Source organism: Klebsiella sp. CN_Kp088 (assembly GCF_040064335.1).
Taxonomy (GTDB): Bacteria; Pseudomonadota; Gammaproteobacteria; order Enterobacterales; family Enterobacteriaceae; genus Klebsiella; species Klebsiella aerogenes.
Window position 1 is genome coordinate 1 of sequence record NZ_JBEAIQ010000024.1, and the last position, 208,776, is coordinate 208,776.

Below are 208,776 nucleotides of genomic sequence, written 5' to 3' on the forward strand. Positions count from 1 at the left end.
TTCAGGCTTTCAGGCTTTCAGGCTTTCAGGCTTTCAGGCTTTCAGGCTTTCAGGCAGTAGTCCTGCACTTCATCACATCGGTCAGCACACTCATAATTGCGAAAAACATGTTGACCTGATATTAAAAAAACAACCGACTTTCTCTGATTTAATTTATGGACCTGTCTACTCAGGAATAATCCTTCATCGTTGTCGCGGGCCCGCAAATCTTCATTTATCGCAAAGTATTACGTTTGTAGCAGCAGGCCCTTTTTCACCACTCTGCATGGCGAACTCAACTTTCTGCCCTTCAAATAAGGTATTGAAATTCTCACCATGGAGTGCGGAAAAATGGACGAAGACATCCTTGCTTCCGTCAAGAGGTGAAATGAAACCAAAACCTTTATCTTCGTTAAACCATTTTACCAAACCTTTAATTCTTGTGGACATACTGACTCCCGTTATACATGATAGTATTAATAGTAAACGTATAGTATTAAAGGTATGACTCAAAAGGAGGGGATATCAGCGATAGCGCCTGGTAATGAGGACTGACCAGAAAATGTTTAACGTTCGTTTGTACATTGAACTAACAGGATTCATTAAGACACGGGAGATACTAATACGCAAATTATTTTTTAGCCATCCAGAAGTCCTGCAGGAAAATTAAGTGTGGCAATATACTATTTTGAATGTATAGTCTTTACGTGTTTTTAATAAGGAATCGACTTGTCCCATAAAATGACAGGCATTGTCAAAAGCTTTGACATTCTCAGTGGTAAAGGCCTCATCATCCCTTCAGATGGGCGAAAAGATGTTCTGCTTCACATTTCAGCCGTTAACTCCCGCGAATCAGAATTACTCATCCCAGGAAGCCGCATAGAATTCTGTCGGATCAATGGTCCCAGAGGGCCTGTGGCTGCGAACATTTACCTCTCCTGAATTTCAGGGTCACAAAATAAACAGATTAAAACTTAACCATATGTGATACGGTGAAGTTCATTCATTGAAAGGTTAATGGTTATGTCTATTATCAATTACGCAATGAAATTCTTCAGCGGTGCATCTACTGCCACTGTTGTCTGCACTGTTTGTGGTTTCAAATCAGTTCAACCGATGGCAAAAATCCGGCGCAATCAGGCCATGCTTTGCCCTCGGTGTAAAGCCCTGTTTATCTCACGGCGCTAGTATCAACTGATCCGCCGTGGACAGAACCATCTTCTATACTTAAGTTAAATCCCAGCAGCTGTTAAATCCCTGATGCCTTACGCCCATCCTGAGAGAACGTTTCTGAACTGATTTCGCAACTGCTCCTGCGCGCTAATGTCGCATCAGAGCAATGCTATGAAAATGAACCCCAGAGCGTGGTTTAACCGCTCCCGTATTCCGGTGAATGCTGCCGAAAACGTAACGTTTTCGGCGAACGATCCTGCAAGCGAAAGCACTCCGCGGTCAGAACTCTTTTCGACTGCCCAGATGGAACGCTATGGTCAGAAGCTGGCGCGGACCCATAAAGTATCACCGGATAAACATCCCTATTATCTTCTGAAACGGCTTGGCGACAATGAGGCCGTTATCACCCAAAACTGCTATGAGCTTAATGCAGGTAAAAAGACCAGTATCATGCCCGCCGGGGAGTGGTTGCTGGACAATTATTATCTGATTGAGGAACAAATCCGTACCGTCCGCCAGCACTTGCCGAAAAGTTTTGGTAAAGGTCTCCCGTCGCTGATGTCGCCGCTGAATTGCCCAAGAATTTATCATATCGCATCAGAGGCCATTGCTCACGGTGATGGCCGCTGGGATGCCACCAGTCTAACCAGCTATCTCGCTGCCTATCAACAGGTGACGCCGCTGACGCTGGGTGAAGTCTGGGCATTACCGGGAATGCTTCGACTGGCGCTGATTGAAAATCTTCGTCGTATCAGTATGGAAGTGATAAAAGCGCAACAGGACAGAAACCTGGCAGATACGTGGATAACCAGGATTTTCGAATGTGCAGAGAGTGCGCCTGGTGATTTAATTATGGTGGTTGCCGATTTGGCGCGCTCCCGTCCTCCGTTATCCAGCGCGTTTGTCGCAGAACTGGTGCGGCGTCTGCAGGGGCACGGCAACGCGCTGTCGTTACCTCTTACCTGGGTTGATCAGTGCCTTCGGGAACAGGGAGTCACCACTGACATTCTCATAAATAACTTCAATCAACAGCTTGCCGCCAGCCAGCTGTCTGTCAGTAACAGCATCGCAGGTCTGCGATTACTGGGTGAAACGGACTGGGCTGATTTCGCCGAAACGATAAGCGTCGTCGAACAGGTATTAAGCAATGATCCTGCCGGTATCTATCCCCGGATGCACTTCAATACCCGGGATCATTACCGGCACGTAGTTGAGGTCCTGGCCAGAGACAGTGGGCTCAGCGAGCCTGAGGTTGCTGACAGGGTGCTGGCGCTTTCAGAGGAAAAAGCCCCCAATACACCGGAACATCATGTTGGTTATTATCTCGCCGGCGAAGGTCGACAGGCACTGGATATACATCTCCTGGCAGACACCTCAAGACTCATACGCTTGCGGCACAGTTTCAACAGAATAACCCTGCTGTCATGGCTTGGTAGCCTGGCGTTGTTGACAACCGCAGCGACCGCGGCAATATTGCACGAAACTGCCATGCAGGGCGCAGGTTGGTTGTTAATCGCGGTGATATTACCTCTGGTTATCGCTTTAACTCAGTTAATGAGTGATTTACTCAGTGACGCAACCACCCGTTTTCGCGTTCCTCGCCCCTTGCCGGGGATGGATTTTTCAACCGGCATTCCCGCTGACAGTGCCACCATGATCGTCATCCCCTGCATGCTGACCAGCCACGAAAGTTTCAGCCAGCTCCTCTCCAGTCTTGAAGTCTGTTGGTTGGGGAATGAAAACGAAAATCTCAGGTTCGCGCTGCTCACTGATTTTGCAGATTCTGAAAATGAACCCTCGCCGGAAAGTCACGCGCTGCTCAGACAGGCTATCGCTGATACGCAGGTGCTGAATCGCCGCTACCCCTCCGGCCGACCACGTTTTTATCTGTTACATCGTCAGCCTGAATGGAACCCCTCGGAAGGAGCGTGGATGGGCTATGAACGCAAGCGGGGAAAACTGGCGTTACTGAACAGCTGGTTGCGCCATCCCGGAACGCAATTCGTCAGCGTTGCAGACATGCCTGCCCACCTTTTACCGGGTCACATAAAATACGTCATTACCCTGGACAGTGATACGGTGTTGCCGCGCGATACGGCTCACAAACTGGTCGCGGCGATGGCCCATCCGTTGAATACGCCAGAGTATGATCCGGTACGCCAGAGGGTGGTCAAAGGATTTGGTATTTTACAACCCGGTCTTGCTGAGGAGATACCACGTAACGGTCAGGGGCGTTACGCCGCCCTGCGCAGCAGCATACCGGGTAATAACCCCTATTCTATGATGTCTTCGGATATCTATCAGGATCTCTTTGGGGAAGGGTCGTTCGTGGGCAAAGGGATTTACGATGTTGACATTTTTATGCAGGCCACTGCCAATACCTGCCCGGAAAATCTGGTTCTCAGCCATGATCTCCTCGAAGGGTGCTATGCGCGCTCGGGTCTGCTGAGTGAGGTGTTACTCTACGAACAGTACCCTAATAATTATCTGTCGGACGTTGCACGCCGTTCACGCTGGATCCGGGGTGACTGGCAACTGCTTAACTGGCTGAAACCACACGTCAGAAAAGCCGATGGAACCCGTACCCGGAATCCACTGACCGCGCTTTCTTACTGGAAATTACTCGACAATCTGCGTCGCAGCCTGGTCGCCCCCTCTTTAGTGGTATTGCTCTACTTCACCCTGCTTTGGGTTCCCAATCCGGTTTACTGGCTGTGCATACTGTCACTGATTTGGCTGTTGCCAGCCCTCCTCTGCATCACCCATGACCTTCTCAATAAACCTCTGCGCCGTCGCCTGAAGCCGCATCTGTTACTTGTAATGGCGGGCGCGCTGAAGCGTCTGTCAGGTATCGGTCTTAATTTTGCGATACTGCCACACGAAGCCGGATATTCGCTGAAAGCGATCGCCGTGACGCTATGGCGACTGGGGATAAGCAGGCGTCACCTCAGCCAGTGGGTCAGCCACAGCCAGGACAGCAATCAGGCCAGATCCACTGTTGCACGTTTTTATCAGGCGATGTGGCTGAATGTTGCCGGTGGCGTGACGCTGATAATTCTGACCGGAAAATTGGCCCCCCAGCTGCTGGGGATTGTGTTACCGATCGGTTTGGTATGGTGTGTGGCACCGTTGCTGATGAGCTGGCTGAGTCGTCAGCCCGTGCGTAAGGTTTTTTCGCCAGGTCAGGAACAAAAACAGCTGTTACGCCAGACAAGCCGTGAAATCTGGGCATTTTTTGAAACCTTTGCCACAGAAAAAGAGAACTGGCTTCCGCCTGATAATTATCAGGAAATACCACAACCGACGGTGGCACACCGAACTTCTCCTACCAATATTGGTCTTTCACTAATGGCTAACCTGACGGCATGGGACTTTGGCTACCTGCCCGGCGGAGAGGTGCTCCGGCGCGTGTCGCTCACACTCGACACGCTGGATAAAATGGAGCACTACCGGGGCCATCTGTACAACTGGTATGACACCCGTACGCTGGTCCCCCTCAGTCCACGCTATATCTCCAGCGTCGACAGCGGCAACATGGCCGGGCATTTGTTGACGCTGCGTGCAGGGCTGTCCGCCATGCGTCATCAGCCTGTTTTAAGCAGCCAACAGATACTGGCAGGACTGAACGATACGCTGGATATTCTGGAAAAACAGTGGGGTAAGAACCCACCTGACAGCCTGAGACTGCTGCGCAAGCATTGCCTGAATGCGGTGTCGCTCTCTCCGCAGGCGTTTATCAGCGAACTGAAAAACATGCGCACCCAGTGCAACCATCTGACCATGTTATGCCATCAGGGGTCACCTCTTCAGATGCGCTGGGCAGGACATCTGGAGCATCAACTGGTTCAGCTTTGCCATGAGTGGTCTCTGTTGCTTGGCTGGTTACCTGTATCCTGGAATGAGCAGACGCTGCCGACGCTGAGCGAGCTTGCCCGTCCGACATTAACCGGTACAGAAACGCCTCCGGCGTCAGTGGCGGAGCAGGCCCGAATGCGACTCAATATTATCACCGAGCTGGAACAGCGGCTGGATGAGCATGCCCGGATGGATTTCGCCTTTCTGTACAGTGAAGCAACCAGTCTGCTCAGCGTCGGTTATAACTGTGACACGAATACGCCTGACAAGAGCCACTACGATCTCCTGCCGTCTGAAATCCGCCTGACCAGTTTTCTTGCCATTGCGACTAATCAGCTGCCTCTTAAAAGCTGGTACGCGCTGGGTCGATTGTTTACCACGATTGATAATGAAACGGCCCTGATGTCATGGAGCGGATCCATGTTTGAATATCTGATGCCGAATCTGGTGATGCCCACCTGGCCCGGCAGCCTGCTCGATGAAATGAGTCAGTCGGCGGTTATGCGCCAGATTCACTGGGGGAAAGAACGCGGGGTACCATGGGGTGTTTCAGAGTCTGGCTATCATGCTTTTGATGTTCAGCATAATTATCAGTATCAGGCATTTGGCGTACCGGGGCTCGGTCTGCGCAGGGGGCTTGCCGATGACATGGTTGTTGCTCCTTACGCCACGCTGCTGGCGCTGATGGTTTCCCCGCAGAAAGCCTGTGAGAACCTGTTCAGGCTGCAAAAAAATGGTGCACGCGGAGAATACGGTTTTTATGAAGCGCTGGACTATACCCCCTCACGTCTTGCAACCGGTCAGCTCTATGCGGTGGTACAGTCCTGGATGGCGCATCACCAGGGTATGGCATTTCAGGCGCTGGCTCATGTGCTGCTTGACGCCCCCATGACTGAACGCTTTATGTCCAGTACGGTATTCCGGTCAGCGAGTCTGCTGTTACAGGAGCGCGTGCCGGATGCGGTCGATCTGTACAGTCCGCGCCGTCATTTTGAATCTCATGAGGGCAGGGTCAAACCCATCCGCTATGAACCCCGTATTTTCTATAGCGTGGATACCCCTGCCCCGGATATTCAACTTCTGTCCAACGGCCATTATCATCTGATGCTGACCGCAGCCGGCGGTGGTTACAGTCGCTGGAACGATATTGCAATAACACGCTGGCGCAGTGATACCACCCGTGATAACTGGGGAGCATTCTGCTATATCCGCGATACCCAGACGGGAGATGTGTGGAGCAATACCTGGCAACCGACAGGCTACATCAGCGGACAAGACGAGGAAGTGTTATTCACCGATGCGGGGGCAGAATTCAGACGCAGCTTCGGGGGACTCAGCGTCAAAACTCAGGTGGTGATCTCTCCGGAGGATGATGTTGAATTACGACGGCTCACACTGATTCATCGTGGTCGCAAGCCTCGCTCTCTGGAGCTGACAACCTATGTTGAAGTGGTCCTGGCAGCGGCTGCCAGCGATCTGGCACACCCGGCATTCAGCAATCTGTTTATTCAGACTGAGCTGGCTCCTGAGCGTGACGCTATTCTTTGCCACCGGCGCCCGCGCTCACCGGATGAACCGGGTCCTTGCCTGTTTCACATGATGGTGGTGCACGGCGATAACCGAAATAACGTGTCGTTTGAAACGGACAGGGCAAGGTTTATTGGACGTGGCAGAAATCCTGCGAATGCCCAGGCAATAGAGGCGGGAGGGACGCTCAGCAACACGTCGGGGTCAGTGCTGGATCCGATACTGGCTATACGTCACTCCATCACTCTACAGCCGGGGCATCCGGTTACGATTGATATCGTTTATGGTATCAGCGAGAACCGCCAGCAGAGCCTGGCCCTGCTGGAAAAATATCGCGATTACCCTATTGCCGATCGCGTCTTTGAACTGGCCTGGTCTCACAGTCTGGTGGTATTACGCCAGATGAATGCCAGTGAAGATGATGCAACTTTGTTTAATCGTCTCGCCAGTGCTGTGCTTTACCCTGTCCAGGAGCTACGCGCTGAAGGCCAGGTGATCAGCCGCAACCGGCGTGGTCAGTCCGGTCTGTGGGGCTGGGCAATTTCAGGCGATCTGCCGATAGTACTGCTCAGTATAACCGGCGAAGAAAGTATCGCCTCAGTGACCACACTGATTCAGGCACACCGTTACTGGCGACAGAAAGGACTGGATGTTGATTTGGTTATCCTAAATAACAGCCCCGGTGGCTACCAGCAGGGATTACAAAATCAAATTATGGAATTAATTTATGCGGGGTCTGAAGCCAGTCTGCTGGACAAAACGGGCGGTCTTTTTGTCCGTAATGGCGAGCATCTCTCCGCAGAAGATAAGTTGCTTCTGATGAGCGTGGCCTGTCTTTATCTTGATGACCGCGCAGGGAGTATTAATGAGCAGCTTAACCAGCGTATCCATACCCTGAAATCGCCGGTCATAGCATTCATGCCGCGTGCAGTGCGCGAGCGTAATCAACATACGGACTGGCCCCCCGATATCAGTCAGTTATGCTATTTCAATGGGTTCGGTGGATTTTCTCAGGATGGACGGGAATATCAAATTGTTATGCGGGAAAATGCGCAGACACCGGCTCCCTGGTCAAACGTACTGGCAAATCCCCGTTTTGGCAGCGTGATCTCAGAGGCAGGACAGGCCTATACCTGGTATGAGAATGCCCATGAATACCGGTTAACACCCTGGGAAAACGATCCTGTGAGCGATCGCTCTGGCGAGGCGTTTTATCTGCGTGATGAAGAGACCGGGGAAAACTGGTCACCGACAGCGTTGCCTGTTCGCGGACACGGTGATTACCTGACCCGGCATGGTTTTGGCTACAGCGTTTTTGCCCATCGAGAGAGTGGAATAGACAGCGAGCTGACGGTCCTGGTTGCCGAAGAGGCGCCAGTTAAACTGGTGCTCCTGACACTCAGTAACTCTTCGGGACGGACACGTCAACTCTCCGTCACAGGTTATGTAGAGTGGACGCTCGGAGGATCACGAACTCGCTCAGCTCCTCACATTGTGACACATGCGGCCAGAACGTCTGGCGGTTGCGGGGTGCTGGCGAACAACTTTTATGGTGATAATGGTGGAGGCCGAACTGCATTTTTTGCCGTCAGCGGTAATGACTGTTCGCTGACCGGGGACCGTCGGGAGTTTATTGGCCGTAATGGTTCCCTTCACGCGCCGTCAGCCATGAAATTGCGCAGGCTTTCAGGTAACACGGGCGCCGGTCTGGATCCCTGCGGGGCGGTACAATCGACGGTAACATTAATTGATGGGGATCAGAGGACGTTTATTTTTATCCTCGGCGCAGAAGAGAATGATGTTTGTGCTAATGAGACGCTGGCCCATTACATGAACGAGGATACAGTCCGCCAGGAGCTGAACCGGATTCATAACCACTGGCACAATGTGCTCGATAAAATCGTGGTTAACACCCCCGACACGTCAGTAAATTTACTGGTCAATGGCTGGCTGTTATATCAGACAGTCGCCTGTCGTCTTATGGCCCGCAGTGGTTACTATCAGTCTGGCGGTGCATATGGTTTTCGCGATCAGTTGCAGGATTCACTGGCACTGAGCCATGCTGATCCGAACCGGTTGCGTGAACAGATAATACTCTGTGCCTCCCGGCAGTTTATCGAGGGGGATGTGCAGCACTGGTGGCACCCACCACACGGTAACGGTGTCCGTACCCGTTGTTCAGATGACTACCTGTGGCTGCCGCTTGCCGTTTGCCACTATGTTGAAACGACGGGGGATATGGAGGCTCTGGGAATACACATTCCTTATCTGGAGGGGCGCCCGCTTCCGCCTGGTGAAGAGTCTGTCTATGACACGCCGGTCATCAGCGGCATCGGAGAGACTCTCTGGTTACACTGTGTCAAAGCTATTCGCCATGGACTTCGGTTCGGGGGGCATGGCCTGCCGCTGATGGGGGCTGGTGACTGGAATGACGGGATGAACCGGGTGGGTATCGAAGGCAAAGGTGAAAGCGTCTGGCTGGGCTTCTTCCTGTACGACATTTTGCAGCGGTTTGCAACGCTGGCGGAGCGCAGGCTGGATGAAAGCGTCGCCGCGATGTGCCATTCACAGGCTCTGCGCCTGCAAAGCAATCTCGAAGCCCACGCCTGGGATGGGGAATGGTACCGGCGCGGGTATTTTGACGATGGTACTCCCCTGGGATCGAAAACCTCACAGGACTGCCGGATTGATGCGATTGCGCAGAGCTGGTCTGTATTGTCCGGTGCCGCGAGCCCGGGACGGTGCGCAAAGGCCCTGCAGGCGCTGGATAAGCACCTTGTGGATAACAAAGGCGGGCTGATCAAACTGTTAACGCCTCCTTTCGACGGACACGGTCCAAATCCGGGCTACATACAGGGGTACCTGCCCGGTGTGCGGGAAAACGGAGGGCAGTATACTCATGGTGCCATCTGGGCCGTGATGGCATTTGCCCGGATGGGGAATGCCAAACGTGCCTGGCAACTCTGGTCAATGCTCAACCCTGTAAATCATACTCTCAATGCGGGCTCTGTCGGGATTTATAAAGCTGAACCTTATGTCATGAGTGCTGATGTCTACAGCGTAGCTCCCCATACTGGTCGTGCAGGCTGGAGCTGGTACACCGGTTCTGCAGGCTGGGCCTGGCGTTTACTTACCGAGGAATTACTGGGGATAAAACGCACCGGCACTGACTTTAGTGTTCATGCCCTATTACCTGATGCGTGGCCGTCTTTTTCTATTGCTTATCAGTATGGTGAAAGCCACTATCAGATTAGTGTCTCACGCGGCGATGCAGAATATTCCGTGACGCTGGATGGTGTTCTCCTCCCTGATGACAGAATACCGCTGAAGGATGATGGACAAAACCATACGGTTGAGATCATTCAGAACTGACACTGATCCCGGAGGTGCATTAACGTCTGCCGTTAATGCGCTGATTATCCCTGAGAACATCAATCGCAGTCTGCATGGCGATTTTGTCATCCCGCCTTTTTTGTTTGTCCTGCATGACCTGAAGGTATTCCAGCAAGGTGCGGGTATTAATCGGTCTGCCCTGTTTACCCACAGCCAGCACGGCTTCACCAAGAATAATTTTCACTGGCGGTAGTTGTGCCGGATACCAGTCAAGGGTGTCTTCTGATTTCATCATAAATTTCTCACGGAAGGATAGTGTATCATAAATCAGACGTTCAATTTTCAATATCTTACATCCTGATTCAGACACAACTTAACATAACTTATGCCAGTTATTTTTATATCAAAGCGTATAATAATTACTGTATTCCTCAGAGAATCATTTATGTCTTATACAAAAGGGCTCAGATATTTTAAAGAAAGACCGGTTCATGTTGCCTGCCCGGTATGCGCACACAGAGCTGATCAGAAAGCAGGTAAGCTAAGAAAAGATGCGGTTCTTGAGTGCCCTGCCTGCGGACTGTTGTTCAGACCTTCAGAATGCTGGTGTATCGGCGGCTGATTAGCTTCTGCCACTTAACGTCAGTGATGTCGGAAAATGACAACGTTCCTCCTGTACTGCAGTTGTCGAGGGTATGATAATGAAATCTAAAAAATCTGTTTTTATTGAAGGACGTATCCTGTCGAACAGCTGTCACGGGCAGGCTGGCCAACCTTTCTGTATTCACCGGGTCAGGTTTAGTAATGGTAAATATGCCATTATCCGGGTGGCATCCGGGATATGTTTCAAACCAGGCGAAATTATTCAACGAAACGATTGTGAGTGGTTTTATAAACTTACCAAAATTCGCCTTCTTTCTTTTGAGTACCTTGATGATGATGAATCCATAAGACAATTTCTTGAATATCAATGAAAAACCCATGAAGTTATAACAGCATAACTTTGCTGATTTACAATGTATCCCTGACTATTCAAAAACTGTTGCCAGTAATTGAAATTGTTTCTTCTGAATTTATACGAATTCAAACTGTCTAAAAGAATGAGTATCGCTAAAGACGAATTTTCTCAGCATTTCCCTTTTGCGTTATAACTCCATTAGCATTAAGGAAATTTATGTCACAGACTTTTACTTATAATTTACTCCATCCTCGCTACTGGCTTACCTGGACTGGTTTGGGTCTGCTGTGGCTTCTCGTTCAGCTTCCTTACCCGGTTTTACATATTCTGGGCTCTGGTCTTGGAAAAATATCCAGACCCTTTCTGAAACGTCGGGAAGGAATTGCGATTAGAAATATCGAACTCTGCTTTCCAGGAATGACACCGTTTGCCCGAAACCAGATGGTCAAGAAAAACTTTGTTTCTCTCGGACTGGGACTGATGGAAACAGGAATGGCCTGGTTCTGGAGTGATGCGAGAGTCAAAAAATGGTTTGATGTCGAAGGGCTTGAAAACCTGACCGGTGCGACCAGAGGGGTAATGGTTGTCGGGATTCATTTTATGTCCCTTGAGTTGTGTGGAAGAGTAATGGGTTTATGCCATCCTATGATGGCTACGTATCGCCCACACAATAATCTATTAATGGAATGGGTACAGACAAAAGGTCGTATGCGTTCAAATAAGGCGATGATTAATCGGCGTAATTTATCTGGTTTTGTTCATGCATTGAAAGCTGGTGAAGCCGTGTGGTTTGCACCAGATCAGGATTATGGGCCTAAGGGAAGCGTTTTTGCACCTTTTTTCTCGGTAAAAAAAGCAGCCTCAACGAACGGAACATATGCTCTGTCAAAACTCGCAGGTGCACAACTGATCACACTTAGCATGATTCGACGTAGCGATAAAAAAGGTTATCGCATGTATATCAGCAATCCGTTGTCAGGCTATCCAGGGGAAGACAAGGTCGCCGCAGCGGGTTATATGAATAAGATCATCGAGCATGAAATTCTCCGAGCCCCTGAGCAATACCTGTGGATGCACCGCAGATTCAAAACGCGTCCTGAAGGCGAAGCCTCTTTATATAAATGAACCATTCTACTTGTCATGTACCATGAATCTATCTTGCTGACTACTTTGTAATAGCAGCAGGCTTTACCACGTTGAAAACCTTAAGTTTATAAGGATGAGGCAATGTTTTCCGGGGAAATATCTTAGTAGTCTTCAAACTATCTCCGATTATCCCTGCAATTCTTTACCAAGAGGTTCCGAGTAAGTACTTGGTGGTTCCCAACTAACTCTTACATATAGCCATTGGCCGTTTACTTAACCAAAAAACGATTGCCAGAAATTTGTAAAGCTCACAACCTTCTACAGTTCCTGCTGTCTAATGAATGACAACACACACCTCAAGGAACTATATGACATTTTTAATCATCTCAGGCGTATCTGTAACCTTATTTGCCATGACTATACTTGGCCTGATTATCGTGTGGGGCGGTATCTCCAACATCCCTGACGATTACTGATTCTCAAAATTCCCTACGCCAGCTACAGGGAAATATTTGTAAATCGTCTTTACCCCAACCCCAATAACATCTGCAGCCTGCTGTCGGGTAGCTCCATTTGCGAGCATCCGGCGGCAATGTTCCACGATATCAGTCGTCATTACCCGACGCCGCCCTCCAATTCTCCCCTGCTCCCTTGCTGCGGCTAAACCAGCGCGAGTACGTTCGACGATCAACTCTCGTTCCATTTCTGCCAGCGCACTCATGACATGAAAGAAGAAACGGCCTGCAGGGGTCGACGTGTCGATCGAGTCAGTCAGGCTGCGAAAGTTTACGCCGCGCTGCTGTAGCTCCGATACCATGGTTATTAAGTCGCGCACGCTGCGCCCAAGCCGATCCAGCTTCCAGACCACCAGCACATCACCAGGCTTGAGTCTGCGCAACGCACGCTTTAAACCAGGTCGCCTGGCATTTTTCCCGCTGGCCATATCTTCAAAAACAAGCTCACATTCTGCTCGAATCAGTGCGTTTTTCTGTAAATCGAGGTTCTGATCCCCGGTAGACACCCTGGCGTAACCAATCAGCATCACATAACCCTTTGAAATAGCTGATTGTAAAAATCTCCGGACTTTCGCTCAAACCCTCGTTTGGGCGAAGCCTCTTTTTGGAGCAAAAAACATGGCCTTTAACCCGCCGCTGGGATCGACCAACGCCGATGTTTTTATGGGCAACGTTCAACGTCTGGATGAACTGATTAACGGTCCTGCTGCTGATGTTCCCGATCGCGCAGGTGACCCGCTATATTCCTGGCGTCTAATCCGTCAGAGCCTGATTCCTCTTAGCCGTCAGTACATGACACTTGCAGACGCACAGGCGGATATTGCCAATATTCCTGCCGGGAGCGCCGTCTATGTTCGCAGCGTGGATGGCTCTGCGCTGGCGGACGAGTATATTAATAATGCCGGCACGCTGACCCCTACAGGGCGTCAAATGCCATCGCAACGAACTGTTGATGCCATCATGCCGGAACTGATTAACCCGGGCGTTAATCTTTTCAACAAAAATACGGTTACCCCTGGATATTATTTGTTCGAAGGTTCGGGCGTGCCGACGGCAAACCCGGATTATTGTTATTCAGAACGGATAGGCATTGTTGGCGATGCCCCGTACACAACCCGAATCAACACCAGGGTTGCGACATTTTTTGATGCTGATGGCATGTACCTATCCGATGTCAGCAGTGTGACGTCATTTACAGCGCCAGCCAGTGCAGCGTTTGTTGTTGTCTCTGTACTAATCAGTAATCTGGATGTATTCCAGTTAAACTTTGGCGTCGGCCAGATGCCGTACACGAATTACGAGTCCATCGTCAGCCCTGTCATTAATGGTGCTACCACAAATGGATATGTCGCGCTGGGTTTTGCGCATGGGAAAAACTTCTTTAACCCCTCGCTGGTATTTGACGGTAGGCATTTATCATCGACCGGAACGATAACTAATAACAGCGACACGTCAATGTCGGTGTCAGGCTATATGAAGATTGACGCAACCAAAAGCTACTGCTCTAACCAGCAGTGGCGGGCGGCAGCGTATTACGATGCTAAAGGCCGGTTTATCAGTGTGCAGGCAGTTGATGGTTATGGCTCGAAAACGATAGCCGCACTTGTTATCCCTGCTGGCGCAGTGTTTATGCGCATTGAGGTTCCTACTCTGGTTGTTCCGGCGATGATGATTGAAGAGAACAGCCTGGCTACTGAGTTCGAGCCGTTCCGGCAGGTTGCACCTGATGCATTTGACGGTGTACAGGTCACGTTCGCTGAGGAGCCGGAGGAGACCATATTGTTTGGCCCCGGCGTAAACCTGTTTAACAAGAACGCTGCCAGTTTTGGTTACATCAATGAATGGGGATCTGTCTATCCCGTACAGGGGGCGTCAGGGGCTGGCTATGTCTATTCTGACTATATCCGGGTCATACCTGCCACGAAATATAAAGCCGCTGCTCAGTTACGGTTTGTGGCGTTTTACAATGCTGACAAGCAGTACATCTCCACGCTTTCACTGGTTACCGAGTTTACCCCGCCTGAAAATTCTGCCTATGCACGCATCACGCTGGCACAGAATGTAATGGAAACCATGTTTCTGTCAGAAGGTGATTATCTCGCGCCGCGAGCTGATTACCAGCACCTGATGGAGCCGGTAGCTTCAGATGGTTCAGCACTCAGAGTTCCGGGGGAAATGGTGCTCGCTGATGGGCTTGATATTAACTTCGTTCAGCAAGGGCTTCTTGTATCGGGGAAAAACCTCTATAACAAAAACACCAGAAAATCTGGCTATATCGATGAGCAGGGCATAATTCATGAGCCTGATTCCCGGTACTACTACTCGGATTTTATCCCGGTGACACCTGGGATGAAATTCGCCTTTAACTCTGACTCCCGATTCGTCGCTTTCTATGCCAGGAATAAAGGGTTCATCAGCTCTCTGTCTGATACGGGCCAGCATATCCGGGTGATTACCACTCCTGCCGATTGCTATTTTGTGCGGATCACCACGTCCGTTGCCATCAGCGATACGTTCCAGATGGAAGCGGGTGAAGTGTCTACGGCGTATGAAGCATTTACCTACTCTTTGCTGTCAACGATGCCAGACGGGACTCCGGTTACTGGCGGCGGTGCGGCACCGGAAGATACTACCGTTCCTGACTCATACGGACTTGAACGGTTGCGTGAAACCCATATGCGACTGAACAAACTTACCTATGGCGGTAATGTGCAGTTCTCCTGGGCGATGATTGGTGACAGCTACACAAGGGGGCAGGTACGTTATGCCCTGAAATGTGCGCAGAAATTATGGCATCTCTATAACGGTACTGCGGCGACGGTCACCGTTCCGCCCATTGGTTTTGGGTATCGATCGTTCGGTTATGACCAGTTCGGCGACAATACCGATATTATCGGCACGGTGATAACGCAAACTGGTTTCGCCTGCCAGTACAACACCGGTAACGGGTTGGATATCTCATCAGTCACTAGTGCTGCTGCAGGAGCGACGCTGACCTGGAATGACGACTTTAGCCTGGGGTTCACTTATACGCTTTACGCCGAAGGCGGCGGCGGAATAATCAGCTATAACGCCCCAGGGATGGCAGCGCCGGTGGAGATTGATTTGTCCACCTATGCAGCGGGTATGCAGATGATCCCGATGCCGTCGATGCCGACTGTAGGTAGCGGAACGGTAACGATAACGCTGGTTTCCGGTAGTGTGGTGCTTTACGGCGTCAGTATCCAGAACGCCACGCAGCCGGGTGTCATCGTGCATAAGCTTGGTGGTAGTGGTTCGCATACTAACAATTGGGTGAATGCCGATGAAACTCGCTGGGAGACGGCATTTACAACCCTGAAAGCAAATCTGGCTACCATCATGTTGGGCACAAACGACCAGGGGGTGAAGATTACTCCGGAGACGTTTAAATCAAACCTCCTGACGATGATTAACCGCATCCGCACAGCGTCGCCGACCACTGATATTATGCTGATTTGTCCTGCAGAAAATAACCGTCCGGGAGGAAATACTATCCCAATGTCTAGCTATGCCCGGGAAATGTACGAACTCTCCCGGGAGCAGGATGTAGCATTCCTTAATCTGCAAAGCTCTTTCGGAGTTCACCCTGCAGATTATGCCTATGGTTCCGCGCGTCCGTGGATGGTGGGGGATGGATTGCATCCTGACCCGGATACTGGTGGGTATGCGATTGCAGCCGCACTAATCAGGGCTATGTTGCTTCCACAGATATAAAGTTGAATTTGGTAGGGAGACCCTTTAATCCCACCCGGTAACTCTTGCATACGGTTATCGGGTGGGGGTTATTAAGGCATCACTGCAACTAACAGATACCCTGGCTCATCTGTGTATCGAGCGTACATAGGGTCCGCATAACCAATCGCACCGCGAGTTGCCAGCATCAGCAGTTGGTTATCGTTCATCAGAGTATTGGTATTTACCGCCAGCTCTAGTGTCCCCATATTGAACCCGGTAACAATATGCTCTACCGGGTTACCTGGCTCAGATACATCGATTGCCCTGATTTCTCCATCGCGCCCCATTTCGGTTGTTCGATAGAATATCCATGTTTTCCCATACTTGTTGCAGCCAATGGCCGGACGACTAAGGGAACCGTCCAGTAGAGGCTTTGTAGTATTGACCTTGAATGTGAACTTTGAAACGAATTCCTCATGCCAGTCTGAGCCGTCAAACCAGATATGAGCGATTTGCGTATGGTTATTCTCATCAGTCTGCCACAGGCAAGTGTGGTAGTGGCTGTCATAATCACACGCGCCGCCATTCTGATTAACATAACCAGAATACAGAGCGATATCAGCGATCTTCTCGCTGTTGGCTTCTGTCAGTGGTGCAGGGTAATTTACAGTGCCGGCAGCGTTTGTCCATGTCAGTCCCTTATCCATCGATTTCGCATAGTACAGGCCGCGGTTAGCATCTGCTGTGTTCGCATTGACGCGTAGGCCAAAGCAGAAGTGCAGCGAATCATCCCGGCCAACACCGAGGCGTTGTTCATAGGCGTTCGCGTTGAGGTCTGTTGCTGCAATCTGGAATACAGGTCCAAACGTTCTGGTCGTGTCATTAAACAGGGCTGAATAATACTGACCAGCAGCCGATAGCCCCTGTCGCCAGAATGCCTGCGTGGTTCCGTCCGGGTAATTGACAAACCGAGGATAGGTTACCTCCGCTGACGCGGTATAACTGATTGCCGTCCATGCCGTAATGTCATATGGAGCATTGGATATAACAGCCCGGCACGGTTTGGCGTGCATATTCCCGCTGACAATTAGATAACCATCCTTCGTCACGCCCAGGCTGTAAACGTTATGACTATCTTCTTCGGTTGGCGATGCTAAAGGGTTTCCGGTGACATAGTGAAGGTCGAAATATGTCCACACTCCGGTGAGATTCTCTTTGCGCATGATGATGGGATGACGGTTCCCACGTGTACCAACTGCGAAAGTGTAATTCCCGGCAGTGACAACGTTATCCTGAATATATACGGCAGCGTTGTAGTTAAATCTGTTATCCAGTTTTACGGGTAACTGCTCCAGAGTCGCACCAATAACAGGCGTCTGCACTGCCCCGTTATTAATCAGGTCATCAACCTGATTTTGCAGAGCGTACAGGTCCTGCAGCAGCTTGTAGCTGCGCTGGAATGCTGTAACGCTGTATGCCTGTTCGACGCCACCCAGTACACGCCGCACCCTGACATACATCACCCCATCCTGAGAAGCGATAACGCTGCGGGTTAACTGGACGTCAGAGGCGCCGGTACTGATATAGATATCCAGGGGCGCAACAAAATTTTTGTCATGGTCCAGCTGAATGAAATATGCCATTTGCTGGCCGACGGTCGCTGAACCGTAGATGCCGGACATCGTGACTTGATCGCCTTTTGATACTGGCAGGTAATACGCCAGCCAGTCATTACCGGCACTGCTGTTAATCGTCCCGTCATACAGCATTACGACGCCAAAAACATAGTAATTGCCGTTTTTGGTGTAATCAATGGACTGACCGTTATCCCCGATAGCTTTTAAAACGTCATATTCAGCAACCCCGCCAGCAATACCAACATCGGAAGAAGCAATCAGAAACTTCTTCATGAAATTGATATACCACCCAGCATTCCCGCTATTTTTTACCCGGACATAAATATAACCATCCTGGATAGCCGTTCCTCTAACCGTGCCCTGCCTTGTTGCATCACCAGTAGTGACATTGACTGCTAAATCAGACACGTACTTTTTGTCGGTATCGCACTGAATCAGCCATGCCGTAACGGTCCCTGCGGTTGCCAGATCAATAATGCCAGAATATTCAGCCTGGTCCCCTTTGCTGCAAGGAATGTAATACGCATCCCATTCAGGATAAGAGCCGGAAAGACCGCCAGAAAACAAAACAAACTGGCGGGTAATTTCCCAGACAGATGATGCACTTTCCGGCCAAAGCCCCTGGTTAAGCTGAGAAATGCCGTTCAAATAGTCATCAGTGGTAATCAAATGCTTTTTGAGAAAGTTGATATTCCAGTTCGGGTTTACACTATTACGCACGCGAACATAAATATACCCCTCCTGAGTTGCAACGCCGTGTACAGTTCCCTGCTCAGTTGCAACACCTGTCGAAACGGTTTCCGCCAGAACCTTAACGTAGTTTTTGTTATTGTCGCACTGAATCAGCCAGGCAGTTGTTTCTCCAGCTGTTACTGTGTTGATAACACCAAAATAATCAGCCTGATCGCCTTCTTTGCAGGGAACAAAATACCCATCCCATGCGTCATTAGCAGCAAAAGTGCCATCCCTGAAAATGACAAAATTCTTAGTAATTTCCCATGAAGAGGATACGTCAGATGGATAAATACCACTCAGTAAATAATTAATCGCCGTGGCGATACCACTTTGTGACGGCATTTTACGCCCGGTTGCCTCCAGTGTTCCGCCGTTGTTGATATATTCATCCGCAAGTGAACTCCCGTCAGCACTGCGCACATAGGTCGCTGAGCCATCAGGAATGTTGGCAATATCCGCCTGTGCGTCTGCAAGTGTCATGTACTGACGGCTAAGAGGAATCAGGCTCTGACGGGTTAGGCGCCAGGAATATAGCGGGTCACCTGCACGATCGGGAACGTCGGCTGCAGGACCGTTAACTAGTTCATCCAGACGTTGAACGTTGCCCATAAAAACATCGGCGTTGGTAGTTCCCAGCGGCGGATTAAAGGCCATGTTTTTTGCTCCAAAAAGACGCTTCGCCCAAACGAGGGTTTGAGCGAAAGAAAGTTAATCGGGGAAATTTTTGGTTTTAAGAGACGCTGCCGGGGTAACTGGCGTCGTCGTATTGGTAGAAAATGTCGCTGTATTGTCTTGTCGTCACCTGGCAGGTTCCGTCCGCCTGCGGGGCTATCTCCTCAAATATGGCATCGTAGACACTTCGCGTTGAGCTGCAGAACACCAGCCGCGGCGGTTCGATGCTCGGATCGTCCAGCAGAATTTCATCAAAAGCAGCCTGCCACGGAACGGACAACTGATAATCCCCGACAAAGGTGGCCACCAGCAGCCCGGAGGCAGAACCATCCTGGTATCGCAGAATTGCGCGCGGGTTTTCAAAGGACCAGTCCAGTGGCTCGGAGACGGTAAATACCGTTTGACCGCCAGATGTGGCCATATCCATAACCAGGCTACTTACTGTTTTATTTCCCGGAATGTCATCCGTCAGCAGAATGCGATCGCCATACTGATAGACCAGCGCATCCAGTTCTGTTGTCGTGTTATGGCCCAGCCGTTGATACAGGTATTTCATCAGGCGACGCATGCCGATTTGATAGGCGCGGTTCGGGTCAAGCACCCCATCGAGGGTATAACTCTCAATTTTCCTCGGTGTGGGGTTATCCGGAGTCCGGCATTGCACCGTTTCTTCTGACCACGTCGTGCCATTGATATAAGTGACATCCACAGCATCGTAATCATCGGCGGACGGCGCCGAGAAGGTGGTCTGTAACTCTTCGGTCATTTCATGCGGGCTGATAATGCCGGACCAGTTCTTAATCCCTTCCCTGCCTACAGATGCGAGCCCGTCACTCAGCAGGAAATATGATTTCCCCGCTGTGGTGATCTTCTGCAGCATTTCCAGCGCGGAGACACTGTCACCTGTCGCGAAGTCGAAATACTCATTTTTCGGGGTCCAGTAGGTTGCCTCAAGGGTGTTAATGGCTTCGGTGTCCATTGCCAGGCCAAGAGAATTACCAACATGAAACAGCGCGCTGGAGATGCGCCGCGGGGCGCCGGTATCATAAATACGCGTGGCCACAACGTTTACGCGCCGATCAGACTGCGCCGCCAGTTTGCCGCCAGATTCCACCGTCACGGCCATTAACGATACACCGGCATATGATGCCGGGCGGGTCAGTAACCTGCCGCGCAGCGCCTGCCAGTACATAGAGTCCCTGGAGTTTTTACTGCCCTGCTCATTACGCCGCCGGCAGCGAACCTCAACCAGTCCAGGGGTAGCCAGTTCAAATCGCTCAGTGAACCCCAGGGCATTAATGTTCTTCATCCGGTACCGTCCGGTTTTGCTCACCCAGCCCGAACCAGAACCATATACCCGGTACTGAATTTCATAATCAACGTTACGGTAATTCTTGCCACCGGATTTTCCGAAACCGCAAATTCCGGAAGGGAATGAAAAATTCACTTCAAATGCATTTACCACCTCATTATCCGGGCAGGCGAGAAACGGGCCCATCCAGCTATTGTTGTCGTTAATCCCGGTCGCCTGGTAATCAATCATCGTCCTGGGTGAGTAGCCTGGCCAGGTATTATCAACGGTTCCGTTAACCATTCGCTGTACCGTCGCGGTTGTACCATCTGCTGAGGCAATACGGTATTCATTTCCCCGATGCGCCAGCGACAGCCGCTGCGTCCCTTCAGGAATGCCGGAAAATGCCGCGCCGCTTCCACTCCCATAAGCAAGGGTAACATTGGCGGTGATCGCCGGGCTGCCGCCGCTGGATGCGGTACCAGCGGTAAAAACTGGACTATCCCCGAAAACGGAAACCGGAAGTGATGAGGCGGTAATACTGCCGCCCAGCCACGGACTGGACTTCTCAACGATGCGAACTACCCCGCCATCATCCTGCGCGACCAGGTTAGACCCAGCTATCGCTTCATTGATTGCCGCCAGCAGGCCAGACATATTGCCGTAGTTAGCGATCAGCGAAACGGTATAAGTAGTCGCCTGCCAAGTCAGGGTAAACGTCTGGCTGCTGGTCGAAAAATCATAGGTTGTTGGGGCTGCACTGCCGCGCAATGAAGCTGCCGATCCCCCCACGCCCGGAACAGCATCCTGCTTTGGCGTGAACGTAGCGATGAAGAGATCATATTCTGCCCCGTTAATTTCCAGCGTAACGGGCATGCCGGCATAGGGGTTAATCTCAGTCAGCGTGTCACTGAACAGGACGCTGTAACCCGATGAAGACGAAATCAGGTAGTTGGTCGGCGCGATGATAGTCACCAGCGCACCTTCCACCCAGGACTCAGGCAGAGAATCATCGCCATCATCATCGCTCAGCCCGGTGAACGAAACCGACGATCCCGAAACGGTCATGCTGTCGGCGGTAATATCGGATGAATCCGGTGCCGTCTGCGCCATATCAAGGCCGCTGCCGCTGGACGTTCCGCCCACCTCGGTAGAGTTGAACCAGTTTTCACTGCGGCGATCGCCGGAAACATCCGCTCCCGGCGGATACAGTGTCCAGGAGAATGAATCACCCAAGGCGGAAATAGGCGTCGAACCAATCCTGATATCGCCGTTAGCAAATGCCACATTTCCACGACTCACGCAGATCAACATCTCAACTGTCATTCTGGTTGGGTCATCAGGGTTAAAACGACTGACCGGCTGAACAACATAATCCGGATAAACCCGCGCACGCCCGAACAATTCCCGAATAGGATCGCCAAGTTTTGCTGTATTCGCTTTTGCCGGGTTTAAGTCCAGAGACTTACCCGTAGATGAATCGTAGGCTCCCGTATCGAGGTTATTCATCATGTAGATGGAATAAGCTGCAGCGGCTACCGCTACAACCAGGGCGGCAATGGCAAAGCCTGTCGCGTAAGGGACGGGGTAAATCTTCACGTCAGTATCTGGTAACAGTTCGCACCGCGGCCATTCCTCTGATGCTACGGGCACGCCATCAATCTCAACGCTGATTGGCTGTGGCAGCCCGGGATCATAATTTTCGACATTCCTCTGCATCCACTCATGCAGGGTTATGCGCGCATGCTGATGGCTTTCAAGTGGTCCGCCAGGTAACCGGGAGGGATAAATATTGATCGTCATCGCCAGAATTCCACCTTGATAAATCGCCGTTTAAATTTCCAGACCGGCATAAAAGAAACGTTCGAGCCGGGGTTACATTCCGCTACCTGCAGCAACCCGTTCAGCTCAACAACAATCCCCACATGGGTGACCATTGTTCCCGAATAACACGCCACGCCAGCGCCGACGCATGGTTCACAACGCTCAAGCTTCAACATCAGCTTTCTGGCTTCTTTATCAAGGCCGCCGCCATCTTTGGTCACACCTGCAAAGTCTGGCCATTCGGGTAATCCAAGGTCGCGTCGTATCTCATTTACGATGCCAAAGCAGTCGAGTTGCGGATACACTCTGCCGCCCTTCAGCCAGGTGACCGAAAGGTATTTATCAGGTTCAAACATGGGGAAACCTCAACTCATGTAACGGAGGCCGGGATACTCATTAAGGGTGTAACGGAATCTCGGCCAGGCGGTATCGAGAACGTTCATATAGCCGGCTGTGATTTGTGCCTGCAGCGCTGTCCAGGATCCCGATTTGATAGCGAGCGTATACGGCACGGTAGCCGGAGCGTTAAGGTCCGTTGAAACATATTGCCTGTAAGTCATAGAGCCATCTTGCCTCGCTGCCAGGGCATCACGAATCGCTGTACTCGCCTCCCCTTTTATGTTGCTGACAGCGAACTTTAAATCCTGTGTACCGTCGCTGTTTCTGGCCGGGATGGCGATATCGATAGCTGCGGCTGAAAAGGTTATAACAGCGCCATTTTCGGTCGTCGCTGTAATATCGTCGTAGCCCTTGCAGAAATAATGCACCGTCGAACCGATATTGATTTGCAGCGTTTCAATGATGACTTCCGATCCGCTACTGGCATAAAGCCGGTTAAGCACCGTCATGCTTTGGCCACTCCCTGTTTAATGCGATATCAAGCAGTGAACTACCTGCTATCCACTCGGGGTAGTTACCCCACGGCGGAGGCAATAGTGGACGCTCCCATAACTCCAGCGTCGCCGAATACCGCCAGTAGATGGGAGCCACCAGCACTGGCCCCTGATAGATATCCGTAAAACGACATTTGTAGAATTTTATGCCTGCGGGGGTTTGCAACTTCATCATGAACCAGGCCGCACCATCAGAGAGCGCATCGCGGTACCACGATTCAAACGTTAGCCCCTGAACATCGCTCTCCATAAACCAGGATACAGTCGCTTCCGTGGGAGTCGAGGTATACGCCCTGCGTTGTCTCGCCCGGCCTGTGGTGAGTTGAGTTCGTTTCAAAGGGCTGACTGGCTGGAATCCATAGCCTTCTTGTAAAGGCATAGGGAGATAGTCATGCGGATAAAATATTTCAGCCATTACCCTGTTCTCCGTCCAGTGTTATACCCCCCAGTTAATGCCTTGTGCACTTGGCCAACCCCTTTTGCCAGATCGTTAGCAACCTGCTGGTAACCTTGTTTTGCTCCTTCACGAGTAGCCTGCTGTACAAGCAGCACAGTCGCGTCAGAAGGATTTCCATTGATGGTTATTGGAGGAACCGTGACTGTGGGGCGGATGATGGTCGTTTGCTGGCTGTTGCTAACGTTCTGAACGCCAGTCCCAAACCCCGAACGCCCCAATGTGGCATCAAGTGGCTTGCCGTTCCGTAACGCCTCAAGTTGTGACACGCCGATTCGATTTGTAGACTCCTGGTCGAAAACGTACTCCCCTTTATGAACAATACCCGCTGGCTGATACTTTCCGCCTGAGCCAGTATATCCACCAGAAGCAAAGCCGACGGCGGCAGCACTGGAGATGCTGGACGTTATTGTAGCCATGAGGCCTGCAACAGTAGCCATTGCTGCTAAGTTGTATGGGAATGGCTGGCTTGAAAGCGCCTGCGCCATTGCCATTGGCAATTGAACAGCCGCCTGAGCAAGCGCAAAAGCTTTTTGCGTAACAAATGCCGCTTTATACATTACAGATTGCTCGCCGAACATCGCCCCCATCGAATCGGTGATACTGGAGAAAGAGTTTTGCGCTGATTGCATCTGTGCGGCATAAACTGCGGTGCTTAGTGCTTGCTGGTTCTGTTGTCCTTGCTGTTGGAGAGCCAGCAATTGCTGCTGCTTCTGCTGCTCATTCAGTAAAGTACTTTGTGTGATCGCCTGCTGCTGCTGGTTCAGCCAGGAAGCATAATCAGTCTGGGCTTGCTTCAGCTTTTCGATAACCTCAAGCTGCGGCTCTATTTGCAGCCCTATCATGTTCAATCCCTGCCCTGACAGGTCACTATTGGTTGCTCCAGACGTCAGCGTACCACCGGCCTTGTTCACACCTGATATAACGGAATCAGGCAGCACTGATTTACCAATCAGGTCGCTCGCCTGCTTCCCAGCAGCCTCCGGCGTCAGTTTCTTCAGCTCAACCATCTTCTGAAGAATTTCGAGGCGTTTTTGCAACGTCTCATTTTGGCGCAATTCCTTTGGTGCAATTTGCTCCTGCATTTTCCGGTAGTCATCCAGCGTTTTAACTGAACTCTGCAAAGCCTCCTGCTGCTTATAGGCCTGCAATACTTCGTCAGAACGGGAAAGAATCGACTTCTGGTCGGCGGTTAGTTGCGTTTTAGATTTGAGGTCAGCGATCTGCTGTTCGAACTTAACCCGTGCCTGCGTAGCGCTATTAAGTTTATCGCTGGCATCCAACTGGGACTGCATCGCGGCAGTCTGCTGGTGTATCTGGTCAAGAAGCCGAGTTGCTGCGTCCTCTGCGTAGGCTTTTCCTTGAGGCGTCTTCGCGATCTTTGGTGCTTTTGGATCTTTATACATCTCGTTAATACGAGAAACATTTTTAGCGTACTGGTCTGCCGTGATAGCGCCAGCCTTCAAGAACTCACTCTGCTGCTTAATAGCTTTATTTCGCTTATCAGCATTGCTCAAGTATTGAAGGTTAACTCGATCCGCTTCCTGCTGAGTTTTAATGCGCTTTTGTTCTGCTTTGTCATGATCTGACAAAATATCATTTAGCGTATCTTCCGCTGTAATTTGCGACTGAATAGCATCCCGTTGTTTGAGCATCTCCGGAAGGTTACTAAACCGAGCATTTAACCCGTTCCAAAAACCCCCATCCGCCTGACCTTTCTGCGCCTCGGCAATGTTTTCATTTAAGGTACTTAACTTGACTTGTAGGGTCTGCTCGCGCCCAATGTTGAGCATCGCATCCCATGCACCTTTAGCTGCTTTCCCCAGCGAGTCCCAGGCACTTTCAAGAAGGCCTAGATTCTGATGAATATCATTTGCACGCTGCTGCATGGTATTGGCGTACGCATCGGTCGCTACGCGTGCCGCCTCTTGCTGATTCCCTTCATCCTGCAAGGCCTTAATCTGGTTGTAGGTTGCCAGAGTTAAAAAATGGTATTGGTCGTTTAGTTTAGTAATGGCCGCAACCGGATCAGCTGCAATATCGTTGAAGTCACTCACAAGTTTTTCAGTGGCTATTCCTGTCGCGTCACTGATTTTTATGACTGCAGTTGTTACACGCTCCAGTGAATCGCCTGCGACTTTTCCAGATGAAACTAACTGATTTAACGTTGAAGCGGCTTTCCCGGTGGTTGAATCTGCAACAGCTCCTGCACGAGCAGCCATATCAGCAAGTTGACCGGATGTTTTCCCTACCTGATTACCAGTTAATACGAGGGATTTATAAAATTCGTCCTGCTCTTGAGCGCCTTTATAGTAAGCAAGACCAAGAACACCAACAGCTGCGGCAGTAATCGTAAAAGGGTTAACCAACCCCATAACATAGGTACCAACTCCCTTAATAGCTGGCCCAATACCGCCAAACATATCTTTTAACTGCCCCCCCTGCTGCATAAGCACCATAAAAGGGGATTGGCCTGTAGAAAGTCCGACTACGATATCCGTCATCTGAGCGGGAATCATGCGCATTGCAAAAGCTGTCTGGGCAGCAGACTGCCCAGTTTTTTTCAAGTCGTCACGAAAGCCGGTTAATTTGTTACGAGTCTCTTCAATTCGCTTTGAATAAAGCTCAAATGTATCTGTATCTACCATCCCTTTCGATTTGAACTTCGCCAAATCCTGTTGTTGTTTGTCCAACTTATTCAGGGCAGCATTCACCGGGTCAATACGATCAAGAAGTTCAGATAGAGCCTGCTTTTCTTCGTCCGTAGCCTTTATCACCTTGCCAGCGCTCGAAGCAGCACGGTCTCCAGCCTGAGTCATTTTTACCAGTGCAGTTGCGAGATTATCGGCCTGTTTCTCTGCTCCGGAGCTATCAATAACAATGGCAAGGCGGGAGGTTTGTTCTGTCATTTAGCGATCTCCGGGCAATAAAAAACCCGCTGATTAAGCGGGTTAAGAATAGTTTAAGAAGTGATAATCAGTGAAGGTTATCTTCTTTATTGCAAGGCATTGCATTACACCGCTTAGCTATAGCTAAGTCAGCCCCCTGTCAGATGCATGGTTCATTGCCTAGCTTTTTTATCTTGCTCATACTCAGATGCTATATGATCGTAAGTAATCTTGGCATTGAGGCATTGCCTGGAGGTGTCACCGTCCCTAAGGCATTCGCCATGATATCTAGCAATATTCGATGTCATACTAATTGCTGATATGAATATAGACTCACACGCCTTATTTCCATTACACGCTTGAGATTTCATGCTATCCAAAAGCCGCACTTCCTCAATCTGAGCAAAAGAATATGTACAAAAAAAGGATAATACCAATCCTACAAAAATTGCTTTCATACCCCTACCCATCAGTTAAAAAGCCACCCGGAGGTGGCTTAATAAATCAGCTTGCGTTCTCGCAACCCGGCAGACTGCGGTCAATCACAAGGTTGCCTTCAACACGCAGACCTATTTTACCAAACAGGAAAGCATGGTTTAGCTGAGTGACAACTACGTCTGACAGACCAACAGCACAACGATCTTTTTCAATCGCGCGGTCTGCTGCAGTTTTCACGTTAGGGATCCCAGTAGGGAAGATGATGACCGGGTAGCTATCTTCAGCAGTAACTCGTTTACCTTTGTAGAACTTGCCCCCGTTAAGGTTGTAGTTTTTGGTACTTGCTACAGTTAAGTCTGCAACACGCACAGTACAACCCGAAAGTAACAGCGCTCCAAGCGCCAATGCGATGACTTTTTTCATTTTATATTTCCTTTGATTGCAATCGGAAACATCCTAACACATGAGTTATGCATCGCAATGCTACAATTATTTAGCGTTTTTCCTGTCGTTTCTGCTCCGCTGCCCACTCGTCACGCCACGCATCGTCGAGCGCCAGGATAGCGGCGTCAAACTCGGTGCGGTCAATCAGGATGGTGCGCGATGCCAGATATAGCTCAATATCATTCAGGGATAATGGGAGCGGTACTCCGGCCATGCCAGCATATTTCCTGCTGCGCGATATCATGGCATAGGCATTGAGGATCTCCCCTGTTACTTCATCAATTTCTGGCTCAGGAATCGGTGGAAGGTTCAGTTGCTCCCGGCGCCATTTAGCCTTATCTCCCCTTTCGCCCCCGAACTCCTTTAGCCACGCCTGCGCCTCTAGGGCTTTTTTACGGTTTCCTGAGTCTGCTGCTCCTTACCCTGAGCTATGTTTGCAGCCTCTGCCAGAATCAGCCAATACAACGCGGGGTTCTGCTTCAGTAACGCGACGCCAAGTTCGGGCGTATACGCTACAGCCTTCTCAATACCATCCACCAGCTCACCTACTCCCTCCCAGTCTTTCAAAAGAAAGCGCGCGCAGTTATCGATGAGCAGATCATCAATTGAGTCAATTTCACCCACGCTGGCGAGATCGAACGCGTCGGTACCGACCTGATAGCTCGCGTCCATTTTGTCGATATGGCGCCGCACCAGCGCATTGCGTGAGCGGTACTGTGGATTCTCGCTGCTGGTCACCAGCAGGCGGAGTTTAAACAGTGCTTCTTCTTCCGGTGTGTATTTCTTTTTACGGCCATCAGGCTTTTTAAAAGGGAAAAACCAACGCTCGCCACTCAGATCAAGTTGAGAAGAAATAATCAGCATACAGACTCCATAAAAAGCCCGAACCGCGATGTTCTGCGGAACGGGTCAGGGAAATTAAGGTGCGGTGACAGTGATTTCAGACGTTGCCGTAAAGGTACGAGCCTTCCCGGTGATCGTGGCGTTTCCGGCAGCATTGCGGGTCACTTTCGCCGTTTTTTGCCCGGTAGAAACTACGCTGGCAATCGCAGGGTCAGATGACGTCCACTGGACGATATCTGTTGAATCAGCAGGCGTAAGCGTGGCAGTTAATGTCACCGTAGAGCCGACTGCGCCATTTGAAGTGGCTGGCGCAACACTGATTGCCGTCGCCGGTACTTTTGGCGCGCGGGTAATCGTTGGCGGCGTATTGGCGGCGGTGATATCGAGCTGAACCTGTACGATGTCAGTATTCCCGGCGTCCGGCCAGTCGCCAGAAATCTGAACTTCAGGGAAGCTGAAGGTATAAGCGCCTTCGGCGTTCTCCAGCGTGAAGGTAAACGGCACCGTTTCGCCGGTGAAGGTTTTTTTATAAATCTCCCAGGCCGCCTTGGACCATGACAGCGTGATCTGGCCTGACGGTGTAAAGGTCGTCGGAATGTTTGCGCCAGCAAATGCTGAGCCGGTACCGATACAACGCTGAGTCTGCATGTTGTTATCAAACTGGATATTAAACGTATCCACACAGAAGCCAGCACCACCCGCCACCCCGTTCAGACTCAGGCCTGTCACTTCCTTAAACGAATAGCGCAGCGCGCCTGCACCATCCACCGGGTTAGTGAAATAGCTGGTATCGTCGGCTTTGGTTTCCCAGTCAAGCCCGGCGAAGGTAATGGTCGCAGTTATGTCGCCATCATTCGGGATTTCAATCTGGAAAGTGGCAACCTGGCAACCGCGGGCAATCTGTGCGATCCCTACATCATCAGCGTATGAAGAAACTGAAAAAGTAATGCGGTTGTTGCCCATCGTCAGCACATTATCGAGCCAATCCGCTCCGAAACAGCTCGCCAGAAAATCATCATGCTGATTCCAGCGAAATCTGGTGCCGACATCGCCGCCGACATCAATCGTGCCACGGGAAACGCCCTGCGCCATGCGGTCACCGCCGATTTCATCGTTATCGTTGGTGTTCTGCGTTGGCATCACCCCGAACGACGAACGGCGTAACAGGTTCCAGACACCAGCAGAGGGTGTCTCCCCCGGTGTGGTTTCGCGAATAAACGCGGTTACTACTTTTGCGCCTGAACTCACAGGAGCCTCCTGTTGATTGTGCGCTACAGAGCGCGATAAGGGATTTGAAGATTGAGCTGTGACCAGCCATCGGTTTCACCTGCCGGGATGGCGGATACGGCGAAATAACTCAGCTTTCCGTCGTCCTGGAACTCGAAGAGTTGCGTTAATTTGTCGGCGGCCTGAGCCAGCTGCAGAGTGCCTGAACCAACAGGGACGAAAAGCTGGATGATGAGAACCCCTGTTCGGTGGACAGTCGGCCCTGCTCCAATTTCGTTAGCACCTGCTTGTCCGGGGATGTCAGTAAGACGAGCCCAGATTTTTCGACCGCTGGGATCGAATACAGGACCGTTTGGGTAGTCCACCGCATCCTGGGCAATAGCGGTCTGCGTCGTCATTCGTCTGATGACAACGTTTCTTATTTCTGTGAGGGTCATTTGTAGGCCTGAATTACACCATTAAATGAGACGGCATAGACGCCTGTCGGCGCTTGCGTAGAGTGGCCATTCTCCAGCGGTACGGAGTAAGGGAGGTTTGACTGAATGTAAATCACCGAGTAGGCCGGCGCCTGATTGATGATATTTTTCCCGTTGAGGAATGTCATTGTTCCGCGCGGGTCAGGCTCTGATGGTATTGAATGATCCGGTTCGCCGATGCTGACAAAATGCGACGCCCGAAAGGTTCCTGCTCGATACTCAGCCGGGCGCCGGATATCCATGCCATCGTTAACACGGACTTTCTTTCTGAGACGGCCAGTCTTTGTCAGGTTGGCAGGATCGGCATATAGAGATTCGTTCCACTCACCTACCGCTTTGTTGTACTGCATCGCAGTGGCGTTGATAGCCCATAACTCCGGGTTACCTACAGGCGATCGCTGGACGATTTCATTCAGCAACTGAATGGCGATGGTTCTTTGCCGTAACCTGACGTCGTCCTCCACCAGCCCGGCAAATGCCGCAGGGTCAATGTTCCAGCCCTTAGCCATATCACGCCCTCCGCAGTTGAATGGAGTACGCAGCACCAGCAGAGTCGGCAGAAGCGGTGATGACCTCGTAGCGCTGGAGTGCGCCAGTAATCGGGTCAGGAGCCGTGATAATGTGCTCAACCGCTGGCTTGTCTGTGACCTCATTAACCAGGGCGGTTAGTTTCACATCACCATGAAGGATATTAACGCCATCGATGCGGCGGAGTTTATAGCGCGCCAGCACTCCGCGCCCCGAGTAAGTCACCTGCGTTTCAGTGCCGGTTTCCGTAACCGGGTCCCAGTCACCTCGAACGGTGTATGTTCCAGTGAAATCCTTAACAGCATCCTTCAGGTCGGTATCGAATGCCGCGGCGACTTCGGTTTGCAGTTCGTCACGAATTCCCATTGCACCCACCACTACGCAGCTGAGGTTTAACGATCACCGTACCGTGGAGTTTTCGGGTATAAATTTCGCCGTTGCGCTTAACCCGCAGCGGGAGCGGAGCAAACTCAACAACGCCCTTTGCCGGGTTTGCGTAAACGACATGTTTGAACGGGTTTCCATTCACAAATACATCGCGAGGACCGAGCCCGTCACCGGCATAATGCACATCCGGATTTTGCATGTTACCCCCTTACCAGCCGCACCTGAGACTGACTAACGCCATATGGCTTAAGCATTGCAAGCGCCAGCTGCAGATCAGAATCAAGCAATGCAGAGCTGTTGGTAGCGAGTTCTGCGAAGGTTTTGGAAACGCTGACATCGTCGGCATCTACCGTCTTGCTGAGGAGCACGCCAGAGTCAGTTTTCTGCTGATACAACCCGCCATTTGCCGCCGCCAGCGCCGCATAGGCGCCAGCCTGTTTTACATCGTCAGGAATGATGGTTTCGTGAGTTGCCTTATCGCACGGCAGTTTCAGGTTAAGCCCATTCATCCAGGTATTAGTCATCAGCACAGATTTGGCTTTTTTGCTTTCATCTGTCCAGGTGGCACCGAGAATCGAATTGACATCTCCAACGGTGATGAAAGTGATCATGCATCACTCCATTTCTTTCCAGCCGTGCGCCTTCCAGTTCTCCACTTCATCAGGGTGAACGTTGGCGGTATTAGGAGCGCCGGGGAATGCCGGGAAATCGGTAACCATCGCCACCAACTGCGATGTGGTCGATACAGATACGTTGTTATCCGCCTGCGTAAACGCAGTTTGCTCAGCAGCTCGTTGTGCGCGCTGCTCTTTTGTTAATCCGGCCATAAGCCCTCCACAAAAATAAAGGGGCCGAAGCCCCTATTTATCAGCCCAGCAACAACGCTGAGTGCGCCGACTTAACTGCTGCTACGCCCCAGGACAAACCGACTTCGTAACGCACCTGGCGATACTGGCGGTACAGAGCAACCTGATAAGTGATGCCTGACACCGGGTCAGTAACGTTCATGACGTCATCCGCAGTATCACCGCCCTGCGGCATTGCCGGGGTACGCGCAGCCAGCAGGAACGCGTTACGGTCGAATGCCATGTTTGCGGTATATCCACCTACGGTAGTAATCGCGGAGTTATCCGCCAGCGCCTGACGCAAGCCCGGTGCCGCCAGGGTAATAGTGGTAGCAGTAGCTGCAGCAACGAGGTATTTGTTGCTGTCACCGTCAAACGTCACAATATCACCTGCCGTGAAAGAACCCGTGCCGGTATCAATCGCGATCAGGATGTCACCCTCAGATTTTGCACCATTTACCAGATAATCATCGGCAGCCGATGCTGCACGTTTTTTGACGTGTGCAGATTCGTGGATGTTGAATCCCTCCAGACGGCCCACGATACCTTCACGCAGCAGCGCATCGGTACCAGACTCGTTCACCTTGAACAGAACTGACTGTTTACCACGGAGGTTAGCAATCGCAGAGGAACCAAGGACCATCTGCAAATCGGTAGTCGGGGAGCCGTTATCGGACAATACCTGGCGCGCATTTGCCGCATCTGACAGATCGCCCGCAATCCCGAATGGGGCAGTACCAGCCGTACCGACAGCGCGGGAGGAAGCGAAATACAAAGCCGCGAGATCTGCATCCATCTCATTAGCCAGCGCGCGAAAAGCCTGCTTAAACTGATCAGCAAGGATGGTGTTGTATGTCCCTGCGGGCCCCAGCGCCAGTTGTTCCTCACCGTTCCATTTGACCGGGGCCATTTTGGATTTGGTGATTTTGACATCAACGGCGCCGATCGTCTGGTCGCCGTCATTTGGCGCAGTAGCCCCCGGGGTAATATCAACAGTGGTTGCCGGTGGCGCAACCGGCGCAGTAACAGTCTGGTCCTTCGCAGCTGCATCAGCTTTCGCATTACGCGATACAGCCGGGATAAAACCGACCTGTTCGCGAGATACGGTATCCAGAGCCGTGAAGATAGTCGGGATCAACCCGGTAAGCGTATTAGCCATGTGTATGGATTCCTTGGAGATTAAAATATAGGGTTGGTTGAGCTATCCAGCTCCGGCACCAGCAGCCATCCGGCAGCTGGCAAAGAATTAATCGACGATGGTGATACCGTCTTTGAGAGTTGATTGCTGATCTGTCGGGCTCAAACTGGTAAACGCATCGCGTTTCATCGTTTTCTGCCCGAGTGAATGCTGAGACTGCCGTGAGCCGCCTCCCTGGTTGCCGCTGGCCTTCAGAATGTGGTCTTTCTGTGGGTACTGCTCCACCAGGAACTCCAGCGCCTCATCAAAGGCCGCCAGTTCGCCCGGTTTAGAGCGGGAATAAATTTTGTTGCCTGAACCGTCATAGGCAACGACTTTGCCATCCTCGACTTTGAAGGATTGACCGAACCGCGCCTGAAGCATATCTGCCGGGATTGCTACTTTATCTGCGATGAATTTCGACCCAGAGAAACGGCCGCCGATCATTTCCTGATAAAGCTGGCCTTCAAGGGTCGTCGCACGCTGGGTAGCTTCATCAAGCTGCGCCTGGAAGGATTTGGTGATATCCGCTTTAACCTGATCAACGGCGCCTGCGTCGATCAGTTTTTTCTGGTCGATTTTAGTCATCATCTCCAGCGCTTCGAGCGCCTTTGCCGGATCGCCGATTTTGGCAAACTTAGCCAGACCGGCTTCAGCGGCTTCTTTGGCTTCACGATGAGATTTTGCCTCGCCATTCAGAGAGGAGATTTTCCCAACGGCCTGCACAGCATCAAAACCAACTTCCTGGCCGTCATCGTGGACGTAGACGGGTAAACCGCTGGAATCGACTTCTGCATAGCTTTTGCCGTTAACTTCGACTGTTTTCAGTTTCATGTGGTTACCTTTTCGGTGGTCATCCGACCGTTGCACCGCTCACCATCCGGATCACGGCAATAAAAAAGGCCGCCCGGAGGCAGCCTGATTGAAGACTTAAAAAGCTTTAAAGTCTGGCGTTGCTGAACGCCTGAGCATCCAGGTTACGAAGTTGCTCCAGAGTCAGCCATTCGCCCTTGTCGTTGTAGAAGTCATCAGGCGACATGCCGCCGTCACGAATCAGCCGGGCCCGGGTTACGCCAACGATCTGGGACTGTCGCGTGAACGACTGGCGCGAGAACCAGCCCTGATAATCGGTATCCAAAGGCACCTGCCCGTCCATGCTGGCGCGCGAGCTATTTGATATTTGCCCTACAGCAATACCGAGCTCATCAGACGATTTCAGGATGTAGGTTTCGACGCTGCGACAGCAGAAATGGATTTTCCCGGGTCCCTGCAGATACGGCACCTTATGGCCGATCGGCTTGTTATCCAGTGTGTACTTGAGGCGGTCGCGAATCCGACAGTCTTTTGATGTACGGTTATCCAAAGTGGATAACCACTGCTTACCCTTCAAAATGTCATCGTTCGCGTCTGCAAAGCTTTTCCTGGCAGTCGAAGCAAGATGCCCTACAGCCGTTTTTGCAATACTGCCAGCATTGGAGCGGCTCATCTGCAGCGCGCCATCCTGATAGCCACGGTTAGCATGACCCCGGACCTTTCTGGCGATTTGCTCATGGGTATCGCCCAGGAGAAAACCCTGCCGCACTGTATTGGATATTCTAGCCATCCTGTCAGCTTCAAGGTTATCTGCCCACTCCGAAAGCAGGCGCCCCTGAAACGGCTGTGCCATCGCAGTTGCATAAACGACATCCGGTGAAATGCCCACCAGTGGATGAAGCGATAGAACATCATCGGGGATCGCAAACTGGAACAGGCTCATCTGAAAGCCTGCTTCGTGCTGGGCGAGTTGCTGCAGCTCATCAGATAGGCCCGCGTACATTGACTGCACAGCCTCACGATTGAGAGCTCTGACACTAACGAGCAGCGCTTCCATTCGCGACACGGTAAAGCTGTCAGCATCCAGGCTATCCATCGCCACCAGCAATCTGGCTGTCAGTTCCGCATCGCTGTCATTCAGGATTTTTATCATTCTGTTTGCAACGCTGGTGCTGTACCGCGCTACCCATATCGCATGCGCTATCGATTCATCCTGAAGCTTGTCATTCGCCGTTGCCATTTGCACCCCCCTGGTTACTCAGCCCGCCGGCAAGCGTGACCTGCTGATTCCGCAACTCGTCGATTACCTCTTCGGGCTTCGCGTCCGGATCGATAAATTTGAGGGCCTGCAAAACGCGAACAGCATCAACCTGACGTATATCCCCCCCCTGACGGAGCGACTGAACAGCCGTTGCAGCTGCGGCATCAAACGTCTGGGCTGAAACGTCCAGTTCGGTGCGTACATCGACATTGCCGCCTTCTTTCTCGCCCAGCCATTCCGCCATAATCTGCAGGATATTATCGAGCGCATCCTCAAGCGAGCTTGCCATGGTGTAGAGAGGTGAATTCTCCTGCATCCGCTCTTCGTGAGTCTGGTCTAAGGATTTAGTCGATGTGTTTTCCGCGCGCAGCAATTTTGCGCCGGCCTGACGCATCTGGTTTTCCAGATCCTCAAGGGAAATCTTACCGGCTTCAATCGCAGCCCCGGTATGCTCGACATATTCCAGTCCCTGCCGCTGGCGGTCATCGAAACGAGTCGCAGAGGAAGAACCTATCGTCAACGTTTCGCCATCAGCCAGACCGTAAGCCACCAGCAACGGCACACGAGCGACATGCAGGATGTTGTCCTGTTCACTCTGACTCTGCCAGTGCTTGATATTCAGTAAAGCGAGATTAAGCAGTGGCGGTGAACCGCGCATAAAGCCTGTTCGCTTCGTGTAAAGCGTCACCAGGGGAATATCATCGCGACTGGTTTCCCACTCGTCGTGAATCTGCCACTGGCTTTCACCATTTTCACCTTTATTTCGGCGATAAATTTCAACCTTACCCGGCATGATATGGCGTATTTGCTCAACTTTCGTTTGCCCGTAATCATCGCCATCAATAATGATGACCTCTCTGATACGCAGATCGGTCAGCACCACTTTCCCTTTAACCACTTTCGATTTCCAGCCGATGACCTGGCGAGGATTTAACATCGTGGCATACGGGCGGGATCCCGCGGCTTTTTCGTCGGCTTTAGTTTTTACTGCCTCCGGGTCAATTTTCGGGAAGTCCACCAGCGCATGTACCAGACCATACTGGAATCCGATGCTGAAAAATTGCTGTGCCCAGACATCGAGCCGGTTTCCTTCCATATCAATATCTGGCGACAACTCTCGTATTTGTTCAGGAGAGTCCTCACTCAATACCGTCGGCTCAGCAAACACTCGCCCGATGTTTTGTTTAATGGCCTCTTCATAGGCAGGTAGTAACGTTGCCGAAGCTAAACGCTCCTTATAGCTTTCAGGATCTTCGTTCGGCCATTTCGGGAGATACTTCTTGCCCTGCCGGCGCATTTCCAGCGTGCCGCCCATCAGCGCATCATTAATATCCCATGCCTCAACCATATCGTTATAGTCGAGGTTGGGCGTTGAAATATCAGGCATGTTTTTACATCCGCAGTTGGGTGACTTTTCCGGTTGGTTTGATGATCGGGAATTGCTTCACAATGAAATACCCGCCGGCATCGTTAGGGTGATCGTTATCCGCCGTTTTATCCGGCTCACCGTTCTCGGCCCAGACCTGTTGTTCGAGCGATTCTGCGTACACCGGGCAGCGCTGTACGTTCACCTTGTAGCGACGTTCGCCGTTGCCATTGCAGAACATGGCATTCATCGAGTTGATGCGGTCTTTCACTGGTGGGTTTGATGCATTAACAACCACATTGAAGCCAGCCTGCTTAAGCTGGGCGATATCAGTGGCGCTGGCATTGCTGGATTTACGAGAATCACCGGAAGCATCCGGATAGATATAGATTTCACGCACCTTGCGATAATCTTTGCCGTCGTACAGCCAGAACCGTTCTTTGATGATGCGAATCATGTCAGGGGTATCGTAAGCCTTCACGATTTCATTCACCGCAAACGGAAGCCCCAGACGTAACACGTGAACAATCCCGGCCATCTTCCCGACGTTAAAGTCCATACCAATATACAGAGGCTCGCCGGGCTGCTCCTCTTCCCGGCAGTTATTCAGCTTACGATCGAACTGATGGTAAATCGTCCCGCTGGTCAGGTTGGTGAACTGGCCACGCAGATAAGCCTTTATCAGTTCCGGCGGGTATGACTCCATCAATGACGGGATGTAGTCCGCCGGCAGGTTCTTTTCGTTGTCGAACGTCGAGGCCTGAACCAGTCCGTACAGCGTTGAGAGAGAGGGTTTATCACGCACAGCCTTTGCGAACTGCTGATAAACGAATTTAAACCCTTCCGGCGTCGTGGTGACGTCTATTCCGTTACGCAGGCCGGGCACCTTGTAACGCATACGCGCGATGATTTTTCGCCAGGCTAATTGCGCCTTTTGCGCGGGCATCACGTCCAGCTCATCAATCAGCGCGTTACCAATTTTAAAACCAACGATGGTTTGTGGTTTCTCCATCGAGCGGCAGATCGTGGTTCCGCGATACTGGCGCCCGGCGTAGAAGTGAACCTCTTTGTTCCCCTCGTTGATTTTGACATTCAGCCCCCAGTCATTGGCTACTTCCTCAACGGTGGGATAAAAGATGTCACGGATCTGCGGATACGTAGGGGCAAAGTAACCCTGGTTGATTTTTGGGTGTTCCCACATTCCTTTGCAGATGCCGCCGCAACCGACCCATGTTTTGCCAGAACCGAAGCCGGCGACATAGGCCTTAAACTTGTACTGCATCGCAAGGAATTTGGCCTGAGGAACGTTAAGCGTCGGTGCTATCGCCATCCTCTTCCCTCACTCGCGCATCGACTACGTTGATATTGATCGCAACTGGCGTTGGCTCGTCATCTTCCGGGTCAGCGGCCAGTTCTTTGCGAAGTTTGTCGATCTCCAGTTGCCGGCGCTCAATTTCTATCTGCTGCAGGCGCTGGGCGAATTCACTATCAGCCAGGCCGAGACGCTTCATCACCGCCTCGAACATTCGCTCGCGGCTGATAGCGGTTATCTCCACACCGTTCTTTCCGAGCTTCACGCCGGAATAGGCAAGCGCTGCATCAGGCGCCAGCTTGCGCGTATCAGCGAAGAAAGGCTGGCCGATACCATCCCCATTGCAGCGAGGACATTCCGGGTTAGGTGCGCTAGTGTGGTCGTAGCCGTATCCCCCATCATCCAAAGGTTCCCGACGTTTACGCTCAAGTGCTTCGAGGCGCTTCTCTTCGTACTCTACGGCATCGCGCCACTGATACTGATGACCGAAGCCCCAGCAGTAACGGCAGCTACCGCGGCGATACTGAGAAAGCTGGTTGGCGTCGAAAGTTGCCAGCCGCCACATCTGCTCAAGCACTTCATCAGCACTTCCCAGCGTGCGCGCAATGGATGCTTTCTGCTGCTGCGCAATGGCCTGCGTAACGTTAGGATTCGTTAGAAGCTGACGGCCATAGTTTGGGTCGCTATAACCCGCTCGCTCTGCGGCGGCAGTGGCGTTATTGTCCTTGAGGTATTCGGCAATGAAGCGCTTTACCTTTGGACTCAGTTTGCTATCCACCAGCTCTTCTGCGCACTTTTCCTTTTGCGCAGTGCGCAATTTCTTCTGCGCAGGTTTTTGCGCAGTGGGTTTCTTGATATATCGGCGGGCAGTAGCGTAATTCAGTCCCTGCGCTTCACACCAATCCTTCGGTGATACGCCGGTTGCGGCATGATCGGACAGGAACCGTTGCTGAAGCTCGCCCCAGTCCGGCTTTGCCATGGATTACTCCAATAAAAAAAGCCACCAGCGAACGCCTGTGGCCTGTGTGGGTTGTGGTGTACATATTGGCTCGGGTGTGCCTCTCTCTGTAGGGTAGCCATCGTGATAGTTGCGTTCTATCTCCTGCTTCTTTGACGATTAACAAGTACACCACAAATTGTCATTATCACATGCACTCATAGAATGCCTGCTGTAACGACTTAACTGGACTGCTCCGTGACTGTATCAAACAGTGCCAGCGCTTCGGTTGCTTCCTGAATAGCCTTTCGGGTTTTCGAGACAATCTCACTTTCCGTGTAAACACGATCGAAAGAGTCTGCAAAGAGCTCTGCTTTGAGATAGCTATCGCCAACCCAATCAATGGCCAGCTTAGCCGCGGCAGTGTCGTAGTTAACTTTCTTGATGATATCTAGGCGGATTTGTTCGGATGCGGTGATCTCTGACATGTCTTACCTCTGTGCGATGTGGGGCATTATCGAGGTCACTCTGAGAATGGCCTCTGTGATGCATTCGCATTTATCCTTGCCACGTATACAAGCAGAGCGGTTACCTACAGGATACTTGTTGCGCACAATAAAAAAGGCCGCATAAAGATGCGACCTTTGGTTAATACCAGTTAGAAAACTAAAATCTCTAAGGAGCCACCCGGGTGAGACTTTTCTGCTTAATAACTGACCTCTGCCATTTCGGTGTTAGCTGGCAGTAGTTACGAGATGATAGCTTCATTTTGGCTATCGATATCATTTAATTACTGAAAAAGCCCTTTATATTAATTATTCACTACTATCCAGAACATTGAACCAGAACAAAAGATGTATATGCTGTTCTTTTGATACCAATGATCAATTCGCTCCAACCAAGTGGGTTGCTAACAAATTACTCGAGGGTTCCTTAGACAGTGAACCATATATTTAAATGCTCAATGTAGCGCTGGATAGGAACATAGATAACCACTCCGTTAGAAAGATCAACAGACTTGATAACACACCCCTGTGGCGCAAAATATTCCCCATCAGAATGAGGCTGGATTGAGTGTTCGTCTCCGTAACGATAATCGTGGGGAAGTTTAGGAAGTGAATTTTTCGTCATGGGCAGCTTCTTAGATTGAAGGAATTTAAAAATCAATAGTGCATTAGCGCCCATGAATTAGATACAAACTTTTCATTGTTTACCGCTCTATTGTCTCGCTTTCAGATTTTTACTAAAGTGGCAGTATATATATCAATAAGTTAGACCTTCTCTGTATTACTTAGCACCCTTCTCTGTAATTTGCGAGCAATTGGCCAGCACTGATTTGTTGTGCGCCAGAATGTCGCGCTTGGTCTGCTTATCCAGCACATTGATATCGTAGTCGGTCAGGTAGATGATTCGTACCCAGTTGCAGGCCGTATCAACCACCACCGGGGCGGGTAAACTTTTCGCGCAGCTCCCGATCAACATCGTCATCAGGCATATGGCTAACTGTCTGCTGTACATTGCAGGCCTCTCTTGGGGCTTCCTCTTTCCGTTCAGACGCGGCGACGCTAGCAGCGGCTTTCTCTTCAGTACGCGTTTGTGCTGATTTGGCTTCTGCCTTGCTGGTACCGCGAGCATGGCCAATACCGAATGCACCAGCGATAGCACCCAGGATAAGGACCACCAGCCCAGCAATAATTTCAAAACTCATTGCTTCGGCTCTTTCTGTTTGTCGGCCTTATCTTTCAATGCCGGCTGCCGTACATATTGTGAGAGCACCGCCAGCACTACCAGCGCAGGGCTAATTAGTGCAACGATATTTGGCGGAAGGATGTTTTTGATATCCGGCGGCAGCATTGCCCAAGCATGAAGCGCGGCATCCGGGAATGACTGCGCCCATACACCGACCAGCGCGCCAGCAGTCCCCAGACGAACAGACCAAGTTCTAAGTAACAGGCGAGCATGTCCCACAAACTCAATCCGGGTATACTTTCTTAACAGCAACAACGTTAAAACAACCACCAGCGCAAGCAGAAAGAAGATAATTAGCTTCATAGGTTTACTCTCTCCTTCACCCACCCGAAGAGAAATTCTTCATTGGCTTCCCGCGCTTCCGCAAGTTCGAGATACCGTGCGCCCTGACTGCAGTTCAACCCTTTCTGTATCACCGTGCCCCCTGCGCTACCCCGTACGGCTAGGTAACTGCGCAGCGCGGCGATCGTGATGTTCCCAATGACGCCATCAGGTTTCAGGTCGGGATATAGTTTGCCGCGTTGGTTCAGTGCCGTCAGCCAACGCTGAAGGAACGTTGTGGAAACACGCGGCCCCATGTTGACGCCGGTATCGCATAACTCTTCTGCGATTGATGGTGACAATTCGGCGATCTTGTCAAATTTGGGCTCCAGCCAATACTGCTGCATATAGATTTCTTTCGCAGTTTCCCGAGGGAGCTCTTTCATATCGCCTTTGTAACCGTATGCACGCGCTGTGTTCTGCGTGATACCCCAGCGAGTAGGGCCGCCTTTATCAGAGGGGTGATCGACATAACCACCCTCTTTGCCGAGGATACCCTCGATAATCTGGTCTGCTGTCATTGTGCTCTCACTCCGGTGATTCGCTCCCAGAAATACGTGAGCGCTACAGAACCCATAGTCCCACTGATACCGGCAGTGGCCAGAATCATGTAAATACTTAGGCCGCCTTCTATGCTGACAAGCCCACCGATGACACCGGTGAATCCTGAAACCACGATTTGCGCGAGAGCGTTAATCCAGCTCCAGGTAGCTTTGTTTTGCTTAACGTCAATCAGGTATCGGACAAGACCGCCCCAGCATGACAGAGCAAGGACAATCAGCCATGAGACTCCGGCAATGCTTTCTTTATCTTGCATACGTTTAGCCATATCACCTCCGAAAAAACGGGGTGCTGTGTGTGTTTGAAAGGGTCAGGACCGTTGGGCTGATTTATCAACCAAGCTCGTCGCAGATGATTCCCGTGAGCCTGATATAAAAAAAGCCGCCAAAAGGCAGCTTTAATGAAGTTGTTATACTGATGTGGCTCGATAGTAGATTTAACCTTTATCGCTTAAGGTGCACGTCCCTTTCTCCAGAGGGTTGTGCACGTCCGACCCTACCAAGTCGTTCGTAATACTGTAAGTTAGCAACTTTGCCTTTTTATTGAGAATCATAGAGATTGCGGGTCCTGATATTTTTTTCTGGCTATCCATATTGCCAAACACATATATATCCTCAATCTGTCCATCCTTATTAGGCGATGAACCATTGAAATACAGTTCAATGCCATAATGCTCTCCCTCCTTATCTTTCCAGCTAGCATAACGATGCCAGCCATCTTGTTTCTTCACATCTTGCCAAGTAACCATAGTGTTGTTTTTAGAATGTTCTGGAGAGCATTTGAAAACCATCATCGTTGGCTGGTTAGTGGCATGCGCGGAAGCCACTAAAAACAATGCTGGGAAAATAATCTTTCTCATAATATCGCCTGATGCAAAGCAGGGAATTATACACATGCGAATGGCAATGGTAATTTATGTCCATAAAAAAACCCGCTCGCTGGCGGGTTGATCAACGGTGAACAGACAATGCCCATCGTTAGAACAAATTAACACGAATTCGGGAAAAGTAAATATCTCAGCGCGTTATTTGTTTGAGCTGTCCCTCCGCCCATGCCTCTTCTATATCGAATTTAGTGATCAGTTCGTCAAAAAATGGTTTAACCGTCTTCTTCCATGTATCCAGGGTGATGGCATCCGTTACCTGGCAAATGGCACTGTGCACAGCAGTGGAGAGGATTCGCTCATACCCACGACCACCACAGCGCTTGCAGTTGCCCATGACAGGCACTCCCTGCTTCTCCGTCTCATCCTGGTTCACTACCTTCCCCCGACCGTGGCAGTCGTTACAGGCAGCGCTAACAGTCCTTTTTCCCTTGCACTTTTGGCAAAGCACCCGGACCTGCTCCCGGACCGACTTCACCTCCTCCCAGTATGATGGATAGATCCCCTTTGTAACTTTGACCCACTTCGGCGGTTTGCCGTCCGGATACGATACTTTGTTGGTGAAGACCTCTACGTCGATGAATCCGGAACCGCAGCAGCAGTCACATTTTTTTTTGCTGGAAGCGCTTCGCGAATAGTCCTCAAAGGCGAACGTTGCGAGGATCTGAATAACCTGAGGTTTTACGTTCGTCGCGAGCTTGCGCAGCGCGGCAACTTTATCGCATTTTGTCAGCGCATATTCAGCTAATAGACCGATAGCTCGTTCTCGATCATTGTTGCTAATGCCCATCTTGCCCAGAAAAGCGCTATACCCCATAGCAGCACGTTCCTGTGTCATGCCCATTGCAGCCATAATGTCAGTGCCGGTTAATGAGTCTGATGTCGTCGCTCGTGGAGAATCGCTAATCATAGTGGACTTCGCGAAGTGGTATTTCACTGTATTTTCGAGGTTCATGCTATTTCTCCCAGATACTGATAAATGCGGACAAAGTTTTTCAAAATTCGATAATCGGTCATTACTGTTCCGCGGTGCCGGCAGAGGCGGAGCTTTTGCCAGCGTTCGCGGATACGTTCGATACCGTCACGGCTCATGCGGCCTCCCGTTGTTTTATTAGCGCACGGCGTAGCGCGCTGTAATGGCGTCTGATGCCTTCCAGTTCTTCGATGGTGTATCGGTGAGGGGTGTTGTTGTTTTCCAGCGCCTCGACGCGCTCAGCGCCGATTTTCTCTACCAGGCCAATGCGGTACTGCTGCTGGTTTCCTGACATCTGCACGTTGCAGTGATGGCACTGCTTGTGAATGTTGTCCTCGTTGTAACGCAGGTGCGATGCTTTACCGCGGGAACGGTAATGACCAGCCTCCCACTGAACCGTGTCAAAAGTGCCGCAGCTGATGCATGGCAAGTCGTAGTCTCGTTCGCGGATATAGTCGTTAACGACACGCTGGGTCATATCTTCCCAGTGCCTGAGGGGCTTCACCGAGGCTTTGCGTTTACGCCATTCGGCGCGCTCTTTCTTCGCTTTCGCATGCGCCTGTTTTTCGCGCTTCTTCTCCAATTCCTGCATGGCAAATTCAGCGCCATGCTCAGGAGAGCACCAGCGGTGGTTCTCGAAAGCTGGAGTGAATTTCGCCCGGCAGATTTTGCAGCGTCGTTGGGGTCTCTTTGCCATATTCAACCCCACATCCGGTTGCGCCAGCGGGAATCAGGGCGCGGTGGATTCTTGTCTTCCACCAGCTGAGCGCTGACGGTCCAGGTCGTAAAGTCCTGGTTTAAACTACGTTCGACCTTTACCCCGCGTTTGCGGTAATTATCTATCAGTTCATCGGCCTGCTCGGTCGTGCAGTCGTGATGGTGAAACCATGAATATTTCATCGATTCACCCCGCAAAGCTGAGCAATTGAGACGCTGCATTTTCAGCAGCTTCACGACTGGCGAATTTATGGGACAGAATCCACCGCCAGAGCACATCCAGTGAGGCCTGGTAAAGCTGGTGGAATTCGGTTTCGTCCATACTCGCGAAAGAAATGCTGCGTGGGTGCTTTTTCAGAGTGCCATCTGGCAGCTGAAGCGCATCGTAATGGCCGGCTTCCACGATTACCCATGAGCGATAGGCGTCAAAGGATTTGCAGATACTGATGCTTCCGGCTCGTTTTTCTGCGACGCGGTCAAGATATTGCTCGGCGATATCCTGGAATACCGATTCATTGCCACCATGGGATGCAAGGAATTTGGAATAACCGAGAATTAGCCTGCGCTCGTTCGAAGAGATTGCGCCGCCAGTAGGCTCCCAGTATTCAAAGCCCAGATTGAGTAAGGCGAAATATCGGCGGTGAAACGCCGGGTTGCGGACAAGCTTATATTCGGCCTCCAGGACGGCACCGAGCTTGCATTTTGTTTGAAGAAAATCGCTGGTCTCCGGCGTTGCGGGGATCAGGATACCTTGAGAATGTTTTATTAAGTGCAATTGCGCCATGGTTTTTCTCCGTGGCGCAGTAGGTAACGGTTGTTCAGGCCGTTGATTTCATATTATCAGAAGGTGGAATAACACGATAGCCGAGTCGTTCAGCAAACCTCATAAATCCATTTAAGGTAAATATTTCTTCTTCTGGCAATAATGGGCGCATGGAGATAATACCATCGGACCTATAAACGAGATGCCTTCCCGTTGAAGGAAAGCTACATATAACGACCCCATCAGTCCGCCTTACTACATCGTACCAAGCCTGATCATTAGGAGTTTCAAAACAAATCGTCACGTTCCCTCCCTGAGTGACCTGCAGACGTACTCACATAACGCCAGTTCCGCAACTGTAGATGACTTTATCCACTTATTCATTTTCAGTTCGGTGTACATTAACACCCCCAAAAGCACTGTATATACAAACAGTACACTCAAAAATAATATTGTTCAACCTTAAGGTCAAATGTTTGAATGATGCGCATAACAGGCTAATGACTGTTCCAACCTAAAAAAAACTCCAGACTTGTTGACAATGATTATCAACAACAATACAGTAGAAATACTGGTTATTTATACAGTATTTTATTTACAACTTTAAACGTCAAAGAGGAATTATCATGGCTGATGAAACCATGGTTGTAAAAGGCACTGCATCACCCAGTTTTGGACAAGACTTATCTATTCCAGGTGGTTCGAATGCCCCACACGTACCTGTGACTGGTCACATTAAAGGAGGAGTCAATTTCCCAGTCGCTATTACCCCAGACGGGTGGCCAGTAGATATCTCTGAAAGGAAGAAAAGTGAAATCAGACCAGACGTTGATTCATTACCAGTTGACACCAAAGTCGTAGTGGAAAATGGTACACCTGCCAATGGATATCGATTAGTAACGAACTATATCCCCATCGGGCAGGTTGAAGAACGTATTACTGTTTTAGCGAAAAAGTATCATAATCAACAGCCGCGCTTAATTCTTACCGATGGTTTATCCATCAGTTTCGATAGTTTTCATCAATTATTTGCTTTCGCTAATCGTTCTAAAGCTCGTGGAACACCCGGTGGTCAGAATCATGGCGCCTCCACACAAGCATGGGCACCTCCGCTCACTTGGGGTCCATGGGTTGATTTAGCTTCGCATGTTGGTGTTGACGTATATACAATCAATTTTGATACTGTGTCTGAAGCTCCATCAACTTTTTCTATACAAATTGAGTATGCCGGCACAAATGGTATGGTTACGATTAATACTTTAGGCCCTGGTTCATATCAAGTAACAGATAATAATGGTGCAGGAACTGATCGTATTCGTTTTAAGAGCCATACGATCGGGCAAAATATTAGCATTCAATATTAACTACTAAATACAGGGCGCCTTTTACAAGGTGCCCATTTATGTTATTCATAAACCCCATAAATACTATGAGCCGTATCTTTATTAGGTACGGAAAGATTAAATCCGTCTTCTGTTTTTATCTGTGATGCAATTTTAGCATTCAGGAGAGCCTGACTATTGAAAGTGACGACTAGATTTTTTCCTATATTATCAGAGATAAGCTTGTCGAATTTTTGAGAGCAGACTTCACTCTTTTTGACTTTTATAAAAACGCTGGGAGAGGATGCATCTTTAAATGAAACATCATCAATACAATCTTTTTTCAATGTGAAGGTTTCATCCCCTGCACTGAAACTGAGCTCTCTGTTTTTAGCATGAACGCTACATGAGGCGATGAATACCGCTGCCAGCAATACAGGTAATATGTTTCCAATCTTTTTCTTCATCACTATCTCCATATGCTATCGAGTTATAAAAATTCGCTCACTTACTTCCGTTTTTATATTAATATACAGCAAAAAAGAGCATTTGCTAACTTTGAAAGAGCCCTGAACCTAAGAAATACTCATCTTCATAGCAGGGAAACTGATGCTCTCTTATTACGCTATACAAATGATCACAGCAATGCCAATAGTCTGTGCTGCCTCAATTCACATAACCCCCTTAGTAACTGACTAGCCTCTTCGGTTTCTTCTTCAAGCCAAATTCAGACATTGTTGCATAGTGTGCTTGTAATTTTGCGATGATAGCATTCAATTCTTCATCAGTCAGAACGTTGTCAGTCATCAATTCTTCTCCGTTCAATACCTGTATCGATTATGGACTTTCGCAGTATGCGACTCTCTGAACGGCATTGTAATATTTCAATTAGTATTAAACTACGCCTTGTACTAGCTGGGATTTAGAAGGGAAAGGTTGAGTATCATGACGACCATTCCTTGATAGTTTATAACATCCTCCCCCCCATACGGTGGTTTGTTTCACACCGACTCTAGCCTATCTAAGGCTCTGGCTATCTCTTCGAAAAAGCCATCTCGGGTATGGCTGGTCATTGCTGGTAAAAATACGGCCATCAGCCTGTTTGTGTTGCAGTTCTCATCGTCTGCGAACAGAGCGATTTTTTTATCCAAGCGCACCTTCGCTTCCTGCAACTGCTCGTTTTTCTTGTTAGTGCGCTGGATATAGTCGGCAATGATTTCTATAGCCTTGTTTGTGTATTTTTCGACGTGTTCAGTCATGTGAACCACCTATCGCCTCAATCGTTTCCAACAACAACCGGCGGCGCGTATTTTCTGCAAAGTGACGGCGCCCGGTTTCTTTGTGGTAAAACTCGTTTTTGCCGACGACCCACATCCGCTCTGTCTGGTGCAGTTTTTTTACCTTCGGACCGTCTTTGGTGATCACGGTGCCGGTATGGGTTTTTACGATTGTCATACAGCCTCCCCAAGCACCCAGCGCAGAGCCGCCGCGTATTCACCGCTGGCACCTTCGAGGGCTTTTGTGATTTCTTTGCGTGATTTGAGACGTGACTTAGTTTCGCCAAGCACAGCGCGCTGACGCCGGGCTTTTTCATGGCCGGTTGTGCCAGCAGTTGCCGCTTCGATTTGAGCGACCTTCTCCCGCTGCTCTTCTGGTTTAAGCGATACCAGCTGACGCGCCTGAGTAACGGTGACAGTTCCAGACTCCACTGCATCGCGAACAGCCTGAGTAGCATCCAGCAGTGACAGCGTTGCGCGTACGGTCTGGACGCTACAGCCAAACATCTGAGAGAGGTCTTGTTCATCGTGTCCACGTTCCAGCGCATCAGCCATTTTTTTTGCGCGGCCCAGCGGCGTATCTGCCTGGCGGATTTCGTTAGCGCTTACCATCGCCTGCGCCATGCGGATAGCAGAGCCACGTTTAGTGACTGCCGGAACCTGTAACGGTTCTTTGCCCTCATTCGACAGACGCTTGTTGGCTTCCAGTGTATGGCGCACACGCTGGCGACCATCAACCACACAGGACAACCCGCTCTCAGCGGTCTTTCCAGACAATGATTGGTTCCAGTACTCCCTGGTCCATGATGTTCAGCACCATTGCCTCGCTGATAGGAAGGTGAATACGCTCATCGTAAAGTGGGTGGGCCTTATCGGTGACCAGGTGCAGGTTTTCAGGCTCGAAGTTGAGCACGTTTGTTTTGCCGCTGGCACCGTATACATCGATAGAATTCTTAGCCATGAATAGCCTCCTGAACATCTAAAACTCGCTGAAAAACAGGACTGCCAAGCAGGCTGTAATTCATCCCAACAACTGCTTTCGGCACCAGACCAAATCGTTTCATGTCAAAATCGATGATGGCGCGCTGATCGCGGAATAAACCGGATCGGCCATGCCGAACAACTTCGCCAGTGGCTTCCGCATCACGGAAATACTTCAGAACGGTATCGCGGCTTAACCCCAGTTTTTTCATTGCTTCGCTGGTCGTCAGTCGCCCCTTATGTTTCGTGAGACGAATCACTGCGCGGACATACTCCCGGCGCTCAGCAGTTGAAAATGCTCTAGCCATGATTCCGCTCTCTTCCCAAACCGAACTTCGCGCGAATCTCAGCAATTTTGTTTAACCCCTGCTCGTTGCTTAACGGACGTCCGCCGAGTTTTGGGATCTGCTTAACCGGTTCTGGAAGCGTTTCTCCGGCGTTCAAGCGACGAACCATACGCAACAGTTCATCCGATGCTTTACGACGCAGTTCTGAATCGCTGAGGCCATTTGCGCGCATATCGGTGTACAGTCCCGTGACCATCCAGTAGCAGGCTTTGTGCTTCAGCGTGGCCGGGATGACTTTGTGCTCAGGCCAAGGATATGACTCTGCGTCGGGGTACTGTCCGCGAGTTCGGCAATACTGGTAGACCATATCAACCAGTTCATTCGCATCTGGCAGTCCAGCAGAAACAGCCTGTTCTGAACGGCACCAGGCGACGAATTGTCCCGGCGACGGCATGAACGGTTTTTCCTGTTTGCGGGCAACACGCATTCCGGCGTTAATCTGCTCCATGGTGGTGATCCCGTTCTCTTTGAACGCAAGAAGCCATTGCCGGCGCATCTCGTTGAGGTCTTCTGCAGACTTGCTGGCCAGTGCCGGGAATACGGCGAGCAGCTGGCGAAACAGCTCGTTGAATATCTCAGCCGTTTTTGTCGCCTGATGTGCAAAGCTATGCGCATCCTGCATTTCAGACATGCCGGCTGCGATACGCTGGAAGTTCTTCCGGTCAAAGTTATGCATGCTTTCTGCGAGAGATTTCATTCAAGTACCCCCTTGATCCAGTCGGTATTGTCCAGCGCAGCTGCACAGGATTTCGCGTGTTGTGGGTTTGGGTTGCGCTGACGTTTAGTCGTGAGCTTATCCCACTGTTTTCGCAGGCTGGTGGGGCTCAGAATGTTGTTCTGCCAGAAGCTGTCTTCGTTGGCCCACTTGAACAATTCGCAGATTTCGTAATGGCTGCGCTTGTCCTGCATGCGCATCAGACGGATGGTGTTTGCCCATTCAACCCAGTTCGGTTCTGAGAGTGAGGCATTCACGGTGAGGGCTTTATCGAAAATCCATCGCGCGGCTTTGAGGTCGTCAGCTGTTCCCCAGGATTTTCCCGCAGGGGTATAAATCCCATCGGACGCTTCTGGATGACGAGAGAGAAACTTCAAAGTTTCCTCGTTTCGGGATTCTTTAGAATTCCGAGACGAAGAAGATCTTTTACTATTGTTCTTGTTCTTGTATTGGGTGTCTCCCGTTTCCGGGAAGAGTTTTCCCGTTTTCGGTAACACTTTTCCCGATTCCGGGAAGAGTTTTCCCGTTTTCGGCTTGTCTAAAATCCACTCAGATAGCTCAGTATTTATACCGACAATTTTCATCACTCCCTGCTTATGAGCGAAGATAATTTTCCGCTCCGCGAGAGATTTGATTGTGTCGGAAATATGCGACTCTCCGAGGTCTGTAAGCTCAGCAATCACCGTGTTTGTTACTCGGTCCTGCTTCTTGTTCCATCCATAGGTAAGCCAGATAACAGCCTCAAGACACTGCCACTCACGACCAGACATCCGCAGACGTGGCTTGAGCTTCTGTATCTCGTTTGCGATCTTGGTATACCCGTTAGCCAGGTCGGCCATTTGACCTCCCGAACGCTCGGTTTTAATCGGAAAATTGATAACTTCAGCGGTATTTGACATACTCACTCCGTGAACTAAGAGCCCTTTTTTCACACCCCGAAGACTGGCTGTGTTGGCGCACAACAGTCTTCACCCACTCAGAACAACCCAACCTGGCTATTCCCCTTACGGATTGATTTCTTTGCTTCTCGCTTTTCTGCAGCGCTGGTTTGCTTCTCAGCCCACAGCCTGGCGTGGCGCATAACATCATCAAAAATGCCTCCCTTACGACTGGCCTGTGACATGCGCTTGTACATATCGACAGCCTGAAATGCCCCCCTGAGCCACTGACTGGGTAAATCCCTGCCGGATAAGCTCTTCGCGGACGTTTTTCTCAATGAATTCGATATGGTTCACGTAAACCTCCAGCTACAACGTGCCGAGCATTGAGGTGACGATTGCCATTAGCGGCCCCGTTAGCTCTGGGTCAACCCGGAACATCTCGACAATGCCCTCACTCAGCTCTTTCAGCTTCTGATGGCGTGGTGCCCCCATAGCAACGGCAACCTTCGCTTCGCTGGTTTCTTTCTCCAGACGAGCCAGTCGGGACATAAAACTCTCTTCGGGCAATAGGCGGTGGCGGTATTCCAGCGGAAGAACGGCCATGATCGCCGGTGTAAGAAGGCGAACATACTCGCGATAGCGCTCAGACTCGGCCGGGTTGTCCAGGTAGCGAAAAAGCTTCTGGCGGGCACGGCTGATATCATCAGGAAACGCGATCTCCTCGCCGCCCTGCTGTCGCCACTCATCGATGATGTGTGCCGACACAACATCCTGCCCTTCAGCTGCAGCCCAGGCGCGAACGGCGGAGCGAATAGCGTCGTGATCTGACTCTCTCAGCTGATTTCGCTTTATCAAAGTGCCGGTCTTGAATCCGGTATTTTGTTGAAAGGAGAGTATTTGCATGGTCAGCCTTCCTCTTTCGGTAGGCCGTCTGTTGGATTTGGATAAAGATCAGGGCGAAGTTCGTGAGGTGTAATGCCTGTAGCCTGAAAAATAGAGGAAATGCGTCCCTGAGGCACAAGCCCCCCACAACGTTTTTTCCAATGACTAATTGTCATTGATGAGACGTCCAATTTTTCAGCAAGCTTTGTTGCGTTACCGGCATTTTTTATGGCTTTCTCTAATGCATTCATAAGTGACTCCTTATAGTTTACGAATCAAATTAAACATTATGTTTATTTTAATGTCAACTTTATGAATGTTGTGAGCGTAAACATTTAGTTTAAAATCGTGATATATGAGAAAAAATACGCACCAAGCAGATAACCCGCAGGTTCAGCGGCTTAACGAAATCATTGAGAAGAAGCGCATATCAAAAGCTGATATCGCGAGGATCTGTGGTGTGAGCGCGCAGTCTGTTAACAACTGGTTTGTGCGGGGCGCAATAGGAAAAAGCTCTGCGATAAAGCTCGCGGATGCGCTTGGCGTCAGCCTTGAATGGGTTTTAGGCCAAGATGTGGGCTCTAAAGACGGATTGAGACCTGACGAGCGAAGGTTGCTTGAACTTTACAACCAACTGCCAAACGAAGAAGAACAACAGAACATGCAGCGGATCATATCTCTTCGGCTGAAGGAGCTCGATGAGCTGTACGCCAAGTACATGGGGCGGCGGATTAAGGGTGATGCTGAGTAACCGCCTCAGAGGTATAGACAGCATTCGTACTCAATAGTGGGCTGATGAGGTATTTTGGTTGTTCGGCAGCATGATACAAACATATAGGCAAGACGGTTATTTTTACTTTTCAACCCTATAAATACGGTATGTTTGTCTTAACTGATATAAAACACACAATATGCTTCGTTTAACTAGAAGGATTTTGATATGCCAAACCAACTTTTTGAATTCAAAAGCTACCCTATCGTATTCATTGGTTCAGGTATATCTAAAAGATATCTAAAAAATTACCCTACTTGGGAAGATTTACTAAATGAGTATTGGCAAAAAATAAATCCTGAAATAGATTTCTATAATTATCTTCTGACAATAAAAGAGAAATTTCGAGCCAGCATTGGCGATGATTCTGATTTAGATCATAAAATATACACCGAAGCAGCAACTAAAATAGAGAATGACTTTAACAAGCTTTTTACTGGCAACGCAATTAAACTTGAAGGGCTAGACGCAAAACGTGTGTTTAGTGAAAACATTTCACCTTTCAAATACTCAATATGTCAACGGTTCTCTTCTCCTACGCTTAAGGATGATGTAGACCTAGATGAATTAAACTCTTTCAAAGCACTATTAAAAAAAGCAAAAATGATCATTACTACTAATTATGATGCCTTTATAGAGCATCTGCTTAATGATCAAGGCGTCACCCCTAAACTATATATTGGAAATAATGGTTTCTTCGAAGACACCATCGGATGGTGTGAGTTATACAAGATACATGGAGATATCAAGGAACCGAAATCAATTGTAATTAGCGCTGAGGACTATGAGAAATATGATGATAGTGCAATTCTCATAAGTGCAAAAATACTATCGAATATGATTAAAAATCCAATTCTCTTTATAGGGTATTCGTTAACAGATAGAAATGTGAAAAAACTATTGTCAGACTTCTCATCACAATTACCAAAAGAAGATGGAAGGAAATCAGCTGAAAGAATAATTCTTATTCAACACAAACCAAATGAAGAGCAAGTAATCATAAAGCAAATAACTGATCAGCAACTTCAGGTTACTTACACCTCTGTTGAAACAGACAATTACAAACAGATTTATGATGAGATAAGCACTGTTGATGAAGGATTGTCTCCTTATGATGTTTTACGATATCAGAGAGCAATTAAGACACTTATTGTTAATGAAGGCGAAAAAGGCAATCTCGACACATTACTAGTATCTCCATCAGACTTAGATAAACTTGAAGAAAGCGTTAAACAGGGAAAAAACCTGGTTGTAGCTTTAGGTGATAAAAAATACGTTTTCACTCAAATAAAAGAACTTAATTATCTAGAGGACTATTTGTTTGAGAAAAATGAAATATCCAACAAGTTAGCAATTGAGTTTATCATTGATGCAAAAAATACAATAAGATTACCGTTTTCAAAGATTATATCCAGTTGCAACTTCCGTGATTTAAATTTGCAGCAAAAAGCATTAACTCGACTTAATCAAAGAATCGAGCGTCATGGTAACTTGGATAATATAATTAACTCTATAACATTAGATAAAGCAAATGCAGAACGAATCTTTACCACAATTACAGAGATAAAAAACGCAGGATTTAGCAAGCGAAAAGAACCAGTTGTCGTTATAAAAAATATTAGACACATAGATGTGCGTGAATTATCTGTCTATGTAAAAGAAGATATATTTTTACAATTTATATCATGTGATAATGAAAACTTAAAGACTGTTTATAGGAAATTGTTCTTAGCCTACGATTTGCTTATAAATGGTGATATTAAGAAACCTCTCTGAATAAAATCCCCGAATAGTAGTTTTGTTCGGGGCCTTTCGCCTTCCGCATGGTGGCGGAATGGTTTCTCTATGGTGAGAGAAACCGTGTGCACACCTCTAGCTTTGCAGATTACCTATTCAATATATTGGACATTATAAAAGTCTTGTAATTGTAAAACCCATATTATTCATAGAATTATGCTTCATGTATTTTAATGCAAATGTTGTAAACCTCAACATCGTTGCGATCATTCTTCCTCTTTAAGCCGTGCTTTTTACTAGCAATCATGTAACAACCGTTCATGACTACAAGCAGAACATGGATTCACCACAGGCGTAGCCAATATAAGTATACCATCCCCTCTGATTCCCTTTCCTATACATCCTTTGGCGCTCCCTTGGAATGACGTTGTCTAAGGTGCGCAGTTGAGTACATCCAATCCTGTCAGCGATGAAAGCTCGAACTCTATCCAACTCATCTCGCTCCACAACCATTCTAGCTGATGATTTTTAAACCAATAACAGCATTAAAAACAGTCAACCCACCTCTTAAATCAATTGCGTGTAAACTTTTTGTTTACTTAAAACAACTCATTTAGTTGACTACTGAGTAAACATTGTGTTTAATTATTCCATCGAAAAAAACCACCCAGGCATGGAGCCCACGAAGTAGCTGCCGGCGGCATACGAAACACCGGATGAGGTGGAGAGATCAACGCGCAGTAGGTTTAAACGTTCCGCTGGCCGGCGACAAGGCAGAGGTTGAAATGAGCAAGCGCGGCATCAGAGCCCTGGTCATTTCGGCAGTAATTGGACTCTTCATCTGGATAGCGCTTATCAGCGCACTGAGGGAGTTATTTCTATGATTGATTTCGCACGCAAACCCGCTCGTCAGCAGGCTGTTCGTTTAAGTCCGCTGTCAGCTTTCATCCGCCGGGTGTGCTACATGCTCGCGCAAAAAGGAGACCCTTCATGAGCACGATGTTTGCCCTGGTTCTCACCGTCAGCATGCTGACGGGCGGTAATCAGGATGTCCTGCTCGGGGTTTACGACACTGAGAATGACTGCAAGGCAGCGGCAGAAGAGCAACACGTGAAAGCTGAATGTTATCCGCTGAAAGGTGTACTGGACGAGCATCCAGCCGGGTTCACGGTGCAAATGTAGGGGGAGGAATGCAGAAGAAATGCGGTTACTGCCGTAAAGCAATCGAGGGAAAACCAGTAGTAAGCACCCTGTTATATCTCCAGGGAAACCAGCTCGCACGGAAAGAAAAAGAGTACTGCTCTGAACGCTGCGCCTCTTACGACCAGATGGCGCACGAGAGCTAACGTAAACCCGCCGAAGCGGGCTGTACGTCCGGTGACACCGACCAAAGTTCCACCGGAAATTACCAATAACCAATGACCACCCTGAATGGGCGCTACCAATGGCCCGGGGGATTCTACATCCAAAATAGAGGCTATCACATGGAATATTTTTATCTGATAAAAGCGACTCAAAAATCGGGTAAAGCTGATGCCGTAATCTGGCGCACTAATAAATCAGAAGCTCGCGCCCTACTGCAGCTCGACGTCGATCTGGAAGACGCTGGGATCGAAACAGGCCGCGGCAAAGACTATCAAAAACCAATTCGTACCGATTTCCCGGTATTCAATGACCTGCCGGCGGAAGGTGTTCTCGATTACTCATGGTGCGAACGCTACCAGCTCGGCAACGATGGCCGCACCTGGGCTCTGAAGCCAGGTCAGGCGCCTGCGGATCATCACATCGATGATGCCGGAGTATCTGCTGAGCCCGTTAGTGGCGAGCTGGTTGATGCCAATACTACTGGTGACGCGGCACAAGGTGAGACCGTGGAAACTTTCGGTAGCGATGAATACCAGGACGATTCGAGCGCGCTATTTAACGTGGCAGAACTCCCCTTTCGCGCTCAGCTGCTGGCGCAGTACATGGCCGAAGAACGTCACGTTTATCATATCAGCATGCCTCACCGGCAGGAGCTGTCAGTTCTTGAAATGGACACTGATAACGCAGCCGTCCAGGATCTGATTCTGGCCGCCGAGAATATCCCTGAAATCAAAAAATACGATATGCCGGCGCTCTGGAAATTCACCAGCGCCAATAAAAAAGTCTTCCCGGAAGGGAAACGGCATGAGCTCGGTAAACGTATCCAGTTTGCAAAACTGTGGTTCGCCACGAACGCGATCGACCGCGGCATTCTCACCAGGGAATGGGCTGCCGGTAACTGCATTTCTTCGGTTATGAAAACTGATGCAGGAACGAATGCTGGCGGCGGTAATAAAACCGATCGCAATCCTGACTACACACATACGCTAGATACGCTTGATGTTGAGATTGCGCTGGCCACAATGCCGATGGATTTCGATATCTACAATTTCCCGGCATCCATTCATCGCCGGGCTAAAGAAATCGTCCAGAAAAAAGAAAGCCCATTCAAAGAATGGTCTGCTGCGCTGCGTAAAACCGCAGGCATCCTGGATTATTCACGCGCTGCCATTTTTGCCCTCATTCGTGACGCCACCAGCGATATTCATCATTTCCCGGTAAGTCTGCAGACCTATATCAATGCGAACCTGACAGAGCATAAGCATGAAACGCCCTCTGCTGAAACGCTTGAGAAAGCAGGGCATGTCTCATCTGCCGCCGTTGTTCTTAACACCGTGAAGAAAGCTATTGATGGCGAGGAAAACAAACCGGAGCTGGAAAACCTCTCAACCGAATATCAGGTTGTTGGCGCTCAACTGGTGGAGGAAGCCCAAAAAGAACGGTCTGCCGTGGATAAGATTCTCGCAGCTGAGCGCGGTGAATATATCGAAGGGGTAAGCGATCCGGATGCACCGAACTGGGTAACGGAAGACCTGACTAAACCCAAACAGCCTGTAGTTTCAAACATGGGCAATGGTGTTTTTTCGATTGATGGTCTGATGGATAGCCAGCCAGCACCAGCTTCAGCACTTTCTATTGTGGACCAGGCGCGCCAGCGCGCTGCAGAAGAAAAATTACATCCAGCTAATTCCGGGGAAACCACTAGCGATGTGCAGATGGAAACGGCTCAGCCAGTCGAAGACGAAAATGATAATGCGGTATCAGCAAGCGAAGGCACTGATGCAACTGCTCCGCAAGCAGATGCCGTGAACATGCGCGACATTCTTGCTGAGCGCTGCCCTGACCTTACCGCGGCAGTATTGAAGGACCAGCAATCAGCAACTGCAGAAGAAGAGCATGAGCCAGAGCCTGAAGCAACAAAATGGCCTGAATTCTTCGAGCCCGGTCGATATGAAAGTGTTCCGAACGAGATTTACCACGCGGCGAACGGCATCAGTTCTACTCAGGTTAAAGATGCCCGTATATCTCTGATGTATTTCGAAAAGCGTCACGTCTCGAAAGTCATTGAAAAAACGCGATCTCCTGTTCTGGATATGGGCAATTTGGTGCATGCGCTGGCGCTGCAGCCTGAACAGCTGGAAAAAGAATTCAGCATCGAGCCGGAAATCCCTGAAGGCGCCTTCACCACGACTGCGACGATCCGCGCGTTTATCGACGAGTACAACGCCGGGCTTCCGTCGCTGTTGAGTGCTGACAACATCAAGGCGTTGCTGGAGGCACACAACGCCACACTGCCTCAACCGGTTCCTATGGGTGATGACGTTACCCAAACAGGTGAAAACTACATGGCCTTACCCGCTGAATTTCAGCGCGTCGAAGATGGTCAGAAAGTTACCGCGGCCAAAATGAAGGCATGCATCAAAGAATATAACGCCACTCTGCCCGCCCTAGTGAGAACCAGCGGCAGCCGGGATGCCCTGTTAGAACAACTGGCGATTATCAACCCTGACATGGTAGCTCAGGAGGCCCAGAAGGCGCAGCCGCTGAAAGTATCAGGCACTAAAGCGGATCTGATTCAGGCTGTGAAATCGGTTAAACCGGATGCCGTGTTTGCCGACGAACTGCTGGATGCATGGCGCGAAAACCCGGAAGGAAAAATACTGGTTACCCGCCAGCAGATGAGCACTGCGCTGGACATTCAGAAAGCACTTTTGAATCACCCCACCGCCGGCAAGCTGCTCCAGCATCCGAGCCGCGCCGTTGAGGTGAGCTATTTCGGTATTGATGAGGAAACCGGGCTGGAAGTTCGCGTACGCCCTGACCTTGAGATAGACATGAGCGGCCTGCGCATTGGTGCGGACCTGAAGACCATCAGCATGTGGAACATCAAGCAGGAAGGGCTGCGCGCGAAGTTGCACAGGGAAATCATTGAGCGCGATTACCACCTCAGCGCAGCCATGTACTGCGAAACCGCGGCTCTGGATCAGTTCTTCTGGATTTTCGTCAACAAAGACGAGAACTACCACTGGATCGCCATTATCGAGGCATCAGAAGAACTACTGGAACTCGGCATGCTGGAATACCGCAAAGCAATGCGCGCCATCGCGAACGGTTTCGACACTGGCGAATGGCCGGCGCCAATCACTGAAGACTACGCCGAAGAACTTAACGATTTTGATGTGCGCCGTCTCGAAGCGCTGCGCGTACAGGCATAAGGGGAATAACAATGTCCAATTTAGTCGCAACTACTGAAAACCAGACCCAGAAGATCGACAACGTTTCTATTCTGACGAATGGTGAATTGTTCAACCGCCTGCGCACGCTTTCTGAAGTAATGGCCAACAGTGGAAATTTCGTCCCTGAACATTACCGCGGTAAACCAGATGCGTGCATGGCTGTAGTGATGCAAGCAGCGCGTTGGGGTATGGATCCGTTTGCAGTGGCACAGAAAACCTTCATCGTGGGTAACTCAGGTGTGCTTGGCTATGAGGCACAACTGGTGAATGCGGTAATTAACACCATGGCCCCAACCAAAGACCGGATCCATTTTGAATGGTTTGGTGCATGGGAAAATATCGTTGGCCGCTTCATTAAAAAAACCAGCGGCAAAGGTAACGACTACATCGCGCCGGGCTGGGATTTGAAAGATGAAGCTGGCGTGGGCGTCCGCGCCTGGGCAACGCTCAAAGGAGAATCAGAACCTCGTGAGCTTGTGCTGATGCTTTCTCAGGCACAAGTACGCAATTCTACACTGTGGGCGAGCGACCCACGCCAGCAGTTGGCCTATCTTGCCGTTAAACGTTGGGCGAGGCTGTATTGTCCAGATGTAATCCTCGGGGTATATACCGCCGACGAAATTGACGAACGCGAAGAAAAGGTTATCAACCCAGCGCAAACAGAAAAAGTCACGCTGAATGAGATAACAAACTCCGTTGGCGCTTCCACCAGCACGCAAGAGTCTGCATCTAACGTCGACGCAGTTGCCGATGGACTCCGCGACCGAATTGATACAGCTGACTCAGTGGATCAGGCCAAAGCCATTCGCGCAGACATCGAATCACAGAAAGCTCTGCTGGGTACTGCTCTTTATACCGAGCTGAAGAATAAGGCGGTGAAGCGCTACTACCTTGTTGATGCGAAGAACAAGATTGAGGCTGCCATAAATTCACTTCCTAACCCGGGGGATCCGGAAGCCGAAGCGTTATTCGCGAAGGCAGAAGGCACCCTGACCTCATCGCGCCGCCACCTCGGTGATGAACTGTATGACCAGTTCCGTATCACCCTGGACGACATGAAACCGGAATACCTGGGCTAAGGGAGGCGGGAGGGTTAGCCCTCCCGATAACGATATGAGCAAATCACTTAACGCACGATGCATACGCCGCTGGAAAGTTGAATTCAAAGGGCGCTGCGATTCGAAATATAGCCCCTACTGGCACAAGCGCGATCTCCGCGGTTACATCCGTGAGGCGGCACTGACTACGGCGTATTGCATGGTTGAAAACTTGGCCTACAACAACGCAATGCACGATTTTTTCGCTCATGTGGGTGACAGGAATTGCTGGTCGCCAGAGTTCTCAGCATGGTACGACGGGCGTCGAGAGCATTATCTCAAAGAAGCGCGCGACTACCTGAATGAAGAAGCCACCAACGACGAAATCGACGACGAAATAGAGAACGAACTGGAGGCCTGGAATGACTGAGCGCGGAATGAAATTCTCCAAATTCACTGAGCTGGTAGCCCGCATCTGGTCAAACCCAACTACGCAGCGTCGCGACCCGGAGATCACCATCTTCATACTCTCGCCTGGCAGCATCGGCGCATCGCCATCCGTTGAAGTAGAGTCAATTCAGGCTGGATTCGACTGGGACGCCGGGCAGGTTCTGATTTACCCTGCGCAACCACTGACCACGCTGACGCCTGAACAGGTAGCGGACATTACCACCAGCGTGAGCAAAGGCCAGTCCTGGCACGCATATGAGGCTTACAAGAAGCACAAGGCCCTGCTGGAAAACGCAGCGCTTGAGCATGCGAAAGTCGCCGGGCAGCGCGACGAGCTTCTGGCGGCGCTGGTTTCCCTGGCTGCTGTCGCTCGCCGCTATCTTCCGGATTATGACGAGCATCCGGAAGTGCAGAAGGCTGATAACACCATCTCCCGCGTCAAAGGCGGTGCAGCATGAGTCTTAAACATCGATTACCTGAGCTGGAAGCCAGCATCGACCCTGCGGCATTGCGCGCGGCCGCCGACGAATATTCGGATCTGCTTCTGACTTTGTGCTTGTGCATGAAGATGGCCGGCCCTACTCGGGAGAACTTGCGCGCCTGCGCCACCGAGCTTAAAAAACGCCTGACAACCTGGCACAGCCAGAAAGAGCTCAATGCAATTCTGTCCAGTTGGGATCCCGTTGGCTATGTTCTCGGCCTCCGTCGGGAGGCGAACGACAACGCGCGCGCAGCTGGCGATCCAGTTGATGTATTTGTGTGAGGTGGATATGCGACTGATAAACCGAAGCAAGCAATCACCGCTGGGCCGCCAGGCTTGTGATGCCGCACTGGCAAAACATGTTGAGCTTTATGGCGCCTACGGGCGACAGAAAACGAAGAGAACTTATACGGTGGTGGTTCAAGGCTCAAAGATCACTGTAGAAGTTGTAAACAGAAAATGCAGTTATGTGGCGACGGCCATGAGCTGCGCCCGTAGGCTGCAGCATCTTCCTGGACAATGTAACTAAGGGGCTTTTATGAATAACGCATCTCATTTCCAAGATGAAATATTGATAACCAGTGACATTCTGTCCAGATACAAAATTTCGCGCAGCACACTGTATTTCTGGAGCACACCATCCCGGATGCCATCGTACTTTTCTCAGCCGTTTCCGAAGCCAAAAATAAATGGCAGTCCTAAAAGATGGCGTTTGTCAGACCTTCTTGCTTGGGAAGACAACATGGGTATCAAACCAGAGGCTGGCCAATCAACTTCTCAAGATGACGTTGCCAAACAGCAAGCCAATGACGCTGATCATCCAAATAATCGTGGAGGTTATACCGCGCCATGACTCCAGACATATGATGCCCTAGTAGTTTTTCCACAACATGTGGTGGCGCACCTAATTCAGAAAGGCGCGTCGCCACTGTTCTTCTCAAATCATGAAGCGACCAAGGTTTCATCCCTGTTTTTGCAATTATCTGCGCAGAGAACAGAGCCACGTTTGGTTGAAGTGGCGGCCTGTCATCTTCTGGCCCCCTGTATCGTGACAACGTCACAACATGTTTTGAAACTGATGTTTCTTTTTCAGCTACCATCATCTGTATTACAGCCTCAGGAAGCGCCCTTCTCACCGACTTCCCAGTTTTATAATCACTTGCCGGGATAGTCCATGTTTGTTCCTTGAAATCAAACCATTCCCATTTTGCTCTTCTGATCTCTGTACTTCGACAGCCAGTCATAATGAGAAACTTCATTATCAATTGCTGCCTATATTTCATCTCAGGCAGGGCATTCCAAACTGTAATGATTTCATCATCACTTAACCTGCGATCTTTTACAGCTGCTGTGAGCCCTACATCTGATCGTCTAAGGCTTTCAATAGGGTTCACGTTAATTACCCCACGGTTGGAACAGAAACGAAATGTGCGCTGCATCAAACCGAGCATTTGCCCTGTAACCACTCTTCGCCCCATACCGTCAAAAAGATTTAGCCAGTGAGCTTTAGTTGTCTGATCTACAATCATATTTCCGAGCACTGGGGCTATATGATTATTGAAGTCGCGGCGGTTAACTTTGATTTTTACCAGACCTTCAGGGATGCAGTAGTACTTCTCCCAGTAATCGAATGCTTCTTTCACTGTAAGCGCTTCTACTTTTTTCTGTTTCTCGAGTACTACTTGCCGTCTAGGATCAAGCCCTTCCGCTAGCCAAGCCCTGAACTGCTGCCTACGTTCTCGCGCATGAGCTAATGAGGTGGTTGGATAATCACCAATCGTTAGTTGAGCGGCTTTCCCGTTCCATCTGTAGCGGTAAAAGAATGTTATACTGCCGGATGTAGACAACCTGACATTCAGACCATGTGCGTCTGAAATGACCTCGATTTGGTCTCTTTTTTTGCCAAGAGCTTTTCTTAATTTTGTGTCGGTAAGCAATGTGTACACTCCGGAAGAAGATATACACATCAGTGTACACATTATGCGTAAATTGATAACCTTCAAATCTATGAAGAACACACAAAAATAAAGCGTTACATACTGGCAAGGCGTTGATAATAGCGGGATTCTTGAAAAGAAATTAAGCATGACTAACAAACTTAAAACGGATTCATATGCCCTACGATAGCGTCTATCTCGAAAAGCGCCCGCCCGGCGCATTGCGCACCGTATGGCGTAAATTCTACGGCGATACCACCGCGATGATTGGTTTATACGGCTGCGGCGCGCTGGTGCTGCTGTGCGTATTCGGCGGCTGGTTCGCGCCTTATGGCATCGATCAGCAGTTCCTCGGCTACCAGCTGCTGCCGCCTTCATGGTCGCGCTATGGCGAAGTGTCGTTCTTCCTCGGGACCGACGATCTTGGTCGCGATGTGCTAAGTCGCCTGCTCAGCGGCGCGGCGCCGACCGTCGGCGGCGCCTTTGTGGTCACGCTCGGCGCCGCGCTGTTCGGCCTGGTGCTTGGCGTGATTGCCGGTTCCACCCACGGTTTGCGTTCAGCGGTAATGAACCACATTCTCGACACCCTGCTGTCGATTCCGTCGCTGCTGCTGGCGATTATCGTCGTCGCTTTTGCCGGGCCGCATCTGAGCCATGCGATGTTTGCCGTCTGGCTGGCGCTGCTGCCGCGCATGGTGCGTTCGGTCTACAGCATGGTGCACGATGAACTGGAAAAAGAGTACGTGATTGCCGCCCGCCTTGACGGCGCTTCCACGCTCAATATTCTCTGGTTTGCGGTTCTGCCTAATATTACCGCAGGGCTGGTCACCGAAATAACCCGCGCGCTGTCGATGGCGATCCTCGACATTGCCGCGCTCGGTTTTCTCGACCTCGGCGCTCAGCTACCCTCTCCGGAATGGGGCGCCATGCTCGGCGACGCGCTGGAACTGATTTACGTCGCCCCCTGGACGGTCATGCTGCCGGGAGCGGCCATCATGATAAGCGTACTGCTCATCAATCTGCTGGGCGACGGTATTCGCCGCGCAATTATTGCCGGGGTTCAATAATGCCGTTACTGGATATTCGTAATCTCACCATTGAGTTTAAAACCAACGAGGGCTGGGTAAAGGCCGTCGATCGGGTCAGCCTGACGCTGGCTGAAGGTGAAGTCCGTGGCCTGGTGGGGGAATCAGGTTCCGGCAAAAGCTTAATCGCCAAGGCGATTTGCGGCGTCACCAAAGATAACTGGCGGGTCACCGCCGACCGTATGCGTTTTGATGATATCGATCTGCTGCGCCTCTCTAACCGCGAGCGCCGAAAACTGATTGGCCACAACGTATCGATGATCTTCCAGGAGCCGCAATCCTGTCTCGATCCTTCCGAGCGTATTGGGCTGCAGTTGATGCAAAATATCCCCGGCTGGACCTTTAAAGGCCACTGGTGGCAACGCTTTGGCTGGCGTAAGCGCCGCGCTATTGAACTGCTGCACCGGGTGGGAATTAAAGATCACAAAGATATTATGCGCAGCTTCCCCTACGAGCTGACCGACGGCGAATGTCAGAAGGTCATGATCGCCATCGCGCTTGCCAACCAGCCACGCTTGCTGATTGCTGATGAACCCACTAACGCCATGGAGCCAACCACCCAGGCGCAGATTATTCGCCTGTTGACCCGGCTCAACCAGAATAACAACACCACTATTTTGCTGATCAGTCACGATATGCAGATGCTCAGCAAATGGGCGGATAAAATTAACGTCATGTATTGCGGGCAGACGGTGGAAACCGCGCCGAGCGAAGAGCTGGTGACCATCCCTCATCACCCCTACACTCAAGCGCTGATTCGCGCCATCCCGGATTTCGGCAGCTCAATGCCGCATAAAAGCCGGCTGAATACCCTGCCCGGCGCCATTCCGCTGCTGGAACAACTGCCGATCGGCTGTCGGCTGGGACCGCGTTGTCCCTATGCGCAACGCGAGTGTATCGTCACGCCGCGTTTGACCGGCGCGCGTAATCATCTATACGCCTGTCATTTCCCGCTGAACATGGAGAAAGAGTGAAATGGTCGAAACATTGCTGGAAGTTCGCAATCTGAGTAAGACCTTTCGCTATCGCACCGGCTGGTTCCACCGTCAGACGGTAGAGGCGGTGAAGCCGCTGAGCTTTACCCTGCGCGAGCGTCAGACGCTGGCGATTATTGGTGAAAACGGCTCCGGTAAATCAACGCTGGCCAAAATGCTGGCCGGGATGGTTGAGCCGACCACCGGCGAACTGTTGATTGACGACCATCCGCTGGAGTTTGGCGACTACTCATTCCGCAGCCAGCGTATTCGCATGATTTTTCAGGATCCCTCGACCTCGCTTAACCCGCGTCAGCGTATTTCGCAAATCCTCGATTTCCCGCTGCGCCTCAATACCGATCTCGAACCGGAAGCCCGGGAAAAGCAGATTATCGAGACGATGCGCATGGTGGGCTTGCTACCGGACCACGTCAGCTACTATCCGCATATGCTGGCGCCGGGGCAAAAGCAGCGCCTGGGTCTTGCTCGTGCCTTGATCCTGCGTCCGAAAGTGATTATCTGCGATGAGGCGCTGGCCTCGTTGGATATGTCAATGCGTTCGCAGCTAATCAACCTGATGCTGGAACTACAGGAAAAACAGGGAATATCCTACATCTATGTCACCCAGCATCTGGGGATGATGAAGCATATCAGCGATCAGGTGCTGGTGATGCATGAGGGTGAAGTGGTCGAACGCGGCAGCACCGCCGATGTGCTCGCCTCGCCGCTCCACGAACTGACCAAGCGGCTGATCGCCGGCCATTTCGGCGAGGCGCTGACTGCCGACGCCTGGCGAAAAGATGGTAAATAGCGTTAACCTTCCTTCAGGGGCGGCATAATAGCCGCCCCTGCTATTTATCACTGCGGAAACACACTCTGCGCCGGTAATGGTCGGCGGTCAAAGCGGCGCAGCGCATAATACAACCATCCAGTACCTACCCAGCCGATAATCCATGACACATCATTGCCGGCGAATATCCACGTCAGCGAACCATGGAACAGCGGGTTCTCAATAAACGGCAGTTGAATAAGCACGCCAATGATATAAATGGTAATGGCATACAAATTCCAGAAACCATAGCGCTGATGCGGATCGCTAAGCGCCGGAATATCGACCGCGCCTTTAGAAATAATGTAGTAATCGGTCAGGCTGATGGCGCTCCAGGGAACGAAAAAGGCCAGCAGGAATAACAGGAAATGGGTGAAATGCTTTAAGAAAGCCGGTTCGCTAAGCAGCGCGATAATACACGAAGCCGCGACCATCAGGACGACGAAAGCAACGCGGCATTTCTGCGACAACGCCGTCTGGCGACGGAAACCGGAAACAATGGTGGTCAGAGACATAAAACTGCCGTAGGCGTTAAGCGTCGTGAAGGTGATCTTGCCAAAGCAAATAGCAAAGTAGATAACCATCGCCATCACCTGGCTTTTACCCAATCCCACTAGATAACTCACTTCATGACCGGGGAAAGCGCTGCCGGCAATCGCGGCGGTAAACACCCCCAGCGTCATAGATGTCTGGGTTCCCAATACGGTACCGAAAAACACCGAGCAGAACGTTTTCGTTGCCGATACATTGCGTGGCAGGTAGCGCGAATAGTCGGACACATACGGGCAAAACGCGATTTGCCACGACGAGGACAGCGACACGGCCAGCAGGAACATCGGCAGGGAGAAATGGTTATTTTGCGCCAGGGCCGCGAGATCCGCCGACATCAGCAGGGTAACGAACATATAGACGAAGGCCAGAATGCCGATAATGCTCGCCAGTTTACCCAGCTTATGAATCACCTTATAACCCAGCACCGCAATAACAATAATAATTGCACTGAATAGTAGCATTCCGGCTACATTGCTGATACTCAACAGTTTTGCCATCGCCTGCCCCGCCAGTACGGTACCGCTGGCGGAGAAACCGACATACATAATGCAGACCAGTACCAACGGCACTACTGCGCCAAAGACGCCAAACTGGGCGCGGCTGATTATCATCTGCGGCAAACCCAGCCGTGGTCCCTGCAGCGCATGCAGCGACATTACCGCCGCCCCCAGCACCTGACCGAGGAGAAGACCTATCAGCGACCACACCACGTCGCCGCCCAGCACCACGGCTAAAGCGCCGGTGACAATAGCGGTAATCTGCAGGTTGCCGCCAAACCACAGGGTAAACTGGCTAAACGGATGCCCATGCCTTTCGCGCTCGGGGATGTAATCAATCGACCGCGTTTCACTTAATCCAGCCTGACTATTTTTTGACTGCCCATCTGTAGATGAAAAAGAAGACATAGGTACCTCGCTATTATTATTTATTCACTCCCCATCTGACCGATCCTGTATATACAAGCATTGACAACTGCCCGCACCGCACGCATCCTATTTTTGTGATGAATATGTAAATTCTTTGTATTGCAAAAAGTAACAAAACCATAACAATAACGTTGATAACGCCTGCGCATACCGCGCTAAACCGAGGTGTAACGCTCATGATCGTTCCCGTCCAACTATCCACTCTGCCCGTCACGCCCTGGAAAAATGGCGCAGGCGAGACCCGTGAGATAGTCTGTGTCCCCTCTCCTGACGCCCCTTTTTTATGGCGAGCCAGCATTGCCACTCTGCAAAATGATGGTCCGTTTTCCTGCTTTCCCGGCGTCGACCGGGTCATTACTCTACTGGCCGGGCAGCCGCTGCGCCTGAAAGGCGAAGCTATCGATCACCCTTTAGCGCTTTGGCAACCCTGGGCTTTTGCCGGCGAGTGGCCGCTGCGTAGCGAAGGGATCCGCGAACCCGGTCTCGACTTTAATATCATGACCCAGCGCAACCGCGCCGCCGCCGAGGTACGGGTCGTTGATGATATACAGACTCCCGGCGACGAAGGCGTCGCTTGGGTATTACAGGGGCGCTGGCAACTTGGTGAACGGCAATGTGAAGCGCAATCGGGTATTTTCTGGCATCAGCAAGCGCCGGGCGAACTCGCGCCGCTCACGACGGACGCCCTACTGTTACTCACCACGATCGTGCGCCGTTAACCGCAGAAATATCGGTAACGCGTCGTGATCTCACGGTAAATCGTAGTGATTATCCGGTGATATACTGGGGTAAGCGCATTTATCATTACGCGCTGCGTTGCGATAGGCGGCACAAAAAATCGTGACACAAGGGGTCTTCAGTGGGATATAATTCCCGGCTAAATTTGAGTTATTTTGAAATAACAACGTTAACCGTTTGATTGTTAGAGTAAAAATAAGCAATAACGATAAGGATTAAAGCTATGGGTTTTCTTTCCGGTAAGCGCATTCTGATCACTGGCGTGGCCAGTAAACTGTCCATCGCCTACGGTATTGCGCAAGCAATGCACCGTGAAGGGGCTGAACTGGCATTCACCTATCAGAACGAAAAACTGAAAGGCCGCGTAGAAGAGTTTGCTGCTGCGCTGGGTTCTAACATTGTGCTGCAGTGCGACGTGGCTGAAGACGAAAGCATCACCGCGCTGTTCACTGAGCTTGAAAAAGTATGGCCGAAATTTGATGGTTTCGTGCACTCTATCGGTTATGCGCCGGCTGACCAGTTAGATGGCGACTACGTCAATGCCGTCACCCGCGAAGGTTTCAAAATTGCCCACGACATCAGCGCTTACAGCTTCGTGGCAATGGCGAAAGCTTGCCGCTCGATGCTGAACCCGGGCTCCGCGCTGCTGACCCTCTCCTATCTGGGCGCTGAGCGCGCTATCCCGAACTATAACGTGATGGGTCTGGCAAAAGCGTCTCTGGAAGCCAACGTCCGCTATATGGCGAACGCGATGGGTCCGGAAGGTATTCGCGTTAACGCCATCTCCGCGGGTCCGATCCGCACCCTGGCGGCATCCGGTATCAAAGATTTCCGTAAAATGCTGGCGCACTGTGAAGCGGTCACCCCGATCCGTCGCACCGTCACCATCGAAGACGTCGGCAACAGCGCGGCCTTCCTGTGCTCTAACCTGTCTGCGGGCATCTCTGGTGAAGTCGTTCACGTTGACGGCGGTTTCAGCATCGCTGCGATGAACGAACTGGAACTGAAATAAGTTCCCTATCCTCCTCACCCCGGTGAGGAGGATCTCTCTCCTTTCTCTGCTTACGCTTCTCTTCTGTTATTCCAATCCGCTATTTGTTAGTACGTATCAATATTTTCTCCTGCTTCAGGGTTACGCCAGGATAGTTGTGCATAGAGGTACCGCGAAACGGCGGTTCGCCACCTACCGAACAAGGAACGCCCATGGAGCAACGCCGCGTGTATGGCAAAAACCACTGGTATCACGAGACCCAGTCAACCAATAGCCCGGTCGAGATTCTTCCTCTGGTCCCGGAGGCCGCTGACGTTGATGACCGTTTTTTGCTCGATCTGCCACTCGCAGCCGATCTCAGCCACCCTCATGAAGGCTGGCTGGCGCCCGCGCGTCAGTTGACAAAGGTCCTTTTCCCGGACAACGTCACGGTAACCCGATTACAAACCTTCAGCGCCTACGACCGTCTTAGCACCGCCCTGACCGTCGCTCAGGTCTACGGCATACAGCGCTTGTGTAACCACTACGCCGCCCGTCTGGCGCCGTTGCCTGGCCCTGACTCCTCACGAGAAAGTAATCACCGGTTGGCGCAGATAACCCAGTACGCCCGCCAGTTAGCCAGTTCTCCCTCGGTTATCAACGAGGTCTCCCGCCGCCAGCTTGAGGAGGTCGGGCTGACCAGCCGCGATATTGTGTTAATTAACCAAATTATCGGCTTCGTGGGCTTTCAGGCCCGCGCGGTGGCCGCATTTCAGGCCGCGCTTGGGCAACCGGTACGCTGGCTTCCCGGTATGCCGCAGCAGAATGATGCCCCGGCAGAACGCTTTACTGATGTTACTGGAGAGTGGTCCCTGGATATCGATGATGCCGACCTGCGTTACGCCAATGATGACAAGCAAGTCAGGCTCGCCGCATGGAACCGTCATCCCGGCCTGCAGCCTCTCGCCCCCCTTCTGGCAACGGATGAAGGCGCGTTGGCCCTGCTACATCAACTGCTGAATCAACTGGATAATTCTGCGCAGCCCTTAAGCGCAATGGCGGCGTTACTCGCGGCGCGAATCAACGGCAGCGTCAGCTGTTTTAACGCCTGGAGAGCTCGCTGGACAGGTGACAACGGATTGTTGCAGGCATTGCGCGGCGATGAACGAACGGTTCAGCACTGGGCGCGAAGCCATTCTTTGGAACACGTTTTCCTACAGGCGGCGCAGCTATTGACTCGTGCGCCGGACCGTTTTAGCGCCGCGCAGCTAACTCCCCTCACTGAATATGGGCTTTCCCGCGTTGAGGCTATCGATCTGCTGGCGTGGTGCGGCCTCTGCGGGTGGCTGAACCGGCTTAAAATCGCCCTCGGTGAGGTACGTCAAGCGACGTAAAATGCTGAAACAGCGCTTGCTGAGGCAGGCATATTCGCGTAAAAATGTCAGCCGCTCTTTTAGCCACGAAAAAACCTAATTATGTTTCAGGACAACCCGCTGCTAGCGCAGCTTAAACAGCAATTGCATTCCCAGACTCCCCGCGTTGAAGGGGTCGTTAAAGGCACGGAAAAAGGTTTTGGCTTCCTTGAAGTCGACTCGCAAAAAAGCTACTTCATTCCGCCGCCGCAAATGAAAAAAGTGATGCATGGCGATCGTATTATCGCTGTGGTCCATACCGAAAAAGAACGTGAAAGCGCCGAGCCGGAAGAGCTGGTTGAGCCTTTCCTGACCCGTTTTGTCGGTAAAGTGCAGAAAAAAGACGATCGTCTGTCTATTGTTCCTGATCATCCGCTGCTGAAAGACGCCATCCCTTGCCGCGCCGCGCGCGGCGTAGAACACGACTTCAAACAGGGTGACTGGGCGGTGGCTGAAATGCGTCGCCATCCGCTGAAAGGCGACCGCGGTTTCTATGCCGAATTAACGCAATTCATCACCTTTAGCGACGATCATTTCGTGCCGTGGTGGGTGACGCTGGCGCGTCATAACCTGGAAAAAGAAGCGCCGAATGGCGTTGCCACCGAGATGCTCGATGAAGGACTGGAACGCCGCGATCTGACGCCGCTTGAGTTCGTAACCATCGACAGCGCCAGCACCGAAGATATGGACGATGCGCTGTATGTCGAGCGCGCCGACGACGGTAAACTGCTGCTGACCGTCGCTATCGCCGATCCGACAGCGTGGATTGCCGAGGGCAGTAAACTGGACAACGCGGCGAAAATCCGCGCCTTCACCAACTATCTGCCGGGCTTTAATATCCCAATGTTGCCGCGCGAGCTGTCTGACGATTTGTGTTCGCTGCGCGCCAACGAAGTGCGTCCGGTACTCGCCTGCCGCATGACTCTGGCGGCTGACGGCGCCATTGAAGATAATATCGAATTCTTCGCAGCAACTATCGAATCTAAAGCCAAACTGGCTTATGACGACGTCTCCAACTGGCTGGAAAATATCGGCTCATGGCAGCCTGCTGATGACGCTATCGCGCAGCAAATCAAACTGCTGCAGGAAGTCTGCCAGCGCCGCAGCGAATGGCGTCAAACCCACGCGCTGGTATTCAAAGACCGCCCTGATTATCGCTTCGTGTTGGGTGAGAAAGGTGAAGTGCTGGATATCGTTGCCGAACCGCGCCGCATCGCCAACCGCATCGTTGAAGAGTCAATGATTGCCGCTAATATCTGCGCGGCACGCGTGCTGCGAGATAACCTGGGCTTTGGCGTTTATAACGTGCACACCGGTTTCGATCCGGCCAACACCGAACAACTGGCCGCGCTGCTGAAGACGCACGATGTGCACGTCGATCCGCAGGAAGTCCTGACACTCGACGGTTTCTGTAAACTGCGCCGCGAACTGGATGCTCAGCCTTCAGGTTTCCTTGATAGCCGCATCCGCCGCTTCCAGTCGTTCGCCGAAATCAGTACCGAACCGGGCCCGCACTTCGGCCTTGGGCTGGAAGCTTACGCCACCTGGACTTCGCCAATCCGTAAATACGGCGATATGATCAACCACCGTCTGTTAAAAGCCGTCATCAAAGGCGAGACCATTGGTCGCCCGCAGGATGACGTCACCGTGCAGATGGCGGAACGCCGTCGTCTGAACCGGATGGCGGAACGCGACGTCGCAGATTGGCTGTATGCTCGCTTCCTCAATGATAAAGCCGGAACCGATACCCGCTACGCGGCAGAAATCATTGATGTCAGCCGCGGCGGCATGCGCGTGCGCCTGGTCGATAACGGCGCTGTCGCCTTTATCCCGGCACCTTTCCTGCACGCGGTGCGCGATGAACTGGTCTGCAGTCAGGAGAACGGAACCGTACAGATTAAAGGTGAAGTCGTTTACAAAGTCACCGATGTTATCGACGTGACTATCGCTGAAGTCCGTATGGAAACCCGCAGCGTCATCGCCCGTCCGGCGGCGTAACGCTTTTATGGCCCCTGCCCAGGGGCCATACATTTCTCGTTTTGAGTGAATATCGCCAGCCGCGCAAGGATGTGCGTTTTTTTCGCTTCTCTTTTGCAACTGTTTTTTGCATCATTGATTTCATTCATTTTTGTAACCAGGATAATGCTATGTCTGATCTGAATGCCCGCCTGCTCGCCCAACGTATCGATACCGTGCTGGATATTCTGGTTGCCGGAGATTATCACTCGGCGATCCATAATCTGGAGATCCTCAAAGCCGAGCTGCAGGCGTTGTCTCACGACGAGCCAGAGAAGGACTCAGGGCAATCGAAAGCGCCGTGGGAAATCTAAATCATTCCTGTCCCCCAGCACGCCTTAAGGCCTGCTGGGCGCCGTATAGACCTCTAACTGTGATGTAGCTATGAACGCCCGACAACAAAGTATTTTGCAAATGGTCATCGATAAAGGCCGTATGAGCGTAGCCGATCTGGCCAGGATGACCGGTGTCTCAGAAGTCACTATTCGTCAGGATCTGAATTCTCTGGAAAAACAAAGCTACCTGCGCCGTACCCACGGCTTTGCGGTACCGCTGGATAGTGAAGACGTCGAAACCCGGATGATGACCAACTTTGCCATTAAGCGTGAACTCGCCGCGCGCGCCGCGTCGCTGGTGGCAGCCGGAGAGACGGTGTTCATCGAAAATGGCAGTTCAAACGCCCTTCTGGCTCGCACATTGGCGGAACGAGGCGATATCACCATCATCACCGTGAGCAGCTATATCGCGCATTTACTCAAGGAAACGCCGGGCGAGGTGATTCTGCTGGGCGGTATTTATCAGAAGCGCAGTGAAAGCATGGTCGGCCCGTTAACCCGCCAGTGCATTCAGCAGGTACACTTTAGCAAGGCATTTATCGGCGTTGACGGCTGGCAGAGCGAAACCGGCTTCACCGGCCGCGACATGATGCGCGCCGATGTGGTTAATGCGGTGCTGGAAAAACAGTGCGAAGCCATTGTGCTGAGCGACAGCTCGAAATTCAGCGTTGTGCATCCCTATCCGCTGGGCCCGATTTCCCGTTTCAATCGCATCATTACCGATAATAATTTGCACGACACTATCCGCCAGCAGCTCACCGACAGCGGTTTAACCGTCGATATTGTTAACCCCGCCTGATCGCTTCCGCCAGCGCCCGATAAAATGGCGTTGGCGTCCCTTCTGCGTCTGAGAGTATTCCGACCCGCAATTAAGATTTTTTACCTGACGTTAAATTTTAAAATAAGTAGAATTATTATTAGCGATATAACAGGAAGTGACTATCACCTGCGTGATTAGAGCAACACCTGCGCAACTTAAGTTTCATGGAATAACCCGTAAGTCATAGCCTGTTGCTATGCTTAAAGGAAGTTGTATCCATGAATAGATTATTCAGGAGAATAAAATGATGACTTCGATGAGCAAAAAAATGGCTGCGGCCGTACTGGCGGTTACTGTAGTAATGTCTCTGAGCGCTTGCTCTCACTGGTCTAAACGCGACCGTAACACCGCAATCGGCGCCGGCGCCGGCGCACTGGGCGGCGCGGTATTAACTGACGGCAGCACCCTGGGCACCCTGGGTGGCGCAGCGGTTGGCGGCATCATTGGCCACCAGGTTGGCAAATAACCACCCCGCATATTAAATTAATAATAATTTCGTAGTTACTGACTCACGCATCTACAAATAATTAAGGCCACGGTAAATACCGTGGCCTTGTTGTTTATTTCATAGAAATTATCTTAGCCACCCGCTAATTTCACTTTCATCCCTTTGGCTTCCAGCAGTGATTTCAGCAAGTCGCGTTTATCCCCCTGAATTTCAATCACTCCATCTTTCAGTGAACCGCCGCAGCCGCATTTCTTTTTAAGCTCAGCGGCCAGCTTCGCCAGCGCGTCGTCATCCAGATCGATGCCGGTAATCAGGCAGACGCCCTTTCCTTTGCGCCCGCTGGTCTGGCGTTGAATACGCACGATGCCATCGCCTTTCGCTCGTTGCGGCGCCGCTTTCGGCTCTTCGATACGGCCGCTATCGGTGGAGTAAACCAGGCGGCTATTAGAATCACTCATTACGCCCCCTGCTTCAGCGATGCGTTGATTGCCGCAAGCGTTGCCGCCGGATCGGCAGACTGGGTAACCGGGCGACCAATCACCATATAATCAACTCCCGCCTGCTGCGCCTGTTCCGGGGTCATGATTCGGCGCTGGTCGCCAGCATCGCTGCCTGTAGGGCGGATCCCTGGCGTGACTAACTTAAATTCCTGCCCTAACTCCTGCTTAAAGCGGACGGCTTCCTGCGCGGAACAGACTACGCCGTCGAGACCACAGCGTTTGGTTAGCGCAGCCAGTTTAGCGGCATGATCGGCAGGAGAAAGCGTGATGCCAAGGTCCTGCAAATCGCTGGCTTCCATGCTGGTCAATACGGTGACCGCAATCAGTAACGGCGCCTCTTTTCCGAACGGCAACAGCGCCTCGCGGGCAGCCGTCATCATACGCGCGCCGCCGGAGGCGTGAACGTTCACCATCCATACGCCGAGTTCCGCCGCAGCGGCGACCGCACGTGCGGTGGTATTAGGAATATCGTGGAATTTCAGGTCGAGGAACACTTCAAAGCCGCGTTGATGCAGGTCGCGAACAAACTGCGGCCCCAGCAGCGTGAACATCTCCTTACCTACTTTCAACCGGCAGTCGCGGGGATCGATTCGATCAACAAAGGCTAACGCCTTGTCACGGTTATCATAATCAAGCGCAACAACGACGGGAGAGGATGTGATAACGCGAGGAGAAGAGGTAGCAGTAGACGTCATGACCGGACCTTAATTGTGGATGAGCGCCGCCAGGGCGCAAAAAAGGTAAACGGGCAGCATTCTACCTGCGAAGTGGGGAAAATGACAGGCTGCTTTTGCCCCTCTACAGACAAAAACGGGCACGCGGCAACAGGATTGGGCATGGTAAAACCCAGATAAGTATGTTGTAACTAAAGTCTGGCTTTTTTTAGAAGTTACTGACCATCCAGGCCGCGAATCGGCTTGATAGTCGCCCACGAGCGGCAGGACGGGCAGTGCCAGTACAGGGTGTGGGAAGTAAAACCGCACTTCTGGCAGCGGTAGCGCGGTTTGCTCCGCACCTGTTCACCAACCATGTTACGCAAAACCCCCAGACTCGCCTTCGCGCGCCCTTCTTCCGCCTCATTAAGATGGTAGTCCATCAGTTTATGGAACACGCGCATCGTTGGGTGGCGTTCCAACTGGCGAGTTACATAGCTTTGCGCCGCTTCCGCCCCCTCCTGCTGCTCGATAATCTGCGCCAGCATGAGTTCCGCCGTCGCACCGGTGTTCTCTTCTACACAGCGGCGCAAGAACGCTTCCCACTCCGCATGCTTACCCAACTGCTGATAACAGGTTTGCAGCATTTCCAGGGTTTCACCCACCAGTTCTTTATCCTGGCCAATCACCCGTTCCAGGCTTTCTACCGCTTTCGCGTAGTCGCCTTTTTCCATCCACACGCGCCCCATCATAATCGAGACGCGGGCGCTGTTGCGGTCCGCAGACGCGCCTTTCTTCAGCAGCGTCATCGCTTTATCGAGATCGTTGCTGGCCATCTGCTGTAGCGCCAGTTCACACCAGAAGTTGGCGATGTCGCTGCGATGTTTTTCTTTGCCCAATTTTACCAGCCGTTCGGCGACTTCAATCGCGGACTGCCAATCGCTGGTCAGTTGATAAATCTGCAGCAGTTGTTGTAGCGCGCCCAGGCGGAAGTCGGTTTCATCCACCAGTTGCTTGAACATATCTTCCGCGCGATCGTACAAGCCGGCGGCCATATAATCGCGCCCCAACTGTTGGACGGCGAGCAGGCGTTGATCGTAGGTGAGCGAGGCGCTCTCCATCAGGCTTTGGTGAATACGGATGGCGCGGTCAACTTCGCCACGGGAACGAAACAGGTTGCCAAGCGTCAGATGAGCTTCGACGGTGCCGGTGTCCTCTTTTAACATATCGAGGAACAGATCTACGGCTTTGTCCTGCTGATTGCTCAGCAGGAAGTTGACCCCGGCCACGTAATCACGCGACAGGCGACTAGCATCGTCCTGTTTGGACTGTTGTGCGCTCCTGCGCCCCATATACCATCCATAGGCAGCGGCAACGGGAAGAAGCAGAAACAACAACTCCAGCATAGAAGGTTATTCCTTGACCGCAGGGACGCCGGCATCAGCGGGCGCCGCGGCCACTGGCGCGATCTGCTGCTCCAGGCGTTTAATTTTACGCTCGGCGCGCGCCAACAACACACGTACCCGCAGCCAGAACAGACCACAGATCAGCCAACCAATGGCAAATCCGCCAGCAAACAGTACCGCCAGCAGCGTGGAGATACGGAACTCACCCTGGGCAAGCAAATAGTTGAACGTGACCAGTTGGTCATTTTGCGCGCCCAGCGTCACAGAGATGACGAAGATAGCTAATACCAGTAAGAAAATAAGTAAATATTTCACATGACTTCCCGTTCTGTGGGTGGCGCGAGTAAAACGCGTTCAAGCCCTATAAAGTATCATTTTCACCGCAGTGGTGAAATGGAAAAGCATGACCCCCATCATGATATGCGGCCAGATGCCGCGAAATTCAACATAAACGCCGTCAGGTTGCGCGTTTTTTGATATCGCTCGCCTCTTCAACAGGCGGGGTTAACGGGCCGCAAAAACGCTGCGTGAGCCAGGTCGCCGCGGTAACCAGCAGCCATGAAAGGCTGGTCGCCACGATAAGATCCTGCGGCCAGTGCATACCCAACGCCAGACGACTGCCCATGACCGCAGTAGCCCAACCCAACAGCAAACCGATAGTTACCCAGCGCCGGCGCGGCCACAACAGCCCTACCCCCAGTAGCGCCCAACTGGCGGCAAACATGGTATGGCCGGACGGAAAGGCAAAACCGGTCTCTTTTTGCCAGTGTTTACGCAAGAACCCCGGTATTGTCTGTTGTTCAGCCAATTGCTCATGCACCAGTTTAGCGCGTTCTTTACGTTTTAACTCATAGAATTGCGCCACCGGAACCTGTTGGGTTCTTTCTAACCAAATCACAAACGGCCGTGGTTCCTGCACCCGTTCTTTGATCCAGGATTTAAGCCCCTGTCCTGCCAGGATAGCGGTGCCGAGAATGAGAAACAGCACCAGCGCTTCGCGCAGACGAAATCGTAAACACCACAAAAACCAGCCAAATAGCGCTACGTGAGTAATTATTCCCCACGGCTGGGTGACGGTTTCAGTCACCCAGTACCACATTTTCAACATGGCCGGTGCTTGACCCGGCTGCCACTGCCAGCCGGAGAGCCAGACTATAACGGGCATAACAAGCAATAGCGCCGCCCCGATGGCGGTCCTTTTGGCAATTAACAGCATCGTATCTCCTTCTCTTTCCTTCTGAATATCATAACGGAAAGTAGATCGTTTGTGCGCTTTCCGCGCTGGCGGTCGTTGGTAATTAGGAGAACGTCGCGGCGTTGTGGCAAAATAGTAGTAAACAGAAAGCACATTCAGGTGCTGTCAGAATCTGGAGAATCACATGCAGCTTAAACGTGTGGCAGAAGCCAAACTGCCAACCCCCTGGGGCGATTTCCTGATGGTGGGCTTTGAAGAACTGGCAACCGGGCAGGATCATGTCGCGCTGGTGTATGGCGATATTTCGGGGCAAGCCCCGGTACTGGCTCGCGTACATTCAGAATGTCTGACGGGCGATGCCCTTTTTAGTCTGCGTTGTGATTGCGGTTTTCAGCTGGAAGCGGCGCTGTCGCACATCGCTGAAGAGGGGCGCGGGATCCTGCTCTATCACCGTCAGGAAGGCCGAAATATCGGTTTGCTAAATAAAATTCGCGCTTACGCGCTACAGGATCAAGGCTACGATACCGTCGAAGCCAACCACCAGCTCGGCTTTGCCGCCGATGAGCGCGACTTTACGCTATGCGCCGACATGTTCAAACTGCTCGGCGTAGAGCAGGTTCGCCTGTTGACCAACAACCCGAAGAAAGTCGAAATTCTGACTGAAGCGGGGATCAATATCGTCGAGCGCGTGCCGCTGATCGTCGGGCGTAACCCGAAAAACGAACACTATCTCGATACCAAAGCTGCCAAGATGGGGCATCTGCTGAATAAATAAATCAGCTCCAGAATGAATCAGGGCCAGCATTCGCTGGCCCTTTCTTTTACAGCATATTACGAATCACATAATGCAGAATGCCGTCGTTCTGATAGTAAGTCAGTTCTGTCGCAGTATCGATACGACAGCGACACTGAATGACCTCCTGCTGTCCATCGGCGCGGGTAATCGTGACTGGAACCGTTGCCGCAGGATGCAGCGCCTGCAGGTTACTGATATCGATCCGCTCTTCGCCGGTCAGCTGTAGCGTTTTACGCGTCACGCCCTGCGGGAACTCCAGCGGTAATATTCCCATCCCAATGAGGTTGGAGCGGTGAATACGCTCGAAGGACTCGGCAATGACCACCCGCACGCCCAACAGACGCGGCCCTTTTGCCGCCCAGTCGCGGCTGGAGCCTGAGCCATACTCTTTACCGGCGATCACCGCCAGAGGGGTACCTTCAGCTTTGTACAGCATAGCCGCATCGTAGATGGCGATAGGCTGCGTGTCCGGCAAATGACGCGTCATTCCCCCTTCCACGCCCGGCACCATTTCGTTGCGGATACGGATATTCGCAAAGGTGCCGCGCATCATGACTTCATGGTTACCGCGTCGCGACCCATAAGAGTTGAAATCACCGCGCGCCACGCCGTGCTCCTGCAAATAGCGTCCTGCCGGGCTATCTGCCTTGATGCTTCCTGCCGGAGAGATATGGTCGGTGGTCACTGAATCGCCTAACATCGCCAGGATCCGGGCGCCGTGAATATCTTCTACCGGTTTCGGCTCAACCTCCATCTCATCAAAGAACGGCGACAGGCGAATATAGGTAGAGTCATCCTGCCAGCGATAGGTATCGGAACGCTCAACCTGAATCGCTTTCCACTCCTCGGTGCCTTCGAAGACTTCGGCATACTCTTTACGGAACATGTCGGTGGAAACCTGCTGCACCGCGCGAGCAATCTCCTCGCCGCTCGGCCAGATATCCTTCAGGAACACCGGCTTACCGTCTTTACCGACGCCGAGCGGTTCACGGGTCAGGTCAATGTTCATATTGCCAGCCAGCGCATAAGCCACGACCAGCGGTGGCGACGCCAGCCAGTTGGTTTTCACCAGCGGATGGATACGACCTTCGAAGTTACGGTTGCCGGAGAGCACTGCGCCGACGGTCAGGTCACCTTTTTTGATTGCCTCTTCGATAGGTTCCGGCAGCGGCCCGGAGTTACCGATACAGGTTGTGCAACCGTACCCTACGAGGTTAAAGCCCAACTCATCAAGATAAGGCGTCAACCCGGCATGCGCCAGATAATCAGAAACCACTTTCGAACCCGGCGCCAGCGAGGCTTTCACCCACGGCTGCGGTTTCAGGCCGCGCTCAACGGCGTTCTTCGCCAGCAGGCCGGCGGCCATCAGCACGCTCGGGTTGGAGGTATTGGTACATGAGGTGATTGCCGCAATCGCCACCGCGCCTTCCGGCAGCGAATAGCGTTGCCCATTAAGCGTATAATCAACCGGCTGGCGCGATTTTTGCGTTTGATTCACTTCCAGTTCGTTACTGGCGGCAAACGCTTTCGGCACATCGCCCAACGCGACGCGATCCTGCGGCCGTTTCGGCCCGGCGAGGCTGGCCTCAACCGTGCCCATATCCAGCGCCAGGGTGCTGGTAAAGACCGGCTCATCGCCCGTCTGCCGCCACATACCCTGCGCTTTGGCATAAGCTTCAACCAACGCCACCTGCTCTTCGCTGCGCCCGCTCAGGCGCATATAGCTGAGGGTCACTGCATCGATCGGGAAGAATCCGCAGGTCGCGCCATATTCCGGCGACATATTCGCAATGGTCGCCCGGTCGGCCAGCGGTAACGAGTCGAGACCATCGCCATAGAATTCGACGAACTTGCCTACCACACCGTGTTTGCGCAGCATCTGGGTCACTGTCAGCACCAGGTCGGTCGCGGTGATCCCTTCACGCAGTTTACCGGTCAGCTTGAAACCAACGACATCGGGAATGAGCATGGATACCGGCTGGCCAAGCATCGCGGCTTCCGCTTCAATCCCACCGACGCCCCACCCTAATACGCCAAGGCCGTTGATCATGGTGGTGTGCGAATCGGTACCCACCAGCGTATCCGGGTACGCCACCCATTCGCCATTCTGCAGTTCGCTCCAGACGGCACGGCCGAGATATTCAAGGTTCACCTGGTGGCAGATCCCGGTACCCGGCGGCACAACACTAAAGCGGCTAAAGGCCTGCTGTCCCCAGCGCAGGAAAGCATAACGCTCGTGGTTCCGCTCCATTTCAAGACGCACGTTGTCTTCAAAAGCGTTTTCATTACCAAAACGGTCCACCGTCACCGAGTGGTCAATCACCAGGTCAACCGGCGAGAGCGGATTCACTTTCGCCGTATCGCCGCCCAGACGTTTTACCGCTTCGCGCATGGCAGCTAAATCGACCACCGCCGGTACGCCGGTGAAATCCTGCATCAGCACGCGTGCCGGGCGATAAGCGATTTCGCGGTCAGCATGCGCTGTCGCCAGCCAGCCGGCCAGCGCCTGAATGTCCTGTTCGGTGACCGAATCGCCGTCCTGCCAGCGCAGGAGGTTTTCAAGCAGAACTTTGAGAGATTTGGGCAGTCGAGTGAGATCGCCCAGTTGTTTAGCGGCCAGCGCCAGGCTGTAGTAATGGTAGGTTTTGTCTTTGACCTGTAGCGTATCCTTACTGGCTGCTCGTAGTGTTGACGACATAGCTCCTCCTTTATCACAGGGATGCATGCCCTGAACTCCTCAGGGTCTTTATTAAAGATAACACAAACCTGACATAACACTTTGATAACAACTCAAATTGCTAAAATTGACAAAACCGTACAATTCAGAAAATTTGATGATAGCGATATTACAACGAGGAGATATTTGATGAGGTTAAGTAAGTTCCAAACAGCTAAAGAAGTGTGATCAAAATAGAGCTAATCACGGTTTGTCGTGATTAGCTCAGGATGGATTAACATTTAAAGCTGATAAGTCGGAAAATAATTTCTTCCACAGTGTTTCACTATTCCGGGTGCTAATTTTACCAACCTCCTTTTGTCACAAAAGTGAAATATAACTTTCTCTGATAAACTGCTTTAGCTAATAATCCAGATGAATAATGCAACGATGCACCAGAAAGCGCTAAGTCCCACCAGTAGTGAGCCCCAGACCTGACTGCGCAGCGTTGGATCGATTTCCGCTTTGTCACTTTGGTATGCCATCGCGAGCTTTGTATAATCGATATTGTTTATCATTTCATCACCACCAATTGCTAAAATCATCAGGTACAGATAAATCTTAATAAGATATATAAAATAGATCCAGCTAATTCAGGAACAGGTAAAAGGCTTTTAGCCGTTATTTTGATCGCAGCGGGTATAATGAAAAAGTAATGAAGTGAAATACGCAGAAATGTGATTACAACGAGGTTTATAAGTTCTGATAAGGTCCATAATAGAAAATGGCACTCCCCGGAGGAAATGCCATTTAGCAATACGATTATTTTTCCGGCAGTTTAATATCTTTGAACATCGCCTCAATATCCTCATTCGAACGTAGCGCCACGGCTGTGTCTACCACATCCCGCGTCAAATGTGGCGCAAAACGCTGAATAAAATCATACATATAACTTCTGAGGAAGGTGCTTCGGCGGAAGCCTATCTTGGTGGTGCTGTGGCTGAAAATACCATTGGCATCAAGTTTTACCAGGTCCGGATCGGACACTGGATCGACCGCCATGCTGGCAATGACCCCAACACCAAGCCCTAAACGCACATAGGTTTTGATAACATCGGCATCAGTCGCGGTGAAGACGATACGCGGAGTGAGCCCGGCGCGATTAAACGCGGTATCCAGTTCGGAACGTCCGGTGAAGCCGAAGGTATAAGTCACCAGCGGGTACTGCGCCAGCTCTTCAATGGTCACCGAGCCTTTAGAAGCGAGCGGGTGATCCGGGGTCACCACAATTGAGCGGTTCCAGTGGTAGCACGGCAGCATCACCAAATCGTCGTACAGATGCAGCGCTTCGGTAGCAATGGCAAAGTCGGCATTGCCCTTCGAAACCGCTTCTGCAATCTGCGTCGGCGACCCCTGATGCATATGCAAAGAGACCCGCGGATAACGCTCAATAAAGCCCTTAATCACCCCAGGCAGCGCGTAACGCGCCTGAGTATGGGTGGTGGCGACGTACAATGAGCCTTTATCCGGCCAGGTGTGCTCCCCTGCCACGGATTTAATGGCCTCAACTTTGGACAGCACTTCGCGCGCGATGCGGATAATTTCCTGCCCGGCTGGAGTGACCTGAGTTAAATGCTTGCCGCTGCGGGCAAATATCTGAATCCCTAACTCATCTTCCAGCATCCGCACCTGCTTGCTGATGCCTGGCTGCGAAGTATACAAGCCTTCGGCGGTAGAGGAGACATTCAGGTTATGGTTAACAACCTCAACGATGTAGCGGAGTTGCTGTAGTTTCATGGCTGATATCCGTAAACGCGTAAAATGAATCCGCTTAATACACATTACGTTCAGACTGCTGCCTGCTGGCGGCAAAATGCCAGACATTCCCTGCGGCGCGCCGAACCAGCGCCACAACGCGTCCTGAAACCGATGATGTATAAGACGATTTGATAATAAAAAAGTGATTCGCTATAACCACTATATCATTTATATCTACAGTGTATAGATGGTAACAAAAAATAATAAGTCGGTTATAAAGCGGGAGCGACGAGGCGGTGCGCGTGGATAACAGGAGAGAAAATGGGCCGCATTGCGGCCCATTCAGAAGGTTACTTTTTCGCTTCAGTCCATTTGCCGTCGATAAAGAAAGCGGACCAGCCGGTCGCTTTGCCCTCTTTCTCGGAGGAGACGTACTGTTGCTTGGTCTTACGACTAAAGCGTACCAGCGTTTTATTGCCTTCCGGATCCTGCTGCGGCGCATCGGCCAGATAACGCAGCTTTTCAGGCAGGCGATCGCGGAAGCGGTACAACTCTTCCACTAATGGCGCACGCGTTTCACGCGATTTCGGGAAGGTGTTTGCCGCCAGGAAAACGCCCGCCGCGCCATCGCGCAGGACGAAGTAAGCGTCGGACTTCTCGCATGGCAGTTCCGGTAAAGGCACCGGATCTTCCTTCGGCGGAGCCACTTCGCCATTACGCAGGATCTTACGCGTATTTTTACACTCGTCGTTGGTACAAGCCATGTACTTACCAAAACGCCCCATTTTCAGGTGCATTTCGGAGCCGCATTTCTCACACTCCACGATAGGGCCGTCATAGCCTTTGATACGGAACTCGCCCTCTTCAATCTCATAGCCATCGCAGGTCGGGTTGTTGCCGCAGACATGCAGTTTGCGCTTGGGATCGATAAGGTAACTGTCCATCGCGGTGCCGCATTTCTGACAGCGACGTTTAGCGCGCAGCGCGTTGGTTTCGGCATCATCGCCTTCCAGCACGTTGAGGACTTCGTTTTCCGGTACCAGGTTAATAGTGGTTTTGCAACGCTCTTTCGGCGACAGCGCGTAGCCAGAGCAGCCGAGGAATACCCCGGTACTGGCGGTACGAATGCCCATTTTACGCCCGCAGGTCGGACAGTCGATGCTGGTCAGCACCATTGGGTTCGGCTGCATGCCGCCTTCTTCAGGATCCTTCTCAGCCGTCTGTAGCTGGGAAGTGAAATCGCCAAAGAAGTTATCCAGTACCTGTTTCCACTCGGCCTGATGATTAGCCACCTGATCGAGGCGGTCTTCCATCTGGGCGGTAAAATCGTAGTTCATCAGATCGCGGAAGTTCTCTTCCAGACGGTCGGTGACGATTTCACCCATCTTTTCAGCGTAAAAACGACGGTTCTCGGCACGTACATAGCCGCGGTCCTGGATGGTCGAAATGATCGACGCATAAGTGGACGGACGACCAATGCCGCGTTTTTCCAGCTCTTTCACCAGCGAGGCTTCGCTGAAACGCGCAGGCGGTTTGGTGAAGTGCTGCGCTGGGGTCAGTTCCACCAGGCTCAGGTTGTCGCCCTGATTGACCACCGGTAACGTACGGTCTTCATCGCCTTTACGCAGCGCTGGCATCACTTTCGTCCAGCCGTCAAAGCGAAGCGTACGTCCGCGGGCTTTCAGTTTGAACTCGCCAGCCTGTACCGTCAGGGTGGTTGAGTCGTATTTTGCCGGGGTCATCTGACAGGCGACGAACTGACGCCAAATCAGTTGATATAATTTCTGCGCATCGGCTTCCATGTCTTTCAGCGATTCCGCCATCACGTTCACGTCAGAAGGACGAATCGCTTCGTGCGCTTCCTGCGAATTTTCTTTGCTGGCGTACTGATTCGCGTTTTCAGGCAGGTATTTTTTGCCGAAGTTATCGCCGATATAGCCGCGAACCATGTTCAGCGCATCCTGACTCAGGTTGGTTGAGTCGGTACGCATGTAGGTTATATGGCCGGCTTCATACAGACGCTGGGCCATCATCATGGTTTTCTTCACGCCGAAGCCAAGACGGGTACTGGCGGCCTGCTGCAGCGTGGAGGTGATAAACGGCGCGCCCGGCTTGCTGCTGGTCGGCTTATCTTCGCGCTCCAGCACGCTATAGCGCGCTTTTTCCAGCAGCGCGACGGCAGCCATGGTTTCGTCGCGGTTAACCGGACGGAACGGCTTGTCATTCTTGTGAGTCACCTGCAGCGGTAATGCATCGCCGCCCGGCGTGGTAGTACTGGCGTCGATCTCCCAGAACTCTTCGGGAACGAAGGCTTTAATTTCGCGCTCGCGTTCAACGACCAGGCGGACTGCGACAGACTGCACGCGTCCTGCGGACAGACCGCGGGCAATTTTTTTCCACAGCAGTGGAGAAACCATATACCCCACCACGCGGTCCATAAAGCGACGCGCCTGCTGGGCATTAACACGATCGATATTCAGCTCGCCCGGCTTCTCAAAAGCCTGACGAATCGCGTTTTTGGTGATTTCGTTAAACACCACGCGGCTGTACCGTTGCTCATCACCACCGATAACCTCCCGCAGGTGCCAGGCAATGGCTTCCCCTTCGCGGTCAAGGTCGGTTGCGAGATAGATGTGGTCGGCTTTTTCCGCCAACTGTTTGAGTTCTGAAACTACCTTTTCTTTACCCGGAAGTACTTCATAATGCGCATTCCAGTCGTGCCATGGGTCCACGCCCATGCGGTTGACCAGAGCGCCACGTTCATCCTTTTTAGGCTTTTTAGCCCCTTTGGTGGAGGTAGAGTCGGCGCTCTTTTTGGAAGCTGAGCCACTGGTCGGCAAATCGCGGATATGACCGACGCTGGATTTCACCACGTAGTCATTACCCAGATACTTATTGATCGTTTTGGCTTTTGCCGGGGACTCAACGATAACGAGAGCTTTACCCATATTCACCTTTACCTAATTTAATTCATCCAGGAATACATCGCACATTGATTCACCATCCACTAGCGACGTGCCTGATATGTTGCGGCCACGTCGATGGATATCAACCCTCTGCACGCCCAGTTTCACATCCATAAAACCAGATAGCTGAGTTTGCTGGCTTTTGCGAGCCAGGTTGCATAGCACGAAGAATTTTTGGCCGAATGTCAAGCAAATCTGTTGCCAGATCGCTGAAAGCGTCACACTGTACCTGATAAAATTCGTTACGCAACTTTATTAGCATGCAAAAGCTAACTCCGCCAGTAAAGTGATGTTTCTTAGCCAGTTGCAATTACCCCTGCACAATCAATGGAAAATTTGCCCGTTGCCCTCTCGCGGCGTAGACTACCGGCGAAGAACTACAGGAGTCCGTTATGCAAGGTACAACCCAACCCATCGAACGCCAGGCGTTACTTGAAATTGCCAACCAACTCATTCGCGATCATGAAGATACGTTAGCCGGAATTGAAGCCACCAACGTCGTTCAGCGTAACGGGGTTTTGGTGTTCAGCGGCGAGTTTTATCTTGATGAACAAGGTTTGCCGACAGCGAAGAGCACTGCCGTATTTAACATGTTCAAGTATCTCGCTCATGAGTTGTCAGATAAGTATCACCTGGTTGATTAATCGCCAGTCATTGATGGGCCGGCTCTCGGCTTAAGCCAGCCAGAAACAACAACGCGAGGTATCAGCCTCGCGTTGTTTTTATTACATTAACGGTTTTTGTCCACGCTGCCACCAGCGCAACAATAGACGGTCAGCGCTTTCCGCCGCGCTCCCGGTAACGCGATCGAGCAATTTCTTACGCTGCTGATAACGCACGCTAATCACATCGTGATTATCCATCATGCTCAACAGGAGTTCATCGCTGGTTTGTACCGCATCCGCCAGCCCTTTTTCCAGCGCCTGCACGCCGTACCAGTGCTCGCCGGTCGCCACCTTTTCGATATCCAGCGACGGGCGCATCTGATGGACGAAATCTTTAAAAAGCTGATGGGTTTCATTGAGATCGTCGCGAAACTTCTGTCGACCTTCCTCGGTGTTCTCGCCCAACATGGTTAACGTGCGTTTATATTGCCCGGCGGTATGGAGTTCAATATCGATGTCTTTGTTTTTCAGGAAGCGATTGATGTTGGGGATCTGCGCCACTACGCCAATCGAGCCAAGGATAGCAAACGGCGCGCAGACGATTTTGTTCGCCACGCAGGCCATCATATAGCCGCCGCTGGCAGCGACCTTATCGACCGCGACCGTTAGCGGGATTTGTTTATCACGTAAGCGCTGCAGCTGCGAAGCCGCCAGGCCATAGCCGTGAACCACCCCGCCAGGGCTTTCCAGACGCACCACCACCTGGTCGCGCGCCTTCGCCGAAGCCAGCACCGCCGTAATTTCTTCGCGCAGGCCGCTTACCTCGTGAGCATCCATACTGCCTTTGAAATCCAGCACCCAGACACGCGCCTTGCCGCTGGGTTCCGCGGTACCCAATTTTGCCCGCGCTTTGGCCTCTTTGGCTTCCTGCTTATGTTTTTTCTTCTGCGCTTTATGCCAGAGTTTTTGCTGCGGGCCATCCAGCAGCGCCACCGCCAGCTCTTCTTTCATCTCCTTATATTGCTCGCTAAGATTCGTTACCCGCAGCTCGCCGCGCTGCTTCTTACGCTGAGTCAGATTAACGATAATGGCGGCGATAACCGCAATGGCGACGACGATAGTCGCAGCCTTGGCTAAAAATAAGCCGTACTGAGCAAGTAATTCCACGTTTTCACCTTGTGTAAAGCACTGACGTTGACGCACAGTGTACATCAGCCTTTATCATCAAGTCTCTGCGCTTTCCGTGCGCTGCGAGGCGCATTCCCGTTTTTTTTGTCGCAATGAAATCGTTGCAAGATATTAATTCTGCGAAGAGTTTCCCTTTGACTGATTGCAATCATCAATCGTTTGAGGCATAAAGCGCAAAAGTAAGATACCGAATAAGACATGGCCGTACGCAGGCCAGCAGAGGAGTCGCCGTGCACTATCAACCGCAATATCACCTACTTAAAGACCGTATCATTCTGGTCACCGGCGCCAGCGACGGCATTGGCCGTGAAGCCGCCCTCACCTATGCGCGCTACAGCGCAAGCGTGGTCCTGGTTGGTCGCAATGAAGAAAAACTGCGCGGCGTCGCGCAAGAAATTGAACAGGCTGGCGGTATTGCGGCACGCTGGTTCACCCTCGACCTGTTGACCTGCACGCCGCAGGAGTGCCAGCAGCTGGCGCAGAAAATCGCGATTCACTACCCGCGCCTTGACGGCGTGCTGCACAATGCCGGCCTGCTTGGCGACGTCTGTCCGATGGACCAGCAGGATCCTGAGGTATGGCAGCAGGTGATGCAGGTAAACGTTAACGGCACGTTTATGCTCACCCAGGCGCTTCTTCCTTTATTACTCAAGTCCGATTCCGGCTCGCTGGTGTTTACCTCTTCCAGCGTTGGCCGCCAGGGCCGCGCCAACTGGGGCGCCTACGCGGCCTCTAAATTCGCTACCGAAGGGATGATGCAGGTCCTGGCCGAAGAGTACCAAAGCCGTCATCTGCGGGTAAATTGTATTAATCCCGGCGGGACGCGTACCAAAATGCGCGCCAGCGCCTTCCCGACAGAAGATCCGCAAAAGCTGAAAACCCCCGCCGATATCATGCCGGTCTATTTATGGCTGATGGGCGATGATAGCCGGCGCAAAACCGGTATGACCTTCGATGCCCAGCCGGGGCGTAAACCAGGGATCTCCCAATGAGCGATCAACGCTACCGCGAGCGCCAGCAGCGGGTAAAAGACAAAGTCGATGCGCGGGTCGCCGCCGCCCAGCAAGAACGCGGGTTGATCATGGTATTTACCGGTAACGGCAAAGGCAAAACCACCGCCGCCTTCGGTACCGTCACCCGCGCGGTTGGACACGGTAAAAAAGCCGGCGTGGTGCAATTCATCAAAGGTACCTGGCCTAACGGTGAGCGTAATTTGCTGGAGCCGCACGGCGTCGAGTTCCAGGTGATGGCCACCGGCTTTACCTGGGATACGCAAAATCGCGACAGCGATACCGCCGCCTGTCTCGATGTCTGGCAGCACGGGCGCCGAATGCTCGCCGACGATAGCCTGGATCTGGTACTGCTGGATGAACTGACCTACATGGTGGCTTACGACTATCTGCCGCTGGAAGAGGTGCTGACGGCGCTGCGCAACCGCCCAGCGCATCAAACGGTGATGATTACCGGCCGCGGCTGCCACCGCGAGATTATCGAGATAGCTGACACCGTCAGCGAACTACGCCCGGTAAAGCACGCCTTTGACGCCGGGGTCAAAGCGCAGATGGGGATTGATTACTAACCGCCAGCCTCGCCAGCAGTTGGCCGTTTAATGGCAGGCATACGCAGTCCTCGCCGAGCGCCAGCTGTTGGTCGAGGACGTTTTGCCGCGAAACAAAGCGTTTGCGGTACTCTGTCGGCGTCAGTCCGCAGTATTTGTTAAAGGCGGCGATCAGGTATTTGTGCTCCTGAAAACCGCAGCTATGGCTGATTTCGGTGATCGGCGTACGCGTATCACGCAGTAGATTGCGAGCCTTATTCAGCCGCACCAGGGTCAGATACTCTTTAAAGTTGTAACGACTCACCCGCTTAAACAGCCGGGAAAACCACGAATAGCTCATGCCGCTGTGCTCTGCCACTTCGCTCAAGGTCAATGGCCGATCGTAATGCAGATTAATATAATCAATTCCTTTTTTAATCATCGACTCTTCGCGTAGCGAGCTCTCCTCACGCTCCTGAGGCTCTCCTGCCGTCACCAATGCATCAAGCAGCAAATATATCGCCGCGATACGCTGGAATGGCGTACGGTTATCGACAAGCTGTTGCAGCAGCGCCGTTAACCGCTGGCGCACCTGCCAATCCACGCTCTGCGCAATACGCCCGGCGGTACACCACTCCAGCCGCGGAGAGGGATGCATTTCATCAAACAGACCCGGCGAAAACTGCACGGTGACCAGTTGGCTACCGGGCATCTCCGCGCTGAGCGAATGCACCTCCTCCGCGTTGATATACAACATATCGCCCGCGCGCAATTGCCACTCCCGCTGGCCGACGGCCAGCGTGAAACCGCCATGCAGGACGGTGATAAGCTCCGGCGCCGGGTGCCAGTGAGGTTCGCAGTAGCGCACCTCGGCGGCGAAGACGTTGAGTTTCTCAGCGTCGAAGGCGATCAGCTCGTAGCCGCTATTGGTCGCCGGCTGCCCGCTTTGTGTCACCTGACGGGGATGCGTCACTGAAAACGGGAACACGGAGTACCTCCTGAACTTTTGTTGATTAATGACCCGCCAGCACGGCATTGAGTTCGTCGCGATCGATATCCAGCGCCAGGAACTCAGTCAATGCAATCAGCAAACCACAGAACAGATCTGGCGCCAGGCGGATAAGCTTTTCACGTACCAGGTCAGGCGCTACCCCGCTCTTCGCCGATATCAGCGCCACCACGCGGGCAAAGGCTTCCGGCTGTTGAATAAGCTGCTGCAGAGAATTGTCGTCGCGCAGCGGTACGTAGCGCGCAGGGCAATCAATCTCAACGCTTGCCGTTAAGGGAAGATCGCGAGACGAGGCGCCCACGTAGATTTGCCACTGCCCAGGGGTCACCAGCCAATCCGCCAGCCCCGGATGATAGCAGGCTAAATCAGCGACGGGCAGCGCAAGCTCAACGCGACGCGTTTCCCCTGCCAGCAACGACACTTTGCTAAAGGCTTTCAGCGCGCGAACCTCGCGGATCAGCTCCCCCTTCGGGGCCGTAACATACAGCTGTACAATCTCCTTGCCCTCGCAATCGCCGATATTCGTTAAATCAAAGGCGACATGCAGGGTTTCGCCTTCGGCAAGCCGCGATGCGGAAAGCGCAAGATTGGCATAGCTGAATTGGGTATAGCTCAGGCCAAAGCCAAACGGGAAACGCGGCGAAAGAAGGCGTTTATCGTAATAGCGATAGCCGACAAACAGACCCTCGCCATAGTGATGGCGCAGGTTTTCCCCTGGATACTGCAGCCAGGCAGGCGTCTCTTCGAGAGTATTTGGCACCGTGACGGTTAGCTTACCGCAGGGGTTCCGCTTACCGAAGAGAATTTCAGCCACGGCGCGCCCCATCCCCTGTCCGGCAAAGAAGGTTTCCAGCAGCGCCCGGCATTCGCCAAGCCATGGCATCACCACCGCATCGCTGTTGGCCAACACCACAACCACGTTTGGCTGTACCCCGGCGACCTCACGGATCAGCTGTTCGTGCGCGGGAAGAATATTCAGATCCTGGCGATCGCCATTCTCTCCATCTTCACCGACCGCCGTGCTGACAAAAATCACTGCCACATCGGCGGCTCCGGCGACGTCACGCGCCTGCGCCAGCGCCTGCTCGTCGCTTTGATTGTCGTCTGGCGCGCCCGGCGCCCACGTGACCTTAAAGTCATCCCCGGCAAGATCGAAAATCTCATCCTGCGGACGGTCGAGTAAATAGGGAACCGTAGTGGCGCAACCCGAGCCCTGAATAACCGGCTCCTGAGCGGGTTTACCGATCACCGCGATGCGCGGCGTTTTGTGTGGCTTCAGCGGCAGCAGGTTGTTTTCATTTTTCAGTAATACGATGGATTCTGCCGCTAAACGCTGCGATAACGCATGATGTGCGGCAAAATCAGCACGCGTGTGCGGCCGGCGATGTCGTTGCACTTTATCAACCAGTTCCAGCATCCGCAGACACGCCCGGTCGACCACCGGCATCGGTACCTCCCCGCAGGAGATTGCCGCCAGCAGGGTTTGTTTGTCCCGGCGGGTTTCCGGCATTGCCAGGTCATTGCCGGCAAGCAGCGATGCCGGGCGATCTTTAATACCGTACCAGTCGGACATCACCAGACCGTCATACCCCCATTCATCACGCAATACCTGGGTCAGTAAGAACGGATCCTGCGATGTTTGAACGCCATTAAGACGATTATAAGAAGACATCACCGTCCAGGGCTGGGATTTGGCGATCGCTCGTTGAAATCCGGCGAGATAGATTTCACGCAGCGCCCGCTCCTCAATAATCGAATCCATTTCGGTACGCCGATACTCGGAGTTATTGGCGGCAAAATGTTTAAGGCTGGCGCCGACGCCTTCGGCCTGTAAGCCGTTAATCAGCGCCGCGGCGATATCCCCACTAACGACCGGGTCCTCTGAATAGTATTCATAGCCGCGTCCAGCCAGCGGGGTGCGCCGAATGTTAATTCCCGGCCCCAATAGAATACCCACCCCCATCTGTTGGCATTCGCGACCCAGCGCTTCGCCCATCTCCCGTACCAGTTCAACATCCCAGCTACAGGCCAGACTGGAGCCATTCGGAAAACAGGTGGCCGGCAGCGAGGCGCTGAACAACGCTTCGCTGCCGCCCTTGGCGACAGGCTCGTCGGCGCTGGCCTGGTCGGCGGTTTGGGTAATCACCGAGATGAAGTCATCCATGCTCCACTTTTCATTGCCATCTATTTGCGCGCTGCTATAGCGCACGCCGTAGGTACCATCGGTCATCACGATATCGGGGATACCGTGCTGCGGCATCGATGCCGTGCGCCACAGGCCGCTGCCGGTCAGCAGCGCCACTTTTTCCTCTACCGACATGGCGGCGATAACGGTACTAAAATCGTTGTTCATCTCTCTGACTCCTTGAGGTTAAAGCGCGTTTTGCTTACGCAGGCTGATTTTCTGCACGATATCGCGATAGGTATTTTCATCTAACGCATAGCAGGCCACGAAGATGGCGCTGATGGCGAACATTGCGCCGGGGAAAAGCGTCATCAGAATATTGATGCCATTAATCGCATCGCTGGTCACATTACCCGCATCATAGTGATAAAGATCCAGCATCCAGCCCGCGCAGCCGCCGCCAATCGCCATCGCAATTTTAGTGATGAAGTTAAAGAAACCGTAGATGGCCCCCTCAGAGCGTACACCGTGATGCCATTCAGCATATTCGACGGTGTCGGCAATCATCGACCACATGGCGACAAAGCCCATGCCAAGCGTAATGCTGTAAAGACACACGCCGATCATTATCAGCCACAGGTTATTACCAGCGATGAAATATTGCATCAGTACCCCCAGCACGCCAATTAACAACGCCAGAAGCGCCATTTTCTTTTTCCCCATTAACGCAATCACTTTCTCAGAGATAATGGTTCCAATAATATAAGCACCAGACTGAATCATGAAGAAAGTAGCGGTAAACCCTTCGCTGCCGATAATGTATTTAATAAAGTAAATGGCGATCGCCATCCAGACTGTATAGGCGATATAGAAAAACACGGTAAATAATGAAAGATGAATCAGTGGTGCATTACCTAATACCGCACGGAACATTTCGCGAAGCGTCGGCGCATTCATTTTATCCTCTTCGCCAACGCGTTCTTTGGTCATGCCAAAACAGGCAAGAAACATAAAAGTCGCTAACAGCGCAAAGCAGGAAACGGCAAAGACATAGCCCATTTGTTTGTCGTTAAAGGGCGAAATCAGCCAGTCTGCCGTTGTGGAAACAATCAGATACCCGACAATAGCCAACACAAAGCGATATACCGACAGCGACGAACGCGAGGCCTCATGCTGCGTCAAGCGGTTGGTCAATGCCGAATAAGGTGTGTTAACCGCCGTATAGGCCAGGCAATAGATGGTATAGGAGGCCAGCGCGAAATAAAATTTAGCTTCCCCACCAAATGGCACAAAACACAACACGGTTAAAAAGCCTAACGGTATCGCACCATATAATAGCCAGGGACGCAATTTGCCATATTTACTCTGCGTTTTATCAATTGCAAAGCCAATCAGGATATTAAAAATTGCGTCAATCACTCGGGCAATCACAAAGATCAGACTCGCCTGTACCGCGCTGATGCCATAAACATTAGTATAAAAAAATAGTAAGAATAACGAGACAAAACCGAACGATAAATTAGAGGCGAAATCGCCTAAGCCATAGCCTATCTTTTCTTTTACGCCGATGACCACATAGCTTGCCGATAACTTTGTTGTTGTACTCATTGCGGGCTACCTGTTTTGTAATCAGTGCCGACAGTATATGGCGACGCTAATAACATCACTTTGCGTTATTTGTCTGCGTAATTCCTGTTTCTTGTCTTTATGCGAAAGTGTGAAAAATGTCACAAGCGAGGGAAAAGAGGAGCATCCCGGCGGGAACCCGCCGGAATGTACAGCATTAGCCGTTAGTCTTGTTGCGGGTGCTGGAACGGCGGTTGCCGTTATTCCCCTGGCGAGGATTGCCGCTGGTCTGGCTATGACGCTTGACGGCGCGGCGGATTTGATTCGCTTTCATACGACGGCGATCTTTCTCCACCGCTACTTTGCTTTCGGTTTCCGCCGGCAGCTCCACCAGTTCACGAAGATAGTTGGTCTGTGCCAGATCCAGTTCAGTCCAGCCGCCGCGCGGCAGGCCTTTCGGCAGCAGAATATCGCCGTAGCGTACGCGGATAAGACGGCTAACCTGAACGCCGACGGCTTCCCACAGGCGACGCACTTCGCGGTTGCGCCCTTCGGTCAAGGTAACGTTATACCATTGGTTGATCCCTTCACCGCCAGTGAACTTAATCGTTTTAAACGCTGCAGGGCCATCTTCTAACTGTACGCCACGCGCCAGCTGGCGCAGTTTGTCTTCATCGACCTGGCCGAAAACGCGGACGGCGTATTCACGCTCAACTTCGCGGCTTGGGTGCATCAAACGGTTCGCCAGTTCACCATCGGTGGTAAACAGCAGCAGGCCGCAGGTGTTCACATCGAGGCGACCTACCGCAATCCAGCGCGCGCCGCGCAGTTTCGGCAGACGGTCGAAAACCGTTGGGCGCCCTTCCGGATCGTTACGGGTGCAGAGTTCGCCTTCTGGTTTGTAATAGGCCAATACCCGACAAATTTGCTCGGCAGATTCTTTTACCGAAATAAGATGACCGTCGATACGGATTTTCAAACCAGGTACGATTTCAACACGATCGCCGAGGGTTGCGATCTTACCATCCACGCTGACGCGTCCAGCTTCGATGATAGTTTCAATTTCGCGGCGGGAGCCATGGCCAGCACGAGCCAGCACTTTCTGTAATTTCTCGCTCATAGAGCTTCCTTTAGGTGTCGCCTTCCCAGGCGTCTGATATGCTTTGGCAACAACAGGCCATATAAAATCACCAACCTGTTGTTATATAAATACTTTACACATTTTAAGGCGCCATTCGTCAGCACTGTAAAACAGCGCGCGCGCCTGCGTGGGCGAACATACTACACTAACTTCAAAATGAATGCTTCACTGCGATACATTTCTCTGTCTATAGATTATCGCTCGCCGTCAATGCACTTGCCAGGAAGGGAAAGTCGGCAAATGGCGCCGGGTGACCAAACAGATAACCTTGCGCTTTCTGGCAACCGAGGTCGCGTAACTGGTTTTTTATCGCCTCATCTTCAATACCCTCAGCAACGACGGGTACCTTAAACCCCTGAGCCAGCACAATCAGCGATGCAATCATCGATTCTGCTTTATCATCATCGGCAAATTGGCAAATCAGACGGCGGTCAATTTTGATGCTATCAAATGACAGCGTATGTAAATAAGGCAAACTGGATAAATTGACGCCAAAATCATCCAGCGCGACGGCAATACCATGGCGGCGGAGATAAGCAATCATCCGGCTAATTCGCACAGCATCATTCATCAATAACCGTTCGGTTATCTCAAGACAAATATTGCCCGTGACCAGCCCATGACGATAAATTGCATCCATTAAATGCCAGGCAAAATCCTGTTGCAGGAGTTGAATCGCCGATACGTTGATATGCAGAATAAAGTTCGCCGGCGCCCCGCGGAGAATCATCGCGGAAAGTTCCCGACAGGCCTGTTCAATAATCCAGCGTCCCAGCGGGATTATCAACCCGCTCTCTTCCGCCAGGGGGAGGAAACGATCGGGAGGAATTTCGCCTACCGTTTCGGAGCGCCAGCGAAGCAAACATTCTCCTTCCTGAAAAGCGCTTTGATCCTGCAAATCCACAATTGGCTGTAGCATCAGATGAAATTCATGTTGCTGGATCGCATCATGAAGATGCTCATGGAGTTGGATATTATAAAGCTCAGCCTCATGCATCTCGCCGCTGAAAAACGTCGCAACGCCGTTTCCCTGTTTCTGCGCATGGCGTAATGCAATCCATGCCTCACGCAACGTTTGTTCAATATTCTCTGCGTGGATCTCAGTCGTCACCAGGCCAATATTGCCGGTATAAACGTATTTGCTTGCCGTAGGAGACGCTTCATTATTGACGTCGATAAATAGTGAGGAGAGCAGTTCTCTGTAGCGCTGGCGCTCTTTTGGCTGAGTTTGTCCTGGAAAAACCACGATAAGCTTATCCACTGTATCGCGGGCAATCAGCGTATTCGTCGGCAGTAAATTATGCAGGCGAAAAATATAATCGCTAATAAATTTTTCACCATACTCCGTACTTAAGGAATTGATAATAGCGTTCATATTACTGATATGCACCAGCGCGAGCAGGTTTCTACCTTGATATAGCGATGTCTGACGCAGTAACCCTGTCCGCGAGAATAACCCGGTGGTTTTATCCTCCTCTATTTCACGCCGTTGGGCGTCGAAACTTTCTGCCAGCTTATGCGATAGCGCCATAAATGTGGTTTCCAGAGAGGCTATTTCCGGGAAATGACGCTTATTATCTGGCGGCGTCCAGCGGTGCGTCGCAAGCTGATCCGCTTTACGGACAATATCTCGCAACGGTTTTACCACCTTCGCCAGGCCATAGAAAACCACCAGCAGACCAAGTACAAAAATGACAAACAGCATGATCATGGTAATGGCTATATATTTAATGATGGTACGGGTAATCATTCTCGCCGGGCTAATCACAATCCCCGTCCAGTGCAATATGTCATCACGGTCGGTGATTGGAAAAGCATCAACATAATATTCTTCTTTGCCGGAACTGAAAAACTGCAATCCCGTATGGTGATTCGCTTTTAACGTGCGACTGGCTGCCACAACAACCGGTAAATGAGTGTTTTCGAGCGTTTGTAGATTCAGCCGTGAGTGTTTTCCCCCGGCCAGCATATTTCGCGTCAATGATGGCACTGATGAAGAAATGAGCTCATTTTTTTCATTAACAATCAGCAGAATACTTTCAGGATGGGGTTTAAATTTTTCCAGGCTTTTATTTAGTTCGTTGAGGTGCAACTCGCTGGCGACGACGCCAACAAACTGTCCCTGGCGATTGAATGCCGGTGAGCTGAACGCAACGCCAATTTCATTTTCATATTCATAATCGCGAAAGGGTTTTGTCCAGTGCGGACGCTGGTCTTTGGCAACCGCCGCATACCATTCGCGCTGCGTTATTTGATAATCCGCACGCACCGCTTTTACTAATGAATTCACCGTCAGGTGACTATACGCCGTCAGATGGTGATCTGTTTGCGCATCTTTTACCGCAAGATAATCATTCGACTCGGCCTGGCCGCGCGCCACTTGAATAAAATCGCCATTGACCGCGCCAAATCCGAGCAGATTCAGATAATGTTTGTTGCTGAAGACGTTATTGGCGGTATTGACCATTTCGCCGATCAGGCTGCGAACCGGGATCGCAGTACTGGATTGACGTCCGATCGCATGAACCAGTATCGCGTTCGATTGCGCGGGAACATCAATATAATCGTGGATGACTTCCTCGATATTGACTCTTTTCGCACGCAGAATATCCTCACTCACCTCATCAAAAAAAGCATAACCTTCGTAGTAGAGAAAAGCATATGTCGTCAGCAGCACGACGAGAATTGTCGTGGCTAAGGTAAATATGATGGCCTGAGTTAGAGTGAACGGGTAGCTGTTGACCGAAAGCTGTTTTTTTAATATTTGCATCGTTATTATCGCCGTTGGTCTATCTCATCATTCCGGTTCAACAACGAAAAACCCATTGGCGACGTCAAAACTATCAAACGTTTTCGGCCGGGAATAATAGTATCCCTGGGCCAAATCACAGCCCATCTCCTGCAGTTTTTCTGCCATTTCGCGCGTTTCAACGCCTTCGGCCACCAGCGGCACGGAAAAACTTCGCGCCAACATTAACACCGAGGCGATAACCGCTTCGTTTTTTTTATCATCAAGCACATTGCTGACAAACCCGCGGTCAATCTTCAGACAATCAAATGGCAGCGAATGCAGATACGAGAGGCTGGAATAACCGGAACCAAAATCATCAATCGCTATACATACGCCAAGACGACGTAGATAAGCCAGTATTTCGACAATTCGCCACGTGTCATGCAGCAAGACGCTTTCGGTGATTTCAAGACAAATATTGCTGTTCATCAAATCATTAGCGTGAATTGATTCCAGCAGATGCTGAGCAAAATCAGGTTGCTGAAGCTGAATTGCCGAGATATTGACATGCAGTTTAAAATCACGCGGCGCGCCGCGCGTGATAAACGCGGCAAGTTCACGGCAGGCGGTTTCAATTATCCATTTCCCTAACGGCACAATCATGCCGGTGTGCTCGGCAAGGGCGATAAATTTGTCGGGCGGCACGAAGCCCAACACATTTGATTGCCAGCGGATCAGGCATTCACCTTCTTTACAAGGCCGCTGCGATTCAAATGAAACGATCGGCTGCAAAACGAGATGGAAACCTTCCGAATGGAGATCGTCGCATAACGCCTGATGCAGACGCAGATTATTCACTTCCTCTTCACGCATGGCGGCCGTGAAAAGTTTACTCGTACCGCTACGCTCCATCTGGGCATGCTGTAAAGCCAGACTAACATTCATCAGACATTCGCCGATGTTCTCTGGGGTTAATGATTCAATCAACATGCCAATATGGCCAGTAAATATATGCGATTCGCCGGGCATATCAGAAGCAGACATACGAAAAACAGAAGCAAGTAGCGCGCTGTACCAGTCGACATCCTTTTCGGCATACATGCCATCAAAAGCGATAATGAACAAGTCTTCTCGATCACGACAACATAATGCCCCTTCAGGCAATATTTTGCGAAGGCGTAAAGTAAACTGGTGAATAAACTGTCGGGCCTGAGTCGTACCGAGCACATTCTTAACCGAGTTGTAGTTGTTAACGTATACCATCGCCAGCATATTGCGATGACGGTACAGCGACTCACAATGCAGTAAACCGCTACGGGTTAAAAAACCGGTTTCGCTATCTTCTTCCAGCTTCCGGCGTTTAGATTCGAAAGTGTCTGGAATAATTGCATACAGGTTGCTCAATGCTGCATCCAACGATGCTATTTCCGGAAATACGCGTTTAGTTGGTTTATTCCACGGCATTAACCCCAGACGCACTTTATCTGCAACGTCCTTTAAGGCGCCGGTGAAATGAGAAATAATCATCATCAGAATCAATATCAGAATAAAAATAAACAGTGTCGTGGCGAAGGTCACAAGTTGACGCTGTTTATTCATTTCCGCCATTTCCGCATGCTGTGGCGCGATAAGTACCGCCTTCCAGTTCAGCAGATGTTGGCGGTCCTGCACGCTAAAGGCGGTCGCCAACAAAGACTCGTCCTCTGTACGCAAGGAAAATGACGTCGGCGACGGCTGCGCCGAGGTAAGCTTTGCTATCAATTGGCGGTCCTGCTGCCATTTATGTTGGTTGCCGGAACGCGCGACAATGCGATTGTTGTCATCGATAAGCAGAAGAGCATAGCTTTTATCCGGCAGGAGACTCTGTAAATAAGCGGTCATATCTGCAGGTGTGGCGCCGCTGGCGATCGCCCCGATGAAGCGGCCTTGTTTACCGTACACTGGCTGGTTCCAGCTCATGATCAAACTGCCGGTAGAGAGAGAGCGTTGCCAGAAACCTTGCGTTTGCTGGCGAGCGCGGCGAAACTGCGGTAAATCAGCAACATTAAACGCGTTATTGACGTTGACAATATTGGTCTGCGGGCTTAACCCGCTGTATTTAACCAAGGAGTGATGATTATCACGCTGGGTTCGTTGTAAATAAATTTGATTACTATGATTGTCACGAATAACAGCAATACTGGAGCCATTTTCCGCAAACCACGACAGGCTCTGGAAGGCGGGCATAGTTTTAAACGCGCGCGCCGTCAAATACACCATTTCAGGAACTAAAGTATCCTTATCGATGTTGTTACTTTCGCCCTGAATATATTGTAAAAATAGATTCGTTATTTGTCGTGGGCGATCGACGGCATCCTCAAGTGTATGCTGAATAAACGCATACTGAGAACCAATGATTTTTTTATCAATGGCACTACTGACCTGACTCGACTGATAGTTAAACAAGCCAGTCAAACTGATAATAATCAGTATTAGCGCCAGCAGTGAAACCACAAGCACGCTTTTTACCAGGGTGATGGGATAGGTATTTGGGGTCAGCTTTGGCATATATTAACGGTAACACTAGAAAGCATGAAAAAATTTAACAGTACTTTCTTCCTCTTAAACGCGTCAGAGGGTTGAATAGTCAGCTTATGCATAATGTTGAATTTCTTTCTGGAAGCAATATCAGTGAGTGATATCGTAAGCGGACTAATAATATAAATAAGAAAGGAGCGACTCAATGCGGAAAGGATTTTAAAATAAATTTAAGCCGCGGGCGACGCGTGAAACGCCACCCGCGAGAAGCATCACTGGAAGGGTTTGATATCACCGACGCCTTCACGAAGCACCACCGGCGCGTCTTCGGTCAGGTCGATAACCGTCGTCGGCTGCTGGCCAAGATAACCGCCGTGAATAATCAGATCGACCACCTTCTCCAGACGGTCTTTAATCTCTTCCGGATCGGACTCCGTGAATTCATTACCTGGCAGCATCAACGATGTCGAGAGCATCGGTTCGCCAAGCGTTTCCAACAGCATCTGGGCGATAGGGTTCGCCGGCACGCGCATCCCAATGGTTTTACGCTTTTCTTGCAACAGGCGGCGCGGCACCTCTTTCGTTCCCTTAAGAATGAACGTGTAGTTGCCCGGCGTATTGTTTTTGATAAGACGAAACGCCACGTTATCGACAAACGCGTAGGTCGATAACTCGGAGAGATCGCGGCACATCAGGGTGAAATTGTGGCCATCCGGCAACTGACGGATACGGCAGATCCGCTCCATCGCCCCTTTATCTTCGATTTTGCAACCCAGGGCATAGCCAGAGTCCGTTGGATAAACGATAACCCCGCCCTTACGCACAATTTCCACCGCCTGATTAATCAACCGCGCCTGCGGATTATCGGGATGGATATAGAAAAACTGGCTCATACTTCCCTCTCAATTTGTTTAGCGGCCACTTCCCAACTGCGCCAGATCCCTTCCACGCCAGCGGGTAGCCAAAGTTTGCGCCCCAGTTCAATCCACGGGCAGGGCTGGTGGAAATCCGAACCCTGCGACGCCATCAAACCAAACTGTTGCGCGTAGCTCGCCAGCTGCGCGCGCTCATGCGGCGCCTGCTGGCATTGGGCGACCTCCATCGCGTCGCCGCCCTGCTCGCTAAAATGGGCCAACAGCCGTTTCAGCCATTTGGCAGAAAGATCGTAACGCCCCGGATGGGCGATCACCGCTTTGCCGCCAGAATGATGAATGACATCAATCGCTTGTTTTATTGTACACCACTGCGGCGGAACGTATCCGGTTTTCCCGCGGGCGAGATATTTTTTGAATACATCGGCAATATTGCTCGCAAAGCCGGCTTCAACTAAAAAGCGGGCAAAATGGCCGCGGGTGACCGCGCCGCCATCGGCGAGCTTTAACGCCCCTTCCCAGGCACCGGGGATACGCGTTTTCTCCAACCGTTCGGCAATCATCTGCCCGCGCTGGTTGCGCCGCTCTTTCTGTTCACAGAGCAGTTGCGTCATCGCCGGATGGTCGATATCAATATTCAGTCCGACGATATGAATTTCGTGGTTTTCCCACAGGGTGGAAATTTCTACCCCGGTGATAAGCGTGAGCGGCAGTTCAGCCCGCGCAATTTCGGCACGCGCTGCCGGAATGGCCGCCACGCTATCATGATCGGTGATTGCCAGCGTCCCCACCCGCATCTCATGCGCGCGATGTACCAGCTCTTCTGGAGTCAATCGCCCATCGGAGGCGACGGTATGGCTGTGCAGGTCATAAATGACCGCGTAATTAGTGTCGCTCAAAATGGCTCCTGGTGGACCTGAACTGAAATAAGCGCATTATGATAACGACTGAGAAAGAAAATCTGCAAACAAGGGTTGACTTTATTTTCATGGACTAGTTAACTAGTACGCAAGTTCACACAACGGGTATCTCTGATGAAAGCGCAAATTATTACTCTTCATAGCTGGTGGCGTCGTTCCTGGAATCGGGCGGCGTGATCGCGTTTTGCACTCAGCAAACAGATACCGGGCCCGCCACTGAGCGGGCTTTTTTTTGAACGAAATAATGAACAGAACAGGCGAGAATGATAATGCAAACATCAAAACCAGCGCTCGAGCTTCTCACCAGCGACGCCATCTATCGCGAAAACCCGACGGCGTTATTCCATCAATTATGCGGCGCGCGTCCGGCAACCTTGCTGCTGGAATCGGCCGACATCGATAGTAAAGACGATTTAAAAAGCCTGCTGCTGGTCGATAGCGCCCTGCGCATTACCGCTTTTGGCAATACCGTCACTGTCCAGGCGCTTTCAGCGAACGGCGCCGCGCTGCTTGAACTGCTGGATAACGCATTGCCGTCCGGCATTGAGAATCTGCGCCAGCCGAACAGCCGGGTACTCACCTTCCCACCGGTTAGCGCCCTGTTGGATGAAGACGCTCGCCTGTGCTCGTTATCGGTGTTCGATGCGTTTCGTCTGTTACAGGATTTAGTCAGCGTCCCGCAGGCCGAGCGCGAAGCGATGTTCTTTGGCGGCCTGTTCGCTTACGACCTGGTGGCCGGTTTTGAGGATTTACCACCGCTCAATACCGATACTGCCTGCCCGGATTACTGTTTCTACCTGGCGGAGACGCTGCTGGTCATCGATCACCAGACCAAAAGCACCCGCATTCAGGCGAGCCTGTTCACGCCGCTGGAGAATGAGAAACAGCGTCTTCTGCAACGTATCGCCCAGCTTCGCCAGCAGTTAAATGAACCGCCCGCGCCGCTGCCGGTGACAACGGTTGCCGAAATGCGCTGCGACGTCGATCAGAGCGATGAAGAGTACGGCGCCGTGGTGCGCAAAATGCAGCGCGCCATTCGCGCGGGCGAAATTTTCCAGGTCGTGCCGTCGCGCCGCTTCTCCCTCCCCTGCCCGTCGCCGCTGGCCTCGTACGATGTGCTGAAAAAGAGCAATCCCAGCCCGTATATGTTCTTTATGCAGGATAACGATTTCACCCTGTTCGGCGCATCGCCGGAAAGCTCGCTGAAATACGACGCCGTCAGCCGCCAGATTGAGATCTACCCCATTGCCGGCACCCGTCCGCGCGGCCGCCGCGCCGATGGTGCGCTGGATCGCGATCTCGATAGCCGTATTGAGCTGGAGATGCGTACCGACCACAAAGAGCTTTCTGAACATCTGATGCTGGTCGACCTGGCCCGTAACGATCTGGCCCGCATCTGTACCCCGGGTAGCCGCTACGTGGCGGATTTAACCAAAGTCGATCGCTACTCCTTTGTGATGCATCTGGTTTCCCGCGTGGTCGGCGAACTGCGCCGCGATCTTGATGTCCTGCACGCCTACCGCGCCTGCATGAATATGGGCACCCTTAGCGGCGCGCCGAAAGTTCGCGCCATGCAGCTAATCGCCGCCGCGGAAGGCAAGCGTCGCGGTAGCTACGGCGGCGCGGTCGGCTACTTTACCGCCCATGGCGACCTCGATACCTGCATCGTGATCCGCTCAGCCTACGTTGAGGATGGCATTGCCACCGTGCAGGCGGGCGCCGGTATCGTGCTCGATTCCGTTCCGCAATCCGAGGCGGATGAAACCCGTAATAAAGCTCGCGCCGTGCTGCGCGCCATTGCTCAGGCCCACCACGCGAAGGAGACTTTCTAATGGCCGACATCCTGCTGCTCGATAATATCGACTCCTTTACCTATAACCTCGCCGACCAGCTGCGGGCTAACGGCCACAACGTGGTTATTTATCGTAATACCGTACCGGCGCAATCGCTGATTGAACGTATCGGCACCATGGATAATCCGGTGCTGATGCTCTCTCCGGGGCCGGGAACTCCAAGCGAAGCCGGCTGCATGCCCGAGCTGCTGACCCGCCTGCGCGGCAAGTTACCGATTATCGGTATCTGCCTCGGCCACCAGGCCATCGTGGAAGCCTACGGCGGCTATGTCGGCCAGGCGGGAGAAATCCTTCACGGCAAAGCGTCAAGCATTGAGCATGACGGCCAGGCGATGTTCGCCGGTCTCGCCAACCCGCTGCCGGTGGCCCGCTACCATTCTCTTGTCGGCAGCAATATTCCGGCCGGGCTCACCATCAACGCCAATTTCAACGGTATGGTGATGGCGGTTCGCCACGACGCCGATCGCGTCTGCGGCTTCCAGTTCCATCCGGAGTCGATTCTGACTACCCAAGGAGCGCTACTGCTGGAGCAAACGCTGGCATGGGCGCTGCAGAAACTGGAGCAGACCAATGTCGTACAGCCGATTCTGGAAAAACTGTACCAGGCCGAGACGCTGAGCCAGCAGGAGAGCCACGTGCTGTTTTCCGCCGTCGTGCGCGGCGAAGTGAAGCCGGAACAGCTGGCCGCCGCGCTGGTAAGCATGAAAGTGCGCGGCGAACAACCACAGGAAATTGCCGGCGCCGCTACCGCGCTGCTGGAAAACGCCGCGCCGTTCCCGCGCCCGGATTATCAGTTTGCCGATATCGTCGGTACCGGCGGCGATGGCAGCAACAGTATCAATATCTCAACCGCCAGCGCCTTTGTCGCCGCCGCCTGCGGTTTAAAGGTAGCGAAACACGGTAACCGCAGCGTCTCCAGTAAATCGGGTTCGTCCGATCTGCTGGCCGCGTTTGGCATCAACCTGGATATGAATGCCGATAAATCGCGCGCCGCGCTGGATGAACTGGGCGTCTGCTTCCTGTTCGCGCCGAAATACCACACCGGTTTCCGCCACGCGATGCCGGTCCGCCAGCAGTTGAAAACGCGCACCTTGTTTAACGTGTTGGGGCCGCTTATCAATCCGGCGCACCCGCCGCTGGCGTTGATTGGCGTCTACAGCCCGGAACTGGTGTTGCCGATTGCAGAAACCTTGCGCGTACTCGGTTATCAACGTGCCGCCGTGGTACACAGCGGCGGCATGGACGAAGTATCGTTGCATGCGCCGACCGTGGTCGCCGAACTCAATAACGGCGAAATTCAAAGCTATCAGCTGACCGCCGCCGACTTCGGCCTGACGCCATATCATCAGGATCAACTGGCCGGCGGCACGCCGGAAGAAAACCGTGACATTCTCACGCGCTTGCTACAAGGTAAAGGTGAAGCCGCTCATGAAGCCGCCGTTGCCGCCAACGTCGCCATGTTGATGCGTTTACACGGGCATGAAGACCTGAAAGCCAACGCCCGGCAGGTGCTGGATGTGCTGCACAGCGGAGCGGCCTATGACAGAGTGACCGCATTAGCGGCAAGAGGGTAAATAATGCAGACCGTTTTAGCAAAAATCGTTGCCGACAAAGCGATTTGGGTAGAAGCCCGCAAACAACAACAACCGTTAGCCAGTTTTCAGAATGACATCGTGCCGTCCGAACGCCATTTTTACGATGCGCTGGCCGGCGCCCGCACCGCTTTTATTCTCGAGTGCAAAAAAGCGTCGCCGTCGAAGGGACTGATTCGTGAAGATTTCGACCCGGCTACCATCGCCGGGGTTTATAAGCACTACGCCTCGGCAATTTCGGTACTGTGTGATGAGAAATATTTTCAGGGCAGCTTTGATTTTCTGCCGATCGTCAGCAAAGTCGCGCCGCAGCCGATTCTGTGTAAAGACTTCACCATTGATCCTTACCAGATTTACCTCGCGCGTTACTACCAGGCCGATGCCTGCCTGTTGATGCTTTCGGTGCTCGATGATGATCAATATCGCCAGCTCGCCGCCGTCGCCCACAGTCTCAATATGGGCGTCCTGACCGAGGTCAGCAATGAAGAAGAGCTGGAGCGCGCGATTGCGCTGAAGGCCAAAGTCGTCGGCATTAACAACCGCGATCTGCGCGATATGTCGATTGATCTGAACCGCACGCGTCAACTGGCGCCGCGCCTCGGCCCGGATGTCACCGTGATCAGCGAATCCGGAATCCATACCTATGGCGAAGTCCGCGAACTGAGCCACTTCGCCAACGGCTTCCTGATTGGCTCGGCGCTGATGGAGCAACCGGATCTCAGCGCTGCGGTGAAGCGCGTGCTGTTAGGTGAGAACAAGGTCTGCGGCCTGACTCGTCCGCAGGATGCGCAAGCCGCCTGGGAGGCGGGCGCCATCTACGGCGGCCTGATTTTCGTCGATAGTTCGCCGCGTGCCGTTAACGACCAGCAGGCACAGGCGGTAATGGCCGCCGCGCCGCTTAGCTACGTTGGCGTGTTCCGTGATGCAGCCGTTGAAGAGGTCGTCACCCGCGCGACCAAATTGAAACTCGCCGCGGTCCAGCTTCATGGAAGCGAAGACCAGGCCTGGATTGATGCCCTGCGCGCGGCGCTGCCGGAGCAGATCCAAATCTGGAAGGCGCTGAGCGTCGGCGAAACGCTGCCGCCGCGTAACCTCAATCATGTGGCCAGATATGTCTTTGACAACGGTCAGGGCGGGAGCGGTCAACGCTTCGACTGGTCGCTGCTGCAGGGCCAGGACCTACGTAACGTGATGCTGGCAGGCGGCCTCAGCGCCGATAACTGCGTAGAAGCCGCGAAAAGCGGCTGTGCCGGACTCGATTTCAACTCAGGCGTAGAGTCGCAGCCGGGAATAAAAGAGGCAAGCCTGGTGGCTGCCGTTTTCCAGACGCTGCGCGCATATTAAGGAGCAATGCAATAATGAGCACTTTACTGAACCCGTATTTCGGCGAATTCGGCGGTATGTACGTTCCGCAGATCCTGATGCCCGCCCTGCGCCAGCTGGAAGAAGCTTTCGTCAGCGCGCAAAAAGATCCTGAGTTTCAGGCTGAATTCACCGACCTGCTGAAAAACTACGCGGGTCGTCCGACAGCGCTGACCAAATGCCGCAATCTGACCGAAGGCACCCGCACCACGCTGTACCTCAAGCGTGAAGATCTGCTCCACGGCGGCGCGCACAAAACCAACCAGGTGCTGGGCCAGGCGCTACTCGCCAAACGTATGGGCAAAACGGAAATTATCGCCGAAACCGGCGCCGGCCAACACGGCGTCGCCTCGGCGCTGGCCAGCGCCCTGCTCGGTCTGAAATGCCGCATCTATATGGGCGCCAAAGACGTCGAGCGCCAGTCGCCGAACGTCTTCCGCATGCGCCTGATGGGTGCGGAGGTCATTCCAGTGCACAGCGGTTCCGCCACCCTGAAAGATGCCTGTAACGAAGCGCTGCGCGACTGGTCCGGCAGCTACGAGAAGGCGCACTACATGCTCGGCACTGCCGCTGGCCCGCATCCATTCCCGACTATCGTGCGTGAATTCCAGCGCATGATCGGCGAAGAAACCAAAGCGCAGATCCTTGAGAAAGAAGGACGCCTGCCGGACGCGGTGATCGCCTGCGTTGGCGGTGGTTCTAACGCCATCGGCATGTTCGCTGATTTCATTGATGAATCCCGCGTTGGCCTGATTGGCGTCGAGCCTGCCGGCCACGGTATCGAAACCGGCGAGCACGGCGCGCCGCTGAAGCACGGTCGCGTCGGCATTTACTTCGGCATGAAGTCGCCGATGATGCAAACTTCCGACGGGCAGATCGAAGAATCTTATTCTATCTCCGCCGGGCTGGATTTCCCGTCAGTGGGTCCGCAGCATGCGTTCCTTAACAGCACCGGGCGCGCCGAGTATGTGTCAATTACCGACAACGAAGCGCTGGATGCCTTTAAAGCGCTCTCCCGCCATGAAGGCATTATTCCGGCGCTGGAGTCGTCGCACGCTCTGGCGCACGCGCTGAAGATGATGCGCGAGAATCCGGATAAAGAGCAGCTGCTGGTGGTTAACCTGTCTGGCCGCGGCGATAAAGACATCTTCACCGTACACGACATTTTGAAAGCGCGAGGGGAAATCTGATGGAACGTTACGAGACGCTATTTGCACAGTTAAAAAACCGCCAGGAAGGCGCCTTTGTTCCCTTCGTCACACTCGGCGATCCGGGGCCGGAACAGTCGCTGAAAATCATCGATGCGCTGATTGAAGCCGGCGCCGATGCGCTGGAATTGGGGATCCCCTTCTCCGACCCGCTGGCCGACGGCCCGACGATTCAGGGTGCCACATTGCGCGCTTTTGCCGCCGGCGTCACCCCGGCGCAGTGCTTCGAAATGCTGGCGGCGATCCGCCACAAGCATCCGACAATCCCAATCGGCCTTTTGATGTACGCGAACCTGGTGTTCAGCCCGGGGATTGATGAGTTCTACGCCGAATGCGCGCGTGTCGGCGTGGATTCCGTGCTGGTCGCCGACGTGCCGGTCGAAGAGTCCGCCCCGTTCCGCCAGGCCGCCCTGCGTCATAACATTGCGCCGATTTTCATCTGCCCGCCAAATGCCGATGACGATTTACTGCGCCAGATTGCCTCCTATGGCCGCGGCTATACCTACCTGCTATCGCGCGCTGGCGTGACAGGCGCGGAAAACCGCGCCGCGCTGCCGCTACATCATCTGATTGAAAAACTGGCGGAATATAACGCCGCGCCGCCGCTGCAGGGCTTTGGCATCTCGGCGCCAGAGCAGGTTTCCGCCGCCATTGACGCCGGTGCCGCCGGGGCAATATCCGGCTCGGCCATCGTCAAGATTATCGAGCGCAATCTTGAGCAGCCGCAGAACATGCTCGCAGAGCTAAAAACCTTCGTGCGCAGTTTGAAAGCAGCGACCAAAACCGCCTGACCCTTTGTCGCCCGGCCTCACGCCGGGCGGCTATTTCCGCTGCAGGCTGTTGGCGTATTTTCGCGTTAAGCGAAACAGCGCCAGCACCTCATCTTCTGACCATCCAGCCAGCACCTGATTCATTAACCGCCGCCGCGCAACGGCAATAGCGTCGATCATCCGCTGCCCCTTTTCGCTAAGCGTCACCTCGCTAATCCGCCGGTCTTTGGCATTGGCCTGCTTGCAGGCAAGGCCCTGAGCCTCGAGCTTTTTCACCTGCCGGCTGACGGTGGTGTAATCGCGGCCTAAATGATCCGCCAGCTCAACTACCCCCACCGGGCCATAGCGCCCTACCGCCACCAGTAGTGGGAAGAGCATCTGTTCAAGCTGTACCCCTGCCGCCTGTAATATCTGCTCATCGCGCAGCGGTTGATTCATCACGCTGATGATATCTAACAGCGCGCCGTGAAAGTCGGTGATGTCGTAATTATTATGTGCATCTTGCATATATTAGTTAACCGCGTATAGTGCTCCTGAAGAATATGTGCATATTACACATAATTATCATCAGGGGATAATGTTATGAAAGCCGCCGTGGTATTTGATCTTAGCGAAGGCCCGATATGGGCCGATTTTAGCGAACCGCAGCCTGCAGCCGGACACACGCTGATCGACGTTCGCGCCGCCGCCATTAGCCACGTAGTTAAGGGCCGGGCATCGGGACGTCATTATAGTTTTGACGGCACGCTGCCGTTTGTCGTCGGTATCGATGGCGTCGGTATGACCTCTGACGGCCAGCGCGTCTATTTTGCTTTCCCCAGCGCGCCGTTCGGCAGTATGGCGCAACGCGCGCCGGTCGCGCTGCAGAATTGCCTGCCGCTGCCGGATGCACTTGATGACATCAGCGCCGCGGCCATGGCCAATCCGGGCATGTCTGCCTGGGCTGCGCTTGTCAAACGGGCGCAGTTTCAGGCCGGCGAAACTGTACTGATTAACGGCGCCACCGGCAGCGCCGGGCAGCTGGCGGTGCAGATTGCCCGCAACCTCGGTGCGAAAAAAATCATTGCCACCGGGCGCAATGCGCAAGCGCTGACCGCCCTCGCAGCCGATGAATGCATTAACTTAACGGCCGATGAGCAGACGCTAAATGCGCAGTTTGCCACCGCCAGCGCCGGGCAAATCGATGTGGTTGTGGATTATTTGTGGGGCCGCAGCGCAGAGTTGCTGCTGCCTATACTGGCGAAATATACCCCCGGCGATAAGCCGGTACGTTATGTGCAGGTGGGTTCTCTTGCCGGAGCGGATATCGGATTAAATGGCGCGGTGCTTCGCGCCGCGCCGCTACAGCTCATGGGTAGCGGCATCGGCAGCCTGAGCATGCCACAACTGCTGGCGGCAACCGGGGAGATGCTGCAGGCGGCGGTTCCCGGTCATTTTACCATCGCCACCACGCCGCTACCGCTCCGCGATGTCGCTGCGGCATGGCCGCGTGATAACAGCCAGAAACGCACGGTTTTCACCCTTGATTAAAAAAATGCGCCTCCGCACAAACTCTGGGGTTGATATCTTAAATGAGAAATATTATCTTTCTCATTACCGAATAGTTGAGTGAACAACTCAGGTATTCGGTACGACATTGCTCACATTGCTTCCAGTATTTTTGCCCGCGTTTATCGCGGGCTTTTTTTTGATTCAACTTCAGCTTTTAGTGGTCGAGATACAGATAATGCAACCAGCTGGTCATCCGTAACAGCACCTTACGCATCACCGACACGTGGGCAAAATGGTCGGTATACACCGCCGCCTGGGCACTGACCCCATCCGGTAAATGGGCAAGATCGCGGCTCGCCGCCAGGTCAATCATCACATAAACCCCTTCCCGACCAGGCGTGGCGCTTAAACCCTGTAATGCGCCGCTCGCCTGGTAACTGCCGTCGGGAATGGTTGGCAGTACCTTTGTGACCTTGCCGGCATACACCTGCCCCGGTAAGCCATTAAACACAACCTCTGCCTCGTCCCCCTGCTCCAGGCGCAGGATGGCGTTCTGGCGAAATACCGCCACCACCTGGCGTTTCTGCTGCGGAATAAAAATCATCACCGGTTTGAACGGCAGACGAACTGCCGTGGTTCCCGGACGCGCCAGCACCTGAGTGACATAACCATCGCTGGGCGCGCGGAATACCGTCTGTTCAAGGTCATAACGCGCCTCGGCAATCTGCGATTTCAGGCTGGCGATTTGCGCATCCTCGCCATTGAAACGCGCCGAAAGTCTTTCGAACTGCTGTTGATACTGGGCTTTAGCCGCCCGCAGGGCCGCAGATTGCGCTTGATATTGCTGCTCGGCGTGATTCACATCCTGCTCGGAAAAAGGATTTACCGGCATCGCCGCGCCTTTCGCATAGCGCTGATAATCCTGACGGGCACGTTCATATTCCGCCGTCATCTGCTGGACGTTGGCGGCGGCTTCACTCAGTGCCGCTTTCCGGGTTCTGATATCCGCTTCGGCGGCACTGAGATCCGCCTCCAGTTTATTCAGTCGCGCACGATAACGGCTATCATCAAGACGAAACAGCACCTCGCCTTTGCGTAATAACACATTCGTTTTATCGGTAACTTCTACGATGGCCCCCGACACCTGCGGTACAATCGGGATCGACAGAGCTATTTTTTGCGCGCGGTCGGTATACGGGTGATTATAATTCATGGTCAGAATTAGCGCGCCGACAATAAACACGCCGCCAAGGACTGCCGTTGGCACCGTCCATTTATTAACCGGGATACGGAAAATTTTAAATACGCCATAGGCCAATGCCACATAGCTCAGAATAATGAGTAAATCCATACATTGGCCTCAGCGTTTATTTGACGAGTTTGTCGTAACAGTTATCTGTTGTTCCTGCAGACGCTTGAGCTCGCTTTCAAGTTGCCTGATTCGCTGATGCATTTCGGCGTTATCTTCGAATTTATGCGCCATTCCCCACCCGCGCTCGGGGCGATACAGTGTCGCCCAGATCCACAACAGCGGCCAAATCGCATGTAGGGTGAACAGGCTCACCCAGCCGGCGACATGAATTGCATCCTGGTGAGGATGCTGGCGTTTCTTGGCCAATAAATAGGGAATATCATGAATAATAATAATGCCGTAAAATAAAATTAAAAATACGGCAATTAACACGCCTAAGGCGAAGTAGTCGAGAAACATAATAACACCTGGTAATAAAAAAGGTAAACCGTACTAACTACGCTGTTTTATAATTAGCAATGCCACTCACTGTAATAGTGCGGCTGTGCCGGGAATAATCATTTTCCGACTGATAGACCAAATATTGATAACGGTAAAAATCAGTACTTTTATCTTTCCGGTATAATATCTCTTCCGCCGAAACCGATAGTCCCTTGATAATATCGTCATATTCAATATATTTTTCTTTTTCGGTTACGCTGGAAGCGCACGCCGCCAGCAGCAACATTGCAGATAACGCAGCCATTGTTGTTATTTTCATCGAATTATTTCTCTGTATTTTTCGGCTGTAATAAATAATCCACGCAAATAATACCCAGCTACTGGCCAGAAGTCATATGACAATGACGGCAAAGATGTATATCATTTTTGATATAGCAAACCAAAAGAACCAACCTTGTGAAAGAAAAAGACCTGCGCATTGACGAACTCCGCATCGTTCGCATGATTGCCGAAACGGCAAGCGTGAGCAAAGCCGCCCAACTACTGGACATGCCGCAGTCTAATGTGTCGCGGGCGCTGAATGCGCTGGAACGGCGCCTGGGGTTAGAGATCTTTATCCGCCATCCACGGGCGTTAATCCTGAGCGAGTTTGGCGAGCAGTTCCTGCGCCGGGCGGATATTCTGCTGGATAAGCATAATGATCTGCTTGATATGTCCGGTACCTGGAAACGCAGCCTCAACGGCATGGTGACGCTCGGCGCGCCGATCGGCATTCAGGCTTTCCTTGCCCGATACCTTTTGCCGCCGGTGCTACGTTCGGCGCCGGAATTAACCGTCAATATTCTCACCCGCAATCCCGACGAGCGCGAACAGAAACACGGGACGCTTTTCGATAGCGATTGCGATCTGCTGATTAGCTTTTTCCAACCGCAGGACGAAAGCCTGATCGCAAGGCCACTCACTCGCTTTCGCATGGGGCTGTTTGCCTGCGCGGATTATATTGTGCAGTCGCCTCTGCACGATGTTGATGAGCTTGCGCAGCACCGCTGCATCACTTTGCGTACGCTGGGCGGGATCCGCAACAGTTGGCATTGCTATAACGCCGCGGGTGAGAGTATTCAGGTAGAGGTCAACGGTTCCAGCGTATGCGATAACATTTTGCCGGCTATCGAGCTTGCCAAGCAGGGCCTGGGCATCGTATATGCCCCTTTTTACTCCGTCGCGGCGGAATTAGAAGCGGGTACGCTACAGCCCTGTCTGCCACGAGAACGCGGCGTGAATATGCAGGCGTGGTTGATTTATCGTCAACGAGGCGTGTTGCCGCATCGCGTGCAGGTGATAATGGATAGCATTATGGAAAGCGCCAAACTGCACGCCCATCGGTTGGTCTGAAGAGGATAAAACTGGCCGCGAACGGCCAGTTTTTTTAAACCATTAGAACCGATAACCGGCAGAGAACATAAACACCCACGGGTCCAGACGGGTACTGACGGTCTGATTCTCTCCGTTAGCTTTAAATTTCACGTCGGTGTCGATATCCATGTACCACACTGACATGTTCAGCAGCCAATTGCGGTCAATCAGATAATCCAGGCCAACCTGTCCTGCCGCGCCCCATGAATCCTTCAGGCTCAGGTCGGAAAGCCCGGCGTCCTTACCGGTATCGTTGAAATCATTGTTAAAGAAGGTTGTATAGTTAATACCGGCGCCGACATACGGGCGCACTTTGCTTTGCGCATCGCCAAAGTACCACTGCGCCATCAGCGTCGGCGGCAACTGGTGTACGGTGGCGATGGTGCCGGTCGGCCCGGTACCGACCTTGTGGCGGAACGGCGTTGCCGCCAGCAGTTCGATACCGATATTGTCGGTCGCCATATAGGTAAAGGTTAAACCTAACTGGGTGTTATTACTGACGTTAAAACCGCCGAGACTACCCAGTACGTTGTCAGAACCCTCAGTCGGGCGAACCGTCGCCGAACCCGCGCGAATAAAAAACTCCCCCGCTTCATGCGCCCAGGCGCTACCACCAGAAAGCGTACCTAAGATCAATGCCGCCGCTGCAATTTTCTTCATATCCATGTCCCCATTATGGTTTTTATCAGCGGCAGCAAATATACCTACAATGAGTTAGTTTTGATCTGTTTTAGATCACACCAGGCCATTAGATTTAACATTTATTGATCCAGATTAATTTTTGCAGCACTCAGTAACGTTCTGATTTGTCCTTACATCAATTTTTACCCGTGAGAAAAATTTTTGCGTCCCCCTCTTGTCGCCGATCGTGCGGATAGCTAATTTAATTGCCGACAATTTGTGTTGATGCGTTTTTTTCAGGTGTAATTATGAGTGAAATCAACCCGTGCATGACGTGCGGTGCCTGTTGTGCGTATTTTCGAGTCTCCTTCTATTGGGCTGAAGCCGACGACGCCGGCGGCGTGGTACCTACGCAGCTCACCGAACCCCTTACCCCTTTTCTGCGCTGCATGAGCGGCACCAATCAGCGACAAAGCCGCTGCACAGCCTTAAGCGGCGAAATCGGCGAATCGGTACACTGCACCATCTATCATCAGCGGCCTTCCCCCTGCCGCGAGTTTGCTATGTCAGGCGAAGGCGGCGAACTCAACGAAGCGTGCGATCGCGCCCGTGCCCGCTACGGCCTGCCGCCGCTGGGAACTCTTTACAAAGATATACTTACCGTGACAGCGGCAGAGACTGCTACCCAACCACGTTTTGCGGTACAATCCCCGGCTAGTTAAAACACCTGCAAGACTCAAGGAGAATGCATGTCTATCACGGCGAAGTCCGTCTACCGTGACACGGGGAATTTTTTTCGTAATCAGTTCGTTACTATTCTGCTGATTGCGTTGTTATGCGCGTTCATCACGGTAGTCATTGGCCATGCCTTTTCGCCCAGTGACGAGCAGTTATCGATCCTCAGCGAGGGCGATAACCTGGCGGGCAGCGCCGGCTTGTTTGAGCTGGTGCAGAACATGACGCCGGAACAGCAGCAGATCTTGCTGCGCGCGTCGGCAGCCTCAACCTTCTCGGGGCTGGTGGGGAATGCCATCCTCGTCGGCGGCGTACTGTCGCTGATCCAGTTGATCTCCGCCGGGCATCGCGTCAGCGCGCTGCGGGCGATCGGCGCCGCGGCGCCGGTTCTGCCGAAGCTGTTGCTGCTTATCCTGTTCACCACCTTCGTGGTACAGATGGGGATGATGCTGGTGCTGGTGCCGGGCGTGCTGCTGGCGATTGTCCTGGCGTTCGCGCCGGTGATGCTGGTGCAGGATAAAATCGGCATCTTTAGCGCAATGCGCGGCAGTATGCGTCTGGCGTGGGCTAATATGCGTCTGGTGGCGCCAGCGGTACTGGGCTGGCTGCTGGCAAAAACGGCGCTGCTGCTGCTTGCTTCAAGCTTCGCAACGCTGTCGCCAAACGTCGCCGCCGTGGTCATTAATACCATCAGCAATCTGTTCTCTGCGCTGTTGCTGATCTATTTGTTCCGCTTGTATATGCTTATTCGCAACTAACTTTAATCTGGGCCGGGTATTCCGGCCCTTCCTGAACGACGGAATTGATGTATGAAGCAGTTTCTCGATTTTTTACCGCTCGTAGTCTTCTTCGCTTTTTATAAGATTTACGATATCTACGCCGCAACCACCGCGCTGATCGTCGCCACCGCGGTGGTCCTCATTTATAGCTGGGTGCGCTATCGTAAAGTTGAAAAGATGGCGCTGATCACTTTTGTGCTGGTCGCCGTCTTCGGCGGTCTGACTATCTTCTTCCACAACGATGAATTCATTAAGTGGAAAGTGACCGTCATCTACGCCCTGTTTGCTGGCGCCCTGCTGTTCAGCCAGTGGGTAATGAAAAAACCGCTTATCCAACGCATGCTTGGCAAAGAGCTGACGCTGCCGCAGCAGGTGTGGTCACGGCTGAATCTGGCCTGGGCGCTGTTCTTTATTCTCTGCGGACTGGCCAATATCTACATCGCGTTCTGGCTGCCGCAGAATATCTGGGTCAACTTCAAAGTCTTCGGTTTAACGGCATTGACCCTGGTCTTCACCCTGTTGAGCGGCGTCTATATCTACCGCCACATGCCGCAGGACGATAAGCACTAATACCTCTCAACGGTACGCGCTGGCCGGCGCGTACCGCCTCCCTTGTGCTTTTCATTTCTTTTCTCTACCTCCTATCCCGTTCAGTTCAAATTTAACTTCCGAAAGAGTGGGTAAGCCACCTCTTCTTACGCCATTCCCCAACGGCTCGCCTTCACGCTTTCTTCATCAAACAGGAAAAATTGCGCCAATTGTGAGGATTTGATGAAGTTTCGTCTCGCCTGATTGTAATGATAATGATTATTATTAATATTCACGTTCTTGTTTTATTTTGATACGGATATTTACAATGAGAACGAACACCGCATTCCCCCTCGCTCCCCTTACCATCATTATCGCCAGCTTCTTTTCAGCGGAGAGTTTGGCCGAAGAAGCCGAACAGGATACTGAAACCATGGTGGTCTACAGCACCGCCGAAGAAGCGTTAAAACAACAGCCCGGCGTTTCGATTATCACTGCCGACGATATTGCCAAAGAGCCGCCGGTTAATGACCTGTCAGAAATCATCCGTAAGATGCCCGGCGTGAATCTGACCGGCAACAGCGCCAGCGGTAGCCGCGGTAACAACCGTCAAATCGACATTCGCGGGATGGGTCCCGAAAACACGCTGATTTTGATCGATGGCGTGCCGGTTACCTCACGAAATTCAGTACGTTACAGCTGGCGCGGTGAACGCGATACCCGCGGCGATAGTAACTGGGTACCCGCTGAAATGGTTGAACGTATTGAAGTCCTGCGCGGACCCGCTGCAGCGCGCTATGGGTCCGGCGCAGCCGGCGGCGTGGTGAATATCATTACCAAACGACCAACCAACGACTGGCACGGCTCACTGTCGTTCTTCACCAACCAACCGGAGAATAACAAAGAAGGCGCCACCAACCGGGCCAACTTTAACCTCAGCGGGCCGCTGGCAGGCGATGCCCTCACCATGCGTTTGTACGGCAACATCAATAAAACCGATGCTGACGCCTGGGATATCAACCATGCGCAGAATGGCTCATACGCCGCCGGTCGCGAAGGCGTGCGTAATAAAGATATTAACGCCCTGCTGTCGTGGAAAATGACCCCACAACAGATCCTCGATTTCAACTATGCCTACAGCCGCCAGGGCAATATTTATGCCGGCGATACCCAGTACAGTAACGGCAACCTTAGCCCCAATGGCCTGGTTGATTCACTCTACGGCCATGAGACCAACCGCCTGTATCGCCAGTCGTGGGGGCTAACCTATAACGGAATTTGGGATTGGGGACAGTCAAAAGCCGGCGTTTATTATGAAAAAACCAATAATACCCGCCTGCAGGAAGGATCAACCGGCCGCGTCGAGGGGATGATCAATAGCGATGAATACGCCACCAGCCGTCTGGAATCATGGCGCTCCACAGGCGAGTTAAACATTCCTTTCTATTGGTTGGCAGATCAGACATTGACGCTTGGCATGGAGTGGAACCGCGACGAACTTAACGACCCGGCGTCAATGCAGGCCACAGACGTGAGCGGTGAAACCATCGCCGGCACCAGCGGCAACGCCGCCGATCGTAGTAGCAAAAACAGCGCTACGTTAACCGGGATCTACCTGGAAGATAATATCGAAGCCACGCCGGGAACTAACATCATTCCCGGCCTGCGTTTCGATTACCACAACCAGTTCGGCAGTAACTGGAGCCCAAGCCTCAACCTTTCGCAGGCATTAGGTGAGTGGTTTAAAGTCAAAGCCGGTATCGCACGGGTATTTAAAGCACCGAATTTATATCAATCCAGCGAAGGTTATCTGCTCTCCACCCGCGGCAACGGATGCCCGAACGCCATTGCAACAGGCAGTTGCTATCTGCTCGGTAACTCGGATCTGGATCCGGAAATCAGCATCAATAAAGAGCTTGGGCTGGAATTCAACGCCGGCGGCTATAACGCCGGGATCACCTGGTTCCGTAATGATTACAAAAACAAAATCGTCTCCGGCACCGAGGTGCTCGGCTACACTTCCAGCGGCAACAACATTCTACAGTGGCAGAACGGCGGTAAAGCCGTAGTGGAAGGACTGGAAGGGACTGTGCTGATCCCATTGATTACCGACACCCTGAACTGGCGCACCAACGCGACCTGGATGATTAAATCGGAAAGTAAAGATACCGGCAATCCGCTGTCGGTGATCCCGAAATATACTATCAATACCATGCTTGACTGGCAGGTAAACAGCAAACTGTCGGCTAACATAAACTGGACGATGTATGGTCGTCAAAAGCCGCGTCAGTACGCGGAAATTCGCAACGAGACCGGGGTTCTCGCCACCAATGAAGTCGGCGCTTATTCGATAGTGGGGATCGGCGGCAACTATCAGTTGATGAAAGATATCCGCCTGAACGCTGGTATCAGTAACCTGTTTGATAAGCAGATTTATCGCGAGAATGCCGGCGCTTCAACCTACAACGAGCCGGGGCGCGCCTATTACGCCGGCGTCACCCTAAGTTTCTAAATAGCCGACGCCCGTACCGACGGGCGTATTCCCCTATTCTCTCTGCGCCGTTTTCATAGTAGCATCGCGCCTGATCTTCTTTGACTAGTACAGAGTATAGAATGACAACAACAGATCTCGCCCCGAAGGGCGAATTGGTTTTACGCACCCTGGCCATGCCGGCGGATACCAACGCGAACGGCGATATTTTTGGCGGCTGGTTGATGTCGCAGATGGATATCGGCGGCGCGATTATGGCCAAAGAGATTGCCCGCGGCCGCGTTGTGACCGTCCGTGTTGATGGTATGACTTTTTTACGCCCGGTCGCCGTTGGCGATGTCGTGTGCTGCTATGCCCGCTGCGTAAAACGCGGTAACACCTCAATCACCATTAATATTGAGGTATGGGTGAAAAAAGTATCGACGGAACCGCTGGGCCAGCGTTATAAGGCAACGGAAGCCCTGTTTATTTATGTGGCGGTAGACAATGAAGGCAAGCCGCGAGCGCTGCCTGCCGAATGATAAATGGCCCGGTTACCCGGGCCGTTTGTCTATTTACAGGAAGCCAAGCAGTGAGAAGAAAACATAGCCAATCACAATCACCACAATCGGCAGCACGTAAAGCGTAAAATACTGCTTCAGGATGGTATGACGCGGTACGACAATACGTTCGGCAAGCTGTTCACGAGACAGGCCTTCCGCTCCTTTAGCCTGTTCCAGAATCAACTGATCTTCCACCCCTTCGCGTAGAAACTTCGCCTGGCGGCCCATCCGCGCGCCGGAAGCCTGCAACGCCATGCCAACAAACACCAGCGCGTAGATAATCCAGAAACCGATGTTCAACGCATGTTTGAACTCCGGCAGCGGCGAGTTGAACCAGAAGAAATTCAGGAACGGCGTATTAAAACGCACCATCTCAATCATCAGGTGGGCGAAATCCATCATCACCGCATCAATACCCGGTTTCTTTTCGCTATGCTCGTACATAAATTTCAGTACGGAAATCAGCGTAGACAGCACGGCTGGAATGAAGATGACCCATCCCAAAATGCGTTTAATGACCGCAATGCGTCCAGCTTGTTGATACGTCATGAGTTCCCCTTGTTTAAAACGCCAGACTCTCCATGCCGCCATAGAGTCAGGTATAAGTCTATCTTCGTCAGCGAATTTCGCCTGCTTCAGCGCGGTATGATATACCATATGGACAATTTCGTTATCTACTTACGCCAATGGAGAGGAACTTATGTCAGCGAAGCGCCAGATTCTTGCCGCTATTTTCGATATGGATGGCCTGCTTATCGATTCAGAGCCGCTATGGGACCGCGCAGAGCTGGAGGTACTGGACAGCCTCGGAGTGGATATTAGCCGCCGTGATGAATTGCCGGACCTGCTGGGGCTGCGCATCGACCTGGTGGTCGATTTGTGGTTTGCGCAACAGCCCTGGCGCGGCCCGGACCGCGCAGAGGTAACCGCCAGCATTATCCGCCGCGCCATTCAACTGGTCGAGGAGTCGCGGCCGTTGCTGCCCGGCGTGCGTGAAGCCGTGGCGCTGTGTAAAGCCCAGGGACTAAAAATCGGTCTCGCTTCGGCGTCGCCGCTGCATATGCTGGAAAAAGTGCTGGAAATGTTTGAACTACGCGACCAGTTTGACGCGCTGGCTTCCGCCGAACATCTGCCATACAGCAAACCGCACCCCCAGGTCTATCTCGATTGCGCCGCTAAGCTTGGCATCGCGCCGATGTCTTGCGTGGCGCTGGAGGATTCTGTTAACGGCATGATTGCCAGCAAAGCGGCGCGAATGCGCTCAATTGTGGTTCCGGAAACAGAAAACAGCCGCGATCCGCGTTTTGTACTGGCCGATGTGAAACTGACGTCTCTGCAGCAGTTGACGGTAGCAGATCTGCGCGGCTAAGCGGCGTGCGCTGACATTGGCGTCGTCAAAATGTGTCAACCTTGTGACAAAGAGTTACACCGTCACCTCTTCCGTATACTGTATAAAAACCCTATACTGTATGAATTGACAGTTTAGGGTTTTTATCATGACGGCGGAAGGCCACCTCTTCTTTTCTATCGCCTGTGCGGTATTTGCAAAAAATGCAGAATTAACCCCCGTGCTGGCGCAGGGGGACTGGTGGCATATCGTTCCTTCCGCCGTGCTGACCTGCCTGCTGCCCGATATCGACCATCCGAAATCTTTCCTCGGCCAACGTTTAAGCTGGGTTTCCAAACCGGTAGCCCGCGCCTTCGGCCATCGCGGTTTTACCCACAGCCTGCTGGCGGTATTCGGCGCGCTGGCGCTGTTCTATCTTAAAGTGCCGGAGAGCTGGATTATCCCGGCCGATGCGCTGCAGGGTTTAGTACTCGGCTACCTCAGTCATATACTCGCCGATATGCTCACCCCGGCCGGCGTACCGCTGCTGTGGCCCTGCCGCTGGCGGTTCCGCCTACCGATCCTCGCGCCGCGCAAAGGCAATCAGCTCGAGCGCGCGCTGTGCATGGCGCTGTTCATTTACGCCGTCTGGATGCCGCAAAGCATGGCCGAAAATAGCGCCGTGCGCTGGTCATCCAATATGATTAATTCGCTGCAAATAACCTTTAATCGCTTTATTAACCATCAGGCTGAACGATAAATACGCTAAATGTTTTTTTTGGTTATAACCCATTCCATTTGAGTATAAGAAAGCAATAAGGCCTTCTGCTACTCTTGGCGCCATAAGAGTTGGTTTCAGACCAACCCAGGTAACAAGATATCAGGAGAACGGGGATGAATTTTCCATTAATAGCGAACGTTGTCGTGTTCGCGGTTTTACTGTTTGCGCTGGCTCAAACCCGCCACAAACAGTGGAGCCTCGCTAAAAAAGTACTGGTCGGTCTCGTTATCGGCGTTATCTTTGGTCTCGGCCTGCAGCTGGTTTACGGCTCCGACAGCCAGGTTCTGAAAGATTCTATTCAGTGGTTCAATATCGTCGGTAACGGCTATGTGCAACTGCTGCAGATGATCGTTATGCCGCTGGTCTTCGCCTCCATTTTGAGCGCGGTGGCGCGCCTGCACAATGCCTCTCAGCTGGGTAAAATCAGTTTCCTGAGCATCGGTACGCTGTTGTTCACCACCCTTATCGCCGCGCTGGTCGGCGTACTGGTGACCAACCTGTTTGGCCTCACCGCTGAAGGCCTGGTGCAGGGCAGCGCGGAAACCGCCCGTCTGAACGCCATCCAGAGCAACTATGTCGGTAAAGTATCAGATCTGAGCGTTCCGCAGCTGATCCTGTCGTTTGTGCCGAAAAACCCGTTTGCCGATCTGACCGGCGCGAACCCGACTTCTATCATCAGCATTGTTATCTTCTCGGCGTTCCTTGGCGTCGCGGCGCTGAAGCTGCTGAAAGACGATGTGGAGAAAGGCCAACGCGTCCTGACCGCCATCGACACGCTGCAGGGCTGGGTGATGAAGCTGGTGCGTCTGGTGATGCAGTTAACTCCGTACGGCGTGCTGGCGCTGATGACCAAAGTGGTTGCCGGTTCCAACCTGCACGACATCATCAAGCTCGGCGGTTTTGTAGTGGCTTCTTACATCGCGCTGGGCATCATGTTTGTGGTGCACGGTCTGCTGTTAGCCGTCAATGGCGTCAGTCCGCTGAAGTATTTCCGTAAAGTCTGGCCGGTGATTACCTTCGCCTTCACCAGCCGTTCCAGCGCGGCGTCTATTCCGCTGAACGTGGAAGCGCAGACGCGCCGTCTGGGCGTACCGGAATCCATTGCCAGCTTCTCCGCCTCATTCGGCGCGACGATTGGTCAGAACGGCTGCGCCGGTATCTATCCGGCAATGCTGGCGGTAATGGTCGCGCCAACCGTTGGCATCAACCCGCTGGATCCAATGTGGATTGCCACCCTCGTGGGTATCGTCACCGTGAGCTCCGCTGGCGTAGCCGGCGTTGGCGGCGGCGCCACCTTCGCGGCATTGATCGTGCTGCCGGCGATGGGTCTGCCGGTCACGCTGGTCGCACTGCTGATTTCCGTCGAGCCGCTGATTGATATGGGTCGTACCGCCCTCAACGTTAACGGTTCAATGACCGCCGGCACGCTGACCAGTCAGTGGCTGCGCCAGACGGATAAAGCCATCCTCGATAGTGAAGAAGACGCCGAACTGGCGCATCGCTAACGTTAACAGTCACAAAAAAGCCGCTGAATTTCAGCGGCTTTTTTATTTTCCTATGAGGTCATGCCTCTATTTCACCTTCCTGGCGAATCTGATTAGCCCAGCGCTGCGCCGATTCCGGCACGGTGAACGCCGGCGAGCGGCGGAAACGCTCGCCCATCAGTACAAAGGCGACATATTTGCCCCGCAATATCCAGACATCGCGAAAATGGTCCATTTTAACGGCATGATCCGGCGGCGCAGGCTCGACGCGCGGCACGTAGCTAATGATAGGGCGATTTTGTTGGCGCAATGATTTCATAACAGATGGATTCACTAAGCAAAGCGGGAACATAAACCCCTATCATAGCCGATTGCCCCCCTTTTCGTCGCCCCTCCTGGCACGATGCGCATTTTAGGATAACTCTATTCCTGCCTGAGCAGCATCCTCAGCACAATGTTCTATAGTTAGAAGGGTTTTGGTTTAGCAACGACCACTTTTAGCAATGAAAGCAGGAGACGAGCAGATGTCAGATAAGCACCACGACCCACACAGCCGACAGGCTCCGGTACACGATAGCGATGAAGCAAAACCGGGCCTCGATTCACTGGCGCCAGAAGACCGCGAGTGGCGCCCTACTCCCCAGCCAACCGCGCCCGGGGAGGAGCCGACGGCGCCCGGCAGCCTGAAAGCGCCGGATACTCACAGCATAAAATTAGATACGCTTGAGCCGCAGCGTAAAGGCGGCGAAAACTTCCCGCTGACCACCAATCAAGGGGTACGCATCGCCGACGATCAAAACTCGTTACGCGCCGGCAACCGCGGACCAACGTTGCTGGAAGATTTTATCTTACGTGAGAAAATTACCCACTTTGACCATGAACGCATTCCCGAGCGTATCGTTCATGCTCGCGGTTCCGCCGCGCACGGCTATTTCCAGCCTTACAAAAGCCTGAAAGAAATTACCAAAGCCGATTTTCTGTCCGCGCCGGAAAAAATCACCCCTGTTTTTGTCCGCTTCTCCACCGTTCAGGGCGGCGCGGGCTCGGCCGATACCGTGCGTGATATCCGCGGCTTCGCCACCAAATTCTATACCGAAGAGGGTATTTTCGACCTGGTGGGCAATAACACGCCTATTTTCTTTATCCAGGATGCGATTAAATTTCCTGACTTTGTCCATGCGGTGAAACCCGAACCGCACTGGGCAATTCCGCAGGGACAAAGCGCCCATGACACCTTCTGGGACTATGTTTCGCTGCAGCCGGAAACATTGCATAACGTGATGTGGGCCATGTCCGACCGCGGCTTGCCGCGCAGCTATCGCACGATGGAAGGCTTCGGTATTCATACCTTCCGCCTGATCAACGCTGAAGGCAAAGCCACCTTTGTGCGCTTCCACTGGAAGCCGGTGGCCGGTAAAGCATCACTGGTGTGGGATGAGGCGCAGAAATTAACAGGCCGCGATCCGGACTTCCATCGCCGCGATCTGTGGGAAGCCATCGAGGCTGGCGATTATCCGGAATTCGAGCTCGGCCTGCAGTTAATTCCGGAGGAAAACGAGTTCAATTTCGACTTCGATCTGCTGGATCCGACCAAGCTCATTCCGGAAGCGCTGGTGCCCGTGCAACGAGTCGGCAAAATGGTGCTTAACCGTAACCCCGATAACTTCTTCGCTGAGAACGAACAGGCGGCATTCCATCCGGGTCATATTGTGCCGGGTATCGATTTTAGTAACGATCCGCTGTTACAAGGGCGACTCTTCTCCTATACCGATACGCAAATTAGCCGCCTCGGCGGGCCAAATTTCCACGAAATTCCGATTAACCGCCCTACCTGCCCGTATCATAATTTCCAGCGTGACGGCATGCACCGAATGGAGATTGATACCAATCCGGCAAACTATGAACCCAACTCTATCAACGATAACTGGCCTCGTGAAACGCCGCCGGCGCCGAAACGCGGCGGCTTTGAATCGCTGGCGGAACGCGTTGATGGCGAGAAAATCCGTAACCGTAGCCCCTCCTTCGGCGAGTACTACGCCCAGCCTCGCCTGTTCTGGCTCAGCCAGACGCCGATTGAGCAGCAGCACATTATCGGCGGCTTTAGTTTTGAGCTGAGCAAAGTGGTCAGAGTCTGGATCCGCGAGCGGGTGGTCGATCATCTGGCGCATATTGATATCGGGCTGGCGGAAGCGGTAGCCAACAATCTCGGTATCGAACTCAGCGATGAGCAGCGGAATATAGCGCCGCCAGCGCCGGTTAACGGCGTGGAGAAAGACCCGACTCTCAGCCTTTACGCCGATGGCGATGGCGACGTAAAAGGACGAATTGTCGCGGTATTACTCAACGAGAAGACCTGCGCACAGGATGTACTCAACCTGCTACAGGCGCTACAGGCCAGAGGCGTTCACAGCAAACTGCTCTATTCGCGTATGGGCGAAGTCAGCGCCGATGATGGATCGCAGCTACCGATCGCCGGAACCTTCGCCGGCTCGCCGTCGTTGACGGTTGACGCGGTTATCGTTCCCGGCGGCGACCTGACCAGCATCAGCGATAACGGCGATGCCCGCTACTATCTGCTGGAAGCCTATAAGCATCTGAAGCCCATTTTACTGGCGGGCGATGCGCGGCAGTTTAGTTCGCTGCTACAGGTGCCCGCAACGGGTGAAGAAGGGGTTATCGAATGCGACGCGATTAATACGCTTAGCGTCGATAAGCTGCTGACGCTACTGGCCGCGCATCGCGTCTGGTCAAGAAGCAGTAAAGTTGCGGCCATACCCGCATAATAAAAAGCCCGGCAGTTCATGGCTGCCGGGCTTTCCTCTCTTTATACGTCGCGATAGTTTCCGAGCCGATAGCCACGTTCCGCAATAGCGTATTTCAGTTCGCCGGACGTCAGCACGTCCAGTTCGGTCAGCCGCGGATAGCAGTAAGCGCTGCCCATAATGGTGTTATCAACAAATGCCGGATGACACATCACTTCCAGCGAGTTTTCCTGCCGTTCAATCGACGCATCCAGCGTCTGCAGGAACAGCGCTTGTGAAACCGCTTCACCGTAAAATTCGCTGCTGAAGCCATCGCTACTGCGCGCCGCATCCTGGTCGAGGCCATTCAGCGCCGCCACCTGGCGGTCGATACGCAAAGCGACGCCCTTTTCGCGCGCAAAGGCGGCGACAATGGGATAGATCTGCGCGATCATATGCACATGGTGGTGGCTGTCGATATGCGTTGGTTCGCAACCAAACAGTTCGATAAAACGCCGGTACTGACACTCCAGTTCGTGGGCGATCTCATCCAGCGGCAGGCTGTCCTCTTCCGCCATCTGCCAAATCCATTTGCCCAACCGCCCGTCGCGGGTTAACCCCGGCATCGCCGATAATGGCTCGCCCAGCGTCAACACAAAGTGCATGCCCACCGCCAGCTCGGGCAGGCTACGGCTTAATTGGGCGGCGTGGCCGATAGCCGCGCCGTTGACCAACGCCGTAGTCGACGTCACCAGTCCATTCTTGCAGGCTTCGATAATGCCGTAATTCTGCCCTTTGCTCAGGCCATAATCATCGGCGTTAACGATCAATACGCGTTCCATCGGCCGCTCCCGTTACTGTTTCAGTTTTTCGATAGTCGCTGCAAAGTTCGGCAGCCACTTCTCATGGGCGAGGATCATCTCCCGCGCCAGCTGCTCAGCATCACGATCCGAATGAATCAGCGGGCTTAAATTGAGCGCCAGCAGCACATCATTGAGCTCACCGCTCATTGCCGCCTGGCTGGCCGCCACTTCAAAGCCTTTGATGGTATAAATCAGCCCCAGCACTTTTTCATCAAAATGCGTGATTCGCGGCGTGGGTTTCGCACCGTCGCGGCCCAGCGTACAGGTCATTTCTACCGCCCAGTCGGCCGGAATATTATCAACATGGCCATGGTGCGGAATATTCACATAGTGCTCGGTCTGCTTATCATTGTAGATGGCGTTAATCACCTCGCAGGCGGCATCAGAGTAGTAAGCGCCGCCGCGCTGCTCAAGCTCCTTCGGCTTAATGTTCAGATCCGGATTTTTGTACAGTTCGAACAGCTGCTTTTCAACCTTCTGTACGACCTGAGCGCGCGCGCCGCCTTTGTAGTATTCGCCCATCTCAATCGCCAGCATCTCTTTCGGCTTGAAGTAATAAAGCAGATACGAGCATGGGATCAGGCGCAGTGAGCGAATCAGCCCTTCGCTAAACGGCAGGTCGAAGATATTTTTCACCGAGTTCGCGGTCAGACGGCCAGAAGCCACGCCGTCCAGCAGTTCATCGAAGCGCGACACGCCATTGACCAGCACATCGCGAACGAACACCAGGTGGTTGAGACCGAACAGATCGATATTCAACTCATCGCTCGGACTCAGTTGCAGCACATCGGTAATAAACATCTTCATACCGATTGGAATGTTGCACACGCCGATAAAGCGTTTGAAATTGGTATGGCGGTATACCGCCTCGGTGACCATACCCGCCGGGTTGGTAAAGTTAATGATCCACGCATCGGGGCAAATTTCCTGCACATCTTTGACGATATCGAAAATCACCGGGATGGTACGCAGACCTTTAAACAGACCGCCCGCACCGTTGGTTTCCTGGCCAAGATAGCCATGGCTTAGCGGGATACGTTCATCTTTTTCACGCGCTTTCAGCTGGCCTACGCGCAGCTGCGTGGTGACGAAATCCGCCCCTTCCAGCGCCGCGCGGCGATCGAGAGTTTTGTAGACTTTCATCGGCACGCCGGCTTTTTCCACCATCCGCTGGCACAGCGCATGGATGATATCGAGCTTTTCCTGCCCTTCTTCCACGTCCACCAGCCACAGTTCCGTTACCGGCAGCTCATGATAGCGTTTGAGGAAACCTTCCAGTAATTCCGGGGTATAGCTGCTGCCGCCGCCGATAGTCACGACTTTTAATTTCTGGCTCATATCTTTCTCCCTTAGGCGCTACGCGTAGACGTAGACCGCTCTCCGCATAAATGCGGACAGTTAACTTGAATGAATAAACCGCGCGGTAAATACCGCTGCGAGTTAATTAATATTGGTCAGTTGTTTGCGATAACTGCTTGGCGTAAATGAGGTCAGCCTTTTGAACGTTTTTATAAACAGACTTGGGCTGCTATATCCTGATTCATACGCAATATCAGTGACCGAATAGTTGGTGATTTCCAGCTGTTTTTTCGCGAAATTGATGCGGATATCATTAATGATCTGCATCGGCGTCTTACCATAATAGCGCTGGGTCGCCCGGGTTAAATATTCTTGCGTCTTCCCGGACAATTGCACCATATTTTCCAGCGCACTTTCGCCAAATTTATTTTTATCGTGCATATCCTCTACGGTATTTTTCAGCCAGTGAGGGATCACATCTTCAACGGGCTCTTCACGATAATGACGCAAGCGGTTAATGGTGTAAAACGAGACCAGTTCAATAAATTCGTCAAATTCAGTCTCACGAAAATTCAGTGAAGCAATAACCGACTCGATATAACTGAGAAAGGCACTTTGCACCGCATAGACCTGAGAGGCGACCAGCCCGAACGGCAGCAGCGGCAGATAATGTTTCTCAAAGAAGCGTCTGCTGATGCCAACGTTAAGAATGCGCGTCGCACCAAATTCATAAAAGCTCTGATGGTGCGACCCCATTGGGATGAAAACAAAATCCCCGCGCTCCAGCAGCACCCGTTTGCCATTAATTTCCTGATAATAGCGCCCGGTTAAAACGATAGTGAACTCGTAGTAATCATGCTGGTGAAGCCCGCTCACGCTCTCCGTTTTGTTATAGATGACCACATGAAAGTTTTTCCCGTTGAAGAGCTGTTGTTCCCTGGCGGTACTGATCTCTGTGGTCATCATTTTCGGCTGCCTCATCGTTCGGATAGCCTATTGTACCTTCTCGTGCAGCTCGATCAATTCGGCCACCAGTTCACGGGCCAGCATTGAGGTCATCAGATGATCCTGCGCATGAACCAGCACCAGACTCACCTTCATTTTGCCCTCGCCTTCATCGCTTTCAATAAGCTGGGTCTGGACGCGATGCGCTTCACTCAGCGCCATCCGCGATTGCTCCATCATCGATTTCGCGGCGGCAAAATCTCCCTGCTTCGCCTGCTTCAGCGCCGCATAGGCCAGGCTACGCGCCTGTCCGGAGTTGATAATCAGCCCCATCACCACCTCTTCGAGGTCATTTTCCGGGGTTTCTACCGCGTCGATGTTATCCAGATCAAACATAATATTTCCCTCGTTTCTCAGGCGGTACGGGGAGAGCCCGTACCGCTCGACATCAGAATTTCAGTGCGTTAGCAATATCTTCTTCGCTTTCTTCCTGCTCGATGGTGCTCTGCGCTTTGTTCGACAGGATAACGAACGGCAGGTACACGGCAGTAGCGACACAAAGGTTGAAGAGCGCGACCAACAGGGCAGCAACGCTACCATTACTGTTAAAGAAGGCCCCCAAACCGGTTGGCATCGTCCACGGCGCCAGGTTGGTCACCGGTGGGATTATGCCCAGGCTGTAAGCTGCCAGCGTAATCGCCGCCAGAATCGGTTGTACCAGCACGAACGGGATGAACATGACCGGGTTCATGATGATCGGCAGACCGAACAGAATTGGTTCGTTAATCTGGAAGATGCCTGACGGCAGCGCCAGCTTAGCGACCTGACGATGATCGGCGCGGCGAGAAGCGATGAAGATGGCGATAATCAGACCCAGCGTCGCACCGGAACCACCCAGCAGGATGTAGGAGTCGAGCATCGGCTTCGCCCAGAAGTGGAACTGTTTGCCGGCTTCAATGGCCGCGTCGACAGAGCCATACTGGTTATACAGCGCGATGTTTTCCAGCGCCCACGGCGTCATAATGCCGTTATCCAGCGCCGTCAGCGCCAGCGAACCGTGCACCCCGAAGAACCACAGCAGGGAGTTAAAGATAACGTACGCCCAGCCAACGACGCTGCCCATCGCCGCCAGCGGCGTGGAGATGGAGTCCATGATGATCTGATGGAAGTTGCTGCCGTAGTTTGACAGAATCCACGAAATAATGCCGAAGACCGACAAAATCAGGAAGCCCGGGATCAGCGCCGAGAAGGAGCGCGATACCGATGACGGCACGCTATCCGGCAGTTTGATGACCCAGTTGCGGCGAATGACAAAGGTGAACAGTTCCGCCACCACCAGGCCGATAATCATCCCGGAGATGATGTTCTGCCCGCCGAGCCAGTTGGCGCCGACGGCATAGGCTTCACCCACGCTATAAGGCGTGACGGTCATAAAGGCGGCGACCGCCAGCAGACCAGCTGCCATAGGGTCGACTTTACGCTCTTCGGCCAGCGCGGCGCCGATAAAGAACGGCGCCATCAGCGACATAATGCCCAATGTACCGTTGTAAACATTACCGCCGATGGCTTTAAAGCCGTTTAAGGTTTCAATGGTGGAGGCATCCAGGCGAATCCCCATTGAATAAAAGAAAGAACCTTCACCAAAGCTCAGAAAAACGTTGTTGATTAATACGAACATGGCCCCGGCGAGGGTCAGCGGCATTAATTTAATAAAGCCGTTTTTAATCGCATTAATGTGCGGTTGCTTTCCTATTTTAACTGCAAAAGGAAGGAGTACCTTTTCAAGCGAATCGATCACTTTACTCATAGTCAATACCCTTAAAAGCCGCAATAAAATATTACGGCGATGATGTATGAAATTACTCTTTGACGGGAAAATAAACTATTGAATATAGTGGCGGCTAGTATTAACTAACGACCAGACGCCAACATATCGCGAGTTTAAAAAATAAAATTATTGTGCTGCAGCTTTCTTAATGGCCGCGACGGCCGCCTTCAATACACCTAAACCATCGACTTTACCGTACAGAATGGAATCAATGACCTCTACCGGCTTGTTTGGCAGCAGACGTTGAATTTCCGGCAGCATATAAGCGATTTGGGGTCCTAATAATACAACATCAGCTTCCGGTCCTTTTTCACCGGCCAGCGTTTCAGGATACGCTTCAATAATTACCGGGACTTCATACTTTTCCGCCTGGGCGCGCATTTTGGAGACCAGTAATGAAGTGGACATGCCAGCCGAGCAGAACAGATAGATATGTTTCTTTTCCATGAACGCTTCCTCAATGTGTAGGACCTGGGCTTCAGCAATGGCTGAGAGCCGGTAAGACTGGTAACTTGCGGTTAGTTTTGTTTATGCATTGAGTATACGGCAACATTTGGCGGCAGGATAATTCCCTGTTGAACAGAATTGTCTCTCATTGACCTCGCGTTTTGACTACCCTCACATTTCCCCCAAATAATTCGCGCAATTAAATAAGCATTAGCCGCCATAAAAAAGCCCGACCAATAGTCGGGCTTTCGTAGCTCTCAGCTTGTGACGCGTAGTTATTTGTTGTTACGCGGATCGGTGTCGTACTCGGCGCAGGTCTGGTAGCCGGAGTTCATCACGTGGCCGGTCTCGTCCAGCGCGACAAAGTAGGTTTCAATTTTACCATCCCGTTGACCCAGGATATAAGTCTGGCAGGTTCCGCGCGCGTGAATCATGGTGACTTCAGACGACGGTTTACCGGCAATCTGCATAACCTGGCTACGGGTCATGCCTTTTTTGACATCCTTAACAACTGGCTGTGTGAACTGATCTTTGGTGCGGTCATAGGCCGTACACCCTGCCAGCATGGTTAATACTGCTGCTGCGCCCATCAATCCTGCTAATTTTTTGTTCATATTCCGTCCTCATTATGTAATCGGCGTGTTTTAAGCCTGGAATAAAAAGCGTTATTTTTCAAGCCAAACGTCGAATTCATGTAAATTCAGAACTTTTCTGGTAACCAGATGTGTGCAAAAAATCAGCGACGGAACATACTCCACTACCGATGTTTTCCCGCACCATAAATAAATGCTATGCCATTGGTTGCCTTCTTTTCCGTCAGTCAGCGGTACCAGCCTTGTCGTTTCAGCAGCAAAGAGGTAGTTTTAGACCATGCTGGTTGCCATACAGGCTCACTTTCCGGAGGGCGTAATGACGCTTCAACAACAAATTATTCAGGCGCTGGGCGCGAAGCCGCAGATTGATGTCGAAGGCGAAATTCGCCGCAGCGTGGATTTCCTGAAATCCTATCTGCAGACCTATCCGTTCATTAAATCACTGGTGCTCGGCATTAGCGGCGGCCAGGATTCGACCCTTACCGGCAAACTATGCCAGATGGCGATCAATGAGCTGCGCGCGGAAAGCGGCGATCGCAGCCTGCAATTTATCGCCGTGCGCCTGCCTTATGGCGTCCAGGCCGATGAGCAGGATTGCCAGGATGCCATCGAATTTATCCAGCCTGACCGTGTGCTGACCGTCAATATCAAAGGCGCGGTGCTGGCCAGCGAGCAGGCGTTGCGAGAAGCGGGTATTGAGCTGAGCGACTTTGTTCGCGGCAACGAGAAAGCCCGTGAGCGAATGAAAGCGCAATACAGTATCGCCGGCATGACCAAAGGCGTGGTCGTGGGAACAGACCATGCCGCAGAAGCGATCACCGGCTTCTTTACCAAATACGGCGATGGCGGTACCGACATTAACCCGATCTTCCGTCTCAATAAACGTCAGGGCAAACAGCTACTGGCGCAGTTGGGCTGTCCTGAGCACCTTTATATGAAGCAGCCGACCGCCGACCTCGAAGATGACCGCCCTTCTCTGCCGGATGAAGTCGCGCTAGGCGTGACCTACGACAACATTGATGACTATCTGGAAGGCAAAACCCTGGACGAGAACATCGCCAAAACCATTGAAGGCTGGTATCTGAAAACCGAGCATAAGCGCCGCCCGCCAATCACCGTCTTCGACGATTTCTGGAAGAAGTAACGACTTCCCGACACCCCGGCCAGCGCCGGGGTTATTTTTTGTCCTTTTCGCCGCAAAACTCGCCTGCTATACTGGATGCATGAACAGTATCAGGAGTTGTTGTGGCCAGAAAACAATCTGCCCCGCGTCTGGAGTTTGAAGCGGCGGCAATCTATGAGTATCCCGAACATTTGCGCCCATGGCTGGAGGCCTTGCCAAAGCTGCCTGGGGTGTATCAGTTCCATGGTGAAAGCGAGACACTGCCGCTTTATATCGGTAAGAGCGTGAATATCCGCAGCCGTGTGCTGTCGCATTTGCGTACCGCAGATGAGGCCTCCATGTTGCGCCAGGCGCGACGCATCAGTTGGCAACGCACCGCCGGTGAATTAGGCGCGCTGTTACTTGAAGCGCGGTTAATTAAAGAACAGCAGCCGCTGTTTAATAAACGACTGCGGCGTAATAAACAGCTCTGCTCTTGGCTGCTGGAGTCGGGTAAACCGCAAGTTGTGTATGCGCGAGAAGTCGATTTCTCCCATCAGCAGCACCTGTACGGCCTGTTCGCTAACCGCCGCGCGGCATTACAGGCGCTACAAACCATCGCCGATGAGCACCGTCTGTGTTATGGCATTCTGGGGCTGGAGCCGCTGAGTCGCGGGCGCGCCTGTTTTCGTTCCGCACTGGGGCGCTGCGCCGGCGCCTGCTGTGGTAAAGAGAGCGTCGAAGATCATAACCAGCGGCTGCTGGCGCAAATGAGTAAGCTTCAGCTGGTGTGCTGGCCGTGGGCGGGTCCGGTGGCGTTGGAAGAGCGCGGCCCGGATATGGTTCAGTACCATATCATTCATAACTGGCTGTGGCTGGGCGCGGTAGATTCACTGGCGCAAGCCGCTAAACTCACCACACTGCCTGCCGGTTTCGATCACGATGGCTACAAGATTCTTTGTAAGCCATTGCTCAGCGGTGAGTATCCGCTGCACCTTCTTGGCTAATGATTTCGCAAACGTAAAAAACCGCCGGCCCTGCCCAAAGCCTTAATGGCAATGATTGGGCAAGACCGGCGGTCTTCATTCCGCGCGCTGAGTTACTCAGCAGGTGCAGGCATTTTACCTTCCGGCGCTTTACGTTCTGTCAGATGCTTCTCAAAATTCGCATTGAACTGTTTTTTCTGTTCCGGGGTCAGGATGTTGTAAATCTTGTTCTGGGTTTCCATGCGGGAAAGCATCATCTCTTTATGCTGTGCTTCCATCTTATCAATCTGCGCGCTGGCTTTCGCTTTGTCGAAAGTATCGCTGGCGATCAGATCGTGCATGGCGCGACGTTCGTCAAGGGACGGACGTTTCATGTTCTGGCGTTGGCTTTTCATGATGTCGCGAACCTGCTGCTTTTGCGCATCGGTCAGGTTCAGGTCTTTGAACATCATATCGTGATGACCCGGCATACCTTTATGGTGCATCATCGGTTTGCTGTCGGTTTGGGTGGTAGCGGTAGTATCGGCTGCGTGAGCCAGGTTAGCAGCACCCAGAGCCAGCGTAGAGGCAACAAACAGAGCAGTAATCTTCTTCATGGTTATGTCCTTACTATCAGTTATTCTGACGGCGCATTGCCGTGTTGACGAGATTAACTTTACGCGCTTTATCGTCAATTAGTCAGTGCAAGCGTAAAACAATGAAAGTGTAAAAAACATTTTCTCACCAATTGTGGAGAAAATAAGGAAAATGAGGAGGGATATGCAACAAAAAATAAATAACAGGCTGTTTTATAAGGAAACTGTGAAGATTATAAAACAGTGGAGATTAAAAACAAAGCATTTAACCAGGAATAATCTGCAAACCATATCAATGGCACAAATAAATAAGATCGGCGCGCAGCGATATTTCACTCGATATTCACAACCGCGAACGACAACGGCTGTGAATAGTTAAGTGCGGGAATTACAACCGTTCCAGCATCAGCCCAGCCCGTAGCCCTGGCGCCACGCCGGGGTTGGGAAACAGCACGTACTCTTGCGCCTTTTCGACGACATAGCGCGTTTCGCCATCCTCCGCCAGCAGCGTCCCGGCGCTGAACGGCGTAAAATTGAGCGTCTCCCCCGACATATGCAACTGGAATTGGTCACTGTGGCGGGTGATCTGCTGCACCACCCGGTAGCGCAGCGGCGCAGTCGCTTCTGCCACCGCCAAATCGCCCACCAACAGCCTGCTTAACGCCCGCTGCGTCGCTGAGAACTGGGTTAAATCGTTGTCGCCAAAAGGCAGCGCTTTGCCCAACTCCAGCGTACAGGCCAGCGCGGCAAAACGTTCGCAGCTAAAGTGGGTAAAGGTTCCCGCCGGTTGTTGATGGAACACCAGCGCCTCCAGCCCGGCCGCGCCAAGCCAGCTGAGAAAATCTTCGCTCCACGGCTCCTCGCGTGCCGGCAACACCCCAAAGCGCGGATGCAGCGAGCCGCGAATAGCGGTATGCATATCCAGATGCCAGCGCACGCCATGGCTATCGCTAAAGAAACGCGTCACAGCGCTTTCCAACTGCCGCGCCCGCACCGTTTCCCCACTGGGCGCGAACTTGCGCCAGCGTTCGCCGAACATGCGGTTCATATCGCTATCGAGATAGCGTTTATTTTGCCGCAGCGCCGGCGGGTTGCCGAATATCACCAACACACGCCAGCGCAGCGGGAGTTCGCCGCTAAACAACTGCTGAAGCAAAGCGTTGACTATCTCCACCGGCGCGGTTTCATTGCCGTGAATACCGCAGGAGAGTACCAGTGAACGTTCGCAGCGCGCATGCGGGGTCAGCAGCAGGATGCCGCAATCGATCCAGTGCCAACGAAAATGGGCGGTTTCGCCATGAAAATGATGCGGCCAGCGCCCCGCCAGAGTTAGTGCCAGAAAGTCGTCCACGACGCCTCCTCTATTACTGAAACGGATCGAGGAAAACTCGCAGGGCCGAGAATCCCGGCCCCGCGAACATTCATCAACTTGCCTGCAATGAAAAATCCAGACCCGGACTGAGCGTCTCCGGTAGCGCCAGTTCGGCAGATTCCAGGCTGGCCATCGGCCAGGCGCAATAATCGGCGGCGTACCAGGCGCCTGGACGATGATTTCCCGAGGCGCCGGTTCCGCCAAACGGCGCGGTACTGGCGGCGCCGGTCAGCGGCTTGTTCCAGTTGACTATCCCGGCGCGGGCTTCCAGCAACAGGCGCTCGAACTTATCACGCTCGGAGGAAATCAATCCGCAGGAGAGACCAAAACGGGTGGCGTTAGCCATCGCGATCGCTTGCGCGAAATCGTCATAGCGCCACACGCACAACAGCGGGCCAAAGACTTCTTCATCCGCCACCTGCTGCACGTTGCTCATGTCGATGATCCCCGGCGTCAGCAGCGAAGTGCCGTCGCGCAACAGACGCGGCTCCAGTAACGTCTGTCCGCCGCTCGCCACGTGCCCAAGCCAGGCCTGATGCACCTTTTGCGCGGCCTGCGGCGATACCAGCCCGCCCAGGAACGGCTGCGGCTGCGCATCCCACTCGCCGGGAATAAGACGTTGTGACACCGTCACTAAACGCTGCAAAAACGCATCGCCCGTCGTGCCGCGTTTGACCAACAGGCGGCGCGCGCAGGTACAACGCTGCCCGGCGGTGATAAATGCCGACAGGATAGTCAGGTGAACCGCTGCGTCAATATCCTGCGGCTCGTCAACAATCAGCGGGTTATTGCCGCCCATTTCAAGAGCGAGGATTTTTTGCGGCTGCCCGGCCAGTTGACGATGCAGTTGGAAGCCGGTCGCGGAGCTACCGGTGAACAACAACCCGTCGATATCCGCCTGCCCGCTCAGCGCCTCACCGGTCTCCCGGCCGCCCTGCAGTAGATTCACGACTCCAGCGGGTAAGCCCGCCTCAGCCCACAGTTTAACCACCGCTTCGCCACTTTGCGGCGTAAGCTCGCTGGGTTTAAAGACGATGGTATTACCGGCGAGTAGCGCCGGTACGATGTGTCCGTTAGGTAAATGGCCCGGGAAGTTATACGGCCCGAACACCGCCAGCACCCCGTGGGGACGGTGGCGCAACGTGGCGGCGCCGTCTGCCATCGCCGTCTCGCTCTCGCCGGTGCGGCTATGGTAAGCACGCACCGAGATCGCCACCTTATTTATCATGGCGGTAATTTCCGTGGCCGCCTCCCAGCGTGGTTTACCGGTCTCAGCGGCAATAATCGCCGTCAGCTGGCTTTTGTTCGCTTCCAGCAGCGCCGCAAACTTCTCGACGATCCCCTGACGCGCGCTAAATGGCAGGCGGGCCCAGGCGGGAAAAGCCTGACGCGCGGCGCTAACCGCCTGCGCGACCTGCCCGGCGTCGGCGTCATTTCCCTGCCACAGCAGCGCCTGGTTGACCGGGTTATATTTACTGCGCTGCGGGCCACGCCCGCTTTGCCATTCGCCGTTAATCCATAAACTCATGATGCTTTCTCCTCCGGGATCAGGCGGACCATCCGTACGCGGTCGCCTGGATGGCATTTCAGCGTATCCAGCTCACGCGCGCTCAGCAGCAACGTTTCGCTATCCGGGTCGGCATGGACCAGGATAGCGCGGAACTGCTGATACTGCTCGTTGGTGACCAGACACTGCGGCCACTCTCCCGGCGCAGGCTGCCCTTCTTCCACCGTCAGCAGGCGGCTTTTGCGTATCGCCCGCACCCGGTCGATTTCGCACTCCAGCGTCGGGCCGCCGTCGAAAATGTCGATGTAGTTGTTAAAACGGAAGCCTTCTTTTTCCAGTACCGCACGCGCAGGCGCCGTTTGCGGATGAACCTGGCCGATGACCGCCCGCGCTTCATCGGAGAGAAAGTCGATATATAACGGATGTTTTGGCATTAGTGCGGCGATAAACGCTTTTTTACCGGTGCCGGAGAGATAGTCGGCGCGGGAAAATTCAATCGCGAAGAAGCGCTTGCCAAGGCTTTCCCAGAACGGCGAATAGCCATGCTCATCAATCACGCCGCGCATCTCGGCAACCACTTTGTCATTAAAGTGGTCGCGGAAACCGGCCATAAACAGCAGTCGCGATTTCGACAACAGGTAGCCGTTACCCTCTTTACGCCATGCCGGATCGAGAAACAGCGTGCAGAGTTCGCTACAGCCGGTGTGATCGTTGCTAAGGAACAGCGTCGGCAGCGCGTGATAAACGTTGAGCTCTTTTGATGCATGTACCTGCGTGCCGACCCGATAGTTGTACCAGGGATCGTTGAGGCCAACGGCGACTTCAATCGCGCAGATCCCAACGACCGCGCCGCTGACGCTATCTTCCAGCACAAAGACATAGCCCTGCTCGCTTTTCGGCAGTTCGCCGCGCCAGGTCCGCTGGGAGCGTTCAATGCGGGCAGCCAACGTGGGTTCGTCCGCCGGCAGCGACGTCAGGCCGCCGCCGGTTTCTCCCGCCAGAGCCATCAGCCCCGGCAAATCGGCTTTTTCAACCGGTCGGATCACCATCATGATGAAACTCCCGCAAGGAAGTGACGGCAGGCCAGCTCAAAGCGATCGAGACCGGTGTTCACCTCTTCCTCGCTCACGTTAAGGGCCGGAGCGAAGCGAACGACGTTTGCCCCGGCAATCAGTACCATCAGCCCGTCTTCCGCCGCCTGGGTACTAATGGCTTTAGCTTTCCCGGCATATTCGTCGTTCAGTACACAGCCAATCAGCAGCCCCAGTCCGCGAATTTCCTTGAACAGGCCGTATTTGGCGTTAATCGCGCTCAGGCGTTCGCTAAACCACTGGTGACGCTGTTTAACGCCGTTCAAAAGCGTCGGTGTATTGACGATAGACAGTAACTCCCCGGCAACAGCGGTGGCGAGTGGGTTACCGCCGTAAGTCGTGCCATGGGTGCCGACGGTCATCACGCTGGCGCATTTTTCCGTCGCCAACAGCGCGCCGATCGGGAAGCCGCCGCCCAGCGCTTTCGCCGTCGACAGGACATCCGGCGTCACCCCGTAGTGCATATAGGCATACAATTCGCCGGTACGACCGACGCCAGTTTGAACCTCATCAAAAATCAGTAGCGCGTTGTGCTGGTCGCACAGTTCACGCAGGCCACGCAAAAATTCTGCTTTCGCCGGCACCACGCCGCCCTCGCCCTGCATCGGCTCGACGATCACCGCGCAGGTGTCGTCATTAATCAGCGCCCGCGCCGAGTCGAGGTCGTTATAGGTAGCATGTTGGATCTGAGGCGGCAGCGGCGCAAAATCCTGCGAATAGGAAGGCTGGCCACCTGCAGATACGGTGAACAACGTGCGTCCGTGGAAGGCGTTTTTGAACGCGACAATGCCGCTTTTGTGGCTACCGTAATGATCGTGGGCGTATTTACGCGCCAGTTTCAGCGCCGCTTCGTTAGCTTCGGCGCCGGAGTTACAGAAGAAAACGCGGTCAGCAAAGGTGGCGTCGATAAGCTTTTTGGCAAGGCGCAGCGCCGGTTCGTTGGTGTAGCCGTTACCGGTATGCCAGAATTTTCCCGCCTGCTCGGTCAGCGCTTTTACTAGCTGTGGATTAGCGTGTCCCAGCGCATTCACCGCGATACCGCCGGCAAAATCGATATACTCTTTCCCCTGCTGATCCCACAACCGTGAACCTTCGCCGCGTACCGGAATAAAAGCCGCCGGCGCATATACCGGCATCATCCATTGATCAAAATTGCTACGCGTAATTGACTGAGACATATCGACCTCTTCCGGTAAATTAAAAGTAAGCACAATGTTAAAATTTATGAGTTATTACGCTGTAAATGTAGATTGCACGCATCGTGCCAGCCAGAGGCAAAAATGCATAAATTGAGCTCAATCACGCGATATCAATGAGTTACAGACACTAACTATTCAATAAAAATGCATAATTAGTGAATAATCATCAAATAAACGGCGCTGGATAGAGGAAAACGACGAGAAGTTATGCAGCGATAAGATATAATTCTGTAATTGTGATCCTCTACGAAATTTATCGTAGATATCTGCGCTTTTTTGGCGCGACATGCGCCAAAACGGTGCATAATTTGTGCGATTCGCTCGCCAACCGCAGTAATCGGTAGAATTAACCACCTGTCGGCAGCCACCATGATGAAATTCTGCTAACATCCTTGCACTATTCACCTTGCACAGTGGCAGCGACTATGAAATTCATCTCTTTTAATATCAACGGCCTGCGTGCCCGCCCCCATCAACTGGCCGCCATCGTCGATAAACATCAGCCCGATGTTATCGGCCTCCAGGAAACCAAAGTACACGACGATATGTTTCCTCTCGAAGAGGTGGCAAAGCTGGGTTACAACGTCTTTTACCATGGGCAAAAAGGCCATTACGGCGTCGCGCTGCTGACCAAAGAGACTCCGATAGCCGTGCGTCGCGGCTTCCCGGGCGACGGCGAAGATGCGCAACGCCGCATCATCATGGCGGAAATCCCCTCGCCGTTTGGTAATGTCACGGTAATTAACGGCTATTTCCCGCAAGGAGAGAGCCGTGACCACGAGACTAAATTTCCGGCGAAAGCGGCGTTTTATCAGAATCTGCAGAACTACCTCGATACCGAGCTGAACAAAGAAAATCCGGTGCTTATCATGGGCGATATGAACATTAGCCCTACCGACCTTGATATCGGCATTGGCGAAGAGAACCGTAAGCGCTGGCTGCGCACCGGTAAATGTTCCTTCCTGCCAGAAGAGCGTGAATGGATGGATCGCCTGCTGGGCTGGGGCCTGGTCGATACCTGGCGTCACGCCAACCCGGATAATCATGACCGCTTCTCATGGTTCGATTACCGCTCTAAAGGTTTTGATGACAATCGCGGTCTGCGTATCGACCTGCTGCTGGCAAGCTCGCCGCTGGCTCAGCGCTGCGTCGAAACCGGCATCGATTACGACATCCGCGGGATGGAAAAGCCTTCCGATCATGCGCCGGTATGGGCAACCTTTAAACCATAACTCTTCTTTGGGGCTCCGGCGCGGAGCCCCGCTATCCTGAGCAAAATCAATAAAGTGAACGGTATACATTGTCGCTCGCGGCAATTTACTATACTGTCGCGCGCACCCGGCGTTTCCTGCCGGACAAAACGAAGACAGGAGACCCTCATGCAAAAGAAGCCGTTACCCGACACGCTATAAACTGCTGTTTGCCGTACTCCTGTTTGCCCTGCTGGCATGGCTTGTTCAGCACGCCGGGCTGACGAGACTGTTCAGCCACCTTCACGATCTTCAATTGCTTATTCTGCACAGCGGTAGCGCAGGTTATGCGCTTTATATCCTGCTGTTTATCATCGCCACCTTATGTCTGATGCCAGGCAGCGCGTTAGTCATCGTCGGCGGTATGATATTCGGCCCCTGGTTGGGCACGCTACTCTCGCTTATCGCCGCGACTGTCGCCTCATCGCTGTCGTTCCTGCTGGCCCGCTGGCTGGGCCGCGAAGCGCTGCAGCGCTATTGCGGTCACCACGCCGTTTTTCAGGCTTTCGAGCGCGGTATTGCCCGCAGCGGCTGCGATTTTCTGATTTTCACCAGGCTGGTGCCGCTGTTCCCTTATAATCTGCAGAATTATGCCTATGGGCTAACGGCGATCCCCTTCTGGTCCTTTACATTTATCTCCACCATCGCCACCCTACCGGGATTGTTTATTTATACTTTTATGGCTAGTGAACTGGCCCGCGATGGCATCACCCTGGCTTTTATTGGCAAACTCAGCATCGCCGGCCTGATGCTCTTTGTATTAACTCAGGCCGCCAGGCGTTATGGCCGCTATAAACACATTAGTGTCGCCACATCCGCGGTAAGCGATAAAAATGGATAACAGAAAACGGCTGTGGCTCTTACGCGGCGCTATCATCCTGCTGGCACTGGCAGCGCTCGTCGGCTGGTGGTTAATACCGGGCGTACGCTCCTTTGTGCAACATAGCTTCAGCGCGTTTGCCACCCTCGATCAGCAAGCGCTGGAGCGTTTTATTCACGCTTATGGTCCGCTGGCAGCCCTGGTCTCTTTCGGGCTGATGATCCTGCAGGCGATTGTCGCGCCGCTGCCGGCATTTTTAATTACCTTTGCCAACGCTTCGCTGTTCGGCGCACTGTGGGGCGGCGTATTGTCATGGGTCAGCGCGATGGCTGGCGCGGCGTTGTGCTTTTTTATTGCCCGCGTACTGGGCCGTGAAGTGGTAGAAAAACTAACCGGCAAGGCGGTATTACAGAGCGTAGATGGTTTTTTTAGGCGCTACGGCAAGCACACCATCCTGGTTTGCCGCCTGCTGCCCTTCGTCCCTTTCGATCCGGTGAGTTACGCCGCTGGGCTAACCTCAATCCGCTTTCGCCATTTTATGTTTGCCACCGGCGTCGGCCAATTACCGGCGACTATCGTCTACTCGTGGGCCGGAAGCCTGCTGACGGGGGGGCTGTTCTGGCTGCTCAGCGGTTTATCTATTTTGTTCGCTTTAGCTATCGTAGTCGCGATAGTCAAAGCGCAATACGTTGCGCATCACAACAGGAAATCGCCATGAATCTACCGCCGTTAACGTCGATTCCATTGATCCTGCGCCCGCAGGCGTGGCTACACCGTCGCCATTATGGCGCGGTGCTCAGCCCTATCCGCTGGTGGGGGCGCATCCCGCTGGCGTTTTATCTGGTCTCCATGTTTGTCGGATATCTGGAACGCCGACGCTCGCCGCTCGATCCGCTGCTACGCTCGTTGGTGAGCGCCCGTATCGCCCAGCTGTGTCACTGTGAATTTTGCATTGATATCACCAGCATGAAACTGGCGCAGCGCGCAGGCGGCAGCGAAAAACTATTGGCGGTTAACGACTGGCGCAATAGCGGATTATTCAGCGATAGCGAACGGTTGGCACTGGAATATGCCGAAGCGGCGAGCATGACGCCGCCCGCCGTCGATGATGCGCTGCGCGCCCGGCTGGCGCAGCAGTTCGATGCTCAGGCGTTAACCGAACTAACCGCGCTGATCGGCCTGCAAAATTTATCCGCACGCTTTAATTCCGCACTGGCGATCCCGGCGCAAGGCCTGTGCCAAATCCCGAAGCCCGATGTTTCCGACACTCATCCCTAAGGAGTCAATATGCGCAGTCTGCGTTATTGTTTAATTTGGCTTGCCGCACTGCTGCTGGCCCCGACTCTCGCCAACGCCGACGAGAACTGGCAGAGCATCAGCCAGCAGGCGCGCGGCCAGACGGTGTGGTTCAACGCCTGGGGCGGCGACCCGGCGGTTAACCGTTACCTCGACTGGGTCAGCGCCGAGGTGAAACGGGATTACGCCGTCGATCTGCGTATTGTACATATCGCCGATGCCGCCGATGCGGTCAAGCGTATTCAGACCGAGGCGCGTGCCGGTCGTTCCCGCGGCGGTTCAATCGATTTATTGTGGGTTAATGGCGAGAATTTCCGCACGTTGAAGCAGGCGAATTTACTGCGCAGCGACTGGGCCGAGAAGCTGCCTAACTGGCGCTACGTCGATACGCGAAAACCGGTTCGGGAAGATTTCTCCATCGCCACCGACGGCGCGGAATCCCCGTGGGGCAGCGCGCAGCTGACTTTTATCGCCCGCCGATCGCAGCTGGCTGAACCACCGGACAGCGCACAGGCGCTACTGGCTTTCGCCACAGCACATCCAGGCAGCGTCACCTATCCGCGGCCGCCGGATTTTACCGGCACCGCTTTCCTTGAGCAGTTGCTGGTTGCGTTGACCGATCGGCCGGAGGCCCTGCGCCAGCCGCCGCAGGAGACAAGTTTCGCCGCGGTGACCGCGCCGCTTTGGGCCTATCTCGACAGGCTACACCCGCTGCTCTGGCGCCAGGGCCGCGATTTTCCGCTGTCGCCGGCGCGGATGGACGCGATGCTGGCGCAAGGCACGCTACAACTATCGCTGACCTTCAATCCGCTGCATGCGCAGCAAAAAGCCGCCAGCGGCGAACTTCCGCAAGACAGTTATAGCTTCGGTTTTAAACAAGGGATGCTCGGCAACGTGCATTTTGTCGCTATCCCCGCCAACGCCCGCGCGACGGCGGGCGCACAGGTGGTGGCTAACTTCCTGCTGTCGCCGCAGGCTCAGCTACGCAAAGCCGATCCACAGATCTGGGGCGATCCCAGCGTACTGGAGCCCGAAAAACTCAACGACGCCCAGCGCGCCGCATTTTACGCCGTGCAGCCGAAAGCGACGCCGCCGATGCTGGCTGAACCGCACGCCGCCTGGGTTGACGCGCTGGAGCAGGAATGGTTGCGCCGCTACGGTACCCACTAATTGCGCTGACGTGGGGAGCGATAGCGCTTATCTATCTCCCCCTGCTTCCCGCCGCCGCGCTGATGGCGATACCTGCCGTCGACGCCGCGGCCTGGCGGGCGCTATTTAGCGATCCGCAGTTGCCGCAGGCGCTGGCGGCGACGCTAGTCTCTACGCTGCTGGCGGTGGGCGGCGCGCTGTTCATCACCCTGATGGTGATTGGCGCATTATGGCCAGCTACTGGCTGGCAGCGCCTGGCGAGAAGATTACCGCTGCTGCTGGCGGTACCCCATGTCGCCTTCGCCACCGCCGCCTTGCTGCTATTTGCCGAAGGCGGCTGGCTGTATCGTCTGTTTCCCGCGTTGAGCCCACCGGTCGATCGCTACGGTATCGGGCTGGGCCTGACAATGGCGGTTAAAGAGAGCGCTTTTTTACTGTGGGTGGCGTATGGCGTACTGGGTGAAAAACAGCTGGCGGCCCAAAGCGTAGTGATGAAAACCCTCGGCTACAACCGCTGGCAATGTCTGCAGTGGATTATTGTGCCGGCACTGCTGCCATCGATGAGCCTTGTTCTGCTGGCCACCGTCGCCTGGAGTTTGTCGGCGGTGGATGTCGCTTTGGTGATCGGTCCGGGAAATCCGCCAACGCTGGCGGTACTGGCGTGGCAATGGCTTAATCAGGGCGATCCGCTGCAACAGGCGAAAGGCGCGCTGGCCAGCCTGCTGCTGCTGGCGTTCACGTTAATCTTCGCGGCCATCGCATCGGCAGGCTGGCGCCGTTGGCGGCAAACTATTCCCGCACTATGCGACAAGCGCGCCGCCCCCGCCAACGCTGCGACCGGACGTATTCTGGCGCAGGCGGTACCCGCCTGCGGTCTGGTTTGCGCGTTGTTGTTGGCTGGCATTTCGCAATGGACGCAGCCAACGGCTGAGGCGATCGGCAACAGCCTCTGGCTGGCGTTAGGTGCGGCGATACTGGGGGCCGCGCTGTGCCTGCTGTGGCTGGAATTCGGCCCCGCCAGATATAACGGACTCTGGCTGCCATTAATCATCCCGACGCTGCCGCTTGCCGATGGTCAATATCAATTAGCGCTCGTGGGCTGGTTCGACGGTCAATTGATGACGGTATTATGGGGGCATCTGTTATGGGTCGTGCCATGGATGCTGTTTATCCTCTCCCCGGCTTGGCGCAATCTGGATCCACGGTTGCTCTTGATTGCCCGTACGCTTGGCTGGCGGCGCGGACACCTGTTCTGGTGGGTCAAACTGCCGTCAATGGCGCGACCGCTGCTTACCGCGCTGGCGGTCGGGTTTTCGGTGAGTATCGCGCAATATCTGCCGACCGTGTGGCTCGGCGGCGGACGGACGCCGACGTTGACCAGCGAAGCGGTCGCGCTGAGCAGCGGCGGCGACAGTACGCGGCTTGCCGCACAAGCGCTGTGGCAATTGCTGCTACCGGCGATCTGCTTTATGGTTACTGCGCTGATAGCCTGGTTTATAGGCCGTCGCCGCCGGGGATTACGCTAATGCTAACCGTTCACAATCTGACATTAACCCTCCACCGCCAACCGCTGTTGTGTGGGGTAAATTTTTCTGTCGCCCCCGGCGAGGTGTTGGCGCTGATGGGCCCTTCCGGCAGCGGTAAATCAACCCTTTTCGCCTGGATGATCGGCGCGCTTGCCGACACCTTTCGCGCCGAAGGTGAATTATGGCTCAACAAACGCCGCTGCGACGGGCTCGCCACTGAAGCGCGACGCATTGGCATCCTGTTTCAGGATGCGCTACTGTTTGACCACTTCAGCGTGGGGCACAATTTACAGCTCGCCCTGCCCGCTGAGATCCGCGGCGCGGCGCGCCAGAGCGAAGTTGAGCAAGCGCTGGCGCGCGCTGGCATGCCGGGGTTCGCCTCGCGCGATCCGGCCACGCTCTCCGGCGGACAGCGCGCGCGCGTCAGCCTGCTGCGCGCCCTGCTGGCGAGGCCGCAAGCGCTGCTGCTGGATGAGCCTTTTAATCGCCTGGATGCAGAACTTCGCGCCGATTTTCGCCAGTGGGTGTTTGCGGAAATTGACCGGCTGGCAATCCCGGCGGTGCTGGTGACTCACGACAGCCAGGATCTCCCACCGGGCGGACGCTGTATTAATATTGCCGCCTGGCAGGCAAATTCCGCCTAACCTGCGTTATCGCAAAGAAATTCCCTTATCAGGAGCAGAGAATGAGCCCTCCTCTTTCTACCGTCGGGCATTTCGATGAAACGTGTTTCTCAATTGACCGCACTCGCCCTGCTCATGGGGCTTGCTGCTTCTTCTACTTTCGCCGCTGATACCATGCCAACGCTGGACTTTTCAACGCTGCAACAGCAGCACGGCATAGCGATAGATACCCGCCTCAGCGCTTTCTATAACGGTTGGCCGCAAAGCGCCAACGGCCCACAGGGCCATGAACCGCAGGCGCTAAACCTCTCCGCTACCTGGCTTGGCGCAATGAGCGACGAACAACTGCGCGCATGGGCTACTCAGCACCGGCTGCAGGCCGATACGCCAATCGCGTTATATGGCGGCGCTGACGATAACGCCAGGGTTGCGGCGCGCTTGAAAGAAGCCGGATTCACCAAACTCAGCACCCTTAGCGACGCTTTCAGTCAGGGCGAGCGCCTGCAGAAGCTGCCGCACTTTGAGCAGCTGGTGTATCCGCAGTGGATCCACAATTTACAGCAAGGTAAAACCGTTACCGCCGCCCCGCAGGGCGACTGGAAACTGTTTGAAGTGGCCTGGGGGGCGCCGAAATTTTATCTGCTGAATCACATTCCTGGCGCCGGTTATATCGATACCAATGAAGTGGAAAGCGAGCCGCTGTGGAACAAAGTGTCCGATGAACAGCTAAAAGCGATGCTGGCTAAACACGGTATTCGCCATGACACCACGGTGATTCTGTACGGCCGCGACGTCTACGCCGCCGCGCGCGTCGCGCAGATCATGCTGTATGCCGGGGTGAAAGATGTCCGCCTGCTCGACGGAGGTTGGAAAAGCTGGTCCGACGCGAATCTGCCGGTCGAGCGCGGCATGCCAGCGAAAGAAAAAACGGTGACCGATTTCGGCGCGCCGATCCCCGGTCAGCCGCAGTTAATGCTCAATACCGAACAGGCGCGTGGGTTACTACACCGGCAGGATGCGTCGCTGGTCAGCGTCCGTTCGTGGCCGGAATTTATCGGCACCACCAGCGGCTATAGCTACATCAAGCCGAAGGGCGATATTGCTGGCGCCCGCTGGGGTCATGCCGGCAGCGATTCCACCCATATGGAAGACTTCCATAATCCGGACGGTACCATGCGCAGCGCCGATGATATCGCGGCGATGTGGAAACAGTGGAACATTCTGCCCAACCAGCAGGTCTCGTTTTACTGTGGCACAGGCTGGCGCGCCTCGGAGACCTTCATGTACGCCAGAGCGATGGGCTGGAAAAACGTCTCCGTTTATGACGGCGGCTGGTACGAATGGAGCGGTAATCCGCAAAATCCGGTAGCCACCGGCGAACGTGGCCCGGACAGCAGCAAATAATCCGCCTACTGAGGGAGGTTGTGGCTTTGCGCCTCCCTCAGCGTCAGGTAGCCGCTCCAGATACGGGTGAAGGTCGTCAGCCAGCATAACGCGCCGAAACACCACGCCAGCCAGGTGAAGTGCGCCGGAAACAGGCAACACAGCACAAATAGCAGGATTGTCTCCGTTCCTTCAGTCAACCCGCCAAGATAATAAAATGATTTATGCGCATAGCCCGGATTGGCAATTTGATGCTTTGCCGCGAGGGTCGCAAACGCCAGGAAACTGCTGCCGGTGCCGATAAACGCAAACAGCAGCCAGCCGCCCGCCAGCGCATTTTGCGCCGGGTCGGCAACAATAAAACCGAACGGCACCAGTGCGTAAAACAAAAAATCGAGCGAGATATCCAGAAATCCGCCGGCGTCGCTGAGGCCGCGCCGCCGCGCCAGCGCGCCATCCAGGCCATCCAGCAACCGGTTCAGCACAATGGCCGCCAGCGCGGCGCCGTACCAGCCGAGCGCCAGAAACGGCAGCGCCAGCACGCCGATAGCAAAACCGAAAAGCGTCAGGCCGTCAGGGGAGATCCCCGGACGATCGAGCACGCGGGCGATGGCATTCAGTACGGGCTTCAATCGGGGATGCAGGCGGCTATCAAGCACGGTGACGCTCCATCAGGCTAAAAGGTTGTCGGGACAGGGGAAAGACGGAGATAATACGCCATTATAAGCAAGGCCGGTATTTGAATGATTCAGGACAACTATGCAAAAAATCATTGATGTTGTCGCCGCGATTATCGAACGCGACGGTAAAATCCTGCTGGCGCAGCGCCCGCCGCATGCCGATCAGCCAGGGCTGTGGGAGTTCGCCGGCGGCAAAGTCGAACATGGCGAAAGCCAGCCGCAGGCGTTAGCGCGCGAACTGGAAGAGGAGTTGGCTATCGTTGCGAGGCCAACCCGCTATATCGCCAGCCATCAACGGGAAGTCTCCGGACGTTTGATCCACCTGCATGCCTGGTGGATTGGCGAGTTTAGCGGTGAACCGGTCGCTCATTACCATAGCGAACTGCGCTGGTGTACGCCGTCGCAAGCATTAGAATTTGATCTGGCGCCAGCGGATATTCCTCTGCTGAATGCCTTTATCGCTCAACAGGCAGGTTAGTTTCTTCCCCCCATCTTCGGCCTGGGTCATCGTTTTTAGTTATGACCCTTGTCGGATTATAAATTTTTCTCCGCGCTCAATTTTTCCTTGTCAGCCTAACTATTTCCGGTGTTATAGTCGGAAAATCGGCTTTTTCAAGGCCGTGTATAAAAAATAACAAGCAACCACAACCGTAAGGGGAAATTACATCTATGGATCAGGCGTGTACTCTGGAAAGTTTTCTCGCCCGCGTTCAACAGCGCGACCCGCATCAAACTGAATTCGCCCAAGCCGTCCGCGAAGTGATGACCACTCTGTGGCCGTTCCTTGAACAGAATCCGCGCTATCGTCAGCTCAATTTGCTGGAACGCCTGGTCGAACCGGAGCGCGTCATCCAGTTCCGCGTCGTCTGGGTTGACGATCGCAATCAGGTTCAGGTTAACCGCGCCTGGCGCGTGCAGTTCAACTCCGCGATTGGCCCGTACAAAGGCGGCATGCGCTTCCACCCGTCGGTCAACCTGTCGATCCTTAAGTTCCTGGGCTTCGAACAGACCTTCAAAAACGCCCTCACCACGCTGCCGATGGGCGGCGGTAAAGGCGGCAGCGATTTCGACCCGAAAGGTAAAAGCGACGGCGAAGTGATGCGCTTCTGCCAGGCCTTGATGACGGAACTGTATCGTCACCTCGGCCCGGACACTGACGTTCCGGCGGGCGACATCGGCGTTGGCGGCCGCGAAGTCGGCTTTATGGCCGGCATGATGCGCAAGCTTTCCAACAATAGCGCCTGCGTCTTCACCGGCAAAGGTCTCTCCTTCGGCGGCAGTCTCATCCGCCCGGAGGCTACCGGTTACGGTCTGGTTTACTTTACAGAAGCGATGCTCAAGCGCCACGGCCTGGGCTTCGAAGGGATGCGCGTCGCGGTATCCGGATCCGGCAACGTGGCGCAGTTCGCCATTGAGAAAGCCATGGAATTCGGCGCGCGCGTCATTACCGCTTCCGATTCCAACGGTACGGTGGTAGACGAAGCCGGCTTCACTAAAGAAAAACTGGCCCGTCTGATCGACATTAAAGAGCGCAGCCACGGTCGCGTTGCCGACTACGCACGCGAATTCGGTCTAACCTACCTCGAAGGCCAGCAGCCGTGGTCAGTGCCGGTAGATATTGCGCTGCCGTGTGCGACCCAGAACGAACTGGACGTCGATGCCGCGCAAATGCTGATCGCCAATGGCGTTAAAGCGGTTGCCGAAGGCGCCAACATGCCCACCACCATTGCCGCCACCGATCTATTCCTCGATGCTGGCGTGCTGTTCGCGCCGGGCAAAGCTGCCAACGCCGGCGGTGTCGCCACATCCGGCCTTGAAATGGCGCAGAACGCCGCGCGTATGGGCTGGAAAGCGGAGAAAGTGGATGCGCGTCTGCATCACATCATGCTGGATATTCACCACGCCTGCGTCGAGTACGGCGGTGAAGAGAAGCAGACCAACTACGTCCGCGGCGCCAATATCGCCGGCTTCGTCAAGGTCGCTGACGCCATGCTGGCGCAGGGTGTGATTTAATCTGTGTCTTTATCCCCGACGCCCGACGTCGGGGATATCAACGCTACTCCATGGTAATCACCACTTTCCCCAGGTGATTACCGCTATCGAGGCAGGCATGCGCCTGCGCGATTTCAGCCATCGGATAGCTGGCGTAAATCAGCGGTTTACATTTACCCTGCGACAGCAATGGCCAGACATGGTGCTGTAGCGCCTGAGCGATCTGCCTTTTTTCTTCCGCGCTTCGTCCGCGCATCGTTGAACCGGTCACGGTCGCGCGCTTGAGCATCAAGGTTTGAATATCAACATCATGGGCGATTCGCCCGCCCATAAAGCCGATAATCACCAGCCGCCCATCTCGCTTCAGTAGTTCCAGATTACGATTAAAATAGGGGCCACCCACGATATCGAGAATAACGTCGACGCCTTTACCATCGGTCAGTTGATTGATTTTCTCGGCGAAATCATCGGTTTTGTAATTGATAGCCGTGGCAAAAGGACGCAACGCCGCCACTTTTTCTTCCTGCCCAACGGTGGTATAGACTTTCATACCTAACTCATGACACAGCAGGATCGCCGTTGTCCCGATGCCGCTGGCCCCGCCGTGAATCAGCACGCTTTCATGAGGTTGCGCCCTGCCCAGCTGAAACAGGTTGGCCCACACGGTAAAGAAAGTTTCAGGTATCGCCGCCGCTTCGCTAAAACTCAGCCCAGGCGGTATTGGCAACGTTTGCCCCGCCGGTACCGCGCAATACTCCGCATAGCCGCCACCGTTGGTCAGGGCGCAAACCTTATCGCCGGGATGAAAATCCGTCACCTGCGCTCCTACCGCCACAACCACTCCAGCGACTTCCAGCCCCGGTATCGGCGTTACCCCTTCCGGCATCGGATAAACGCCCTGCCGCTGTAAGATATCCGGCCGATTGACGCCAGCGGCTTTCACCTGGATCAGGACGTCGTTATCACCAACCGAAGGGATGTCGCCTTCACCAATCTGAAGAACCTCCGGGCCGCCCGGGTGACTAATTGAGATATATTTCACTGCTCCCCCTCATCAGATTGCTGTTACTTTGCATATTCGTCGAGCAACGCTTTTGCCGCCAGTTGACCGAGCGCATTTGCCGCAAAAGGACTGTCCCCGGTCAGCACTTTACGATCCTGATGCACACGACCTTTAATATCGCTGTTTACGATTTCCAGCCCCATCGCTTTCAGCGCTTCGCCAAAATACCAGGTCAGGTGACCTGGCATATAGCCGATATCCGGCGTTTGTTTATCGGCGGCATCCGGAAACGCGCAAATGGCATAACCGTTTAACGGATTCTTCCCATGACGTAATGCGAGAAACGCCGCCGGGCCGTGACAGAGCGAAATCACAAACCGATCGTGCCGCAGCGCCCAGCGCAGCGTTTCGGCGACGGCTTCGCTCTCCGGCAGGCCGATAAGCGCACCGTGGCCACCGGGAATAAATACCGCCGCATAGTCGCTATCAGCCCCCAATTGCCCCACAACATCTGAAAGCGCCAGCGGCTGGCGGAACTGCGGCAGATAACGCTCGAAGAACGGCATAATCTTTTGGTCTTCGCGCGGCATCGCCCAGTATTCGAACTTGACCATTTGCCCGGAGAGCGTCGCAATATCAAAATCGAAACCTGCGGCGTGCAGATGGTACATCGGCAGCAGCGTCTCTACCGGATGATTACCGGTCGAAAAGAGCGTGCCGTTATCGGTAGGCAGGTAACGTTCATCGGCGGCGATAACCAGCACTTTCCGCCGCCCGCGATACCCTGAAGCATAATCAGCGCCGCTGAGATCGGACACTGGGCTGGTAAACTGACTAAGGGAGTAGGCTGAAGGGAAAAAAGCATTCTCTTCAGCGTGGTCAACTTGCGGTTGTTTACTGATTTGTTCGCTCATCATCTTTTCCTTTTTATCCCTTCTTTAACATCAATAACCCTATTTTAGAGCAGGGAGGCAGAAATGATATGTGGGAAAACCCTCATCCGGGTTAAGCGCCCTCAGGCGGAAGTGCGTTTTAGCTAAGCCCCTCGTGGCGAGGGGCGAAGAAAATTATTGCGGACTTTCCGGCGCGATGTCCGCCTCCGGCTTTTTCCCTTTCGGCTTGCCTTTCCCTTTACTAAACGACTTTTTCGCTCCGCCTGGCGCGACCAGCCCGCGGAACTGGCGCACCGGCGTGCTCCGCGCCTGATCGATAAGCTGGAACAGCGTCCCCACCAGCGGCTGCATAAAGTCCTGATAGCGGCACTGTTTTTCGCTGATTTGCGTCAATACCGATTCCCAGTGGGCGGTCATATCCGGGCGCGCGGCCATTTCCGGCAGAGAATGGATTAGCGCCCGACCGGCATCCGATGAGTGGATATAGCGCCCCTTTTTATTCAGGAAACCGCGCTTAAACAGCAGCTCAATAATCCCGGCGCGGGTCGCTTCCGTCCCCAGACCGTCGGTTGCGCGGAGGATCTTTTTCAGTTCTTTATCCTGCACAAAGCGGGCAATACCGGTCATCGCCGACAGTAACGTCGCGTCGGTAAAGTGGCGCGGCGGCTGGGTTTGTCGCTCCACCACTTCACCTTTTTCGCACAATAGCTCATCGCCTTTGGCGACCACCGGCAGCGGCGTACCGTCGTTCTCTTCGTCGCGCTCTTTGTTACCAAGCAGCGCGCGCCAGCCCGCTTCGGCGAGGAAGCGCGCCTTGGCGACAAATTTGCCGTTAGCAATATCAAGGTCAATCTGGCACTTGCGGAACACCGCATCCGGGCAGAACTGCATCAGATACTGACGAGCGATCAGGTTGTATACCTTCTCTTCGTTATCGTTGAGCTTGACCTGACTGCTGCGCGCGGTCGGGATAATGGCGTGGTGCGCATCGACCTTTTTATCATCCCAACAGCGGTTGCGGATCTCCGGATCCATCACCGGTTGCGGCAGCAGATCCGGCGCATGGACGCTAATCGCATTCAGTACCGCATGGCGGCCGGCAAAATGTTCCTCCGGCAGGTAGCGGCTATCCGAGCGCGGATAGGTAATCAGTTTGTGGGTCTCATACAGCTTCTGGCAGATATCCAGCACGTTCTGGGCGCTGAAGCCGAAACGTTTGGCCGCTTCGATCTGTAACGCCGACAGTGAAAACGGTAGCGGCGCCGGTTCGGAATCGCGCTTATCGTTATAGCCGGTCACGATTGCCGGCTGGCCTTCAATGCGTTTAACCACATGCTCGGCCAGCGGGCGATGCAGTAAACGCCCCTCTTCATCCTGATAGGGTTCGCAGGCTTCGCTCGGCACCCAGGTGGCGATAAACCGCTCGTCTTGCGGCGTGACAATATGCGCTTTGACGTCAAAGAAATCTTTGGCGACGAAGTTCTCGATCTCTTCATCGCGACGCACCACCAGCCCCAACACCGGCGTCTGTACGCGACCAACCGACAACACTCCCTGATAGCCGGCATTACGCCCGAGAATGGTGTAGGCGCGGGTCATGTTGATGCCATACAGCCAGTCGGCGCGAGCGCGGGCCAGCGCCGACACGCACAGCGGGACAAACTCGCTATTCGCGCGCAGGCGGTTAATCGCCCGCTCAACCGCCTGTGGGTTGAGGTCGTTAATCAGGCAACGCTGCACCTGCTGGCGCTTTTCCGGCGCCAGCTGCAGGTAGTCCAGCACCTCATCGACCAGCAGTTGCCCTTCTCTATCCGGGTCGCCCGCGTGAACCACTTCCTGCGCCTCGCCAAGCAGGCGCTTGATGACGTTCAGCTGTTTCGTGACCGACGGTTTTGGTTGCAGTTGCCACTTTTCCGGAACGATAGGTAGATCGAGCAGGTTCCAGCGCGCGTAGCGTCCGTCGTAAACATCCGGCTGCGCCTGCTCCAGCAGGTGACCGATACACCAGGTGACCACCTGCCCGTTGCCGCACTCAATAAAGCCATCGCCTTTGCGATGCGGTTTCGGCAACACATCGGCGATAGCGCGACCGAGACTCGGTTTTTCTGCAATAAACAACCGCATCTAATCAACGGATCTCGATCATTGGACGCCCGCCGCGGGCGGTGACCAGCTCGCCAATGGCGGCAAGCTTAATGCCAAATTCCGCGGTAGCGGCCTGGACTTCGGCTTCGGCTTCCGGCGTGACCGCCAGCAGCAGGCCGCCGGAAGTTTGCGGATCGCACAGCAGATCGCGCCATTCCGCCGGCATCTCGCCCATCAAATGACCGTAGCTGGCAAAGTTGCGTCCGGTGCCGCCCGGCACCGCTCCGGCGGCAATGTAAGCTTCAACGCCCGGGAGTTTAGGGATATCGGCGTAGTTTAGTTGCGCCTGAACGCCCGCGCCGCGGCAGACTTCGCTGAGATGCCCCAGCAGGCCGAAACCGGTGACGTCGGTCATCGCTTTTACCCCTTCGATATTGGCAAATGCGGCGCCGGCAAGGTTCATCTGGCACATGGTTTCCGTCGCCAGCCCTTGATGTTCCGGCTTCAGCAACGATTTCTTCTCGGCGGTAGTCAGCACGCCAATACCCAGTGGTTTGGTCAGATACAGCTTGCAGCCCGCCTGCGCGGTGCTGTTTTTCTTGATACGTTCGGTTGGCACCACGCCAGTCACCGCGAGCCCGAAAATCGGTTCCGGCGCATCGATGGAGTGACCGCCCGCCAGCGCAATCCCGGCCTGCTGGCAGGCAAAACGCCCGCCTTCAACCACTTCGCGAGCAATCTCCGGCGCCAGCGTGTTGATTGGCCAGCCAAGTATCGCAATCGCCATAATCGGTTTGCCGCCCATGGCGAAAATGTCGCTGATGGCGTTAGTCGCCGCGATACGGCCAAAATCAAAAGGATTATCGACGATCGGCATGAAAAAATCGGTGGTGCTGATGATCGACGTCCCGTTACCCAGATCGTAGACCGCCGCATCGTCGCTGGTTTCGTTGCCGACAAGCAGGTTCGGGTCGACAAACTTCGCCTGCTCGCTATGCAGAATGGTTTCCAGCACTTTAGGGGAAATTTTACAACCGCAACCGGCTCCGTGGCTGTATTGCGTTAAACGAATAGCTTGCTCGCTCATGGACATCTCCTGTCATTGCAATCCCGCTATGGTAGCGCCCAAACGGCAAGGTGATAAGTGCGACAGTCCGAAATCGCGAGTGGTTGCTCATTAAGCAGACAAATATGCGTTTTTGCGATACCGAACAATTTTTTCAACGCCATTTTAACTTTTACTTACAGATGACAAAAATGTGACTAAAAACAAAACCATTGTTCTGGACATATAACACCGTAAGGAAATGTAGATGAAAAAGCGCGTTCTCGCCCTCTGCCTCGCCAGCCTGTTTTCCGTTAACGCTTTCGCGCTGGTCCCTGCCGGCAATGATGCGACCACCAAACCGGATCTCTATTATCTGAAAAATGCACAGGCCATCGATAGCCTGGCGCTGTTGCCGCCGCCGCCGGAAGTTGGCAGCATCGCATTTTTAAACGATCAGGCGATGTATGAGAAAGGACGGCTGCTGCGCAATACCGAACGCGGCAAGCTGGCGGCTGAAGATGCTAACCTGAGCGCCGGCGGCGTCGCGAATGCCTTCTCCAGCGCTTTTGGTTCGCCCATCACCGAAAAAGACGCGCCGCAGTTACATAAGCTGCTGACAAATATGATTGAGGATGCCGGCGATCTGGCCACCCGCAGCGCGAAAGAGAAATATATGCGCATTCGCCCGTTTGCGTTCTACGGCGTTTCAACCTGTAACACTACCGAGCAGGACAAGCTGTCGAAAAACGGATCTTACCCTTCCGGTCATACCTCTATCGGTTGGGCAACCGCGCTAGTACTGGCGGAGATCAATCCGCAGCGGCAAAACGAAATTCTCAAACGCGGCTATGAGTTGGGCGAAAGCCGGGTTATCTGCGGCTATCATTGGCAGAGCGACGTCGATGCAGCGCGGATAGTCGGCTCGGCGGTGGTGGCGACCCTGCATACCAACCCGGCCTTCCAACAGCAGTTGCAGAAAGCAAAGGATGAATTCGCCAAAACGCAGAAGTAACGTCATCGCCGTTGAACTCCCGGAGGCGGCGCGCTGCGCCTTCTCCGGGCTACTAAATCGCACAGCGCTGTAGCCCCGGTAAGCGGCCGCGCCACCGGCGTAACAAGCACTGACTCAGAAGCGCGTGACGAACGGCGCGGTATCCGGACGCGTAAACGTGGTTGATGCTTTTAACTGCGGCGTGCCAAGGTAGAGGAAACCGACAATTTTGTCCTGTTCGCGGCAGCCAAAGCCTTCGCGGACAACCGGACTCTCGGTTAACGCACCGCTACGCCAGATACCGTTATAGCCCTGAGCCACTGCGGCCATTTGCATCGCCATCACCGCACATCCCGCGGACATCTCCTGTTCCCACAGCGGTACCTTCGGATGTTCTTCGCAGCGTGCGACTACCGCGATAATCAACGGCGCACGGAACGGCGCATTACGTGCTTTTTCAATGGCTTTTTCATCCTGCCCGGCGGCCATCGCCCCTTTTTCCAGCAGTTGGCTAAAGCGTTCGCGGCCATCATCGGCAATAATAAAGAACCGCCACGGTTGTAACGTGCCGTGATCCGGCGCACGCATCCCCGCGTGAAGGATATTTTCCAGCTGTTCACCAGCCGGAGCCGGATCGGTCAGGCGCGACGCGCTGCGGCGATTTACCAGTAGTTCGAGAGCATCCATCTGTGTAACTCCTGTGATGTCATTTTGCATAAAATTAACATGCGCATGGATTTTGTTACAGCCCGATGGGTGATTCCTGCTGACAAGCGTCGGCACTCTCTTTAGGATAGCCAGACGCGGCAGCCCCTGCGGCTGACCCATCATCAAAATATTAGGGAGAATACATGCGAACCCTTTGGCGATTTCTTGCCGGATTTTTTAAATGGACATGGCGAATACTCAATTTCATTCGCCAATTCGCGCTGAACCTGGTGTTCCTGGTGTTAGTGCTGATTTGCGTCGGCATCTGGGCACAGTTTAGCAGCAGCACCGCGGAACATACCGCACGCGGCGCGCTGCTGATGGACATCACCGGCGTGGTCGTTGATAAGCCTTCCGCCAGCAGCAAGCTCGGGGTCATTGGCCGCCAGCTGTTCGGCGCCAGTTCCGATCGTCTGCAGGAGAACTCGCTGTTCGATATCGTACAGACGATTCGCCAGGCGAAAGACGACCGTAATATCACCGGTATCGTACTGGATCTGAAAAACTTCGTCGGCGGCGATCAGCCCTCGATGCAGTATATCGGTAAAGCGCTACGCGAGTTCCGCGACAGCGGTAAACCGGTATATGCCGTAGGTAGCAGCTACACCCAGGGGCAATACTATCTGGCGAGTTTCGCCAATAAAATTTGGCTCTCGCCGCAGGGTGAAGTCGACCTGCACGGCTTTGCCACCAACGGCCTGTATTACAAGTCGCTGCTGGATAAACTGAAAGTCTCGACCCATGTTTTCCGCGTCGGTACTTACAAATCCGCCGTCGAGCCGTTTATTCGCGACGACATGTCGCCGGCTGCGCGTGAAGCGGACAGCCGTTGGATCGGCGAACTGTGGCAGAACTATCTCAACACCATTGCCGCTAACCGCCAGATCACCGCGCAGCAGCTGTTCCCCGGTGCTCAGGGCGTGATCGACGGCCTGCGTAAAGTTGATGGCGATACCGCGAAATACGCGCTGGATAACAAGCTGGTCGACGAGCTGGCCACCTCGACGGAAGTGGAAAAAGCGCTGACTAAGCAGTTTGGCTGGAGCAAAGCGGATAACAACTATCGCGCCATCAGCTACTACGATTACAACGTCAAAGCGCCTGCTGAACAGGGTTCAGCGGTAGCGGTTATCTTTGCGAACGGTGCCATCATGGATGGTGAAGAAACGCCGGGTAACGTCGGCGGCGACACCACCGCGGCGCAAATCCGCGACGCGCGTCTGGATCCGAAAGTGAAAGCGATCGTTCTGCGCGTCAACAGTCCTGGCGGCAGCGTCAGCGCCTCGGAGGTCATCCGCGAAGAACTGGCGGCGGCTAAAGCGGCGGGTAAACCGGTGGTGGTCTCAATGGGCGGCATGGCGGCATCCGGCGGTTACTGGATCTCCACCCCTGCGGATTACATCGTGGCGAACCCGAGCACCCTTACCGGCTCCATCGGTATCTTCGGCGTGATTAACACGGTGGAAAATACGCTCGGTTCGATTGGCGTTCATACCGATGGCGTCGCCACTTCGCCACTGGCCGATGTCTCAACCACCAAATCGCTACCGCCGGAAGTGCAGCAGTTAATACAGCTGAGCATCGAAAATGGCTATAAGCGCTTTATCACCCTGGTGGCTAATGCGCGTAAGAGCACGCCGGAGAAGATTGACCAAATCGCACAAGGCCATGTCTGGACCGGTGAAGACGCCAAAGCCAATGGTCTGGTAGATAGCCTCGGCGATTTCGACGATGCGGTGGCGAAAGCCGCGGAGCTGGCGAAACTGAAGCAATGGCATATCACCTGGTATCAGGAAGAACCGACGTTCTTTGCGATGGTGATGGATAGTCTGACCGGTTCGGTGCGCGCTGCTCTGCCGGCCGCGATTCAGGCATACCTGCCTGCGCCGGTTGCGGCAGCCGCGGACGTTGTGAAAACGGAAAGCGATAAACTGGCGGCATTTAACGATCCGCAGAACCGCTATGCCTTCTGTCTGACCTGCGCCAATATTCGTTAATTCCCCGTCTGCCCCCACCGTGGGGCAGCGTTTCAACGACATTAAATTCAAGCGCTTCTCTGCAACTCCCAGGGTTAGCGCTTTATTTTTTTGCCTGCCACTTTATACTGCGCCTGTTCACGTCCAACCTAAGCGATGCTATGCAAAAGAAATCGATTTACGTTGCCTACACCGGTGGGACCATCGGTATGCAGCGCTCCGATCACGGTTATATCCCCGTTTCCGGCCACCTGCAGCGCCAGCTGGCGCTAATGCCCGAGTTCCACCGCCCGGAGATGCCGGACTTCACTATTCATGAATATGCGCCGTTGATGGACTCGTCTGATATGACGCCGGAAGACTGGCAGCATATCGCTGACGACATTCGCGACCACTACGACCAGTACGATGGTTTTGTTATCCTGCACGGCACCGATACCATGGCCTTCACCGCTTCGGCGCTGTCGTTCATGCTGGAGAACTTAGGTAAGCCGGTCATTGTGACAGGGTCACAAATCCCACTAGCCGAGCTGCGTTCCGATGGGCAAATCAATTTGCTCAATGCGCTGTATGTCGCCGCCAACTACCCGATCAATGAAGTTTCTCTATTCTTCAATAATCGTCTGTATCGCGGCAACCGCACGACCAAGGCCCACGCAGACGGTTTTGATGCCTTTGCTTCGCCAAACCTGGCGCCGCTGCTGGAAGCCGGCATCCATATCCGCCGTCTCGGTACCCCGCCCGCGCCGCACGGAAAGGGCGAGCTGATCGTCCACCCCATTACGCCGCAGCCTATCGGCGTGGTCACTATCTATCCTGGGATTTCTGCCGATGTGGTGCGTAATTTCCTGCGTCAGCCGGTGAAAGCGCTGATCCTGCGCTCCTATGGCGTAGGCAATGCGCCGCAGAACGGCGAGTTTATTCAGGTCCTGGCGGAAGCCAGCCAGCGCGGTATTGTGGTGGTGAACCTGACGCAATGCATGTCGGGTAAGGTGAATATGGGTGGCTATGCCACCGGCAACGCGCTGGCGCAGGCCGGAGTCATTAGTGGTTTTGATATGACCGTGGAAGCGACGCTGACAAAGCTACACTATCTGCTCAGTCAGAACCTTGATGGTGCGGCCATTCGAAACGCCATGCAGCAAAACCTGCGCGGCGAGCTGACCCCCGATGAATAAGGAACATGCTATGAGCCACCGCGCGCTGCTATTGGTCGACCTGCAAAACGATTTCTGCGCTGGCGGCGCACTCGCCGTCCCCGAAGGCGACAGCACCATTGATATCGCAAATCAGCTGATCGACTGGAGCCTGGCGCGCGGCGACGCCATCATCGCAAGCCAGGACTGGCATCCGGCCAACCATGGTAGCTTTGCCAGTCAGCATCAGGCGGAACCCTATGCCCAGGGCGAGCTTGATGGCCTGCCGCAGACTTTCTGGCCCGATCACTGCGTGCAGCATAGCGATGGCGCCGCGCTGCAGCCGCTACTCAAACAGCAGGCTATTAACGCCGTGTTTCATAAAGGGCAAAATCCGGTAATCGACAGCTACAGCGCGTTTTTCGACAACGGTCACCGGCAGAAAACCGAATTGGATGGCTGGCTGCGCGCGCACGGCGTGACGGAGCTGAACATTCTCGGCCTCGCGACGGATTACTGCGTTAAGTTTACCGTGCTTGATGCGCTGGATTTGGGCTACACCGTCAACGTGATCACCGACGGCTGTCGCGGCGTCAACCTGCAGCCGCAGGACAGCGCCGTTGCCTTTATGGAAATGGCCGCCGCCGGAGCTACGCTCTACACCCTTGATGACTGGCTGGAAACCCAGCCCTGACCTCACGCCCGGCGCACCTCACGCCGGGCGGTATTTACCGCCTCGTTGACCTCGATAAATTGAGCTGTCTCGCAGTTTCCCCGGATAAGGGCTGATACTGTGGACAGGCTGTTTTTTCGCCACGCCATCTCCGTGGCGTGTGCTTATTTATACCCTAAATAATTCAAGTTGTAGAAAGGCGGCAAGGGCGCGAATCCCCAGGAGCATAGATAACTATGTGACTGGGGTGAGTGCACGCTGCCAAAGCATCTGCAGCTTGAAGTATGACGGGTATATCATTGTCAAAGAGGAACTCCGATGAAACTTTTGCCCTTGCTGGCAGCATTACCCCTGCTCTGCGCCTCTGTCGTTTCCGCGCAATCTTTCATGTCGGTCGGCTACTTCAACGGCGGCGGCGACGTCACCGCAGGCCCCGGCGGCGATATCGACAAGCTGGATGTCCGACAAATAACCCACCTTAACTACTCGTTCGGGCTTATCTACAACGATGAAAAAGACGAGACCAACGACGCGCTGAAAGATCCTGAGCATCTCCATCAAATCTGGCTGTCGCCAAAAGTACAGGCGGATTTACAAAAACTGCCGGCGCTACGCCAGCAAAATCCCGATCTGAAAGTCCTGCTCTCCGTCGGCGGCTGGGGCGCGCGTGGATTTTCCGGCGCGGCGGCCACGCCGGAAAGCCGGGCGGTGTTTATCCGTTCGGTTCAGCAGGTCATTAACCAATATGGCCTTGATGGCATCGATCTTGACTGGGAATTTCCGGTTAACGGCGCCTGGGGATTAGTGGCCAGCCAGCCGGCGGATCGCGATAACTTTACCGCGCTGCTGAAAGAACTACGTGCCGCCGTCGGCACTAAGAAACTGGTGACCATCGCCGTGGGCGCTAATGTTGAAAGTCCAAAAAGCTGGGTCGACGTGAAAGCGGTCGCCCCACAGCTGGACTACATCAATCTGATGACCTACGACATGGCCTACGGCACGCAATATTTCAACTCAAATCTGTATGACTCCCGCCACTGGCCGACCGTCGCCGCAGCGGATAAATACAGCGCCGATTTTGTGGTGAATAACTATCTGGCTGCTGGCCTCAAACCCAGCCAGATGAATCTCGGCATTGGTTTCTATGGCCGGGTACCGAAACGTGCCGTCGAGCCAGGGATTGACTGGAGTAAGCCAGACGCGCAGAAAAACCCGGCTACCCAGCCTTACTTCGGGGCGCAGCAAATCGAGTTGTTTAAATCGCTGGGTTATGACCTGAGCAAAGATACCTATGTGAAATACAACGATATTGTTGCCAAACTGCTCAACGATCCGCAGAAACGCTTTACTGAGCACTGGGATGACGAAGCGAAGGTGCCGTGGTTATCGGTAAACTCTGCCGATGGCAAAGCGCTTTTCGCCCTGTCCTACGAGAATCCACGTTCGGTGGCGATCAAAGCCGATTACATCAAGAGCAAAGGGTTAGCGGGCGGCATGTTCTGGGAATATGGCGCAGATGACAAAAACCAGCTTGCCCGACAACTGGCCGAGTCGCTAGGTATCAAGACGCAGTAAAACACACACCCCGGAAGCACTGCGCGACCGGGGTAACATGGAGAGCAGCCCGGCTAAACCGGGCGCTCTGTGCGGCAGGTTACTGCGGTTTGAACGTCGCAATCGGCTTCGGCACGATACCGAAATCCTCTTTCAATTGCTGTTTGCTCTTCATCACCATCTGACCGTTGGTGTCGATGGTCATATGCTGCGCATCCGTGTTGTTGCGCGCCTGCCACAACATCACCAGCTGCATGCTGTTTTCTTTTTGTTCCGGGGTCAGCGCAACGCCGTCCGGCCATTTTCCTAACTCCACCGCGGTGGCTAAACGTTGGTACAGTTCCGGCGTCATACTGGCAATAATTTGCTCGATATCCATCTTCTGCTCATCCGTCTTGGAATAATTTGCTGAATCGTTTCTTAGCCTTTAGTTCGCTCGCCGTTTTGCTCATCGGTGAAGCTTAAAGAGGCCGAATTGACGCAAAAACGCTCGCCGGTCGGCTGCGGGCCATCCGGGAAGACATGCCCCAGATGCGCATCGCAATTGCCGCAGCGAATTTCAGTACGCTGCATCCCGTGGGAGTAATCATTGAGATAACGAATCGCGTCGTCACTCACCGGCTCATAGAAGCTTGGCCAGCCACAGCCGGAGTCATACTTGGATTGTGAGTGAAATAGCGGCGCATCGCAGACCAGGCAGTGGTAGATGCCGTCTTTTTTGTTATGCAGCAACCGTCCGGTAAACGGCGGTTCGGTACCGTGATTCTGCGTCACATAAAACTGCATCTCGCTCAATTCTTGTTTGAGCTCGTCAGGAGATGGTTTATTAGCCATGTGATTACTTCTCGCTTTGAAAGGGCAACTTTACCCGTCGATTCTAACAAAACATTAACAATGAAACCTGTACTTTTGTTCTAAACTTATCCGATGCCATCAGGCAGCCAGATAATTGTGATACTAATCACATTTTTATCTTATATGACCTTTAAAATTCCGGACGCAGTCCCCATATGGAATTGGGCTCAAAGGGAGAGTGAGGCAAATCAATCGTGCAAAGGTCTGCTCAGGATTGATTTGTCGCAATGATTGACACGATTCCGCTTGACGCTGCGTAAGGTTTTTGTAATTTTACAGGCAACCTTTTATTCACTAACAAATAGCTGGTGGAATATATGACTATCAAAGTAGGTATCAACGGTTTTGGCCGTATCGGTCGCATTGTTTTCCGTGCTGCTCAGAAACGTTCTGACATCGAGATCGTTGCAATCAACGACCTGTTAGACGCAGAGTACATGGCTTACATGCTGAAGTATGACTCCACTCACGGTCGTTTCGACGGTACCGTTGAAGTGAAAGACGGTCATCTGGTCGTTAACGGTAAAAAAATCCGTGTTACCGCTGAACGTGACCCGGCTAACCTGAAATGGGATGAAGTTGGTGTTGACGTTGTTGCTGAAGCAACCGGTATCTTCCTGACCGACGAAACCGCTCGTAAACACATCACCGCTGGCGCGAAAAAAGTCGTTCTGACTGGCCCGTCCAAAGACAACACTCCGATGTTCGTTCGCGGCGCTAACTTCGACACTTACGCAGGCCAGGACATCGTTTCTAACGCATCCTGCACCACCAACTGCCTGGCTCCGCTGGCTAAAGTCATCAACGACAACTTCGGTATCGTTGAAGGCCTGATGACCACCGTTCACGCTACCACCGCAACTCAGAAAACCGTTGATGGCCCGTCTCACAAAGACTGGCGCGGCGGCCGCGGCGCAGCGCAGAACATCATCCCGTCCTCTACCGGCGCTGCTAAAGCGGTAGGTAAAGTACTGCCAGAACTGAACGGCAAACTGACCGGTATGGCGTTCCGCGTTCCGACTCCGAACGTATCCGTTGTTGACCTGACCGTTCGTCTGGAAAAAGCAGCGTCCTACGAAGAAATCAAGAAAGCAATCAAAGCGGCTTCTGAAGGCGCAATGAAAGGCGTTCTGGGTTACACCGAAGACGACGTTGTATCTACCGATTTCAACGGCGAAGTTTGCACTTCCGTGTTCGATGCTAAAGCTGGTATCGCACTGAACGACAACTTCGTGAAACTGGTTTCCTGGTACGACAACGAAACTGGTTACTCCAACAAAGTTCTGGACCTGATTGCTCACATCTCCAAATAAGTTGAGATGAACAAGTAATTAATAAGAGCGGCTTCGGTCGCTCTTTTTTTTGCCTGAAAGAGGATGGCGTAATGATTAATAAAATTTTTGCTCTCCCGGTGATTGAACAACTTTCTCCTGCATTCTCCCGCCGCAAGCTGGACGATCTTGAACTTATCGTCGTTGACCACCCGCAGGTAAAAGCTTCCGTCGCCCTACAGGGCGCTCACCTGCTCTCATGGCAACCGGCCGGTGAAGAAGAAGTTTTGTGGTTGAGCAACAATACCCCATTTAAAAGTGGCGTCGCCCTGCGCGGCGGCGTACCCATCTGCTGGCCATGGTTCGGTCCGTCAGCGCAACAGGGGCTGCCGTCGCACGGTTTTGCACGCAACCTGCCATGGGCGCTAAAATGCCAGGACGAAGATGAAAACGGCGTGATGCTGACCTTCGAACTGCAGAGCAGTGACGAAACCCGCAAATACTGGCCTCACGACTTCACGCTGTATGCGCGCTTCAAGCTGGGTAAGACCTGCGAGATCGAACTGGAAGCCCACGGCGAGTTTGAAACCACATCCGCCCTGCACACCTACTTCAACGTTGGCGATATCACGGCAGTCAAAGTGAGCGGCCTTGGCGATCGCTATGTCGATAAAGTGCTGAATGCAGAAGAAGGCGTGCTGAAAGACGGCATCCAGACCTTCCCGGACCGCACCGACCGCGTTTATCTCAATGCCGAAGCCTGCAGCGTGATTCATGATGACGTCCTGCAGCGCAACATCGACGTGATCCATCGCCATCACGGTAACGTCGTTGCCTGGAACCCGGGCCCGGCGCTTTCCGTCAGCATGGGCGATATGCCGGATGATGGCTACAAAACTTTTGTTTGCGTGGAAACCTGCTGCGTGACCGTGCCGCAGAAAGCCAGCGAAGAGAAACCCACTCGCCTGGCGCAGACCATTCGCGTTGTGAAGCGTTAATCAACGCGCAAAACCGGTAAACGAAAATGCCCGATAACCGTCGGGCGTTTTTTTAGACCATATCCAACGGTGTCTTTTTCGCAGGCCTTGGCCAGGCGTTATCCAGTCGCGCCAGCTCATCCGCCGAAAGCGTTATCGCCAACGCGCCCGCATTTTGTTCCACATGCGGTATCGAAGCCGCTTTCGGGATAGCCAGGACTCCCGGATGCCCGATCGCCCACGCCAGCAAAATTTGCGCCGCTGTCGCCTGATGCGCATCGGCAATCTCGTTTACAACGGGGTCATTCAGCAGGCCCTGGCGCAAACGCCCCGCCTGCGCCAGGGGACAATAGGCCATCACCGGCATCTGTTGCTGCTGGCACCAAGGTAGCAACTGCCGCTCAATTCCGCGCGAAGCAAGGTGATACAACACTTGATTGGTGGCGCAGCGCTGGCCGCCATCGACGCGCCACAGCGCCTGCATATCATCAATATCGAGATTCGACACGCCCCAGCGGCGGATTTTCCCCTGCCGGACCAGGCTTTCCAGCGCGGAGACCGTCTCCTGTAGCGGGAATTCGCCACGCCAGTGCAGCAGGTACATGTCCAGATAGTCCGTCTGTAAACGACGCAGACTGGCTTCACAGGCAACCTGCATTTTTTGCCCGCCAGCGTTCCACGGATAGACCTTTGACACCAGCGTCACTCGATCGCGCCGTCCGCGTAGCGCCTCTCCGACCACCTCTTCCGCGCCCCCGTCGGCATACATCTCAGCGGTATCAATAAGGGTCAGTCCAAGATCGATGCCCGCCTGTAGTGCAGCGATCTCTTGCTTACGCGAGTCCGGCTGTTCGCCCATATACCAGGTTCCCAGACCAATGACCGGTACGGCTGGCTGATCGCCGAAAGGTAAGGTTGTGTGCGCCATCGATGATCTCCTCTATGTGATGCACCACCGTATAGCAAAACAGGGCATAACGCCCTGTTTTGATGCACAAAAAAGTCTGTGGAAGTGCACCGTCAGAAGGTATAGGTGATCCCGGTCGAAATCAGGCCACTCCAGGATTTGTCCACCATCGGGCTATCGGTGATTTCGTCAGACAGACGAGTGTAACGGGCGATACCATAAACGCTCCAGTCGCCGAGGAAACGATAGTTCGCCGCCAGCTCCAGATACGGGTTCCAGCTGCTGTCAGGATCGTAGCTGCGCATGCCGCTGCGATTCGACTCATGCTTCGAGACGCCGTAGTAGTATTCGTTCTGATTGTCGCTGTTCCACTCCACGCCAATACCCGGCGTCAGGGTCAGGTTGCCGTTGGTATAACGGTACAGCCAGGCCAGATCCCATGTAATGCCATTGCTGTTGTCCAGCGTATCGCCGGCCAGCGTCGTACGCAGGAATCCGTACTGAGTGTTATGAACGTAGCTCAACCCCGCCATCATGGTGGATTTGCGGCGGTCCAGCTTGCGCATCTGCGAATTGTCGCTGTCGCCCGGCTTGAAATACATCGGCGACCAGTAAGCGGTCACGGACAGTTTGTCGTTGGTATCATTCCACAGGTAGTAGCCACCACCCAAACCGTGGAACCAGAAGTTATCACTTTCATAACTAATGACAGGTACCGGGTAAACATCTGCATCATATTGTTTATAAGGATGCTCGACGACGCCCACGCCGGCCCCCAGCGTTAACTTCCCGTCAGCGTGCACTGCGCCAGCTGACGTCGCGATGAACACACCCAGTGCCAGAAGTTTGATTTTAGTCACGATCCATATTCCTGTTGTCAAATAATTAGCGCGTGCAGTTTAACGTCGTAGAGGTCATGCCTCAAATGCTTTACTTGCTCTTACACTAAACCGAACAATTTCCCACTGCTTGATGACCGTCCTCTTGCGACTTCATGACACATTGATGAAAGGCTTTGGCAAGATATGCGAAAAATTGCCTGGTTTCCGGATGAGTTATTGATATGTCATTGAAATTGAGTTTTAGCGGCATGCAAGTTTTCTAAATGCATCTACGCTTAAATTTAGAAGGTGTAGTCGCAGAGCACGTTATCCAAATCGCTTCTGTAACCTGGCACGAGGGTTGCTGATAAGTAAAGGATGTCGTTCAGCCTGCTCCTTCCGGGGGCCCCTACTATTCATATGAACGGCTCTCAACCTGTGCTAAAAAACGAAAGGACGGCATGCCATGAATATATTCGATCACTATCGCCAGCGCTATGAAGCTGCCAAGGACGAAGAGTTCACACTGCAGGAGTTTCTTACCATCTGCCGGCAAGATCGCAGTGCTTATGCCAACGCGGCAGAGCGGCTATTGACGGCCATTGGTGAACCAGTCATGGTCGATACGGCCCTGGAGCCGCGGCTGTCCCGCCTCTTTTCAAACCGGGTTGTTGCACGCTATCCGGCGTTTGAAGAGTTCTATGGTATGGAAGATGCCATCGAGCAGATTGTTTCCTATCTGAAACATGCTGCGCAGGGTCTGGAAGAGAAAAAACAGATTCTGTATCTGCTGGGGCCGGTTGGCGGCGGTAAATCCTCGCTGGCGGAACGCCTGAAATCGCTGATGCAAAGGGTGCCAATCTACGTGCTGAGCGCGAATGGCGAACGCAGCCCGGTCAACGATCACCCTCTGTGCCTGTTTAACCCGCAGGAGGACGCGCAGATCCTCAATAAAGAATACGGCATTCCTAACCGTTATCTCGGCACAATTATGTCGCCGTGGGCGGCTAAACGCCTGCACGAGTTCGGCGGTGATATCACTAAATTCCGCGTCGTGAAAGTGTGGCCGTCAATCCTCGAACAGATTGCCATCGCCAAAACGGAACCCGGTGATGAAAATAACCAGGACATTTCGGCGCTGGTGGGGAAAGTGGATATCCGTAAACTGGAACACTATGCGCAAAACGACCCGGATGCCTATGGTTACTCCGGCGCGCTATGCCGCGCCAACCAGGGGATCATGGAATTCGTCGAGATGTTTAAAGCGCCGATTAAAGTATTGCACCCACTGCTGACGGCGACCCAGGAAGGCAACTATAACGGTACCGAAGGTATCTCCGCCCTGCCGTTCAACGGCATTATCCTCGCGCACTCCAACGAATCCGAGTGGGTGACCTTCCGTAATAACAAAAACAACGAGGCGTTCCTTGACCGTGTCTATATCGTCAAAGTGCCTTATTGCCTGCGCATCTCGGAAGAGATCCGTATTTATGAAAAACTGTTGAATAACAGTGAGCTGACCCATGCGCCATGCGCCCCAGGAACGCTTGAAACGCTGTCGCGCTTCTCTATTCTGTCGCGCCTGAAAGAGCCGGAAAACTCGAGCATCTACTCGAAGATGCGCGTCTATGACGGCGAAAGCTTGAAAGATACCGACCCGAAAGCGAAATCCTACCAGGAGTATCGTGATTACGCCGGCGTCGACGAAGGGATGAACGGTCTCTCTACCCGTTTTGCCTTTAAAATTCTCTCAAGGGTGTTTAACTTCGATCATGCCGAAGTGGCGGCCAACCCGGTCCATCTGTTCTACGTACTGGAACAGCAAATCGAACGCGAACAGTTCCCGCAAGAGCAGGCCGAACGTTATCTGGAATTCCTCAAAGGCTATCTGATCCCGAAATACGCCGAATTTATCGGCAAAGAGATCCAAACGGCGTATCTTGAGTCGTATTCCGAATATGGACAGAACATTTTTGACAGATATGTCACTTATGCAGATTTCTGGATTCAGGATCAGGAGTACCGCGATCCGGATACCGGACAACTGTTCGACCGTGAATCGCTGAATTCGGAACTGGAGAAAATCGAGAAGCCCGCCGGGATCAGCAACCCGAAAGATTTCCGTAATGAAATCGTCAACTTCGTGCTGCGCGCCAGAGCGAATAACAGCGGACGTAATCCGAACTGGACCAGTTATGAAAAACTGCGCACGGTTATTGAGAAGAAAATGTTCTCCAATACCGAGGAGCTGTTGCCGGTCATTTCGTTCAATGCCAAAACGTCTACCGACGAGCAGAAAAAACACGACGACTTCGTCGATCGCATGATGGAAAAAGGCTATACCCGTAAACAGGTGCGCCTGCTGTGTGAATGGTACCTGCGGGTACGTAAATCGTCCTGATAGCGACCAACCCGGTAGCCGCGGCTGCCGGGTTTCAGCACCACTGCTCGTATAACGAAAGACATCTACCCTAATCAACATCAGGGTACAGTTGGCAAATGCAGTACAGGAGGGCATATGACCTGGTTCATAGACCGACGCCTGAACGGGAAGAACAAAAGCGCTGTCAATCGTCAGCGCTTTCTGCGCCGTTACAAGGCGCAGATAAAGCAGTCGATCTCCGAAGCCATCAATAAACGTTCGGTGACCGATATCGACAGCGGTGAATCCGTCTCCATTCCGACGGACGATATTAACGAGCCGATGTTTCATCAGGGGCGCGGCGGGCTTCGTAATCGCGTCCATCCCGGCAACGATCACTTTGTGCAGAACGACCGTATTGAACGCCCTCAGGGCGGCGGCGGCGGAGGCGGCGGTGGTCAGGGGCAAGCCAGCGCCGATGGCGAGGGCCAGGATGAATTCGTCTTTCAGATTTCGAAAGATGAATATCTTGACCTGCTGTTTGAAGATCTGGCCCTTCCCAACCTGAAGAAAAACCAGCAACGCCAGTTGAACGAGTTCAAAACCCATCGTGCGGGTTTTACCGCCAACGGCGTGCCGGCCAATATCAGCGTGGTGCGTTCATTGCAGAATTCGCTGGCGCGGCGAACCGCGATGACCGCCGGTAAACGGCGCGAACTGCGGGCGCTGGAAGACGATCTCGATACCATTGCCAAAAGCGAACCAGCGCAGTTGCTGGAAGAGGAGCGGCTACGTAAAGAGATTGCGGAACTACGGGCTAAAATTGAGCGCGTGCCGTTTATCGACACCTTTGATTTACGCTATAAAAACTATGAGAAACGACCGGAGCCTTCAAGTCAGGCGGTGATGTTCTGCCTGATGGATGTTTCTGGTTCAATGGACCAGTCCACCAAAGACATGGCGAAACGTTTTTACATTCTGCTGTATTTGTTCCTCAGCCGGACCTATAAAAACGTTGAAGTAGTCTATATTCGCCACCACACCCAGGCGAAAGAGGTGGATGAACATGAGTTTTTCTACTCCCAGGAAACCGGCGGTACGATTGTTTCAAGCGCCTTGAAGTTGATGGATGAGGTTGTTAAAGCCCGCTATGACCCGGCGCAGTGGAATATTTACGCCGCGCAGGCGTCGGATGGCGATAACTGGGCAGACGACTCGCCGCTGTGTCATGAACTGCTGGCGAAGAAAATTTTGCCGGTGGTTCGTTACTACAGCTATATCGAAATCACCCGCCGCGCTCACCAGACTCTGTGGCGCGAATATGAACATCTGCAGGCGACGTTTGAGAATTTTGCTATGCAGCATATTCGCGATCAGGAAGATATTTATCCGGTGTTCCGCGAACTGTTTCATAAACAAGGCGCGACCAGTAATACTTAGCCTCATAAATCAGCCAGATAAATACCCGTTCTGGCTGATTTTTCTGTAACTAAAACACATTAATAGCCAGCCACAGTTCCGTTCATTTACATTTCGATAATTGTCGAATTAATCCTTTACGCATTGGGCCTCTGGACGGCTAAAATAAATCTTGCACTATTTTTTCTACTATGCGTTAATGGCTACGTCGATTTGAAAGACAGAAAGATATTACCCAAGCAGTTACTCACACCTCCAGGCGCTATCGCTGATACCACCTTTCCTGAGTCTCTCCAATAGTATTAAGATTCTTCTGCAAATCAAATCCTGTATGCTTTGATACATTATAAAAATTGGATAGAAGATGACTAATAAGATTTATGACTTAGTAAAACGGTTAAACGCCGGCTAAATTTGATGCGAACTTCTGATTTACGATAACGATGACGGCTTTGACCTGAGTAGATAAATAAGAAGCATCTCATTCAAATCAACACAAAATGGCATAAATTGATAACATAATCTGTCAGCTATGCTATTTTTAGTAGTAACGCAAAATATTTTTCCGTTTTGCAGTTCAGCCCACCAGAAATTTACATATTCATCTGTGGGTAAGTGACAAAATGTAAAAAAACATAATAATATAAAAGGATAAAATTATGATTAACAATATTCATTTCCGATGCCCGTGCTGCCATGGGTCACAATACAGAACCTCACATTTTGACGTGAGCGAAAAAAACCCCTTCGGCGCGAAATGCATTTTTTGCAAATCCGACATGGTGACTTTTGACAATATCGAATCTATCGATGTTTATCAGCCTGTCATGTCACAACTCGCCGGAAGCAAAATGTTTGCCTCCGCCGCCTCATGAGTGGCCTTTGGCCAGTCCTGCGCACTCTTCAGACACGCGTCATGAAGAGTGCCGCATTTTAGTTAGTCTGCCCTGCCTCATTCTCCACACCTACACTACCTGTCAGCATAGTTAATCTGACCAGCCGTTCGTTCACCCACGCTCTGGTAGCCTGTTTATCCACTATGATAAAATCAGCTAAACGGGTAAGACGAATCCAAACATCATGAAATTACAGAATAAATTACTGCGACATGTTATTTCCGCAGGCGTTGTGGTGTTGACGTCTTCTTTTCTTGTATACGAATTAATCGCTACCCACCGCGATATGTCAGGCTATATGCGATACATCATAGAAAAAGGAGAATCGACCTTTCTCTATGATAAGTATCAGAATCAACTCATCATCTCTCAGTTTCTGCGTAAGCTGGATACTCCCCCAAACCAAACAGAGGTAGAACAGGTCTGCAATAGCGTACAACACAACGGGGATGTCAGTGGTTTGAATATCGCCGGATATACCTATCCCCAGTTGCATGGCACGCTAAGCGCCGCGCATGCCGACTGCGGCAAGTGGCGTGGCGATATTCCTGCACTCCAGGCATTCGATCGCGCGGTTGCCAAAAATGATAGCTGGCAGCCAGAGGTTCCCGCGACGCTCAAATCTGAAAAACGCTTTCGCTATTACATAGACCTGGTAAATAAATACATCTACTTTTATGCGCCCGTCAGAATTAAAAGTAATCCGATACAGAACTGGAATTTTCTTCAGGACAGTAAACTGGGTATTAGCCAGGCCAGCCTTGATGGTTTAGAACAGGGTCGTTCGCTCATCTCGACCGTGTATGTTGATGCGATGACGGGAAAGAATATTTTATCGTTTTTAACGCCAGTGTATTTCAAGGATAAGCTGAAAGGCGTAGTGATGGTCGATGTGACCGCGCAAGAGATTGAGGCCTTGTTATACACCAGCGACCGACCTTTGGTGTGGCGCTATCTGGATATTACCTTGAAGGATTCCGATACCGGCGCACTCATTGAGGTACATCATAGTAAAACGCACCTGTTGAATTACGCCCATTACACCCATCAGGTAGCAGAAAACTTACGGATAACTCTGTCTCTGGATGTTATGTATTTTCTGCTCAGTTCGTGGAAACTCTTCCTGTTTTATTTACTCTCTACCGCCGCATTACTGCATCTGGTGCGGGTTCATTTCCGCCTTTATAACTCGGTATCGAAAGAGAATATCAGCGATACCATGACCGGCCTTTATAATCGTAAAATCCTTACCACGATGCTCGAGTCGCGCCTGCAACGACTTACCGCGCAAGGGGTTAACGTGGTAACGATGGCCCTTGACTGCGATGGACTGAAAAAGATCAACGATACCTGGGGGCATAACGCCGGCGACGAAGCGATTATTCTACTGGCGCAGGCTATTTCCGCATCCATTCGTAGCAGCGATTATGGCGTGCGCTTAGGAGGCGATGAGTTCTTTCTAATTCTGATCGATTATCCGGAAGCTGAAGCGGAAAATATCCCGGTGAGGATCCGGCAATATCTGGCGATTCATGACCATCAACAGCGCGTCGATTTCTCCTGGGGCGCAGAAAGTCTTGCGCCAGAACAGTCGCTCAGCGAAGCAATGAAAGCTGCCGATGCGCGCCTGTATATGAACAAAAAGCAGAAAAAAAGCCCCGGCATTCGCAGATAAGTTTTCATTACCGCCGCGCGGGGTTAAGCTTTGCCTTTTCTGTAGAGGAACCATCGCAACATGCAATCGCCAGAGACCGCCGACATACACCAGCAATTATGCCGCCTCCTTGATGAGCAACAGGCCCGCTATCGGGTCATGGAACATGAAGCCGTTGGTAAATGTGAAGCCGTATCTGCAATCCGCGGTACCGCGCTGGGACAGGGTGCCAAAGCGCTGGTCTGTAAAGTGAAAGGTAATGGGGTAAACCAGCACGTGCTGGCTATCCTTGCCGCCGATCAGCAGGCCGATTTATCTCGCCTGGCGCAGCATATCGGCGGCAATAAAGCCTCACTCGCCAGCCCGGCAGAAGTCGATGCCCTTACCGCCTGCGTATTCGGCGCCATTCCGCCGTTTAGCTTCCACCCTAAGCTAAAACTGGTCGCCGACCCGTTGCTGTTCGAACGTTTTACAGAGATAGCCTTTAATGCCGGCCTGCTGGAAAAATCGATCATTATGAATACCGAGGATTATCTGCGTATCGCCCGCCCTGAGCTGGTCGCGTTCCGTCGCGTCATTTAGATCGTCGGTATGCGACAAGGTTCGTGGGCGGCGCTGGTAGCCTTATTTGCAGCAAATAAATTAAAAGCCTGTTTATTCACGCGATTATGCGTAGAGTAAGCAGGTTTTCTTTTTTTATTTTGGCAAGGACCTCTGGCATGTTCGATACAACCCTGTTTATTTTGCTGGGGCTGGCGGCACTCGGCTTTATCAGCCATAACACCACTGTCGCTATCTCAATACTGGTGCTCATCATCGTACGGGTGACACCGCTTAACGTTTTCTTCCCCTGGATTGAAAAGCAGGGGCTGAGCATCGGTATCATCATTCTGACCATCGGCGTGATGGCTCCCATCGCCAGCGGAACGTTACCGCCCTCGACGCTGATTCACTCTTTCGTCAACTGGAAGTCACTGCTGGCGATTGCCGTGGGCGTGTTCGTCTCGTGGCTTGGCGGACGCGGAGTCGCGCTCATGGGTTCGCAGCCTCAACTGGTCGCCGGGCTGCTGGTGGGTACCGTGCTGGGCGTGGCGCTATTTCGCGGCGTCCCGGTCGGGCCGCTTATCGCCGCCGGTATTATTTCGCTTTTTATCGGAAAGGCTTAGCCAAACTGGCGTGGTAGCGGCCCGGCGTTTGCCCTAACCCTTTTTTGAACATGGTGATAAAGGCGGTTGTTGAATCATAACCGAGCGTCTGGGCGGTTTGCTGTACCGTCTGTCCGCGCACCAACATCTGCAGCGCCAGGATCAGCTGAAGTTGGTGCCGCCAGCGGCGAAAGCTAAGCCCGGTCTCCCGCACCACCAGCCGCGCCAGGTTGCGTTCGCTCATAGCGAACGCCGCCGCCCACTGCGAGAGCGTCTGCCAGTGTGCCGGATCGCGGGCCATGGTGTCGGCCATCCGGCGGATCTTCGGATGTCCTGAAACCGGCAATTGCAGATGTTCTTGCGGTTGTTGCGGTAGCTCATCAAATAATACCTGCACCAGGCGCTGCGTAGGCGGCGCGTCAAGCGCCTCCCTGCCGCGTTCCGCAAGGGTCATAATCAACTCTCTCACCAGGGGAGAGATTTTTAACGTGCAGCAATGCTCAGGCATCGGCGCCGCCCCCGGTTCTATGAACAAAAAGCACACCTGTGCCCCTGGCGTTGCGCGATTGCTGTGTGGAAGCAGGCCAGGAACCCACACCGCATACAGCGGCGGCACCATCCACATGGCGTTATCCACTTCGCAGGTTAAAGCGCCGTGCAACGCGAGGATCAGTTGACCTTTGCGGTGCTGATGGCGCGGAATGAACTGCTCGTCGTCCACCACCTGAATGCGAAACGCCAGCGCCGCTTCATGTCCGCTGTCTGGTTCATAGCCGTCTAAACCCAGTCCAATCATTAAATTGTCCGATATTAGCGATAATCTGTCATTTTAGCTTGATTCAAACAACCGTTAAACAGGCTATTGTTACGACCCTGTTTATTAGTCTGAGAACGTTATGAGTCCTGTTTCTTCCTCTGCCAACGGCAAAAAACTGCTGCTGATTGTCGGAATTTTATTTATCGCCGCCACGCTACGGGTAACTTTCACCGGTATCGCCCCACTGCTGGATGCGATACGCGCTGAATACCAACTGACGACGGCGCAAACCGGGCTGCTCACGACCCTGCCGCTGCTGGCCTTCGGGCTGGTCTCTCCGCTGGCGGCCGGCGTCGCCCGCCGATTCGGCATAGAGCGTAGCCTGCTGCTGGCGATGGTGATTATTTGCCTCGGGATCGGATTACGTTCCCTCCCCTCAGCAGCCTGGCTGTATATTGGTACGGCGCTCATTGGCTGCGGAATCGCGCTGGGCAACGTGCTGCTGCCAGGGTTAATTAAGCGTGATTTTTCCGGCCATGTCGCTCGTATGACCGGCGCCTACTCCATTACCATGGGCGCAGCGGCGGCGGCAGGTTCCGCGATGGTGGTGCCGCTGGCGCTGGCGGGTTTTGGCTGGCGCGGCGCACTGCTGCTACTGATGGTTTTCCCGCTGTTGGCGCTATTACTCTGGCTGCCGCAGGCGCGCCGCCAGGCTACCACGCCGATGACCGGATCGGGTGCCGCGCACAATCGGGGGATCTGGCGTTCAGCGCTGGCGTGGCAGGTCACGCTGTTCCTTGGGATTAACTCACTGGTCTATTACGTTATCGTCGGTTGGCTGCCCGCAATCCTGCAGAGTATGGGCTACAGCGAAGCGCAGGCTGGCTCTCTGCATGGCCTGTTGCAGTTGGCAACCGCCGCGCCGGGCCTGGCCATCCCGCTGGTACTCCATCGCCTGAAAGATCAGCGCGGCATCGCCGTGCTGGTAGCCTTAATGTGCGTAGTAAGCACGCTGGGATTATGGTTACTGCCCGGTCAGGCGGTGATCTGGACATTGATTTTTGGCTTCGGATCCGGCGCCACCATGATCCTTGGCCTGACGTTTATTGGTCTACGCGCCAGCTCAGCGCATCAGGCCGCGGCCCTCTCCGGCATGGCGCAGACTATTGGTTATCTGCTGGCTGCCTGCGGACCGCCGCTCATCGGTAAAATCCATGATGCTTACGGCGGCTGGCATATACCGTTACTCATCGTCGCACTCATCGCAGTGGTCATGGCGCTGTTCGGCGCCCTTGCCGGAAGGGCGCGCGAAATTCATTAATCACAAGAGTCGGCAGCCAGGGCTGCCGATTTTTTATTGCCGGGCCGCGTGCAGGAAAGCCTGTACCAGCGGCGCCGGGCGCCCTTCCAGCGCGTTGCGCTCGTGCTGGAACAGCGTGGCGACGAAGAACGGATGGGTAGTTAACTCCACGGCGCGGATCTCGCCGTTCTCATCCCAACCGGTCACCCGCAGCGCGCCCTGCTCCAGTTCATGGGCAAAGCTTTCGGCAATGCCGTAGTTACAATGATATCCCTCTTCAATGCTGTCACGGCCATAAGCGCGGGCAATCAGCGTGTTCGCGCGCAGCTCGATAGCGTCTGATTTTTCCACCAGCGAACAGCTTAATGGCGCAATGACCATTCGCCCTTCGCTATCGGTTTCGGCGTGCGCCGCATCCTGCCATCCCATAACATTACGGGCGTATTCGATAATCGCGTGCTGGAAGCCGCCGCAGGTACCGAGGAACGGAATGCTATTTTCGCGGGCGTAGCGAATGGCGATAAATGCGCCCTCGGCGTTTTTATACGGGCTGGCGGGAACCACCCAGATGGCGTCATAATCGGTGAGCCAGTCTGCGCTGGTAATCTCGCTGGTGGCTATCCAGTCATAACTCACCGGTTGTTCCAGAACCGCGGCAGCGTCATCGATAGCCAGCGGAATCGCCTTATGGGCAATCACATCAGGGTTATAATCGCCAACAAGGGCAATGCGCAAAGGGGTGTTCATAGCAGGATCCTTATGTCTGAGGATTATCGGGCAACACAAGGAACCTCAGATTAGCGATATCATTCGCGGAACACAATGGTTATTTAGCGGCACGCTGCACGGGCAAGCCGCCAGATAGACATAACGAGGGGAGAATAATGATGATTCAATGTAAACGCGTTTATGACCCTACAGAGGCCAACGATGGTTACCGCGTGCTGGTCGATCGCCTGTGGCCACGCGGAATAAAAAAAGAGGATTTGCATTATGACGAATGGTGTAAAACCCTGACGCCTTCCAGCGATTTACGCAAGGCTCTTCACGGAGAAGCGATTGACTTCTCTCACTTCCGCCAGCAGTACCGCGAAGAGCTTGAAACCCATCGCGATGAAGGGCTACGGCTCGCCAAATTGGCCAATCAGCAACCCTTAACGCTGCTCTACGCGGCCAAAGATACGCAACAAAACCATGCGCTGGTGCTGGCGGAGTGGCTGAAAAGCTTAATCTAACGGCGGCGAATTATTTCTTCGCCGGATGATCGCGCCGCCACAGTTCCCATTCATCGAGCGTTTCGCCACTGGGAAGTTTACAGTCGGTGCGTACGCCCTGAGGTGTCTGGACCGGAACCTGCTTACCGCCCTTCTGGTCGCAATAGACGGCGGCCGGATTCGCCATGCCGATCGAATTTGGCGGCGGCGGCGCATCAGGCTGTTGTGACTGAGCGCAGCCCGCTAGCATCAGCGGCAACATCATTACTATCCACTTCATAATTACTCCTGTTTTATTCAAAGCGACCTTTCGCCCTGAATCTCCACGGTTTCTCCATTTTAACTACACTTTTGCCCTTTAGAGTAGCGCTCGTTCTCGAATTGACCAGAGAACAGATCATTCCATAATCAATGAGTTTTGCCCCATCGCCCCCGATGGGGCTTTTTTTTACCGTCGCGATAGCAGATATCCCCCTGCTAAATGTGATACATTCGTTATAAATATGTTTGTTATTAGCTGTTCGCTGCGCCAGCTCGCAGTACTGCGCTAACCTCCGGGGGCCGTTTCATTCATGTCAGACTTCATTCTTGCCCGCGTCTCACAGACGCTTGCTACCGAACGAACGCTCGAAACGTTGGTGCGACAACTGCTGGAAATGCTGGAACTGGTGACTCGTATGGAGTCCACATACCTGACGCGGGTTGATTTAGAAGCACAGCGCCAGTTAGTCATGTATGCCCACAACAGCAGCGAAATGCAGATCCCGGAAGGTTTTTCCGTTCCCTGGGACGAGTCGCTTTGCAAACGCGCAATCGATGATAACTGTATATTTTGCAACGAGGTTGGCCAACGCTGGCGGTCCTGCACCGCCGCGCAGGAACTCGGGATCGCCACGTTCTTTAGTATTCCCGTCCATCTTGCCGATGGTTCGTTATATGGTACGTTGTGCGCCACCAGCCGCGTCAAACAGCCCTATAATCTGGAAGGCGAGCAGGTAATGACATTGTTCGCCGGCCTGATCTCCCATTACGTGGAGAAAGAGACGCTGGTTCAGCAACTGCGTAGCGCAAATGCGGCGCTGGAGATGCACTCCAATACCGATGAACTGACCGGTCTGGCCAACCGCCGCGCGTTGTTTAAACATCTTAAAACACTGTTTACCCAAGCTCGCGCCCAGCAGCGCAGGCTCCTGCTTATTTTTATCGACCTCGACGATTTTAAAGCGATTAACGATAAACTGGGCCACCCCTGCGGCGACAGTTTTCTCATCCAGATAGGTGAACGATTAAGTGCCAACGTACGTAACGAAGATACCGTTGGCCGCCTCGGCGGCGATGAGTTTTTAATCATTGGCCCGGCACTTGAATCCCCTGAGCAGGAAGCGTTTATTGCCCACCTGCGCCAGCAGCTTACCGGGCGTTACCGCCTGGCCGGATACGGTATAGAATACCCTGGCGCCAGCTTTGGGATCATCGATGTCGATCCGCAGAATATGGACGTTGAACAGGCGCTACGCGCAGCGGATGAGGCTATGTACCACGACAAAAACGCACGCCGCATGCTGACCATTTTCGATATCGACCAGAAAGCATAACTTTCCAGTATGATAGATAACATTACGTTAAGAGACAGGAACTAAGCATGAAATTGGGTATTCTTTTTCCGGTGGTGATTTTCATTGTCGCCGTGGTCTTTCTGGGCTGGTTTTTTGTTGGCGGCTATGCGGCGCCAGGGGGGGCATGATGAAAAAGACAACCATCATTATGATTATTGTCGCCATCGTGGTGGTCGCCGGCACCGAATTGGGCTGGTGGTAATCTCAAATTTTCCCGCCGCCCCGGTATTGCGGAGTTGTCTTATCTACTCAATAAGTTAAGACGATACACTCATTTCATCAGCCGCTTCGCTATGTTTATGCAGCAAAGCGGGCATTAACTGGAGAAGTGAGTAATGAAAAAACCGATGGTGTTACCGTTGATTATTGCGCTGTGCACGCTGTTATCGGGATGTATCGTGGATGATGGTTATCATCATCGACACCACCACCACCATCATCATGATCGTGGCTGGTGACAGATAGGATCATTCAAAAAGGCGAACAAGAGTTCGCCTTTTTGCATTTAGTCCTGACGGTCAGAACCTAAAAACAGAAAGCCCAGCGGGATAGCAAATAACACGGTGAACACGGTACTGTAAACCATCACCATCGCCCCCTGCAGGAAGAACATCGAGGTTGTCCACTCCGAGTACGGCATGTTGTACTCGCTCACCACGCCACCGAACGTTGCGCGGCCCACGACGGCAAGCGCAATGGCAAAAACTGTCGCCATCGACAACAGAAACTTCTTGCCGTTTTTATTACTGAGGATTTTTTGCAGAATCATCCGGGTTCCCTTCTCTGTGAGCGATAATCGGCTGTATATGTAACACCAATGCAATAAAAATTGAAGGGTTTTTGTTACAACACAGCGATTATCGCTGGCAGAACGTTTTCAGGATCAGGACTGCAGCGTCGCCAGGCGGGCGGCAAAACCCACAAAGACCAGACCGATAAGGCTGTTGCCCAATTTCGCCAGTTTCTTTTTGGTTTTCACATAGCGCGTCACAAACGAGCCAGAAAAGATAAGGAAGCTCATATAGATAAAGCTAATGATCTCCAGCGTCAGCGCCAGGATAAAGAACGCGATGCCCGGCGATGTCGCATTAACGTCAATGAACTGGACGAAAAAAGAGACATAGAAAAGAATCGCTTTCGGGTTAGTCAGGCTCAGGGTTAACGAGCGTTTGAGGATGGCGCTCCCCGGCTCAGCATCGGCGGCATCTTGCCCCTCGCGCTGTTTAAATACCGAGTAGAGCATTTTGGCGCCCAGCCAAAGCAGATAAATCGCGCCAAGATAGCGCACAATATTAAACAGCACCGGTGTCGTTTTGATAAGCGTCGCAACGCCAGCAAAAGCCAGGAACATCAGAACCGCATCGCCGATAAACACGCCAGCGGCGGCAAGGTATCCTTTCTTAACGCCGTGCGCGATACCGGTTTTCAGTACAAAAAAAGTATTGGGACCTGGTACGAGAATGATAAAAATAGCCCCGACCAGGTAGGTCAGATAATTCAAAACACCAAACTCAGCGAACACGCTGCACTCCTTCGCTTTCAACAAAAAGTATGATCCGGCTCACGTTAACGCAACTGCGGTCATTTTGAAAGCATGGAGCGCAAGTGTTGTACTAATATACCGAGGTTTCGCCAAGCGGGCGGGTTTTGAACCGGCGATGCACCCACAGGTATTGCTCTGGTGCACGCAGGATTTCTCGTTCGATGACCTTGTTGATATAACTGGCGGCAATCTGTTTATCTTCGCCGGGGTAATCATTCATCACTTCACTGATATGCAGGCTGTAGCCTTTTCGATCCAGCTTGCGCACCATACTGATACTCAGCATTTTTGAACCGGAGAGGCGCGACAGCACCCAGGTACCATTAGTCGTCGCCGCCTGTGGAACCGAGAAGAACGGCGCAAATACGCTGCCCTTCGGGCCGTAATCCTGATCCGGCGCAAACCACACCGCCTCACCGGATTTCAGCGCATGCACCAGCCCGGAAAGATTACGGCGGTCGATCATTGCTTTATTCGATCGCAGACGAGCGCGAGTCTGCACCCACTCCATAAGCGGACTATTGTGCGGGCGATACGTCGCCATCATCGGACGACACAAGCCCATTGCTCGGCCGCCCAACTCCAGTGACATAAAGTGGATGCCAACAACCATCACGCCTTTATCGGCGCTGAGCGCATTATTCAGATTGGCGATGCCTTCGACGTCAAACCACTTCTTAACGCGTTCATCGCTCCAGAACCACGCCATACCCGTTTCAATAAGCCCCATGCCGAGGGACATAAAGTTCTCTTCCAGCAGCTTTTCACGAGCCGCGCTGGACATTTCCGGGAAGCACAGCTCAATGTTACGCCGGGCGATATGTTCCCGACGCTTCAGGAAGCGACGCGATAGCCGCCCTGCGCTGGTGCCGAGCGTATGTAAAACGGGATAAGGTAGTTGGACGATTAACCAAAGAATGGCCAGGCCAAACCAGGTCACCCAATAGCGGGGAAGCAGTAGATTTTTTTTAAAGGCGCAAGACATGGTTTTTCCTGTAAACATTAAAATATAGGGTAACGCTTAAGGAAAAAACGAGTCCTTTCATCCGTCATTAGGCGATACAACGAGTAAGACAATAGTAATCCTGGTAAATTCACGGCAGCAAGAAAAAATTGCACTTAACGCTAAAATACATAATAGACACACAGATGTTACAAAATGTAAAGTAAAAATGAAGTCCGTTCATTCATATTTACGCTGATAATCATTTTCGCGCTAATGATTTTTTCTGATATAGGAATGAACTTAAACTGCTATCTGGCGATTTTACAAACACAACTTCACGCAGGCCACTGCTGACGCCCCCTCCCGGCACATCACAGCCCGAACTCAAACGGTCAACAAACATTCAAGCATCGAATTCATTCACTAAAAATCATCACTGTAGATAATAATATTTACAGGACGCACTGACTAATTATAATTTTAGTTATTGTGAAATATAAATAAGAACAAGATTATTTATGCTTACTGATGAATACTGACAAAAATATATAATTGAGACTAATAGTCACGTTTGCAACAATATAAATTATACCATAACTGTTATTTTTCGCCCTTTTCAGGCAATAAAACTCCATGACCAATGCCTCCTCGCCAAATAGAGGCGAACAAAACATGAGAGCGGATTTGCACATGCTCCAACCCGCCCTTACAGCGCCGCGAAAGGTGATGTAAAAGCAATCAGTTCTCATCACAGGTAGATATGAATCAAACTGTGAAGAGATTCATCACGCTATTACCACAATGAAAGCGACTATGTGAGCTAAAATGAGTTGTTCACATAAGTTGGGTGGCGTTTGAGTCTGGCGTCGATTCACCTGTCAGGCGCCAGGGGGATTTGATCGTGCTTGCCGGCGCCACAGGATTAACGGCAACAGCGGATTGCATGGACGGAGAGAAAAATGCGTATTGCCTTAAAGTCGGCTTTAATGCTGGTCACGCGCGTCATTAACGCCATCAACCCAAGGCTGGATCTGCATCTACAGCGCACGGCGCTGATAAGCTACAAATTATCGCTGGCGTTGGATCTTCCTGCGTCGCAACAAAAAACCATCTTTCTGGCTGCGCTGCTACATGATATCGGCGTGCTTGGCGATAAGCGGCGCATTGATTCGCTAAACGCGATAGACAACCTTTATGACCCGCACCAAATCCGTGGCGTACAGATGCTTGCCGGGCTGGATACTTTTACCCCTATCAGCCCTATTATTGGCGATCACCACTTCAGCCCAAGCCGCAAAGGCAATCTGGAGCAGCATATCGTCTATTTCGCGGACTGTTTTGAGCGTCTACTCCCTTCGCAAGGCGTCGTTGCCCCGGACCAACAAAGTGCTCTCATCGCCCGCTTTGTCGCTGACTATCGCGACATCGATCCTCCACTTTGCGATAGACTATGCGAACTGGCGCAACACCCTACCTTCTGGCGCCATATGCAAGCAGAGCATATTCAGCGGTTGCTGGAGATCGTCGGGCCGATTAATGACGTATATATTGACATCGATGGTCTAAAAGATATTTGTTTGTTGATCGCCAAAATTGTCGATACCTACAGTAGTTTCACCGCCAGCCACAGCATCATGGTTGGCGAAATTTCTTATGCCCTCGCCGTCTATATGCATCTGCCGCCGCCGGTGTGCCACAAAATTGAAATTGCCGGCTATTTGCATGATATCGGCAAAATATATATTCCACTGGCGATCCTCGAAAAACAGGCTGAACTTAGCGATGACGAAGCACAATTGATCCGCGAGCATAGCTATATGACCGGTGAAATATTACGAGATTTCACCGATCTGGCGGAAATCATCGATTGGGCCGCTAACCATCATGAGAAACTCGATGGCAGCGGCTACCCGCTGAATTTAAATCATCGTTATTTACAACTTCCGGACAGAATTATCGCCGTTGCGGATATCTTTACCGCGCTCGTTGAGGATCGCCCGTATCGGCTCGGCATGCCGTATCAGGAGGCGTTACATCTTATAGAAGCTGATGTTATAAATGGCGCTCTGGATAACGATGTGTATCTTGTATTGCGCCAGCATGCCCAGGCGCTACATCACCTCGTCACCCGCATACCGCGCGTCTGATCCTTCCGGTTGGCTACAGGGCTCTATAATAAAAATACCCATTTCTCATTCATCTGCCTGCAAGGAAATACCCGGTGAGAATCGCCACCATGACTAACTGGGCCTACGGGATCACCGTAGGGCTGACCATTGCATCCGGTATGGCGATGCTAATGGCTTCCGGCGCCGATCGCGCTGAACGCCAGGCTGTACAACAACGGGATACGTTCGTTCGTCTCGCCGATGAGGTAGAACGCGATGCGTGGGAGCTTTCGGACCTCACGCGACTGTATGTCATCGAAAAACAACCGGAGACGCTGCAACAGTATCGTCAGCAGATCCAAACGCTCGAATCAATTGAAAATCGGTTGCTTAAACTAAAAGACATTGGCGCCAGCCAGCAGGAACTGGCGCTGTTGCACGATGGTCTGCGTATTGCCGATGAATTACAAGATGAACAGCAGACCGCGATCGATCGCGTCGCTCGTGGCGAAGAGAAAGAGGCGATTTTGCAGGTTTACGGTAAGCCTTATGAGCAGGAGCTGGAGCGGGTGCAAACGCAAATCGATCATTTCCGCCTGCTGCTGGAAGGACGAACAAACAACGCCATGCAGCAAGCGACTGAAAAATCACGCCTCTGGCGGACGCTTTCGGAAGCGATGGTTGGCCTGACCGCCTTGATGTTTTTATTTGTTCTCGGCTTTATTCTCAAACGCCGGGTGCTCACCCCTGTGGTACGACTCAGCGATGTGGTACAACGTCTGGCATCGCAGGATTATGCCGTCGAACCACCACACTTCAAACAGATCGATGAAATTGGCGATATGGCGCAGGCGATCCGCATCTTTCGCGAAAATGGCCTTGCCCGCCAGCGCCTTGAACAACAACGCGATGCCGACTGGGCCGTTCGTGACCTGCTGGCGCGCATGACTCAACGCTTGCAGGGATGTGAGTCATTTGAGGATGTGGTGAAGGTCGCTGAACTTTTCGCCCCCAATATCGCGCCGGGCGTTCCTGGCCGACTGTATATTCTTGATACCGATCCCTGGCAAATGCGCTGCGTCGCGCAGTGGCTTTCGCCGCCGGACGAGGCGGCCGTGTTTTATCCCGATAAGTGCTGGGCAGTACGTCGAGGCCTGAGCCATCCGCCGGTTAACGGCGAACCGGACATCGCCTGCTATCATCTGCCGCAAGAATGCAATGAGCAATCATTGTGTGTTCCACTTATCGCGCAGGGTGAAGCCATTGGCCTGCTCTCTTTTCGTAATGTCACTAGTGAGACAGCCCCCTCTCGCGCTTATCTTGAACTCATGGCGGAAGCGTTGGGCCTGGCGCTATCCAACCAGCGTCTGCGCAATGCTCTGCTGGAAAAAGCGTTGTTTGATTCTCTGACCGGGTTGCGAAACCGCCATCATCTTGAGGAAGCGCTGCATACGCAGATGAATCTGGCGGTGCGCAACAACAGCCCGCTGAGCTGCCTGATGATCGATATCGATCACTTTAAGGCGGTTAACGATAATTACGGCCATGAGGCGGGCGATCTGGTGATTAAAAACGTCGCGGCGATCATCCAGCGCGCGGTACGCGATCTTGGCATGGCATTCCGCTATGGCGGCGAAGAGTTTTTAGTGCTGCTTTCCGGCAGCGATGAGGCCAGCGCAGAAGCCTGCGCGACTGAAATTTACAATAATGTGAGAAGTATGACTTTACGCTGCGGGCTGACGGATATAGGCCAGGTGAATGTTTCTATCGGTATTGCCAGCTATCCGCAACACGCGCAAAGCGACAGCCTGCTACGTGCCGCAGATGCCGCGTTGTATCGGGCGAAAGAGCTGGGACGTTCGCGGATAATCCGCTTTGATATGCTGAAATCGGCATAACATGTCACCCCAAACGGGAGTGTATTGGCTCCCATTTACCTGCGTTACACCGACTTATCCACCCGGGTATCATTTCCCGACGTCAGGATGCGCACCTTATCTCCCTTGTTGAAGATAAGCCGACCGTCGTATCCCTGTAGCACCTGTATCACCTGACCGCTACTGGTTTTGATTAACAGTTCAACCTGCTGAGCACCCTGCTGCCGATCCTGGTGATAGCGAGAGGCGCCAGCTCCGGCCAGAGCGCCTGCGGCGGTCATCGCCGTCTGGCCTTTTCCGTTGCCGAACTGATGGCCGACCACGCCGCCCAGCGTTCCTGCCGCGAGCGTACGAAGCGGCTGGCGCTGATGCGGAGTGCTAATAATATGGCTTTCCTGTACGACGCCATAATCAACCAACGTTTTAGTCCCGGCGACGCCAGCCTGGCTAAACAACGCGGCCATTCCCAGCGCAATAAAGAGAAACTTCTTCATGATGACACCCTTGTCTTTTCATTGAGGAAAGTCATTAGCTATGCTCCGCTGGGTAGCGGAGCATGCGAACGTTGCTTAGTTGAGAGCCTGCTGCAGATCTTTTTTTACCTGCTCACGTTGTTCAGCCGTCAGCACCTGATTAATGCCGAAGTAATATTTCACGCGGTAATAACGCGTCTGCTGATCCAATTGCGCAAAAGCGGCTAGCTGCTGTTTTACTTTCGCATCGTCCCATTTACCGGACTGAATCACACCAACCAGAGCACCATCCTGGTAACCACCAATTTTGATATTTTTGAGGTTTGTTTCCAGCTCCTGACGCAGGGCCTGAATTTTGCTGACCTGATCATTGCTCAGCTTGAGATGTTGTACCACCGGGTCCTGGGATAACGGCGGCACTTCGGCTGTCGTCGCGGCCTGAGCGGCAACGGAAAGACCCGCAGTCATCACTACGGCGGCCAGGGTGTTACGTAAGAAAGTATTCACGATAAATTGTCCTTAATACGCTTTATAAAGAGTGCGGATTATTACCTCCGGAATATGATCCATCTGTAACTAAGCGTTAAATTTAAATCTGGACAAATTTACAATAGATTTTATTTAATAGATAAAATAGCTGAGATGTCAGCAGCCAATCTTTTTTAACTACACTTATTGTTAAATTGGCTGAATATTCTCTTCGACCCATCAGGAACGCCTTATGCCACCACGTAGCGCCAGCGATCTGTACGCCGAAATGAAAAATATGTCAGTAGAAGAGCGTATTCGCTTTTTCTCGCTTTCGCTTGCGGAAATGCATCGTGAGCTGCAGGAGAGCATCAGCGAGATTGAGTCGATGCAGCGAGCGCTGGCCGAAAGCGAGGAGAACCATCGACAGCTGGTTGAAACCGCACAGGATGCGGTGATTACCATCAATCATGCAGGGGTGGTGATTAACTGGAACCAGGCCGCGGAAAGAATGTTCGGCTGGTCCGCTGGGGAGGCTATCGGCAACAACCTGGGCGAGATGATCGTGCCGGAAGAGTTTCGCGAGCAGCACGCCCGTGGTTTAATGCGCTTTCAGGCGGCTCAGCCGTCGAATATCCTTAATCGCACCATCGAAATTACCGCCCTGCATCGAACTAAAGGCAAATTCCCTATCGAGCTGTCGATCTGGCCGCATCAACAATCAGGCAAGCAGATTTTCTCCGCGTTTATTCGCGATATCACCGACCGTAAACAGCGGGAGCAGGTGGTCTGGTTGCACGCCAACTTCGACGCGATGACCGGATTGCCAAACCGCAGGCTGTTGGTTAATCGCCTGGAGCTGGCGATTACTCAGGCCATCGCCAATGAGACAGAAGTAGCGCTGCTCTTTATCGATCTCGACCGCTTTAAGCCGGTGAATGACGTTTACGGCCACGCCGTGGGTGACGAACTGCTGCGGCTGGTGGCGTTTCGTCTACAAAGCGTTTTACGAGAAGGTGATACGGTGGCCCGCCTCGGTGGCGATGAGTTTATCGCCCTGCTCCCTGGTTTAAAAGCAAACGATCCGCTCCCCCGACAAACGGCGGAAAAAATCAGCAATGCGCTGACTCAGTCATTTTTGATCCACGAGCATGTTATTACGATTTCCGGCAGCATCGGCATTGCGCTTTTCCCTCACGATGCCGCAGATGCCGATACATTGCTGAACAGTGCGGATAAAGCGATGTACAGTAGTAAGAAGGCGACGCCGCGAGAGAGGTAAGTAAGGTATTCAGCCGTTCAACGGCAAAATACAGGACCTGGAAATGCAGCGGGTTATTGATACGATCGGCGTAGACCTCCCCTTTTTCTCCCCATACGCCCGTCTTCTCTGACCACACTATCTCGCCCTGCAATGGCGTCAGGCGGACCGGCGCGCCGTTCGGATCAAAATGATATATTCCTATTTTGAAAAGTTATTTATCGCCCATCTAAGTTGTGATTCATAATGAGATTGTAATCCTCCCTCCTTTTAAACTCATTAGAGAAAGTCGAAAGGATTTTATATCTCACCGGCCTCCAGTTTTCAATAAAGATTTAACCTGATGATCACCATGTGGTGTCAGGCGAGGATAACTATCCGCATCTTTTTCAGATATATTGTACTCATTATCAAAAACATCCACTTTCTTGCATGAATCACCTACCCCATAAACAAAATAAACGTCATCAACATTTTCAGGTACATAATCATTTTGATGTCCGATAATTCTCCAGTCACTCCCCTTTTCTTTCTTTGTATCAAATAATGTATATGTATCAATCACAATTGGAGGAATGATTCTTTTTGATATATCTTCTTCGGTTAACTCTGGAGTAGTAGATACAAAATCAAAAATTTCAACTACGTGGCCAGTGATTATTTTAGATATGACTCTACCAAAATAATAATTACTCTCATCAAACTTTAAACAAAATATGTCTCCTGGTTTTACAAAGCGTAACATGGTTCTTGGTTTTTTATCCCATCCCCAAAATTTAAAATTACTCATCAACATTTCCTCCCATTCTTTTTACTATTATAAGCATGTTTAAATGACTTCGCACGAGCATCTTTCCGTCCATGATCAAATGAATTATACTTATTACCCCTATTGGTTGATGATATGGCTTCGCCAATCTTCCCAGTTCTCGTTTTATATTTTTCAATGTAATATTGTTCGTAACCTCTGGCTTGCCCATAAGTTACATTTCGATCAAGAGGTTCCATCCTCGAATCTGGTGATAATCTTTCTGTATCAAGATGCTCTCCTCTTCTTCGATCCATATCATTAGTGATACCCACGTAATAAGGTTCTTTCGCACCAGACTCAAATAAACCGTAAACACTATATCCTGTGGCGTCTACCGAAGTTAGCCCCCACGGATCCACCCATCCCAGCGGGTTCGGCGCATACTGATAAACATTCAGCCCACCGGCTAATCCAATCGGATCCTGGCTAATAAATCCCGCAATTTCAGGATCATAGTAACGATGTCGATTATAGTGCAGCCCCGTTTCAGCGTCAAAATACTGGCCCTGAAAACGCAGCGGGTTGCTGATACGATCGGCGTAGACCTCCCCTTTTTCTCCCCATACGCCCGTCTTCTCTGACCACACTATCTCGCCCTGTAATGACGTCAGGCGGATCGGCGCGCCGTTCGGGTCACAATGATAGTGCCAGCTCTCCTTCCTGCCCGCTTCCTGCGTCAGCAGCGCCAGCGGCTGAAAACTTCCCGGATAGTACACGTACTCGCGCATACTGCTGAACAGCGTTTCCTGCGCTTTCTGCCGCTGCAGTCGGCTGCCGGTATCAAAAATGCTCTGTGCCGCCAGCGGTTCGCGGGTGATAGTGACCGTTTCCCCCGCCAGCGCGTCGCCCTGCCAGTAGAACCAGCGCGTCTCTTCCGCCGTCTGCTTGAACACCCGGCGCCCCAGCCCGTCATAGCCGTAACGCACCAGCCGCTCGCCCTTGCGCACCGCCACCAGTTGGCGGTTATCGTCCCAGCTGAAATCCTCTTTCTCGCCGTTATGCCGGACATCGCGCCGCTGTCGCAGCTCGCCCGCGCGATCGAATACATAACGCACCCCGCGCTGCTGCCCCTCGCGGAACCAGCCCCCGGCGCTCTCATTCACCGCCCGGGTCTGCGTCTGCAGGTGGCTGCCCGCCGCATCCTGCACAAACTGCCGCAGCGTACCGTCCGGCGCGGTATGGGCCGTCAAGCGCCCCACCGGATCGTAAGCGTAACGATCGCTGCCCCACAGGCTGTCATCGCGCCGGGTCAGGTTACCCAGCCTATCCCAGCTGAAGCCGCTGGCGAACAGCGGTAAATCATTCTGCAACACCTGCTGCGACGTCAGTTGGCCGAGCCGGTCGTAGGTGAAATGACGCGTCACCTCCGCCGACAGCTGCTCGCTGACCCGCCGCCCGGCCTCATCGTAACCCAGCACGATTGGCGCATCGTCATTCAGCTGGATCTGGCTCAGCCGGTCATACTCATCCATGGCGTAACGCACCTGATGACCGCTGTCGCTGCGCCGGGAGACCAGCAGGCCGCGCTCGTTATAGCCATAATGCAGCTGAAAACCGTCCTGCTCCTCCAGCAGCACCCGCCCGGCGTCATCATAGCGCCACGCCAGCCGCCGCCACGGATTCTCACACAGCACCATCCGTCCGCAGGGATCGTAATGATACTTCGCCTGCAGGGTATCGCCGCTGCGCCGCTCGCTTAGCCGCCCGCCGCGGTCGTAACCGTAGCGCACCAGCCGCCCCAGCGGATCCTCGCGGCTGATCAGCCGGTTGCCTTTATCCCAGCCATAACGGGTTATCTGTCCCCAGTAATCGGTCTCCGCGGCGATGCGCCCCAGCGCGTCGCGGTCCAGTTGCCAGCGCTGACCGTTCTGGTTGATCACCGCCAGCAGGCGATCTTCCAGGTCGTACTGATAGCTAAGCGTCGCGCCATCCGGCGTCTCGCAGGCGGCCAGCATTCCGGTGCGGTTATAACGAAAACGGGTTATCTGGCCGGCTTCATCGGTGAAGTGAAGCGGTGAATCTTCCCGGTCGTAAGCGACGCGAATTTCGCCGCCCTGCGGATTGACCATCGCCACCAGCCGATCCTTGCTGTCCCAGTGGAAACGGCTGCTGCCGCCGCCGGCGTCAATACGCTCCAGCAGGGTGCCGCGCGCGGAATGCCGCAGTTGAGTGGTTCCCGCGCCGGCCTGGCTCAGCGCCTGCAAAAAACCAAAACGATCATAGCGATAGCGACTCTGCCCGGAACCCGGCACGTCCGCCGCGCTCAGCTGCCCGTACTCATCATACTGATAGCGCGAGGTGACGCCGGTAGGGTCCGTTCCCGCCAGCAGGTTGCCGCGTTCGTCATAGTCCGAACGCCAGCAGGCGCCTTTCTCATCAATCAGCGTCAGCAGATCGCCGTCTTCATTGTAGGCCGCCTGAATCTGGCTACCGTCCGGCAGATGTTCGGCGATCATTCGCCCCTGTTCATCATACTCCCAACGACGCGTGCTGCCGTCCGGCTCAATGAGTTCGACGGTGCGGCCAAAATCATCGTAGTGGAAGACGGTATTGCCGCCGGTCGGATCGATCTCCGAAACCGGCAGGCCGTTATCATCAAAGCTGACAGACGTTACATGGCCGTTGGAATCGGTGATTTCCACTTCGTTGAGCAAGTCGTGCCAGGCGAAATGGTAATCCCATACGCCGCCGTCACCCCAGGCGTGAACCACCCGCCACTCGTCATTGAACTGGTAGTGGAAGCCCTGGCCGTTACGGTCGACATGGCTGGTCATATGGCGCTGTTGATAGTAGAAGCGCCGCGGATGCGAAAGCGCATCGATCTCCGCGCTCAACTGATTATCGCTATCGTATTCATAGCGGGTCAGCGGCGTGATCTCGTCATCCAGCGCGTTGCGCAGGCGTAGCCCCCGCAGGCGGCCATCCTGCCAGGTGACGAGGATCTCCCTGCCGCTCATGCCGCGCGTGCTGAACTCGCGAATACGCTCAAGCTCGCGCCCCTGCCAGTCGAACTGCCAGCCATTACCGTTACGGTCCGCCAGCCGGTAAATCGCCAGCGGCCCGCGCTTACCGCGAAACTGCAGCCGCGCGCTCCCTTCCTGCTCAACATGCCAGAAACATTCGCCATTGCGGGTTTCCCGCCACAGGCGGCTGCCGTCCGGCAGGCCGACAATACCCTGCTCGCGCCCGTCGGACTGCGGCAGCGCCGCAAACAGCGTCATCCCTTCCGGCTGAGTCAGCACCGCGACGCCTTCATCGGCCAGTATTTCAAGGCGGGTGTCCGCCGGGGTTGACCAGCCGTAACCGCACAGCCCTTCTTCATCGAGATCCGCCGACGAGTAGCTTCGCGTCCACGCCAGCGGCAGGCGGCCGGGTAACAGAAAATCCTCATGTTCCAGGCTCACGCTACCGTCGCGGATATCAACCGGTTCGGCGCGTAGCACCCGGCATTTCAGGACGCCGGGATCCATGTTGCGAAACAGCTTCTGGCGCAGCTTTTTAAACCGCCGCATAAACAGCCGCCACTGCGGCGTTTTTTTAACTTTCTTCAACCCCTTGCCCAACCCGCTTAACCCGGCGCGCATCAGCAGCGCCATCAGGTTGATGGTTGGCGGCCCGCCGACAATCACGTTGTTGGGAATCGCGAGGTTAAACGTCAGCGGCAGCGTCAGCGAGAGCGGCTTTGGTTTGCTCAGCCGCTTCAGGCGGAACGGCGGCACCATTCCGAGGATGTTACAGCTCAGTACCGGCATGCCGATGCGGGAAAACGGTTCACCATCGACGGCGACGGTTTTGCTGCCCATAAACAGCTCGTCTTCCATCTGCGGGCCGCCGGGCGCGCGCAGCGGCGGCACCCACACGCCGCCGACCGGGATATGTACCGCAATACCGCCGGTCCCCGCGCTGGCGCGTTTGATGCTGTTGACGTGTACGGTAGTGCCCAGCAGCGGCAGATAATCAAACACGTCGAAAACGATGCCGATATGCGGCGTCGGCAGCGGCCAGGGATAAGTATGGATATCCAGGCCAAGCTGCGGGTCGAAGTGAGCCCCGGAGTGCATCAGACGCGCCTCAGAACATGGCGCGCAGCAGCGCGCGCAGGAAGGTGCGCACTTCGGTGGCGAACCCGCCGTCCGAAAGGCTTAAAAACAGGATTGCCAGCAGCGTCACGGCAACAATAATAATAATCCGGGTCTTCATAGCGGGTTGCTCCCTGCATTTTCAGTGGATGATGCATCGGTATTTCCCCAGGCAGGCAGGCTTTGCCATTCACCCGGCGGGGCATCAAAGGGGTGGGCGATCTCCGGCAGGCCGTTCCAGTGCGGATGCAGCTTCTCCCGCGCCAGGCGGATCACGCGACGAAAGCTGTCATCGCCGCCGCGGATCAGTTTTTCCCGCGCTTCGCGGATTAGCGCGAACGCGGCTTCCAGCTGTAGCTGTAACTGCCGGTCCACGCGTTTTACCTGTTCGACGGCGGGTTCCCGCGGCAAGCGGTCTTCCGCCTGTTGGATTAAGCGCTGTTTTTCGCTTTGCCAGCGTGTCGCGCAGGCCTCAAGCGCCTCGGTCCGTCGTTTATCATGGATGCGCAGCAGATCCTGGAATGCCAGCGGCAGCGTGGTCTGAGCGCGCTCTTGCCGTGGGATCGGCTCCGCCGCCTGGATAGCGTGGGCATACTCCTCCATCGCTTTTGCCCGGTGTCCCGCGAGGTTGAGACAAAAACCGGACATCCGCCAGCCTTCTACGGCAAATACCGGGTGTGGAATGGTTTGCGCTTCGCCCGCCGCCCGGCGATAGCCTTTCGCCGCCTGGAGATACTCTTTACGCGCGAACCAGGCACCGGCCTCGCCAAAAGTGCTTTGGGTACGCAGTTGTCCTTTAAGCGCCGGATCGGCAATTTCGCCGCTGATGGTTTGCGCCTGACGGTAGTGATCGACGGCCCGTTGATGATCGTTACCTTTCAACCAACCGCCGGCGATCAGGTTATGCATCATCGCCTGCTGGTCGGCCCAACCGCAGCGCTGGGCGACGCCGAGCGCCATACCGCCGCGCGCGGCCACCTGCGCGGCGCTGCCTTTTTCCAGCAGCAGCATGGCGTCAGCCAGATAGCGGCGAAACAGCAGGCGATCGGGATTCGGATCGCTCTGCTCGCGCGCGGTTTGATGCATCACTTTCATACTGTCGACGTCATCGGTCAGCAGCCGTACCCTGCGTGGATGCGCCTCATACAGCGGCTGCCAAATCGGTTGCTCAAGCGTGTCGATAAGTAACAGTCTGGCGTTGCACGCCTCCTGCGCCAGCCAGCCGTTCAACCAGCGGTTCAACGCCTTTTCATCGCTGACGGCGGAGGGTTTCAGCACCAATACCAGATATCGTAAATCGTCATGAAATGTCGTCGCAAAATCCTGCAGCATCTGCCGCAACTGCGCCGGGCTATAGGTTGGGAGAAAGCGTTCGGCATCCCATATAGCGGCATCCGGCGTCGCTTCGTAGTGTTCCACAAACTCGCGCCCGAGCGCCTCGCTGTAGCCATAGCCGGTCTCAAACGGCGTGGTTAACCCCAGCAGCAGATCCGGCAGCGAGCGGCCTTCAGGATGCTGCTGCAGCGCGATAAAACCATCAAGCAGCGACTCGCCGCCGGCAGGCGTCCGCCAGATAAATAAGCGGATCTGCTCCGCCTGCTCGCTGGCGTCCAGCCAGCTAAGCTCAAGCTCGCTCATTACTTTTTCGGTCGGATTCTTCGCCGCGTTCATTCCCTTTCCCTGTCAGGCATTGAGCTCAATCTTCTTACCATTCACCATCACACCAGCGGCGTTAATGGTGATCGTCGACCCGCCAGCGGTAATTTCCACGCTACCGTTACTTATCAGAATGCCGCTTTCGCCCACGTTGATATGTACGGTATCGGTAGCGCTGTCGGTTACGCTCCCTTGCGTAAAACGGGTATCACCGCCGGTGATGCTCAGGGTACGCCCGGCGCCGATCGTCACCTCTTGCTTACTGGTGATGGTCTGCGTTTGCTTACCGGTCACGGAAATATCGTGATTGCCGGTCACTCCCAGCGTCTGGTTGCCGGTGACCTGCACGTTACGGTTCTGCTGGACGCTGACGCTTTCGTTACCCTGCACCTGACGGGTGCGATCCTGTACGACCGTCAGTGACTGCTTGCCTTCGACGGTCGCGGTATGGTCGCTTTTCACCGTGGTGGTATGGTTGCCGCTGATGGTTTCATCGCGGTTCTGCTCAACGCTTAGGGTCTCATTCCCCTTCACGCTTTCGGTACGGTTCTGCTCAACGGTGGTGGTTTCATTACCATTGATGGTTTTGCTGCGATCTTTGCCGACGGTAACGCTTTCATTGCCATCCACCGTGCGGGTGCGGTTCTGTTTGATATGGCTGGTTTCGTCTTTGCCGACGGTTTTGGTGCGGTTATTGCCGACATCATGGGTCTCGTCGTTTTCGACTTCAGTATCCATGTTGCGCTCGGCGTGCAGCCAGAGCTGCTCTTCGCCGGGTTTATCTTCAAAACGCAGGGCGTTGGCGTTGTCCGGCGAACCATCCTTTGAGCGGCTCATAAAGCCCATTTGCGTGGCTGCCGCCGGTAGCGCCCACGGCGGCATACTGGCTTCGTTATAGACGCGGCCAATGACAATCGGCCGGTCCGGCTCACCGTTAATAAAGTCCACCACCACTTCATCACCGACGCGTGGGATCTGCACCCCGCCGTAACCCTGGCCGGCCCAGGCGCTGGAAACGCGCACCCAACAGGAGCTATTTTCATCGCCCTGGCTTTCGCGGTCCCAGTGGAATTTCACCTTAATCCGGCCATATTTATCGGTCCAGATCGATTCTCCTTTCGGCCCTACCACGCGGGCGGTTTGCGGCCCGTAGGTGCGCGGCCAGTCGGTCCTTGACGCGGGGACAAATGGCGTCGCGGCGGGAATAACGGTGAATGCGATGCGGTGCTGCGCGGTATTTCCGCCGCCGGAGGCATACTGATTCTCTTCAAAATCATAGCGGGCGCCCACCACCAGCCATTTAGCGTTATCAGCCATGTTAGGCGCATGCGTCAGGGTAAACGTGTGTCCCGGGACGATACCGGTCGCGGTGGCGATACCCTGCGTTTGCTGCTGTTCGGCCTGCCAGGACTGCTGACGAATACGGGCGTAGGCTTCGCCGTCGCCGTGCTCCATAAAGCGCCCCGGCCAGTCGTAAACGTCGATTTTGCCCGGCGTCGGCGAGACCGGATTCTGCAGCGTTTGCAGCATCCAGGCGTGGGGCTTGCGAAAATCATAGTCATCGGTGCTGTAAAGCCCCGGCGTGACGACGTGGCTCGCCATCAGCTGGCTAATGCCCTCTTCGCCGACCGCGCCGCCGCCCGGTTGTGCATGCCAGGGAATAGTTTCATAACCGGGGAAGGATTCAGCCTGCTGATAGTCATCCATCAGCACCAGGGTATGGCCGTCTTTATCGTGGCGGAACAGATAGCTAATACCTTCCAGCTCCAGCAAACGGCTGATGAAATGGAAGCTGCTTTCCGCATACTGCACACAATAATCCCACTGCCGGTAGCTACGCGTAAGTTTGTCCTCAAACTTAACGTTATGCTCGCTAAACAGTTTGGCCACGATATCCGGCACCTGCTGCTGCTGGAAAATACGGAAGTTACGGTCGCGCATCATCGGCCAGAAATCGGGTTCCAGCGTGGTCTGATAGACGGCGTAGCGCGTCTCGCCAAGATCTTCGGCGCGTACGGTAACGGCGGTGATTTTGCCGGAAAGATAACGCTCCTGTCCCCATTGGCCGGGAACCGCCACCGTCATGTTTTTGCCGAGCATGGCCTGACGGTCGATAGCAAAATCCTGGCTGAGTAAATCGACCTGAAAGTGGAAAGGTTCGGACAGTTTCTCCTGCCCGCTGAATTTCCAGAATAATAACGAGGAGCTGTCGACAGATGACAGGATCGATATCCGATTAACCATATGGATTCCTTTATGGTGCAGGCAGCCGCGGGGCTAATTCCTTAAGATTAATAAATTATCCTGAATATTTATCAGAAGTCATCTCTCTGCCCGAGATTTCACCCAGGAATACTCTTAATTATTCAACTCTGTGCTTTTGTTCATCTTTATACCGTCATTATTAGTAGTGGAGCTTTCTTAACAGGCGTTAATTACTGGTTTGACTTATTAGAAACGGTAATGAGGTAAGTCTGAAAATAGTCTCCTGGCGCGAAGAAATATGTTTAAACCGGCCCGGACGCTTTAAAATAACCGCGGCTGCGAACTGCCATCACAGCCATTTGCTCACCGGCCTGCTCTTGCATACGGTCGGCCGGTGAGCAATCCCTGGTCGTTAATCGCTCAGACATCCCCTGTCTCGTTAATATCAGATCCTTTACCTCAGTCATATTCAGATTGTTTTTACATAAAATCGTCGCGCTATTTTCGCCCGCTAAACGGCGCAGTCGCTAATATTAGCGATGAGATAATCTATTGTTTATCAATCGGCTTCAGACATAAAACCCCCGCCTGCCGGGCGCTGGCGCAGGTTTTGATAAGGTACGACCCTCTTGATCTCTGCCATCGATCTACAATACTGTATATACATACAGTAAAGATAATCGGTGATCATCATGCAGTTTTTCACACTAACCGAACTACGCCAGATCGTGGCACTCCCCCTGTTCAGCGATCTTGTTCCCTGCGGTTTTCCTAGCCCCGCGCAGGATTATGTTGAACGGCGTATCGACCTGAATGAACTGCTGATTCAGCATCCAGGCGCCACCTACTTTGTGAAATCAAGCGGTGACTCAATGATTGGCGCTGGCATTGGCGATGGTGATTTACTGGTGGTGGATAGCTCCCGCAAGGCCGTCCATGGCAGCATCGTTATTGCCGCAGTGGATGGAGAATTCACGGTTAAGCGCCTCCAGTTACATCCTGTTGTCATGCTCAAACCTGATAATCCCGCCTACCAGCCGATTATGCCAGGCAGTGAAGAGTGTCTGGAAATTTTTGGCGTGGTGACCTATATCGTGAAATCGGCGGGCTGATCGTGTTTGCCCTGTGTGATGTGAACTCGTTCTATGCTTCCTGTGAAACCGTCTTTCGCCCGGACTTACGCGGCCGCCCGGTGGTTGTTTTGTCCAATAATGACGGGTGTGTGATTTCACGTTCTGCGGAAGCCAAACCGTTTGTGAAAATGGGTGAACCGTACTTTAAACAAAAAGATATCTTCAGACATCATGGCGTGGTTTGCTTCAGTAGCAACTATGAACTCTACGCCGATATGTCCAACCGGGTAATGACGACGCTTGAAGAGATGTCGCCTCGCTGTGAAAAATACTCCATTGATGAAGTTTTTTGCGATCTTACCGGCGTGCGTAACTGCCGCGTTCTTACCGAATTTGGACATGAGCTCAGAGCCACGGTGCGGCAACGCACACACCTGACGGTGGGCGTCGGAATAGCCCAGACAAAAACGCTGGCTAAACTGGCGAATCATGCGGCAAAACGCTGGCAACAGCAGACAGGAGGCGTGGTTGACCTGTCGAATGCGGAGCGGCAAAGAAAATTGATGGCGGCGCTACCGGTGGAAGAGGTTTGGGGAGTGGGTCGACGCATAGCGAAGAGGCTTGAAACGATGGGGATCCGGACGGTATTGCAGCTGGCTGACACGGATATCCGCTTCATCAGGAAACACTTTAATGTCGTACTGGAAAGAACCGTCCGTGAATTACGCGGCGAGCCCTGTCTCGAGCTGGAAGAGTTTGCCCCGGTAAAGCAAGAGATTATCTGTTCCCGTTCGTTCGGCCATCGCATCACCGAGTACGAAGAAATGCGCCAGGCCATCTGTAGTTACGCTTCCCGGGCTGCAGAGAAACTTCGTCAGGAACATCAATACTGCCGGTTTATCTCTGTCTTTGTAAAAACGTCGCCCTTCGCGCCTGATGAACGGTATTACGCCAATAATGCCTCGGTCACCCTGCTTACCCCAACGCAGGACAGCAGAGATATTATCGCCGCCGCGACGCGTTGTCTGGATGCCATCTGGCAAAGTGGCTGTCGGTACCAGAAAGCCGGGGTGATGCTGGGCGATTTTTATAGCCAGGGCGTCGCGCAACTTAATCTGTTTGACGAAAATGCGCCGCGAAAAAATAGCCAAAAACTGATGGAGGTGCTGGACCGCCTGAATGCTGAGGACGGACGTGGGACGCTTTACTTCGCCGGCCAGGGTATCCAGCAACCGTGGCAGATGAAGCGGGAAATGCTCTCCCCGCGATACACCACCCGATATAGCGATCTGCCCACGGTTAAATGATTCCCCGACAGGCCAAACCTTAAATAAAATCAGGTTTGGCCATCATGGCGTCCGTGAGGTTATTTATGGAATATAAAATTGCGCAGCGCGTTTCTCACTTCTCCTTCCGCGGTTGCAGAACAAGTTGATGATGGCTGGCCTCAATGACGCGCGCGCGGTCCGGGTCAAGATCCTCACGGGCAAGCACCAGCTTCCAGTCGTTTTTCGTCAGATCCGGCGCCCGGAACAGCGCCACCACGGCAACATACTGCGCCTGTTCATCCAGCGGCATGGTGAGACTCATCTCCGTTCCCGGTTTGAGCACCAGGCTGCGGCTGGCCAGTTGGTCGTCTTTTAATATCTCCTCCCCCTCCGCCGCCAGCTGCTGGTAAACCGTCTTATCGAAAGTCTTGCGATCCTTCAGCACATAGACCCGCACCATCACCGGCTGGGAGGCGCTGTTATCCTCACGGTTATCGGTGTTTAACGCATTGCGCGCGCTAAAATCCAGACGCAGCGTTTTCACCTGGCGATAAAATACTGACTTTACGGCGGACGAAGCGCCGTCGCTGATTTTCTGTGTTAGCCCGCAACCCGCCAGCATGAACGGCAGAAGAATCAGTGCGGATAGTTTAAGCGAAGTGATATGCAACACGTTGGTTTCCTTGTGATAATGATGCAAGCGGCATGCCGCGGTAGCCGCCCAGTTCCGTGGTAAACGTGGCCGGTAAATCCGGCGGAATCGCGTCCCCCTCCATGCCCAGAACGCCGCTGATGCCGAGCATAAACGGCGTTTCGCCGAGTACCGGCGCGGGCAACAGCGGCGTGGGAAGCGTTAAGGTGATTTTGGCCTTATAGCGCCAGCCGAGATAAACCCGCAGCAGAACCAGAAAGTCCGCATAGATTTGCCCTTCCGGCATCCAGCCTGCGGCCTCGGCGATATCATCGGTGTACAGCGCGATCAGCAACTGGCTGGCAATCTCGGTCGTTTCATCGCCCAGCACCGTGTAGCCATCAAGCAGGAAATCGTTATCGCCGTAAAAACCCAGCGGCTGCGCCGGGTACACCGTCCGTGGGCAGTGCGGCGACGCTTCCGCCCGCGTATGGGGCGCCAACAATCGTACCAGCGCCTGAATCCCCTCTTCGGTACGCGCGGGCAGGCGCATCACGCTGAGTAATGCCAGAAAGCGAGATACCGGCGCGGCAATATGCTGAGCGGTGCCGGGAATGCCAAGCCCGATCAGCCCCAGCAGGCTCTGTGAAGTACGGTCGCGACCGCCGTCTTCAAAGGTTGCCGGATACGAGTATTTGCGCCAGATGCGATAAAACTGGCTCAGAATGCGGTGGTTAAAAATATCGAGAAATGCTTCCTGCGCCTCATGCCCTTCTCTTTGCTGCGCAATATCATCCAGCCAGGCGGTGGGCAACGGCGAATCGACACCGTATAGCCCCATAAAGGTGGTGCGCAGCGTCGGCGGCGCGTCGGGATGCGCCTCATCATACTCCACCGCTTTGAGTTCGCTGACCGGAAAACCCATCCCCGGATGCGGGCGAAAGCGTACCGGATCATCCGCCGGGTTTAGCGTGCTGCCTAATGCCGGTGCGCCGGGTCGCGATTTTTCCAGTAGCTGGCAGAAGCGATAAAAGTTGATGCGCTGAATATCCCGCTCCAGCCGCGGGCTCAGCCGGGAATGCGGCGTTTGTGGTTCTCCTGCCATTCGAGACGCTCTCCGGTAGGTTGCAGTATCAGAATCAGACGATTAAACAGATGGATGTCGGTATACAGGGCAAAGAAGCGGTTGAGCATCTCGCCAAACAGGCAGATGTCGCCGTGCCCGGCGAAGCCGTTACCGTCGAGCGTCACCTCTATCTGCACGCCGCGTAGAAAGTGCCCCTCGGCAAAACGTTCCACCTCACAGTGGCTCACGTCGACGATCGCCTGCAGGCGACGGCGGTTCATTTCGTTGTCCGTCCAGTCGTACAACGCCAGCGCGCCGCGCAACACCTCGGCGTTATCCATCATCCACAGGAAGCTGCTGCCGAGATGGCTCAGCACCCGCCAGTGAAAACGGTCGCGATCCGGTGGATAACACGGCAACGTCGGCGCGCTGAGATTGCGCACCTGGAGCCGCGACGTCGTGGATTTGACCACCGTGTCCAGCAGCGTGCTTTGCAGCGCCCGCCGCGGCAGCTGGCCGTTGGTGCCGATCAGGCTCAATGACAGGGTTTCATTCTGCGGCACGCGATGCTGGTCAAACGCCTCGCCGCCCAGCGTCAGCCAGGTATCATGCAGCCCGGACGGGCCACGTTTAACGCGCGTGTGGTAATAATATTCCGGCGCATCATGGCGCAACATGCCGCCTTTGTGGCGAAAACTGGTAAACGGCACATACGCCTGGGTGCCGGAAAGACGTGAAGAGGTGACGGACTCCACCGAATAGATTTCGGTGTGTCCATCCTGGACGCGCATGGGGCGCAGCAGATACTCACTTTGTAGTGAATCCAGATGCAGCGGGTCCGACTCCAGCGGAAACAGGTTAATAACCGGGCTGCAGTGTAAGCGCAGATGTTTCTCTGACAACGCGTATTCCTGCGGCCACGGTTTATCCAGCACGACCTCGATCTCAAACCATCCCGGCGCATCAGGAAACGTCATATTCTCCAGCCCGCACAGCGCGACCGACATAAACTTTTCACGAAAGCTGAAATACTCCAGCAGCAACTGGTAGCCGCTGAACCCGCCGCTTTGAGGCAGCAGCGCCTCATCGCTGCCAAACCCGCAGACGGCAAAATGGGCCGCCAGCGGCCTGCTATCAGCCTCCCCCGCCAGACGTATGCCGATGTGCGCCACATTCAGGGTCAGCGCTTCATGCAGCGCGCAGGCCAATGGCGCATCGGCATTCAGATACAACGGAATACGGCTCAGGTCTAGCGCCCGCCAGTCCACCAGCGCGCTACAGTCAAAACGCAGACAAATCGCCTGGCGGCCGTCGGCCTGCGCCCTGACGCTGGCGCGGGAGAGCGCGAGCGGCTGTAAGGTTAGCGGCTGGGTCGTGGTGTAACGGCAGCGGGTGCCCGTCTCGCCGATGGGCCGGGAGATCACTTCCGTTCCCTTCTTCAGCCGCTGCGGCTCTTTCATCTCCCGCCAGTCGACGCTGAACTCCACCATCGCCAGCGACGGAATGGTACGGAGATAATGCGGCCAAATCATACTCACCAGCCCGCCGGTCAGCTCCGGCAGGTCGTCGTCGAGCTTTTCGCGCAGCCGCCCCATCAGGAAAGCAAAACCTTCGAACAGCCGCTCAACATAGGGATCGCGGGCGCCGGCTTTATCGAGGTTTAACGCCGCGGCGCGATCGGGATGGGCGCGGGCAAACTCCTCGCCAGCCTCACGCAGATAGCGCATTTCAGCGTCAAAATAACGCAGAGTTAAATCGTCCATGGAATATCTCAGATGTCAGAATTGAAAAACTCGCTGCTTGTAAAGCAGCGCTTGCAGCGTGAATGTCGGCCCTTATTCCTCTACGTCACCGTCGGCAAACGGTTCCGCACGGGAGGCCTCCACAATGAAAATCTGTGTCGGCAACGTGAAGTTTCGCAGTTTCAGCAACGCCAGCGGGCCATCGCCGAGTTCGGTACGCAGCAGCCACTGCAGTTGCCGGTTATCCGGCGTATTGACCGTCAGGCGAAACAGCCCATCGCCGATCTGCTGGCGCTTCATTCTCTCCAGCATACGCAGCGTGCCCCACGGGCCGCTGTCGTTCGCCAATAGCCGAGCGCCCGCCGCCACTGAGCTCCAGCTCAGCATCGCGCCGGGTTTGTTGATAGTCCCCGGCCAGCGGAAACTTTTCCATTCGGCAAGCTGGTTAAAGTAGTGCAGATTCTGGCCGTCGAGGGTGAGTTGCGTTTCAACAATGCCCGGCGTCGCCACCCCCTGTAGTTCAAACCCCATTCCCTGACTGCCGTCGGTAAACAGGATGTCGGACAAGGAACTCAGTTGATTAATCGCCTTCAGGAAGGCCGGATTGAAAGTCAGCCCCTGACTGTGCGCGCTATCGGCCACCCAGCGGCTACCCTCCCGGTTGAGCACTCCGCCCAACTGTCGTGCGAGAAACTGGTCGATCCGCCCGCTATCGCGGCGGATGAATGCCGCCAGCATCGGTAGCGAGACATCGTTTTTGCCCGCGGCAAACGGATAGCGGCCGTCGAAAGCCGAATGCCAGTTAGCGACCACAGAACGCTGCCACGCCTCGTTCAGGCTGGCAGCCGATGGCTGCAGCACCGTTTCCCAGGCCTGCGTCAGCGGCTGGACGAACATGGTCTGGCCGAAACCGCTCCACTCTTCGCCGAGGCTGGCCGCCACCAGGCTGCCGTACTCCTGGGTGTCGGTCAGGTCGACGCTTTTACCCTGGAACACGGTCTGCGCCAGCTGCTGCATCATCGCCTGCGGGTCGGGGGCGTTTGCCACCTGCTGGAGCCGCAGGCGTACGCGGGTCAGGCGCGTCAGCCAGGTCTGTAAACTGAGGGTGCTGTCTGCGGCGACCACGCTTTGAGAGGGATTTTTGCCCATCAGCGCCAGCAGCGGCCCAAAGGTACTCTCCAGCGGGCCGCGCGCGCCGCCGGCCTGCTGGTCGATAAACGGCTGCTTATCCTTATCGAGTAGATTTTTTGCCGATTTCACCAGCGAATCCGCCACGCCCTCACGCTGCTGCCCGGTCTGCCCCTGCCAGGCAAGGGTATTCATCAACGCAATCAGCGGCGACTGACGAACGTCGCCCGCCAACGTCAGCTGATCGGTCACATCGGCAATATTGCGCGCCGGATTCAAGCGGATGCTATTGAGAAAACCCAACCACGCCCCGGCGAAATCGGTGAAATAACGATCGGTCAGCCGCTGTTTCAACGCCTCCGGGGAGACGTCGCCGCTGACGGTCTGGCGGCTATCGCTCAGCACCCAGTCGATCTCATCGCGCCTGGTCGCCACCGCCTTATCGATCGCCTCGCGCACGCCGCCCTCCCACGCCTGACGGGTAAACATCCCCGGCACCACCTCTTCCGTGGTAAACAACCGGCTGGCATTGGTCTGCGGCGTCATGTCTTCCAGCGTCATGTCGGCATAGTTACGGCGCACCTGCAGCAGCATGTTCTCGTAAAGCGTGCTTTCGGCGTTGCGCCGCCCGATTTGCGCCAGCAGCACCTGACGCGCTTGCGTCACCAGCGCGGCGTCCGGGGTGATTCTCCACGTCGGCTGCGACGGCAAGTTGTCCATATAGAAGCCCCATAAATCGGGGGCGATGCTCTGCCATAGCGCCGGGGCGACTCCCTGACGCGTCTGCTGCGCGGCCGTCATTGCCTGGCGGTAAAACGCCGCATCGGCTTTGTCCGGACGCGCCATCATCAGATAGGCCTTTAACTGGTCATAACCCGCTTTCGCCAGCTGCGCCCGCTGCGGGCTGCGCGGCGGCAGGTTGACCAACACCGTCAGTTGCCGGGTCAGCGCCTGCGCCGCGGCGTCGCGGATCAGACGCTGGTTAGCCCGCCCATACCACGGCAGCAGCGCGGCAGAAAGCGGCGCATTATGATTAAGACCAAAGCGCTGATACCAGGGCGTGCCGTTGGCGAACTGATTCTGTAGACGGCCGATATCGTTGCGCAGCACCTGCAAATCGATCAGCTGCTGGTCGTTAACGACGGGCTGCCGCAGCAGCTGTACCCGCTGGGTGGCGCTGACAATTTGCTGGCGGTTGACGATAAAAGAGAGCAGGCTTCCCGCCGCCCACAGAGCAATCAGCGCCAGCAGGCCGACGCCGAGGGAGCGGCGCCACGCCACCCCCACCGGCACGCCGCGCGCGCGGCCGCAGTCTGCGATGATCCCCTGCCAGACGGCCGGGGCCGGCCAACGGTGGGGATAGAGCCCATTGTCCACCGCTTCTTCCGCCTTTAACGAGGGGCTGAACAGCAGACCGCGGAGCGGGATCTGTTGCAGATGCCCGGTAAGACACGGCGTCAGTAGCGTCTTCCAGCCGCTGATACCGCCCTCCTTCAGCCATTTAGCGACACGCAGCAGGTAATCGTGGGACGAATCAGCGCACAACTGCTGGGTCCCCTGCGCCAGCATGGCGGGCAGAATGGCGCGAAGCTGCCGTTCAACATCCTGCGGGACGGCCCGCGGCGGGAACAACGCCCCCAGGGTCTGGGTAATGCGCGTATCCTGCGGCCAGTCGCTGTCGTGGAGTTGCCACAGATAGACCGGCGGCTGGTAGCACAGGACCTGCGCAACCTGCTCCAGCGTACGCAAATACCCGTCCAGGGTCGCGGCGGTGGCCTGAGCATTGTCCAGCGCCAGCACGATACCATCCAGCGGCCGGCGGCCGCGCAGCCGACGCAGGGCGCTGAGCCGCTCGTTATCCACAGTCGCCGACAGGCTACCGCCGTGAATTAGCACCGTACCGCGGCCCTCCAGCCATTGCTGTTGCGCAAGGCCTGGAGCGATGGCGGCAATCTGCGCCGCCTCGCCAGCGACCCACAGCAGGCGGACCTTATTGCGCCACAATCGGCCGTAGCGGCGACGGAGAAAGTGCTTTAAGGACGCAAACGGCTGCGCCGGTTTTGTCTGCTGGCTAATAAAAGTCCGCGTCTGACGCTGTTGCCCATCGGCTTTTTGCCTGATAAACAGGTGGAAAGCAATAAAGCCCAGTATCCAGAGACAGAGACCATACGCCCAGATCAGGCCACAGACGGTCACTATCTCGCGGATCGCCGTCCACTGCAGCGTGCGGTTGGCGTGCCAGTTCCACCATCCCAGACCGCTCAGCAGGACCACAATTGTCCAGACGGCAAGACACAGGGTCGCGGTAGCCGCTACGGTCATTACCGCGGCATTTTTTTCCTTGAACATAAAATTGATGATTCCCTTAGCCACGGGCGTGCATCATCACGCCCGTATAGCGTTATTAAGGATACTTAGCGGATATAATGAATATGGCGATAACGAATTAAGGCAGCAGTATTTTAAAAGCCTCGCTTTTTATATCGCGATATATTTTACCCAACACGCCCGATACCGTATTCAGATCTTTCATATCCGTTCGCGCCTGCACTAATATATCGCCAACATTAATATCTATAATCGCTTTTACCCGCTGGCCAAATTGTTTCACCGAATCCCACGTATCGTCATCGTTATCGTAAATCGTCCGCGACGCAAAATAACCGTGCGAAAACGAGGAGTGCAGCGGGTCGTGATTATATTTGGCCAGCGTGTCATGCACGTAGTTATCGTAAAAATCCAGCATCGTCGGCGAGCCCATCAGCGCCGCCCGCCGGGCATCGCCGCTTTTCTTGATCTGGATATATTCCGACTCCTGCGCCGCCACCAGCGGACCGCCAAGCTGGTTGGTCTGCGTGGTGGGGATCACATCCAGCAGCACCTGAGCCAGCAGCGCCACGATACCGGTATGGGCAAAGTCATAGCCCCACGCCGCGCGGTCCAGCCGATCCTTATCGATACACGGCACTTCACGCGGCCCTTCGCTTTCCGCGGGCGCCGCCGCCGACGCCAGCGCGCCGGACGATTCATTCAGCGCCTGCTGATAAAAAGGTTTGCGCTGATAATACTTATCGGCGTATTGCGGGCTGGCAAAGCGCTCGGTGCGCCAGGCGGTGATCCAGCTCAGCTGGTCCGCCAGCATCACCTCCAGCGCTTTGGCCTTCAGCGGCACATACACCGGATCCGGCAGTTTGCCCAGCGGGCCGTTCTCCGGCGGCTTCGCGGCGGCGGCCGCGGCTTTCGCCTTATCGCCATCCGCCTTGTCGTGAGCCGCCTTCAGCGCGGCGACCGGATCCCGGCCCTGGGCCACGGCGATGGCCACCACCTCCGCCTCGTTGACGGCCGGCGTTTCGCTCTTCGCCCCCGCCTGCTGCGCCCCGGCCTGCTGCCAGGCGTTAAACAGGGCGATCGCCTGGGCGGAGATTTTGAATTGTTTTATAACGGCATTCGTCATTATCCGGTAGGCCTTATTTTTAGCCCCTCCGGGCAACACCTCCTCAGGCACGCTCAGCGGCGCCCCGGCATCAAAGGCGGCGGCATACATATCGTGCAGCACAATCTTTGACAGCAGGCTGGCGGCATCGGTCTGCACTTTGCCGAGTTCCGTGGGTTTACAGTCGCCGCCAACATCGGCATGCATTCCGGGATAGACCACCTCCACCGCCCCGGCCGGGTATTTGCCGTCCGGACCGCGGATGGAGTCCAGCGGCAGGTCGCCGTGCTGCTCGTGGCCGGCGACAAAGTGGTGGCAGCTTTTTAAGAAACCTTTGGTGGTCGGCAGCCGCAGGCTGTTGGCCGCCCAGCCCAGATGCCCGGTGGCCGACGGCAGAATATGCGGCACGCCAACCGCGGAGACCGTATCCAGCAACCCCATAAACTCGATACTGATAGGGATGCCCAGCAGGGTTGGCCCGCCCGGAACCACCGCCCCCGCCGGCAGCATATTTGTCGCATCGAGCGGCATTTTAGCGTCATCGAGCAGCGACTCCAGCCCGCGGGCGAAGGCGCGGGCGGTGGCGGCCCCCCGGCAGTAGCCGTAGACGAACAGCTTGATTTTGGCGATGCGCCGCTGCGAGCGTTGGATATGCAGCCGCGTCGGCTGCCGCGGCCACTGGTTGACCACGCACCCCAGATGGTCGTCGCAGAATTTGTCAAGCGCGCTTTTACGGTTGAACTTCTGGGTCAGCCGCGAGAAGGGCCAGACGGTGGCCATACTTTGCCGATATCTGGTCAGCTCATTGTCTTCTATCCTTTCCTTTTTCACCGCATAACAAATGCTGCTGTAGGTTTTAAGCAGCGCCTGATTGATACGATCCTCACCGCCGTTGGCAAACAGCTCGCCGTCCAGCGAGTAGTGCTCTTCGCCAATCTCCGGAAAGCGCGCCCCACAGCCGGGGAAGTAGTAACTGAAGTAGCCGTCGTTTTCCGCAGTTTCATCCTGCTCTTTCCAGTTTGCCGCATGGTAGAGGCGGCCAATATTGGTCAGCGGCGGATTGCGCGAGCCGTATATCTCATCAGCCCCTTCTTCATTACAGCAGGTACCGTCAAAGAACAGGCTGATATGCAGGCTGGCGGGGCAGCCCGGTTCCGTTTTTTTGTCCGATTGATGATCGGACTCCCCGACATATCCCTCCAGGTACTGCCTGGCGTAGTTGCCTTCGGTCAGCGTTCTGCTCGCCGGCAGGCGGCCGCGCTCGTTGTATTCGGTTTTCTGCTGCGTGGAGTCATCCGCTGGCGCTTTCCCCTTTTTATCATCCGGCCCGGGAAAGTGTGGCGGTAAACTGGCCGCTTCTGCGGTGGACGTTTTGACAGCGACCGGGGTGGCGCCGGTCTGGAAGGCGGCAATAAGCGCCTTCAGGGCACTTAACGTGGAGTCTGCGGCGTCGGACATACAACTTCCTCCTTGATATGTTGGATAAGTATTTTCTGAGCTCTTTGCTTCCAGTCTGGCGGCGACTGGGGAACCGGATATCCCGGCTGTCCCGGCGGGATGCAGGAACGCACTATCCGCACTTTATCGCAGGGGAAAATATGCACATCAAATCCGCAGGCCTGCCCCTTCTCCCAACGTTCGATAGGGACAGTAATCGGCCCATGTTTCTGATAGTGAGTTTCATAGTCGTCCGGCATCTCACTCGATTTCATCCAGGCATTAGGATCGGAAGTCCAGGTGATTTTTGCCGTCAGTCCCGGCCGCCAGACATCTGGCACCATCACGCAACAGAAGCCGCCGCCGCCGCCGTAGGGATTAGCCCTGGGGCCCCCGTAACCGTTTACCTGCACCGAAACAATGTCATCCGGGCCGTGGTTATAGACATTTATGTCAGCGCCGCTCATGCCGTCGCGACTGTGGTCGCGACAGGCCGTCAGCAGGCAGAGCAAAACGGCGGCCAGCACCATCAGTCCGCCGGGCAAAATACGGATATGTTTTATCATTGATGTGTCCTTACAAATATAAAGTGATGACTTATTAATAAATGGCGTAATTAAATGCTTGTATTTATGCTAATATATGAACCTCCATATATAACTGATAATGATATTTGTAGCGGTCAAATAAAATTGGTCGATACAAATATCTTCAGCTGTATTTTAATATCCGTTCACACCTGTACTAATATATCGCCGACATTAATATCAATAATTATTTTTACCCGCTGGTTTGCGTGGTGGGAATAATATCCAGCAGCGCCACGATACCGGTATGGATAAAGTCATAGCCCCACGCCGCACGATCCAGACGATCCTTATCGATAAACGGCACTTCTCGCGGCCCTTTGCTTTCCGCGGGCGCCGCCGCCTGCTGCAGGCGTTAAACAGGGTGATGGCCTGGGCGGAGATTTTGAATTGATCTGCGACATCCCCTTGCATTACCCGATATTTTTTACCTTTGGCGCCGCCGGGCAATACCTCCTCGGGTACGCTCAGCGGCGCCCCGGCATCAAAGGCGGCGGCATACATATCGTGCAGCACAATCTTTGACAGCAGGCTGCGGGCGTCGGTCTGCACTTTGCCGAGTTCTGACGGTTTACAGTCGCCG

Annotated in this window: 198 protein-coding genes, 3 pseudogenes and 1 other annotated feature; of the genes and pseudogenes, 83 read left to right on the forward strand and 118 right to left on the reverse strand. The window is 53.4% G+C overall.

The features are described 5' to 3' along the window. Positions 1–210: 210 nt before the first annotated feature. On the reverse strand, positions 211–429 hold the full coding sequence (locus ABLV08_RS14385; protein WP_023279058.1) for a cold shock domain-containing protein: 219 nt from the start codon (positions 427–429) through the stop codon (positions 211–213). Between the two features lie 279 nt (positions 430–708). Between ABLV08_RS14385 and cspF the strand changes: the two genes are divergently transcribed. From cspF to ABLV08_RS14400, 3 genes are all read left to right on the forward strand, one after another. Continuing rightward, positions 709–921 carry a cold shock-like protein CspF gene (cspF, locus tag ABLV08_RS14390; protein WP_071787615.1) on the forward strand — a complete coding sequence of 71 codons (213 nt, stop codon included), beginning with the start codon at positions 709–711 and terminating at the stop codon, positions 919–921. 81 nt (positions 922–1,002) lie between these two features. Then, complete coding sequence (locus ABLV08_RS14395; RefSeq protein WP_213191361.1) at positions 1,003–1,167, forward strand: YnfU family zinc-binding protein; 165 nt, start codon at positions 1,003–1,005, stop codon at positions 1,165–1,167. A gap of 156 nt (positions 1,168–1,323) precedes the next feature. Beyond that, entirely contained in the window at positions 1,324–9,906 is an 8,583-nt protein-coding gene (locus ABLV08_RS14400) for a glucoamylase family protein (RefSeq protein WP_117025823.1), read from the forward strand. Between the two features lie 19 nt (positions 9,907–9,925). On the opposite strand, the gene ABLV08_RS14405 is transcribed toward ABLV08_RS14400, so the two are convergent. Continuing rightward, a complete protein-coding gene (locus ABLV08_RS14405; RefSeq protein ID WP_004132711.1) occupies positions 9,926–10,159 on the reverse strand; it encodes a hypothetical protein in 234 nt (77 codons plus the stop codon). Positions 10,160–10,568: 409 nt separating this feature from the next. Here ABLV08_RS14405 and ABLV08_RS14410 point away from each other — a divergent pair, with 409 nt between their 5' ends. Next, the gene (locus ABLV08_RS14410; RefSeq protein ID WP_162378656.1) at positions 10,569–10,841 is read left to right on the forward strand and encodes a hypothetical protein; all 273 of its coding nucleotides are present in this window, start codon (positions 10,569–10,571) and stop codon (positions 10,839–10,841) included. Between the two features lie 200 nt (positions 10,842–11,041). Next, on the forward strand, positions 11,042–11,950 hold the full coding sequence (gene lpxP / locus ABLV08_RS14415; protein WP_047053427.1) for a kdo(2)-lipid IV(A) palmitoleoyltransferase: 909 nt from the start codon (positions 11,042–11,044) through the stop codon (positions 11,948–11,950). 430 nt (positions 11,951–12,380) lie between these two features. On the opposite strand, the gene ABLV08_RS14420 is transcribed toward lpxP (ABLV08_RS14415), so the two are convergent. After that, positions 12,381–12,953: a recombinase family protein gene (locus ABLV08_RS14420; protein ID WP_049057147.1), complete on the reverse strand. Its 573-nt coding sequence runs from the start codon at positions 12,951–12,953 to the stop codon at positions 12,381–12,383. A 91-nt stretch (positions 12,954–13,044) separates the two neighbouring features. On the opposite strand from ABLV08_RS14420, the gene ABLV08_RS14425 reads away from it, so the two are divergent. After that, on the forward strand, positions 13,045–16,161 hold the full coding sequence (locus ABLV08_RS14425; RefSeq protein ID WP_238984054.1) for an SGNH/GDSL hydrolase family protein: 3,117 nt from the start codon (positions 13,045–13,047) through the stop codon (positions 16,159–16,161). Positions 16,162–16,232: 71 nt separating this feature from the next. On the opposite strand, the gene ABLV08_RS14430 is transcribed toward ABLV08_RS14425, so the two are convergent. The 35 genes from ABLV08_RS14430 to ABLV08_RS14600 form a co-directional block, all read right to left on the reverse strand. After that, the gene (locus tag ABLV08_RS14430) at positions 16,233–19,148 is read right to left on the reverse strand and encodes a BNR-4 repeat-containing protein (protein ID WP_320905271.1); all 2,916 of its coding nucleotides are present in this window, start codon (positions 19,146–19,148) and stop codon (positions 16,233–16,235) included. A 76-nt stretch (positions 19,149–19,224) separates the two neighbouring features. Next, on the reverse strand, positions 19,225–22,260 hold the full coding sequence (locus tag ABLV08_RS14435; RefSeq protein ID WP_063422110.1) for a host specificity factor TipJ family phage tail protein: 3,036 nt from the start codon (positions 22,258–22,260) through the stop codon (positions 19,225–19,227). Further along, complete coding sequence (locus ABLV08_RS14440) at positions 22,257–22,637, reverse strand: hypothetical protein (protein WP_032712197.1); 381 nt, start codon at positions 22,635–22,637, stop codon at positions 22,257–22,259. Before ABLV08_RS14440 ends, ABLV08_RS14435 begins: the two co-directional genes overlap by 4 nt. 9 nt (positions 22,638–22,646) lie before the next feature. Next, complete coding sequence (locus ABLV08_RS14445; protein ID WP_045419358.1) at positions 22,647–23,129, reverse strand: DUF1833 family protein; 483 nt, start codon at positions 23,127–23,129, stop codon at positions 22,647–22,649. Further along, positions 23,116–23,589, reverse strand: a complete 474-nt coding sequence (locus ABLV08_RS14450) for a hypothetical protein (protein ID WP_032712199.1) — start codon at positions 23,587–23,589, stop codon at positions 23,116–23,118. The genes ABLV08_RS14445 and ABLV08_RS14450 overlap by 14 nt, the downstream gene beginning before the upstream one ends. Continuing rightward, positions 23,589–26,537, reverse strand: a complete 2,949-nt coding sequence (locus tag ABLV08_RS14455) for a phage tail length tape measure family protein (RefSeq protein ID WP_117025800.1) — start codon at positions 26,535–26,537, stop codon at positions 23,589–23,591. The genes ABLV08_RS14450 and ABLV08_RS14455 overlap by 1 nt, the downstream gene beginning before the upstream one ends. A gap of 483 nt (positions 26,538–27,020) precedes the next feature. Continuing rightward, positions 27,021–27,377: a hypothetical protein gene (locus ABLV08_RS14460; protein WP_047053439.1), complete on the reverse strand. Its 357-nt coding sequence runs from the start codon at positions 27,375–27,377 to the stop codon at positions 27,021–27,023. 70 nt (positions 27,378–27,447) lie between these two features. Beyond that, positions 27,448–27,612 carry a hypothetical protein gene (locus ABLV08_RS14465; protein WP_072205652.1) on the reverse strand — a complete coding sequence of 55 codons (165 nt, stop codon included), beginning with the start codon at positions 27,610–27,612 and terminating at the stop codon, positions 27,448–27,450. Between the two features lie 167 nt (positions 27,613–27,779). Then, positions 27,780–28,262, reverse strand: coding sequence for a hypothetical protein (locus ABLV08_RS14470; RefSeq protein WP_117025802.1), 483 nt, complete (start codon positions 28,260–28,262; stop codon positions 27,780–27,782). A 54-nt stretch (positions 28,263–28,316) separates the two neighbouring features. Beyond that, a complete protein-coding gene (locus tag ABLV08_RS14475; RefSeq protein WP_163366192.1) occupies positions 28,317–29,489 on the reverse strand; it encodes a phage tail tube protein in 1,173 nt (390 codons plus the stop codon). 23 nt (positions 29,490–29,512) lie between these two features. Then, positions 29,513–29,905 carry a phage tail terminator-like protein gene (locus ABLV08_RS14480; RefSeq protein WP_063422107.1) on the reverse strand — a complete coding sequence of 131 codons (393 nt, stop codon included), beginning with the start codon at positions 29,903–29,905 and terminating at the stop codon, positions 29,513–29,515. After that, positions 29,902–30,453, reverse strand: a complete 552-nt coding sequence (locus ABLV08_RS14485; protein ID WP_063422106.1) for a hypothetical protein — start codon at positions 30,451–30,453, stop codon at positions 29,902–29,904. Before ABLV08_RS14485 ends, ABLV08_RS14480 begins: the two co-directional genes overlap by 4 nt. Position 30,454: 1 nt before the next feature. Further along, entirely contained in the window at positions 30,455–30,838 is a 384-nt protein-coding gene (locus ABLV08_RS14490; RefSeq protein WP_063422105.1) for a hypothetical protein, read from the reverse strand. Beyond that, positions 30,825–31,058, reverse strand: a complete 234-nt coding sequence (locus tag ABLV08_RS14495; protein WP_063422104.1) for a hypothetical protein — start codon at positions 31,056–31,058, stop codon at positions 30,825–30,827. The genes ABLV08_RS14490 and ABLV08_RS14495 overlap by 14 nt, the downstream gene beginning before the upstream one ends. A 1-nt stretch (position 31,059) precedes the next feature. Next, positions 31,060–31,470, reverse strand: a complete 411-nt coding sequence (locus tag ABLV08_RS14500; RefSeq protein ID WP_063422103.1) for a hypothetical protein — start codon at positions 31,468–31,470, stop codon at positions 31,060–31,062. A 3-nt stretch (positions 31,471–31,473) separates the two neighbouring features. Continuing rightward, positions 31,474–31,686 carry a hypothetical protein gene (locus tag ABLV08_RS14505; protein WP_063422102.1) on the reverse strand — a complete coding sequence of 71 codons (213 nt, stop codon included), beginning with the start codon at positions 31,684–31,686 and terminating at the stop codon, positions 31,474–31,476. A gap of 40 nt (positions 31,687–31,726) precedes the next feature. After that, the gene (locus ABLV08_RS14510) at positions 31,727–32,863 is read right to left on the reverse strand and encodes a P22 phage major capsid protein family protein (RefSeq protein ID WP_348855979.1); all 1,137 of its coding nucleotides are present in this window, start codon (positions 32,861–32,863) and stop codon (positions 31,727–31,729) included. An 87-nt stretch (positions 32,864–32,950) separates the two neighbouring features. Continuing rightward, positions 32,951–33,715: a DUF6651 domain-containing protein gene (locus tag ABLV08_RS14515; RefSeq protein ID WP_024359389.1), complete on the reverse strand. Its 765-nt coding sequence runs from the start codon at positions 33,713–33,715 to the stop codon at positions 32,951–32,953. Positions 33,716–33,821: 106 nt separating this feature from the next. Further along, on the reverse strand, positions 33,822–34,934 hold the full coding sequence (locus ABLV08_RS14520; protein WP_117025805.1) for a phage minor head protein: 1,113 nt from the start codon (positions 34,932–34,934) through the stop codon (positions 33,822–33,824). Beyond that, positions 34,918–36,342, reverse strand: coding sequence for a DUF4055 domain-containing protein (locus tag ABLV08_RS14525; RefSeq protein ID WP_045419392.1), 1,425 nt, complete (start codon positions 36,340–36,342; stop codon positions 34,918–34,920). Before ABLV08_RS14525 ends, ABLV08_RS14520 begins: the two co-directional genes overlap by 17 nt. Before the next feature lie 4 nt (positions 36,343–36,346). Then, on the reverse strand, positions 36,347–37,651 hold the full coding sequence (locus tag ABLV08_RS14530; protein ID WP_047053455.1) for a terminase family protein: 1,305 nt from the start codon (positions 37,649–37,651) through the stop codon (positions 36,347–36,349). After that, complete coding sequence (locus ABLV08_RS14535) at positions 37,629–38,612, reverse strand: terminase small subunit (RefSeq protein WP_320905270.1); 984 nt, start codon at positions 38,610–38,612, stop codon at positions 37,629–37,631. Before ABLV08_RS14535 ends, ABLV08_RS14530 begins: the two co-directional genes overlap by 23 nt. A 200-nt stretch (positions 38,613–38,812) precedes the next feature. Further along, positions 38,813–39,058, reverse strand: coding sequence for a DUF2560 family protein (locus ABLV08_RS14540; protein WP_047053459.1), 246 nt, complete (start codon positions 39,056–39,058; stop codon positions 38,813–38,815). 799 nt (positions 39,059–39,857) lie between these two features. Next, positions 39,858–40,052, reverse strand: a complete 195-nt coding sequence (locus ABLV08_RS14545; RefSeq protein WP_242490672.1) for a hypothetical protein — start codon at positions 40,050–40,052, stop codon at positions 39,858–39,860. Further along, positions 40,003–40,278, reverse strand: coding sequence for a hypothetical protein (locus ABLV08_RS14550; protein WP_348855980.1), 276 nt, complete (start codon positions 40,276–40,278; stop codon positions 40,003–40,005). Before ABLV08_RS14550 ends, ABLV08_RS14545 begins: the two co-directional genes overlap by 50 nt. Then, entirely contained in the window at positions 40,275–40,622 is a 348-nt protein-coding gene (locus ABLV08_RS14555; RefSeq protein WP_047077968.1) for a hypothetical protein, read from the reverse strand. The genes ABLV08_RS14550 and ABLV08_RS14555 overlap by 4 nt, the downstream gene beginning before the upstream one ends. Beyond that, positions 40,619–41,161, reverse strand: coding sequence for a glycosyl hydrolase 108 family protein (locus ABLV08_RS14560; RefSeq protein WP_143830238.1), 543 nt, complete (start codon positions 41,159–41,161; stop codon positions 40,619–40,621). The genes ABLV08_RS14555 and ABLV08_RS14560 overlap by 4 nt, the downstream gene beginning before the upstream one ends. Then, the gene (locus ABLV08_RS14565) at positions 41,158–41,457 is read right to left on the reverse strand and encodes a phage holin family protein (protein WP_058675830.1); all 300 of its coding nucleotides are present in this window, start codon (positions 41,455–41,457) and stop codon (positions 41,158–41,160) included. The genes ABLV08_RS14560 and ABLV08_RS14565 overlap by 4 nt, the downstream gene beginning before the upstream one ends. A gap of 180 nt (positions 41,458–41,637) precedes the next feature. Further along, positions 41,638–42,060: a hypothetical protein gene (locus ABLV08_RS14570; RefSeq protein WP_116548389.1), complete on the reverse strand. Its 423-nt coding sequence runs from the start codon at positions 42,058–42,060 to the stop codon at positions 41,638–41,640. Between the two features lie 157 nt (positions 42,061–42,217). Next, positions 42,218–43,039: an antitermination protein gene (locus ABLV08_RS14575; protein WP_320905269.1), complete on the reverse strand. Its 822-nt coding sequence runs from the start codon at positions 43,037–43,039 to the stop codon at positions 42,218–42,220. Then, the gene (locus ABLV08_RS14580; RefSeq protein WP_049056600.1) at positions 43,036–43,176 is read right to left on the reverse strand and encodes a YlcG family protein; all 141 of its coding nucleotides are present in this window, start codon (positions 43,174–43,176) and stop codon (positions 43,036–43,038) included. Before ABLV08_RS14580 ends, ABLV08_RS14575 begins: the two co-directional genes overlap by 4 nt. Further along, the gene (locus ABLV08_RS14585) at positions 43,173–43,754 is read right to left on the reverse strand and encodes a recombination protein NinG (protein ID WP_049056601.1); all 582 of its coding nucleotides are present in this window, start codon (positions 43,752–43,754) and stop codon (positions 43,173–43,175) included. The genes ABLV08_RS14580 and ABLV08_RS14585 overlap by 4 nt, the downstream gene beginning before the upstream one ends. A 2-nt stretch (positions 43,755–43,756) precedes the next feature. Beyond that, entirely contained in the window at positions 43,757–43,957 is a 201-nt protein-coding gene (locus ABLV08_RS14590; protein WP_049056602.1) for a hypothetical protein, read from the reverse strand. Between the two features lie 4 nt (positions 43,958–43,961). Next, the gene (locus tag ABLV08_RS14595) at positions 43,962–44,558 is read right to left on the reverse strand and encodes a DUF1367 family protein (protein WP_048228854.1); all 597 of its coding nucleotides are present in this window, start codon (positions 44,556–44,558) and stop codon (positions 43,962–43,964) included. 34 nt (positions 44,559–44,592) lie between these two features. Next, complete coding sequence (locus tag ABLV08_RS14600; protein ID WP_072060198.1) at positions 44,593–44,841, reverse strand: hypothetical protein; 249 nt, start codon at positions 44,839–44,841, stop codon at positions 44,593–44,595. 322 nt (positions 44,842–45,163) lie between these two features. Here ABLV08_RS14600 and ABLV08_RS14605 point away from each other — a divergent pair, with 322 nt between their 5' ends. Next, positions 45,164–45,901, forward strand: a complete 738-nt coding sequence (locus ABLV08_RS14605; RefSeq protein ID WP_080968052.1) for a colicin Z C-terminal domain-related protein — start codon at positions 45,164–45,166, stop codon at positions 45,899–45,901. A gap of 41 nt (positions 45,902–45,942) precedes the next feature. On the opposite strand, the gene ABLV08_RS14610 is transcribed toward ABLV08_RS14605, so the two are convergent. The 9 genes and pseudogenes from ABLV08_RS14610 to ABLV08_RS14650 all read right to left on the reverse strand — a co-directional run bounded on the left by ABLV08_RS14610 (position 45,943) and on the right by ABLV08_RS14650 (position 51,193). Then, positions 45,943–46,326, reverse strand: a complete 384-nt coding sequence (locus ABLV08_RS14610; RefSeq protein WP_048228855.1) for a hypothetical protein — start codon at positions 46,324–46,326, stop codon at positions 45,943–45,945. A 534-nt stretch (positions 46,327–46,860) separates the two neighbouring features. Next, entirely contained in the window at positions 46,861–47,118 is a 258-nt protein-coding gene (locus ABLV08_RS14615) for a hypothetical protein (RefSeq protein WP_048228856.1), read from the reverse strand. Beyond that, positions 47,111–47,314, reverse strand: coding sequence for a hypothetical protein (locus tag ABLV08_RS14620; RefSeq protein WP_020804603.1), 204 nt, complete (start codon positions 47,312–47,314; stop codon positions 47,111–47,113). The genes ABLV08_RS14615 and ABLV08_RS14620 overlap by 8 nt, the downstream gene beginning before the upstream one ends. After that, positions 47,311–48,097, reverse strand: a pseudogene (locus ABLV08_RS14625) (hypothetical protein). The gene ABLV08_RS14620 and the pseudogene ABLV08_RS14625 overlap by 4 nt, the downstream one beginning before the upstream one ends. Beyond that, positions 48,090–48,425, reverse strand: coding sequence for a DUF977 family protein (locus ABLV08_RS14630; RefSeq protein WP_048228858.1), 336 nt, complete (start codon positions 48,423–48,425; stop codon positions 48,090–48,092). Before ABLV08_RS14630 ends, ABLV08_RS14625 begins: the two are co-directional and overlap by 8 nt. Next, positions 48,418–49,161: a replication protein P gene (locus ABLV08_RS14635; protein ID WP_196092735.1), complete on the reverse strand. Its 744-nt coding sequence runs from the start codon at positions 49,159–49,161 to the stop codon at positions 48,418–48,420. Before ABLV08_RS14635 ends, ABLV08_RS14630 begins: the two co-directional genes overlap by 8 nt. Beyond that, positions 49,158–50,078, reverse strand: coding sequence for a replication protein (locus ABLV08_RS14640; RefSeq protein ID WP_048228860.1), 921 nt, complete (start codon positions 50,076–50,078; stop codon positions 49,158–49,160). Before ABLV08_RS14640 ends, ABLV08_RS14635 begins: the two co-directional genes overlap by 4 nt. A 348-nt stretch (positions 50,079–50,426) precedes the next feature. Then, on the reverse strand, positions 50,427–50,963 hold the full coding sequence (locus ABLV08_RS14645) for a toxin YdaT domain-containing protein (RefSeq protein WP_113373668.1): 537 nt from the start codon (positions 50,961–50,963) through the stop codon (positions 50,427–50,429). Between the two features lie 2 nt (positions 50,964–50,965). Further along, a complete protein-coding gene (locus tag ABLV08_RS14650) occupies positions 50,966–51,193 on the reverse strand; it encodes a YdaS family helix-turn-helix protein (RefSeq protein ID WP_032436024.1) in 228 nt (75 codons plus the stop codon). Positions 51,194–51,297: 104 nt separating this feature from the next. Here ABLV08_RS14650 and ABLV08_RS14655 point away from each other — a divergent pair, with 104 nt between their 5' ends. The 10 genes from ABLV08_RS14655 (at position 51,298) to ABLV08_RS14700 (ending at position 60,549) form a co-directional block, all read left to right on the forward strand. Next, positions 51,298–51,693 carry a helix-turn-helix transcriptional regulator gene (locus tag ABLV08_RS14655; protein WP_032436023.1) on the forward strand — a complete coding sequence of 132 codons (396 nt, stop codon included), beginning with the start codon at positions 51,298–51,300 and terminating at the stop codon, positions 51,691–51,693. 189 nt (positions 51,694–51,882) lie between these two features. Next, positions 51,883–53,490, forward strand: coding sequence for an SIR2 family protein (locus ABLV08_RS14660; protein WP_032436022.1), 1,608 nt, complete (start codon positions 51,883–51,885; stop codon positions 53,488–53,490). Between the two features lie 951 nt (positions 53,491–54,441). After that, entirely contained in the window at positions 54,442–54,633 is a 192-nt protein-coding gene (locus ABLV08_RS14665; RefSeq protein ID WP_004179600.1) for a YebW family protein, read from the forward strand. 8 nt (positions 54,634–54,641) lie between these two features. Further along, positions 54,642–54,797, forward strand: coding sequence for a YdaE family protein (locus ABLV08_RS14670; protein WP_012967861.1), 156 nt, complete (start codon positions 54,642–54,644; stop codon positions 54,795–54,797). Positions 54,798–54,935: 138 nt separating this feature from the next. Beyond that, complete coding sequence (locus ABLV08_RS14675) at positions 54,936–58,031, forward strand: RecE family exodeoxyribonuclease (RefSeq protein ID WP_320905268.1); 3,096 nt, start codon at positions 54,936–54,938, stop codon at positions 58,029–58,031. Between the two features lie 11 nt (positions 58,032–58,042). Beyond that, entirely contained in the window at positions 58,043–59,131 is a 1,089-nt protein-coding gene (locus tag ABLV08_RS14680) for a RecT family recombinase (protein ID WP_196092906.1), read from the forward strand. A gap of 34 nt (positions 59,132–59,165) precedes the next feature. Next, the gene (locus tag ABLV08_RS14685; RefSeq protein ID WP_047053500.1) at positions 59,166–59,519 is read left to right on the forward strand and encodes a hypothetical protein; all 354 of its coding nucleotides are present in this window, start codon (positions 59,166–59,168) and stop codon (positions 59,517–59,519) included. Between the two features lie 7 nt (positions 59,520–59,526). Further along, entirely contained in the window at positions 59,527–59,997 is a 471-nt protein-coding gene (locus ABLV08_RS14690; RefSeq protein WP_080956931.1) for a hypothetical protein, read from the forward strand. Further along, positions 59,994–60,302, forward strand: a complete 309-nt coding sequence (locus ABLV08_RS14695; RefSeq protein ID WP_047053502.1) for a hypothetical protein — start codon at positions 59,994–59,996, stop codon at positions 60,300–60,302. Before ABLV08_RS14690 ends, ABLV08_RS14695 begins: the two co-directional genes overlap by 4 nt. A gap of 7 nt (positions 60,303–60,309) precedes the next feature. Next, positions 60,310–60,549, forward strand: coding sequence for a DUF4060 family protein (locus ABLV08_RS14700; protein WP_072056188.1), 240 nt, complete (start codon positions 60,310–60,312; stop codon positions 60,547–60,549). A 220-nt stretch (positions 60,550–60,769) separates the two neighbouring features. Here ABLV08_RS14700 and ABLV08_RS14705 read toward each other — a convergent pair whose 3' ends face one another. After that, on the reverse strand, positions 60,770–61,987 hold the full coding sequence (locus tag ABLV08_RS14705; RefSeq protein WP_348856010.1) for a tyrosine-type recombinase/integrase: 1,218 nt from the start codon (positions 61,985–61,987) through the stop codon (positions 60,770–60,772). A gap of 146 nt (positions 61,988–62,133) precedes the next feature. On the opposite strand from ABLV08_RS14705, the gene sapC reads away from it, so the two are divergent. The 3 genes from sapC to sapF are packed head-to-tail and all read left to right on the forward strand — an operon-like array spanning position 62,134 to position 64,827. Then, a complete protein-coding gene (gene sapC / locus ABLV08_RS14710) occupies positions 62,134–63,024 on the forward strand; it encodes a putrescine export ABC transporter permease SapC (RefSeq protein ID WP_015366244.1) in 891 nt (296 codons plus the stop codon). Continuing rightward, complete coding sequence (gene sapD / locus ABLV08_RS14715) at positions 63,024–64,016, forward strand: putrescine export ABC transporter ATP-binding protein SapD (RefSeq protein ID WP_015366243.1); 993 nt, start codon at positions 63,024–63,026, stop codon at positions 64,014–64,016. The genes sapC and sapD overlap by 1 nt, the downstream gene beginning before the upstream one ends. Position 64,017: 1 nt before the next feature. Beyond that, positions 64,018–64,827 (forward strand): peptide ABC transporter ATP-binding protein SapF, encoded by an 810-nt coding sequence (sapF, locus tag ABLV08_RS14720; protein WP_015366242.1) that lies wholly within the window; start codon positions 64,018–64,020, stop codon positions 64,825–64,827. A gap of 47 nt (positions 64,828–64,874) precedes the next feature. On the opposite strand, the gene ABLV08_RS14725 is transcribed toward sapF, so the two are convergent. Then, positions 64,875–66,302, reverse strand: coding sequence for a cytosine permease (locus tag ABLV08_RS14725; protein WP_032714708.1), 1,428 nt, complete (start codon positions 66,300–66,302; stop codon positions 64,875–64,877). A 197-nt stretch (positions 66,303–66,499) separates the two neighbouring features. Between ABLV08_RS14725 and ABLV08_RS14730 the strand changes: the two genes are divergently transcribed. The 7 genes from ABLV08_RS14730 (at position 66,500) to osmB (ending at position 73,080) form a co-directional block, all read left to right on the forward strand. Continuing rightward, positions 66,500–67,042: a HutD family protein gene (locus ABLV08_RS14730; protein ID WP_316501984.1), complete on the forward strand. Its 543-nt coding sequence runs from the start codon at positions 66,500–66,502 to the stop codon at positions 67,040–67,042. A 242-nt stretch (positions 67,043–67,284) separates the two neighbouring features. Continuing rightward, a complete protein-coding gene (gene fabI / locus ABLV08_RS14735) occupies positions 67,285–68,073 on the forward strand; it encodes an enoyl-ACP reductase FabI (RefSeq protein ID WP_015366239.1) in 789 nt (262 codons plus the stop codon). Between the two features lie 191 nt (positions 68,074–68,264). Then, the gene (locus ABLV08_RS14740) at positions 68,265–69,425 is read left to right on the forward strand and encodes a carboxymuconolactone decarboxylase family protein (RefSeq protein WP_015705732.1); all 1,161 of its coding nucleotides are present in this window, start codon (positions 68,265–68,267) and stop codon (positions 69,423–69,425) included. Between the two features lie 81 nt (positions 69,426–69,506). Next, the gene (locus ABLV08_RS14745) at positions 69,507–71,441 is read left to right on the forward strand and encodes an exoribonuclease II (RefSeq protein WP_015705733.1); all 1,935 of its coding nucleotides are present in this window, start codon (positions 69,507–69,509) and stop codon (positions 71,439–71,441) included. 149 nt (positions 71,442–71,590) lie between these two features. Continuing rightward, the gene (locus tag ABLV08_RS14750; protein WP_015366235.1) at positions 71,591–71,773 is read left to right on the forward strand and encodes a hypothetical protein; all 183 of its coding nucleotides are present in this window, start codon (positions 71,591–71,593) and stop codon (positions 71,771–71,773) included. A gap of 70 nt (positions 71,774–71,843) precedes the next feature. After that, positions 71,844–72,593 carry a DNA-binding transcriptional regulator YciT gene (locus ABLV08_RS14755; protein WP_015366234.1) on the forward strand — a complete coding sequence of 250 codons (750 nt, stop codon included), beginning with the start codon at positions 71,844–71,846 and terminating at the stop codon, positions 72,591–72,593. A gap of 268 nt (positions 72,594–72,861) precedes the next feature. Beyond that, the gene (osmB, locus tag ABLV08_RS14760; protein WP_026612282.1) at positions 72,862–73,080 is read left to right on the forward strand and encodes an osmotically-inducible lipoprotein OsmB; all 219 of its coding nucleotides are present in this window, start codon (positions 72,862–72,864) and stop codon (positions 73,078–73,080) included. A 113-nt stretch (positions 73,081–73,193) separates the two neighbouring features. Here osmB and yciH read toward each other — a convergent pair whose 3' ends face one another. The 5 genes from yciH to pgpB all read right to left on the reverse strand — a co-directional run bounded on the left by yciH (position 73,194) and on the right by pgpB (position 76,837). After that, the gene (gene yciH / locus ABLV08_RS14765; RefSeq protein ID WP_015705734.1) at positions 73,194–73,520 is read right to left on the reverse strand and encodes a stress response translation initiation inhibitor YciH; all 327 of its coding nucleotides are present in this window, start codon (positions 73,518–73,520) and stop codon (positions 73,194–73,196) included. Next, complete coding sequence (gene pyrF / locus ABLV08_RS14770) at positions 73,520–74,257, reverse strand: orotidine-5'-phosphate decarboxylase (RefSeq protein ID WP_015705735.1); 738 nt, start codon at positions 74,255–74,257, stop codon at positions 73,520–73,522. The genes yciH and pyrF overlap by 1 nt, the downstream gene beginning before the upstream one ends. A 194-nt stretch (positions 74,258–74,451) precedes the next feature. Continuing rightward, positions 74,452–75,621: a lipopolysaccharide assembly protein LapB gene (lapB, locus tag ABLV08_RS14775; protein WP_015366230.1), complete on the reverse strand. Its 1,170-nt coding sequence runs from the start codon at positions 75,619–75,621 to the stop codon at positions 74,452–74,454. Positions 75,622–75,627: 6 nt separating this feature from the next. Then, positions 75,628–75,936 carry a LapA family protein gene (locus tag ABLV08_RS14780; protein WP_072383741.1) on the reverse strand — a complete coding sequence of 103 codons (309 nt, stop codon included), beginning with the start codon at positions 75,934–75,936 and terminating at the stop codon, positions 75,628–75,630. A 142-nt stretch (positions 75,937–76,078) separates the two neighbouring features. Beyond that, positions 76,079–76,837, reverse strand: coding sequence for a phosphatidylglycerophosphatase B (gene pgpB, locus ABLV08_RS14785; RefSeq protein ID WP_320896746.1), 759 nt, complete (start codon positions 76,835–76,837; stop codon positions 76,079–76,081). Between the two features lie 163 nt (positions 76,838–77,000). Between pgpB and ribA the strand changes: the two genes are divergently transcribed. Continuing rightward, the gene (ribA, locus tag ABLV08_RS14790; RefSeq protein ID WP_015366227.1) at positions 77,001–77,591 is read left to right on the forward strand and encodes a GTP cyclohydrolase II; all 591 of its coding nucleotides are present in this window, start codon (positions 77,001–77,003) and stop codon (positions 77,589–77,591) included. 46 nt (positions 77,592–77,637) lie between these two features. Here ribA and acnA read toward each other — a convergent pair whose 3' ends face one another. The 4 genes from acnA to topA form a co-directional block, all read right to left on the reverse strand. Next, positions 77,638–80,310 carry an aconitate hydratase AcnA gene (gene acnA, locus ABLV08_RS14795; protein WP_015705737.1) on the reverse strand — a complete coding sequence of 891 codons (2,673 nt, stop codon included), beginning with the start codon at positions 80,308–80,310 and terminating at the stop codon, positions 77,638–77,640. A 377-nt stretch (positions 80,311–80,687) separates the two neighbouring features. Continuing rightward, entirely contained in the window at positions 80,688–80,846 is a 159-nt protein-coding gene (locus ABLV08_RS14800) for a YmiA family putative membrane protein (RefSeq protein WP_020078578.1), read from the reverse strand. Positions 80,847–81,090: 244 nt separating this feature from the next. Continuing rightward, entirely contained in the window at positions 81,091–82,065 is a 975-nt protein-coding gene (gene cysB, locus ABLV08_RS14805; RefSeq protein ID WP_015705738.1) for an HTH-type transcriptional regulator CysB, read from the reverse strand. Positions 82,066–82,376: 311 nt separating this feature from the next. Continuing rightward, the gene (gene topA / locus ABLV08_RS14810) at positions 82,377–84,974 is read right to left on the reverse strand and encodes a type I DNA topoisomerase (RefSeq protein ID WP_072383743.1); all 2,598 of its coding nucleotides are present in this window, start codon (positions 84,972–84,974) and stop codon (positions 82,377–82,379) included. Between the two features lie 410 nt (positions 84,975–85,384). Between topA and ABLV08_RS14815 the strand changes: the two genes are divergently transcribed. Beyond that, on the forward strand, positions 85,385–85,636 hold the full coding sequence (locus ABLV08_RS14815) for a YciN family protein (protein ID WP_015366222.1): 252 nt from the start codon (positions 85,385–85,387) through the stop codon (positions 85,634–85,636). Positions 85,637–85,717: 81 nt separating this feature from the next. Here the strand turns inward: ABLV08_RS14815 and sohB are convergent, their stop codons facing one another. Then, a complete protein-coding gene (gene sohB / locus ABLV08_RS14820) occupies positions 85,718–86,764 on the reverse strand; it encodes a protease SohB (RefSeq protein WP_015366221.1) in 1,047 nt (348 codons plus the stop codon). Between the two features lie 251 nt (positions 86,765–87,015). Here sohB and ABLV08_RS14825 point away from each other — a divergent pair, with 251 nt between their 5' ends. Together ABLV08_RS14825 and cobO are read left to right on the forward strand one after the other, a co-directional pair. After that, on the forward strand, positions 87,016–87,777 hold the full coding sequence (locus ABLV08_RS14825) for a YciK family oxidoreductase (protein WP_015366220.1): 762 nt from the start codon (positions 87,016–87,018) through the stop codon (positions 87,775–87,777). Continuing rightward, entirely contained in the window at positions 87,774–88,364 is a 591-nt protein-coding gene (gene cobO / locus ABLV08_RS14830) for a cob(I)yrinic acid a,c-diamide adenosyltransferase (protein WP_015366219.1), read from the forward strand. The genes ABLV08_RS14825 and cobO overlap by 4 nt, the downstream gene beginning before the upstream one ends. On the opposite strand, the gene ABLV08_RS14835 is transcribed toward cobO, so the two are convergent. From ABLV08_RS14835 to rnm, 8 genes are all read right to left on the reverse strand, one after another. Next, positions 88,336–89,310: an AraC family transcriptional regulator gene (locus ABLV08_RS14835; protein ID WP_015366218.1), complete on the reverse strand. Its 975-nt coding sequence runs from the start codon at positions 89,308–89,310 to the stop codon at positions 88,336–88,338. The two genes, cobO and ABLV08_RS14835, sit on opposite strands and share 29 nt — an antisense overlap. A gap of 25 nt (positions 89,311–89,335) precedes the next feature. Further along, positions 89,336–91,684: a glycoside hydrolase family 3 C-terminal domain-containing protein gene (locus tag ABLV08_RS14840; RefSeq protein WP_348855984.1), complete on the reverse strand. Its 2,349-nt coding sequence runs from the start codon at positions 91,682–91,684 to the stop codon at positions 89,336–89,338. Positions 91,685–91,702: 18 nt separating this feature from the next. Beyond that, positions 91,703–93,064 (reverse strand): MFS transporter, encoded by a 1,362-nt coding sequence (locus tag ABLV08_RS14845; protein WP_015366216.1) that lies wholly within the window; start codon positions 93,062–93,064, stop codon positions 91,703–91,705. A 175-nt stretch (positions 93,065–93,239) separates the two neighbouring features. Next, complete coding sequence (rluB, locus tag ABLV08_RS14850; RefSeq protein ID WP_015366215.1) at positions 93,240–94,142, reverse strand: 23S rRNA pseudouridine(2605) synthase RluB; 903 nt, start codon at positions 94,140–94,142, stop codon at positions 93,240–93,242. 208 nt (positions 94,143–94,350) lie between these two features. After that, the gene (locus tag ABLV08_RS14855; protein ID WP_348855986.1) at positions 94,351–96,933 is read right to left on the reverse strand and encodes an EAL domain-containing protein; all 2,583 of its coding nucleotides are present in this window, start codon (positions 96,931–96,933) and stop codon (positions 94,351–94,353) included. A 27-nt stretch (positions 96,934–96,960) separates the two neighbouring features. Beyond that, positions 96,961–99,441 (reverse strand): EAL domain-containing protein, encoded by a 2,481-nt coding sequence (locus ABLV08_RS14860; protein WP_348855987.1) that lies wholly within the window; start codon positions 99,439–99,441, stop codon positions 96,961–96,963. Positions 99,442–99,683: 242 nt separating this feature from the next. Next, positions 99,684–100,304 carry an L-threonylcarbamoyladenylate synthase gene (locus tag ABLV08_RS14865; RefSeq protein ID WP_015366212.1) on the reverse strand — a complete coding sequence of 207 codons (621 nt, stop codon included), beginning with the start codon at positions 100,302–100,304 and terminating at the stop codon, positions 99,684–99,686. Continuing rightward, positions 100,301–101,182: an RNase AM gene (gene rnm / locus ABLV08_RS14870; RefSeq protein WP_348855988.1), complete on the reverse strand. Its 882-nt coding sequence runs from the start codon at positions 101,180–101,182 to the stop codon at positions 100,301–100,303. Before rnm ends, ABLV08_RS14865 begins: the two co-directional genes overlap by 4 nt. 159 nt (positions 101,183–101,341) lie before the next feature. Beyond that, positions 101,342–101,437, forward strand: a sequence feature (Trp leader region). Between the two features lie 35 nt (positions 101,438–101,472). Between rnm and ABLV08_RS14875 the strand changes: the two genes are divergently transcribed. Genes ABLV08_RS14875 through trpA form a run of 5 tightly spaced genes read left to right on the forward strand, consistent with a single transcriptional unit; the run spans position 101,473 to position 108,009 of the window. After that, positions 101,473–103,035, forward strand: coding sequence for an anthranilate synthase component 1 (locus tag ABLV08_RS14875; RefSeq protein WP_126337768.1), 1,563 nt, complete (start codon positions 101,473–101,475; stop codon positions 103,033–103,035). Further along, a complete protein-coding gene (gene trpD, locus ABLV08_RS14880; protein WP_015366209.1) occupies positions 103,035–104,630 on the forward strand; it encodes a bifunctional anthranilate synthase glutamate amidotransferase component TrpG/anthranilate phosphoribosyltransferase TrpD in 1,596 nt (531 codons plus the stop codon). Before ABLV08_RS14875 ends, trpD begins: the two co-directional genes overlap by 1 nt. Positions 104,631–104,633: 3 nt before the next feature. Beyond that, positions 104,634–105,992: a bifunctional indole-3-glycerol-phosphate synthase TrpC/phosphoribosylanthranilate isomerase TrpF gene (gene trpCF, locus ABLV08_RS14885; protein ID WP_262830903.1), complete on the forward strand. Its 1,359-nt coding sequence runs from the start codon at positions 104,634–104,636 to the stop codon at positions 105,990–105,992. A 14-nt stretch (positions 105,993–106,006) separates the two neighbouring features. Further along, complete coding sequence (gene trpB, locus ABLV08_RS14890; RefSeq protein WP_015366207.1) at positions 106,007–107,200, forward strand: tryptophan synthase subunit beta; 1,194 nt, start codon at positions 106,007–106,009, stop codon at positions 107,198–107,200. Continuing rightward, entirely contained in the window at positions 107,200–108,009 is an 810-nt protein-coding gene (gene trpA, locus ABLV08_RS14895) for a tryptophan synthase subunit alpha (RefSeq protein WP_015705746.1), read from the forward strand. Before trpB ends, trpA begins: the two co-directional genes overlap by 1 nt. A 30-nt stretch (positions 108,010–108,039) precedes the next feature. On the opposite strand, the gene ABLV08_RS14900 is transcribed toward trpA, so the two are convergent. After that, positions 108,040–108,495, reverse strand: coding sequence for a MarR family transcriptional regulator (locus ABLV08_RS14900; RefSeq protein WP_015705747.1), 456 nt, complete (start codon positions 108,493–108,495; stop codon positions 108,040–108,042). A 75-nt stretch (positions 108,496–108,570) separates the two neighbouring features. Between ABLV08_RS14900 and ABLV08_RS14905 the strand changes: the two genes are divergently transcribed. Continuing rightward, positions 108,571–109,518, forward strand: coding sequence for a zinc-binding alcohol dehydrogenase family protein (locus tag ABLV08_RS14905; protein WP_348855990.1), 948 nt, complete (start codon positions 108,571–108,573; stop codon positions 109,516–109,518). 175 nt (positions 109,519–109,693) lie between these two features. Here the strand turns inward: ABLV08_RS14905 and ABLV08_RS14910 are convergent, their stop codons facing one another. Genes ABLV08_RS14910 through ABLV08_RS14920 form a run of 3 tightly spaced genes read right to left on the reverse strand, consistent with a single transcriptional unit; the run spans position 109,694 to position 111,491 of the window. Further along, positions 109,694–110,830 carry an HlyD family secretion protein gene (locus tag ABLV08_RS14910; protein ID WP_032711844.1) on the reverse strand — a complete coding sequence of 379 codons (1,137 nt, stop codon included), beginning with the start codon at positions 110,828–110,830 and terminating at the stop codon, positions 109,694–109,696. Positions 110,831–110,839: 9 nt separating this feature from the next. Further along, positions 110,840–111,190, reverse strand: coding sequence for a DUF3302 domain-containing protein (locus ABLV08_RS14915; protein WP_015705750.1), 351 nt, complete (start codon positions 111,188–111,190; stop codon positions 110,840–110,842). 37 nt (positions 111,191–111,227) lie between these two features. Next, entirely contained in the window at positions 111,228–111,491 is a 264-nt protein-coding gene (locus ABLV08_RS14920) for a hypothetical protein (RefSeq protein ID WP_032711845.1), read from the reverse strand. A gap of 137 nt (positions 111,492–111,628) precedes the next feature. Between ABLV08_RS14920 and ABLV08_RS14925 the strand changes: the two genes are divergently transcribed. Then, entirely contained in the window at positions 111,629–112,564 is a 936-nt protein-coding gene (locus ABLV08_RS14925) for a LysR family transcriptional regulator (RefSeq protein ID WP_015366200.1), read from the forward strand. A 42-nt stretch (positions 112,565–112,606) separates the two neighbouring features. Here the strand turns inward: ABLV08_RS14925 and ompW are convergent, their stop codons facing one another. Further along, positions 112,607–113,245 carry an outer membrane protein OmpW gene (ompW, locus tag ABLV08_RS14930; RefSeq protein WP_015705753.1) on the reverse strand — a complete coding sequence of 213 codons (639 nt, stop codon included), beginning with the start codon at positions 113,243–113,245 and terminating at the stop codon, positions 112,607–112,609. Between the two features lie 269 nt (positions 113,246–113,514). Between ompW and ABLV08_RS14935 the strand changes: the two genes are divergently transcribed. The 5 genes from ABLV08_RS14935 to yciA all read left to right on the forward strand — a co-directional run bounded on the left by ABLV08_RS14935 (position 113,515) and on the right by yciA (position 118,260). Further along, positions 113,515–113,928, forward strand: coding sequence for a YkgJ family cysteine cluster protein (locus tag ABLV08_RS14935; RefSeq protein WP_015366198.1), 414 nt, complete (start codon positions 113,515–113,517; stop codon positions 113,926–113,928). Positions 113,929–113,955: 27 nt separating this feature from the next. Beyond that, entirely contained in the window at positions 113,956–114,699 is a 744-nt protein-coding gene (locus ABLV08_RS14940; protein ID WP_348855991.1) for a YciC family protein, read from the forward strand. A 51-nt stretch (positions 114,700–114,750) separates the two neighbouring features. Continuing rightward, on the forward strand, positions 114,751–115,290 hold the full coding sequence (locus ABLV08_RS14945) for a septation protein A (RefSeq protein WP_015366196.1): 540 nt from the start codon (positions 114,751–114,753) through the stop codon (positions 115,288–115,290). 286 nt (positions 115,291–115,576) lie between these two features. Then, positions 115,577–117,760, forward strand: coding sequence for a TonB-dependent siderophore receptor (locus ABLV08_RS14950; protein ID WP_032711846.1), 2,184 nt, complete (start codon positions 115,577–115,579; stop codon positions 117,758–117,760). Positions 117,761–117,861: 101 nt separating this feature from the next. Next, positions 117,862–118,260 carry an acyl-CoA thioester hydrolase YciA gene (yciA, locus tag ABLV08_RS14955; RefSeq protein ID WP_015705756.1) on the forward strand — a complete coding sequence of 133 codons (399 nt, stop codon included), beginning with the start codon at positions 117,862–117,864 and terminating at the stop codon, positions 118,258–118,260. A 33-nt stretch (positions 118,261–118,293) separates the two neighbouring features. On the opposite strand, the gene ABLV08_RS14960 is transcribed toward yciA, so the two are convergent. Continuing rightward, a complete protein-coding gene (locus ABLV08_RS14960; protein ID WP_032714732.1) occupies positions 118,294–118,830 on the reverse strand; it encodes a YniB family protein in 537 nt (178 codons plus the stop codon). A gap of 151 nt (positions 118,831–118,981) precedes the next feature. Here ABLV08_RS14960 and hxpB point away from each other — a divergent pair, with 151 nt between their 5' ends. From hxpB to ABLV08_RS14975, 3 genes are all read left to right on the forward strand, one after another. Beyond that, positions 118,982–119,650, forward strand: coding sequence for a hexitol phosphatase HxpB (hxpB, locus tag ABLV08_RS14965; protein ID WP_032714733.1), 669 nt, complete (start codon positions 118,982–118,984; stop codon positions 119,648–119,650). 127 nt (positions 119,651–119,777) lie between these two features. After that, on the forward strand, positions 119,778–120,368 hold the full coding sequence (locus ABLV08_RS14970) for a metal-dependent hydrolase (RefSeq protein ID WP_015705758.1): 591 nt from the start codon (positions 119,778–119,780) through the stop codon (positions 120,366–120,368). A 134-nt stretch (positions 120,369–120,502) separates the two neighbouring features. Next, the gene (locus tag ABLV08_RS14975; RefSeq protein WP_015366191.1) at positions 120,503–121,894 is read left to right on the forward strand and encodes an L-cystine transporter; all 1,392 of its coding nucleotides are present in this window, start codon (positions 120,503–120,505) and stop codon (positions 121,892–121,894) included. 58 nt (positions 121,895–121,952) lie between these two features. Here ABLV08_RS14975 and cedA read toward each other — a convergent pair whose 3' ends face one another. Further along, positions 121,953–122,225, reverse strand: a complete 273-nt coding sequence (cedA, locus tag ABLV08_RS14980) for a cell division activator CedA (protein ID WP_071596072.1) — start codon at positions 122,223–122,225, stop codon at positions 121,953–121,955. A gap of 172 nt (positions 122,226–122,397) precedes the next feature. On the opposite strand from cedA, the gene katE reads away from it, so the two are divergent. Beyond that, positions 122,398–124,656 (forward strand): catalase HPII, encoded by a 2,259-nt coding sequence (katE, locus tag ABLV08_RS14985; protein WP_020078562.1) that lies wholly within the window; start codon positions 122,398–122,400, stop codon positions 124,654–124,656. Between the two features lie 41 nt (positions 124,657–124,697). Here katE and chbG read toward each other — a convergent pair whose 3' ends face one another. From chbG to osmE, 8 genes and pseudogenes are all read right to left on the reverse strand, one after another. Then, positions 124,698–125,456 carry a chitin disaccharide deacetylase gene (gene chbG / locus ABLV08_RS14990; RefSeq protein ID WP_020078561.1) on the reverse strand — a complete coding sequence of 253 codons (759 nt, stop codon included), beginning with the start codon at positions 125,454–125,456 and terminating at the stop codon, positions 124,698–124,700. A gap of 12 nt (positions 125,457–125,468) precedes the next feature. After that, positions 125,469–126,815, reverse strand: coding sequence for a 6-phospho-beta-glucosidase (locus ABLV08_RS14995; RefSeq protein WP_020078560.1), 1,347 nt, complete (start codon positions 126,813–126,815; stop codon positions 125,469–125,471). Positions 126,816–126,917: 102 nt separating this feature from the next. Then, positions 126,918–127,757, reverse strand: coding sequence for a transcriptional regulator ChbR (chbR, locus tag ABLV08_RS15000; RefSeq protein WP_026612280.1), 840 nt, complete (start codon positions 127,755–127,757; stop codon positions 126,918–126,920). 12 nt (positions 127,758–127,769) lie between these two features. After that, entirely contained in the window at positions 127,770–128,117 is a 348-nt protein-coding gene (gene chbA, locus ABLV08_RS15005) for a PTS N,N'-diacetylchitobiose transporter subunit IIA (RefSeq protein ID WP_015366185.1), read from the reverse strand. 52 nt (positions 128,118–128,169) lie between these two features. Next, positions 128,170–129,528 (reverse strand): PTS N,N'-diacetylchitobiose transporter subunit IIC, encoded by a 1,359-nt coding sequence (chbC, locus tag ABLV08_RS15010; RefSeq protein WP_015366184.1) that lies wholly within the window; start codon positions 129,526–129,528, stop codon positions 128,170–128,172. Positions 129,529–129,539: 11 nt separating this feature from the next. Beyond that, positions 129,540–129,605, reverse strand: a pseudogene (locus tag ABLV08_RS15015) (hypothetical protein); the annotation flags it as partial. 70 nt (positions 129,606–129,675) lie between these two features. Continuing rightward, the gene (chbB, locus tag ABLV08_RS15020; RefSeq protein ID WP_015366183.1) at positions 129,676–129,996 is read right to left on the reverse strand and encodes a PTS N,N'-diacetylchitobiose transporter subunit IIB; all 321 of its coding nucleotides are present in this window, start codon (positions 129,994–129,996) and stop codon (positions 129,676–129,678) included. A gap of 275 nt (positions 129,997–130,271) precedes the next feature. Continuing rightward, the gene (osmE, locus tag ABLV08_RS15025) at positions 130,272–130,610 is read right to left on the reverse strand and encodes an osmotically-inducible lipoprotein OsmE (RefSeq protein WP_015366182.1); all 339 of its coding nucleotides are present in this window, start codon (positions 130,608–130,610) and stop codon (positions 130,272–130,274) included. Positions 130,611–130,905: 295 nt separating this feature from the next. On the opposite strand from osmE, the gene nadE reads away from it, so the two are divergent. Both nadE and cho read left to right on the forward strand, forming a co-directional pair. Then, positions 130,906–131,733 carry an ammonia-dependent NAD(+) synthetase gene (nadE, locus tag ABLV08_RS15030; RefSeq protein ID WP_045363762.1) on the forward strand — a complete coding sequence of 276 codons (828 nt, stop codon included), beginning with the start codon at positions 130,906–130,908 and terminating at the stop codon, positions 131,731–131,733. Positions 131,734–131,834: 101 nt separating this feature from the next. Next, the gene (gene cho, locus ABLV08_RS15035; protein WP_032708300.1) at positions 131,835–132,698 is read left to right on the forward strand and encodes an excinuclease Cho; all 864 of its coding nucleotides are present in this window, start codon (positions 131,835–131,837) and stop codon (positions 132,696–132,698) included. Positions 132,699–132,790: 92 nt separating this feature from the next. On the opposite strand, the gene spy is transcribed toward cho, so the two are convergent. From spy to ABLV08_RS15060, 5 genes are all read right to left on the reverse strand, one after another. Further along, complete coding sequence (gene spy, locus ABLV08_RS15040; protein WP_015366179.1) at positions 132,791–133,273, reverse strand: ATP-independent periplasmic protein-refolding chaperone Spy; 483 nt, start codon at positions 133,271–133,273, stop codon at positions 132,791–132,793. Between the two features lie 367 nt (positions 133,274–133,640). Further along, a complete protein-coding gene (gene astE, locus ABLV08_RS15045; protein WP_015705766.1) occupies positions 133,641–134,603 on the reverse strand; it encodes a succinylglutamate desuccinylase in 963 nt (320 codons plus the stop codon). Positions 134,604–134,676: 73 nt separating this feature from the next. Beyond that, positions 134,677–136,152, reverse strand: coding sequence for a succinylglutamate-semialdehyde dehydrogenase (gene astD, locus ABLV08_RS15050; RefSeq protein WP_348855994.1), 1,476 nt, complete (start codon positions 136,150–136,152; stop codon positions 134,677–134,679). Continuing rightward, the gene (astA, locus tag ABLV08_RS15055) at positions 136,149–137,183 is read right to left on the reverse strand and encodes an arginine N-succinyltransferase (RefSeq protein WP_032711851.1); all 1,035 of its coding nucleotides are present in this window, start codon (positions 137,181–137,183) and stop codon (positions 136,149–136,151) included. Before astA ends, astD begins: the two co-directional genes overlap by 4 nt. After that, a complete protein-coding gene (locus tag ABLV08_RS15060) occupies positions 137,180–138,400 on the reverse strand; it encodes an aspartate aminotransferase family protein (RefSeq protein WP_015705769.1) in 1,221 nt (406 codons plus the stop codon). The genes astA and ABLV08_RS15060 overlap by 4 nt, the downstream gene beginning before the upstream one ends. Positions 138,401–138,846: 446 nt before the next feature. On the opposite strand from ABLV08_RS15060, the gene xthA reads away from it, so the two are divergent. The 8 genes from xthA (at position 138,847) to ABLV08_RS15100 (ending at position 146,489) form a co-directional block, all read left to right on the forward strand. Further along, positions 138,847–139,653 carry an exodeoxyribonuclease III gene (gene xthA, locus ABLV08_RS15065; RefSeq protein ID WP_015366172.1) on the forward strand — a complete coding sequence of 269 codons (807 nt, stop codon included), beginning with the start codon at positions 138,847–138,849 and terminating at the stop codon, positions 139,651–139,653. A gap of 238 nt (positions 139,654–139,891) precedes the next feature. Further along, a complete protein-coding gene (locus tag ABLV08_RS15070; protein WP_224146699.1) occupies positions 139,892–140,512 on the forward strand; it encodes a TVP38/TMEM64 family protein in 621 nt (206 codons plus the stop codon). Continuing rightward, positions 140,505–141,209, forward strand: coding sequence for a TVP38/TMEM64 family protein (locus ABLV08_RS15075; protein WP_015366169.1), 705 nt, complete (start codon positions 140,505–140,507; stop codon positions 141,207–141,209). The genes ABLV08_RS15070 and ABLV08_RS15075 overlap by 8 nt, the downstream gene beginning before the upstream one ends. Continuing rightward, entirely contained in the window at positions 141,206–141,769 is a 564-nt protein-coding gene (locus tag ABLV08_RS15080; RefSeq protein ID WP_015366168.1) for a carboxymuconolactone decarboxylase family protein, read from the forward strand. The genes ABLV08_RS15075 and ABLV08_RS15080 overlap by 4 nt, the downstream gene beginning before the upstream one ends. A gap of 9 nt (positions 141,770–141,778) precedes the next feature. Continuing rightward, a complete protein-coding gene (locus ABLV08_RS15085) occupies positions 141,779–142,957 on the forward strand; it encodes an ABC transporter substrate-binding protein (RefSeq protein WP_047054034.1) in 1,179 nt (392 codons plus the stop codon). Beyond that, the gene (locus ABLV08_RS15090) at positions 142,930–144,462 is read left to right on the forward strand and encodes a thiamine ABC transporter permease (RefSeq protein WP_348855996.1); all 1,533 of its coding nucleotides are present in this window, start codon (positions 142,930–142,932) and stop codon (positions 144,460–144,462) included. The genes ABLV08_RS15085 and ABLV08_RS15090 overlap by 28 nt, the downstream gene beginning before the upstream one ends. After that, the gene (locus ABLV08_RS15095; RefSeq protein WP_032711855.1) at positions 144,462–145,106 is read left to right on the forward strand and encodes an ATP-binding cassette domain-containing protein; all 645 of its coding nucleotides are present in this window, start codon (positions 144,462–144,464) and stop codon (positions 145,104–145,106) included. The genes ABLV08_RS15090 and ABLV08_RS15095 overlap by 1 nt, the downstream gene beginning before the upstream one ends. Positions 145,107–145,181: 75 nt before the next feature. Then, entirely contained in the window at positions 145,182–146,489 is a 1,308-nt protein-coding gene (locus tag ABLV08_RS15100) for a sulfurtransferase (RefSeq protein ID WP_087877452.1), read from the forward strand. Positions 146,490–146,494: 5 nt separating this feature from the next. On the opposite strand, the gene ABLV08_RS15105 is transcribed toward ABLV08_RS15100, so the two are convergent. Beyond that, on the reverse strand, positions 146,495–147,127 hold the full coding sequence (locus ABLV08_RS15105) for a CDP-alcohol phosphatidyltransferase family protein (RefSeq protein WP_032711857.1): 633 nt from the start codon (positions 147,125–147,127) through the stop codon (positions 146,495–146,497). Positions 147,128–147,227: 100 nt separating this feature from the next. On the opposite strand from ABLV08_RS15105, the gene ABLV08_RS15110 reads away from it, so the two are divergent. Beyond that, positions 147,228–147,626 (forward strand): pyrimidine (deoxy)nucleoside triphosphate diphosphatase, encoded by a 399-nt coding sequence (locus tag ABLV08_RS15110; protein WP_015366162.1) that lies wholly within the window; start codon positions 147,228–147,230, stop codon positions 147,624–147,626. Positions 147,627–147,817: 191 nt separating this feature from the next. Beyond that, on the forward strand, positions 147,818–149,161 hold the full coding sequence (gdhA, locus tag ABLV08_RS15115) for an NADP-specific glutamate dehydrogenase (protein WP_015705776.1): 1,344 nt from the start codon (positions 147,818–147,820) through the stop codon (positions 149,159–149,161). A gap of 43 nt (positions 149,162–149,204) precedes the next feature. On the opposite strand, the gene ABLV08_RS15120 is transcribed toward gdhA, so the two are convergent. From ABLV08_RS15120 to selD, 4 genes are all read right to left on the reverse strand, one after another. Further along, positions 149,205–150,182, reverse strand: a complete 978-nt coding sequence (locus ABLV08_RS15120) for an NAD(P)H-quinone oxidoreductase (protein WP_348855997.1) — start codon at positions 150,180–150,182, stop codon at positions 149,205–149,207. 23 nt (positions 150,183–150,205) lie between these two features. Further along, on the reverse strand, positions 150,206–151,057 hold the full coding sequence (gene hchA / locus ABLV08_RS15125; RefSeq protein ID WP_045363726.1) for a glyoxalase III HchA: 852 nt from the start codon (positions 151,055–151,057) through the stop codon (positions 150,206–150,208). 153 nt (positions 151,058–151,210) lie between these two features. Continuing rightward, the gene (locus tag ABLV08_RS15130) at positions 151,211–153,160 is read right to left on the reverse strand and encodes a DNA topoisomerase III (protein ID WP_015705779.1); all 1,950 of its coding nucleotides are present in this window, start codon (positions 153,158–153,160) and stop codon (positions 151,211–151,213) included. Between the two features lie 4 nt (positions 153,161–153,164). Beyond that, on the reverse strand, positions 153,165–154,208 hold the full coding sequence (selD, locus tag ABLV08_RS15135) for a selenide, water dikinase SelD (RefSeq protein WP_348855999.1): 1,044 nt from the start codon (positions 154,206–154,208) through the stop codon (positions 153,165–153,167). A 226-nt stretch (positions 154,209–154,434) separates the two neighbouring features. On the opposite strand from selD, the gene phoC reads away from it, so the two are divergent. Further along, positions 154,435–155,181 carry an acid phosphatase PhoC gene (gene phoC, locus ABLV08_RS15140; protein ID WP_015705781.1) on the forward strand — a complete coding sequence of 249 codons (747 nt, stop codon included), beginning with the start codon at positions 154,435–154,437 and terminating at the stop codon, positions 155,179–155,181. Between the two features lie 114 nt (positions 155,182–155,295). On the opposite strand, the gene ABLV08_RS15145 is transcribed toward phoC, so the two are convergent. Next, a complete protein-coding gene (locus ABLV08_RS15145; RefSeq protein WP_015366154.1) occupies positions 155,296–155,847 on the reverse strand; it encodes an NAD(P)H nitroreductase in 552 nt (183 codons plus the stop codon). A 164-nt stretch (positions 155,848–156,011) separates the two neighbouring features. On the opposite strand from ABLV08_RS15145, the gene sppA reads away from it, so the two are divergent. The 4 genes from sppA (at position 156,012) to ABLV08_RS15165 (ending at position 161,228) form a co-directional block, all read left to right on the forward strand. Continuing rightward, on the forward strand, positions 156,012–157,865 hold the full coding sequence (gene sppA, locus ABLV08_RS15150; RefSeq protein WP_015366153.1) for a signal peptide peptidase SppA: 1,854 nt from the start codon (positions 156,012–156,014) through the stop codon (positions 157,863–157,865). Between the two features lie 140 nt (positions 157,866–158,005). Next, positions 158,006–159,022 (forward strand): asparaginase, encoded by a 1,017-nt coding sequence (gene ansA / locus ABLV08_RS15155; protein WP_015366152.1) that lies wholly within the window; start codon positions 158,006–158,008, stop codon positions 159,020–159,022. Between the two features lie 10 nt (positions 159,023–159,032). Continuing rightward, positions 159,033–159,674: a bifunctional nicotinamidase/pyrazinamidase gene (gene pncA, locus ABLV08_RS15160; RefSeq protein WP_262830877.1), complete on the forward strand. Its 642-nt coding sequence runs from the start codon at positions 159,033–159,035 to the stop codon at positions 159,672–159,674. Positions 159,675–159,971: 297 nt separating this feature from the next. Continuing rightward, positions 159,972–161,228, forward strand: coding sequence for a glycoside hydrolase family 18 protein (locus ABLV08_RS15165; protein ID WP_348856000.1), 1,257 nt, complete (start codon positions 159,972–159,974; stop codon positions 161,226–161,228). Positions 161,229–161,307: 79 nt separating this feature from the next. Here ABLV08_RS15165 and ABLV08_RS15170 read toward each other — a convergent pair whose 3' ends face one another. Then, positions 161,308–161,586, reverse strand: coding sequence for a YeaC family protein (locus ABLV08_RS15170; protein WP_015366149.1), 279 nt, complete (start codon positions 161,584–161,586; stop codon positions 161,308–161,310). A gap of 41 nt (positions 161,587–161,627) precedes the next feature. Next, positions 161,628–162,041 carry a peptide-methionine (R)-S-oxide reductase MsrB gene (gene msrB, locus ABLV08_RS15175; protein ID WP_015705785.1) on the reverse strand — a complete coding sequence of 138 codons (414 nt, stop codon included), beginning with the start codon at positions 162,039–162,041 and terminating at the stop codon, positions 161,628–161,630. Positions 162,042–162,379: 338 nt separating this feature from the next. Here msrB and gapA point away from each other — a divergent pair, with 338 nt between their 5' ends. Together gapA and ABLV08_RS15185 are read left to right on the forward strand one after the other, a co-directional pair. Continuing rightward, a complete protein-coding gene (gene gapA, locus ABLV08_RS15180; protein WP_004203784.1) occupies positions 162,380–163,375 on the forward strand; it encodes a glyceraldehyde-3-phosphate dehydrogenase in 996 nt (331 codons plus the stop codon). 71 nt (positions 163,376–163,446) lie between these two features. Further along, positions 163,447–164,331 carry a D-hexose-6-phosphate mutarotase gene (locus ABLV08_RS15185; protein WP_015366147.1) on the forward strand — a complete coding sequence of 295 codons (885 nt, stop codon included), beginning with the start codon at positions 163,447–163,449 and terminating at the stop codon, positions 164,329–164,331. 52 nt (positions 164,332–164,383) lie between these two features. Here the strand turns inward: ABLV08_RS15185 and ABLV08_RS15190 are convergent, their stop codons facing one another. Together ABLV08_RS15190 and ABLV08_RS15195 are read right to left on the reverse strand one after the other, a co-directional pair. Next, a complete protein-coding gene (locus ABLV08_RS15190; protein ID WP_020078537.1) occupies positions 164,384–165,238 on the reverse strand; it encodes an aldo/keto reductase in 855 nt (284 codons plus the stop codon). A 92-nt stretch (positions 165,239–165,330) separates the two neighbouring features. After that, on the reverse strand, positions 165,331–166,077 hold the full coding sequence (locus ABLV08_RS15195; protein ID WP_045374840.1) for a MipA/OmpV family protein: 747 nt from the start codon (positions 166,075–166,077) through the stop codon (positions 165,331–165,333). A 427-nt stretch (positions 166,078–166,504) separates the two neighbouring features. Between ABLV08_RS15195 and yeaG the strand changes: the two genes are divergently transcribed. The 6 genes from yeaG to ABLV08_RS15225 all read left to right on the forward strand — a co-directional run bounded on the left by yeaG (position 166,505) and on the right by ABLV08_RS15225 (position 173,535). Then, a complete protein-coding gene (gene yeaG, locus ABLV08_RS15200; protein WP_015366145.1) occupies positions 166,505–168,439 on the forward strand; it encodes a protein kinase YeaG in 1,935 nt (644 codons plus the stop codon). A 117-nt stretch (positions 168,440–168,556) separates the two neighbouring features. Continuing rightward, entirely contained in the window at positions 168,557–169,840 is a 1,284-nt protein-coding gene (locus ABLV08_RS15205) for a YeaH/YhbH family protein (RefSeq protein WP_015366144.1), read from the forward strand. Positions 169,841–170,478: 638 nt separating this feature from the next. Continuing rightward, positions 170,479–170,694: a hypothetical protein gene (locus ABLV08_RS15210; protein WP_041165555.1), complete on the forward strand. Its 216-nt coding sequence runs from the start codon at positions 170,479–170,481 to the stop codon at positions 170,692–170,694. Positions 170,695–170,899: 205 nt separating this feature from the next. Next, a complete protein-coding gene (dgcJ, locus tag ABLV08_RS15215; RefSeq protein WP_045387704.1) occupies positions 170,900–172,390 on the forward strand; it encodes a diguanylate cyclase DgcJ in 1,491 nt (496 codons plus the stop codon). Positions 172,391–172,450: 60 nt separating this feature from the next. Further along, positions 172,451–172,951, forward strand: a complete 501-nt coding sequence (locus tag ABLV08_RS15220; protein ID WP_015366141.1) for a YbaK/prolyl-tRNA synthetase associated domain-containing protein — start codon at positions 172,451–172,453, stop codon at positions 172,949–172,951. Between the two features lie 137 nt (positions 172,952–173,088). Then, complete coding sequence (locus tag ABLV08_RS15225; protein ID WP_015366140.1) at positions 173,089–173,535, forward strand: DUF441 domain-containing protein; 447 nt, start codon at positions 173,089–173,091, stop codon at positions 173,533–173,535. On the opposite strand, the gene ABLV08_RS15230 is transcribed toward ABLV08_RS15225, so the two are convergent. Further along, entirely contained in the window at positions 173,519–174,310 is a 792-nt protein-coding gene (locus ABLV08_RS15230; protein WP_015366139.1) for a helix-turn-helix transcriptional regulator, read from the reverse strand. The genes ABLV08_RS15225 and ABLV08_RS15230 overlap by 17 nt on opposite strands. 100 nt (positions 174,311–174,410) lie before the next feature. Here ABLV08_RS15230 and ABLV08_RS15235 point away from each other — a divergent pair, with 100 nt between their 5' ends. Further along, entirely contained in the window at positions 174,411–175,592 is a 1,182-nt protein-coding gene (locus tag ABLV08_RS15235; protein ID WP_348856001.1) for a CynX/NimT family MFS transporter, read from the forward strand. A 33-nt stretch (positions 175,593–175,625) separates the two neighbouring features. On the opposite strand, the gene ABLV08_RS15240 is transcribed toward ABLV08_RS15235, so the two are convergent. Continuing rightward, entirely contained in the window at positions 175,626–176,318 is a 693-nt protein-coding gene (locus ABLV08_RS15240) for a CTP synthase (protein WP_032708321.1), read from the reverse strand. Positions 176,319–176,458: 140 nt separating this feature from the next. Between ABLV08_RS15240 and ABLV08_RS15245 the strand changes: the two genes are divergently transcribed. Then, positions 176,459–176,806 (forward strand): DUF488 domain-containing protein, encoded by a 348-nt coding sequence (locus ABLV08_RS15245; protein WP_032709964.1) that lies wholly within the window; start codon positions 176,459–176,461, stop codon positions 176,804–176,806. A 10-nt stretch (positions 176,807–176,816) separates the two neighbouring features. On the opposite strand, the gene ABLV08_RS15250 is transcribed toward ABLV08_RS15245, so the two are convergent. Further along, a complete protein-coding gene (locus ABLV08_RS15250) occupies positions 176,817–177,065 on the reverse strand; it encodes a DUF333 domain-containing protein (RefSeq protein WP_015366135.1) in 249 nt (82 codons plus the stop codon). A gap of 292 nt (positions 177,066–177,357) precedes the next feature. On the opposite strand from ABLV08_RS15250, the gene ABLV08_RS15255 reads away from it, so the two are divergent. The 4 genes from ABLV08_RS15255 to ABLV08_RS15270 all read left to right on the forward strand — a co-directional run bounded on the left by ABLV08_RS15255 (position 177,358) and on the right by ABLV08_RS15270 (position 178,859). Then, a complete protein-coding gene (locus tag ABLV08_RS15255; RefSeq protein ID WP_045360497.1) occupies positions 177,358–178,380 on the forward strand; it encodes a sensor domain-containing diguanylate cyclase in 1,023 nt (340 codons plus the stop codon). A gap of 47 nt (positions 178,381–178,427) precedes the next feature. Beyond that, entirely contained in the window at positions 178,428–178,529 is a 102-nt protein-coding gene (locus ABLV08_RS15260) for a YoaK family small membrane protein (protein WP_015705794.1), read from the forward strand. Then, positions 178,529–178,603 (forward strand): protein YoaJ, encoded by a 75-nt coding sequence (gene yoaJ, locus ABLV08_RS15265; protein ID WP_100279139.1) that lies wholly within the window; start codon positions 178,529–178,531, stop codon positions 178,601–178,603. The genes ABLV08_RS15260 and yoaJ overlap by 1 nt, the downstream gene beginning before the upstream one ends. A 133-nt stretch (positions 178,604–178,736) precedes the next feature. Further along, the gene (locus ABLV08_RS15270; RefSeq protein WP_015366133.1) at positions 178,737–178,859 is read left to right on the forward strand and encodes a hypothetical protein; all 123 of its coding nucleotides are present in this window, start codon (positions 178,737–178,739) and stop codon (positions 178,857–178,859) included. A 47-nt stretch (positions 178,860–178,906) separates the two neighbouring features. On the opposite strand, the gene ABLV08_RS15275 is transcribed toward ABLV08_RS15270, so the two are convergent. The 3 genes from ABLV08_RS15275 to lpxP (ABLV08_RS15285) form a co-directional block, all read right to left on the reverse strand. Continuing rightward, positions 178,907–179,170, reverse strand: a complete 264-nt coding sequence (locus ABLV08_RS15275; RefSeq protein ID WP_015366132.1) for a DUF2534 family protein — start codon at positions 179,168–179,170, stop codon at positions 178,907–178,909. Positions 179,171–179,284: 114 nt separating this feature from the next. Then, positions 179,285–179,923 (reverse strand): leucine efflux protein LeuE, encoded by a 639-nt coding sequence (gene leuE / locus ABLV08_RS15280; RefSeq protein WP_348856002.1) that lies wholly within the window; start codon positions 179,921–179,923, stop codon positions 179,285–179,287. A 91-nt stretch (positions 179,924–180,014) separates the two neighbouring features. Beyond that, the gene (lpxP, locus tag ABLV08_RS15285; RefSeq protein WP_015366130.1) at positions 180,015–180,929 is read right to left on the reverse strand and encodes a kdo(2)-lipid IV(A) palmitoleoyltransferase; all 915 of its coding nucleotides are present in this window, start codon (positions 180,927–180,929) and stop codon (positions 180,015–180,017) included. 920 nt (positions 180,930–181,849) lie between these two features. On the opposite strand from lpxP (ABLV08_RS15285), the gene ABLV08_RS15290 reads away from it, so the two are divergent. Together ABLV08_RS15290 and ABLV08_RS15295 are read left to right on the forward strand one after the other, a co-directional pair. Beyond that, positions 181,850–183,037, forward strand: a complete 1,188-nt coding sequence (locus ABLV08_RS15290; RefSeq protein ID WP_348856003.1) for an HD domain-containing phosphohydrolase — start codon at positions 181,850–181,852, stop codon at positions 183,035–183,037. A gap of 74 nt (positions 183,038–183,111) precedes the next feature. After that, on the forward strand, positions 183,112–184,896 hold the full coding sequence (locus ABLV08_RS15295; protein WP_213193678.1) for a diguanylate cyclase: 1,785 nt from the start codon (positions 183,112–183,114) through the stop codon (positions 184,894–184,896). Positions 184,897–184,940: 44 nt separating this feature from the next. On the opposite strand, the gene ABLV08_RS15300 is transcribed toward ABLV08_RS15295, so the two are convergent. Both ABLV08_RS15300 and ABLV08_RS15305 read right to left on the reverse strand, forming a co-directional pair. Next, on the reverse strand, positions 184,941–185,369 hold the full coding sequence (locus tag ABLV08_RS15300) for a glycine zipper 2TM domain-containing protein (RefSeq protein WP_015705797.1): 429 nt from the start codon (positions 185,367–185,369) through the stop codon (positions 184,941–184,943). A 75-nt stretch (positions 185,370–185,444) separates the two neighbouring features. Continuing rightward, entirely contained in the window at positions 185,445–185,855 is a 411-nt protein-coding gene (locus ABLV08_RS15305; protein WP_072383772.1) for a hypothetical protein, read from the reverse strand. A gap of 214 nt (positions 185,856–186,069) precedes the next feature. Here ABLV08_RS15305 and ABLV08_RS15310 point away from each other — a divergent pair, with 214 nt between their 5' ends. Beyond that, positions 186,070–187,098 carry a diguanylate cyclase gene (locus ABLV08_RS15310; RefSeq protein WP_348856004.1) on the forward strand — a complete coding sequence of 343 codons (1,029 nt, stop codon included), beginning with the start codon at positions 186,070–186,072 and terminating at the stop codon, positions 187,096–187,098. Positions 187,099–187,195: 97 nt separating this feature from the next. Here ABLV08_RS15310 and ABLV08_RS15315 read toward each other — a convergent pair. The 6 genes and pseudogenes from ABLV08_RS15315 to tssI form a co-directional block, all read right to left on the reverse strand. Then, positions 187,196–187,282, reverse strand: a pseudogene (locus ABLV08_RS15315) (hypothetical protein); the annotation flags it as partial. A gap of 102 nt (positions 187,283–187,384) precedes the next feature. Next, positions 187,385–187,867 carry an immunity 26/phosphotriesterase HocA family protein gene (locus ABLV08_RS15320; RefSeq protein WP_015366124.1) on the reverse strand — a complete coding sequence of 161 codons (483 nt, stop codon included), beginning with the start codon at positions 187,865–187,867 and terminating at the stop codon, positions 187,385–187,387. Continuing rightward, positions 187,867–191,949, reverse strand: coding sequence for an RHS repeat-associated core domain-containing protein (locus ABLV08_RS15325; RefSeq protein WP_348856005.1), 4,083 nt, complete (start codon positions 191,947–191,949; stop codon positions 187,867–187,869). Before ABLV08_RS15325 ends, ABLV08_RS15320 begins: the two co-directional genes overlap by 1 nt. Positions 191,950–191,959: 10 nt before the next feature. After that, positions 191,960–192,088 (reverse strand): hypothetical protein, encoded by a 129-nt coding sequence (locus tag ABLV08_RS15330; protein WP_015366119.1) that lies wholly within the window; start codon positions 192,086–192,088, stop codon positions 191,960–191,962. Continuing rightward, positions 192,085–193,638, reverse strand: a complete 1,554-nt coding sequence (locus ABLV08_RS15335) for a hypothetical protein (protein WP_058675507.1) — start codon at positions 193,636–193,638, stop codon at positions 192,085–192,087. The genes ABLV08_RS15330 and ABLV08_RS15335 overlap by 4 nt, the downstream gene beginning before the upstream one ends. Positions 193,639–193,650: 12 nt before the next feature. Next, positions 193,651–195,867: a type VI secretion system tip protein TssI/VgrG gene (gene tssI / locus ABLV08_RS15340; RefSeq protein WP_196338409.1), complete on the reverse strand. Its 2,217-nt coding sequence runs from the start codon at positions 195,865–195,867 to the stop codon at positions 193,651–193,653. A gap of 653 nt (positions 195,868–196,520) precedes the next feature. Between tssI and ABLV08_RS15345 the strand changes: the two genes are divergently transcribed. Both ABLV08_RS15345 and ABLV08_RS15350 read left to right on the forward strand, forming a co-directional pair. After that, positions 196,521–196,940 carry a translesion error-prone DNA polymerase V autoproteolytic subunit gene (locus tag ABLV08_RS15345; RefSeq protein WP_015705808.1) on the forward strand — a complete coding sequence of 140 codons (420 nt, stop codon included), beginning with the start codon at positions 196,521–196,523 and terminating at the stop codon, positions 196,938–196,940. Between the two features lie 2 nt (positions 196,941–196,942). Beyond that, on the forward strand, positions 196,943–198,208 hold the full coding sequence (locus tag ABLV08_RS15350) for a Y-family DNA polymerase (protein ID WP_015366112.1): 1,266 nt from the start codon (positions 196,943–196,945) through the stop codon (positions 198,206–198,208). Positions 198,209–198,302: 94 nt separating this feature from the next. Here ABLV08_RS15350 and tssJ read toward each other — a convergent pair whose 3' ends face one another. From tssJ to ABLV08_RS15385, 7 genes are all read right to left on the reverse strand, one after another. After that, the gene (gene tssJ, locus ABLV08_RS15355; protein ID WP_032714761.1) at positions 198,303–198,842 is read right to left on the reverse strand and encodes a type VI secretion system lipoprotein TssJ; all 540 of its coding nucleotides are present in this window, start codon (positions 198,840–198,842) and stop codon (positions 198,303–198,305) included. Next, the gene (gene tssG / locus ABLV08_RS15360; protein WP_047057960.1) at positions 198,820–199,905 is read right to left on the reverse strand and encodes a type VI secretion system baseplate subunit TssG; all 1,086 of its coding nucleotides are present in this window, start codon (positions 199,903–199,905) and stop codon (positions 198,820–198,822) included. The genes tssJ and tssG overlap by 23 nt, the downstream gene beginning before the upstream one ends. After that, positions 199,869–201,629, reverse strand: a complete 1,761-nt coding sequence (gene tssF, locus ABLV08_RS15365) for a type VI secretion system baseplate subunit TssF (RefSeq protein WP_196338408.1) — start codon at positions 201,627–201,629, stop codon at positions 199,869–199,871. The genes tssG and tssF overlap by 37 nt, the downstream gene beginning before the upstream one ends. Before the next feature lie 72 nt (positions 201,630–201,701). Next, positions 201,702–205,085 (reverse strand): ImcF-related family protein, encoded by a 3,384-nt coding sequence (locus tag ABLV08_RS15370; RefSeq protein ID WP_348856007.1) that lies wholly within the window; start codon positions 205,083–205,085, stop codon positions 201,702–201,704. Positions 205,086–205,182: 97 nt separating this feature from the next. Beyond that, on the reverse strand, positions 205,183–207,627 hold the full coding sequence (locus ABLV08_RS15375; protein ID WP_348856008.1) for a DUF2235 domain-containing protein: 2,445 nt from the start codon (positions 207,625–207,627) through the stop codon (positions 205,183–205,185). Then, positions 207,600–208,172 carry a DUF3304 domain-containing protein gene (locus ABLV08_RS15380; RefSeq protein WP_015705813.1) on the reverse strand — a complete coding sequence of 191 codons (573 nt, stop codon included), beginning with the start codon at positions 208,170–208,172 and terminating at the stop codon, positions 207,600–207,602. The genes ABLV08_RS15375 and ABLV08_RS15380 overlap by 28 nt, the downstream gene beginning before the upstream one ends. Positions 208,173–208,373: 201 nt before the next feature. Continuing rightward, positions 208,374–208,776, reverse strand: a 403-nt coding sequence (locus tag ABLV08_RS15385; protein ID WP_348856009.1) for a hypothetical protein, incomplete at its 5' end; no start/stop codon positions are given.

Coding starts and splice junctions, on each gene's coding strand:
- ABLV08_RS14385 (WP_023279058.1), bottom strand. CDS start 429: ATGTCCACAAGAATTAAAGGTTTGGTAAAATGGTTTAACGAAGATAAA.
- ABLV08_RS14395 (WP_213191361.1), top strand. CDS start 1,003: ATGTCTATTATCAATTACGCAATGAAATTCTTCAGCGGTGCATCTACT.
- ABLV08_RS14400 (WP_117025823.1), top strand. CDS start 1,324: ATGAAAATGAACCCCAGAGCGTGGTTTAACCGCTCCCGTATTCCGGTG.
- ABLV08_RS14405 (WP_004132711.1), bottom strand. CDS start 10,159: ATGAAATCAGAAGACACCCTTGACTGGTATCCGGCACAACTACCGCCA.
- ABLV08_RS14410 (WP_162378656.1), top strand. CDS start 10,569: ATGAAATCTAAAAAATCTGTTTTTATTGAAGGACGTATCCTGTCGAAC.
- lpxP (WP_047053427.1), top strand. CDS start 11,042: ATGTCACAGACTTTTACTTATAATTTACTCCATCCTCGCTACTGGCTT.
- ABLV08_RS14420 (WP_049057147.1), bottom strand. CDS start 12,953: ATGCTGATTGGTTACGCCAGGGTGTCTACCGGGGATCAGAACCTCGAT.
- ABLV08_RS14425 (WP_238984054.1), top strand. CDS start 13,045: ATGGCCTTTAACCCGCCGCTGGGATCGACCAACGCCGATGTTTTTATG.
- ABLV08_RS14430 (WP_320905271.1), bottom strand. CDS start 19,148: ATGGCCTTTAATCCGCCGCTGGGAACTACCAACGCCGATGTTTTTATG.
- ABLV08_RS14435 (WP_063422110.1), bottom strand. CDS start 22,260: ATGACGATCAATATTTATCCCTCCCGGTTACCTGGCGGACCACTTGAA.
- ABLV08_RS14440 (WP_032712197.1), bottom strand. CDS start 22,637: ATGTTTGAACCTGATAAATACCTTTCGGTCACCTGGCTGAAGGGCGGC.
- ABLV08_RS14445 (WP_045419358.1), bottom strand. CDS start 23,129: ATGACGGTGCTTAACCGGCTTTATGCCAGTAGCGGATCGGAAGTCATC.
- ABLV08_RS14450 (WP_032712199.1), bottom strand. CDS start 23,589: ATGGCTGAAATATTTTATCCGCATGACTATCTCCCTATGCCTTTACAA.
- ABLV08_RS14455 (WP_117025800.1), bottom strand. CDS start 26,537: ATGACAGAACAAACCTCCCGCCTTGCCATTGTTATTGATAGCTCCGGA.
- ABLV08_RS14460 (WP_047053439.1), bottom strand. CDS start 27,377: ATGAAAAAAGTCATCGCATTGGCGCTTGGAGCGCTGTTACTTTCGGGT.
- ABLV08_RS14465 (WP_072205652.1), bottom strand. CDS start 27,612: ATGGCCGGAGTACCGCTCCCATTATCCCTGAATGATATTGAGCTATAT.
- ABLV08_RS14470 (WP_117025802.1), bottom strand. CDS start 28,262: ATGCTGATTATTTCTTCTCAACTTGATCTGAGTGGCGAGCGTTGGTTT.
- ABLV08_RS14480 (WP_063422107.1), bottom strand. CDS start 29,905: ATGACCCTCACAGAAATAAGAAACGTTGTCATCAGACGAATGACGACG.
- ABLV08_RS14485 (WP_063422106.1), bottom strand. CDS start 30,453: ATGGCTAAGGGCTGGAACATTGACCCTGCGGCATTTGCCGGGCTGGTG.
- ABLV08_RS14490 (WP_063422105.1), bottom strand. CDS start 30,838: ATGGGAATTCGTGACGAACTGCAAACCGAAGTCGCCGCGGCATTCGAT.
- ABLV08_RS14495 (WP_063422104.1), bottom strand. CDS start 31,058: ATGCAAAATCCGGATGTGCATTATGCCGGTGACGGGCTCGGTCCTCGC.
- ABLV08_RS14500 (WP_063422103.1), bottom strand. CDS start 31,470: ATGATCACTTTCATCACCGTTGGAGATGTCAATTCGATTCTCGGTGCC.
- ABLV08_RS14505 (WP_063422102.1), bottom strand. CDS start 31,686: ATGGCCGGATTAACAAAAGAGCAGCGCGCACAACGAGCTGCTGAGCAA.
- ABLV08_RS14510 (WP_348855979.1), bottom strand. CDS start 32,863: ATGGCTAATACGCTTACCGGGTTGATCCCGACTATCTTCACGGCTCTG.
- ABLV08_RS14515 (WP_024359389.1), bottom strand. CDS start 33,715: ATGAAACTGAAAACAGTCGAAGTTAACGGCAAAAGCTATGCAGAAGTC.
- ABLV08_RS14520 (WP_117025805.1), bottom strand. CDS start 34,934: ATGGCAACGGCGAATGACAAGCTTCAGGATGAATCGATAGCGCATGCG.
- ABLV08_RS14525 (WP_045419392.1), bottom strand. CDS start 36,342: ATGCCTGATATTTCAACGCCCAACCTCGACTATAACGATATGGTTGAG.
- ABLV08_RS14530 (WP_047053455.1), bottom strand. CDS start 37,651: ATGGCGATAGCACCGACGCTTAACGTTCCTCAGGCCAAATTCCTTGCG.
- ABLV08_RS14535 (WP_320905270.1), bottom strand. CDS start 38,612: ATGGCAAAGCCGGACTGGGGCGAGCTTCAGCAACGGTTCCTGTCCGAT.
- ABLV08_RS14540 (WP_047053459.1), bottom strand. CDS start 39,058: ATGTCAGAGATCACCGCATCCGAACAAATCCGCCTAGATATCATCAAG.
- ABLV08_RS14545 (WP_242490672.1), bottom strand. CDS start 40,052: ATGTTGATCGGGAGCTGCGCGAAAAGTTTACCCGCCCCGGTGGTGGTT.
- ABLV08_RS14550 (WP_348855980.1), bottom strand. CDS start 40,278: ATGAGTTTTGAAATTATTGCTGGGCTGGTGGTCCTTATCCTGGGTGCT.
- ABLV08_RS14555 (WP_047077968.1), bottom strand. CDS start 40,622: ATGAAGCTAATTATCTTCTTTCTGCTTGCGCTGGTGGTTGTTTTAACG.
- ABLV08_RS14560 (WP_143830238.1), bottom strand. CDS start 41,161: ATGACAGCAGACCAGATTATCGAGGGTATCCTCGGCAAAGAGGGTGGT.
- ABLV08_RS14565 (WP_058675830.1), bottom strand. CDS start 41,457: ATGCAAGATAAAGAAAGCATTGCCGGAGTCTCATGGCTGATTGTCCTT.
- ABLV08_RS14570 (WP_116548389.1), bottom strand. CDS start 42,060: ATGAGAAAGATTATTTTCCCAGCATTGTTTTTAGTGGCTTCCGCGCAT.
- ABLV08_RS14575 (WP_320905269.1), bottom strand. CDS start 43,039: ATGAACCTCGAAAATACAGTGAAATACCACTTCGCGAAGTCCACTATG.
- ABLV08_RS14580 (WP_049056600.1), bottom strand. CDS start 43,176: ATGAGCCGTGACGGTATCGAACGTATCCGCGAACGCTGGCAAAAGCTC.
- ABLV08_RS14585 (WP_049056601.1), bottom strand. CDS start 43,754: ATGGCAAAGAGACCCCAACGACGCTGCAAAATCTGCCGGGCGAAATTC.
- ABLV08_RS14590 (WP_049056602.1), bottom strand. CDS start 43,957: ATGAAATATTCATGGTTTCACCATCACGACTGCACGACCGAGCAGGCC.
- ABLV08_RS14595 (WP_048228854.1), bottom strand. CDS start 44,558: ATGGCGCAATTGCACTTAATAAAACATTCTCAAGGTATCCTGATCCCC.
- ABLV08_RS14605 (WP_080968052.1), top strand. CDS start 45,164: ATGGCTGATGAAACCATGGTTGTAAAAGGCACTGCATCACCCAGTTTT.
- ABLV08_RS14610 (WP_048228855.1), bottom strand. CDS start 46,326: ATGAAGAAAAAGATTGGAAACATATTACCTGTATTGCTGGCAGCGGTA.
- ABLV08_RS14615 (WP_048228856.1), bottom strand. CDS start 47,118: ATGACTGAACACGTCGAAAAATACACAAACAAGGCTATAGAAATCATT.
- ABLV08_RS14620 (WP_020804603.1), bottom strand. CDS start 47,314: ATGACAATCGTAAAAACCCATACCGGCACCGTGATCACCAAAGACGGT.
- ABLV08_RS14630 (WP_048228858.1), bottom strand. CDS start 48,425: ATGGCTAGAGCATTTTCAACTGCTGAGCGCCGGGAGTATGTCCGCGCA.
- ABLV08_RS14635 (WP_196092735.1), bottom strand. CDS start 49,161: ATGAAATCTCTCGCAGAAAGCATGCATAACTTTGACCGGAAGAACTTC.
- ABLV08_RS14640 (WP_048228860.1), bottom strand. CDS start 50,078: ATGTCAAATACCGCTGAAGTTATCAATTTTCCGATTAAAACCGAGCGT.
- ABLV08_RS14645 (WP_113373668.1), bottom strand. CDS start 50,963: ATGCAAATACTCTCCTTTCAACAAAATACCGGATTCAAGACCGGCACT.
- ABLV08_RS14650 (WP_032436024.1), bottom strand. CDS start 51,193: ATGAATGCATTAGAGAAAGCCATAAAAAATGCCGGTAACGCAACAAAG.
- ABLV08_RS14655 (WP_032436023.1), top strand. CDS start 51,298: ATGAGAAAAAATACGCACCAAGCAGATAACCCGCAGGTTCAGCGGCTT.
- ABLV08_RS14660 (WP_032436022.1), top strand. CDS start 51,883: ATGCCAAACCAACTTTTTGAATTCAAAAGCTACCCTATCGTATTCATT.
- ABLV08_RS14665 (WP_004179600.1), top strand. CDS start 54,442: ATGAGCACGATGTTTGCCCTGGTTCTCACCGTCAGCATGCTGACGGGC.
- ABLV08_RS14670 (WP_012967861.1), top strand. CDS start 54,642: ATGCAGAAGAAATGCGGTTACTGCCGTAAAGCAATCGAGGGAAAACCA.
- ABLV08_RS14675 (WP_320905268.1), top strand. CDS start 54,936: ATGGAATATTTTTATCTGATAAAAGCGACTCAAAAATCGGGTAAAGCT.
- ABLV08_RS14680 (WP_196092906.1), top strand. CDS start 58,043: ATGTCCAATTTAGTCGCAACTACTGAAAACCAGACCCAGAAGATCGAC.
- ABLV08_RS14685 (WP_047053500.1), top strand. CDS start 59,166: ATGAGCAAATCACTTAACGCACGATGCATACGCCGCTGGAAAGTTGAA.
- ABLV08_RS14690 (WP_080956931.1), top strand. CDS start 59,527: ATGAAATTCTCCAAATTCACTGAGCTGGTAGCCCGCATCTGGTCAAAC.
- ABLV08_RS14695 (WP_047053502.1), top strand. CDS start 59,994: ATGAGTCTTAAACATCGATTACCTGAGCTGGAAGCCAGCATCGACCCT.
- ABLV08_RS14700 (WP_072056188.1), top strand. CDS start 60,310: ATGCGACTGATAAACCGAAGCAAGCAATCACCGCTGGGCCGCCAGGCT.
- ABLV08_RS14705 (WP_348856010.1), bottom strand. CDS start 61,987: ATGTGTATATCTTCTTCCGGAGTGTACACATTGCTTACCGACACAAAA.
- sapC (WP_015366244.1), top strand. CDS start 62,134: ATGCCCTACGATAGCGTCTATCTCGAAAAGCGCCCGCCCGGCGCATTG.
- sapD (WP_015366243.1), top strand. CDS start 63,024: ATGCCGTTACTGGATATTCGTAATCTCACCATTGAGTTTAAAACCAAC.
- sapF (WP_015366242.1), top strand. CDS start 64,018: ATGGTCGAAACATTGCTGGAAGTTCGCAATCTGAGTAAGACCTTTCGC.
- ABLV08_RS14725 (WP_032714708.1), bottom strand. CDS start 66,302: ATGTCTTCTTTTTCATCTACAGATGGGCAGTCAAAAAATAGTCAGGCT.
- ABLV08_RS14730 (WP_316501984.1), top strand. CDS start 66,500: ATGATCGTTCCCGTCCAACTATCCACTCTGCCCGTCACGCCCTGGAAA.
- fabI (WP_015366239.1), top strand. CDS start 67,285: ATGGGTTTTCTTTCCGGTAAGCGCATTCTGATCACTGGCGTGGCCAGT.
- ABLV08_RS14740 (WP_015705732.1), top strand. CDS start 68,265: ATGGAGCAACGCCGCGTGTATGGCAAAAACCACTGGTATCACGAGACC.
- ABLV08_RS14745 (WP_015705733.1), top strand. CDS start 69,507: ATGTTTCAGGACAACCCGCTGCTAGCGCAGCTTAAACAGCAATTGCAT.
- ABLV08_RS14750 (WP_015366235.1), top strand. CDS start 71,591: ATGTCTGATCTGAATGCCCGCCTGCTCGCCCAACGTATCGATACCGTG.
- ABLV08_RS14755 (WP_015366234.1), top strand. CDS start 71,844: ATGAACGCCCGACAACAAAGTATTTTGCAAATGGTCATCGATAAAGGC.
- osmB (WP_026612282.1), top strand. CDS start 72,862: ATGACTTCGATGAGCAAAAAAATGGCTGCGGCCGTACTGGCGGTTACT.
- yciH (WP_015705734.1), bottom strand. CDS start 73,520: ATGAGTGATTCTAATAGCCGCCTGGTTTACTCCACCGATAGCGGCCGT.
- pyrF (WP_015705735.1), bottom strand. CDS start 74,257: ATGACGTCTACTGCTACCTCTTCTCCTCGCGTTATCACATCCTCTCCC.
- lapB (WP_015366230.1), bottom strand. CDS start 75,621: ATGCTGGAGTTGTTGTTTCTGCTTCTTCCCGTTGCCGCTGCCTATGGA.
- pgpB (WP_320896746.1), bottom strand. CDS start 76,837: ATGCTGTTAATTGCCAAAAGGACCGCCATCGGGGCGGCGCTATTGCTT.
- ribA (WP_015366227.1), top strand. CDS start 77,001: ATGCAGCTTAAACGTGTGGCAGAAGCCAAACTGCCAACCCCCTGGGGC.
- acnA (WP_015705737.1), bottom strand. CDS start 80,310: ATGTCGTCAACACTACGAGCAGCCAGTAAGGATACGCTACAGGTCAAA.
- ABLV08_RS14800 (WP_020078578.1), bottom strand. CDS start 80,846: ATGATAAACAATATCGATTATACAAAGCTCGCGATGGCATACCAAAGT.
- cysB (WP_015705738.1), bottom strand. CDS start 82,065: ATGAAACTACAGCAACTCCGCTACATCGTTGAGGTTGTTAACCATAAC.
- topA (WP_072383743.1), bottom strand. CDS start 84,974: ATGGGTAAAGCTCTCGTTATCGTTGAGTCCCCGGCAAAAGCCAAAACG.
- ABLV08_RS14815 (WP_015366222.1), top strand. CDS start 85,385: ATGCAAGGTACAACCCAACCCATCGAACGCCAGGCGTTACTTGAAATT.
- cobO (WP_015366219.1), top strand. CDS start 87,774: ATGAGCGATCAACGCTACCGCGAGCGCCAGCAGCGGGTAAAAGACAAA.
- ABLV08_RS14840 (WP_348855984.1), bottom strand. CDS start 91,684: ATGAACAACGATTTTAGTACCGTTATCGCCGCCATGTCGGTAGAGGAA.
- ABLV08_RS14845 (WP_015366216.1), bottom strand. CDS start 93,064: ATGAGTACAACAACAAAGTTATCGGCAAGCTATGTGGTCATCGGCGTA.
- rluB (WP_015366215.1), bottom strand. CDS start 94,142: ATGAGCGAGAAATTACAGAAAGTGCTGGCTCGTGCTGGCCATGGCTCC.
- ABLV08_RS14855 (WP_348855986.1), bottom strand. CDS start 96,933: ATGCAAATATTAAAAAAACAGCTTTCGGTCAACAGCTACCCGTTCACT.
- ABLV08_RS14860 (WP_348855987.1), bottom strand. CDS start 99,441: ATGCCAAAGCTGACCCCAAATACCTATCCCATCACCCTGGTAAAAAGC.
- ABLV08_RS14865 (WP_015366212.1), bottom strand. CDS start 100,304: ATGAGCCAGTTTTTCTATATCCATCCCGATAATCCGCAGGCGCGGTTG.
- ABLV08_RS14875 (WP_126337768.1), top strand. CDS start 101,473: ATGCAAACATCAAAACCAGCGCTCGAGCTTCTCACCAGCGACGCCATC.
- trpD (WP_015366209.1), top strand. CDS start 103,035: ATGGCCGACATCCTGCTGCTCGATAATATCGACTCCTTTACCTATAAC.
- trpCF (WP_262830903.1), top strand. CDS start 104,634: ATGCAGACCGTTTTAGCAAAAATCGTTGCCGACAAAGCGATTTGGGTA.
- trpB (WP_015366207.1), top strand. CDS start 106,007: ATGAGCACTTTACTGAACCCGTATTTCGGCGAATTCGGCGGTATGTAC.
- trpA (WP_015705746.1), top strand. CDS start 107,200: ATGGAACGTTACGAGACGCTATTTGCACAGTTAAAAAACCGCCAGGAA.
- ABLV08_RS14900 (WP_015705747.1), bottom strand. CDS start 108,495: ATGCAAGATGCACATAATAATTACGACATCACCGACTTTCACGGCGCG.
- ABLV08_RS14905 (WP_348855990.1), top strand. CDS start 108,571: ATGAAAGCCGCCGTGGTATTTGATCTTAGCGAAGGCCCGATATGGGCC.
- ABLV08_RS14910 (WP_032711844.1), bottom strand. CDS start 110,830: ATGGATTTACTCATTATTCTGAGCTATGTGGCATTGGCCTATGGCGTA.
- ABLV08_RS14915 (WP_015705750.1), bottom strand. CDS start 111,190: ATGTTTCTCGACTACTTCGCCTTAGGCGTGTTAATTGCCGTATTTTTA.
- ABLV08_RS14920 (WP_032711845.1), bottom strand. CDS start 111,491: ATGAAAATAACAACAATGGCTGCGTTATCTGCAATGTTGCTGCTGGCG.
- ompW (WP_015705753.1), bottom strand. CDS start 113,245: ATGAAGAAAATTGCAGCGGCGGCATTGATCTTAGGTACGCTTTCTGGT.
- ABLV08_RS14935 (WP_015366198.1), top strand. CDS start 113,515: ATGAGTGAAATCAACCCGTGCATGACGTGCGGTGCCTGTTGTGCGTAT.
- ABLV08_RS14940 (WP_348855991.1), top strand. CDS start 113,956: ATGTCTATCACGGCGAAGTCCGTCTACCGTGACACGGGGAATTTTTTT.
- ABLV08_RS14945 (WP_015366196.1), top strand. CDS start 114,751: ATGAAGCAGTTTCTCGATTTTTTACCGCTCGTAGTCTTCTTCGCTTTT.
- ABLV08_RS14950 (WP_032711846.1), top strand. CDS start 115,577: ATGAGAACGAACACCGCATTCCCCCTCGCTCCCCTTACCATCATTATC.
- yciA (WP_015705756.1), top strand. CDS start 117,862: ATGACAACAACAGATCTCGCCCCGAAGGGCGAATTGGTTTTACGCACC.
- ABLV08_RS14960 (WP_032714732.1), bottom strand. CDS start 118,830: ATGACGTATCAACAAGCTGGACGCATTGCGGTCATTAAACGCATTTTG.
- hxpB (WP_032714733.1), top strand. CDS start 118,982: ATGTCAGCGAAGCGCCAGATTCTTGCCGCTATTTTCGATATGGATGGC.
- ABLV08_RS14970 (WP_015705758.1), top strand. CDS start 119,778: ATGACGGCGGAAGGCCACCTCTTCTTTTCTATCGCCTGTGCGGTATTT.
- ABLV08_RS14975 (WP_015366191.1), top strand. CDS start 120,503: ATGAATTTTCCATTAATAGCGAACGTTGTCGTGTTCGCGGTTTTACTG.
- cedA (WP_071596072.1), bottom strand. CDS start 122,225: ATGTTCCCGCTTTGCTTAGTGAATCCATCTGTTATGAAATCATTGCGC.
- katE (WP_020078562.1), top strand. CDS start 122,398: ATGTCAGATAAGCACCACGACCCACACAGCCGACAGGCTCCGGTACAC.
- chbG (WP_020078561.1), bottom strand. CDS start 125,456: ATGGAACGCGTATTGATCGTTAACGCCGATGATTATGGCCTGAGCAAA.
- ABLV08_RS14995 (WP_020078560.1), bottom strand. CDS start 126,815: ATGAGCCAGAAATTAAAAGTCGTGACTATCGGCGGCGGCAGCAGCTAT.
- chbR (WP_026612280.1), bottom strand. CDS start 127,757: ATGAGGCAGCCGAAAATGATGACCACAGAGATCAGTACCGCCAGGGAA.
- chbA (WP_015366185.1), bottom strand. CDS start 128,117: ATGTTTGATCTGGATAACATCGACGCGGTAGAAACCCCGGAAAATGAC.
- chbC (WP_015366184.1), bottom strand. CDS start 129,528: ATGAGTAAAGTGATCGATTCGCTTGAAAAGGTACTCCTTCCTTTTGCA.
- chbB (WP_015366183.1), bottom strand. CDS start 129,996: ATGGAAAAGAAACATATCTATCTGTTCTGCTCGGCTGGCATGTCCACT.
- osmE (WP_015366182.1), bottom strand. CDS start 130,610: ATGAACAAAAAATTAGCAGGATTGATGGGCGCAGCAGCAGTATTAACC.
- nadE (WP_045363762.1), top strand. CDS start 130,906: ATGACGCTTCAACAACAAATTATTCAGGCGCTGGGCGCGAAGCCGCAG.
- spy (WP_015366179.1), bottom strand. CDS start 133,273: ATGAAGAAGATTACTGCTCTGTTTGTTGCCTCTACGCTGGCTCTGGGT.
- astD (WP_348855994.1), bottom strand. CDS start 136,152: ATGAGTTTATGGATTAACGGCGAATGGCAAAGCGGGCGTGGCCCGCAG.
- astA (WP_032711851.1), bottom strand. CDS start 137,183: ATGATGGTGATCCGACCGGTTGAAAAAGCCGATTTGCCGGGGCTGATG.
- ABLV08_RS15060 (WP_015705769.1), bottom strand. CDS start 138,400: ATGTCTCAGTCAATTACGCGTAGCAATTTTGATCAATGGATGATGCCG.
- xthA (WP_015366172.1), top strand. CDS start 138,847: ATGAAATTCATCTCTTTTAATATCAACGGCCTGCGTGCCCGCCCCCAT.
- ABLV08_RS15075 (WP_015366169.1), top strand. CDS start 140,505: ATGGATAACAGAAAACGGCTGTGGCTCTTACGCGGCGCTATCATCCTG.
- ABLV08_RS15080 (WP_015366168.1), top strand. CDS start 141,206: ATGAATCTACCGCCGTTAACGTCGATTCCATTGATCCTGCGCCCGCAG.
- ABLV08_RS15085 (WP_047054034.1), top strand. CDS start 141,779: ATGCGCAGTCTGCGTTATTGTTTAATTTGGCTTGCCGCACTGCTGCTG.
- ABLV08_RS15090 (WP_348855996.1), top strand. CDS start 142,930: ATGGTTGCGCCGCTACGGTACCCACTAATTGCGCTGACGTGGGGAGCG.
- ABLV08_RS15095 (WP_032711855.1), top strand. CDS start 144,462: ATGCTAACCGTTCACAATCTGACATTAACCCTCCACCGCCAACCGCTG.
- ABLV08_RS15100 (WP_087877452.1), top strand. CDS start 145,182: ATGAAACGTGTTTCTCAATTGACCGCACTCGCCCTGCTCATGGGGCTT.
- ABLV08_RS15110 (WP_015366162.1), top strand. CDS start 147,228: ATGCAAAAAATCATTGATGTTGTCGCCGCGATTATCGAACGCGACGGT.
- gdhA (WP_015705776.1), top strand. CDS start 147,818: ATGGATCAGGCGTGTACTCTGGAAAGTTTTCTCGCCCGCGTTCAACAG.
- hchA (WP_045363726.1), bottom strand. CDS start 151,057: ATGAGCGAACAAATCAGTAAACAACCGCAAGTTGACCACGCTGAAGAG.
- ABLV08_RS15130 (WP_015705779.1), bottom strand. CDS start 153,160: ATGCGGTTGTTTATTGCAGAAAAACCGAGTCTCGGTCGCGCTATCGCC.
- selD (WP_348855999.1), bottom strand. CDS start 154,208: ATGAGCGAGCAAGCTATTCGTTTAACGCAATACAGCCACGGAGCCGGT.
- phoC (WP_015705781.1), top strand. CDS start 154,435: ATGAAAAAGCGCGTTCTCGCCCTCTGCCTCGCCAGCCTGTTTTCCGTT.
- ABLV08_RS15145 (WP_015366154.1), bottom strand. CDS start 155,847: ATGGATGCTCTCGAACTACTGGTAAATCGCCGCAGCGCGTCGCGCCTG.
- sppA (WP_015366153.1), top strand. CDS start 156,012: ATGCGAACCCTTTGGCGATTTCTTGCCGGATTTTTTAAATGGACATGG.
- ansA (WP_015366152.1), top strand. CDS start 158,006: ATGCAAAAGAAATCGATTTACGTTGCCTACACCGGTGGGACCATCGGT.
- pncA (WP_262830877.1), top strand. CDS start 159,033: ATGAGCCACCGCGCGCTGCTATTGGTCGACCTGCAAAACGATTTCTGC.
- ABLV08_RS15165 (WP_348856000.1), top strand. CDS start 159,972: ATGAAACTTTTGCCCTTGCTGGCAGCATTACCCCTGCTCTGCGCCTCT.
- ABLV08_RS15170 (WP_015366149.1), bottom strand. CDS start 161,586: ATGGATATCGAGCAAATTATTGCCAGTATGACGCCGGAACTGTACCAA.
- msrB (WP_015705785.1), bottom strand. CDS start 162,041: ATGGCTAATAAACCATCTCCTGACGAGCTCAAACAAGAATTGAGCGAG.
- gapA (WP_004203784.1), top strand. CDS start 162,380: ATGACTATCAAAGTAGGTATCAACGGTTTTGGCCGTATCGGTCGCATT.
- ABLV08_RS15185 (WP_015366147.1), top strand. CDS start 163,447: ATGATTAATAAAATTTTTGCTCTCCCGGTGATTGAACAACTTTCTCCT.
- ABLV08_RS15190 (WP_020078537.1), bottom strand. CDS start 165,238: ATGGCGCACACAACCTTACCTTTCGGCGATCAGCCAGCCGTACCGGTC.
- yeaG (WP_015366145.1), top strand. CDS start 166,505: ATGAATATATTCGATCACTATCGCCAGCGCTATGAAGCTGCCAAGGAC.
- ABLV08_RS15205 (WP_015366144.1), top strand. CDS start 168,557: ATGACCTGGTTCATAGACCGACGCCTGAACGGGAAGAACAAAAGCGCT.
- ABLV08_RS15210 (WP_041165555.1), top strand. CDS start 170,479: ATGATTAACAATATTCATTTCCGATGCCCGTGCTGCCATGGGTCACAA.
- dgcJ (WP_045387704.1), top strand. CDS start 170,900: ATGAAATTACAGAATAAATTACTGCGACATGTTATTTCCGCAGGCGTT.
- ABLV08_RS15220 (WP_015366141.1), top strand. CDS start 172,451: ATGCAATCGCCAGAGACCGCCGACATACACCAGCAATTATGCCGCCTC.
- ABLV08_RS15225 (WP_015366140.1), top strand. CDS start 173,089: ATGTTCGATACAACCCTGTTTATTTTGCTGGGGCTGGCGGCACTCGGC.
- ABLV08_RS15230 (WP_015366139.1), bottom strand. CDS start 174,310: ATGATTGGACTGGGTTTAGACGGCTATGAACCAGACAGCGGACATGAA.
- ABLV08_RS15235 (WP_348856001.1), top strand. CDS start 174,411: ATGAGTCCTGTTTCTTCCTCTGCCAACGGCAAAAAACTGCTGCTGATT.
- ABLV08_RS15240 (WP_032708321.1), bottom strand. CDS start 176,318: ATGAACACCCCTTTGCGCATTGCCCTTGTTGGCGATTATAACCCTGAT.
- ABLV08_RS15245 (WP_032709964.1), top strand. CDS start 176,459: ATGATTCAATGTAAACGCGTTTATGACCCTACAGAGGCCAACGATGGT.
- ABLV08_RS15250 (WP_015366135.1), bottom strand. CDS start 177,065: ATGAAGTGGATAGTAATGATGTTGCCGCTGATGCTAGCGGGCTGCGCT.
- ABLV08_RS15255 (WP_045360497.1), top strand. CDS start 177,358: ATGTCAGACTTCATTCTTGCCCGCGTCTCACAGACGCTTGCTACCGAA.
- ABLV08_RS15260 (WP_015705794.1), top strand. CDS start 178,428: ATGAAATTGGGTATTCTTTTTCCGGTGGTGATTTTCATTGTCGCCGTG.
- ABLV08_RS15270 (WP_015366133.1), top strand. CDS start 178,737: ATGAAAAAACCGATGGTGTTACCGTTGATTATTGCGCTGTGCACGCTG.
- ABLV08_RS15275 (WP_015366132.1), bottom strand. CDS start 179,170: ATGATTCTGCAAAAAATCCTCAGTAATAAAAACGGCAAGAAGTTTCTG.
- lpxP (WP_015366130.1), bottom strand. CDS start 180,929: ATGTCTTGCGCCTTTAAAAAAAATCTACTGCTTCCCCGCTATTGGGTG.
- ABLV08_RS15290 (WP_348856003.1), top strand. CDS start 181,850: ATGCGTATTGCCTTAAAGTCGGCTTTAATGCTGGTCACGCGCGTCATT.
- ABLV08_RS15300 (WP_015705797.1), bottom strand. CDS start 185,369: ATGAAGAAGTTTCTCTTTATTGCGCTGGGAATGGCCGCGTTGTTTAGC.
- ABLV08_RS15310 (WP_348856004.1), top strand. CDS start 186,070: ATGCCACCACGTAGCGCCAGCGATCTGTACGCCGAAATGAAAAATATG.
- ABLV08_RS15320 (WP_015366124.1), bottom strand. CDS start 187,867: ATGAGTAATTTTAAATTTTGGGGATGGGATAAAAAACCAAGAACCATG.
- ABLV08_RS15325 (WP_348856005.1), bottom strand. CDS start 191,949: ATGCACTCCGGGGCTCACTTCGACCCGCAGCTTGGCCTGGATATCCAT.
- ABLV08_RS15330 (WP_015366119.1), bottom strand. CDS start 192,088: ATGAAGACCCGGATTATTATTATTGTTGCCGTGACGCTGCTGGCAATC.
- ABLV08_RS15335 (WP_058675507.1), bottom strand. CDS start 193,638: ATGAACGCGGCGAAGAATCCGACCGAAAAAGTAATGAGCGAGCTTGAG.
- tssI (WP_196338409.1), bottom strand. CDS start 195,867: ATGGTTAATCGGATATCGATCCTGTCATCTGTCGACAGCTCCTCGTTA.
- ABLV08_RS15345 (WP_015705808.1), top strand. CDS start 196,521: ATGCAGTTTTTCACACTAACCGAACTACGCCAGATCGTGGCACTCCCC.
- tssG (WP_047057960.1), bottom strand. CDS start 199,905: ATGGCAGGAGAACCACAAACGCCGCATTCCCGGCTGAGCCCGCGGCTG.
- tssF (WP_196338408.1), bottom strand. CDS start 201,629: ATGGACGATTTAACTCTGCGTTATTTTGACGCTGAAATGCGCTATCTG.
- ABLV08_RS15370 (WP_348856007.1), bottom strand. CDS start 205,085: ATGTTCAAGGAAAAAAATGCCGCGGTAATGACCGTAGCGGCTACCGCG.
- ABLV08_RS15375 (WP_348856008.1), bottom strand. CDS start 207,627: ATGTCCGACGCCGCAGACTCCACGTTAAGTGCCCTGAAGGCGCTTATT.
- ABLV08_RS15380 (WP_015705813.1), bottom strand. CDS start 208,172: ATGATAAAACATATCCGTATTTTGCCCGGCGGACTGATGGTGCTGGCC.